Genomic DNA, 226,206 nt, shown 5'->3' with positions numbered 1-226,206 from the left:
CGGATCGGAGCTGTCGACGGCGAGGTCGGCGCCATACTCCTTCAGCCGGCCGCGGCGATACGCGTCGGTGGACGAGCCGATCACCAGCTTCGCGCCCTTGAGCCGGGCGATCTGCATCGCCATCAGCCCGACGCCGGAGCTCGCGCCCTGCACCAGCACGCTCTGGCCAGCCTGCACCCCGCCGATCGTGACGACGGCGTTGTGCATGGTCGCGAGCGCGACGGGGAGGGTGGCGGCCTCCTCGAAATTCATGTTCGAGGGCGTGTGGAGCAGCCGGCCGTGATCGGCCAGCGTATACTCGGCGAACGCCGCGCCGCCCGATCCCATGATGCGGTCGCCGATCTTCACGCCCTTCGCATCGGGCCCGAGCTCGGCGACCTCGCCGGCCCATTCCATGCCCAGCACGGTGCCGACGCCGCCGGCCGCGCCATGGGCGTGGCCCTTGCGCATGCCGGTGTCGGCGCGGTTGAGGCCGCAGGCGCGAACGCGGACGAGCGCCTGCGTGCCTTTGGGCTTTGGTTGAGCGACGTCGGAAATCCTCGCGCCTTCAGGGCCGTAGACGTAGGCTTTCATGCAATACTCTCACGTCTTGCAGTGATTATTCCGCCGCTTCGCGTTGTGACTGAACGATCATCCCCTCGAGCCGGCTGCGAATGATCGCCTCCGCCTCGCGCACGATGCGGGAGACGAGCTCGGCACAGCTCGGGATGTCCTGGATCAGGCCCTGCACCTGGCCGGCCGACCAGATGCCTTCGTCGGAATTGCCGGTGGCATAGACCATCTTGCCGCGGGCACCGGCGACGAGCTCGCGGATGTCCTCGAACTTGGCGCCTTCCTTCTCCATCGCGACGACCTTGGTCGAGACCGCGTTCTTGGCCACGCGCGAGGTGTTGCGCATGGTGCGGAAGATCAGCTCGGTCTCGCGCTCGTCATTGGCGACGATCTTCTCCTTGATGAGCTGATGGATCGGGCTCTCCTTGGTGGCCATGAAACGGGTGCCCATGTTGATGCCCTCGGCTCCCAGCGCCAGCGCCGCGACCAGGCCGCGGCCATCGGCAAAGCCGCCCGAGGCGATCATCGGAATCTTGATCTTGTTGGCGGCGGCGGGAATCAGGATCAGGCCGGGCGTGTCGTCCTCGCCGGGATGGCCGGCGCATTCGAAGCCGTCGATCGAGATGGCGTCGACGCCCATCCGCTCGGCCGAGAGCGCGTGACGGACGCTGGTGCATTTGTGCACGACCTTGACGCCGTGCTTCCTGAACTCGTCGACATGCTCCTGCGGCTTGTTGCCGGCGGTCTCGACCACCTTGATGCCGCTCTCGATGATCGCGGCGCGGTATTCGGCATAGGGCGGCGGCTTGATCGCCGGCAGGATGGTGAGGTTGACGCCGAACGGCTTGTTCGTGAGGTCGCGGCAGCGCGCGATCTCCTTGGTCAGGTCCTCCGGCGTCGGCTGGGTCAGCGCGGTGATGAAGCCGAGCGCGCCGGCATTGGCGACGGCTGCGACCAGCTCGGCGCGTCCGACCCATTGCATGCCGCCCTGAACGATCGGGTGCTGGACGCCGACGAGCTTGGTGAACCGTGTCTGCAACATGATCTGTTTCCCCCGCGCCCCGCGTGGCGCTTTGTTCTCGGTTGATGGCGGCAGGATGCCGCTGGGGGTGGGAAAAGTCTATTGCGCCGCCCGGCGGGGCGACCATGCGGAAGGCGAGGAGATTCCGCGGGGCGGATAATTGGGGTGCGCTGCTGCCTGATGAGGGCAAGCTCTTTCCTCAAACTCCGCCGTCATACCCCGCGAAGGCGGGGTATCCAGTACGCCGCGACCTCTCGGCTCTACCCTCGCAGTCTCTGGAATACTGGATTGCCCGCCTCCGCGGGCAATGACACCGAGTATGGGGCGAAGAGCTACTTCGCCGACAACCGCACCATCTGCCGCCCGCCGTTCATTTCCTTGAGGCTGTTGACGAAGTTTTCCGGGCGCTGCCAGCGATGGGGGACCTTCAATCCCATGAACTCCGCGATGTCGCCGATGAAGCCGGTACAGTTTATGGTCTCGGCATTCCAGACCGGCGAGCTGGCCTGCAACTCCTTGATGTAGGCGAACACGCGCTTGGCGTCGGCTTCGTTGAGATAGACCCGATAGCTCGCGGTCAGATATTCCGGATCGAGATCGCCGTAGCTGGCGCCGGTCTCGGATGGCACAAAGGTAATGTGACCGAGCACGTAAGCGAGCGTATCGCCGGCCGGTGTCAGGCCCGCAACCTCGACGGCCTTCTCGCTGGTCTTGCCGTACCAGACGAACGCATGGCCCCAGCTCGCAGCCGTGCGGGCGCGGAAGTCGACGTAATAGGGGCCTTTCTCCGCACGCGCGACCGAGCGCCGCGTCGATTGCGGCTGTGGCCGCGGGGCGGTGTCGGTCGTAGCAAGCGCGTTCGCATCGGCAACGCGCCTGTCGGTCTGCTTGTCGGTCTGCTTGTCGGTCTCATGGGCCGAGGCCGAGGGCGTCGTGCATGAGAGCATAGCCGCAAGAGCGAAGCCCGCGAGGATGCAGGATCCCGATCGACCAGCTTTGTTCGTCACGCTATTCCCCCTCGACCATCGAGCGCAAATGTCTGACGCGTATTTCGCTGCGCGTCAGTAGCGCGCGGCGACCGGGCCCGGCGCCTTGCCGATCGGGGCCTTTCCAATCGGGCTCTTGCCGATCGGCATCTTGCCGATTGGCGCCTGCTCGCCCGGATAGGCTGGCACCGGCTGCCGGCGCGGCAGATCTGCAGCGTTTGCAGCCGTCGCAAAAGCAAGCGTGGCACCCAGAGCAAATACAATCTTCTTCACAGCGATACCCCTAGAAGGTTTGGTCCAAACACGGTCATGCCGTGCCCCCAGACACGCCTCCCAAAAGGGCGGCCGAATGCGTCCAAGTTGCGGCGCGCACGGGACATGTTGGCGGCATTGCTCGGGCGCGCGAAGATGTGATGTGTCTGGATGTTTCGGAGCGCGACCAACCCTGGTGCCGACAGGGGCCCGCTGGCTTACCGCAGAGCGCAGCACCGGGATTCCGTCAACGCCAGGCGCTGCGGAAGATGCGAGGTGGCGCCCACGTCCCTGTGCCGGCCCGCTTGCACCCAGGCCAGCCGCCAGCGCTAGGACGAAGCAACGTGCCCTGGGGCTATCGCTTCCCGAGCAAGTTCGACCGAATCCTATCGGCGAACCAGACCACGAAGATCGCGGCGAACGAGAGAGCGAAGTACAGCACGGTCCACAGCAGTGCGTTGCCGGCATTCGACATGTGCGTCCTCCCTTGCATCAGAAATCAATCTTTTGCCGGGGAGGGTAGCCTTGGCCGCGACGGCGGGTTTGCGCCAGATCAATTTTGCTGCTCTGCGGCGGCGAAAAAGTCTACAGCCGAAATTCGTTGGTGAGTTCGCCGATGCCGTCGATCGCGACGGTCACCGTGTTGACGGGCTCCTTCATCACGCCGACGCCGACCGAGGTGCCGACCGCGATGAGGTCGCCGGGCGAGAGGGTCATGTCGTGCGAGATCCTGCTCACCAGCTCCTGCGCGCTGAAGATCATGTCCGAGATCGGGTAGTTCTGCCGCTCCGCGCCGTTGAGGATGGTGCGAACCGTGAGTTTTGCCGGATCGAGACCGGTCGCGATCACAGGGCCGAACGGACCGTAATCGTCGATGCCCTTGGCGCGGGCCCATTGGGCGAAGGTGGGGTCGCGCGTCAGGATGTCGTTGGCGGTAATGTCGTTGACGCAGGTGTAGCCGAAGATGAAGCTGTCGGCCTCATCTGGCGAGACACGGGCGCAGGTCCTGCCGATGACAATGCCGAGCTCGCCCTCATAGGTGGTCTTGCCGTCGTAATAAGACGGGCGGCGGATCACGGCGCCAGGTGCGGCGATGCTGGTGGTGGCCTTGAGCAGGTACAGCGGCTCCGGCGGTTCGGTCTGGTTCAGTTTGGCCGCGAGCGCGTGGAAATTATTCCAGAGCGCGACGATCTTGCTGGGCACGCAGGGCGCAAGCAGCTCGACCTCCGAGAGCGCCAAAATCTTGCCCGTTGCGGCGTTGCGGCCGAACATGTCGCCCTCGTGCACGGTGATGCCGGAGGACGTCAGCGTGCCGAAGCCCGTCGTCCCGGCATGGCGGAAGCGCAGCCATTTGGTCACGCTCGTCATCACGCCACCGCCAGTGCGCGCGGATCAGCCGGTGTCGAGACGCCGTCATAGAGGCCGGCGATGCGGGCGCGCTGCGTCACCATGGCCAGCACCGAATCCAGCGCGGGCGTCGGAATACCGGTGAGCCGGCCCATCTCCTGCACCACGGTGACGAGCGGATCGATCTCCATCGGGCGGCCGCGCTCGAGATCCTGCAGCATCGAGGTCTTGTGCGCGCCAACCTTGCGCGCCCCCTCGATGCGGCGCTCGACGTCGACGCGGAACTTGACGCCGAAGGTCTCGGCGATGGCTTGCGTCTCTACCATGATCGCGCGCGACAGCGCGCGCGTGGCGGGATCGGTGCAGATCACGTCGAGCGTGGCGTGGGTCAGCGCACTGATCGGGTTGAAGCAGACATTGCCCCAGAGCTTCAGCCAGATCTCGTCGCGGATGCGGTCGAGCACGGGAGCCTTCAGGCCGGCGGCGGCGAAGAGATCGGCGAGGTGCTGCACGTCGGAGGTGATCTCGCCCGAGGGCTCGCCGAGCGGAAAGTTGTTGCCGTAGACGTGGCGGATCACGCCGGGCGCCTCGATCTCGGTGGCGGGATAGACGATGCAGCCGATGGCGCGCTCGGCCCCCAGCTCACGCCACTGCCGGCCGCCGGGATCGATGCTCTCCAGCGTCGAGTTCTCGTATTGGCCGCCGTGCTTGTAGAAGTACCAGTAGGGAACGCCGTTGACGGCGGTGACGATGCGGGTGTGAGGCCCGAGCAGCGGCTGCATCTTTTCGATCACGCCGGTGATCGAATGGGCCTTCAGCGTGATGATGATGAAGTCCTGCACGCCGAGTTCGGTGGGATCATCGGTGCAGCGCGGATGAACGGTGTGCTTTTCCTCGCCCGCGAGCAGCGTCAGGCCGCGCTCGCGCATGGCGGCAAGGTGCGCGCCGCGTGCGATCAGGCTGACGTCGGCGCCCGCGCGCCCGAGCTGAACCCCGAGATATCCGCCGATCGCGCCGGCGCCGTAGATGCAGATCTTCATGAAATCCTCGCGAGCAGAGACGGATTTTGGGACGAAAGATCCGGTCCGGCTCGGAAGGATCCGAGCCGGGGCCGGCAGTCGCAGGGGGAAGTTTTGCCGCTCTAAAGCGCGATGCGCTTTAGTCTATTGTTTGAGCATGATCTTGTCGGAAAACCGCTGCGCGCTTTTCCGGATCATGCTTTAAGCCGCCGCTTGCGGCGTGCCGTTGAGCGCCTCGTCCATCGCCGCGGCGATGTCGCGCATGCTGATGACGGAGACGAGGCTGTAATCGTCGATCACGGGCAGATGGCGGATATGATGACGGTTCATCAGATGCCGGACGTGCTCGATCGTGTCGGTGGAGGTGCAGGACACCAGCTGCTGCACCGAGACCAGCTGGGAGACTTTGACGTTGACGGCGCCCGCGCCGTGCTCGGCGACGGCGCGCACCACGTCGCGCTCGGTGAACATGCCGACCGCGGTGTTGCCCTCGGAGCGGACCACATCCTTGACCACCAGCGCGCTGATATTGTTGGCGCGCATCAGCTTGGCCGCGATCCCCACCGTTTCGTTCATACGCACCGTGACAACGCGCGGCGTCTTCTTGCGCAGAATGTCTCCGACCAGCATTGCAACCTCCCTGGGTGAGTGGTGAGGAAGTGTGGTATACATAATGCCAATCGTCAAGCGCTGGATTTGGCGGATCCGAAAAATCTTGCGACAGGCGTACTGACATTATCGCCGTGCCCCAAAAAGAAAGGGGCGCATCGCTGCGCCCCTCTGCAAGCCGGCAAGGTGCGGCGCCTTACGCCGTCTCGGTCTTGGCGGTTCCGCTTGCGGTCTCCGTGCGCTCGGCTTCCTGGCCGAGGATGAAGGCGCGGCGCAGCGGCTTGATCACGAGCAGCGCCATCAGCGCCGCCGTGGCGTTCAGCGCCACCGCCACCACGAATACGGCCTTCCAGCCATAGGCGGTCGAGATCACGCTCGCGAGCGGGACGAGCAGGGAAGCCGTGCCCTTCGCAGTGTAGAGCATGCCGTTGTTGGTGGTTGCGAACTTCGCACCGAAGGTGTCGCCGCAGGTTGCGGGGAACAGCGAATAGATCTCGCCGAACACGCCGAAATACACCGCGGTCGCCAGCACGAAAACGACAGGCACCCGGCCATAGGCCGAGAGCGTCAGCAGCATCAAGGCGGCGGTGCCGAAGGCGATGAACATGGTCGGCTCGCGGCCGATCGTGTCGGAGACCCAGCCGAAGAAGGGTCGCCCGAATCCGTCGAAGATGCGGTCGAGCGAGATCGCGAAGGTCAGCGCCGCCATCTGAAAGCCGGCGAGCGCCACCGGCGTGTCGGCAATCCCGAAGTCGTGCGCGATTGGGGCGATCTGCGCCGCAGTCATAAGCCCGCCGGAAGCGACCATGACGAAGACGAGATACATCGCCCAGAAAACAGGGCTGCGCAGCACTTGCGGCGGGGTGAAATCGATCCTGGTCTGCGGCAAATTGAGCTGCTTCTTCTTCGGCGGAATGGAGAGGCGCGGCGGCTGGATGAAGAAGGCGAGCACGAACACGACGAGGCCCTGGGCGATGCCGAAGGTGAGGAAGGCGTGCTGATAGCCGCTCGAGGCGATCATGCTCGCGATCGGCACGATGGTGATCGCGGCCCCTGCGCCGAAGCCGGCGGCGGTCGCGCCCGCCGCGAGGCCGCGGCGGTCGGGAAACCATTTCAGCGCGTTGCCGACGCAGGTGCCGTACACGGCACCCGCGCCCATGCCGCCGACGATCGCCGCCGCATAGAGCAGGGTGAGGCTGTCAGCGGAGGCGTTGAGGATCCAGGACAGTGCGATCATCACGCCGCCGAACATGATGACGATGCGCGGGCCGTATTTGTCGACGAACCAGGCCTCGACCGGCACCAGCCAGGTCTCGGTGACGACGAAGATGGTGAAGGCGAGCTGGATCGCAGTGCGCCCCCAGTGGTGGGCGGCATCGATTGGATCGACGAACAGCGTCCAGCCATATTGCAGATTGGCGATCATCGCCATGCAGACGATGCCCATGCCGAGCTGGAGCCAGCGGAAACCGGTGCGAAGCGGCGCGGCGGTGACGGCGCCGTCCGGGCTGGAAATCATCGAGAACCTCCCAGCGCCTGATTGTCCGTGACACAGGATCGCAAGACGACCTGGTGTCGCGAGTATTGTGGCTTATCGTCGCAGGCGCGACGCGGAGATTGGTATACGATATTCCAGATTGCAAGCCCTAACTTGTCACTTCTTGGTGGCTCCGCCCGCGCCCCGGCGAGGCGATGCGACGATCGCCAAAGAAAAACGCCCGGCCGTGAGGCCGGGCGTCGTGCTTGCTGAATTGTATCGCCGGTCAGATCGTCGATTTCGCGACCACGACCTTGCGCCAGGGCTTGAGCACCGCGATCGCCAGCACCGAAGCCAGGATGTTGGCGCCGGCCGCGATGATGAACACGCTGTCCCAGGTCCCCGATGTCTGCTGCATGTAGTTGGCGATCGGCACCAGCAGCGCGGCGGTGCCCTTCGCGGTGTAGAGCAGGCCGGCATTGGTGGTCGCGAACTTGGTGCCGAACGTGTCGGTGCAGGTCGAGGGGAATAGCGAGTAGATCTCACCCCAGGCGAAGAACACGAAGCCCGAGAGCAGCACGAACCAGACCGGATCGTGACCCCAGAGGTAGAGCATCCAGATGCCGAACCCTTCCATGCCGAAGGCGATGAACATCGTGTTCTCGCGGCCGATCATGTCGGAGATCCAGCCGAAGAACGGACGCGTCAGGCCGTTGAGCACGCGGTCGATCGTGGCCGCGAAGGTCACCGCCGTCATCGTCACCGCCATCAGCGTCACAGGGACGCTGTCGACCTTCCAGTCAACCGCGATCGGCTTCAGGTTCGCGGTGACCATCAGTCCACCCGCGCCGACGATCACGAACATGAAGTACATCAGCCAGAAGATCGGCTGGCGCAGCACTTCGGTCGGCTGATAGTTGCGCCGGGTCTGGATGATATTGGCATTCGCCACCACGTGCGGCACCTGGCCCGCTTTCGGCGCGAGCAGGAAGAAGGCGAGGAGGCAGATGATGATGCCTTGCCCGAGGCCGAAATAGAGGAAGGTGGTCTGGAATCCGCTGTCCTTGATCATGGCCTGGATCGGCGCCACGGTCAGCGCGGAGCCTGCCCCGAAGCCGGCCGCCGTGATGCCGGCCGCAAGACCGCGCTTGTCCGGAAACCATTTCAGCGCGTTGCCGACGCAGGTGCCGTAGACGCCGCCGGCGCCGATGCCTGCGATGATCATGCCGAGATAGTAGCCGTTCAGCGAGGTCGCCTGCGCGTTGATCGCCCAGCCGATAGCGCAGAGCACGCCGCCGACCAGCACCACGATGCGCGGGCCGTATTTGTCGACGAACCATCCTTCAACCGGCACCAGCCAGGTCTCGAACAACACGAAGAGCGTGAAGGCCCATTGGATCGAGGCACGATCCCAGCCGAACGTCTTCTGGATGTCGGGGACGAAGAACGTCCAGCCATATTGGTAGTTGGCGATCATCACCATCGCCGCCACACCGATCGCCAATTGCGCCCAGCGATAGGCATCGCTTACGCGCGCGGCACTCGGGGCCGCTGCTGCCGACTGCACCATGTCCGTCATCAAAAACCCTCCCAAACGCGCCCATCATTTTTATGCATGCGCTGGCGCGCACTCTGGTATGCAATATGCCAAGATTCAAGCGAGGACGGGAGGGTGCGGCGAAATAGCGCGGGCTTGTTCACATGCGCTATGAGCGCGGAAATGTAAAGCCCGATCGCGTCGGCGTGATGGCGGCGATTGCAGTTGATTGAAGCTAAGAGGCTGTTTTTACAGCGCTTTATCTCGGATCGGCGACGTCGCGGGGCGTTGTTGAAAGCCTATGCACTTGGCGTTCTTGCAGGCCTGCATTGGTCGCGTGCGCCGAGGCGCCGTCGGCGGGGGACGGCGCAATCTCTGGAATTCTATATTCCAGAAGTCTGGAGTGCGGCAATTTGGCGTCGGTACCGATGCGGATTGCGCAGATCCCGCCTCACGCCATCGACGTGCGCAGCCGGCTGTAGCCTTCCTGGATCGCGGACCAGAACAGGGCGACCAAGCCGAGCGCCATGATGGTGCTGACGAGGCCGTTGGAGAAGAACACCCCGAGCGATCCTTGCGAGCCCAGCAGCGATTGTCGGAAGGCTTCCTCGGCCTTGTCGCCGAGCACGATGGCGAGCACCAGCGGCGCGAGCGGGTAATTGCACTTCTTCAGGAGATAGCCGATCACGCCGAACACCAACATCAGCATCACGTCGAAGGTGCTGTTGTGCACCGAATAGGCGCCGATCGCGCAGAGCACCAGGATCAACGGCGCGATGATGCCGAAGGGTACGCGTAGGATCGCGGCGAAGATCGGCACGCAGGTGAGTACGACGATGAGCCCGACGAGATTGCCGAGATACATCGAGGCGATCAGGCCCCAGACGAATTCCTTCTGCTCGACGAACAGCATCGGGCCAGGCTGCAGGCCCCAGATCAAGAGGCCGCCGAGCAGCACGGCGGCGGTCGGCGAGCCCGGCACGCCGAGCGACAGCATCGGCAGCAGCGCCGCGGTGCCGGCGGCGTGTGCGGCCGTCTCCGGCGCGATCACGCCCTCGATCTCGCCCTTGCCGAAATTGTTGCCGCGTCGCGCCAGCCGCTTGGCGATGCCGTAGCTCATGAAGGAAGCAGGCGTCGCGCCGGCCGGGGTGACGCCCATCCAGCAGCCGATCAGGCAGGACCGCAGCGATGTCATCCAATAGGCGGGCAACTCGCGCCAGGTCTGGAGCACGACACGAAGGTTGATGCTGGCTTTGCCGCCGCGGAAGGCGAGCCCTTCCTCCATGGTCAGCAGGATCTCGCCGATGCCGAACAGGCCGATCACGGCGATCAGGAAGTCGAAGCCGTTGAGCAGTTCGGTGATGCCGAAGGTCAGCCGCAATTGTCCGGTGATCGAGTCCAGCCCGACCGCCGCGAGCGCAAAGCCGATCATCATTGCGGCGATGGTCTTGAACGGCGGCTCCTTGCTGAGGCCGACGAAGGAGCAGAAGGCGAGGAAATACACCGCGAACTTCTCCGCCGGCCCAAATCGAAGCGCAAAGCCCGCGACGAGCGGCGCAACCAGCGTGATCATGACGACGGCAAACAGCGCGCCGACGAAGGAGGAGGTAAAGGCCGCCGTCAGGGCCTCGCCGGGCTTGCCCTGCTGGGCCATCGGATAGCCGTCGAAGGTGGTCGCCACCGACCATGGCTCGCCAGGGATGTTGAACAGGATCGAGGTGATGGCTCCCCCGAACAATGCGCCCCAATAGATGCAGGACAGCATGATGATGGCCGATGTCGGCGGCATGCTGAAGGTCAGCGGAAGCAGGATCGCGACGCCGTTGGCGCCCCCGAGCCCCGGCAGCACGCCGATGAGGACGCCGAGCGTGATGCCGATCACCATCAGCATGATGTTGTAGGGCTGCAGGGCGACCGCGAAGCCGTGAAACAGATTGGCCAACTCTTCCATGTCAAAACGTCCTGCAGCAGCAATTGAATGGGTGGATGGGTCTCACAGGCCGAGCCATTCCTCGAGCGGCCCCTTGGGCAGAGGGACGAGGAACCAGCGCTCGAAAACGAGGTAAGTCACGACCGGCATGCCGACCGCCACCGCTGCGACGGTCAGCCAGCGATAGCCGCCGAGCCAGCGCATGAACCAGGCGATGAAGAGCATCGAGCCGACGTAAAGGCCGATGAACGGCATTGTGCCGACGTAGATGGCGGTCGGCACCACGACGCTCATGACCTGGCGCAGCTGCCCCCATTCGGCGAACAACCGTCCGTCGTCGTCGCGCTGCGCGTTCCAGACGTTGATCGCACTCGCCGCGACGATGGCCGCGCCGATATAGAACGGGAAAAATCCGGCGCGCGGCCCCTCCGGGCCCCAATTGATGCCGGCCTTGAGGCTGCCGAAGATCACGATGAGGCCGAACACGCCGATCAGCAGCCCCATGCCGATTTCCAGCGTCTTGTGGGCGGGGCCGGATTCGGCTCGGGATCGTTCAGTCATGAGGCCTCCAGGCGGAAATGCAGTCTTTCGCAGTCGCTGCCGGCGCGAGGACGCGCAGCATCCTCGGCCGTCATCGATGCCAGGCTCAATTCGATGCGAGGAAGCCGGCTTCCTTCATCAGGCTTTCGTGCCGCTTCTCCTCCGCCTCGATCCACTTGGCGTAATCGGCGCCGGTCAGGAAGGTCGTGTTGAAGGCGCCGCTCTTCATGAACTCCTGCCATTCCGGCGTGGCGCGCACCTTCTTGAACAGCTCGACGTAATATTCGACCTGGTCCTTCGTGGCCTTGGGCGACATGAAGATACCGCGCAGCATGAGATATTCCATCGCAAGGCCCTGCGACTTGCAGGTCGGAATGTCCTTCCAGGCCTTGCCGTCGGCGATCGGCTCGTCATAGGCCATCGGCTGGGCGTCGAACACGCAGAGCGGACGGAGCTTGCCGCCGCGCCATTGCGCGACCGCCTCGATCGGGTTGTTGACGGTCGAATCGACGTGGTTGCCGACGAGCTGCACCGCGACTTCGCCGCCGCCCTTGTAGGGAATGTAGGTGAACTTGGCGTCGATGGCCTTCTCGATCCCGACGGTGATGATCTGGTCTTCCTGCTTGGATCCAGTGCCGCCCATCTTGAACGTGCCGCTTGGTGCCTTCTTCGCGGCCTCGACATAGTCCTTGACGGAATTGTACGGCTTCTCGGCATTCACCCAAAGCACGAACTCGTCGAGCGCGAGCATCGCAACCGGAGTCAAATCCTTCCAGTTGAAGGGGATGCCCGTCGCCAGCGGCGTCGTGAACAGGTTCGACAGCGTGATGATGATCTTGTGCGGATTGTTCGCCGACGTCTTCACATCGAGGAAGCCTTCACCGCCTGCGCCACCGGCCTTGTTGATGACGACCAGCGGCTGCTTCATCAGATTGTGCTTGGTGACGATGCCCTGGATGGTGCGCGCCATCTGGTCGGCGCCGCCGCCTGTGCCCGCGGGCACGATGAACTCGACCGGACGGACCGGCTCCCAGGCGGCACGGCTAGCGGTGCTGCTCGCGCACGACATCACCATTGCCGCCAACGCGACATTCAGAACGAATGGCTTCATCTTGTTCACTCCCTGTCGAACCCTCAACGCAGCCGCTCTTTGTCGGCTTGCGTTAGCCCATCCCGAGTCACATGCCCCGGGATTACCCTTGCGGTCTAGCACCCATGGCAGTCCCGATAGAAACTGTATGAGCAGGGATAACGCGCGGCATCCGCATCTTTCGGCTAAGGCTTCGCCAAGGGCGCGGCAAAACTTGCCACTCGGCCTTCCGTCCTGCGTTACGCTTCCCCGTCCTTACACTTTTGAATCGTGCAACCATTCTTGTTTGAATGGATGGTATGCGAAATGCCAGTAGACAAACAACCGGAATCGTCGGTTGGCCTCGGCGGACTAATCGTCGCAGTTCCGCTCGCCTGCGAGGGAGGGCGCTGCCAAACAGAAATGGCCCCGACAAGCGGGGCCATTTGGTCAAACAACGTGTTTTTGGCTTCTGTGCCGTCGCCCGTTCGGTGCGGGAGCGAAGGCCTTCTTACAGGCCGAAACGCGGCAAGTCCCCGTTGCGATTGGAGATTTCGGCGCTCGCCAGCAGCAAGCCGTCGATCGCGGCCATCAGGCGGGCGAACAGCGAGGAGGAGGGCGCAAGAGCGACGGAAGCGGTCTTGGACATCGGAAATCCCTTTCTTGAGAACAGTCAGTCTTGCTGTCTCATTTCTCGGAACAATCTATGTATGCCAGATGCCAGCGTCCATGTTCTTGTTTGCATAGCAGCATTCTTTCTTCCGCATTGCGGCATAGGCGGCGAACCCTGGGCGGGCCGAGCGCCTTGACAGGGTCAGGTCGAAAAGAGAATGTAATGTTATAACATTACATAGTGAGATGCCGTGTCTCGTTGTCCTCGGCCCATCCCCCTCAAGAGGCTGTTCGATCTCCATGCCCAAACTCCCCGTCACCGTCTTGTCCGGCTTCCTCGGGGCTGGAAAGACCACTTTGCTGAATCACGTCCTGAACAATCGGCACGGCTTGAAAGTGGCGGTAATCGTGAACGACATGAGCGAGGTGAACATCGATGCGGACCTGGTCCGCGATGGTGGTGCCAACCTCTCGCGGACTGATGAGAAACTGGTGGAGATGACCAACGGTTGCATCTGCTGCACCCTGCGCGACGATCTCCTGAGGGAAGTACGTGCGCTCGCCGAAAGCGGGCGCTTCGATTATCTGCTGATCGAATCGACGGGCATTTCGGAGCCGCTCCCGGTCGCAGCGACGTTCGATTTCCGCTCGGAAGAGGGCGAAAGCCTCTCCGATATCGCCCACCTGGACACGATGGTGACGGTGGTCGACGCCGCCAACCTGCTGAAGGACTATTCCTCGACCGAGTTCCTCGGCGAGCGCGGCGAGGCGCTGGACGGCGACAAGCGGACGCTGGTCGATCTCCTCGTGGAGCAGATCGAGTTCGCCGACGTGATCGTCCTCAACAAGGTGGACGATGCCTCGCCGCAACAGCGCGAGGCGGCACGGCAGATCATCCGCTCGTTGAATCCCGAAGCCGACATCATCGAAGCCAATCACAGCCGCGTGCCGTTCGACCGCGTGCTCAACACCGGCCGGTTCGACTTCGAGAAGGCCCAGCAGCATCCGCTCTGGTACAAGGAGCTCTATGGTTTCGCCCACCACATGCCTGAAACGCAGGAATATGGCGTGAAGAACTTCGTCTACCGCGCCCGCCGCCCGTTCGATCCGGCGAAGTTCGACAAGTTCGTCAAGGCATCCTGGCCAGGCGTGATCCGGGCGAAGGGTCATTTCTGGCTGGCGACGAGGCCGCAATGGCTCGGCGAGATCAGCCAGGCGGGAGCGATCGTGAGGACCGAAGCGCTGGGGTTCTGGTGGGCGAGCGTTCCAAAGGAGCGGTGGCCGAACGATGAGGCCTGGCGCAAGCGGCTCGGCCAGTATTGGGACAAGCTGTACGGCGATCGTCGCCAGGAGATCGTGTTCATCGGCACCGGCATGGACGAGGCCGAGATCCGTGGCAGGCTGGACGCATGCCTTGTCCCTGATACGTCCACCATGGACATCGCCGCATGGTCCGCTCTCGCCGATCCGTTTCCGGCCTGGCGTCGAGGCGATCAGTCCAACTGATCGACGTGCCTGCCAGCCACGCGACGTGAGGTCCGCGCTCGACCATCTCGGACCAGGTCTTGCAAGGGGACGGTAAAGCCGTTAGTGCTCTGCCCCCTTTCCAAGCATCATTCAGAGTGGTTCATGTCGAGCGCCTCGCCCGCCGTCTCGATCGGCATCGATTTTGGCACCAGCAACACGGTCGTTGCGCTGGCGGCGGACGACCGACGGGTCGAAGCCATTCGCTTCGACCATGGCGGGCAGCGTCACAGCGTCTACGTGTCGGCGCTGTGCTTCTGGGAGGACCGGCCGGGCGCCGGTGCCCAGGCGGAGGGCGGGCCATGGGCGATCGAGCAGTTTCTCGAAGGACGCCACGTCTACCGTTTCCTGCAATCGTTCAAGACCTTCGCAGCGAGCTCGAGCTTCAACACCACGCAAGTCTTCCGGCAGCGCTACAAATTCGAGGACATCCTGGCGGCGTTCCTGCGCACGCTGGCGCGCCATGGCGGGGACAAGTTCGGCTTCGAGGCGGCGAACATCACGGTCGGTCGCCCTGTGCGCTTTGCCGGCGGCAATCCCGACGAGGCGCTGGCGATGCAGCGCTACCGCGCCGCGTTCGAGCGCTTGGGCGCCGGCCACGCGCGCTATGTCTACGAGCCCGTGGGCGCGGCATTCTCGTTTGCCCGCAGGCTGGAGCGCGATGCCACCGTGCTGGTGGCCGATTTCGGCGGCGGCACCAGCGACTTTTCCGTGATGCGTTTCTCGCGTACGGGCGGCGTTCTTCGCGCCGAGCCGCTCGGCCATGCCGGCATCGGCGTTGCCGGCGACACCTTCGACTATCGCATCGTCGACCACATCGTGTCGCCGCGGCTCGGCAAGGGCTCCAGCTTCCGCTCGTTCGACAAGGTGCTGCCGGTCCCGACCGGGCACTACACGAACCTGGCGCGCTGGCATCAGCTCGCGATGATGAAGAGCAACGGCGATCTGCGCGAGCTCCGCGAGCTCGCGCGCACCGCGCTGAAGCCCGAGCTGCTCGAGGACTTCATCACTATCGTCGATCTCGACCTCGGCTTTGCGCTTTACCGCGCGGTGTCCGACGCCAAGGTGGCGCTCTCGGCGCAGGACGAGGTGGACTTCCGCTTTAGGGGCGGCGGCGTCGACATCGGCGCGGCCATCACGCGGAAGAAATTCGAAGCCTGGATTGCCGACGACATCGCCCGGTTAGGTGCCACCGTCGACAAGGTGCTGGCCGAGGCCCGCATCGCCTCGCGCGAGGTGGAGAAGGTGTTTCTGACCGGCGGCACCTCGTTTGTGCCTGCGGTCCGAAAATTGTTCGCCGACCGCTTCGGCAACGAGCGCCTGATGTCCGGCGACCAGTTCGAGTCGATCGCCTATGGCCTGGCGCTGATCGGGCACAGTCCGGATCCCGAGCGCTGGACGGCAGGCGGTGCACCTGCCGCGAAGGCATAGCAGGCGGCGTTCGGCGTCTGTGCGGCGACGCTGTTCGATCGCTATTTCTGCTGAATTCGGTTCAGGTAGTCGATCACGGCGAGAATCCGAGTCCGCACGACGACCTCCGGGTTCTGCTGCGGCCCTGCCTTTTGCCAGTAATAGGAATCCACGGCGTGAGGCAGGTTGACGATGGGGTTGAACCGCTCGCCCCAGATCGGCATTTCACGGGTGCCGTGCGCCGGGACCGATTTCGACCCATACAGGGTTTCGTAGACGGCGTTGGTGGGAAACACCCCGTTGTTGTTCTTGGTCAGCACGGTCAAGTCGGAAGGCCGGGTCTTGAGCTGGCTGCCGACGGGTCCGTTGCCCCTCGCGTCAGTGCCATGACAGCTCGCGCACGAAGACTGAAATTCCGCCTTGCCGATATCGACGTCTTCGCCCTTGGCGGCGGTGGCGAAACCGGCGGCAAGACCGGCAATGATCAACCATTCGACAGCAGATCGCATCATTTCGCCTCCGACGCGCGCAGGGAAGACGTCTGCTCCTAGCCGCTTCGCCGTCTTGACGGCTTGATGCATATCAAGACTGCACACCAGTGCCGCCGCGTGGGCAAAGGCGCGCTCCGCCGTGCGCGCCATCTGGCAAGTGCCGTTGGGTGGGCAAAGGCGCGCTCTTCGCGCGCCGTGCCCACCATCTTTGCGAGGTTGAGAGACCGTTGGTGGTGGGCACGCTTCCGCCTTCGCTCGTCGAGCTACGGCGGACAAGTCGCTTGGCCCACCCTACCATACTGACCGCTATTCATTGATCTCCGGCTCGACGAGCCTGGCCAGATTACGCAGCGATTCCTGCCAGCCGAGATAGCACGCCTCCGGTGGAATGACGTCGGGGATACCGGCCTGCGTGATGTCGATCTCGGTGCCGACCGAGACTTTCTTCAGGATCACGGTCACCTGGATTTCGCCGGGCAGGTTGGGGTCGTCGAATCTGTCGGTGTAGCGGAGACGTTCGCCCGGCACGAGCTCGAGATATTCGCCGCCGAACGAATGGCTGTTGCCCGTCGTGAAGTTCCGGAACGACATCTTGAACGTGCCGCCGACCTTGGGCTCGAAATGTTGCACGGTGCAGGTAAAGCCGTTCGGCGGAAGCCATTTCGCCATCGCGTCGGCTTCCAGGAAGGCGCGATAGACTTTCTCCGGGCTGGTGGCGAGAACGCGGTGCAGGCGGACGGTATTGGGCATGGTTGTTATCCTCAGTGTTGATGGGCCCGAGCTGGCCTCTATGGCCCATTCATGTCACGAGGACGACCGGGACGTCGCTGATCCGACAGGACTTTGCGGATTTTTTGTCGCGGGTGCCGGGACCGCGAACCCTCATATGCGAGAACCCTGCCTGCGCAGGGACCGCAGAGCGCAGAAGCTCTCTCCTGGTTTAACCGCGCACGTGAGGAACACGGAGCGTATCGGCTTGTTGTTGGCAGTCAGAACAGGAGACAGGTCAGATGATCAAGAAGCTCATGCTGGGCGCAGTGATCGCCTCGATGATGGGATCCACCGCAATGGCGCAACCCAGTCAGCAACAGGGAGGCGCGCAATCCGGGGTGGGCGGAACAAGCGACACCACGAAGAACAATGACAAAACCAAAGGCGGCATGACGACCGGGACCTCGTCGACCGGCACCACGGACGGCTCGGGCAGCAGCACCCCTGGCGGACAATCCTCCAAGAAGAGCTCGACGCCCAAATGAGTTCAGGAGGCGCTCATTGTCGGTCTACGACCAAACGATGGGCGCAAACTTCAAGCCGCGGCAAGGAAGTTCTTTGCGGAGCAGCGGCGCGCTCTTTGATCGGCTCGGCCTAGGCCCCAACGTCATTCGGTGTCATTGTGAACGCCAATCTGTAACGACCTGGCGTCGGACCATCCTGCGCGCCCGCTCTTTGAAGCGATGGCGGCGAGAGCTGTCCGGCGATGACAGCGTCAACCGCATCGATATCGTAACCTGACACCAGAATGATCCAATCGGCGGCACCGTCATTGCCGCGGATTTGCTGTTCAGTGGTGGGCGAACTCGTCTTGGGCGTATCGGTCAGGAGGAGGTGGGCGCCCGTCAGTCCCGGCTTCGAGGCAAGGGCACCGAGCGTATCGAGAAGGCGCGCCTGCAGCTCGGCGGAACGTCCAGAGAGCGGCGACAGCCTGATGGTGGCGAGCGCGCCTGCGATGCCGCCGCCAAAGCTCGCGGCGATCCGGCACTGGCTGCGCACCATGCCGAGATGATGTGGCATCATCTTTGTCGACCACGGTGTCGGCGCATTGAGCCGGTCGAGATATCCCTTCGACGTAAGGACGTCGTAGTGCTCGAGCTCGTAGAGCACGAAGAAGCCCTCGGCGTCCGTCGTGCTGGTCCACCGTGACCCGCGCCGGAAGCCGGGAATGCTCAGCCGCTCGGGAAAGTGCTCGTGCGAATGCCAGTCGCCGAACTCGCTGCGCTGCTCCGGGCGGACGCTCCACCACATCGCGACGGCGGCCTTGCCGAGCAGTGACATGCTGACCTCCCTGCCTTGCGCGGGGCTATCGCATTTGAAAGCTTCTCCTTGCGGCCATCCTTCGAGACGCCCGCTTAGGCGGGCTCTCAGGATGAGGGCGGAGTGCGCGCAGGCCGCCACTAGTCATATGCGATAGCCCTGACTTTCTTGCGGACACTTTGCCTCAACACCAACAGCGGCGGCAAGGTGTCTCCGCCTGGCAAGCCGCAGCCACGACGCGATCGGAGGCGATCATGGTGCGTGGTGGACGCGAGCCAGCGGATCGCGGGACTGCGCGTCCGATCACATCGGCTCGCCGACATCGCGGCGATAATGCCTCGGCGAAGTTCCGAAGCGGCGGCGGAAACAGCGGTTGAAGTAGGACACCTCGTTGAAGCCGCAGGCATAGGCGATATCGCTGATCTTCGATCGGTTGTAGCGGGAATCGAGCAGCATCTTCCGTGCCTTCTGCAACCGCAGCTCGGTGACACGTTCGGTAAAGCTCGATCCGGTCTCCTGCAGCAGTTCCTGGACGTAACGCGGCGAAAGCCCTAACTTGCGTGCAAGTTCGCTCGGCGAAAACGACGGATCAGCGAAACGCCTCCTGATATCTGCGATCACGTCCTGCAGCCGCGCGGCACGCAACCCGCGCCGCGTCGCAAGCTCGGCTGAATCGCCGCGGGCGCCGAGGGCCAGCGCGACCAGATCGATGAGATGCGTGCCGATGTTCTCCTTCAGCACGAGGTCGGCATCGATGTCGGAGTCGATGACGATGGCGAGATAGCGCTCCAGGTGACGCAAGGCCGGCGATGCAGCCAACGGCGTCAAGGCAAGGTCGTCGAAATTCGGCAGCCGCTCGGCCAGCAGCGCGCGCGGCACCGTGATGCCGCGAAAGGCGATCGGCCCATCAAGTTGCGACGCGATCGGCGCGGCGTTGGTATAGAGCATCGCCTCCCCCGCGCCGCGAATGGCTTCGCGGCCTTCCTGCCTGATTAGCGTACTCACACCGTTGAACGTGGTGCCGATGATGTAGTCGCCGCGGGTATCGGCTTCGACGTGACGCTGGGTACGAACTGCCGTCTGAATATTAGCCTCAAGCTGGGTGACCGCGATATCGCCGAGTTTCAGGAATTCCGACCGCGAGTAAAACGGCGCATCGGGAAAGAACGAAATGTCCGCCGCGCACAAATGGTCGGTGAACAGGTCGAGCCACAGCCGCTGGCGCGCACCTTCGTCAAGATGCGCGGGAAGCTGATCCGAAGCGAATACGACCTTGGACATCGTTGCACGGTAAAGTTCAGGTGTAACTTGATACCGCCGCAGAGTTTATCGCGGCGCAAGCGCTACGTGTGCGGTAAAGCGCCGCATTCTGTGCGAGAACCAATTGGCTGCGCGCGCCAGTCTAAGTCGAGCGCGTCGCTGTCAAACTTCGTCATGCTTTGAACGGGCGAATGTATCCACCGAGCAACATGGATTCCGAAAAGGGCAGACGATGCGGAATCGTTCAACTCGGGTGCAGGCCAGGACAAGAAGCCGATGGCCATGACGTGTCAGTAACTTAGCCATCAAACGACGGCGGCAAGGGCGTGGTGCGCTACGCCTTTTGACGGGGCGCGTTCCTGTGGTTTTGGAGCGCCTGCTTTGGAATTGGAATTGGGGGGTGGAGTGAAAAAGCTGACATCACTGACGGGCGCTTCATTGGCTGGCGCCTCGATCATGGTTTCTGCAGGAGCTCTGGCCGCCGACCTCTCTGTGAAGGCGCCACCCCGACCCGCTTGGGTGGATAGCTGGGCGGGGCCTTATATCGGCGCCTATTTCGGCGCGGGTGCCGGACGTGTGACGGAATCCTCGACGGGCCGTTTCGGTAACAGTTCTGTCTCGACAAACGCCGGTGTTGTGACGTCGAGCTCGACCTTGGTCGGAACGACCGCGAGCAATCTTGCGGGCGATGTGACCGGTTCGATGGTCGATCTGTTCGCGGGGTATAATTGGCAGGCCGGGAGTATCGTGGCGGGCGGGCAGGTCGAAGGCACGGTCTTTTCCGATGTCGCGTTGAAGCCGTTCGGCAACGAGACGCTCAACAGCGTCAGCACCAACGTGCTGCTCGGGGCGGTGACCTCGACGGGTACCCGCACGGCGATCGTGCAGAGCAACCAGCAGCTGCGCTCGCGGGTCGGGCTGATCGGCCGGGTCGGTTTTCTCGCGCGTCCGGATCTGCTGCTGTATGGCCTCGGCGGCCTCGAGCTCGGTCACTTTACCTTTGCCGACGGCGCCGATCCTTTCGGCGGTGACAACAACAAATGGGTTGCCGGCTACACGGTCGGCGCCGGCGGCGAGCTGAAGCTGACCGGCAATTGGTCGCTGCGCGGCGAGTATCGGTATCTGAACTTTGGCTTCAACCGGAGCGCAGCCGCCAGCTCAACGGCCAGCTCGGCGACGGGCGCAACCACGTCCGTCTCGACTAGCAGTCAATCCTTTTCGTCACGCATAAATGCTGATTTCCACCTGGCCAAGATCGGTCTGGTCTACCAATTCGGTGATTCCGGGCCGCTGTCCGCAATGGCGGCGATACCTTCGGCAGCACGCGGGTCTTCATTCGCAGGCGCCTGGGGTGACAGCTGGGCCGGCCCCTATATCGGTGCTTACGTCGGCGCCGGCGCCGGGCGGGCAAGGCAGACCTCCACGAGAATCGACGACGAAGGCAATGCCAGCAGTCTCGGCGGGTCGTCGGCGTTCACGCGATCAGGATTCGGCAATCTCGCCGGCGACATGACCGGTTCGATGGCCGATCTGTTCGCGGGCTACAATTGGCGAACCGGCAATGTCGTGGTCGGCGGGCAGATCGAAGGCCCTCTGTTCAGCGACGTCACCACAAGGATGGTCGGCAACGAGGCATACAGCTCGGTGTCGAGCGACAACGGCGTCGTCACCTCGACAGAATCGGGGACGAACAGCATCGAGGACCGGCAGCAATTGCGCTCGAACGTCGGCGTGATCGGCCGGGCCGGTTATCTGGTGACGCCGAATGTGCTGCTGTACGGCCTCGGAGGCCTGGCGCTGGGGCACCTGACCTATCCCGACAATTATCCCGACCCGGAAGCGCAGGTCAGCGACAAGAACGGCAAATGGGTGGCCGGTTATGTCGCGGGCGCGGGCGGCGAGGTCAAGCTGACGGACAGCTGGTCGCTGCGCGGCGAATACCGCTACATGCATTTCGGATATGACCGTAACGAGCCGTCAGGCAACTCGTCGACGTCCGTATCGGGCGGCGGCACCAACACGTCCACCAACAGCACCGTCCACCGGCGGCATATCGATGCCGATTTCCACGTCGGCAAGGTTGGACTGGTTTACCAATTCGGCGCGTCAGGCGCGCGGTCGGCGATGGCGGCACCGCCGGGCCCGGCCTGGAGCGACGGCTGGGCGGGACCCTATATCGGTGCCTATTTTGGTGCCGGTGCCGGACGTGCGGCGGAAACCATCGCAACGAACAACAGCAGGACGAGCACGACCACCAGCGTCGGGACCACGACCTCCACCAGCACTGAATCGGCGCGCGGCCGTCCCGTCGGGGACGTGACGGGCTCGATGGTCGATCTTTTCGCGGGCTACAATTGGCGCGCCGGCAATGTCGTGGCCGGCGGGCAGATCGAAGGCTCGGTGTTCTCCGACGTTACGTTCAACACCATCGGTCCTCAGACATTCACCTCAGTCGACACCTCGAACGGAGCTGTCACCTCGCGGTTCTCGGGCTCGCAAACCGCTGCGAGCCAGGCTCAGCAGCAGCTGCGTTCGAATGTCGGCGTGATCGGCCGGGCCGGTTATCTGTTGACACCGAACGTGCTGCTCTACGGCCTCGGGGGTCTGGCGCTGGGGCATTTCACTAACGCAGACGGGGACTTCAGCCGCGGCGATTCCAGCGGCAAGTGGGTGGCCGGCTACACATTGGGCGCCGGCGGCGAAGTGAAGCTGACAGGCAATTGGTCGCTGCGTGGCGAGTATCGCTATGCGCATTACGGCTTCGACCGCGACGAATCCAGCAAATTCGCATCGAACTCGCAATCGACCGGATCCTCCAGGACCTCTGTGTCCACCGACAGCACCCATCGTCAGATCAATGCCGATTTCCACACCGGGAAGATCGGCATGGTCTACCGGTTCGGTGAAGGCGGACCGCGTTCGGCCATGGCCGCGATGCCTGGCGCGCCCAGCGACCACTGGGCGGGCCCCTATCTCGGCGCCTATTTCGCTGCCGGCGCAGGCCGCGCCCGACAGAACCTCGCCGCGACGGCCGACTCCGCGCAGCAGAATTTCAATGGCGCCGTGCTAACGACGAATGGCGTCGTCAGCACGACGACCCGCGGCAATGCCGTCGGCGACACGATGGGCTCGATGGTCGACCTGTTCGCAGGCTACAATTGGCGAGCCGGCAATGTCGTGGCCGGCGGTCAGATCGAAGGCACGCTGTTCTCCGATGTCGCGTTCAAGACGGTCGGCGAGCAAACGAGGAATACCCGGCAAGTTTCCAACGGTGTCGTGACGACAGGTGTCAATCAGGTGGCGATGCAGGCCAGCGAGCAATTGCGCTCGAACGTCGGCGTGATCGGCCGGGCCGGCTATCTCGTGACCCCGAACTTGATGCTTTACGGTCTCGGCGGCCTGGCGCTGGGCCATTTCACTTTTCCCGATCCCGGCAATTTCGAAGGGCCCAACGGCAAGTGGGTGGCGGGTTATACGGCCGGCGCGGGCGGCGAGTTCAAGCTGACGCAGCGATGGTCATTGCGCGGCGAATATCGCTACATGCACTTCGACATCGACCGCAACGAGACACGGACCAGCTCGAGCACGCAGACCCTGGGCACCACGACCATTTTCAGGTCGAACGCAGACACCTCGTCGCGAAAGACCAGTGCGGATATTCACATTGCGAAGATCGGTGCCGTCTATGGCTTCTGCTATTGCGACTAGGTGCACGGTGGCAAACGCGCATGCAGATGGTGGTTGCGATCACCTCTGTGAAATAGGCGAAAAGCCGCTACTGAATCGTTCCATGGGTGCGCCGCCTCTCGGCGCAATTTGAGGGAAGTCATGAAATCCATTGTCTCTGGTACTCTCCTGCTCTCGGCTCTCTGTCTCTCCCACGCCGCCTTCGCGGCCGATCTTGCCAGGGCCTACACCAAGGCGCCGCCCGCGCCGGTCGCATTCAGCTGGACCGGTTTTTACGCCGGCGTGCATGGCGGTTATGGCTGGAGCGATCCGACCGCGACCTTCGATCCCGGCGCGCTCGCAACCGGGACGGTGCCCGGCTATGTCGTCACGGGCGGGACTGGGCCGTTCACCCTGGATGTGAGCCCCAAGGGCGGATTCGGCGGCGGCCAAATCGGCTATAACTGGCAGTCCGGCACGTTCGTGTACGGTCTGGAAGCGGATGTCAGCGGCGCAGCCATTAAGGAGACGGCGAGCCGCCCCTTCAGCGTCACCGGAACGATCGGCGGCGACAATGGCGCCTTCACCGGCGTGTTCAATCTCAAGCAGGAAATCGATGTCTTCGGCACGGTTCGCGGACGCATCGGCTATGCCGCGAACAACCTGCTGATCTACGGTACCGGTGGCTTCGCCTGGGGTCACGTCAAGAACAGCATCTTCACCTCCAATCTCGCCACGCCGAATATTGCCAACTTCAACGGCTTCTTCCCGGCCCTGACGCGAAGCGCATCCTCGTCGGAGGTCCAGGTGGGTTTCTCCGCGGGTGGCGGCCTGGAATGGGCTTTCGACCCGCGCTGGACATTCAAGGCCGAGTACATCTACATCAATCTCGGAAAGTCGAACGGCAATGCGCTTGCATTCCCCGGCGCGTCCTTCACGGACACCGAGGTTCAGCTTCATACGGCCAAGGGCGGCATCAACTATCGGTTTTGACTGAATGGATTTTGTGGTGCTTAGTGGTGGTAACGCAGGCGCGGCCAGTAGCGAACCATGGGCAGCGCAGAGTAAGTCTGCTCTGCCCCGAACTCGGACGTCAACTTGTTCGGCTATCGCGAGGGCGTCATCGACTCCGATGTCGAAATAATCGAACGGTACTCTCGGTCTTCCGAGACTAGCCGCTGAGCAAAAGAGGAGTCCGAGTCAATCGGTGGTGCCGGATGAACGAGTTATCAAGCACTTTCGACGGCCTCTTCAAAAGTGAATTCTCGATCAATCAAATGGTTGGCCGGAGCGTCACGTACGTGCGCCGGGGCAAGTTGCTGGGCGGCAATTCAGGGTTTGCTCATATAGGGAATTACCATGTCGAGGGGGACTCAATCCGTGTCGATGTGACCAGCCGACGACACAATTTTGGCGCCGATCATCAGTCTTTGCTCGGTTCCGACGTCTCGTCAATTTCCGTCGTCGGAAGGGCGGTTGGTAAGGCCTTTCACTTCGAGGGCAGCTCCCCGCAGGTGCCCGGTGCCGTCTTTCGATCCATCATGACCCCGCTGGATGAAAGCGACCTTCCGGCGCCCGGGATGATTGGTGAAGGTGGCATTTCCAACGGATTGTACTCCATCCATCTGAAAATCCTGGACGGCGTGCCCGGCGGCCTGACTGGGGTGATGCTATTGAACAACGGCCGCATCTTGGGTGGCGATGCCTTCTTCTACTATCTGGGGTCATATTCCTCCTCCAACGGTCGATGGAGAGGGCAGATGGTCAATCAAGAGCATACGCCAGCGCGAGGGGAAGACCCGGTATTCGGCGGACACGAGATTGGAATTGGTTTTTCCGGGACGTGCGATGCGCAGGGCGGTTTCCTCGAGGGCACGGCGCTAGCCGGCAAGCGCAGCATCAGGTTCGAAGCTGATCTGAAATTGATCTGCGCTGCTTAGGGAGCGCGAAAGCCGAGGGCGCAGTTGCCGGGCGACGCTAGAAGATCGGTTTCGCTCGGAGTTGGTCCGTCGGCGTCAATATGCTTAGCACTGAGCGCTGCAAGGGAGGCGAGAAGTGCTCTAAGGAAAAAACGAGTACTACTCTATTGAAGGTGACCTTAGGGCCCATCTCAGTCTGGGGGGTCGGCTGGATTGAGGAGAAGCTGTTCGGCCACTGGACCAACCTGGGCATCTTTATCGGGTGGCTTGTCGGAGTGATGATCGCCTATGGCATAGATCATTTCCGAAATTCGAAACGGGACGTCACCGAGGGGGAGCGCCGGGGAGCCGGAGAGCAGTGAACGTCAGCCTGAAGGGAATGCATCAGCTCCCCTGAGAGGAGTGAAGGCCAGTGAAAGTCGCGTATTGGCTCGTCGCTGACGTCCTTGCGCCTCGCGAGCCTGCGATGCCGCCGCCAAAGCTCGCGGCGATCCGGCACTGGCTGCGCACCATGCCGAGATGATGCGGCATCATCTTCGTCGACCACGGTGTCGGCGCAGTGAGCCGGTCGAGATAGCCAACGAGCACGGACGCCGATGAACCTCATCCTGAGGAGGCGCGTGAGCGCCGTCTCGAAGGACGAGGCGTGCGCGCAGGCCGGCACCAGTCAATGCGAAGGACAGGGCCTTGATCGATCCTGCAAGGGTCGGCCTCGTCGGTTTCTCGCCCGGCGGGGCGACCGGCCTCGTTCTGATGGGGATCGAGCCGGATTTCGCCAGGGTCGCCAGCCTCTGCAAGGAGACGACCGGCATGTGCGCACAGCTTCACAACGGCGAGACGCCGCCCGAGCCGATACAGGACGCGCGCATTCGCGCCGCCGTCATCGTTGATCCCGCACCGGCGACCCTGACGCGAGACACCGCGGACGGTGTAATGCTAAGGGACACGACGAGCGACCATGGTGCGAGCTACGATCTGATTGCAATTAAGCCGGACCGCGCCCCAGTTGACCTCGCCTCCGTGCTGCCGCCGGCCCGTTTATTTGTGCGTGCCACCTGGGGAATACCTGATTAGTTCGGCTGTACTTCTTCCGCTTCTGGCCCTTGGCAGACCTATTGCGGCTTCGTGTTCGACAGCAGCTTTTGACCCGAAGCAGTCATTGCACCCGGTCTCACGAAAAAAGTGCTAAGCTGATCTTCCCACAGGCGTGATCCCTAGAGGGAGCGACGCATGCGACGGCGGGAATTCATAGCCTTCAGCGGTGCCGTAGCAATCCTCCCATATACTGCGGGGGCTCAGGCCCAAGTCCGCCGCGTGGGTGCGCTCCTAGCTAGCCCTCTAAGCAGGCCAATTCTCGAAAGAGTATTGAAGGAGAAAGGATGGCTGTTGGGTCAGAACCTGCTCATAGACTATTGCATAAGCGATGGCGATACTGAGGAGAGCCGCAAGTGCGCGCGCGAATTGATCTCGTTGAAGCCTGATGTCTTGTTCGCGGTTACCAACCCGTCGATGGCGTCACTGCAAGCTGAGGGGTCTAACATCCCGACCGTATTCGCGATGGTCAGCGATCCGATTGGAATGCGCTATGTCGAGACTTTCGCGCGGCCCGGTCGTAATGTTACCGGCTTCACTGCCTTTGTACCATCTCTCGGGGGTAAGTGGGTCTCCCTGCTGAAGGAAATCGCGCCGCAGATTGAGCGGATCGGCGCGATCTACAACCCGGAACCAGGGAATAACTCTGCTGCGTTTCTCGCTTCGATAAAGGCCGCCGCGCAAACCTCCGGAGTGGTTTCGGTGGAGACGCCCCACGGCGATAGCTCCAGCATCGAACGGCTAATCGTATCTCTCCAAGACACGCGGAACGCTGGTCTTGTTTTTCTACCTGACGCACTGACTGCCGCACGACGGAAGGAAATGACCGCGCTTGTTGCTAAGTGCAGGTTGCCCGCGATCTACTTCCTACGACTATTCTGCGATGTAGGGGGTCTTGTTTCGTATGGAGTAAACCTCAATAAAATATATGCAGGCGCGGCATCCTACGTTGATCGAATTTTGCGCGGCGCCAATCCGGCAGACCTGCCAGTGCAAGCTCCGACCGAATTCGAATTCATCATCAACCGCAAGACCGCGAGGGTGCTCGGCTTGGAATTACCCGAAAGCCTCCTAGCCCGCGCCGATGAAGTTATCGAATAGAGAGCCGACTTCCGTTTGTGGCCCATCGCAGACGTCCCGAGCGGCCACACAAGCCAATGTGCGGTGAATCGTTCTTAGCGTGTAACCCCGACGCTTCCATCTTAATCCATCGACCTAAAATTTAATGCCGGAAGAAAGTGACGAATTCTGACCGGCGGCATGCTCCCAACGGATTATCCTGTTGCCTCACCAGAGGAGGTGACCATGGTACAATTTATTCCGACTTCCATCACACGACGAAGCATGGTCGCAGGAATGGCGCTGACCGCCGCCCCGACGACTGCATTGCAGGGAGCGAGTAAGGCATACGCGCAGGCCCAGCAAACCTCGCCTGAGAAAAGTCTGTATGAGCGGCTGGGCGGCGTTTTTGCTATTGCGGCCGTGGTGGATCACTTCAGCGACGCTGTCGTGAAGAATCCCGTCGTGGGCCAGAAGTCCAAGAATCCGCAACTACGAGAATGGCACACCAAGAACCTGACAAGGTTGCCGGGCCTCAAGTTCATGCGGACGCTGTGGGTCTGCGACGTTTCGGGCGGGCCCCTTAAGTTCGCGGCCACCAAGCCTGGCGCGACGCCGCTCGGACTTGAGGAAGCGCACCGCAATCTCAGAATATCTCCGGCAGAGTTCGATGAGGTCGCGGCGGAACTCGGGCGGAGCCTCGACTTTGCCAAGGTCCCTAAGCGCGAGAAAGCCGAGGTGCTGGCTGCGTTTGCCGCGCACAAGGACGAGGTTACCGCCGGGTCTGCGACGGTCGGCAAGCGCGGCTGAAGGGTGATCTTCCCGGTCTTCGCTAGCACCGACTGGCTCCGGCTGGGCGGGCACGTTGGATCGCGCCGCGATCCGTCCAGTTGTGGCCCATGCTGACGTCCCCCGGGCTGACGTCCGATAAGCGCCCTTGGACTCCAGATCTCTGCAGCCCCTTCCGCGAACAGCGTGTGGTCGGGATCCGCTCCGATGTGCAGCAGCCAGCGCCTGATGTGCGCTCCCGGCATGATAGCCACGATGGCATAATACCCCTGTTTTGCCCGACGGGTCAGAAGTTTTTCGTCGAATCAGAAATATCGTTGCGTGCCAACGGGATGGCTACTGTGCATGGGGTTGTTTTCCAGTTTTGATTTTGAGCCTGCGATTGCACGCCTTCACAAGCAAAAGGGGCCGCCCCTTCGGACGGCCCCTTTGGTCTCGTGAAATGTGGTCCGCTTACTCCGCGGCCTGCTTCTGCGGCGGGTCGAGCGCGCCGGACTTGTGGATCTCGGCGACCTGGTGATCGCTGAAGCCGAGCACCGAGCGCAGGATCTCGTCGGTGTGCTCGCCGAGCAGCGGCGATCGCGTCACGTCTGCCGGGCTATCCGACAGCTTGATCGGGTTGCCGACCGAGACGTACTTGCCGCGGGTGGGGTGGTCGACCTCGACCACCGTGCCGGTGGCGCGCAGCGACTGGTCTTCCGCGATCTCCTTCATCGACAGGATCGGGCCGCAGGGGATGTCATCCTTGTTGAGGATCTCCATCGCCTCGAACTTTGTCTTCGTCATCGTCCACTGCTCGATGCGGGCGAAGATCTCATTCAGGCGCGGCAGGCGCGCGGCCGGCTTGGCGTAGTTCGGATCGGTCTTCCAGCTGGGCTCGCCGATCACATCGCAGATCTTCTCCCAGACCGGGGCCTGGGTGATGAAGTAGATGTAGGCGTTGGGATCGGTCTCCCAGCCCTTGCACTTCAGGATGCGGCCGGGCTGGCCGCCGCCGGAATCGTTGCCGGCGCGCGGCACGGCGTCGCCGAACGGCACGCCTTCGCCGAACTGGCTGTATTCCTTCAGCGGGCCGTGGGCGAGGCGCTGCTGGTCGCGCAGCTTGACGCGGCAGAGGTTGAGCACGCCGTCCTGCATCGCGGCAGTGACGCGCTGGCCCTTGCCGCTGTGGGTGCGCTGGTAGAGCGCGGTGACGATGCCGAGCGCGAGGTGCAGGCCGGTGCCGCTATCGCCGATCTGCGCGCCGGTGACGAGCGGGACGCCGTCGCGGAAGCCGGTGGTGGAGGCGGCGCCGCCGGTGCACTGGGCGACGTTCTCATAGACCTTGCAGTCTTCATACGGTCCGGGGCCAAAACCCTTGATCGAGGCGACGATCATCTTCGGGTTGATCGCCTGGATCTTCTCCCAAGGAAAGCCCATGCGGTCGAGCACGCCGGGGCCGAAATTCTCCACCAGCACGTCGCACTTCTTGATCAACTCGGTGAGGACTTCCTTGCCCTTGGGGTTTTTGGTGTCGAGCGTGATCGAGCGCTTGTTGTGGTTGAGCATGGTGAAATACAGGCTGTCCACGTTCGGGATGTCCTGCAGCTGGCCGCGGGTGATGTCACCCACGCCCGGGCGTTCCACCTTGATCACGTCGGCGCCGAACCAGGCCAGCAGCTGCGTGCAGGTCGGTCCTGACTGGACGTGGGTGAAGTCGAGAATGCGAACGCCCTCGAGCGCTTTGGTCATCGTATTGCTCCGTACTCTGTCTGCCCCTGCACCCGGCAGGGAATAAGGGTTGAGGGGTGGACTTACTTCTTCTTCTGCAGAACGCTCTGTGGATTGAGGTTGCCGATGCGGCCGCTCTCCGAGCCGGCGGCCGGATCGATTACCGCGTTGATGAGCGTCGGCTTGCCGGACTTCATGGCGTCGTTGACGGCGCGCTTGAGCTCGTCGGGCGAGGTCGCGTTCACGCCGACGCCGCCAAAGGCTTCCATCATCTTGTCGTAGCGCGCGCCCTTGACGAACACGGTCGTCGCCGGATCGGAGTTGGCGCCGTTGACGTCGGTGCCGCGATAGATGCCGTCATTGTTGAAGATGACGACGCAGATCGGAAGGTTGTAGCGGCAGATGGTCTCGACCTCCATGCCGGAGAAGCCGAACGCCGAGTCGCCTTCCACCGCCAGCACGGGGTGGCCGGTCTCGAGCGTAGCCGCGATCGCCTGGCCCATGCCGATGCCCATCACGCCCCAGGTGCCGACGTCGAGACGCTTGCGGGGCTTGTACATGTCGATGACGCCGCGGGCGAGGTCGAGTGTGTTGGCGCCTTCGTTGACGAGGATCGCCTCGGGATAGTCCTTGATGACGTTCTTCAGCACACCGAGCGCGCCGTGATAATCCATCGGCGATTTGTTGTTCATGAGCTTCGGCGCCATCTTGGCGACGTTCTCTTCGCGCTTGGTCGAAACGGCGTTGGTCCATTCGGCCGGCGGGGCGGTCCAGGATGATCCCATCGCCTGGTTGAAGGCGGAGACCACCGAGCCTACGTCGCCGACGACGGGCGCGACGATCTCGACGTTGGAATCCATCTCCTTCGGCTCGATGTCGACCTGGATGAACTTCTTCGGCGCCTCGCCCCAGCTCTTGCCCTTGCCGTGCGACAGCAGCCAGTTCAGCCGCGCGCCGATCAGCATGACGACATCGGAGTCCTTCAGCACCGTCGAGCGGGCGGCGCCGGCGCATTGCGGATGGGTGTCGGGCAGCAGGCCCTTGGCCATGCTCATGGGCAGGAACGGAACGCCGCTCTTCTCGACGAAGCTCTTGATCTCCTCATCGGCCTGCGCGTAGGCCGCGCCCTTGCCGAGGATGATGAGGGGGCGCTTGGCGCTCTTGAGCACGTCGAGTGCGCGCTTCACGGATGCGGGCGAGGGGATCTGCGCGGGCGCCGCGTCTATCACCTTGACCAGCGACTTCTGGCCGGCCTCGGCGTTCATGACTTGGCCGAACAGTTTTGCCGGCAGGTCGAGATAGACGCCGCCCGGACGGCCTGAGACCGCAGCGCGGATGGCGCGGGCGAAGCCGATGCCGATGTCCTGGGCGTGCAGTACGCGATAGGCCGCCTTGCACAGCGGCTTTGCGATCGCAAGCTGGTCCATCTCCTCGTAGTCGCCCTGCTGGAGGTCGACGATCTCGCGCTCGGAAGAGCCGGAGACCAGGATCATCGGATAGCAATTGGTGGTGGCGTGGGCGAGGGCGGTGAGACCATTGAGGAAGCCGGGCGCCGACACCGTGAGGCAGACGCCGGGCTTCTTGGTGAGATAGCCGGCGATGCCGGCGGCGTAGCCGGCGTTCTGCTCGTGACGGAACGAGATCACGCGAATACCCGCGGCCTGCGCCATGCGGCCCAAATCCGTGATCGGGATGCCCGGCACATTATAGATGGTGTTGATGCCGTTCAGCTTGAGCGCGTCGATGACGAGATGGAAGCCATCCGTCAGTTCCTGCTCGGTGCCCGGTGCTTCGGACTTGGTCGCGGTATTCAGCATGGGCCTTGTCTCCCTGGTCTCAAGGTCGTTGGGGCGAGTTGTTCGCCCTTCTGGTGAACGTTGCTTAAGTGAACAGTTACGTAAACAGTTCTTGGCCGTGCGCTTCGACGTAAGCGGCAAGGCCGAGGGTGTGATCGCGGGCGCGCTTCTCGGCAAGCTCGGTGTCGCGCGCTTCCAGCGCCTCGATGATGCCGAGATGCTCGGGCAGTGACGTCGCGGTGCGGTCCTTGCGTCCGATGGTCAGCTGGCGATAGCCGCGCACGTGCAAGAGCAGGTCGTTGGTGAGATCGACCAGCACCGGCGATTCCGACAGCGAGATCAGCGCCTGGTGGAAGGCGATGTTGGCGCGCGAATATTCCTCGACGTGATCCTCGGGCAGTCGGTCCTTGCCGAAATCCTTGAAATAGTCGCGCAGCGCCGTGATGTCCTTCTTGCGCGCGGTGGTGGTGATGAGGCGGGCGGCCATGCTCTCCAGCGCCGCCCAGGCGCGGATCATGTCGACGATCTCGCTCTTGGTCCTGCGCACCACCATGATGCCGCGGCGGGGCACGGTCTTCACGAAACCGTCCTGCTCCAGCATCGCGATGGCCTCGCGGATCGGCGTGCGGCTGACGCCAAGCCTCTCAGACAATGCGCGCTCGTCGAGCATCACCGGCTCGGGCGTCGAGTAGATGTCCATCTTGAGGATGGCTTCCTTCAAGGCGTCATACGCCTTGTTCTTGAAGCTGCTCTCCGGGGCAATACGAACGATTGCGATGTCTGCCTCGGCCATGTTCGGCAACGCCTTGGTTGGTTTCCGTAGTGACACGACGAATCTCCTCCAGTGGGGAGTCGTCTTTTACAGGAATATTAACTGGAAAGTTTTTGGCATACCACATGCCAGAATGTCAAGCTGCCTATTTTTTGCGGCCTTCTAGGCCATGCACCAGCTTGACAAGTTGGCTTCTGGCATACCAAATGCCATCGCCAGCCATTTTTGATCCATGCCGGCGGAGTAGTCTTGAGGCTTATGCCACTCCGTACCGCCGCATGGAACAGAGCGCGGCGAATGGCAAGCATCATGGGCAGCCGCAAACACGCGCGCGCTTTGAAAAGAACGAACTGAGGTCAAGGGAGAAGCCACATGTCCAATTCCAAAGATGCCGTCCGCAAGGTGCTTGACCAGGTCAAGGCGGACAATCGCACCAGCCTGACGGCCCCGGAAGGCAAGCTGGTCTGCGACGCCTACGGCATTCCGGTGCCGAAGGAGGGCGTGGCCAAGTCGGCGGGCGAGGCCGGCAAGATGGCTTCGTCCATGGGCTTCCCCGTCGTGATGAAGATCGTCTCGCCGGACATTCTCCACAAAACCGAAGCCGGCGGCGTCATCGTCGGCCTCAAGACGACCGAGGAGGCTGAGAAGGCCTACGAGACCATCCTCGGCAACGCAAAGAAATATAAGTCCGATGCCAAGATCGAAGGTGTGCAGGTGCAGCAGATGTTGGCCGGCGGAACCGAGGTCATCGTCGGCTCGATCACCGACGGCTCGTTCGGCAAGCTGGTCGCCTTCGGCCTCGGCGGCGTGCTCGTCGAGGTGCTCAAGGACATCACCTTCCGCCTCACGCCGGCGACCAAGGAAGACGCGCTCTCGATGCTCGACGGCATCCAGGCGCACGAGATCCTGAAAGGCGTGCGCGGCGGCGAGCCGGTGAACCGCAACGCGCTCGCCGACGTCATCGTCAAGGTCTCGCAGCTCGTCACCGATTTCCCTGAGATCGTCGAGCTCGACCTCAACCCGGTGTTCGCGACGCCGAAGGATGCCACGGCCGCAGACGTCCGCATCGTGGTCGACTTCGCCTACAAGCCCAAGCCGAAGCCGCGTCCGACCGATGAGATCGTCGCGGCGATGAACCGCATCATGCAGCCGAAGGCGGTCGCCGTGGTCGGCGCCTCCGCGGAGGACGGCAAGATCGGCAATTCCGTGATGAAGAACCTCATCAACGGCGGCTACAAGGGCGAGATCTATCCGATCCATCCCAAGGCCGCCGAGATCCTCGGCTACAAGGCCTACAAGAGCGTCAAGGACGTGCCTGGTGTGATCGACGTCGCGGTGTTCGCAATCCCCGCGAAATTCGTCGCGGCCGCGCTGACCGAATGCGGCGAGAAGAAGATCCCGGGCGCGGTGCTGATCCCGTCGGGCTTCGCTGAAGCCGGTGCGCCGGAGCTGCAGGCCGAGATCGTCGAGGTCGGCAAGAAGTACGACATCCGTCTGATGGGGCCGAACATCTACGGCTTCTATTATACGCCCGCCAATCTCTGCGCGACCTTCTGCACCGCCTATGACGTCAAGGGCCATGCGGCGCTGTCGTCGCAGTCGGGCGGCATCGGCATGGCCATCATCGGCTTCTCGCGCTCGGCCAAGATGGGCGTGTCCGCGATCGTCGGCCTCGGCAACAAGTCCGATATCGACGAGGACGATCTGCTCGCCTTCTTCGAGCAGGACCCGAACACCAATCTGATCGCCCAGCACTGCGAAGACCTCAAGGACGGCCGCGCCTTCGCGGAAGCCGCAAAGCGCGTGTCCAAGAAGAAGCCGGTGGTGGTGCTCAAGGCCGGCCGGACCTCGGCCGGCGCGAAGGCGGCGTCGTCCCACACCGGCGCGCTCGCCGGCAACGATCGCATCTATGAGGACGTGTTCAAGCAGTCCGGCGTGATCCGTGCCCGCTCACTTCGCCAGTTGCTCGAATTCGCCCGCGGCGTACCGGTGCTGCCGACGCCGAAGGGCGAGAACGTTCTCATCATCACCGGTGCCGGCGGCTCGGGCGTGCTGCTGTCGGACTCCTGCGTCGATAACGGCCTGTCGCTGATGTCGATGCCGCCGGATCTCGATGCGGCCTTCCGCAAGTTCATCCCGCCGTTCGGTGCTGCCGGCAATCCCGTGGATATCACCGGCGGCGAACCGCCGATCACCTACGTCAACACCGTGAAGCTCGGCCTGTCGGATGAGCGCATCCACGCGCTGATCCTCGGCTATTGGCACACCATCGTCACGCCGCCGATGGTGTTCGCTCGCAACATGGTCGAGGTGAAGAAGGAGATGGAGGCCAAGGGTTTTGTGAAGCCGATGGTTGCCTCGCTCGCTGGCGACGTCGAGGTCGAGGAGGCCGCCGAATATCTCTATCAGAACGGCATCCCGGCTTACGCCTATTCGACCGAGCTACCGGTCGAGGTGCTTGGCGCCAAGTACAAGTGGGCGCGCGGGGCAGGGCTGCTCTGAGCTTGCGTTCACCTCTCCCCGCTTGCGGGGAGAGGCCGGAATTTGCACAGCAAATTCCGGGCGAGGGGGAGCTTCCGCGAGTCCAATTGCCACTGTCCTTGCGGAAGCTCCCTCTCACCCTGACCCTTTCAGAGCGAGCGTTGCTCGTCTCGGCCCCGCAAGCGGGAGAGGGGAAGAGAAGAAATGCAGGTCGCGATGAGCAAGAACGTGATCCGGCGCAAATCGCTCGAGCCCAAATCGGCCTCGGAGGCCGATCACGAGAGCCGCGACGGTGGCGTGCAATCGGTCGACCGCGCGCTGTCGATCATCGAGACGCTGGCCGAGGACGACGAAGGCTATCGTCTGAGCGATCTCGCGATCCGCACCGGCCTGTCGGCGTCCACCGTGCACCGGCTGCTCGCAACGCTCGAAAGCCGCCGCTTCGTGCAGTTCGACCGTGGCGAATCCAAATGGCATGTCGGGGTGCGCAGCTTCACGGTCGGCGCCAGCTTTGCGCGGCGACGCAATTTCTCCGCACAGGCGATTCCATATTTGCGCAAGCTGCGCGATCTCACCCGCGAGACGGCCAATCTCGCCGTGGTCGACGATGAGTTCATCATCGTGCTGACCCGTATGGAAAGCCGCGAGATCATGCGCTCGCTGACCAAGGTCGGTGGCCGCGTCCCCATGGTGACCTCCGGCGTCGGCAAGGCGGTGCTCGCAACCTATTCAGACGAGGATGTCGGCGCCGTCATCCGCCATCACGGCATGCCCCGCCTGACCGAGAAGTCGATCGTGCGGCCGAGCGACCTGTTCAGGGAGCTCGAGAAAATCCGCAAACAGGGCTTTGCTGTTGACGATGAGGAGGCGCAGATCGGGCTACGCTGCGTCGCCGCGGTGGTATACAACTCACTGGCTGAACCGCTTGCCGCGATCTCCGTATCCGGCATGACCAGCCGCGTTACCGACGAACGGTTGCCGGAGATCGGGCAGATCGTCCGGGAAGTTGCGGCCGAATTGACGGCCGCGCTTGGCGGGGTGATCCCAGCGCCCCGCTAAAAGGACTCTTGGGGATCTCACTGGACAGCATCGGCCGTTTTGGCTGATATGCGACCAAACGACACAATGCGGCAAACGTCCGCATGAGCCTGGAGATGCCCTCATGTTCCGATTTCTCGCGCGCCTTGTCGGCGCAGCCGTCGCGTTGACCCTCGCGGCAGCCAATCCGGGTTTTGCCCAGCAGCTCGAGCTCAAGCTGATGGCGCCGGCGGCTCCGGGCGGAGGCTGGGACCAGACCGCGCGCTCGATGCAGCAGGCGCTGGTGGCTGCGGGCGTCGCCCGCAGCGTGCAGGTCACCAATGTTCCCGGTGCAGGTGGCAGCGTCGGCATCGCGCAGTTCGTCAACGGCGCCAAGGGCGACGGCAACCAGATGATGGTCAACGGCTTCGTCATGGTCGGCGCGCTCGCCATGAACAAGTCGCCGGTGACGCTGGAGCAGGTGACGCCGATCGCGCGCCTGACCGAGGAAATCCAGGTGATCGTGGTTCCCGCGAACTCACCGATCAAGACTGCGCAGGATCTGGCCGCCGCGGTGAAGGCCGATATCGCCAAGGTCACCTTTGCCGGCGGTTCGGCCGGCGGCGTCGACCATGTGATGGCGGCCTTGTTCGCCGGCGCCGTCGGTGCCGACGCCAAGAAGATCAATTACATCCCGTTCTCCGGAGGCGGCGAGTCGCTGGCGGCGATCCTCGGCGGCAAGGTCACCGCGGGCATTTCGGGGCTCAGCGAATATGAAGGGCAGATCAAGTCCGGCAAGCTGCGCGCGATCGGCGTGACCTCGGAGAAGCGCATCGCAGGCAGCGACATCCCCACGTTCAAGGAGCAGGGCATCGACCTCGTGATCGCCAATTGGCGTTCGGTGGTCGCGCCTCCCGGCATCACGCCGGAGCAGCGCAAGACCTTGAGCGATGCGGTCGAGAAGATGGTGAAGTCTGACGCCTGGAAGGAGATCCTCAAGCAAAAAGGCTGGGAGGACGCCTATCTGGGCGGCGACGCTTTTGCCGACTTCCTGAAGAAGGAAACGGCCCGGGTCACCGACGTGCTGAAATCGGTCGGCTTGGTCAAGTCATGACCTCGGGCGATCCCGTCCAGCCGCCGCGGCGCGTCGACCGCGCCGGCCTCGTCATCGCGGCATCGCTTGCGGTGCTCGCCGCCGTGCTGGTCTGGGACGCGCGCGGCCTGCAATCCGCCGCGATGTACGGGATGGGGCCGGAGGCGATGCCGGTCGTGGTCGCCTGCGGCCTTGCGCTGCTTGCGATCGGCAATTTCGTCGATGCACTGCGCGGCAACCTGCCGGCACGCGAAAGCGCCGATCCCGTGCCTGTGGTTCTGATCCTCGTCGGTCTGGCGCTGCTGATCGCCATCATCGGCTTTGGCGGCGGCTTCATCCTGGCGACCTCGGCCCTGTTCGTGACGACCTCGGCGGCCTTCGGACGCCGTGCCATCCTCATCGACGCCATCATCGCTCTCGTGATGTCGACCCTCATCTATCTCGCGTTCGACCGGTTGTTGACGCTGAGCCTGCCTGCCGGCCCGCTGGAGCGACTGCTGTGATGGATACCTTTGCCGCGCTGGCTCACGGCATGGCGGTCGCCGTCCAGCCGATGAACCTGCTTTACGCGCTGATCGGCGTGTTCCTCGGCACGGCCGTGGGCGTTCTGCCCGGCATCGGCCCGGCATTGACGGTCGCGCTGCTGCTGCCAGTGACCTACAAGCTCGACCCCGGCGGTTCGCTGATCATGTTCGCCGGCATCTATTATGGCGGCATGTACGGCGGATCGACCACAGCGATCCTCATCAACACGCCGGGTGAAAGCGCCTCGATGGCGACCGCGCTCGAAGGCAACAAGATGGCCAAGGCCGGCCGCGGCGGGCCGGCGCTTGCGACCTCCGCAATTGGTTCCTTCGTCGCCGGCACCATCGCCACCATTGGCTTGGCTTTCCTTGCGCCATGGCTGGTCGATGTCGCCGTGCGCTTCGGTCCGGAGGATTATTTCGCGCTGATGTGCGTTGCCTTCGTCACGGTGTCGGCGACCTTCGGCGATTCCCCAATCCGCGGCCTGACCAGCCTGTTCATCGGTCTGACGCTCGGTCTCGTCGGCATCGACAAGTTGACCGGTCAGGCGCGGCTTGCGTTCGGCGTTCCTGAATTGCTCGACGGCGTTGAAGTCACAACGCTCGCGGTCGGCCTGTTCGCGGTGGGCGAGGCACTCTACGTCGCATCGCGCCGCCACCACACCGAGGAGAAGCTGGAGCCGGTGCGCGGCTCGCTGTGGATGACCAAGGAGGACTGGAAGCGGTCTTGGAAGCCATGGCTGCGCGGGACCATGTTCGGTTTCCCGATCGGTGCGCTCCCGGCCGGCGGCGCGGAGATCCCGACCTTCCTGTCCTATTCGACCGAGAAGCGGCTGACGAAGCATCCCGAAGAATTCGGCAAGGGCGCGATCGAAGGGGTCGCCGGCCCCGAAGCCGCCAACAACGCCTCCGCCGCCGGCACGCTGGTGCCGCTGCTGACGCTAGGCCTGCCGACCTCGGCGACCGCCGCGATGATGCTGGCGGGCTTCCAGCAATACGGCCTCAATCCGGGCCCGCTGCTGTTCGCCGAGCGGCCCGACCTCGTGTGGGGTCTGATCGCAAGTCTTTTCATCGCCAACATGATGCTGCTGGTGCTCAACCTGCCGCTGGTCGGCCTATGGGTGCGGCTGCTCGCGATCCCGCAGCCCTGGCTCTATGCCGGCATCCTCGTGTTCGCGACCATGGGCACCATCGCGGCAAAGCCGTCGGTGGTGGAATTGTCGATGCTGGCCGGTTTCGGCGTGCTCGGCTTCCTGATGCGCCGGTTCGATTTCCCGATCGCGCCCGTCGTCGTCGGCCTGATCCTGGGCCCGATTGCCGAAAGCCAGCTGCGCCGCGCGCTCGCGATCAGCCTCGGCGATCCCATGACGCTGCTGCAGAGCCCGATCTCGGCGACGCTCCTCGGCGTCGCGCTGATCGCGCTGGTGGCACCCTTCGTCTTGAAGGGGCTCGGGCGGTTCAAGGCGAATGAGGACTAGCGGAACTCATCAACGGCCAGTTTGCCCAATGCGTAAGCAAAGGTGCCGTTTTATTTGAGTTGCCCCTGCCGCCGTCGGGGGCAACCATCGCTGGGCTGTCCAATATCCGTGAGAGCCCCGATGACCAAACTCACCCGCTTCACCGTTGCTCCCCTGCACAGCATGACGCGGCGCTTGGCCGATGTTGCGTCGGCCCGCGTCGCGCCGGATCTCGTCGTCACGGGGGCGCGGGTGCTCTCGACCTATTCGGAGCGCATTCATCAGGGGCGGGAAGTCTGGATCACAGGCGGCCGCATCGCGGCGGTGAAACCGGCAGGCACAGCCAAGAAAGCCTGGAGCGATGTTCCGCTGTATGACGCCGCCGGTGGCATCATCGCGCCCGGCCTCGTCGATCCGCACATCCACATCGAATCCTCGATGGTGACGGCCTGCGCCTATGCCGAGGCTGCGTTGCTGAACGGCACCACCACGATCTTCTGCGACAGCCACGAGATCGGCAACGTCATGGACGTCGCCGGTGTGGAGGCGATGCTGGAAGATGCGCGCGAGGCGCCGCTGTCGATCTTCTTGACCGTGCCGAGCACGGTTCCCGCGACCTCGGCTGAACTGGAGACGGCGGGCGGCGACCTCACGCCGGACAAAATCGCCGGTCTGTTCGATCGCTGGCCCGAAGCGGTGGCGCTTGGCGAGAAGATGGATTTCGTGCCTGTCACGATGGGCGACGAGCGCAGCCATGCCATCCTCTCCGCAGCCTTGAAGCGGGGGCGTCCCGTTTCCGGGCATGTCTACGGCCGCGAATTCGTTGCGGCCTATGCGGCATCCGGCGTCACCGACACCCATGAGGCGATCGACCGCGACATCGCCGATGACCTGCTCGATGCCGGCGTCTGGGTGTTTTTGCGCGGGGGACCGCCGACTACGCCCTGGCACTCGCTGCCGCAAGCGATCCGAACAATCACCGAGCTCGGGGCCTCGCACAAACGCACCGCCGTGTGCACGGACGATCGTGACGCCGATGATCTCCTGCTGTTCGGTCTCGACTGGGTCGTGCGGGAAGCCGTGAAGGCGGGGATGTCGCCCGAGCAGGCCTGGTCAATGGGCTCTCTGCATGGCGCGACCCGCTTCGGGATGGAAGGCGATATCGGCGGGCTTGGCGGCGGCCGCCGCGCCGATCTCGTGCTGATGGACGATCAGCTCGAGCCACAATGCACCTGGTATGGTGGCGAGCTCGTGGTCGAGCACGGCAAGATCACCCCGCGTCTCGATCAGGCGCTGTCGCATCGCTACCAATATCCCAAGGGAGCCTATGCGACCGTCAAGCTGCCGCAGACGATGAAGCTGACGCCCGAATTGCCGGCCAAGGCCTGCGCCGTCAACGCCATCAAGACCGCGCTGCCTGGCATCACGCTGATCCACGAGAAGGTCGCGATCGAACCCGCAAAAGACTGGCCGTCGCTGTTCGCGCGCTATGGCCTCTGCTTCGTCGCGGTGGTCGAGCGTCATGGCCAATCCGCGGGCAACGTCGCCCATGGCCTCTTGAAGGATTTCGGCCTGAAGCGCGGCGCGGTCGCCTCCAGCGTCGGACACGACAGCCACAATCTCATCGTCGCTGGCACCAACGAGGGCGACATGCAGGTCGCCATCGCCGCCATCAAGGAGCGGCAGGGCGGCGTCTGCGTCGTCGCCGACGGCGAGGTGAGGGCGCTGGTTCCGCTGCCGATCGCAGGACTCCTGTCCGACAAGCGTGTCACCGAAGTGGCGGAAGAGGTGAAGGTGCTGAAGAAGGAATGGGTCGAGGCCGGCTGCACCATCCCGTACATGGGCTTCAATTTGATTCCGCTATCGGTCATTCCGGAAATTCGCATCACCGATAAGGGACTCGTGCTGGTGCCGCAGATGCAGCTGGTGCCGCTGTTCGAGTGAGCTGCTTTCACGCATCTGTTGATCTAACCGATTGACACGTCCACGATTTTCTCGTGGTTGCCGCATCGTGGAAAATAAAATCGGTCTCGTTGAGATCGGCTTCTGCGTATCTGATGATCTCGCTCGCTGACGCAATTTGAGCGAGGTCCGATATGGCGAAGATGCGAGCTGTCGATGCGGCCGTGCGTATCCTGGAGAAGGAAGGTATATCGACGGCCTTCGGTGTTCCCGGCGCTGCAATCAATCCACTTTACTCGGCGCTGAAGAAGCGTGGCTCGATCCGCCACATCCTGGCGCGCCATGTCGAGGGCGCTTCGCACATGGCCGAAGGCTATACACGCGCCAAGGCCGGCAATATCGGGGTCTGTATCGGCACCTCCGGGCCGGCTGGCACCGACATGATCACCGGTCTTTACTCCGCGATCGCCGATTCCATCCCGATCCTCTGCATTACGGGGCAGGCGCCGCGCGCGCGGCTCTACAAGGAGGATTTCCAGGCGGTCGACATCGAGTCGATTGCAAAGCCTGTCACGAAGTGGGCACTGACGGTACGTGAGCCGGCGCTGGTGCCGCGTGTGTTCAGCCAAGCCTTTCACGTGATGCGCTCAGGCAGGCCGGGGCCGGTGCTGATCGACATGCCCCTCGACGTGCAGCTCGCCGAGATCGAGTTCGATGACGAGACCTACGAGCCGCTGCCGGTCTATAAGCCCGCCGCGACGCGCAAGCAGGTCGAGAAGGCGCTGGAGATGCTCAACGCCGCCGAACGGCCGCTGATCGTCGCGGGCGGCGGCATCATCAACGCCGACGCCTCGGATCTGCTGGTCGAGTTCGCCGAAATCGCCAACATACCCGTCGTGCCGACGCTGATGGGATGGGGCGCGATCCCCGATGATCACGTGCTGATGGCCGGCATGGTGGGTCTCCAGACCAGCCACCGCTATGGTAATGCCACGCTGCTGGAGTCCGACTTCGTGCTCGGCATCGGCAATCGCTGGGCCAACCGCCACACCGGCTCGGTCGAGACCTACACCAAGGGTCGCAAATTCGTTCACGTGGACATCGAGCCGACGCAGATCGGGCGCGTGTTCAATCCCGATCTCGGCATCGTCTCGGACGCAAAGGCCGCGCTCGAACTGTTCGTCGCCGTCGCCAGGGAGTGGCGGCGGTCAGGCAGGCTCCGCGAGCGCCAGGCGTGGCCTGCGGCCTGCCGCGACCGCAAGAAGACGATGCTGCGCAAGAGCCATTTCGACAACGTCCCGATCAAGCCGCAGCGCGTCTACGAGGAAATGAACAAGGCGTTCGGCCGCGACACCACCTATGTCACCGTGATCGGCCTGTCGCAGATCGCCGGCGCGCAGTTCCTCGGCGTCTACAAGCCCCGCAACTGGATCAATGCCGGGCAGGCGGGGCCGCTCGGCTGGACGCTGCCGGCCGCGCTCGGCGTGCGCGCGGCGTGCCCGGAGCGCGAGATCGTCGCGCTCTCCGGCGACTACGATTTCCAGTTCCTGATCGAGGAGCTCGCGGTCGGCGCGCAGTTCAATCTGCCCTACATCCACGTCGTCGTGAACAATTCCTATCTCGGCCTGATCCGACAGGCCCAGCGCGGCTTCGACATGGACTATCACGTCCAGCTCTCCTTCGAGAACATCAACGCGCCCGAGATCGGCGTCTACGGCGTCGACCATGTCGCGGTCGCCGAAGGCCTCGGCTGCAAGGCCATCCGCGTCACCGACCCGAAGGACACGCAGGCAGCGTTTGCGACCGCCCGCGAATTGATGGCCAAGCACCGCGTGCCTGTGGTGGTCGAGTTCATCCTCGAACGGGTCACCAACATCGCGATGGGCGCGGAGATCGACAACATCGTCGAGTTCGAGGAGGTGCTGGACCTTCCGCTCGACGAAGTCGAGACCACGCGCGTGCTGCAGCCGGCGGAATAGGGGAAGAAGCACCATGCCGAAATTTGCCGCCAATCTCACCATGCTCTTCAACGAGATGCCGTTCCTCGACCGCTTTGCGGCGGCGAAGGCGGCGGGCTTTGCCGGGGTCGAATATCTCTTCCCCTATGATTTCGACAAGGCGCAGCTGCGCGAGCAGCTCAAGGCGCATGGCTTGACGCAGGTGCTGCACAATCTCCCCGCCGGCAACTGGGCGGGGGGCGAGCGCGGCATTGCGATCCTGCCCGACCGCATCGCCGAATTCCGCGACGGCGTGTTCCGCGCGATCGATTATGCCAGGGCGCTCGATTGCGAGCAGCTCAACTGCCTCGTCGGCATCGCCCCTGTCGACGCCGATCCGCACGAGCTTCGGGAGACGCTGGTCGGGAATCTGCGTTTTGCAGCTTCGTCGCTGGCGCGAGAGAACATCAAGCTATTGGTCGAGCCCATCAACACGCTCGACATTCCCGGCTTCTTCCTCAACGGCACCGAGCAGGCGGTGCAGCTGATCTCCGAGGTGAGATCGAACAACCTCTTCATCCAGTACGACATCTACCACATGCAGATCATGGAAGGCGATCTCGCCCGCACCATGCAGGAATATCTGCCTCAGATTGCTCACGTCCAACTTGCCGACAATCCCGGCCGTCACGAGCCCGGCACCGGCGAGATCAACTATCCCTTCCTGTTCCGCCACCTCGACGCGATCGGCTATCGCGGCTGGATCGGCTGCGAATACAAGCCGCGCACCACGACGCTGGAGGGCCTGTCGTGGCATGCGGCACAGACGTTTGAGACCTGAGAATATTGCCACGTCGGCGGTGCGCTCCCTCTCCCGCTAGCGGGAGAGGTGCACCGAGTGCGCGGATGAGTTTTGCTACTCCAACTGTGAGAAATCAGACATGACCAACATCGGCTTCATCGGACTTGGCACCATGGGACGGCCGATGGCCGGCCATCTGCTGGCTGCGGGCCATCGGGTGCTTCTGCGTGACGTTGCTCCGATCGCGCCGGAGCTGATGTCCGCGGGCGGCATCGCCTGCACATCGGCCAGGGAGGTCGCGGAGCAGGCGGACGCGGTCATCATCATGGTGCCGGATACGCCGCATGTGGAGGCCGTGCTGTTCGGCAAGGAGGGCGTCGCTAGCGGCATCTCCAAGGGCAAGATCGTCGTCGACATGAGCTCGATCTCGCCGCTGGCGACGAAGGAGTTTGCGAGGAAGATCGAGGCGCTCGGCGCCGATTATCTCGATGCGCCGGTGTCGGGCGGGGAGGTCGGCGCCAAGGCGGCGAGCCTCACCATCATGGTCGGCGGGCCCGAGCGGGCCTTTGGCACCATGAAGCCGATCTTCGACAAGATGGGCAAGAACGTCACGCATGTCGGCGCCAACGGCGACGGGCAGACGACAAAGGTTGCCAACCAGATCATCGTCGCGCTCACCATCGAAGCCGTGAGCGAGGCCCTGTTGTTCGCATCCAAGGCCGGTGCGAATCCCGCGCTGGTGCGCAAGGCGCTGATGGGCGGCTTCGCGTCCTCGCGAATTCTGGAGGTGCATGGCGAGCGCATGGTGAAGCGCAATTTCGATCCTGGCTTCCGCATCGAGCTGCACCAGAAGGATCTCAATCTCGCGCTCGAAGCTGCGCGTGCACTCGGCCTGTCGCTGCCGAGCACGGCGGTGGCGCAGCAATTGTTCTCGTCCTGCACTGCACATGGCGGCAAGGCCTGGGATCACTCCGCCATGGTGCGGGCGCTGGAACTGATGGCGGGGCATGAGATCGCCAGGGCCTGAACTGTTACGCGGTAACACTGTCCAGTGATGCATCTTTCGTCGCAGGGGAACCGGAACAATGCTCCGGCCCCGCGGGTTGAAGGCGCAGGACAATCACTGGAGACAAAACACCATGAAAACCCGTCTTGCGATTACGTTGGCTGCAGCGTCGCTGCTGGCGTCGAGCGCAGCCTTTGCTCAGTCGACGACCGAACAGGGCGCCAGGGACGGCGCGCGTGCAGGTGGCGACATCGGCGGCCCGATCGGTGCAATGGTTGGCGGCACCGTGGGTGCAGCCGTCGGCGCCGGTCTCGAAATTCCGAATGCGGTCCTCGGCGGAATTCCTCGCAGCGACTCCGTCGTGGTCCAGGAGCGCGTCGTGGTCGGCGAGCCGCTGCCTCCGACCGTGGTGCTGCGGCCCGTGCCGAACTACACCGAATATCGCTATGCGGTCGTGAACGATCGCCGTGTGATCGTCGAGCCGCGCACACGCCGCGTGGTCAAGATCATCGACTGATCGACGCAATTCTTTGTGCTGAGCAGGGCCCTGCGGAGCATCACTCCGCGGGGCCTTCGCTTGTCATGGCGGAGCTGGTGCGAAAGCGCGAGAGTAGCCGGTCTGCGGCGGCGGCGAGTGCAAAGCCGAGGCACGCGGTGGCAGCATCGACCAAAAAATCCACCAGCCGCGCGTGACGGCCGGGTGCCCAAAATTGCATCAGCTCGAGAACGCCGATCAGGACGACCGCGGCCGCTGCGCTCAGTAGGCGCCGGCGTGGATAGGCGAGGCCGAAGGCCAATCCCACCATGACGAAGGCAAGCGCATGTTCGCCGTCCTGACCGAGGTCGGAATGGGGGCGAAGGCCGGGAGGACCGAGGGTGGCGAACGTAACGGCAGCGGCGAGCAGCCAGGCAAAGGTACGAATGAACATCCGGGTCGCTTAGCACGAATTTGGTCGGGTTGTCGCGAGGCTCGTATCAGATCGCCGTGTAGTTAATGACAAAAATGTTAAAGCGGATCGCGCACGCCGAGGCCATGCATGAAGCGTTCCCGGATCTGCACGGGGTCGCGCCGGGTGGTGCCCACGCCGGGCTTGTCGTCGATCCTGACCGCGATCAGGCTCGGCTCGGAAGCGGCCATGGCGTCGTCGACCAACCGCTCGAAATCTTCCTCGTCCGCGGCCCAGGCGCTGCTCGCAAGACCAGAGCCAATGGCAATGGCGACGATGTCGGCAACGTTCGCTGCCGGCGTCGGCTGCGCCCCGGTGATTTGGTAGATGCCGTTGTCCATCACGATCATCGTGAGGTTCTTCGGCTTCAAGGCTGCAATCGTCGAGAGCGCACCGAGCTGCATCAGGAGCGAGCCGTCGCCTTCGAGCGCGAAGACGCGGCGGTCGGGCTGCGCCAGCGCCACGCCGAGCGCGATCGGAAAGGCGAGTCCCATGCTGCCCAGCATGTAGAAGTTCTGCGGGCGGTGGCCGGCGGCCCACAGATCGAAATTGGTGTTGCCGATGCCGCCGATCACGGCTTCCTCGTGCTTCAGCTTCGCGATCAGCCGCGAGGTGACGTCGAAGCGGTTCATCACCTTGGTGTTGCCAGTGTTCATCGTCGGCCTCACTTGTCGAAGACCTTGCCGCCCGTCAGCAGCGGGTTGAGGATCAACGCCACCGGCGCCTGCGTGGTGACGGCCTGCTTGATCGAGCGGTCGGCGATGAATTCGAGCTCGTCGAGCCGGGTGATGGTGTGATGCTCCAGCGCCAGCGAATCCAGCACCGGTCGCATGGTGCGGCAGACCAGGGACTGGCCGTAGTTGAATTCGCCGAGCGTGCCGCGCTCAGAGACGAGCATGATCAGCGGAATCTGGTAGGGCACTGCGAGCGAGGCCAGCACGTTTGCGAGCGTCGCAAAGCCGGAGGTCTGCATCAGCACCGCGCCGCGCCGACCGCCCATCCAGGCGCCGGCGACGATGCCGACGGCCTCTTCCTCACGGGCGGTCGCGAAAGTGGTGAAGAAGGGATCGGCGTGCAGGTTCTTGATCAGCGGCGTCAGCACGCGGTCCGGCACGTAAGGGATCAGGTTGATCTCGTTCCGCTTCAAGGTTTGCAGGACGATGCCGTGCCAGCTTCCGTCGCTGCTCCCCTGCGGCTGCTGTTCCGCAATCGCCATCGCGCTCTCCCTGGGGCCGCGCATGCTTCTTGGTTCTTGCCGTCGCGGCGGCCTGCCGAACTTGACGCGGGCAGCGGGATTGTCAACATGTCCGCGCCGTCACCGTGATCTGCGCCAGCAGGCCTGCCGTGGCCGGCACCGCCATGGCATAAGCGGCGACAACCAGAACACGGGAGGGGGCATAGGAGGGCGCGCATCGCGCTGACCTTGCGGATCTCCCGCGAACGAGCCGGAAGGGTCCTGATGTCCGTCAACAACAAGCGCGTCGTCTACTCCAATTATTTGGCCAATCCGATCTATATCGATATTCTGAAGGCCCGGCCCGACGTCCGGCTCGATCGCATCGAAAACCGAAGCCCCGAGGATGTCTATGGGCCGCTCCTCGGCGCTGCCCACGTCTACCAGGTCGGCGCCGCCCGCGATGAGCTCGCCCCGCATTTCCATGTCGATGCCGCCTTTCTGAAGCGGACGCCGAATTTGCTGCTGGTCTCCAGCAACGGTGCCGGCTTCGATCCCGTCGACGTCGAGGCCTGCACGGAGGCAGGCGTCGTAGTCGTCAACCAGTCCGGCGGCAACGCCCATTCGGTCGCCGAGCACGCGCTGGCGATGATGCTGACGCTGTCCAAGCGCATCATCCAGTCGGATCGCCGGCTGCGCCGCGAGCGCGACGTGAACCGCAACGATCTCGTCGGCAACGAGGTCGAGGGCAAGACCGTCGGCATCATCGGCCTCGGTAATGTCGGCCGGCGCATCGCCGCCTTGTGCAAGGGCCTGCTCGGCATGACAGTGCTTGCCTACGATCCGTATTTGTCGGCTGAGGTGATGGCCGAGCGGGGCGGGGAGAAGGTCGAGCTCGACGAGCTGTTGCGCCGCGCCGATTTCGTCTCGATCTCATGCCCGCTCAACAAGGGCAGCCGCAACTTGATCAGCACACGCGAATTCGCGCTGATGCAGCCGCATGCCTATTTCATCACCACCGCACGCGGCTTCATTCACGACGAGGACGCGCTGCTGCAGGCGCTGCGCGACAAGCGCATCGCCGGTGCCGGCCTCGACGTCTGGTCCAAGGAGCCGCCGCCGCCGGAGCATCCGCTGCTCCAGTTCGACAACGTGCTGGCGAGCCCGCACACGGCAGGCGTCACCATCGAGGCGCGCCAGAACATGGGCCGGATCGCCGCCGAGCAGGTGCTGGATGTGCTCGACGGCAAGCGCCCGCCGCGCATCATCAATCCCGAAGCCTGGCCGCGCTATGCCGAGCGCTTCAAGCAGGCTTTTGGCGTGACGCCGGGGTAGGGCGCGCGAAGCCCAGTCGCGCGCCGATCCTTGGTTATCAGGATGAAAACGGAGCGCGGTGGATTTTACTGATGGCGCGAATGAACGCGTATGACCTCTCCTGTAGATCAGGGAGCATGAGCATACTTTCGATTGCGACATCCGGACTTTCTGCGGCGAGTTTGCGCGTGAACGTGGCGGCGAGCAATATCGCCAACATCAGCACGACCGGCCCACTACCCGCGTCAGGCGGGTCGAGCGCATCGGCCGGTGCGGGCATTGCTCCAACGTTTCCTGCAGCCTACGTGCCCTTGCGGGTCGATCAGGTCTCCCAGTCGAGCGGTTCGACGCCGGGCGGTACGGTTGCGACCGTATCGACGGTATCGCCGAGCTATACCGCGCAATCCGACCCGAGCGCTCCCTTCGCAAACCAGGACGGCCTGGTGGCAGCGCCGAATGTCGATCTTGCTAGCGAATTCGCTCAGCTGGTGACCGCAAAATACAGCTTCGTTGCCAATGCGAAGGTCATTCAGGCCTACGCCGAGACGCAAGACACGCTCCTCGACATCAAGGCGTGAGGGCTGACGTCGGCCGTGTCTCGCCAGCCTGGGCCACTACCCCAGCTTTGCGCCGAGCTGCTGGAACACGGCCTCGCAGGTCATGAGGTCGAGATGGCCGCCGCCCGCGTTCTTGAAGAACATGATGTCGGACGGTGACGTTCGCCCCTGCACAAGGCCGCCGACGAGGTCGTAGAGGTCGCCGAGGACGTCCGCCTCGCTGATCGCGCCGCTCGCGATCGGCTGCAGGATGTCGCCGACGCCGTGGAAGGCGGATTCCCGCCGGTCCACGAAGACGCGGGAGCACTTGGCCGCCTCGTCATCAGCCTCCCGGGTTTGCGGTGTGTAGCCGCCGACGAGGTCCAGATGCGTGCCCGGCCGCAGATTGCGGCCCTTGATCAGCGGCTGATGCGCGCGGGTGCAGGTGGTAATGACATCGGCCTCGCGCGTCGCGGCGTCGAGATCCGTGATTGCTTCCGCCTTGATGCCGGCCTTCGCCAAGCGCTGAGCGAGATCCACGCCCCGGTCCGGGCTGCGATTCCAGATCAGCACGCGCTCCAGTGACGGCCGCACGGTGCGATGACCCCGGATCAGCCATTCGGACATCTCGCCGGCCCCGACGCAGAGCAGCGTCTCGGGATTGGGCGGGGCGAGCAGTTTCGTGGCCAACGCGGAGTCGGCTGCGGTGCGCCAATGCGTGATCTCGGTCCCGTCCATCGCCGCCAGCGGCCGGCCGTTGGTGCCGTCGAACAGCACGCACACGGCCTGCACCGCCGGCATCCTGCCTTCGGCCAGATTGGCCGGAAAGCTGGTGAACATCTTGCTGGCCATGTATCGGCCGGAATCGACGGCGCTGCGGATGACGTATTGCCCCCTCTCGTCTCCAAGGAAGGCGTCCAGCACCTCCATCTTCGGCCGGCGATGCGCTTCTTCGAGGGCCGCAATCAGGATCGGAAAGGTCAGAGCCTTCGTGACTTCGGTATCGGAGACAAAGTGCAAGGCAAGTTCCTCATTGGCGACCGGCATTTGCCCATAAACCCGCGCGGCAGGTTCCGCAACGAATCTTCCGCCGGGACTGGACAAGCCTTGATCCGCGTCAAAATCTCCTTTCCCCGTCCGGCCTAAATGGGACTAGAGTGCCGGCGGGCAGGCAGGGAGGTCCCATGTCAACTTATGTCGTCAGGTTCATGAAGGACGTGCTCGGCGAATACGGCCGGCAATGCGAGGTCTGCCAGGGCACGCTCGAGATCGACGCCGCCGACGAGGACGAAGCCAGGGAACGGGCGAAAGCGAGGTTCTGCAAGGACCAGGCGTTGCATCACTGGTCACTGCATGCCGACCGCATCCATGTCAGCCCCGCCGACTTCCCGTCGTAGCGACTAGCGCCCGGGTGCCGTGACGGGCGGGGGCGTCGTCGTCCCCGCGCCGAGCGAGCGTTGCACCATGACGGTGTCGGACCAGCGGCCGTGGCGGTAGGCAACGCCGCTGAGCAGGCCGGCGCGTGCGAAACCGAACCGCTCGTGCAGCGCCAGCGAGGGCGCGTTATCTGCATCGATATAGCCGATCATCTGGCGGAAGCCGGCCGCCGCGCAGGCGTCGATCAATTCCTGCAGCAACAGCCGTCCGACCCCGCGGCCGAGATGGGCGTGGTGGACGTAGATCGAGTGCTTGGCGGTGTAGCGATAGGCCGGCCTTTTGCGGAACAGCACGGCATAGGCATAGCCGACGACCTCGCCGCGCCAGGTCGCAACCAGATGCGGCAGGCGGGTCTGCTTCAGGTTCTTGCGCCGGTCGCGCAGATCGTCCGGCTCCGGCGCACCGGTTCCTTCGACATCGCGCGGCACGCCGCTGCGGACGTGATGGCGGTAGATCGCCAGCATCGCCTCGATGTCGCTTTCGCGTGATGGCCGAACCAGGACGGGTTCATCGCTCGCGCGCGCAGCTGCTTCGTTCATCGGCACCTACTCGGTCACGACATAAGTGTAGAGCCCGATGCGCCCATTCGCATCGACCTCCTTGTAGACGCCCTGGATCTCGACGTCGAAGCCCGGAAATGTGTTGAAGCAGGTCTCGAACATCTTGAGATAATCGATCATGGGCTTGGCTCGTTCCGTCAGCCGCTCGCCGGGCACGATGGTGGCGATGCCGGGCGGGTAGACCACGAACGGCGTGGTCGCGATTCGGCCGGCGATCGCCTCGATCGGGAGGTAGTCGACGTCGTTCTTGAACAGATAGCGCGCGGCATCGCGGGGCGACATCGCGATCTCGGGCATATGCTCGGGCATGAACTGCCGCGCCTGGAGCGCGCTGACATCGGCGGTGCGGAAGAAACGGTGCATCTCGCCGCAGAGGTCACGCAGCCGTGCACCGGCGTAGCGCGCCTGCCGCCTCTGATAGAATTCGGGGATGACGTCGGCGAGCAGCGCATTGTCGTCGTGCAGTCGCTTGAACGCGACGAGGCCGGAGATCAGCGTGCCCGCCTTGCTCGCCTCGACGCCGGGCGTGAGCAGGAAGAGCAGGGAGTTGAGGTCGTTCTTCTCGGGGACGATGCGGTTCTCGCGCAGATATTGCGCGACGACCGGCGCGGGAATGCCGTGCTCGGCATAAGCTCCCGTCGCACGATCGAACCCGGGCGTGAGCAGCGTCAGCTTGTTCGGATCGGTCATGGCAAAGCCTTCCGCGAGATCGGGAAAGCCGTGCCAGTTGGTATCCGGGGAGAGCTGCCACAGCGCGGGGTTGGTGGCGAGCTCGTCGGTCGAGAGAGTCTCCCAGGCGACGTTATGCGCCGCGCCGGGACGGCTGACATCGGCAATGGCGACGCGATCGGGAACGAAGGGCTCGAAGAACCAGCGGCGATCCGGGTTCTGCTCCTTCTCCTCGAACTCCTGGCGCATCGCGCGGATCTTCTTGCGCAGCTCGATGCCGAGCCGGATCGTGTCGTCCCACAGCACTTCGCCGGAGCGGCCCTTCATCATCTGTGCGCCGACGTCGAGCGAGGCGAACAGCGGGTAGAACGGCGAGGTCGAGGCGTGCTGCATGAAGCTCTCGTTGAAGCGGCGGTGCTCGACGCGACGCTTCTGGCCGCGGATATGGCGGTCCTTGATGTGGATCTGCGAGGCCTGCGAGAAGCTTGCCAGCTGCTTGTGGGTCGACTGCGTCGCGATGATGCCGGGGGCGTCGGGCGAGAGATTTACCAGCCCCATGGCGAAGCGGCCGGCATAAAGGGGGTGGAATTTCATGAAGCCGGCCCAAGCCTCGTCGAACAGGATGTAGTCGCAGAGATGGCCGATACGCTTGATGATCATCTCGGCGCTGTGGATCGAGCCGTCATATGTGCACTGCTCGACCACGGCGACACGGAACGGCCGCTCCTTGCGCCAGGCGTCGCGATCGTTCACCAGGGGATGGTTGCGGATCGCCTCGCGCAAGCTCTTCTCTTCGAGCCGGTCCCAGCGCATCGGGCCGATCAGTCCCCAGGCGTTGCGAACGGTCGGCACATAGACCGGGATGCCGCCATTGATCATCAGCGCGCCGTGATGGGCGGCCTTGTGGTTGTTGCGGTCGAACAGCACGAGATCGCCGTCGGTGACGAGGGCGCCCAGCGCGACCTTGTTCGAGGTCGAGGTTCCGTTGAGCACAAAATAGGTCTTTTCCGCGCCGAAGATCGCCGCCGCTTCCTTCTGCGCCTTCAGCGCCGGACCCTCATGGGTGAGGAGGTCGCCGAGGTCGAGCACGGAATTGTCGAGGTCGTCGCGGAACACGGACTCGCCGAGATGCTCGACGAACACGCGCCCGATCGGGCTGCGATTGTAGAACACGCCGCCATTGTGGCCAGGGCAGGTCCAAAGCTGGTTACCTTCCTCGGCATAGTCGACCAGCGCGCCGAAGAACGGTGTCTTCAGCGTCTCGGCATATTGCTTCAGACGGCTGATCAAGTTCTTGGCGATGAAGGTTGGCGTCTCCTCGGAGAGGAAGACATAGCCATCGATGAAATCGAGTACCTCGACCGGCAGGTCCTCGAACCGCTTGCGACGGATCAGCAGGATGATCGGGAAGTCGAGGCCTCGGCGGCGCATCAGATTGATCAGCGCGGAGGTCTTGCCCTCCAGGCCCTTCTTGCCCCAGTCCACCACCATGCAGCCGATCGCGGCGTCGGTCTGCACCGCCATCTCGGCATCCTCCAGCTTGCGGGCCCGGACCACCTCGAAGCCAGAGCGTTGGATCTCCTCGATGATCTGGTTGAAGCGTACGCCTTCGAGATCGTCGGCGTCGAACACTGGGGCGGCGAACAGGAAGTTGAAGCGCTTGAAATAGTCCATGGCAGGTCCCGAATGTGCAGGAAGATACAGCTCTCTGCACATTCGATGACATCTGGATGACATGCCCGAGTGCTGCGGCAAGGTTAGCCTGACGCTTCACTCCAGCAGCTTGTCCAGCGTGATCGGGAAGCGCCGGATGCGCTTGCCGGTGGCGTGATAGACGGCGTTCGCAATTGCGGCCGGCACGCCGACGATGCCGATTTCGCCTAGCCCCTTGATGCCCAACCGGTTGATGCGGTCGTCGGGCTCGTCGACGAAAATGACGTCAATGTCATGGACGTCGGCGTTCACGGGAATGTGGTATTCGGCAATGTTCGCGTTCATGATGCGGCCGAAGCGGTGATCCATCACCGTCTCCTCGTGCAGCGCCATTCCGATTCCCCAGACTACCCCGCCCATGATCTGGCTGCGGCCGGTCTTGGTGTTCAGGATGCGCCCGGCCGCGACCGCATTCACGACCCGGGTGACGCGAATAATCCCCAACTCCTCGTCGATCTTCACCTCCGCGAAGACCGCTGAATGTGTGTTGCGGGCATGCGATTTATCTTCCGCGAATTGGTTGAGCTTCTCCTTTTCGATCCGCTCGAGCTTGCTGTGGCGCATGACATCCGCAATCGAGACAGCGGCCCCGCGGCCGTCGCTGCTGGCGATCATGCCGTCAGTCAGGGTGACGTTGGCGGCGTCGAGGTCAGCGAGCGGTGAGCCCGGCATGGCCTTGGCGAGACATGCGAGCTCCCAGCGAATCTCTTCGGCCGCTCCCAAGACCGCATGCGCGCTCGATGCGGCCATCCAGGAGCCGCCCTCGACGGGGGCTTGCGGCAAGGTCGAATCGGCGAGCCGTACGCTGATATTCTCGATCGGGAGCCCGAGGGCATCGGCCGCGACCTGCGCCACGATGGTGTACGTGCCGGTGCCGATATCGGACGCGGCGCAGGAGACCTCGGCATGGCCGTTGGCCGTCAGCACGATGCGGACGGCGACCGGCATCTGCAGCGCCTCCCACACCCCAGTCGCCATGCCCGAGCCGACCAGTTCCTTGCCGTCTCGCATGGAACGCGGCGCCGGATTACGCCGGCTCCAGCCGAACGCTTCGGCGCCGCGGGCGTAGCACTCGCGCAGCTGCTTGCTGGTGTAAGGCAGGCCTTGGCTCTGGTCGCGATCCGAGTAGCACCTCAGGCGCAGCTCGACCGGATCGAGCTTCAGCGCGACGGCCAATTCGTCCATGGCGCATTCGAGTGCGCACACGCCCGTTGCCGCACCCGGCGCGCGCATGTCGGAGGGCGTCGAAACGTCGAGGTCGACCAGCTTATGGGAAAAGTTGCTGTTAGGACTCTTGTAAAGCTGCTCGGCCCAGCCCGTATCGTTGCGCGAAAAATCCTCATAGCGTGAGGTCACGGCGATGGCTTCGTGGGTGATCGCATCGAGGGTGCCGTCCGGCTTTGCACCGAGCGCAACGCGCTCGATGGTCATGGGACGATAGCCCAGGCCATACATCTGTTGCCTCGTCAGCACGACGCGGACGGACCGCTTCAGTGCGAGCGCGGCAAGGGTTGCCAGCACCACCTGGTGCTGCGGCCGCAGGCCCGAGCCGAAGGCGCCGCCGACATAAGGCGAGATCACGCGGATGTCGTCCGGTTCCTTGCCGAAAACACTGCAGAGAAACTTCTGTACGTTCTGGACGCCCTGCGTCTTGTCGTAGATCGTGAGCCCACCACTGCCGTTCCAGACGGCTGTCGTCGCGAAGAGCTCCATGGGGTTGTGGTGCTCGGTCGGAATGACGTAATCCGCCTCGTGGCGCACGGCCGCGCGCGTCAGGGCTGCTGCGGCATCACCACGCGGCTTGTGCGGTTGATCCACTTTTTCGGCCTTGCCGCGTTCGGATTCAAGATCGGTCGAAAACGCCTCCTGCTCATATTCGACGCGAACGCGGGTTGCGGCGAACTTGGCGGTCTCCCGGTCCTCCGCGACGACCAGTGCGATCGGCTGGCCGTTGAACTTGATCTTGTCATCATAGAGCGGACGGAAGGGCGAGCCCTTTTCCGGCGCCACCTCATCCTTCCAGGCTTCGTCCTTGTCGGCGAGGGGCGGCCGATGTTCATGCGTGAGCACGTCGACCACGCCCTTCACCTTCAGCGCCTCGCTGGTGTCGAGACGAGCGATGCGTCCACGCGCGATACTGGCCTCGATGACGAAGCCGTGAAGAAGACCGTCTGCTGCGAACTCGCCGGCATATTTGGCGGCCCCGGTGACCTTGGCGCGGCCGTCGACGCGCGACGTTGATGTTCCGACATAGGCGTTCATCGAGCCCTCATGCGATCTTTTTGTGAGCTTGTGATTGCGGCGTGGCGCTTGCGGCCTGCATCAGCGCACGCACGACGGCTCGGCGCGCCAGGTCGATCTTGAACCCGTTGTGGGAGCGTGCCGTCGCTCCCTGCAGCAGCAGGTCGGCGGCGCGCCCGAAATGATCCGGTGTTGCCGCCTGACCGCGCAATGCGGCTTCGGCCTCGAGGCTTCGCCAGGGCTTGTGGGCCACGCCACCGAGAGCAAGGCGCGCTTCGCCGATCGCGTTGCCCTCCAGGTCGAGCGCGGCCGCGACCGAGACCAGAGCAAAGGCGTAGGACAGCCGGTCGCGGATCTTCAGATAGCTGTAGTTCCGGGCAAAGGCGTGCGGCGGCAGCTCGATGGCGATAATGATCTCGCCGCTGCCAAGATTGGTATCGAGGTGAGGCTTGTCCTCGGGAAGCCGATGGAAATCCGTCAGCGCGATGGTGCGCTGACCAGAGGGGCGTGCGATATGCACGAGCGCGCCGAGCGCGGCCAGCGCCACGCTCATGTCGGATGGATTGGTCGCGATGCAGGAGTTGCTGGTGCCGAGGATGGCATGGTTGCGGTTGAGACCATCGAGGGCCGAGCAGCCCGTGCCGGGGCTTCGCTTGTTGCAGGGTGTCGTGGTGTCATAGAAGTAGGGGCAGCGCGTACGTTGCATCAGATTGCCGCCGACCGAGGCCATGTTGCGCAGTTGCGCGGAGGCGCCGGCCAGGATGGCGCTGGCAAGGAGGGGATAGCGCTGCTCGATCAACGGGTGGTAGGCGAGGTCCGAATTCGGCACCAAGGCGCCGATGCGCAGACCGCCGTCCGCCGTCTCCTCGATGTCGCGGAGCGGCAGGCGGGAGATGTCGATCAGCCGGGAGGGCCGTTCGACGTTCTCCTTCATCAGATCGATCAGGTTGGTGCCGCCGGCGATCAACTTCGCACCGGGATCGGCGGCGAGCAGGCGGATGGCGTCGGCAAGGTCGCCCGCGCGGGAATATTGGAAGTTGTTCATGACCGGCTCATTGCCTGCTCGATCGCAGCCACGATGTTGGGGTAGGCACCGCAGCGACAGAGGTTTCCGCTCATCAGCTCCCGGATCTCATCCGCAACGCGCGCACGGCCTTCGGTTAACAGGCCCGCGGCAGAGCAAATCTGTCCCGGCGTGCAATAACCGCACTGAAAGGCATCGTGGTCGATGAAGGCCTGTTGCAGGGGATGCAGCGCGCCGTCCCTGGCCAAGCCTTCGATGGTCGTGATCTCGGCGCCATCCCTCATGACGGCCAGAGTCAGGCAGGAATTGACCCGTCTTCCGTCGATCAGCACGGTACAGGCGCCGCATTGGCCGTGATCGCAGCCTTTTTTGGTGCCGGTCAGCTCCAGACGGTCACGCAGCGCATCCAGAAGCGTGGTCCATGGCGCGACCTCGAGCGCGCGGCGTTCGCCATTGACGACGAGGTTGATCGGAATGCGTTCGGGGATCGTGAGGTCGGCCATGGTGTATTTCCCTGCGGAAAGGCCGAGCCGGGCAAATTGTGCAAATGACGCGAGACTGCGTTGCCGCCGCTGGCCGATAGCGCCCAACGGATGACGGGTTGCTTGGTTCCCGACCGGTTCTCCTGATTGGATTTACGAGATCAGCGCTTGGTCTCGCCGAACACCACGGTCGGCACCGCGCGGTTGACGATCTCGCGCAGCGCGAAGCTCGATTGCACCCGCGCGACGCGGGGCAGGCGGGACAGCTCGGTGCGATGGATGCGCTCGAAATCCTGGATGTCGCGGGCGAGTACGATCAGGATGTAGTCGTCCGTCCCCGACATCAGGAAGCAGCGCACGACAGAGGGACATTTCGTCACCTCTGCCTCGAACGCCTTCAGTGCCTCGTCGCTCTGGCTCTCCAGCGCGATGCGAACCAGCACCGTGGTGGTGAGGCCGAACTGGGCCAGGTCGAGCGCGGCCTGGTAGGCCTGGATGTAGCCGTCATCCTCCAGCGCCTTCTGCCGCCGCGCCAGCGCCGTGCTCGACAAGCCGATCTTGTTGGCAAGCTCGGTGTGGCTGGCTCGCGCATTGGTCGTGAGTTCCGCGAGGATGGCGAGGTCTTTCCGGTCGAGGGCCAAGGTTTCGTTTCCAGCGTCAAAGGACCATTTCGCGCCGGAAACCGGCGCGGGCGCTGCCAAGGTAGCGGATATTTGCACGAAACCAAACCGACCCTCTCGCTACGATCAACAATGGAATCAAAGCATTGGCGAGGGAGATCAAGATGCGCGTCGGAGTCCCGAAGGAGATCAAGGTGCAGGAATATCGGGTCGGGCTCACCCCAGGTGCGGTCCGCGAATACGTTGCCGCCGGGCACCAGGTGACGGTCGAGAGCGGCGCCGGCAGCGGCATCGGTGCGTCCGACGAGGTGTACCGGCGGGCAGGGGCGTCCATTGCCGAGACCGCTCGCGAGATCTTTGCAAAGTCCGACATGATCGTGAAGGTGAAGGAGCCGCAGAAGAGCGAATGGGCTCAGCTTCGCGAAGGCCAGATCCTTTTTACTTACCTTCATCTTGCGCCGGATCCCGACCAGGCCAAGGGCCTGCTTGCTTCCGGCTGCACCGCAATCGCCTATGAAACCGTCACGGACGCGAGCGGTCACCTCCCGCTGCTCGCCCCGATGAGCGAAGTCGCCGGCCGCCTCGCCATCGAGGCCGCCGGCGCCGCGCTCAAGCGTTCCAGCGGCGGCCGCGGCCTGCTGCTCGGCGGCGTGCCCGGCGTGCAGCCGGCACGCGTCGTCGTGCTCGGCGGCGGCGTGGTCGGAACGCAGGCGGCACGCATGGCCGCCGGCTTAGGTGCCGAAGTCACCGTGATCGACCGCTCGATCCCGCGCCTGCGCGAACTAGACGATCTGTTTGTTGGACGCGTACGCACCCGTTTCTCCACCATCGAGGCGGTCGAGGACGAGGTGTTCGCCGCCGACGTCGTGATCGGTGCAGTGCTGGTGCCTGGCGCCAGCGCGCCGAAGCTCGTCACCCGTGCGATGCTGAAATCGATGCGGCCGGGAGCCGTGCTGGTCGACGTCGCGATCGACCAGGGCGGCTGCTTCGAGACCTCGCACCCGACCACGCACGCGGAGCCGACCTACGAGGTCGACGGCGTCGTTCACTATTGCGTCGCCAACATGCCGGGAGCCGTGCCGGTGACCTCGAGCCAAGCCCTGAACAACGCCACGCTGCCGTTCGGCCTGATGCTCGCCAACAAGGGATTTGCGGCCATCTTGGAGAATCCGCATCTGCGCAACGGGCTCAACGTGCATCGCGGCCGGGTGACGAACAAGGCGGTGGCGGAGAGTCTGGGGCTGGAGTTTGCGCCAGTAGAGAGCGGACTGGCGGCGTAGCGAGATGGGCCATCGTCGGTGCGGCGCCATCAACCGACTGGAAGATGGCGCTGCCGCCGTGCTCCCGAGCCCTCGGGGAATCCCGACGCGGTGAAGGCGTTGTGACCGGAGCGGCGGTGTCCAAATAGGCGGAAAGAAGAAAACTATTGCCGCGGTCCTGTCAGGAGGAAGGAGTTTCCCCTTCCGAGCGCAAAAACGCCAATCGCTTCCATTGCTGTTTGCAGCCGAAACGACGACATTTCCGCCAGAAATTGGTGGATCGGCAGCCATGGAACGCACTGGATTTGAGCCCTTCGGCGAGCAACTGGTGTCCGCAACGGACACACAGCCGAAGTCGCGCGCCTCGAAGCTCCTGCTGCGGGCCGGCACCACCCTGTTCTGGTCGCTGGTCGCGGGCATCGTGCTGGCCCGTGCAGCCTTCTTCGAGCCCGGCATCTATGACGGTTTCAGCCGCGTCGCCTCGCTGGCCAAGAACCTGATCTTCTGAGGCCGTTTATTCCGGTCCGAGGACAGAACTTCTCTCGGCCCTGATATGTCGAAAACATATTTCCCAATCGGGTCGTGGTGCGTATAAATCTTTCTCCTTCGGGAGAGATTTGTGTCGCAGAATCAAGCATCCAGCCCGGCCGATTCCAAGCCGGTCACCGCCGCGGGCCGTATTGCGGCGCTGATTCCGGGCATCCTCCTCTGCGTTCTCGTGGCCGGTGTGTCGGCCCTGCTCGAGCGGGCCGAACTGGGCATGTTCGAGCACCCCTATGTCGAGGCGCTGGTCATGGCGATTCTGCTCGGCATGGCGGTGCGCAGCTTCTGGAAGCCGGCCCCGCGGTGGCAGGCCGGCATCGCCTTCAGCGCCAAGCAACTGCTGGAAGTCGCGGTGATGCTGCTCGGGGCCTCCATCAGCTTTGCCGCGATCGCGGCTTCCGGCATTGCGCTGCTCGCCTCCATCGCCGCGGTCGTCGTGGTCGCGCTCTGCGTCTCCTTCGGCCTCAGCCGGCTACTCGGCCTGTCGACGCGGCTGTCGATCCTGATCGCCTGCGGCAACTCGATCTGCGGCAATTCCGCCATCGCCGCGGTGGCGCCCATCATCGGCGCCAGCAACGACGAGATTGCATCCTCGATCTCCTTTACGGCGATCCTTGGCGTGATGATGGTGCTGGGCCTGCCGCTGCTGATCCCGCTGCTCCAATTGTCCGCAACGCAGTACGGCATTCTCGCCGGGCTCACCGTTTACGCAGTGCCGCAGGTGCTCGCCGCGACGGTGCCGGCAGGTCTCGTCTCAACCCAGATCGGCACGCTGGTGAAGCTGATGCGTGTCCTGATGCTCGGCCCGGTCGTCGTCGGCCTGTCGCTGGTCGCTTCGCGCTGGCAGAGCGATGCCAAGAAAACCAGCGTCGGCTTCTTCCGCCTGGTCCCCTGGTTCATCCTCGGCTTCCTTGCGCTTGCGACCCTGCGCTCGCTGGAGATCGTGCCGGCGACGGTGGTTGGCCCCGTGACGACGATCACGAGCTTTCTCACGGTGGTCTCGATGGCCGCCCTCGGCCTTGGCGTCGACGTGCGGGTGCTCGCCAATGTCGGCGGCCGGGTGACGGCCGCCGTGACGCTGTCGCTGCTGCTGCTGCTGGGGATCAGCATCGCGCTGGTGCACTGGTTCAAGTGATCAGGGCAAAGCTGCAGTAGGGTGGGCAAAGGGGCGCAAGCGCCGTGCCGACCGTTCTTAAGAGACGGAGAACCGTGGGCACGCTTTCGCTTTGCCCACCCTACGAGACCGTCATTGCTGCGAGCGGTAAGCTAAATCACGTCCGCGAGCGAGTGGCCGTGCAGCTCGATGTTCAGCCCCTGCATGCCCAAGTCGTTGATCTCGCCGCCCATCGCCTTCAGGCTCTCTTCGCGGATCAGCGACATCAGCCCGCGGCGGAGCGCCAAGAATTCCGACGACATCATCATCGATTGCTGCCGCGGCCGCTCCAGCGGGATCGGGATCTCCGCCTTGATCGAGCCCGGCCGCGCGGTCATGCAATAGACGCGGTCGGACAGGAAGATGGCTTCGTCAATGTCGTGGGTGACAAACAGCACCGAGATCTTCAGCCGCTGCCACATATTGGTGAGGATCTGCTGCATGATGACGCGCGTCTGCGCGTCGAGCGCGCCGAAGGGCTCGTCCAGCAACAGCACTTTCGGTCCCGTCGCGAGCGCGCGGACGATGCCGACGCGCTGCTTCATGCCGCCGGAGAGCTTTTCCGGATAATGCTTTTCGAACGCTTCGAGTCCCGCAAGCCCCAACAGCGTGCGCGCGGCGCGTTCGCGCTGCGAGCGCGGCATGCCGCGCATCTTCAGGCCGAACTCGACGTTCTCGCGCACGGTCTTCCACGGAAAAAGAGAATATTGCTGAAACACCATGCCGCGTTCGGCGCTCGGACCGTTTACCCGCTCGCCGTCGACGGTAACTACACCGGTCGTCGGCTTGAGGAAGCCTGCGACGGCATTGAGCAGCGTCGACTTTCCGCAGCCGGACGGGCCGACGATCGACACGAACTCGCCGGGCCGCACATGGATCTGCGTGTCGGTGACAGCCTGCACCGCGCCCTCGATGGTCTCGTAGGCGAGGGAGAAGTTCTTGACTTCGATGTGGCCTTTTGAACTGTTCGCTAGCACCTCGCTCATGTCGATCTCCACGGCATCACCAATTGCCCCGCGCCCCGGATCAGCAGGCTCGATCCGAGGCCGAGCACCCCGATCGCGATCATGCCGAGCGCGATGTCGGCATATTGGACCAGCGAATAAGCTTCCCAGGTGAAGTAACCGATGCCGTACTGACCGGAGATCATCTCGGCCGCGATCAGCGACACCCAGGCGACGCCCATGCCGACGGTGAGGCCGGTGAAGATGTGCGGCAGCGAGGCTGGGAAATAGACCTCCCGAAAGATCGAGCGTTCGCGCGCGCCGAGACATTGTGCGGCGCGTACCAGCACGGGGTCGACCAGCGACATGCCGTGCAGGGTGTTCACGAGAATCGGGAAGAACGAACCGAGGAAGGTGATGTAGACGATGCTCTGCTCGTTGGTCGGCCACAGCATGATCGCCATCGGCACCCAGGCGATTGCCGGGATCGGCCGCAGCACTTCGGCGACCGGGAAAATCACCTCATGCACCAGCTTGAAGCGCCCCATGATCAGGCCGAGCGGCACGCCGACGATCGCCGCGAGCGAGAATCCGATGAAGATGCGCCGGCAACTGAGCAGGATGTGCATCAGGAATTTAGGATCGTGAATCGCCTTTATGAAGCTGTCGTAGACCGCGAGCGGCGAGGGCACGTTGGTGAAGCGCACGAAGAACACGACCCGATAGGTCGTGAGCAGATGCCAGACCAGCAGAAAGGCGAGCAGCGAAATCACGCCGATTGCCGCCGCGCGCAGACCTGCCCGATTGAGCCGGTACCAGCGCAACCCCAGTGTGGCGAAGGAGGGCGGCGTCGAAGGCCGGATGATGGCGGCGGGCGCGGAGCCCGCCTCAGCAAGTGCTGTTGCCGGCATGCTGTCCTCGGGCTGTCTGACGAGGGCGGGGCTGCTCACGTCTTGCCTCCGCCGACGGCGGCCTTCATCGCTTCATCGAAGCCGAGCACCTTGCCGCTGATCTTGGCAGCGTAGGCTTCGGCGTCCTTCTTCAGCAGGAACGGGGCGACCTCGCTATTGCCGACCGCGAAGAAGGCCTGATCGGCGAACAGCTTGATGCCGCGCGTGGTGTCGAAGACGTAGGCGACGTTGATCTTCTTGCCCTTGGCCTTGTAGTCGGCATAGGCGCCGAGCGTGCAGCTGGCGGACGAGAAGGGCATGATGCCGGCACCGTCGACCCAAACTTCGCCCGCCTTGCGCGGATCGGTAATGGGCTTCTTGCAGAAGCTGTCCTCGCCCGAGATCTCATAGTTGTTGGTGCTCGCGAGCTGGGCGTCGTAGTCGAGCTTCATTTCAGCATAGGCCTTGCGGATGTATTTGTCGTCGACCCATTTTTTCGGATCGAACTCCTTCATGCGGCCTAGATTCTGCAGCACCTTGACGTCGGTCGTGGCCGCATCGATCAGCGCCGGCTTGATAGTCGGATCGGTCGTCATATTGCCGCTGGGCCCTAAGAAGATGTAGACGACCTCCTTGTTGATGCCGGTCCATTCCTGGATCTTCTCGGCGGCCAGCTTGGGATCCGCGCGCAGCCACTGATTGGCGGCGATCAGCGCCTTGAAATAGGCGACCACGACCTCGGGATATTTTTCGGCGAAGTCGGTGCGGACCACGATGCCGTGGAAGGTCGGTAGGTTCGTCTCGACGCCGTCGAAGATCTTCCGCGCGAAGCCGCGGAACGGCAGCAATTCCGCAAAGGGAACGAAATCGGCATGTCCGTCGATCTTCTTCTCCTGCAGATTGGTCGAGCCGACCTCCGGGCTCTGGCTGACGAGCTGGAAGAAATCGGACGCATAGCCGCGATCCTGCATCGCTTTCAGCACCATGCCGTGCGCGGCGGAGCCGAAAGGCACGCTGACGAGCTTACCCTTGAGATCGGCGAGGTCGTAATAGGGTGAGTCCTTGTGGACGACGAGGCCGTTGCCCGAGCCGGACAGGCTGTAGGCGGCGATGCCGACGAGGCGGCTCTTGCTCTCCGGATTGCTCTCGAAGGTGAATCCGTTCACGATGAGCGGATAGTCGCCCATCATCCCGATCTGCAGCTTGTTCGCCATCATCGCGTTGGTGACGGGCGGACCGGAGGTGAAGTTCTGCCATTCGAGCTCGAACTTGATGTTGGCGTATTTGCCGTCCTTCGGCAGGTACTTCTCAAGCAGTTGCAATTGGCGGATGACGACGCCTGCGGTGACCGTGTTGGTCGTGGTATCCTGCGTTCCGATGCCGAGCTTGACGGTTTCCGCAGAAGCCGGCTGCGCGACGAGCAGCGCCAGCGACGTCACCGACATCGCGATCGAGAGCGTGGGAAGATGGCGGGCCATTCTCATCCTCATTCGGTTGGATGTGCTGTGGGTGCCATGATTGGGGGAGGGCGCAGGCAGGGCAAATCCGGAGTGGCCGCCGCAGTCGATTAGTTGCCGGGAAAAGCTGATTGCATACTCCTTGGGCAGTCCTGCACTATAAAGCCGCTTGCCTGTGCACCGGCCATGGTCGCGGGCCCCCTTCAATCCGCCGCCTGGCCGCGCATCTCCTCCAGAATGTCGGTCCGGCAGACCACGATCTGCGACCGTTTGGTCAGCACGATTCCCTTCTCCTGCATCCGCTTCAGGCTGATCGTGACCCATTGTCTGGTGGCGCCGACCATGTGGGCGATGTCGGCGTGGGTGAAGGCCGCAGCGATCACGGTGCCGTCGGCATCCGCGACGCCGTAAAGCTCGACGAGATGCAGCAAGAGATGGGCGAGACGCTGCGTGATCGAGCGCGTCCCAAGCATCTGGGCCAGCGCCGAATAGCATTTGCCTTTGAACGTCAGGCCTTCGATCAGGCCAATCGCGAGGTTCGGGATCTCTGCGGCAAGGGACCGCAGTTCCTTTCCGGGCAGGTGCACGACGCTGCAATTACTGGAGGCAACGCCGGACCATTGATGCACGGTGCCTTCGAACACTTCGGGACCGCCGACGAAATTGCCAACATGCCAATAGGCCAGCGTGATCTCGCGTCCGAGTGGCGAGGTGTAGAAGACACGGATGCGGCCGCTCTCGATCAGCCAGATGCCGTCATGCTTGCCGCCCTGGCTGAACAGCGTTTGGCCGCGATTGAGCACCTTGCGGCGGCCCTGCTTCAGCACCAACTCCCGCTCGCGCGGTGAGAGCTTGTCCATCAACGGGGGTGGACCGCCGATCCATTGCTGGTTCTCGGTGAGCAGCAGCGAGGAACTGCTGGCAGGCCTGACTGCTGGGGGAACAGCCCCGCGAACCGCATTCGCTGCCTGCAACATCGCCTGCCTCCCGAACGTTTCAAATCGTTCTAAAGAGGAGCAATGTCCGTGCCAGATGGGGGCAGACGCCTCGCGCGGGGAAACGACACCGAAGACCGGGTCACTGCCCCGCCAAGTTCAGCAGATACGACTTCGGATATATCCCCCGGTTGTGCCCATCCGAAAACGAGATGTTCAGCCCATAGCCGAGATCGCCGATGTCGGTGATCGCAATCCCCGGAAACGCTTTGGGGAAGCGGCCGTCGAAGCGGGCGCGGGTGCAATGGGCGCATTTGCAGGAGAGGCGGAGTGTTTCGGCAGAAACGCTGAGCGCGTCGTCCTGCGCCGTGCGGACCAGGAGCGAAGCGAGATCGGCGCTGGCTTCGTAGCCGGCTACGGTCGGTGCCACCAATGTCATTATCATGACGAACCTCTGACTTCATTCTACGTCGAGACGGGAACGCACGAATAGCAACTAATTGCCGGTGCGGGCGGGATCGCGAGCCTGTTCTTCGAGCAACCCACGCGAAATGTGAAACTAATCCACCGGGAATTTCACTTCAGAATTGCCGGACTCTCCTCTCTCCGAAACCTTGCGCGTCATCGATGACCAAGGAGAGACGATGAGTGCATTTCAGAAGGAAACGGTTCTGTCGGTCAGGCACTGGACCGATTCCCTGTTCAGCTTCACCGCGACGCGCGATCCCGGCTTCCGCTTCCAGAACGGCCAGTTCGCAATGATTGGTCTGGAGGTCGGGGGCAAGCCGTTGATGCGGGCCTACAGCATGGCCAGCGCCAATCACGAGGAGGCGCTCGAATTCTTCTCGATCAAGGTGCAGGACGGCCCGCTCACCTCTCGCCTTCAGAAGATAAGGGAAGGCGACATCATCCTGGTCGGTCGCAAGGCGACGGGCACGCTGATCACCGGCAACCTCATTCCGGGAAAACGCCTGCTGCTGCTTTCAACCGGAACGGGCCTGGCGCCCTTCGCCAGCCTGATCAAGGACCCCGACGTCTATGAGAATTACGAGACCATCGTGCTCGCCCATGGCTGCCGCCAGGTCTCGGAACTCGCCTATGGCGAGCACCTCGTCGAGGACCTGCGCAATCACGAATTCTTCGGCCCCTTGATCCGCGACAAGCTCGTCTACTACCCGACCGTCACCCGCGAGCCGTTCCGGAATCGCGGCCGCATCACCGACCTGATCGCCTCGAACCAGCTCTTCGAGGATATCAGACAAGCGAGCCTCGACATCGAAACTGACCGCATCATGCTGTGCGGCAGCCCGGCGATGCTCGAGGAACTCCACGCGATGTTCGCGGCGCGCGGCTTTGTCGAGGGCAACCATAGCCAGCCCGGCCATTTCGTCATCGAAAAAGCCTTCGTCGAGCGCTGAGCTACAAATCGCGTCCCAGCGACAACTAATTGCTATCGCGGCGACGCCCCCTGAACAAATCTGACGCAAAGGCGCCGGGATCGGCGAACCAGGAGCAAGCGATGGCACTAGATCAGATCGTCGACGGACTTTCGGAAGTTTCCTGCGATGTGCTGGTGATCGGCGGCGGCACAGCCGGCCCGATGGCGGCACTGAAGGCGAAGCTGAAGAACCCGAAGGCCAATGTCGTCCTGCTCGAGAAGGCGAACGTCAAGCGCTCCGGCGCGATCTCGATGGGTATGGATGGGCTCAACAACGCCGTCATCCCCGGTTACGCGACGCCGGAGCAGTACACCAAGGAAATCACCATCGCCAATGACGGCATCGTCGACCAGAAGGCGGTCTATAAATACGCGCAGAACTGCTACAGCATCATCGAGGAGCTCGACAGTTTCGGCATCCGCTTCCTGAAGAACGAGAACGGCGACTATGCCGTCAAGAAGGTGCACCACATCGGCACTTACGTTCTGCCCATGCCGAACGGCGAGACCGTGAAGAAGGCGCTGTATCGCCAGCTCCGCCGCGCCCGCATCCTCATTTCCAACCGCTACATGGCGACGCGCCTGGTCAAATCGGGCGACGGCCGCATTGCCGGCGCCATCAGCGTCAATACGCGTACCGCCGAGATGCTGGTGATCAAGGCCAAGGCCGTGATCCTCTGCATGGGCGCCGCCGGTCGCCTCGGTCTGCCGACGTCCGGCTACATGTTCGGCACCTACGAGAACGCCGCCAATTCCGGCGACGGTTACGCCATGGCCTATCACGCCGGCGCAGCGCTCGCGAACCTCGAATGCTTCCAGATCAACCCGCTGATCAAGGACTATAACGGCCCGGCCTGCGCCTATGTCGCCGGCCCGTTCGGCGCATATACGGCAAACAACGAAGGCTCGCGCTTCATCGAATGCGACTACTGGTCCGGCCAGATGATGCTGGAGTTCTACAACGAGCTCCTCTCCGGCAAGGGTCCGGTGTTCCTCCAGCTCAAGCATCTCCACCCCGACACCATTTCCGAAATCGAATCCACGCTGCACAAGGTCGAGCGTCCGACGCGCGGCCTGTTCCAGCAGGGGCGCGGGGTCGACTACCGCAGTGAGTCCATCGAGATGCATATCTCCGAGATCGGCTTCTGCTCCGGCCACAGCGCGTCAGGCGTGTTCGTCGACGACAATGCCCGCACCACCGTACCCGGCCTCTATGCCGCCGGCGACATGGCGAGCGTCCCGCACAATTACATGCTCGGCGCCTTCACCAACGGCTCGGTCGCAGGCATCGACGCGATGGAGTTCGCCGACAACCATGATTTCGCGGAATTCGACGCGGCCGACGTCGCCATGGAACGCGAGCGCGTGATGGCGCCGACCAAGCGCGAGGACGGCATTCCGCCGAACCAGATCGAGTACAAGACCCGCCGTCTGGTCAACGACTATCTCCAGCCGCCGAAGGTCACGCGCAAATATGAGCTCGGCATGCGGCGGCTCGCCGAGGCGCGTGAGGATATGCAGGAGCGCATGATCGCGCGCAACGCGCACGAATTGCTGCGCGCGCTCGAAGTGCAGTCGATCATGGACTGTGCCGACATGGCCGCACACGCTTCGCTCTACCGCGAAGAGAGCCGCTGGGGTCTCTATCACTGGCGGACGGATTTCCCGGAGAAGGACAACGAGAACTGGTTCTGCCACACGCTGCTGTCCAAGCAGGACGGCAGGATGACCAGCGAGAAGCGCGCAGTCGAGCCCTATGTCGTGCCGATCGCGGACGACGAGAAGGACCTCTACGACAAGCAGCGCATTCGCGCCTCGGCCTGATCCACCAGAACATAGCAACAGGAGACATCACATGCCTCTCGCGTCCTATCAGACATCGGTCCCGGTGGTGGTCGACGATGCCAAATGCATCGCCGACAAGGGCTGCACCGTCTGCGTCGATGTCTGCCCGCTCGACGTGCTGCGCATCAGCGACATGACCAACAAGGCCTACATGGCCTATGACGAGTGCTGGTATTGCATGCCCTGCGAAGCGGATTGTCCGACCGGCGCCGTCACCGTCAACATTCCCTATCTGTTGAGGTGATCATGTCGAGCCCGTTCGAATCCTATGACGATCTCGAAGACGCCGACGAGCGGCTGCAGGCGGCCGATCCCGCCGAACGCCGCGTCGCCATCATTGCACTCGGTCATTCCGGCGATCCCGCCGCGGTCGCACATCTCGCCAAAATGGTCACCGATCCCGATGCCGGTGTGCGCCAGCAGGTCGCGATGGCGCTCGGCGAGTTCGACGGACCGGAGGCAGCAAGCGCGCTGGTGAAGCTGCTCGTCGATCCCGAGAGGATCGTCGCGGCGGCTGCGGCCGACAGCATGGCTGAATTCAAGGATCCCGCCTGCGCCGACGCGATCCTGCCGCTGGTCAGGCATACCCACGCTTTCGTCCGCATGGGCGCTCTGCGCGCGCTGAAGGAACTGCGCCGCAGGGATACACTCAAGCCCGCGCTGGAAGCGCTCCAGGACCCTGACGCCGCCGTCCGTGTGCAGGCGATCGGCGTGATCGGCTTTCTCAAGCTGGAAGAATCCATTCCGGCGCTAACCGCGCTGATCAACGATCCCGATGCCCATGTGCGCCGCGCCGCCGTGAGCGCATTGGCCTTTTCGCAGATGAAGCCGGCGGCGGAGACCATCACCCGCGCGCTGAAGGATGCCGACTGGATGGTCCGCGAGATGGCAGCGGAGACGCTGGGTCTCAACGTGAATGGTGCAATCGCGGCTGATCAGCTCGTCGGCTGCCTCGCGGACGAGTTCTGGCAGGTGCGGCTGAAGGCGATCCGCAGCCTTGGCAAGATGAAGATCGAACGCGCGGTGCGGCCGATCGGCAATTGCGTCAATCACGACCAGGCGAATTTGCGCAAAGAGGCCGCCGCCGCGCTCGGCGAGATCGGCCATCCCGACGGCGAGGCGTTCCTGGCCGTGATCGCCGACGATCCTGATCCTGATGTCCGCAAGAATGCGCGCTGGGCACTGCACCAGATTGCAGCGCGAAAGGCGCGGGCAGGGGCATAGTTGCACGGCGCGTCGCCGCTCTGGACTTCCAGCGCCAGACGTTTATTGGTCTTCGCTCACGGGAACGGCCGCTGCGAATGCGGCCATTCCTTAGAACAGCGAGGACGCGGCCATGACGACATTGACTGTAAAGGACCTTCTCCCCGAGGACGGCACGAAGGGGACGCTGGTCGGCCGCGTCTGGCTGCCGCAGGTCAACGGTCCGGCCGTCGCCGCCATGCGCGGTGACGGTGTGTATGACGTCACAGCAAAATTTCCGACCATCAGTGCGCTCTGCGAGACGGACGATCCCGCCAAGGCGCTTGCCGCCACCAAGGGCGAGCGCATCGGTGATCTCGAGGCGATCGTCGCCAACACCCCGCCGGACGGGCGCGATCCCCAAAAGCCCTGGCTGCTCGCGCCCGTCGATCTCCAGACGCTGAAGGCCGCCGGCGTCACGTTCGCGATCTCGATGCTGGAACGCGTTATCGAAGAGCGCGCCAAGGGCAATCCGGCCTCGGCCGAAGCGATCCGGAAAGAAGTGACGCGCCTGATCGGCGACGATCTGTCAAAGCTCAAGCCGGGCTCGGATCAGGCGATGCACCTGAAGCAAGTGCTGATCGATCAGAATGCCTGGAGCCAATATCTTGAGGTCGGCATCGGTCCGGATGCCGAGGTTTTCACCAAGGCGCCCACCTTGTCGTCGGTCGGCACCGGCATGGATGCCGGCCTGCACCCGAAATCGACCTGGAACAATCCCGAGCCCGAGCTCGTGCTGTTCGTGTCGAGCCGCGGCAAGATCGTCGGGGGCGCGCTCGGCAACGACGTGAACCTGCGCGACTTCGAGGGCCGCTCGGCGCTGCTGTTGTCGAAGGCCAAGGACAACAACGCGTCCTGTTCGATTGGTCCGCTGCTGCGCCTGTTCGACGACACCTTCACGCTCGACGACGCGCGCAGGCTGGACATCAGCCTGAACGTCATGGGGACGGACGGCTTCGTTCTCGACGGCCATTCCTCGATCAGCAAGATCAGCCGCGATCCGACCGATCTCGTCGCGCAGACCATCGGCAAGGTGCATCAATATCCTGACGGCTTCGTGCTGTTCCTCGGCACCATGTTCGCACCCGTGAAGGATCGCGATGCGCCGGGGCAGGGATTCACCCACAAGCGCGACGACATTGTCACTATCGCAGCGCCTCAGCTCGGCAAGCTCGTCAACCGCATGCGCACCAGCGACGAGTGCGAACCCTGGACCTTCGGCATCGGCGCGCTGATGAAGAACCTGGCGCAGCGGAAGCTGATCTAGCGCTGCTGCCCTTCGCCTCCCGCAAGCGGGGGCGCACCTTCGCCCCGCTGACAGCTGAGGCTCCATCGCGCCGCCTAATTTTTTCATCCCTCCGTTGCATGAAGGGAGCAAAATCGCGCTGAACGTGTCATAATTCAGCTCGCCCCACCTCGCCTGCGTTTGCTCCAAATAGTCAAATAATATGACTAGTCGGAACTCAACTTCCGTGAAATAGTGCCCGCCGCTGGCGCGAAGGCCGGCCTGTGGGTGCCATGCTACCAATCGGCGCCCCCGGAGAAAACATCTTGGGAGACGCGCCTGATGCCCCCTAAAGCTCTCTGTGCGGCCAGCGCCATGGCCGCCTTGTTGCTCGCGACGCCGGCCAGCGCCCAGCTCACGATCGGCTTCTCGCAGATTGGATCGGAATTCGGCTGGCGCGCGGCCGAAACGTCCGTCTCAGCATGAAGTCGACCTCCTGCACCGCGCCAAAACTCTTGCTGATCCCCCGCACCTCGGGCGTGCTTCTATTCGCCTTCATCGCCCTGCTGCAGGGGCTGGTCGCGCTTGCGCGCCGGCCGGCGGCGAAGCATGCGGGAGCGGCGTCATGACCTCGCGGATCGTCGTCATCCCGACGCGGCGGGCCCATTCCAACCATGCGGAGGTGGCGCGTTCGATCGGCGTCGACATCATCGCCGGCCGCTATGCGGAAGGCACGCGCCTGCCGGGGGATGCCGAGATGATCGCAATGTTCGGCGTGTCGCGGCCGGTGCTGCGCGAGAGCGTCAAGACGCTGGTCGCCAAGGGCCTGCTCACCACCAAGGCGCGGGTCGGCACCGTCGTGCGCGAGCGAGGTGCCTGGAACATGTTCGACGCAGACGTGCTGGCCTGGCACCTCGATGCCGGCATCGACAAGCGCTTCCTTGACGACCTCGCCGAGATCCGTCTCGCCGTGGAGCCGCGCGCGGCGATGCTGGCGGCAACACAGCGATCCGAGCAAGACATCAGCGAGCTGCGCCGCAGCATGGATCGGATGCGGCATGAAGCGTCCGACTCGGTCGGATTTGCAGATGCAGATCTCGCGCTTCATGTTGCCGTGGCGCGTGCCTCGGGCAATCTGTTCATGCGCTCGATTGGGCATGTCATTGAAGCAGCGCTGCGCGCCTCTTTCCTGCTCAGCGCTCCGGTCGAGCCGGAGGATCGCGATACCGTGCTGCTCTGGCATCAGAAGATCGTCGATGCCATCGTCGCGGGCGATGCCCATGCCGCATCCGAGGCCATGGTCTATGTCATTCACAACGGCATGCGCCGCCATGACAGTACGGCGATCGAGACCGCCCCGGCCGAGCCGCCACCGTCGGCCGACACTGGAGAACAAGCGTGACAGACCTTCGCATCGCCATCGTCGGCTTCGGCAAGATCGCGCGGGACCAGCATGTGGCGGCGATCGCCGCCACACCGGGCGCAACGCTTGCCGCCGTGGCGAGCCGCAACGCCTCGCTGCAGGGGGTGCCGCATTTTGCGACCATCGAGGAATTGCTTCAGAAGGGGCCGCCGATCGACGCGGTCTCGCTCTGCACGCCGCCGCAGGTGCGGCGGGCCCAGGCCGCGGCGGCGCTCGCCGCCGGCAAGCACGTCATGCTGGAGAAGCCGCCGGGCACCGGCGTTGCCGAGCTTGATCCGTTGATCGCGATGGCGGCGGGTGCGAAGCGGACATTGTTTGCGACCTGGCATTCGCGCTATGCGCCGGCGGTGGAGCCGGCCCGGCAATGGCTCACTGATCGGCACATCAAATCCGTTCACATCAGCTGGAAGGAAGACGTGCGTGTCTGGCATCCCGGGCAGGGCTGGATCTGGGAGCCCGGCGGCCTCGGCGTGTTCGATCCGGGCATCAATGCGCTGTCGATCCTGACCAGGATTCTGCCGAAGCCCGTGTTCGTCACCGCGGCCGAGCTGGCCTTTCCAGCCAATTGCCAGGCGCCGATCGCGGCGAACCTGAACCTGACGGATATCAGCGGCCTGCCCGTGACCGCCGAGTTCGACTTCCGCCAGACCGGGCCGCAGAGCTGGGATATCCTCGTCGAAACCGATCAGGGCCGGCTGACGCTGTCCAGCGGTGGCGCGCGCATGGCCGTCGACGGCAAGGTGCTTGCCGAAGGGCCCGATGAGGAATATCGCGGGCTCTACCGACGCTTCGTCGCGCTCGCAGCAACCGGCGCAAGTGACGTCGATCTAACGCCGCTCCGTCTCGTCGCCGACGCCTTCCTGCTCGGCAAGCGCACGATCGTCGAACCGTTTGTGGATTGAGCATGGCCGCATCAACAATCACAAGAGACGTGTTCGGGACGCTGCCCGACGGCCGCGAGGTCGAGCGCGTCGCGCTGCGCGGGGAGGGCGGCTTCGAGGCGCGCATCATCAGCTACGGCGCGGTGCTGCAGGCGTTGATCGCGCCGGATGCCAACGGCGGATATGACGACGTCGTGCTTGGCCATGATGCCTTCGCCGGCTATCTCGCCGAACGGAAGTTTCTGGGCGCCACCGTCGGCCGCTATGCCAACCGCATCGCCAAGGGACAGTTTTCGCTTCAAGGCGAGACGGTGCAGCTAGCGGTCAACAACGGTCCGAATGCGTTGCACGGCGGGCTCGAGGGTTTTGATCGCAAGCTCTGGGAGATCGCGGAGATCGACGAAGGCGCCGAGCCCGCGGTGACGCTCACCTATGTCAGCCCGCATGGCGAGGAGAGTTATCCCGGTAGGCTCGACGTTCGCGTGACCTATCGCATCACCGGGCCGACCGAGCTGTCGCTGCTGATGGAAGCGCGGACCGACCGGCCGACCGTCGTCAATTTGACCAACCACAGCTTCTTCAATCTCGAGGGTGCGACGTCAGAGACGTCCATTCTCGACCACCGCCTGATGGTCGCCGCCGAGCAGTTCCTCGCCATCGATCCCACCGCCATTCCGCTGCCGGAGCCGCCGCGCAGCGTGGCCGGCACGCCGTTCGATTTCCGCAAACCGTGGCCGGTGGGTGAGCGCATCCGCGAAGGTGACCCGCAATTGCGCAACGGCAGGGGGTACGACCACACCTACTGCCTCGGGCGCGACGGCAAGCTTGCGCTCGCGGCGCGGCTGGAGGCGCCGCGCTCCGGGCGCATCATGGAGCTGTTCACCGATCAGCCCGGACTTCAGGTCTATTCGGGCAATTATCTCGACGGTACGATGTCCGGCAACGGCGGCAAGCTGATCCGGCAATCGGACGCCATGTGCCTGGAGCCGCACATCTGGCCCGACGCGCCGAACCGGCCGGATTTCCCGAGCCCGCGCCTCGATCCCGGCGCGGTCTATCGCCATCACACGGTCTATCGCTTTTCAGTGAGGTCGCCATGATGGAGCAGGTGCCGACGATTGTCCTCTCGGATCATCCTTGCCATCTCGGCGAAGGTCCGACCTATGACGTGACCACGGATATGGCGTGGTGGTTCGACATTCGCGAAGGCAAGCTGTTCGAGGCGCAACTCGGCACCGGCACTGTCCGCAGCCACGCGCTCGGGCGGATGGCGAGCGCGCTGGGGCGTATCGACGCCGAGCGGCAGCTGATCGTCGCCGAAGATGGCCTCTACATTCGCAAGCTCGCTGATGGTTCGATGACGCTGTTCTGTCCGCTCGAAGCGGACAATCCGATGACGCGCTCAAACGATTGCCGCGTGCATCAATCGGGTACGTTCTGGATCGGCACTATGGGCAAGAAAGCCGAGCCGAAGGCGGGCGCGATCTACGCGCTTCATCGCGGCAAGATCTCGACGCTGTTTCCCGGCATCAGCATTCCCAATTCGATCTGCTTCTCGCCCGACGGCGCCACCGGCTACTTCACCGACACGCCGCGTGCGGTGCTCTATGCCGTGCCGCTCAACCCCGCGACCGGCCTGCCGCGCGGCGAGCCGGAGGTGCTGTTGCGCCACAGCGGCATCGGCGGTCTCGACGGTTCGGTATGCGACGCCGACGGGCAGATCTGGAATGCGTGCTGGGGCGCGAGCCGGATCGACGTCTACTCGCCGCAAGGCGAGCGCCTGCGTTCGCTTAGCGTGCCGGCGAAGCAGGCGAGCTGCCCCGCCTTCGTCGGCCCCGACCTGTCGCGCCTGCTCGTCACGTCGGCCTGGCAGGATATGGACACGGCGGCACGCGCTGCCGATCCGCAAGCCGGCTGCACCTTTCTGCTCGAAGCAGCCGCGCGCGGACGCGCGGAACCCGACGTCAAGCTCGCATAGGAGGCCCAAGCCGTACACGACCGTCGTTCTCGACACCACGAAGAAAGTCTGACACCCAAAGGGAGTGAAACATGCTGAAACTGAAGACAACATTTCTCGCGCTGGCGTTGGCCAGTGCCGCCACGATGGCCACAGGCGTCGCTGCCTTCGCCCAGAAGGCGACGGTCGGCATCGCCATGCCGACGAAGTCCTCGGCGCGCTGGATCGACGACGGCAACAACATGGTCAAGGTGCTGAAGGAGCGCGGCTACAACACCGACCTGCAATATGCCGAGGACGACATCCCGAACCAGCTCTCCCAGGTCGAGAACATGGTGACCAAGGGCGCCAAGGCGCTGGTGATCGCCGCGATCGACGGTACCACCTTGTCCGACGTGCTCAAGCAGGCGAAAGCAAAAGGCATCACCGTGATCGCCTATGACCGCCTGATCCGCGGCACGCCGAACGTCGACTATTACGCGACCTTCGACAACTTCCAGGTCGGCGTGCTCCAGGCGGAGTCGATCGTGCAAGGTCTCGGCCTGAAGGACGGCAAGGGCCCCTTCAACATCGAGCTGTTCGGCGGCTCGCCCGACGACAACAATGCCTACTTCTTCTACAACGGCGCCATGAGCGTGCTGAAGCCATATATCGACAGCGGCAAGCTCGTCGTCGTGTCCGGCCAGATGGGCATGGATAAGGTCGCGACCCTGCGCTGGGACGGCGCCACTGCGCAGGCCCGCATGGACAACCTGCTCAGCGCCTACTACGGCAACAAGAAGGTCAACGCCGTGCTGTCGCCCTATGACGGCCTCTCGATCGGCATCATCTCCTCGCTGAAGGGCGTCGGCTACGGGAGTGCCGGCCAGCCGATGCCCATCATCTCGGGCCAGGATGCCGAAGTGCCCTCGATCAAGGCCATGCTGCGCGGCGACCAGTACTCGACCATCTTCAAGGACACCCGCGACCTCGCCAAGGTGACCGCTGACATGGTTGACGCCGCGCTCGCCGGCAAGCAGGTCACCGTCAACGACACCAAGACCTACGAGAACGGTGTCAAGACCGTGCCGTCCTATCTGCTGAAGCCGGTTGTGGTCTACAAGGACAATTGGGAGAAGACCCTGGTCGACAGCGGCTACTACAAGAAGTCGCAGTTCCAGTAAGACTCTCTCTTTTTCCCCTCTCCCCGCTTGCGGGGAGAGGGTTAGGGTGAGGGGCCTCTTTCCATACGGGCAGTGGTTGGTATGCACTCCGTCATTGCGAGCGCAGCGAAGCAATCCAGTCTGCCACCGCGGAAATTGTCTGGATTGCTTCGCTGCGCTCGCAATGACGATGTGGATGCAGCGATATCAGTCAACCTCTCCCCGCATGCGGGGAGAGACGAAGTAACGCAAGGGACACCAAAGCCATGACCGCCATGCTGGAGATGCGCAACGTCAGCAAGAGCTTTGCCGGCGTGCAGGCATTGCGCGACGTCAACTTCTCGGTTCGCGCCGGGCAGATCCATGCGCTCGTCGGCGAGAACGGCGCCGGCAAGTCGACGCTGATGAAGGTGCTGAGCGGGGTCTATCCGCACGGCAGCTACGAGGGCACCATCGTCTTCGAGGGCGAGGAGCGCCGCTTCCGCGACATCAATGATTCCGAGGCGCTGGGCATCATCATCATCCATCAGGAGCTGGCGCTGATCCCGCTGATGTCGATTGCGGAGAACATCTTCCTGTCGCATCCGCCGTCGAAGTTGGGGGTGATCGACCGCGACGAGGTCTACCGGCGCACGCGCGAGCTGCTGGCGCAGGTCGGCCTGAAGGAATCGCCGGATACGCTGATCACCGATCTCGGCGTCGGCAAGCAGCAGCTCGTCGAGATCGCGAAGGCGCTGTCCAAGCGGGTGCGGATGCTGATCCTGGACGAGCCGACCGCGAGTCTCAACGAGGCCGACAGCGCCGCGCTGCTCGAACGGCTGATGACGTTCCGCGAGCAGGGCATCGGCTCGATCCTGATCTCGCACAAGCTGAACGAGGTTGCCAAGGTCGCCGACCACATCACCGTGCTGCGCGACGGCCGCACGGTGGACAGCATCGACTGCCACGCCGAGCAGATCCAGGAAGACCGCATCATCCGCAGCATGGTCAACCGCGACATGGCGCACCGCTTCCCGGAGCGCAACGTGAAGATCGGCGAGCCGGTGCTCGACGTCGAGAACTGGTCGGTCTATCACCCCATTCATCCCGAGCGGCAGGTGATCAAGAACGTCAGTTTCGGTGTCAAGCGCGGCGAGGTCGTGGGCATTGCCGGGCTGATGGGGGCTGGGCGCACCGAGTTCGCCATGAGCCTGTTCGGCCGCTCCTGGGGCACCAATATCAGCGGCACTATCCGGCTCGAAGGCCGTGAGATCGCGCTGCCGAGCGTCGCCGCCGCGATCGACGCCGGCCTTGCCTACGTCACCGAGGACCGCAAGCAGCTCGGCCTGATCCTCGCCGACGACGTCCGCAAGAACATTACGCTGGCGAGCCTCGACCAGGTCGCACCTGGCAGGGTGATCGACGACATCGCCGAGCTCAAGGTCGCCAGCGACTACCGCAACCGCATGCGCATCCGCTGCTCCGACGTCTACCAGGAGACCGGCCAGCTCTCCGGCGGCAACCAGCAAAAGGTCGTACTGTCGAAATGGCTGATGACCGACCCCAAGGTCCTGATTCTGGACGAGCCGACCAGAGGTATCGACGTCGGTGCCAAATATGAGATTTACTGTATCATCAACGAGCTTGCGGAAGCCGGCCGCGGCGTCGTGGTGATCTCCTCGGAGATGCCCGAGCTGCTCGGCATCTGCGATCGCATCTGCGTCATGAACGACGGCGCCTTCGTCGGCGAGTTCAAAGGCTCAGAGGCGACACAGGAAAAGATCATGCGCGCCATCATGCGCAACGAACGAAGCATTGGGAACGCCGCGCCCGCGGCCGCGGAGATGGGAGGATTGCAGCCATGACCGACAAGACGGTTTCGCTGCCCGAGGAGCGCCGGCACGGCAGCTTCATCAAGAACAATTTGCGCAATTACGGCATGTTGATGTCGCTGGTTGCGATCATGCTGTTCTTCCAGGTGGTGACCGGCGGCACGTTGCTGCAGCCGCTCAACCTCACCAACCTGGTGCTGCAGAACAGCTACATCGTCATCATGGCGCTGGGCATGCTGCTGGTCATCGTCACTGGCCATATCGACCTTTCGGTCGGCTCGGTCGCAGGCTTCATCGGCGCCGTGGCGGCCTTGCTGATGGTGACCTACAAGGTCGATTATACGCTCGCCTTCGTCGCTTGCCTCGCGCTCGGTGGCGCGATCGGTGCGGCGCAGGGCTATTGGGTGGCCTATTTCAAGATCCCGTCCTTCATCGTGACATTGGCGGGCATGCTGGTGTTCAAGGGCCTGGCGCTCGCGGTGTTGCAGGGCCAGTCGCTCGGGCCGTTCCCGGCCACCTTCCAGAAACTGTCCTCGGGTTTCATTCCGGAGCTGCTGCCTGAGGCCGGCACGCTGCATCCGACCTCGATGCTGATCGGCGCCGTTCTCGCGCTCGGGCTCGTCTATGCCAGTGCCAAGGGAAGGTCGCGCGAGCAGTCGCACGGCATCGAGGTCGAGCCCTATGCGTTCTTCCTCGGCAAAAGCATCTTGCTCGCCTGCGCCGTGCTCTATTTCACCTATCTGATCGCCTCGCATCGCGGCTTGCCGAACGTGCTGGTGATCATGACCGCGCTGATCGCGCTCTACGGCTTCGTCACCCGCCGCACCGTGATCGGCCGGCAGATCTACGCGGTCGGCGGCAACGCCAAGGCGGCGAGCCTGTCGGGCATCAAGACCGAGCGGCTGACCTTCCTCACCTTCGTCAACATGGGCGTGCTGGCCGCGCTCGCCGGCCTCGTCTTCGCCGCGCGGCTCAACACGGCGACTCCGAAGGCCGGCCTCGGCTTCGAGCTCGACGTCATTGCCGCCTGCTTCATCGGCGGCGCCTCGGCCTATGGCGGTGTCGGGCGAGTCGGCGGTGCCGTGGTCGGCGCCATGATCATGGGCGTGATGAACAACGGCATGTCCATCCTCGGCATCGGCATCGACTATCAGCAGGTCATCAAGGGCCTGGTGCTGCTGGGCGCGGTGTGCATCGACGTGTACAATCAGCGGCGGTAGCGCTTCGTAGCCCGGATGCGGCGCAGCGTAATCCGGGTCTCTGCGCTTGGTGAGATTTCCCGGATTGCGCTGCGCTGCATCCGGGCTGCGGTCCTAAGCACTACGGCAGCGGTGATTGCGTCGTGAACAGCACGGTCGCGATCCCGATCGAGAGCCCCACCGCCGATACGGTTCCCACCGTCGACAGCACGCCCATGCGCCTGAGCGCGATGGCGAAGGCAATGATGATGGGTGTTGCGGTCATCAGCCCGATCTGTGCATCGCTCATGGGATCGTCCGGCGCTCCGTGAAGCTCTGAGCCGGTTCGTACCGCGAAACGGCTGGCTGAACGTTGTGTCGGCGCAAACAGGAGCCCTGCAGTCCTCCAGTTTGTCCGGCAACAAATTCGGAACCGGGTGGCCGAGCTAAGTCTGACCGGTGTCCTGATCCGGAAAGACGATGTCGACGGCCGAGTGCGAACAGCAGGAAACAGGCTGGGGAATCCTGCAGGATCTCCCCGGCGATCCCATGATCTGGGTGCTGATCTTCAGCGAACTCGTCGCCTTCGGCCTGCTCCTCGGCGCCTTCTCTGTCGCCCGCGCGATTCACCCCGCGGTGTTCGCGGCCGGGCAGGCCACGCTCGATTCGCATCTCGCCGGCCTCAACACGGTCGTGCTGGTGACCAGCGGCTGGGCGGCGGCCCGGGCGACCCAGGCCGTGCGGAATGGACAACGGGCAACGACACGATACTGGCTTCTCGGCGCCATGGCACTCGGCTGCCTTTTCATCGCGATCAAGCTCGCAGAGTACGCCGAAGAAACCGGGCGCGGGGTCGGGCTTGAGACCAATCCCTTCTTCACGCTCTACTTCCTGCTGACCGGCTTTCATCTCCTGCACGTTGGCCTCGGCATCATCATTCTCGCCGTGGTCTGCCGCCGTGCCGGGATATCAGGCGTCGAGACGGGAACGGCCTTCTGGCACATGGTCGATCTGGTCTGGATCGTGATGTTCCCGATCCTGTATCTGGTGAAATGACGATGCCAGATCGTGTCGACGTCACCTGGATCGCCTTGATCGGCCTTGCGCTTGCGACCGTCCTGCTGCCGCCGCTAATACCACGGGCGCTGCTCGGCAACGCTCTGCTGCTTGCCTTCGCCGCGCTCAAGGGGCATCGCATCGCGCTCGACTTCATGGATCTTCGCGCCGTCCCCGCACTCTGGCGCGGTCTCGTCGCGAGCTGGATCCTCATCGTGCTGCTGCTTGCCTGGCTCGCCTCGGCGCTCGTCGCCCTGATCTGACGCGCTCATTGCGCCCTGACAAAGAACGGGCCGGGCAAAGCGGCAATAAATCACACCATCGCAATTTCGCAGGAATCAACCGGAAAGGATTGGCAATGGCTGAACGCCTGACCAAGTCGGCCGCTCGAAACGTCTTCTACGGCGGCTCGGCCTTTTTCTTCGCCATCTTCATAGGGCTAACGGCGCACAGCCATTACTACATGGCCACGACATCGACCGACGCAGCCACGCTGACGTCTTCGGTTGCCCGCGGCAAGCACGTCTGGGAGAAGAATTCTTGCATCAACTGTCATACCCTGCTGGGCGAGGGCGCCTACTTTGCGCCTGAAGTCGGCAATGTCTGGGATCGCTGGGGTGGCAACGAGGATCCGGCCGCCGCGCGCGAGACATTGAAGGCCTGGATGCAGTCGCAGCCTTCGGGCGCACCGGGCCGCCGGCAGATGCCTCAATTCAACCTCACCGACCAGGAGCTCGATGATCTCGCCGACTTCCTGCAATGGACCAGCAAGATCAAGCGCCAAGAGTGGCCGCCGAACAAGGCGGGCTGAGCGCATCGCTTCCTGAAATCCCTCAAGACAGAGAGCCTGAGATGAAATATCAGACCCAGAAAGTCGCGATGCTGTATTTCTACGGCGCGCTGACCCTGTTCGTGGCGCAGGTCCTATTCGGCCTCGTCGCTGGAACGATCTACGTCCTGCCCAACACGCTGTCGACCCTGCTGCCGTTCAACGTCGTCAGGATGATCCACACCAACGCGCTGATCGTGTGGTCGTTGATCGGCTTCATGGGCGCGACCTACTTCCTGCTGCCCGAGGAAACCGAGACAGAGCTCTACAGCCCGCTGCTGGCCAAGATCCAGTTCTGGATGTTTTTCGGTGCTGCGGGTGTGGCTGTGGTCGGTTATCTCTTCCAATACCACGAGGGCCGCGAATTCCTCGAACAGCCCTTCATCATCAAGGTCGGCATCGTCGTCGTCTGCCTGATGTTCCTGCTCAACGTCACCATGACGGCGCTGAAGGGCCGTAAGACCACGATCACCAACATCCTGCTATTCGGGCTGTGGGGCGTTGCGATCTTCTTCCTGTTCGCCTTTTACAACCCGGTAAATCTCGCGGTCGACAAGATGTACTGGTGGTATGTTGTTCATCTCTGGGTCGAGGGCGTCTGGGAGCTGATCATGGCCTCCGTGCTCGCTTATCTCATGATCAAGCTCAACGGCATCGACCGCGAAGTGGTCGAGAAGTGGCTCTACGTCATCATCGGGCTGGCGCTGTTCTCCGGCATCCTCGGCACCGGCCATCATTTCTACTGGATCGGCGCGCCCGGTTACTGGCAGTGGATCGGCTCGCTGTTCTCCACGCTCGAGGTCGCGCCGTTCTTCACCATGGTGATCTTCACGGTGCAAATGACCTGGAAGGCCGGCCGCAAGCACCCGAACCGCGCTGCATTGTTGTGGTCGGTCGGCTGCTCGGTCATGGCGTTCCTCGGCGCCGGTGTCTGGGGTTTCCTGCACACCCTGTCCTCGGTCAACTACTACACCCACGGCACCCAGGTTACCGCCGCGCACGGCCATCTCGCCTTCTTCGGCGCCTATGTGATGCTGAACCTGTCCGTGATGGCCTATGCAATCCCACAGATCAGAGGGCGTGCGCCCTACAATCAATGGCTCTCCATGGCGAGCTTCTGGATCATGTGCACCGCCATGATGGTGATGACCTTCGCGCTGACCTTCGCCGGCGTGGTCCAGGTCCATCTCCAGCGCGTGCTCGGCCAGGGCTACATGGACGTGCAGGACCAGCTCGCGATGTTTTACTGGGTCCGGCTGGGGTCCGGCGTGTTCGTCGCGATCTCCGCGCTGATGTTCGTGTGGGCCGTGCTTGTGCCCGGTCGCGCCCGTCAGCCGGTCATCCCCGGCGCGTTGCAGCCGGCCGAGTGAGCGCGCAAAGGCGGCCGTGGCTCGCTGCGGCCGCCGTCACTATGTGAATTCCGGAGAAAGACCATGAATGCAGCACTTCTCGCCGTGGCGAAGCCCGAACCTCAGCCGCCCGCCTATATTGCCAGTGGCAACGAATGCGCGCTGTTCGAGCACGCTTGGCGCAATCAGCTGCCGGTGCTGCTGAAGGGGCCGACCGGCTGCGGCAAGACGCGCTTCGTCACGCATATGGCGGCGCGGCTGGGATTGCCGCTGCACACCGTCGCCTGCCACGACGATCTCACCGCGGCCGATCTCACCGGCCGCTATCTGCTCAGGGGCGGCGATACCGTGTGGAGCGACGGCCCGTTGACGCGGGCGGTGCGCGAGGGCGGCATCTGCTATCTCGACGAGGTCGTGGAGGCGCGCAAGGACGTAACGGTGGTGCTGCATCCCCTGACCGACGATCGCCGCATCCTGCCTCTGGAGCGTACCGGCGAGCAGCTTGCCGCGCCGAACAGCTTCATGCTCGTCGTCTCCTACAATCCAGGCTATCAGACGCTGCTCAAGGCGCTCAAGCCGTCGACGCGGCAGCGCTTTGTCGCGATCGAGTTCGGCTTCCTGCCGCCGGAGCAGGAGATTGCGGTGGTCGCCGCCGAGAGCGGACTATCGCCGGAGCGCGTGCGGCCGCTGGTCGGGCTGGCTGGCCGGCTGCGCGCGCTGAAGGGCCACGACCTGGAGGAGGGTGTCTCGACCCGGCTCGTCGTCTATTGCGCGACCCTGATTGCGGCCGGCATGCCGACGGCCGATGCCGTGCTCGCTGGCATGATCGAGCCGCTGACCGACGATGCCGATGTCAAGGCGGCGCTGCTGGACGTCGCGCGTGCCGTGATCGGCTGAGGCGGCTCCGATGCTCGATTTCCTCGAACTGGAAGAGACCGTCGGCCGCGCCTGGCACCGCATGGTCGGTGGCACCGCCAGCTATCCGGTTCATGCCGAGCATGCGGTCTCGCTTGCGGAAATGAGAAACAGGCTCGCGGTGATGTTCCGCGCGCTGGGCGGTGAGGCGGGTGTGCAGATCGCCGGTGCCGGCGCGCGGAAGTCCGGGCATCGGCTCGGCTGGCGGCAACGCATCGGTCTCGGTGACGAGCGCCTGGAGCAGCCGGGCCGCGATGCCACCTCCATCTTCCTTCCTGAAAGCATCGCGATCTTTCCCGACAACGCGCTGAATGCAGCGCTCTATCGCTGGCTCGCGGCATGGTTCGCAGCCGCGCCGATCGAAACCATCACCGAATCCGATCCGCTGCGGCGGGATCTTCTGGTGTTGCGCCGGGCCAGCGAGACGGCGGTCTTCGTGCTCACGCAATTTCCCGGCCTCGTCGACGACTATGGGCAACTCGCCGCAGCAACTGCCGAAGCCAGGCCGCGTCGCCCCTTGCCGCGCATCGAGCAGGAGGTCGAGCAGATCGTGCTGGCGCTACTTGGAACCGGAAAGGCTCCCGTGGGCAAGCTGTGGCCGGCGATGATGGGAACGGAGCCGCCGCCGGTCAAGGCGCCGCCTGGCTATCGCTCGATGCTTCCGTGCCCGCTGTGGGGCGATTGCTGGACCCGCGAGCTGTCGCCTGCGCATGCGGGCGTGGATGAATGCGCCGATGGTGCGGAGGCCGCGAGCGAGGACAATCGCAAGCACTTTGCCGTGCGCGAGCGCGAGGACGGCGCCAATCGCCGCGATCCCTTCGTACTCAACCGCTTCGAGAAAATTCTCGCGATGGCCGAGATGGTCAATGTCGACCGCCCCACCGATGACAGTGAGGAGGAGGATGCGCAGAAGGCGGCGGACGATCTCGAGGAGATAACGCTCAGCCGCCGCAGCGGCAAGCCGGCGGGCCGGTTCAAGTTTGATCTCGACCTCCCGCCGGAGGCCCTCGATGCCTCGCGCTTGACTGCGGACCTGACCTATCCAGAATGGGATTATCGCAGCGGCTCCTATTTGCCGGATCATTGCCGCGTACTCGCATCTGCCGCCCCCGAGAATGGGGAAAGCTGGACGCCCGACGAGACCATGCGCCGGCACATCCGCCAGGTGCGCCGCCGCTTCGAGGTCCTGCGGCCGCGCCATGAGTTGATGCGGGCTCAGGCCGACGGGCATGATCTGGATCTAGACGCGCTGGTGCGTGCGCGGTGCGATCTCCGCGCCGGCAGCAGCAGCGGTCTTGATCGCGTCCACGTGGCGATGCGCCCGCAAGGTCACGATCTCGCTGTCACGCTGCTGGTCGACGTCTCGCTCTCCACGGACGCCTGGGCCAATGGCTACCGCGTGCTCGACGTCGAGAAGGAGGCGCTGCTCGTGCTTGCCCACGGCCTATCCGCCTGCGGCGATCACCACAGCATCCTGACCTTCACCTCGCGCCGGCGCTCCTGGGTGCGGCTCGAGACGGTTAAGGCGTTCGGCGAGCCGATGAGTGACGTGGTCGAGCGCTGCATTGGCGCGCTCAAGCCCGGCTATTACACGCGGATCGGTGCGGCGGTACGGCATGCCGTCGCCGAGCTTGCACGCCAGCCGCAGCGCAAGAAGCTGCTGCTCGTCCTCACCGACGGCAAACCGAACGACGTCGACCACTATGAAGGGCGCTTTGCGGTCGAAGACACCAGAAAGTCCGTGCAGGAAGCGCGCCGGCTCGGGATCACGGTGTTCGGCGTAACGATCGACGCGGCGGCGCAATCCTATTTTCCGGCCCTGTTCGGGCGCAGCGGCTATGCGATCGTCGGCAACATCAAGCGACTGCCCGCGGCACTGCCGGCGATCTACCGGCAGGTGGCCCACTGAGGCGGTTCATGCAACTCGACGTTGGGCTATTGCTCACGGCTTGGGTATATGATCGAATGTCCGGATGGACCAGAGCCGGCCAAATCCCGATCTGATCATCTTCGACTGCGACGGCGTGCTCGTCGACAGCGAGCTCTTGAGCTGCCGCTGCCTGTCCGAGGTCCTGGCGGAATTCGGTCTCGTGCTCAGCGAGGAGCAGGCGCTCGAGCTGTTTCTCGGACGCAGCACCAAGGCCGTCGAGCAGCATTATCGCGATCTCGGGCACTCGCTGACGGACGCCTTCCCGCCTCGACTGAAGTCGCGTGTGCTGGAGAATTTTGCCGCCTCGCTCGCGCCGATTCCCGGGGTGGAGGCGGCGATCTCCGGACTGACCGTGCCGTTCTGCGTGGCCTCGTCGAGCGATCTCGACCGCGTCTCGCTCTCGCTCGACGTCACCAGTCTTCGGGCATATTTCGGCGATCGGATCTACACCGCGCAGATGGTCAGGCACGGCAAGCCGGCGCCTGATCTCTTTCTTCATGCGGCCGAGAGCATGCGCACGCCGCCATCGCGCACGCTGGTGATCGAGGATAGCGTCAGCGGCGTGCAGGCGGGTAAGGCGGCCGGCATGACCGTCTGGGGATTTGTCGGCGGCGGCCATTATCGCAGCCGCGATGGCCGGGCTATATTATCGGCCGCCGGGGCCGATCGGGTCTTTACACATATGAGCGATCTCTGGGAGGTGTGAGCGCGCATGGCCGCCGAGAACGACAAGTCGAGACTCGACGACGCCGCGCGCGCCGGCTGGCTCTATTTCATTGCCGGTCACACACAGGACGAGATCGCAAAGATGCTTCAGGTGTCGCGGGCTTCGGCGCAGCGGCTGGTCTCGTTGTGCCTCGCCGAGCGGCTCATCACCTTCCGGCTCGAGCACCCCATCGCAGCCTGCATGGAGCTGGCGGCGCGCTTGAAGCAACGGTTCGACCTCGTTCATTGCGAGGTGGTGCCGGCCGATCCGGCCGCGCCGCAGGCGGTGGCTGGAATCGCCGAGCGCTGCGCCAATTTGCTCGATTCCACGCTGCGTTCGGAGACGCCCGTGATCGTCGCGCTCGGCACGGGCCGGGCGGTGCGTGCCGCCGTCGAGCGCGTCACGCCGATCGAGCGGCCCAATCACCAGATCGTCTCGCTGGTCGGCAATATCTCCGCCGACGGCTCGGCGAGCTTCTACGACACCGTCGGCCGGCTCGCCGACCGCACCGGCGCGCGGCACTATCCGATGCCGCTGCCGTTCCTGATGTCGTCGGAAGACGAGCGCAACAGGATGGTGCGCATCGAGCCGATCGCGAAGGTGAAGGCGGTCGCGGCAAGGGCTGACTTGCGCCTCGTCGGCATCGGCCAGATGGATCAGAAGGCGCAGGTGCACGTCGACGGCTTCGTCACCCGCGACGAATTGTTCGAGATGATGCGGCTTGGCGCCATCGGCGAGATCACCGGCTGGGCCTATGACGCCAAGGGGCGCCTGCTCAAGGCCGGCACCAACAAGCGCCTCACCAGCATTCCGCCGGAAGTGCCGGCGAAGACCACGACCATCGGTGCGGCGGTGGGCGCAGCCAAGGTGGCGGCGATTGCAGCCGCGCTGAGCGGCGGGCTGATCAACGGATTGATCACGGACGAGGCGACGGCAAGAGCGATTCTGGAGCGGTAAAGCGCTCACGCTTCGCGTGCCTACCACACTGGATGCTCCGCGTTCGCGGAGCACGACAGCCGTGGGTGAAGCAAAACCTCCCCATCCTTCCCGCACCGCAACACTCACAAGTTGCTGGAATGCCCACGCGCCTGCTTGACAACGTGCCGCCCTTGCGCTGAACATACGCCCAACGCGTGGGCATATGCCCAAAACGCGAACTGAGGGGAGGTCACCGTGAAACATGTCCTGGGCGCCGTCTGCGGCGCGTCTTGCCTGCTACTGGCCGTCCCGGCGATGGCCGAAACGACCCTGACGATCGCCACCGTCAACAATGGCGACATGATCCGCATGCAGGGGCTGACGGGTGAGTTCACCAAGAAGAACCCTGACATCACCGTGAAATGGGTGACGCTGGAGGAGAACGTGCTGCGCCAGCGCGTCACCACCGATATCGCCACCAAGGGTGGCCAGTTCGATGTCCTCACCATCGGCACCTACGAGGTGCCGATCTGGGCCAAGAAGGGCTGGCTGGTACCGCTCGCCAACCTCGGCGCCGATTACGACGTCGCCGACCTCCTGCCCAAGATCAAGGACGCGGTCTCCGCCGACGGCAAGCTCTACGCCGCGCCGTTCTACGGCGAGAGTTCGATGGTGATGTACCGCACCGATCTGTTCGAGAAGGCCGGCCTGAAGATGCCGGAAAAGCCGAGCTGGGATTTCGTGATCGATGCGGCCAAGAAGCTGACCGACAAGAGCGCCGGCACCTACGGCATCTGCCTGCGCGGCAAGGCAGGCTGGGGCGAGAACATGGCGTTCCTCTCGGCAATGGCCAATTCCTATGGCGCGCGCTGGTTCGACGAAAAGTGGCAGCCGCAGTTCAACACGCCGGAATGGAAGACGACACTCACCACCTACGTCAACCTGATGAAGGAAGCCGGGCCTCCCGGCGCCAGCTCCAACGGCTTCAACGAGAATCTGGCGCTATTCAACGCCGGCAAATGCGCGATGTGGATCGACGCCACGGTCGCGGCGTCCTTCGTCACCAACCCCAAGGAGTCCAAGGTCGCCGACAAGGTCGGCTTCGCGCTCGCGCCCAACACCGGGCTCGGCAAGAACGCCAACTGGCTGTGGGCCTGGAATCTCGCAATCCCTGCCGGCTCCAAGAAGACGGAAGCAGCCGAGAAGTTCATCGCCTGGGCCACCAGCAAGGACTACACCAAGCTGGTGGCCTCGAAGGAGGGCTGGGCCAACGTGCCGCCGGGCACGCGTACCTCGCTCTACCAGAACGATGAGTACCTGAAGGTCGCGCCGTTTGCGAAACTGACGCTGGCCTCGATCAACGCCGCCGATCCCAACAAGCCGACGGTGAAGCCCGTTCCCTACGTCGGCGTGCAATACGCCGCCATCCCTGAATTCCAGGGCATCGGCACGCAGGTGGGCCAGCAGTTCTCGGCGGCGCTTGCGGGATCGATGACGGTCGATGCGGCGCTCACGGCTGCGCAGTCCGCTACCGAGCGCGAGATGAAGCGCGCCGGCTACATCAAGTGAACCCGGGCTCTCCCTGAGCTCAAACTTGCGGCCATCCATCCTTGCTGGATGGCCGCCCTTCTTCCTCCGAGCGGAGCGCCAAGAATGGCAACCCGGCAGACGCAGCTTCTTGCGCGGTCGCTCCTGACCCCGGCCGTCGGACTGCTGTTCATCTGGATGATCGTCCCGCTGGCGCTGACGATCTACTTCTCGACGCTGCATTACAGCCTGCTCGATCCCGGCTCGGAATCGTTCGTCGGCCTTGAAAACTTCCGCTACTTCCTCACCGATCCTGCCTTCCTCGCCTCGCTTCAGAACACGCTGGTGCTGGTCGGCTCGGTGCTGGCGCTGACCATCCTGCTCGGCATTCCCCTGGCGCTGCTGATGGACCAACCCGTGGTCGGCCGCAATTTCGTGCGGCTGATGGTGATTGCGCCGTTCTTCGTGATGCCCACGGTGAGCGCGCTGGTCTGGAAGAACCTGTTGATGCATCCGGTGTCGGGATTGTTCGCCTGGCTCGCTTCGCTGTTCGGCCTGACGCCGATCGATTGGTTCAACGACGTGCCGCTGTTTGCGGTGATTTTGATCGTGACCTGGCAATGGCTGCCGTTCGCGACCCTGATCCTGCTCACCGCGCTGCAATCGCTCGACGAAGAGCAGAAGGAAGCCGCCGAGATGGACGGCGCCAGCGCCGTCTCGACCTTCATCTACATCACGCTGCCGCACCTCGCGCGTCCCATCACGGTGGTGATCCTGATCGAGACCATCTTCCTGCTCACGGTGTTCGCCGAGATCTTCGTCACCACCGGCGGCGGGCCGGGCCTGCAAACCACCAACATCGCCTTCCTGATCTATTCGCAGGCGCTGATCCAGTTCGACGTCGGCAGCGCCTCGGCGGGCGGGCTCGTCGCGGTGGTCATCGCCAACATCGTCGCCTTCTTCCTGGTCCGCATCGTCGGCCGCAACCTGGAGGCCTGACATGGCACGGATGGCGACGACGCGGCGGGTGATGATATCGACGGCGGCGGCCTGGCTGTTCGGCTTCCTGATCTTCTTTCCGATCCTATGGATGGGGCTGGCGAGCTTCAAGACCGAGCTCGAGGCCTTCGCGATCCCGCCATCCTTCCTGTTCTTCCACTGGACCACCGAAAACTACGCGACCGTGCAGGAACGCAGCGATTATCTGCACCACGCGATGAACTCGATCATCATCGCCGGCGGCTCGACGCTCATTGCGCTGCTGATCGCCATTCCGGCGGCCTGGTCGATGGCGTTCTCGCCAACCAAGCGCACCAAGGACATCCTGCTCTGGATGCTCTCGACCAAGATGATGCCGCCGGTCGGCGTGTTGGTGCCGATCTACCTGATCTACAAGAGCCTCGGGCTGCTCGATTCCCGCATCGGCCTCGTCTTCATCCTCTGCCTCGGGAATCTGCCGATCGTCATCTGGATGCTCTTCACATATTTCAAGGAGATCCCGCGCGACATCTTAGAGGCCGCGCGCATGGACGGCGCCACGATCGGCCGCGAGCTGGTCTATGTGCTGACGCCGATGGCGATCCCGGGACTGGCGTCCACGCTGTTGCTCAATCTGATCCTGGCCTGGAACGAGGCGTTCTGGACGCTGAACCTGTCCACCTCGAGCGCTGCGCCGCTCACCACGTTCATCGCCTCCTATTCGAGCCCCGAAGGGCTGTTCTGGGCAAAACTGTCGGCGGCGTCCACGCTGGCGATCGCGCCCATTCTCGTCCTGGGTTGGTTCAGCCAGAAGCAGCTCGTGCGCGGGCTCACCTTTGGCGCGGTGAAATAGGGGGCTGCCGGATCATGGGTCAGATCACACTTCAGGGCGTGCAGAAATCCTTCGGCCCCGTGCACATCATCAAGGGCGCCGACCTCGAGATCGCCGATGGCTCCTTCGTGGTGTTCGTCGGTCCCTCCGGCTGCGGCAAGACCACGCTGCTGCGGCTGATCGCGGGGCTCGAGGACGTCAGCGGCGGCAAGATCCTGATCGACGGCAAGAACGTCGTCGATACGCCGCCCGCCAAGCGCGGGCTGTCGATGGTGTTCCAGTCCTACGCGCTCTATCCGCATATGAGCGTGCGCGGCAATATCGGCTTCGGCCTCAAGATGGCGGGCTTGCCGAAGGACGAGATCAACCGCAAGGTCGAGGCGGCCGCCGCGACGCTGAATCTCACGCCCTACCTCGACCGCAAGCCGCGCGAGCTCTCCGGCGGCCAGCGCCAGCGCGTCGCGATCGGCCGTGCCATCGTCCGCGAGCCCAAGGCATTCCTGTTCGACGAGCCGCTCTCCAACCTCGACGCCGCGCTGCGCGTGCAGATGCGCATCGAGGTGACGCGACTTCAGAAGCAGCTCGGCACCACCGCGATCTACGTCACCCACGACCAGGTCGAGGCCATGACCATGGCCGACAAGATCGTCGTGCTCAACGGCGGCAAGATCGAGCAATATGGCTCGCCGCTGGAGCTTTACGAGCGACCCGCCAATCTCTTCGTCGCCGGCTTCATCGGCTCGCCCAAGATGAATTTCGTCACCGGAGAGCCTGCTTTGCAGAAGGGGGCGGCGACGATCGGCGTTCGGCCGGAGCATCTGAAGATCGAGCGCGACGGCGGTGGCGGCTGGCAGGGAACCATTGCGGTGGCCGAGCATCTCGGCAGTGACACCTTCCTCTACGTCGACGCCGGCGCGCTCGGCATGCTGACGGCGCGCTACATCGGCGAATTGAGCCTGCATGGCGGCGACCGGGTGTCGCTGATGCCCGACCCTGCGCGCATTCACCGCTTCGACGAGAGCGGCAACGCTCTTCGGGGCTGACAAGAAACGGCAAGAAGACGGAAAGACGATCATGTATCTGGAAAAATTCAGGCTGAGCGGCAAGACCGCGTTCATCACCGGCGGCGGCCAGGGCATCGGCCTCGCCTGCGCGGAGGCACTGGCCGAGGCCGGCGCGAAGGTCATCATCGGCGACCGCGACGGCAAGGTCGCCGACGGCGCCAAAGCCAGCCTGAGGGCGAAGGGCTACGACATCGAGACCGCAATCATGGACGTCACCAACACCACACGCGTGGCGGAGGTGGCAAATGATCTCGTCGCCCGCCATGGCAAGGTCGACATCCTCGTCAACAATGCCGGCATCGCGCGGAGCGAGACGCCGGCCGAGACCGTTACCGACGAGCACTGGCTCAACGTCATCGACGTCAATCTCAACGGCACCTTCTGGTGCTGCCGCGAGTTCGGCAAGCACATGTTGAAGGCTGGAAGCGGCGCCATCGTCAATGTCGGCTCGATGAGCGGCTTCATCGTCAACAAGCCGCAGGAGCAGTGCTTCTACAACGCCTCCAAGGCCGCCGTGCACCATCTGACCAAGTCGCTGGCCGCCGAATGGGGCGCGCGCGGCATCCGCGTCAACGCGGTGGCGCCGACCTATATCGAGACGCCGCTCAACGCCTTCGTGAAGAGCAATCCGAAAATGTATGACGCCTGGATTGGTGGAACTCCGATGGCGCGCATGGGGCAGGTTGAGGAGATCGCCTCCGTCGTGCTGTTCCTCTCGTCGGAGGCCGCGAGCCTGATGACCGGCAGTATCGTGCTGGTGGATGGCGGCTACACTTGCTGGTAGGCTCACCGTCAAAACGGACGGACCGGGAGAGACCATGCCGCGAGCGTATATCGGCGTCGACGTGGGGACCACGAGCACGCGGGCAGGGGTGTTTGACGAGGCCGGCACGCTGCTCGCGACGGCCCGGCATCCGATCAGGATCTGGCACGAGGCCGGCGACATCGTCGAGCAGTCGTCGGAGGACATCTGGCAGGCCTGCGCCAAATCGGTGCGCGCGGCGATGTCGGAAGCAGCGATTACGCCGGGCAGCATCGGCGGCATCGGTTTCGACGCCACCTGTTCCCTCGTGGTGCTCGATCCGCAAGGCGAGCCGCTCACCGTCAGCACCTCCGGCGAGGCGCAGCGCAACGTCATCGTCTGGATGGACCATCGCGCCACGGCCGAAGCGCGGCTGATCAACGAGACCGAGGATGCCGTGCTGCGCTATGTCGGCGGCTCGATCTCGCCGGAGATGGAGATGCCGAAGCTGCTATGGCTGAAGCGGCATCTGCGCGCGAGTTTCGATGCCGCCGGTCACTTCTTCGACCTGGCCGATTATCTGACCTGGCGGGCGACCGGCGCGCTGCAGCGCTCGACCTGCACCGTCACCTGCAAGTGGAACTATCTCGCCCATGACGGCGGCGGCTGGAGCGCGCCGTTCTTCAAGCGCATCGGCCTGTCCGACTTCGTCGCCGAAAAATACGCGCGCATCGGCACCGAAATCGTTGCGCCCGGTACGCGCCTCGGCGTCGGGCTCACGCCGGCAGCAGCAGTCGAGCTCGGCCTTCCTCCGGGCACCCCGGTCGGCGCCTCCCTGATCGATGCCCATGCCGGCGGTATCGGTGCGATTGGCGGCCGTGACGGGGCAGCCGGCCCGAGCGATGTCGGCGATCGTCTCGCCTACATCATGGGAACGTCGGCCTGCATCATGGCGACGACGAAGGAGCCGTGCTTCGTGCCGGGCGTTTGGGGTCCCTATTATTCCGGCATGGTGCCGGATTTCTGGCTCAATGAAGGCGGGCAGTCCGCCGCGGGCGCTGCGATCGATCATCTCCTCAAGTCGCATCCCGGCCATGGCGAGGCGAGCGCGGCGGCACGCAGCGAAGGCCTCGATCTCATCGATTTCCTCGAGCGCCGCATCATCGCGCGCTCCGGCGGTGCTAGCCGCGCCGCGCTGCTGGCGCGCGACGTCCACGTGCTGCCGGAATTCATTGGCAACCGCTCGCCCTATGCCGATCCCGACACGCGCGCGGTGATCGCGGGCCTTGATCTCGACACCGACATCGCCGCGATGGAACGGCTGTTCGTCGCCGGCCTCTGCGGTCTTGCCTACGGGCTTGCGGAGGTCATCGAGGCTTTTGCCGCGCATGGGGTCCGCTCCAGCATCATGATCATGGGTGGCGGTGCCAGCCGCAGTCCTTTGGTGCGGCAGATCATGGCGGATACCACCGGTCTCACGGTCGCGTTGCCGCAGACGAAGGAGCCGGTGCTGCTGGGCGCCGCGATGTTAGGGGCGGTCGCCGGTGGCGCCTATGCCTCGATCGGTGAGACCATGGCCAAGATGTCGGCGCTGGGGCGCAAGAGCGAGCCGACCGCGCCTGATATGGCCGCGTTTCACGCCCGCAAGCGCGAGGTCTACAAGCTGCTGCGCGAGCTCGATCGCGGCAGCCGTGCCGCGATGCGCAGCGTCGCGAGAGGTTGAAGGACATGCTGATTGCCTGCGGCGACGCGCTGATCGATTTCGTGCCGACGCGAAACGTCGAAGGGCGCGAAGCGGTGATGCCCGCGGTCGGCGGCTCCTGCCTCAACGTCGCGATCGGCATGGCGCGGCTGGGCGCGCCGACTGGTTTCGTCGGCGGCATCTCGACCGACCTGTTCGGGCGCATGATCGCCGATCATGCCTCCGCATCGAAGGTTGCACTCGATCTCGCCACCCGCAGCGACCACCAGACCACGCTCGCCTTTGTCCGCATTGTCGCGGGCGAGTCGCACTACGCCTTCTACGATGCCGAGACCGCGACGCGGAACTGGACTTACCGGCATGGGTCCATTCCGTTCGATACTGTCGAGGCCGTCCATGTCGGCTCGACCACGCTGGTCAACGACCAGGGTGCGGCCGAGACCAAGGTGCTGATCGCAGACGCGCGGGCGTCGTCCACGATCTCCTTCGATCCGAACTGCCGACCGAACCTCGTCAAGGACAAGCCAACCTATCTCGGCCGAATGGCCGAGTTCGCCGGAAGCGCCGATCTCATCAAGATGTCGGACGTCGATTTCGCCTATCTCTTCGGCGAGGAGCCGTATCAGCAGCGCGCGAGCACATTGCTGGGGCAGGGGACGAGCCTCGTCGTCATCACCCGCGGCAATAACGGTGCCATAGCCTGGCATGCGCAAGCAGGGCAGATCGAAGTGCAAGCACCGAAGGTCGAGGTGGCGGACACTATTGGCGCCGGCGACAGCTTTCAGGCGGCGCTGCTGTTGGCACTTTACAAGCAGGATCGCATCGCCCGGCCGAGATTGCAGGACATCGGCGCGGACGAGCTCCGCCGTGCGCTTTCCTTCGCCGCCAATTGTGCCGGCCTGACCTGCACCCGTCCGGGCGCCGATCCGCCTTGGAGCCACGAGATCAATTGGGACTGGTAGCCCACGTCACATCCGCGCGACGGCCTTCTCGGCACATTTGAGGAAGGTTCCGATCAACGGACTGTGGGAGTCCCGCCGCCAACAGACTGCGATGTCGAGGGAGTCAGTGACGTCACGCAGGGGTCTGAACACGACTCCGCGTGGCGCGCCGAGCTGTGCGCAGGCCGGCAGGATGGCGAGACCTTCGCCGGCCAGGACCAGGCTCATCGCCGAATGCACCGTCTCCACCCGGCTGGCGATCGGCATCACCACCTGGTGCCGACGCAATAAAGGGACGACCGCGGAGGAGGCGGGCCCATGGTCCGGATGCGGGAGTGCGATCAGCGGGCGGCCCTGCAGCCGGGCCATCGGCACCGAGCTCAAGCGGGCGAGTGGCGAGCGGATCGGCATGGCCAGCATGAAAGGCTGTGCACCGATCTTTGCCACCTGTATCTCGGGATGATTGATTGCGGGCATACACAGCGCGACTGTGACGCTGCGGTCGAGCACGCGGGCCTCGCGCGTCGAGGCGCTCAGCTCAACGAAGCTGAGGTCGACGCCGGGAACTGCGCGGCGCAGTTCGGGGATGAGTCGCGGCAACATCGCATTCGCCAGCACGAACATGTAACCGACTGACAGCCGGCCGCGCCGTCCCGAAGCAACCGCGCGTGCGGCTTCGGCGCCGTCGGCTGCCAACGCCAGCGCTTCGCTGGCGCGCGCCAGCAATGCCTGGCCGGCCTCGGTCAGATCCATGCCACGGGTGCCGCGGCGGAACAGCGGCGCGCCGATCTCGGCCTCGAGCTTGCGGATCTGGACCGAGAGGGGCGGCTGCGCCATCCGGAGCTGCTCGGCCGCCTTGCCGATGCTGCGCGCCTCGGCAACGGCGACAAAATAGCGGAGCCGGCGAAGATCCATTGGCATACCGAGAGCGTATGGGTTGGCGATAAAAATCGTATTGGACGGCGAGTTAACAAAACTGTCATTCTCGCTGTCAATGTCTTCGGGCCAATGGCGGCCCGCTTCGGAGCGTGATGTGACGATGAACGGCGATCCCTGTCTGTTGTCCGCGACCGAGCTGCGCGGTCTCGTCGCGGCAAAGCGGATTTCGCCAGTCGAGCTCACCCGCGCTGTGCTTGCCCGCGCCGAGGCCCTCCAGCCCGAATTGAACTGTTTCGTCACGTTGTGCGGCGACGAGGCGATCGCAGCGGCGCGCGAAGCCGAGCGCAAGGTGATGGCGGGCGAACCGCTCGGCCTGCTGCACGGCATCCCCGTAACCGTCAAGGACATCGTCAATACCAAGGGGGTCAAGACCACCTTCGGCGCCGTTCCCTACAAGGATAATGTGCCGGCCGAGGATGCCGTCGCCGTCGCGCGGTTGCGCAGCGAAGGCGCGATCCTGATCGGCAAGACCACGACGCCGGAGTTCGGCAGCAAGTGCCTCACCGATTCACCTTTGTTCGGTCGGACCCGCAATGCGTGGGACGCCTGCCGATCCTCCGGCGGCTCCAGCGGCGGCGCGGCGGTCGCTGTGGCGAGCGGCATCGCGCCGCTCGCTATTGCGACCGACGGCGGCGGCTCGACACGAATTCCGGCCGCCTGCAACGGCGTGGTGGGCCTGAAGCAGAGCAACGGCGTGATCCCGCACAGCCAGGCGCTCGACGTGTTCGGCAACCAGACCTATGTCACGCCGACCACCCGCACCGTCGCGGACACCGCGCTGATGATGCAGGCGATGGCGGGCGAAGATCCTATCGATCCCTGGTCGATCGCCGTGCCCGTGTCCGACTTCATCGGCACCGCCGCCCCGCATGGTGATTTGCGCGGGCTGAGGATCCTGTACTGCCTGACGCCGCCGGGCCGTCCGGTATCGGCCGAAGTCGCCGCCAATTTCAAGGTGAGCCTCGACCGGCTGGCCGGGTTAGGGGCCGAGCTCGAGGAATTCTCCGGCGAGGGGTTCGACATCGAGCCGATCTGGCGCGCCATCAACCACACCGTCTGGCGCACGCGCTTTGCCAAGCTTGCGGCCGAGCATCGGGACGAACTGAGCGAGGCCTTCCTCAAGCAGCTCGCGCTCGCCAGCGAAGTCAGCGGCATCGACTATCAGGAGGCGATGTTCGCGCGCACCGCGTTGTTCCGCCGCGTGCAATCGCTGCTTGCGCGCGGTCACCTGCTGGCGATGCCGACGCTGACGCGCACCGCGCTGCCGATCAAGCAGGACCTGTTCGGCAATATCGAGATCGACGGCAGGCATTACGACAGCGTCCGGCCGCATTGGTTCCCCTGGACAATGCCGTTCAACATGACCGGTCACCCCGCGATCAGCCTTCCCTCGGGCTTTGCCCGCGACGGGCTGCCGATCGGGCTCCAACTGGTCGGCCGTTTCCGGGCCGACGCGGAATTGCTGCGCGTGAGCGCTCTGTTCGAGGCGTCAAGCGACCTTCTGTCCCGCTGGCCGTCTTGAGGAGATGGAGATGCAGCAAAGAGCTTGCTTAAGGCGTCCGGACATGTTGATCGTGGCCTGGGTGAGCCCTGAAGCCGAGCGCGCATGAGCGTCTTTGTCCTCCGACGTCTGTTGACTCTGCTGGCGACGCTGGTCGGCGCATCGCTGATCATCTTCCTGGTGCTGGACGCGCTGCCCGGCAACGCAGCGCAGATGCTGATGGGCGCCGATGCTTCGCCCGACGCGGTGCGCGCGCTCACCGTCAAGCTCGGGCTCGACCAGCCGCTGGCGGTTCGCTATTTGCAGTGGATCAAGGGCCTTCTCGTCGGCGATCTCGGCAATTCCTACGTCTACGGCACCCCGGTCGGCAGCCTGATCGCCGAGCGGCTGGTGCTGACCATTCCGCTCGCGATCATGGCCATGACGATCACGGTGACGCTTGCGCTCTCGGCCGGCATCTACACCGCCGCCAACCACAACAAGCTCGGCGATGTCGGCGTGATGTCGTTGACGCAAGTGGGCATCGCGCTGCCGAATTTCTGGTTCGCGATTCTCCTCGTGCTGCTGTTCTCGGTGCGGCTGCAATGGCTTTCGGCCGGTGGCTTTGCCGGCTGGGAGGACGGCATCTGGCCGGGGATCAGGTCGCTGCTGTTGCCCGCGATCTCGCTCGCGGTGGTGCAGGCCGCGATCCTCGCGCGCGTCACGCGTTCGGCCGTGCTCGAAGTGCTGCGCGAGGATTTCGTCCGCACCGCCCGCGCAAAGGGCCTCGGCAAGCGCGAGGTGCTGTGGAGCCACGTGCTGCGGAATGCCATGATCCCCGTGATGACCGTGATGGGCCTGCAATTCGCCAATCTGCTCGCCGGCACCATCGTGATCGAGAACGTGTTCTACCTGCCGGGCCTCGGCCGCCTGATCTTCCAGTCGATCGCCAACCGCGACCTGATCGTGGTGCGCAATTGCGTGATGTTGCTCGCCGCGATGGTGGTGATCGTCAATTTCGTGGTCGATGTGCTCTATGCCTTCATCGATCCCCGCATCAAGGTGCACGACCTGTGAGCGCGCCCATCACCATCGACGCGCCCGTCGCAACGCGTCCGCTGCCGGCGCGCACGTTCTGGCGCCGCGCGCTGCGCCACCGCAGCTTCGTCCTCGGTGGCACGCTGAGCCTTCTGGTGCTGGCTTCGGCACTGTTGTCGCTGGTATGGACGCCGTGGTCGCCTTACGAAATCGACATCGCCGCAAAGCTCCGCCCGCCCTCGGCGGCGCATTGGCTCGGCACCGATTCCTTCGGCCGCGACATCGTCTCGCTGCTGCTTGCGGGCGCCCGATCCACCATTATGGTCGGTGTCATCGCCGTCAGCATTGGCCTCACCTTCGGCGTCACGCTGGGCCTGATCGCCTCGGCCCGGCGCGGCTGGACGGAGGAGATCATCATGCGCTTTTCCGATTTCACCTTCGCCTTTCCGGCCGTGCTGTCCGCGATCATGCTCGCCGCCGTGGTGGGGCCAGGCATGGTGACCTCGATCGTCGCGATCGGCATCTTCCAGATCCCGACCTTGACCCGGCTGACGCGCGGCTCGGCCAATGCGATCTGGGCGCGTGAATTCGTGCTGGCGGCACGGGCGGCAGGCAAGGGGCGCTTCCGCATCACCATCGAGCATGTGCTGCCGAACATCCTGTCGATCCTGATCGTGCAGGTCACCATCCAGTTCGCGCTCGCCATTCTCGCCGAGGCCGCGCTGTCCTATCTCGGCCTCGGCACGCAGCCGCCGCAGCCGTCCTGGGGACGGATGCTGAACGATGCGCAGACGTTGCTGTTCCAGTCGCCGATGCTCGCGGTCTATCCGGGCGTTGCGATCGCAATCTCGGTGCTCGGCCTCAACCTGCTCGGTGACGGATTGCGCGACCTGCTCGATCCCCGGCTGGCGCGGGAGCGATGACGATGGCCGAGTGCTCCAACATGCCGCTAATCGTGGTCGACAATCTCGGCGTTCGCCTCAACACCAGCCGCGGGCCAGCGCAGGCCGTGCGCGGTGTCAGCTTTGCGCTGACGCGCGGCGAGACGCTCGGGCTCGTCGGCGAGTCCGGCTGCGGCAAGTCGGTCACGGCGTTGTCGTTGATGGGGTTGCTGCCGGACAGTGCCGTCGTGACCGGCAGCGTCAAGCTGGACGGCGACGAACTCGTCGGACTTGCGGATTCCGACTATTGCCGCCTGCGCGGCAACCGCATCAGCATGATCTTCCAGGAGCCGATGACAGCGCTCAATCCGATGCACACGATCGGCACCCAGGTCGCCGAGCCGCTGCGCCGTCACAAGAATTATTCGGCGGCGCAGGCTCGTCGGGAAGCAATCGCCTTGCTCGACCGCGTCGGGCTGCCCGACCCCGCGCGTCGTGTCGATGCCTATCCGCATCAGTTCTCCGGCGGCCAGCGCCAGCGCGTCACCATCGCGATGGCGCTCGCGTGCGAGCCGGACCTGTTGATCGCGGACGAGCCGACCACCGCGCTCGACGTCACCATCCAGGGCCAGATCCTCGACCTCATCGCCGATCTCGTCGAGGAGCGCGGCATGTCCATGATCCTGATCTCGCACGATCTCGGCGTCATTGCAGAGAACGTCCAGCGCATGATGGTGATGTATGGCGGCACCGTCGTCGAGAGCGGCCCGACCGACGAGGTGTTCCGTCGCATGGGCCATCCCTACACGCAGGGCCTGTTCCGTGCCCGGCCCAAGCTCGGCGCGCGTAAGGGGACGCGGCTGAAGACGATCGCGGGCACGGTGCCGGAGCTCGCCGATCTGCCGTCCGGCTGCACCTTCTCCGATCGCTGCCCGCTGGTGATCGACCAATGCCGCGTCGCGCTGCCGCCGATGGTGGACGTCGGGCCCGGCCATTTTGCGCGCTGCATAAGAACGGACGTGTCGATGGCCGAACGCGTCGGAGCGCTGACCGCATGAGCACCGCGCCGCTTCTCGACGTCAGGGATCTCGAACAGCGCTACACGCTCCCGCGCGAGAGCCTGTTCCGTCCGCCGGGGCAGGTGCGCGCGCTCAACGGCGTCAGTGTGCAGGTCCGAGCCGGCAAGAGCCTCGGCATCGTCGGCGAGTCCGGCTCCGGCAAGTCCACCTTCGCGCGCGTCGTGATGGCGCTGGAGCGGCCGACCGCAGGACAGGTCGCGCTGCTCGGGCGCGATCTCAACCGCTTGCCGGCCGACGAGCTGCGCCGCGCCCGGCGTGATTTCCAGATGGTGTTCCAGGATCCCTACGGCTCGCTCGATCCGCGGCAGACCATCGCGCGGATCGTCGCCGAGCCGCTGACCGTGCTGGAAGGTGCCGACCGCACCACGTTCCGCGACCGCGTCGCCGCGGTGCTGCGCCAGGTCGGCTTGCGCGATGCGGACATGGAAAAATATCCGCACGAATTCTCCGGCGGCCAGCGCCAGCGCATCGCGATTGCGCGTGCGCTGATCACCCAGCCGAAGCTGATCGTTGCCGACGAGCCGGTCTCGGCGCTCGACGTCTCCGTGCAGGCCCAGGTGCTGAACCTGATGCAGGACCTCCAGGAGCAGTTCGGCCTGAGCTACATCCTGATCAGCCATGACCTCGCCGTGGTCGACTATCTCTGCGACGAGGTCGCGGTGATGTATCTCGGCCGCATCGTCGAGCAGGGGCGGCCAGAGGATTTGTTCGAGCGCTGCGCCCATCCCTATACGCGGGCGCTGCTGGAGGCGGTGCCGCGGGCTCGCGCCGGGGGTGGCCGCCGCCGGCGCGGGGCCCAGGCGATCGCCTCGCACTCGGCGGTGACGACCGGATGCCCCTATGCATCGCGCTGCCCGCTTGCCGACCAGCATTGCCGCGAGGTTCCGCCTGCGTTACGCAAGGTGGGCGAGGGGCACCTTGCCGCCTGCCACAAGGCCGAGGCTGTGATGGCGTTGCCGCAGGCGGCCATGGAAGGTTAGTGTCCGGGGCAGGATTGGCGTTAAGCTGGAAACAGGATTGGCAGGGGAGTTTGCGCATGTTCAGGAAACTATCGATCGTCGCCTTTGCCGCTGCGCTCGTCGCGGCGCCCTTGCCGGTGCTGGCGCAGAGCAAGAAGGACAGCGTCGTCATGGCGATGGCGCTGGAGCCGCCGGGGCTCGACCCGACCAATGCGGCCGCCGCCGCGATCGCCGAGGTCACGCTCTACAACATCTATGAGACGCTGACCAAGATCAACGAGGACGGCTCGGTCTCGCCGCTGCTGGCCGAGAGCTGGACCGCTTCGCCCGATCTGAAGACCTATACGTTCAAGCTGCGCAAGGGCGTCAAATTCCACAATGGCGAAGCGTTCGATTCCGCTGCGGTGAAGTTCTCGTTCGAGCGCAACGCGGCGCCGACCAGCACCAACAAGGACAAGAGCCTGTACCAGGCCTTCGAGAAGGTCGAGACGCCCGACGCCGACACCGTCGTGATCACCGTGAAATATTCCGAGCCGAACCTGCCGTTCCTGCTCGGGCAGGCGGGCGGCTCGATCGTCGAGCCGAAGAGCGCGGGCACCAATGTCACGCAGCCGGTCGGGACCGGACCGTACCAGCTTGGCGGCTGGGCTAAGGGCTCTTCGCTCACGCTGACCAAATGGGCCGACTACCGCAACGCCTCCGCGATCAAGCTGTCCAAGGTGACGATTCGCTTCATCTCGGATCCGGCGGCGCAGGTGGCGGCGCTGCTGTCGGGTGACGTCGATGCATTCCCGCGCGTCGCCGCGGCGCGCGCCTTGGCACAGTTCAAGGCGGATCCGCGCTTCACGGTGCTGGTCGGCGGCTCCCGGGCCAAGACCATCGTCGCCATCAACCACCGCAAGAAGCCGCTGGACGACGTCCGCGTCCGCCGCGCCATCCTTGCCGCGATCGACCGCAAGGCCATGATCGACGGCGCCGTCGACGGCTTCGGCACGCCGATCGGCAGCTTCTACGTGCCGGGCGCGCTCGGCTATGTCGACACCACCGGCATCAACCCCTATGACCCCGAGAAGGCCAAGAAGCTGCTCGCGGAGGCCGGCGTCACCACGCCGCTCGAATTGTCGCTCAAGCTGCCGCCGCCGTCCTATGCGCGGCAGGGCGGCGAGATCGCCGCGGCCCAGCTCGCCAAGGTCGGCATCATCGCCAAGATCGAGAACGTCGAATGGGCGCAGTGGCTGTCGCAGGTGTTCGCCGGCAATGGTCCGCACAATTTCGATCTCACCATCGTAAGCCATGTCGAGCCGTTCGACCTCGTCAAGATCACCGAGCCGGACTACTACCTCGGTTACAACAACGAGAAGTTCAACGCGCTCTATAAGCAGATCGTCTCGACGCCGGACGAAGCCGGCCGCGCCAAGCTGCTCGGCGACGCCCAGCGCATGCTCGCCACCGACGCGGTCTCCGCCTACCTGTTCCAGCCGCAGCTCATCACCATCACAGCCAAGAAGCTGAAGGGCGTCTGGAAGGACGTGCCGCAATACGAGAACGACTTCTCCACGTGGTATTGGGAGTAGGCGACGTCCGTTGCTGTGTCCTCTCCACGCATTGGAGAGGACAACTCAAAACAAAAACCTGAAAACAACCCCATGCACAGTAGCGGGGGTCAATCGTTTCAATGGTTTACACGTCGCGCCTGTACGATCGACGCGATTCGCCTAGAAGTTGACCCGTCGGGCAAAACACTGGCATGATGGCATGCTCGCGTCTCGTGGTGGAGATGCGCCGTCGGGCGAGGCAGAAGTGCAGAAATCATCCCGCCGCGATGCAGGCATTGCCGCGGCGGCCATCAGCGCCGAGGCGCCGATCTCCTTGAAGCTCGATCATGCGCCGATGAGCGATATCACTCATGCCTTGGCCAGTGGGCATGTCACGGCCACGGCGCTGGTCGAAGCCTATCTCGCGCGCATCGAAGCCTACGACCGCGACGGGCCCAAGCTCAACGCGGTCCGCGCGCTCAATCCCGACGCGCTCGCGATCGCGGGCAGGCTCGACGGCGCCGAGCCGTCGGCCGAGCGGCCGCTGGCCGGCATCCCGATCCTGGTGAAGGACAACATCGCAACCGGCGACGCGCAGCCGACCACGGCGGGCTCGCTGGCGCTGGAAGGCGCACGCGCACGCGACGATGCGACGCTCGTCAAGCTGCTGCGCGAGGCCGGCGCGGTGATCCTCGGCAAGGCGAACCTGACCGAATTTTCCAACATGCTCGCAATCGACATGTCCCACGGCTTTTCGTCGCTGGGCGGCCAGGTCAAGAACCCCTATGCGCCGGCGCTGGCCGACGATCACGGCATCCCCGTCGTGTCCCCGGGGGGCTCAAGCGCGGGCCCGGCGGTCGCGGTGGCGGCCGGTCTGTGTGCGGCCTCGATCGGCACGGAGACTTCGGGCTCGCTACTGTTTCCCGCCAGCCAGAACGGCCTCGTCACCGTGAAGCCGACCGTCGGGCTGATCAGTCGTGCCGGTATCGTGCCGATCGCGCACAGCCAGGACACCGCAGGGCCGATGACGCGGACCGTGCGCGACGCAGCGCTGCTGCTCAACGTGCTGGCGGCCAAGGACCCGCTCGACCCAGCGACGCAAAAGCAGCGGCGGCCGGCCGATTACACCGCCGGTCTGACCCGCGATGCGATGAAGGGGGCGCGCATCGGCGTGCCGAGCGACCATGCCGACCCACTGAACGACTGCTATTACGGCAAGCTGCCACCGAAGTCGGCCAAGCTGATGACTGAGGCGATCCAGGTGCTGGAGGATCTCGGAGCCGTCATCGTGCGTGCCAGCATGCCGACGCTTGGCTGGATCGGCGGGCCGGGCACGACCATGGCCGTGCTCAACCGCAATCCGCTGAGCGCCCACAAAGGCACGATCACCCGACCGCCGGTCGTCTTCCTCTACGAAATGAAGCACGACCTCAATCTGTATCTGAAGGATTGGGCGACCAATACGGACATCAAGACCATGGCCGACATCGTCGCCTTCAACGAGGCGAATGCGGGCAGGGCGCTGCGTTTCGGCCAGGACCACTTTCTCGCCGCGGAGATGACCAGGGGCGATCTCAGCGAGCGCGAGTACAAATCGGCGCGCGCCATGGACCTGCTCTCGGCCAAGACGCGCGGCATGGATGCCTATATGAGCCGACACAAGCTCGACGCCGTCCTGTTCCCCGGCGCATACGGCGCCGCAATCGCCGCCAGGGCGGGCTATCCCAGCGTCATGGTGCCGGGCGGGCTCGTTTCGGGCACAGACGACGGCAAGGACACGCCCGATTATCCGTTCGGCATTACCTTCGCAGGCCGCGCCTGGAGCGAGCACAAGCTGCTACGCCTGGCCTACGCGTATGAGCAGGCCTCCGCCAAGCGCAAGCCGCTGCCCGGCTTGCCGGCGCCTTAGAGTGCACTGTGCGTGCGCCGGTTGGTGCCGGTGGCATGCGCTGACAAATCCGTTGTCTGTTCTCACCGATATGGCGGACGTGCCGTCCTGCCCTGCGGAGGGCGCTTTGTGACCCGAAGGCGACATCGATCGGACGTCTAATCGGCCCTTCAACTCACCTGCGTGCCCTTGTGTTATTGTATCCCTTCCGGGAACTCGATGGAGGGAAGGATGGACATTCGATCGAAATTGACGGCGCTGTGTGAAGCGTTCAACGCGCACGACTTGGATTCCATCATGGAGTTCTTTGCTGACGATTGTGTCTTGGAGATGCCGAGGGGAAGCAAGCCGTGGGGCTCCCGCTTCGAGGGCAAGCGCAACGTACGAGACGGGCTCGCGACGCGCTTTGAAGGCTTACCGGATGTTCACTACGGCGACGCCGAGCATTTTGTGGATACGATGGCAAACACGGGCATTTCAAAATGGACGCTAACGGGCACTACCGGCGAAGGAAAAAAGATCGAGGTCCGAGGATGTGACTTTTACACTTTTCGCGCGGACGAAGTGATCCGCAAGGACTCGTATTGGAAGATTATTGAAGGACCTTCGTCAGCCTAACGACGCACATGTCCGAATGTGGCCCAGAGGTGCAGGTCCAGGCAGCGTTCTGTTGTCGGCTCATCGGGGAAATCGGAAGTAACCTGCGTGCCGATAATTGGCGCTCATGATCCATATCGGACTTACTGCCGTTCTCAATTTGTATATCCGATGGACTGGGCTTACCGGGGTAGGGGAGCCGATCTTACCTGTTCGCTAACCCGCAAATCTCCCAATGGACGTGACGTAAGACCGGACAGAGCTCGCCGAGCCTAAGCTTGACCTGTGCGCGCGCGGACGGCAGAGCGCGCAGGCAGATCGATTTCATACATTTCCTTTCCAGATCAGCCATCGGTAGACGCCGAACACGTTGATAAGTGTCACCACCACGTTTTGAACCATCAGCGCATATTCCGCTGTTAGATAGCCGACGACGATCCAGATCACCGATGCACCGCTCAGTACGACGAAGGCCCAGCCGGTAACGAGTGGCCGCGCCCGCGCAGCTAGGATCAGCCCGGCCCCGATCGTGCCGACTGTCGCCACCCAACGCAGGATTTCATCCATGACCCGTGTGCTCCCCGAAAGCCGACGTCGGAGCGTCGCTCCGCGATTTGCCTATACGGACGCAGTCACAGGCAGGCCGCCGGAGTGGAACTTTCCGTCTCGTGCCGACCACCATGCGACCCCCGCCCGAGCGACTTGGCTCCACAGTGGCGGCGGAAGGTCAGGGCACCACTGTGGTGATCCCGTGCGGTATCAACTCCGCTGCGCCGAAATCGGAAGCTCCTTTTTTCTCATCCCCGAACCGCGTTTCCATCAACCGGCGTGCGGCACATTGCCCCGGGCTGCCGAAATGAAGTCTGAGCCAAGGACTTATCTGCGCAACGAGCTGATCGAACGAGCGCGACTTCCGCTGTTGGCCCATCTTCCGTTAGGGCGTAGCGACGAGTTGTCCGGAGCGGGGTAAACCGGAAGCGCCCCGACTGCTGGGCAAACCGGCGGCTTTTGACCCGAAGCGGACCTCGCTAGATTTCTCTCAACTGCGAGCAAAGCTGCTAACTCAACGGAAGGTTTGCCGGGTGAATGATCCACCGGCCGGATCGGATGAGTAGCAGGATGATAGATCGCGCAGCACGCGACCAGCTTTCACGAAACCTTAGACACCTGATTGCCAACTCGATTACCAACGATCAGTTTGAACGAACTATGCCGGTGAACGACGGGGACCCAGCGATCTGGGCGATTACAGACATGTCGTGGCTCCTCTACAGCGATATGAAGGAGCATCGCTTGGTCGGACGTCACAGCCTCGATCCGGTCTGGAAACGCGAAGTGCTGCGCTGGATATTGTTTCTCGACGGCGACTTTGAGTACCGTTGGCGGAAGATTTCATTGCCCGGCCTCCACCCGATGCGACGCGCCCGCCCGATGTGGTGAGTTGGCACAATCCGATTTCTCACGATCGTGCCTCCGGCTTTCTTGCGGCTGGAGATTACAATGCTTGGCCGTTCATTTCCCGATCCGAGTACAAGCATGCGTTGAGGCATCCGAGACGTCTGGCCGGAAGGCCAAGGTAAGGGCCTAGTGGTAGCGTAGAGACAGCGTTCATCAGCGAAAATCTCGACACGGCCGAGCGATGTGCTCAGATTTCGAAGGCCGCGAATGATGAAACTATCCGGTCGATATTTGCCCGGATGTCTGAGCTGTATCGTGAGTTGCACGAGCAAGAGGAGAGGCTTGCGGATTGGAAGAGGCAGCAGGGTCCTACTTCAACATTTGATTTCATAGTCAAGAAACCTCGCGATTAGCGCAAGCTTTTGACCCGATGCAGACTTCAACCGCCGATTAGCTGCTCTCACGAGGTCTGCTCTTTAAGCGATACAGAAGCACCTCGTGGAGTTCGATCTTCTGCTCTTGACGAAAAATTTGCAAGAAAAACGAAAAGGCTTCAATGAGGAGCCTGACGGCAAACACAGTCTTGTAGGGTTGATGCGCGGTTCTTCTCAGTTGCGCCAGCTTGGCGAGCTTGCCGCCGAGCAAGCCGTTTTTGTAGGATCGGTCGTACCACACGGCGGCTCTCAACTGGTTCAAACGCCCGTCTCGGGACTGATAGTGCGTCGCGAGCCAAAACTGTGCGTTCCAATTACCTTTGACAGCGAGCTTGCGAAGTTCTCGAACCCCCTCCGGGACACCGCGAAGCTGAAGGAAGCGGGCTCGATGTAAGACGCCGTTCTCCTGACCAGATGAGGCGGCACGATCAAACCAGTTCCATGCCGTCACGAGATCGGGCGCAACGGCATCACCTCGGGCATACTCCCACGCGAGGGCCAACTGAGCGTCCACGTCGCCGGACGATGCAGCAGCGATCCATTCAGGAATCTTGCTACGACGCTTAGCGAGATTGTCAGCGCGGGTCGTTAGTGAAAGCCGCATCGTTCAAAGCAATATCCCTGCGATCCTCGGATTTTGTCACACAGGAAATTAAGGAAACACCACTCTGTGGCTAACAATTGGAAGCGACGTTTGTCCGCTTCTGGCCCTGAGCCGAACAATGCTGAGGCCATCAATGTTGGCTCTCAGAGCGGCGGCGGAGCCGTGCGTACCTCGACTGCTGCTTGTGGCCCCTTTCCAGACGCCGAACACTCAACGGAACGAGCCAGTTTCCGTGGTTGCCGAAGGGGCGAGATCGGCGTTTCGAAAGCGATCAGCGAGCGCAAAGACGTCCGCACGCTCGATGATCAGATCGCGGAACAGTCGCGCCCGGTGTGACATCCATTGCGGGTCGGGATAGACAATGTGCATGGGCAGCGGCGGCACGACGAAGTCGGGCAGCACATGGACGAGACGGCCGGCCGCGATGTGCTCGGCGGTGCACCAGTTCGGCAGCACGGCGACGCCTATCCCCTCCAATGCAGCCAGCGTCATCACGTCCGCATCGTCGCAGGTCATCGCCGGCGCGATGTCCACGACGTAACGGCCGGTTTCGGATTCGAACGTCCATTGATTCTTCTGCGACAGGCGTGAGTAGGTGACGCAGGGCATGCGGCGCAGATGATCCGGCAGCGAGGGCACCTGATGACGCGCAAGCAGCGCGGGCGACGCCACCAGCAACCGCTTAATGGTGCCCACCCGCCGCGCTACCAACGAACTCGAATTGAGGCTGCCGATCCGTATCGCAAGCTCGGTCCCGGTTTCGATGAGGTCGACGAACTGTTCCGTAAAACTGACGTCCAGCCGGACATCAGGATAGCGGCGGGTATATTCGGCGAAGATCTCACGGAAGAAGAAGCGGCCGAACGACGTCGGCACCGTCATCCGCAACGTCCCTGACGGAGTGCCGACCCGGCTCTGCGTCGGCGCGCCGGCGCTCTCGAGCAGCGCGACGATGTCCTTGGCGTATTTCAAGACGCGGTCGGCTTCGGGCGTCGGCCGCAGCTTGCGCGTGGTGCGCACGAATAGCCGGCAGCGAAACTCGGCTTCCAGCAGCGCGATGCGCTTGCTGATCGCGGGCTGCCCCAAACCGAGGTCGTCGGCGGCCTGGGTGAAACTCCCTGCCTCCATCACCCGGATGAAGGTCTGCAGCGCCTCGATCCGGTCCATTCATTCCTCGCCGGAATTTATATTATTCTGACCATTCCATATACGGTCATGGCGGGTCCGGTCTAGCCTTCCTGCGTTCAGGGGAGGAACGCGAATGAGCAAATCGATCGGCATTCTCGGGGCCGGCATCGGCGGCCTGCATCTGGCGCTCTACCTGCAGAAGCAGGGGATTACGGCAACCGTGCTGACGGATCGCGCGCCGGAGCAATATGCGGCGACACGGCTGATGAACACCGTCGCGCATCACAGCGTCACCATCGCGCGCGAGAACGAGCTCGGCGTGAACCACTGGGACGATCCCGGAGTAGTCTATCACCACCACGATCATTACTTCAATTTCCCGAACGGCGGGCTCCTGTTCCGCGGTGCTTTTCAGCGGCCAAGCCGCGCGGTGGATTATCGGATCTACCTGCCGGCACTGATGAAGGACTTCGAGGATCGTGGCGGCCTGATCGAATATGCCAGCATTCAGGATGACGACATCCCCGCGCTGGTCTCGCGCTTCGACCTTCTCGTCGTCTCCACCGGCAAAGGCGCCCTCGGGCGCATGTTCGCTCACCGGCCCGAACTCTCTCCGTACACTCGGCCGCAGCGCCTGCTTTGCGTCGGCCTGTACGACGGCGTTGATCACGGCAGCCCGGATGGCGACGATCCGCGCGGCGTCACCCTGTCCGTCTCGCCCGGCCATGGCGAGATGATCGTCATTCCCACGCTGAGCTTCGGCGGCATGAAAACGGCGCTGTTGATGGAAAACATTCCCGGCGGCGACATGGCCGACCTGGTCTCGCTCAGCTATGACGCCAACCCGGCAGCATTCCGCCAGACTCTTCTGGACAAGCTGGAAAAGCATCATCCGCACACCTACAACCGGATCGACACGCACCGCTTCGGGCTGGCCCAGCCGCTCGACCTGCTGCAAGGCGCGGTGGTGCCAACGGTGCGGCAGTCCTGGGTGGCTTTCGACGGCGACAAGCTCGCCATTGCCCTGGGCGACGTTCACTCCGTCGTCGATCCCTTGATGGGCCAGGGCGCCAACATGGCCTCATATGCGGCGTTCGAGCTCGGCAAGGCGATCGTCGATGCCGTGGCATTCGATGCGCGCTTCGTCGAGAACGTCGACCGCGCGCGCGAGAACCGCGTGCTTGCCGCGGCCCGCTGGACCAACATGATGTTGCAGCCGCCGTCGGAAGCCATGGGCCGGCTGATTTTCGCCATGTCGCAGGACCGGGAGCTTTGCGACGAGTTCACCGAGAACTTCAATTATCCGGAGCGCCAGTGGGATCGTCTGGCGAGCGACAAACGCATCCACGCCTGGATCGATAGAAGCGGCAGGATCGCCGCCTGACGACGAACCGCCGTACGGACTCAGTTCCGCTCCTGGGCGGATGCTGAACCATGTCTGAGAGGAACACCAATGCATTGCTTGACCGTTCTTTACCCGACGCCCGACGATCCATCGGCCTTCAGGGCCTACTACGTCGACAAGCATGCCCCCTGGCAGCGACGCTCCCTGGTCTGGTGCGTCATCATTACGCTTTCCCCCAACGACTCGGACCGGGGGAGGCGCCTTTCTGCATCTTCCAGGCCTTCTTCCCCGACGCTGCTGCGATGGACGCGGCGCTCGGTTCGGAGATCGGCCGGAAGGTCGCAGCCGACGTGCCGAACTATTCGCCCAAGGGTGCGACGCTCTGCCATTTCAAGATCGAAGGCGCGTAATGGGTCACGTTGCCGAACCGGCCGGTTTTCGGGCAGCCGCATCGCGGTTCGCGACGGGCATTACGGTCGTCGCGACCGTCGATGAGGATGGCGCGCCGCTCGGCATGACCGCCAACAGCTTCACGACTGTTTCGGCGGATCCGCCAACTGTGCTTGTCTCTCTCATGCACGGGCGGACCTGGCAGGCTGTGGCCAAGTCCGGCATCTATTCCGTCAATGTCCTGCATGCGGAAGATGCTGCGCTCTGCGCGCACTTCGCCGGAAGGCCCTTGTTGCGCGACGCTCCGCCGCTCGTCGCTCGCCAAGGATTTTTCGTGCTCCCGCAGGCGATCGCGCAGTTCGCCTGCGAGGTGGTTCAATCGATCGATATCGCTGACCACACGCTCTTCATCGGCGAGGTGCGCTGGTGCCGGCACAACGAGGGAACACCTCTCGCATTCTACGCCAGCCGTCTTCGAAGGGGCGTCGGGATGGAAATCTCTTCCGCGGATCGTGTTGCCTATCCCGGTGACGGATGGTGGACTTGAGACCTCTGTTGTTGCGCCAGGAGCCAAAGCGTCAGTCTTCTTCAATCCGAATTCCAGCCTCGCTCACAGCGCTCAGAATGCGGTCGATGTCTTCGGGGCTCAGTACACGGCCTTCACAAATCTGATTCAACTGATCGAATGTGATCTTGCCGCTCCGTTCGCCAATTTCGATGGCTCGTCGTATGATGTCCGGCACTAGCATGTTCTCACCTTTTCGGTCGCCCTACTGGGTTATCGCATTTGAGGGCTTTCGCTGCGGCCATCCTTCGAGACGCCCGCTTTGGGCGGGCTCCTCAGGATGAGGATCGAATGCGTGGCGGCAGTTTCAACGGGCACTGATGCTGATGAGCCTCATCCTGAGGAGGCGCGTTAGCGCCGCCTCGAAGGACGAGGCGTGCGCACCGGTCGCCGCCACGATTCATATGCGGTAGCAGCTATACCTTCCGCCGACCAATGCAACCCAGCGCATTGCAGATGATCCGCGCGACCGCAATCGCTCCAAGATTCTGCACATCGCGCTCGGGAACGAATTCGACGATGTCCAGGCCGACTATTCTGGATTTTGCCGCGACACCCCGTATGAGATCGACAACGTCGAAATAGGATAGGCCGCCGGGCTGTGGGACGAGCACGCCGGGGATGACCGATGGATCGAGACCGTCGCAATCGATGGTCATCAGGCACTCGCCGTCATCCTCGATCGCGTCGAGCACGCTTGCGATCCCGTGATGCTGGACATGTCTTGCCGTGAAGATCTTCGCGCCCCACGCCTTTGCATCGTCGAATTCGGCGCGACCGGAGCCGCCGATGCCGCGCAAGCCGACCTGCACGATGCGCTTGACCCAGGGCAATTCGCTGGCGCGCCGCATCGTGCTGGAGCAGGTATAGCCCGATCCGTTGCGCTGATCCCGCCAATCAAGGTGGGCGTCGATCTGCACGACTGTCAGTCCCTTGCAGTCCTGGAACGCCTCGAAGAAAGGAATGGGGACGGAATCATCACCGCCCAGGAGGATCGGAACGGCGCCGACCGAAAGGACGGCCTGCGTGGCTGCTCTGATGGCATCACGGTTGCTCTCCGGCGTCATTGGGTCGGTCGGGACGTTTCCACCGTCCAAGACCCTCATTTTGCTCGGATCGAGCAGCTCGGCGTCCTGATCGAAATCCCAGCGGGTGAGATCGCTCTCATAGTGACGCAGCGCGCGACGGATGACGTCGGGCGCTCTTGCGGCATGGCTGGTCTGACCTGCGAGGTACGGGGTGGCATCCGACGCGCCGAACAGGATCGCGTCAGCCGCCGGCGGTGGGGCGGTCAGGTCGCAGGCCTCAACACCTAGGAATGTCGTCATGTCGGGATGCACTACGCGTATCCATGGATCACCCGCGCGTCCGTCAACGTGCATCGCTCGACCGTGTTCCGGGTCGGTATCTCGATGTCCCCTGGAATGCCGCTGTCACTTGGAGGGTCTTGAACGTCTGGAACTCTCATGCGTTAGTCGGCGGCGCCATCCGGCATGACGATGCGGCCACGGAGTTCGGTTCTTGCTCAGACTTTACAGGTGGCCGTCCGACGACTGGCACGGCATCGGCGCGGAAATGCCCACGGAGGTCATCTGGGCCGATCTTCTAAACGGTACCGACGAGGAAAAGCAGTTCGTCGAGCGGCTGCTCGGCATCCGCATTCCCTCGGAAGACTCGCTCAGCGAGATCGAGGCGTCGAGCCGCCTGATCTTCGACCACGGCACGCTCTATCTCAGTTCGCCCGCGGTCCGGGTCACCGAGGCCGACGAGGCCGAGATCACGCCGGTGGGCTTCGTCATCGGTCCGCATGTGCTGGTGACGGTGCGCTTCGCAGAGCTGCCGATCTTCGACGACATCGGCAAGCGCATCGGCTCCGATGACAGCCTGGAGAACGGCATGTGCGTGTTCGTCAGCCTGCTCGAGGCCATGATCGATCGCGGCGCCGATGTCCTGGAGCATCTCGGCGGCAAGGTCGACCAGCTCTCGCGCGGTGTCTTTAGGGGCGGGCTGGTGCGCACCCAGCGCCCGGTGCGCTCCAGCCGCAGGATGCGGGAGGCCCTGGAGACTGTCGGCGAGCTGGCCGACCGGCTCGCCAAGGCGCGCGATGTCCTGCTCGGGGTGGGCCGCGTTGCCGCGTTTGCCGGCGACGTCGGCAGCGAGTGGATCACGGCATCCTCGAAGAAGCGTCTGGAAGCCGTGTCCAAGGACGTCGTCTCGCTCAGCGATTACGAGACGCGATTGTCGGACAAGATCCAGCTGCTGCTCGATGCCGTGCTCGGCTTCATCAACATCCAGCAGAACGAGCTGTTCAAGATCCTGACGATCGTCTCAGTCGTCGGCGTGCCGCCGACCATCATGGTCGGCATCTGGGGCATGAACTTCAAGCACATGCCCGAATTGGACTGGAGCTTCGGCTATCCGCTGGCCTGGCTCGCAATCATCGCCAGTGGCCTGTTGCCGCTGATCTGGTTCAAGCGGCGCGGCTGGTTCGAGTGATGGCAGCGGCGCATCGTTCAAACGATGCGCCGCTGCTCGATCATGCGGCCTTGGCGTCCGCCTTGCTGATCCAGTCGCGGGCGAGCGTTACGTCAGTATGCGACAATTGATGGCCTGCCGGCAGCACCTTGTGGGTGACGCTCGCACCTGCCTGCGACAGCAGTGCGGCGAGCCGTGCCGAATTGCTCGCCGGCACGATCGGGTCGGCCTGACCGGACAACAGCATCACCGGCTTGCCGCCGAGCGCAGCCTTGGGCGGATCCGACAACGGCACCATCGCGCGCAGCAGGATCGCGCCGGCCAGCACGTCCGGCTGCAGCAGCAACAGCGCGGCCGCGATGTTGGCGCCGTTGGAGAATCCGACTGCGATCGGCGCGGCGAGGCCGTAGCGTTGCCGCGCCTCTGTGGCGAACTCGCCCAGCTCGTGCGCGCGACGGCGCACGTCCTCCTCGTCGAACACGCCTTCGGCGAGACGGCGGAAGAAGCGCGGCATGCCGTGCTCGAGCACGCGGCCGCGGGGTGAAAGCAGGGCGGAGCCCGGCGAGATCATCTTGCCGAGGCCGAGCAGGTCGTTCTCGTCGCCGCCGGTGCCGTGCAGCAGCAGCAGAGGTGGAGAGCCCGCGTCGCCTGCGGGCTCGAAACGATGGATGAATGCAGTCTCCGTCATGACGCGGTCTCTTCCAGATTCGGCAGAACGCCCTCGATCTGCTTGCGGTGCGGTTCGAGGAAAGCAGGCAGCTTCAGCTCGCGCCCGAGGCTCGCCACGGGCTCGTCGACCGCGAAGCCGGGGATGTCGGTCGCGATCTCGAACAGCACGCCGCCAGGCTCGCGGAAGTAGATCGAGCGGAAGTAGTTGCGGTCGCGCTGCTCGGTCGGGTGCAGGCTGTGATTGCTCACGAGCCTCTCGGCCATCTGGCCCTGCTCGGCATCGTCGGCCGCGCGGAAGGCGATGTGGTGCACCGACCCGCCGCCCTGATGCCCGCGCAGAAAGCCCTTCGCCTCGTAGACGTCGACGACGCTGCCCTCGGCATCGCCGGGCGCCTTGAAGCGGATCACCGAGCCCTCGCGCCCGGTCTCCTTGAAGCCGAACACGTCGGTGAGGATGGCCGCCGTCTTCGCCGCGCTGTCGAGCAGCAGGGTCACGCCGTGGAAGCCGCGGATCGCATGCTCGGCCGGCACGTCGCGATTGGTCCAGCCGGGCTCATTCTCGGCGCCGGGAATGCCGACCAGCGCGAGCGCCATGCCATCAGGATCGGTGAAGGGCAGCACGGACTCGCCGAAGCGCTTCTCCAGCGCCTCGTACCGAATGCCCTTCTCGGTGAAGCGCTGCGTCCAGTAGCCGAGCGAGCGCTGCGGCACGCGGAAGGCGGTCTGATGGGTCTCGCCGACGCCGCGGCGCCCGGCCGAGACGCCCGCCCACGGAAAGAAGGTCAGGATGGTGCCGGGGCGGCCGGTCTCGTCGCCGTAATAGAAATGGTAGGTGCCGGGATCGTCGAAATTGACCGTCTTCTTGACGAAGCGCAGGCCAAGATCCCGCGTGTAGAAGCCGAAATTGCGGATGGGATCGCCGGCGATCGCGGTGACATGGTGCAGTCCAGACATTGTCGTCCTCCAGATTCGGGGAGCGGTCTTGCTCTGGCCGGAAATATCGTTCCGCTTTGGATTGGAGACAATCCATGCAAATATGACGGCTATGTCTACGATTTGGAAACAGTCGACGGGGCGATCCCTTGGATAAGCTCGGCAGCCTCCGGGCCTTCGTGAAAGTGGTGGAAAGCGGCAGCTTTGCCGAGGCCGGCCGGCAGCTGCGGCTGTCGCGCTCGGCGATCAGCAAATACATCGCCGACCTCGAGGAGAGCCTCGGGGTCCAGCTTCTGAAGCGCACCACAAGGCACGCCAGCCCGACCGAGAACGGCCAGCGCTATTTCGAGCGCGCGGTCGTGATCCTCTCGGAGATCGAAGCGGCGGACCAGGCGGTGACGCAGGCGCAATCGGCGCCGCGGGGACTGCTCCGCGTCAACGCGCCGATGTCGTTCGGCACGATGCGCCTCGGGCCGGTCCTCGCCGATTTCATGGCGCGCTTCCCGGAGCTGCAGCTCCAGATCGTGCTCAGCGACGATCTGCTCGATCCCGTGCAGGACGGCTTTGACGTGACGTTGCGGATCGCGGAGCTGGAATCGTCGAGCCTGATCGCGCGCAAAATCATGCCGGTGGCGCGCATGATCTGCGCGTCGCCGGATTATCTCGCCCGGCACGGCACGCCGAAGCATCCGCAGGATCTGCGCGAGCATGCTTCGCTGACCTACGGCTTCCTGCTCACGGGTAATCAGTGGAAGCTCACCGGCCGCGACGGCGACCACTGGATCCAGCCGGCCTGGTCACTCTGCGTCAACAATGCCGAGGTGCTGCGCGATGTCGCCATCAAGGGCAGGGGACTGGCGCTGCTGCCGGAGTTCATTGCGGCCGATGCGTTGCGGAAAGGCGAGTTGCGGACAGTGCTGGATGATTATTCCGCGCCGCCGCTAGCGCTCTATGCGGTGTATCCGCCGACGCGGCATCTGTCGGTGAAGGTGCGGCTGTTCATCGATTTCCTGGTCGAGCGGTTCGGGCGAGAGGATGAGGAAGTTGGCGGGCGCAGACGTGCGGAGGCTGGATCGTGAAGCCACGAATCTGCCGGGGCAACGGCTCGCAGCGCCAGTCTAGGGACTCTGCCGCTGAAATTGTGAGTGGCATGGGTTCTCCCATTGTCAGCGTTGTTGACAGTGATTCCTCGGAATTACTCTTGCGCGAATGATAAAATGAAGTCCGGCAACCAGCAGCGGCCATGATGATTGTGCCTCTGCTGAGAGTCCCGCGCAGTGGCTGGATAAGATTATATCGCAACGGAGACTTGAACTTTCTTCCCGTGGCTTGGGACTCATATTCGCGTCCCGACTTCGCCTCAGGACAGAGAGAGTTCAGCCGCTGTCGGGCGTTGCCGAGGGCTCTCTTCCGTGCCACCGCGAAGAGCCTGGCTCGATGAGTCGCCCGCACTTCTCGACTTGGTTTCAACAAGCGCAGGAGGAAACTATGCGGAAGTCTCTCACCTTTTTCCTTTCTGGTGTGGCATTGGCCGTCGCGGCGTCAACCGCCGTGGCCGGTGAGCGGGTGCTCGAGTTCAAGCTCGTCACCAAGCCGCTCGACCTCAAGGTCATAGAGGCCGCAAACGTTGAAGGACAGACGGTCGTGTCCGGGAAATTCTTCGGAGTGGCCGTCTTCAGCGATGGCCGTATCGGCGTGAAAGAGTTCGTCAATAGTTCGGACCTGCTCAAAGGGTCTGGCCCCTTCTTCGGCTATAGCACTTACACGTTCGAGGAAGGCTCGATTACGGCGCGCTACACCGGATCGGCCAAAGACGGCAAATCGACGGGCGAATACACGATTCTGTCGGGCACTGGTGCCTACGCGAATGCAACGGGTACGGGAACCATCGAAAGCGCGCCGAACCCATTCAAGGGTGTCAACCTGCTCAACATAAAGCTGGTCGTTAAAACTTCGGGCTCGTGATAGCGAATGCTAACAGGTCCCGCACGAAGGTAGTTGATCTCTTGGGGGGCGCGCTGGCCCGGCCGGAAACACAGCGCCGGCCGGGCGACCTACTGAAGAACCGGCTGGAGTCGTGGGATTGATCTTTCCGCTTGGCCAGCCGCTGGTGCCGCAGGAGAGAACCCTTGGGAGCTCCGACCTGCGCAAATCTAGCTGACAGATTGCTGTCCGGCAGGTTCAAGCAGATCATTCAGCGCTTGCATCGACGCCTGTCGAATCTCGGCGAGTTCGCGTGCGGCACTGTCGAGTTCGGCAGGTGACATCGCGGGTGCCGCCAGCTCGACGTCGCGGCTGCGCTCGAACAGGCGGACGAGGCCGAGCGCACTTGCCGCGCTGCCAAGTTGATGCGCGGATCGTGCGAGGTGCTTGTGATCGCCCGCCGCCACGGCGTCGGCGATGTCGTGGATCAATCGTTCTCCCGTCTGCTGGAGCAGATGGTGGAGCTTGTCGATTTGCGCGGCGCCCAGCAGCTCCCGCTGGTCGTCGAGGAATGGCCGATCGATCAGTTCGGTCGCCGGGCGTTGCGCGGCTGCCGGCTCGGCCACCAGATCATCCTCGATCGCCTCGCGCAGCGCGTTGACCAGGATCGGCTTGCTGACGACCTTGGCGATGCCGGCGCCGGCAAGCCGATCGCGGGCGCGGCCGGAGACGTCGGCGGTCACGGCGATGAGGCGCGGCATCTTGGCAAGACCGAGCTCGCCGATCCGGAAGGCCGCCACCACGCCGTCCATGTCGGGCATGTGCAGATCCATGAGGATGACGTCGAAGGCCTGATCGCGGGCGAGCTCGACGGCTGCGGCGCCGTTCCTGGCGATCGTCGTGTGGTGGCCGAGCCGGTGCAGGATCGCTGCGCCGACCTCGCAATTGACGGGGTCATCGTCGACCAGAAGCACGCGGAGCTGCCGCGACGGCGGCGCAAGCGCGCCTTGCGCCACGCTGCTTCCGGCAAGCCCGAGCGGCACTTGGAGCGTGAACGTGCTGCCCGCGCCGGGCGCGCTCTCGACCTTGAGCTCGCCGCGCATCAGGCGGGTGAGACGGCGCGCGATCGCAAGGCCGAGGCCGGTGCCGCCGAAGCGACGCGCGATCCTGTCGTCGGCCTGGACGAAATCCTCGAAAATCCGCTCGTGCAGCTCGGGCGCGATGCCGATGCCGGTGTCGCGCACGATGATGCACAGCAGGAGGTGATCGCCGCGCCGCTCGGTTCCCGCGCTCACGCCGATGCCGCCGCTCGGGGTGAACTTGATCGCGTTGCCGATCAGGTTGAGCAGGATGCGGTTGAGCCTGACGGGATCGCCATGCGCGGCGGTGTCGACCGTGTCATCGCAGGCGAGATCGAAGCTCAGGCCCTTGTCCAGGGCTTGCGGACGCATCAGGTCGCCGGCGGCTTCGATGAGCTGGTCGAGACGGAAGTCGCGAGTCTCCAGCATTTCCGTGCTGGCCTCGAGGCGCGCATATTCCAGCACCGCATCGACCAGCGCGATCAGCGTTTCGCCCGACGCCGCCGCGGTGGCAAGATGGCGGCGCTGGGCCTCGCTGAGGCTGCCGTCGTCCAAGAGTTGCAGCACGCCCATGACGCCGTTGAGCGGCGTGCGCAACTCATGGCTGACGACGGCGAGGAAGCGCGACTTGGTCTCATTGGCCGCGACCGCCGCGCGGCGCGCGCGCTCGGCGGCGTCGTGCTCGGCGAGCGCGTGGTCGCGGGCCTTCTCCAGCTCGGAGGTGCGCTCGATCACCTTGCGCTCGAGCGTGGCGTAGGATTCGCGCAAATGCGCCGCCATGCGGTTGAACTGCTCGCCGAGCGCCTCCAGCTCGTCGCCGGTCTTGATCGCGAGCCGCGAGTTGAGGTCGCCGCTGCCGATCCGCCTGGCTCCTTGGGTCAGCAGCTGGATCGGCACGGTCATGCGCCGGCTGAGAATGAGCGAGACCAGCACCGCGCAGGCGAGCAGGATCACGAGCAGGAAGGTCGAGCGGCCGATCGAGGCATAGATCGGCGCGTAGGCTTCGGTAAGCGGCAGCTCGACGAACACCAGCCAGCCGAGCGAGGGCACGGTCGCATAGGTCGACAGCACGCGCTGGCCGGAGAGATCCTCCTTGCCGAGGCCGCCCGAAGGCGGCCCGATGCCGTCGAGCGCGGCGCGGACGTCGGCATGGCCGGAGAGATCGCTGCGCTGGAGCGCCCGCCATAAATCGGGATGCGCGATCAACACGCCCATGCGGTCGACGACATAGGCCTTGCCGGTGTTGCCGACCCTGATTCCCGTGACGAGGTCCCAGATGAAGCGCAGATTGACCTCGGCGACGATCACATCGGGAGCGCGCCCGGTGCCGCGCGTGGCGAGCGTCATGAAGGGCTCGGTGTCGCCGAAGAAATAGACGGGACCGTAATAGGCCCGGCTGTCATTGGCACCGCGGAAGGCGGCTGAAGCGGAGAGATCGGCGTTGCTGCCGACCTTGTCGGCGATCCGGCGCGATACGCGCAGCTGCTCGCGGCCTTCCGAATTGAGCTGGGCGATCTCCGCGATCGCAGGCGAGAGGCGCAGGAGGCGGATGGCGTTCAGCCGCTCGTCCTCGTGGGTCGACAGCTCCGGCGGCAGGCGCGCGAGCCACCTGATCTGGTTCTCGATCTGGCCGATGAACTGGCCGATCTGAATCGCTGCGGAGGCGGCCTGTTCGCGCTGGGTCGCCGCCAGCAGCTGCTTCTGCTCGCGATAGGAGAACCAGACGTCGAAGCTGGCGTTGATGGCGAGCGTGGCGAAGGCGAGGGCGACGATCGAGTAGAGATATTTCCTGAACAGCCGGCCGGAAGGCGTGCGCGAAGGTTCCTGGTCGCCGGGATCGTTCACTCGCGGATCTCGTCGGCGCGCGCGAGCAGCGTGAACGGGATTGTCAAGCCGAACGAGCGGGCGACCGTGCGGTTGATCAACAGCTCGTATTTGCGCGGCGATTGCACTGGAAGGTCGCCGGGCTTGGTGCCGCGCAGGATCAGGTCGACGTAATCGGCCGAGCGCACCTCGAGCGTTGGGCCGTAGCTCATCAGCCCGCCGGCATCGATGAAGTAATGGAACGGATAGATCGTGGGCACGCGGTATTTGGCGGCGGCCGCGACCACCGCCTTGCGGTTGACCACGAGGAAGCTGTCGACCAGCGCGACCATCGCCGCCTTGGGCAGTTCGGAAAAGCGCTTGACGGCGTCGTCGATCTCCGCGGGCGCGTTGACGGGCGCGGGGATCACGGAGACGCCGGATGCGGCAGCCTCCTGCTCGATCGATTCGAGGAAGAAGCGTCCGCCGCGCGGCGTGGTCGCGGGGTTGAACAGGATGCCGACGCGCGCGACGTCGGGCACGGCCTCGCGGATCAGCTGGAGCCATTTGCCGCCCATCTCGGCGCTGCTGTTGGTGAAGCCGGTGGCGTTGCCGCGGGGATGCGCGAGGCTTTCGACGAAGCCGTTGCCGACCGGATCGTTCGCGGTCGCAAACACGACCGGGATGGTCTTGGTGGCGGCAAGGACGGCGGCGGTCTCGATCGTCGACCCCGTCAGGATCACGTCCGGCTTGAGGTCGAGCAATTCCTGGACGGCCATCTTCAGCCGGTCCGGCGCGCCGAAGGTGGAACGGAGCTCGAGGCGGAAGTTGACGCCTTCGACCCAGCCGCGCTGCCGCAAGCCGGCGACGAGGTTGCCCAGGCGAGAGCTCGCGCTGTCGATCATGCCGCGTCTGGTCAGCTCGTCGTCGAGCGGCAATGCGGTGAGCGAGGCGACGATCCGCATACGATCCGGCGTTGCGCCGAGCGCGATCCATCCCGCGACCGATGCAGTCGCGAGGCGAATGAAGCCGCGGCGATTGACCGCCGAGGAAACGAAAGATCGCCCCGTCATGGACTACGTTGCACGATCGCCTTGCTTTGCTCGATGCTTAGCGCGAAAGCGGGGTGCCCACAATCGACGAAAGGCGCATGTGAATGTTCGTTCGCAGGCTTTCGATCTGGTGCCCGGCGGCCTAGCGCCGCAGCGTGAACGCGTCCGCGCTGCGCCGTTGCTCCCATTTCGCCTGCTCCAGCTCGGGCCGGTCGCACTCGATCTCGGGATAGCCGATGCAGAGATAGGCGATGAACTTCCAGCTGTCAGGCACGTCGAGAACAGCGTGCATGCGCGCAGGGTTCAGTATCGACACCCAGCCGAGGCCGATGCCCTCGGCGCGGGCGGCGAGCCACATCGCGGTAATGGCGGCGACCACGGAATATTCCGTCGTTTCAGGCATGGTCGCGCGGCCGAGGCCGTGGCCGATGTCGCTGCCCATGTCGGCGAACACGGCAAGATGGCCGGGCGCCTGCTCGAGGCCGGACAGTTTCAAGGTGGCATAGCGGGCGGCGCGGTCGCCGGAGTAGCAGCTCAGCGCGTCGGCATTGCACGTCCTGAAATCTTCGACCACGGCGCGGCGCGTTGCAGCATCATTGACGATCACGAAGCGCCAGGGCTGGCTGAGGCCGACCGAAGGCGAGAGGCAGGCGGTCTCGATCAGGCGATCGATCGCCCCCTCCGGCAGCGGATCGCTGCGGAAGCGGCGCACGTCGCGGCGCCACACGAACAGCTCGCGTAAGTGCTGGCGGAAGCTATCGTCGAACTCGACCATGAGGTCATCGCCCCATTTGGAAGGACGCCGCCACCAGCAGGATCAGGATCTCGCCCGTCTGCTCGAACGCGCCGAGGATGTCGCCGGTCTGCCCCCCGATTTGGCGGATGGCAAGCCGCGCCAGCAGCAGGCCGGCCAGTGACAGCAGGATCAGGCCGACCAGCGCCTTGCCCGGCCCCAACGTCAGGGCAAGCGCAAGCGTTCCAAGCGCGAAGGCGATGGCCACGCTGCGCCCGGGCGGCGCCCCGGCGCCGGCAGAGAGGCCATCAGGCCGCGCCGACGGGACTAGCGACATGAAGGCCGGCAGGCCGGCACGGGCAGCAACGTGCGCCGCGCACAGCGCGAGCATGACGGCCCATGGATTTGCGATCGTCGCAAGCGCGCTCCAGCGCAGGCCGAACGATAGGATCAGGGCGCAGACGCCATAGGTCCCGATCCGGCTGTCGCGCATGATCTCGAGCTTGCGCTCGCGCGTGCGGCCGCCGCCGAGGCCGTCCGCGGTGTCGGCAAGTCCGTCCTCGTGCAGCGCGCCGGTGATGAGGGCGGTCGTGGCTAGCACAAGGAGGGCGGCAAGGCTCGGCGTCAGTCCGAAGCGAATGGCGATCTTGTAAGTGAGGGCGCCGGCGAGGCCGACCAGCAGTCCCGCGACCGGCAGCGCCCACATTGCCCGCGCAACGGCGCCGTCGCCCGCAGGCTTCGAGGATGCCACCGGCAGGATCGTCACGAACGATGTCGCCATCTTGAGATCGGCGAGGATGTCCTTGAGGTGCTCGGCGCGCGGGATCATTTCAGCTTCAACGGCAGGCCGGCGACGACGAACTCGACCTCGTCGGCGACACCGGCAATGATCTGGTTCATGATTCCGGCGGCATCGCGGAAGCTGCGCGCCAGCGCGTTGTCGGGCACGATGCCGAGGCCGACCTCGTTGGTGACGAGCACGACGGGGCTGTTGAGGCGGGGCAGCGTGTCGGCGAGCTCTCTCACCTCTCGCTCCCAATCGCGCGCCGCATGCATCAGGTTGGAGAGCCACAGCGTCAGGCAGTCCACCAGCCTCGCGCCGCCACCTTCGGTCGAGAGCAGCGCGGGCACGAGATCGAGCGGCACCTCGCGCTCGATCCAATCGGCTCCGCGCCGCGCGCGATGTCTTGCGATGCGTTCCTGCATTTCGCCGTCGAGCGCCTCGGCCGTCGCGACGTAGACGGGCTGGCCGGCAAAGCTGCGCGCGCGCGCCTCCGCCCGGGTGCTCTTGCCCGATCGCGCCCCGCCGGTGATCAAGATGATGGCCATAAAGGTCTCCTGCCGCAGCACTAATCATCAAACGCGGCCAAAGACAAAGCCGAAATCAGGCAGCGAGGGGCTTGCGCTCGGCCGCCGTCTTGCGCAACAGGGGCGGGACAGGAGCTGGATGTGGACTTTGCGGGCGCGATGGTGGTGGCGATGGCGGTGGATGCCCTTCTGGGCTGGCCGGCGTGGCTGTTCGCGCGGATCGGGCATCCCGTCACCTGGCTGGGCGGGCTGATTGCCGGCATCGACACCGCCTTGAATCGCGCGTCCGATCCGCCGGCGTTGCGCCGAGCCGCGGGCGTCGCCGGCGCGCTTGCGGTGATCGCGCTCTCCGCGGCGCTCGGCTGGGCGCTGCAATCACTGCTTCCTTCGGGCTGGATCCAGATCGTGCTGATTGGCATCCTGGCCTGGCCATTGGTCGCGCTGCGCTCGCTGCATGATCATGTGGCTGCCGTCGCCACGCCCTTGCTGGCCGGCGACGTTGCCGCGGCGCGCGACGCGGTCTCGCGCATCGTCGGCCGCGATCCCGCAAGCCTCGATGAGGCCGGCATTGCGCGCGCGGCAATCGAGAGTCTTGCCGAAAACACCTCCGACGGCATCGTCGCGCCGGTGTTCTGGGGCGCGCTGTTGGGCTTGCCCGGTATCCTCGCCTACAAGGCGATCAACACGCTGGACTCCATGATCGGCCACCGCAGCGAACGACACGAAGCCTTTGGCTGGGCGGCAGCGCGCATCGACGATGTCGCCAATTTCATCCCGGCGCGGCTGACCGGATTTCTGTTCGTGCTGCTGGCACCGCAACGGTCGGAGGCATTGGCGTGCATGACGCGCGATGCGCGCCGGCATCGCTCGCCCAATGCCGGCTGGCCGGAAGCGGCGATGGCGGGCGGACTCGGCGTGCGGCTCAGCGGCCCCCGCATCTATCACGGCAACGCGACCAACGAGCCCTGGCTGAACGAGGGTGCGCGCGATCCGCGCGCCGCCGATATCACCGAGGCGCTGACAGTCTATCGTCGCGCCATGCTGCTGGTCGCCGGCGTGCTTGCGATCCTGGCTTTCGCGTGAAACAACGGGGCATGCGCGAGCACGGTGGAAATCTCGATCTGGCCCAGCGGCGTTTCGGCGGACGCGCAGAGGATTGGATCGATCTGTCGACCGGGATCAACCGGGTGCCCTATCCCGTGGGCGAGGTAAGCGCACGCGCGTGGAGCGCGCTGCCGTCACGCTCCGAGATCGAGGCATTGCATCAGGCGGCGCGGCACGGCTACCGCACGAGCGCACCGATCGTTGCGATGGGCGGTGCTCAGGCCGCCATTCAATTGCTGCCGCAACTCGCGGCGCCGGGGCGGGCGCGCATCCTCGCGCCGACCTACAATGAATACGCCGGCGTCCTGTCGGCCGCCGGCTTGGATGTCCACGAGATTACGGAGTTCGATGCGCTGGCGGGTGCAGACCTCGCCATCGTCGTTAATCCCAACAATCCCGACGGGCGGTGCCATTCGCGCAAGGATCTGCTCGCGCTGTTGCCGCGCGTCGGCCGTCTCGTTGTAGATGAGAGCTTTGCCGATCCCGATCCGCAGCTGTCGCTTGCACTGGACGCGGATCGACCAGGACTGTTGATCCTGCGTTCCTTCGGAAAGTTTTATGGGTTGGCCGGCCTGCGGCTCGGCTTCGCCATCGGTCATGCCGCCGACATCGACAAGCTTGCCGCCGTGTCGGGTCCATGGCCTGTTTCGGGCGCGGCGATCGAAATCGGCTGTCGTGCCTTGCGCGATCAGACTTGGGCCGAGGCGACGTCGGCGCGGCTCGCGCGCGACTGTGTTCGCCTCGATGCAATGGCGCATTCGCGAAGCTGGCGGCTCATCGGCGGCACACCGCTGTTTCGCTTGTACGAAACGGGCGACGCGGTGGCTGCGCAGGAGAGGCTCGCGCGCAGCCACATCTGGTCCCGCGTGTTCGCGCAACAGCCGACATGGCTGCGCCTCGGGCTCCCCGGCAGCGAAGCCGAATGGACGCGCCTTGCCGAGGCCCTAGCGCGCTAGCGCGAGCAGGCCTTCGACGTCGAGATGCTTTTCGATGTGATCGGCCAGCGCCTCGAGCGCGCTTTCGACGCTGGCGTGATAGGGCTCGTCGCCTGCGGGAATGTCGAGTTTGGCGAGGTAGGCCTTGCGGAAATCATCCGACGTGAACAGGCCGTGCAGATAGCTGCCCTGCACACGGCCGTCCCTGGAGATCGCGCCTTCTGCCTCGCCGTCCAGCTTGGCGAAGGGGCGGGCGCGATCCGGGCCGTCGGTGTGGCCGATATGGATCTCGTAAGCCTGGATCGGCTGATCCGTCGCCGCATGCACGGCCGCAACACGTGTCAGCGTTTTCTGCGGGCTCATCACCGTCTCGACATCGAGAAGCCCGAGGCCCGGCGTGTCGCCCGCAGGCCCCTCGATGCCTTCGGGGTCTGCGACGCTGCGCCCCAGCATCTGATAGCCGCCGCAGAGGCCGAGCACGTGGCCGCCGCGGCGGTGGTGCGCGAGCAGGTCGATGTCCCAGCCCTGCGCGCGCAGGAAGGCGAGGTCGCCGCGGGTGGATTTTGAGCCAGGGATGATGACGAGGCGCACGTCGCCCGGGATCGCCTCGCCCGGGCGCACCATCACGAGATCGACGCCCGGCTCGAGCTTGAGAGGATCGAGATCGTCGAAATTGGCGATGCGCGATAGCGCCAGGCAGGCGATCTTGCATTGGCCCGGCTTGCGCGCATCGCGCAGGCCGAGCGCGTCTTCGGCCGGCAGCTCGCCGGCACGCGGGAACCAGGGCAGCACGCCGAGGCCGCGCCATGCAGTCTTTTGCTCGATCAGCCTGTAGCCGTCGTCGAACAGCGTGGGATCGCCGCGGAACTTGTTGATGACGAAGCCAGAGATCATCGCGGCATCGTCGGGGTCGATCACCGTCCTGATGCCGACCAGCTGGGCGATGACACCGCCACGGTCGATGTCGCCGACCAGCACGACCGGCACATTCGCCTTGCGGGCAAAGCCCATATTGGCGATGTCGGACTTGCGCAAATTCACCTCGGCCGGACTGCCGGCGCCTTCGACCAGCACCAGATCGGCCCGCGCCTTCAGCCGTTCAAAGCTCTCCAGCACCGCGCCCATCAGCGACGGCTTCATCGCCGCGTAGTCGCGCGCGCGTGCGGTCGCGATGCGCTTGCCGTGGACGACGACCTGCGCGCCGACATCGGTCTCGGGCTTGAGCAGCACCGGGTTCATGTCGGTGTGCGGCTCGACACCGGCGGCGAGGGCCTGCAGCGCCTGGGCGCGGCCGATCTCACCGCCATCGACGGTGACCGCGGCGTTGTTCGACATGTTCTGCGGCTTGAACGGCAGCACGCGCAGACCACGGCGCGTAAAGGCGCGCGCGAGGCCGGCGACGATGAGCGACTTGCCCACGTCCGAGCCGGCCCCCTGAATCATCAACGCAGGTGCCATCGTGCCTTCAAAACTCGACGCCGGCCTGCGCCTTGATGCCGGAACGGAACGGATGCTTGACCAGCGTCATCTCGGTGACGAGGTCGGCGATCTCGATCAGCTCGTCCTTGGCGTTGCGACCGGTGAGCACGACATGCGTCATCGCAGGCTTTTGCGTCGTCAGGAATTCGACGACTTCGGCGATGTCGAGATAGTCGTAGCGCAGCGCGATGTTGATCTCGTCGAGCACGACCATGCGCAGCCGCTCGTCGAGGATCAGCTCCTTGGCCTTCTCCCAACCGGCGCGCGCTGCAGCGATGTCGCGGGCACGGTCCTGCGTCTCCCAGGTGAAGCCTTCGCCCATCGCGTGGAACTGACAGAGTTCGCCGAAATGGCCGGTGAGCAGGCGCCGTTCGCCCGTATCCCAGGCACCCTTGATGAATTGCACCACCGCACAAGGGAAGCCATGCGCGACGCAGCGGACGATCATGCCGAAAGCCGAGGAGGATTTGCCCTTGCCCGCGCCGGTATGGACGATGATCAGGCCCTTTTCGCCGCTCTTGGTCGCCATGATCTTGTCGCGAGCGGCCTTCTTCTTCGCCATTTTGGCGGCGTGGCGGGCGTCGGTTTCCTCGGTCGTGTGGGTTTCCGGTTCAGGCGTCATCGGTCCCGGTCCTTCGGCTTGACAAGTGGCGGCCACCGGCAAATGGTGGCCTGGCGTTGGTTCCTGTCCTATGACAGGCGAAGAGGGAATGCGATAGGGTCCGAATCCGCAAAGATTTGGGTCCAAACTGCAGCCGCCCCCGCGACCGTGACCGGAGAGATGCCCGAAGCCACTGATTCCTTTTGGAATCGGGAAGGCGGGGATCGAAGGGCCAAAACCCTGCTCCGCAAGCCGGGAGACCTGCCAGCGCGACGAGTTTTGGACCGGCGGACGGGGTGTTCCGCGACGGGGAAGCGGGCCTTTCTGGAGAATGGTCCGTGCGCCTCATCGCCTCCCGCTGTTATCTGGAAGAGGCGATGACCGTCACACTTCATGTCTGCATCACCTGCCGCGCCGGCCAGACGCTCGGCGAGGGCGAGACGACGCCCGGCAAGCGCCTGCATGGCGCGATCCTCGAGGCCGGCGTGCCCGAGGGCGTCAGCGTGGTTCCCGTCGAATGCCTGTCGGCGTGCAGCCAGGGCTGCTCGGTCGCGCTCAGCGCGCCCGGCCGCTGGTCCTATGTCTATGGCCGCCTCTCCGATGCGAATGCGCAGGACGTGGTCGCAGGTGCTGCGGCCTACGCGGCGGCGCCCGACGGAATCGTGCCCTGGCGCAGCCGTCCCGAAATCTTCCGCAAGCAGTCGCTTGCCCGTATTCCCCCTGTTACCGTCGTGCCGGAGGCCGCTGAATGAACTCGCTCGCAAAAGTCCCGGTTACGGTCGTCACGGGTTTCCTGGGCTCCGGCAAGACGACGCTGATCCAGCATCTGCTCAGCAATGCCGGCGGCAAGAAGCTCGCCGTGCTCGTCAACGAGTTCGGCAGCGAAGGCGTCGACGGCGAGATCCTGAGGTCCTGCGCCGATGCGAACTGCCCGGAGGAGAACATCGTCGAGCTCGCCAATGGCTGCATCTGCTGCACCGTCGCCGACGATTTCATTCCGACCATGGAGCAACTCTTGGCGCGCCCGGTGCGGCCCGATCACATCCTGATCGAGACCTCGGGCCTGGCGCTGCCAAAGCCGCTGCTGAAGGCGTTCGACTGGCCGGAGATCCGCTCGCGCATCACGGTCGACGGCGTGATCGCGCTGGCCGACGCCGAGGCCGTCGCGGCCGGCCGCTTCGCGCCGGATCCGGCTGCGGTGGAAGCGCAGCGCGCGGCGGACGACAATCTCGATCACGAGACGCCGCTGTCAGAAGTGTTCGAGGACCAGATCGCCTGCGCCGACATCGTGCTGCTGACCAAGGCCGACCTTGCGGGCGCAGCCGGAATCGAAGCCGCAAAGGCGGCGATCACAGCCGAGATGCCGCGCCGCGTGCCGATGCTGCCGGTCACCGATGGCGCGATCGACGCGCGCGTCATCCTCGGCCTCGGTGCGGCCGCCGAGAATGATCTCGCCGCGCGGCCATCGCATCATGACGGCGAGGAGGAGCACGAGCACGATGATTTTGCCTCGGTCGTGATTGACCTTCCGGAGGTCGCCGACATCGACGCGCTGGTCGCATCGGTCCAGAAACTGGCGCGCGAGCAGAACGTGCTGCGGGCGAAGGGGTACATCGCGGTCGCTGGCAAGCCGATGCGCCTGTTGTTGCAGGCGGTCGGCGAGCGGGTGCGCCATCAGTTCGACAAGCCCTGGGGCGCGGGTCTCAGACAGTCGAAGCTCGTCGTGATCGGCGAGCATGGCGATATCGACGAGGCCGCCATCAAGGCAGGACTTGGTCTTTCAGGACTTGGTATCTGATGCACGTCGTCTTCCGCGAGAGCCGCGGTCTCGAGGAGACCGCGACGCCAAGAGACATCGGCCAGGACCCGGCCGATCTCGTGGTGCTCTCGTATTCGGATTCCGATTTGGCCGCGTTTGCGGCCGGCTGGCGCCGCGGTCGGGGCAGCCTGCCGTCGCTGCGGCTGGCCAATCTCGCGGAGCTGCGGCATCCGCTGTCGGTCGACACCTATATCGAGCGCACGCTGTCGCAGGCCCGCGGCATAATGGTGCGCCTGATCGGCGGGGAATCCTATTGGGCGTACGGGCTTGCGGCGCTCCAGCAACTCGCGCAAGAGCGCAACATCGTGCTCGCCGTGCTGCCGGCGGACGGCCGCGACGACGCGCGGCTGGATGCGTACTCGACCCTGCCGGTCTCGACGCTGCGGCGGCTCAAGGTGCTCTGCGACACCGGTGGTCCGGTCGCCGCGCAAGCCGCGATCGCGCAGCTCGCGCTGGCCTCAGGCCTTTATGCCGGCCCGGTCATCGGCGAGATGACCGTGCCCGAGATGGGATTCTATGATCCCGCGCGCGGTGTCATTGCCGCGCCAGTTGGCGAGGGCAAGCCGCGCGCACTCGTGACGTTCTATCGCTCCTATCTCACGGCCGCCGATACGGGGCCGGTCGACGCCTTGATTGCGGCGCTGCGCGAGAAGGGATTTGACGCCTACGGCGTGTTCGTCACCTCGCTGAAGGCGCCGGGCGTTGCCGACTGGCTGCGCGCGCATCTGGCGCAACATCCTGCGGCGGCGATCGTCAATGCGACGGCGTTCTCGGCCCTTGGCGATGACGGCACGACGCCGTTCGATGCCGCGTCCTGTCCGGTGTTCCAGGTCGCGCTCTCGACGGCGCGGCGCGAAGATTGGGCGGAATCACTGCGTGGCCTGTCGCCCGGCGATCTCGCGATGCATGTCGTGCTGCCGGAGGTCGACGGCCGCCTGTTCGCAGGCGTGGTGAGTTTCAAATCGGCCGGTCAGCGCGATCCCGATCTGCAATTCGCGCATCTAGCGCACAGGCCCGACGAAGAGCGCGTCAACGCCGTTGCCACGCGCGTCGCGGCTTGGCGTCGCCTCGCGGAGAAGCCCGCCGGCGAGAAGCGGCTGGCGATCGTGCTCTCGAACTATCCGGGCCGGCCGCATCAGATCGCGCACGCCGTCGGGCTCGACGCGCTGGCGTCGGTCGAGGCGTTGATCTCCGATCTCGCGGAGGTCGGCTTCGACGTTGCGCCGGTCGATGCGCTCGGCGCAAAACTATTGAAGCAGAGCTTGACCTGGAGCGTCGCCGAATATCGCACGGGGCTGGCGCGCCTGCCGCAATCCTTGCAGCACGATCTCGTGCAGGCCTGGGGCGCACCGGAGAACGATCCGAGCTGCCGCGACGGCGCGTTCTACTTCGCTGCGATCCAATGCGGCCGGTCGATCATCGCAGTCCAGCCCGAGCGCGGCGATGCGGCCTCGCGCGATGCCGATTATCACGATCTCGCCCGCACGCCGCGCCACGCCTATGTCGCGTTCTATCTCTGGCTCCGGCAGCAAGGCTGTGATGCCGCCGTGCACATGGGCGCGCACGGCACGCTGGAATGGCTGCCCGGAAAATCCGTGGCGCTGTCGCAAGCGTGCTGGCCGGAAGCGCTGATCGGCGACCTGCCCGTCATTTATCCCTTCATCGTCAACGATCCCGGCGAGGCCGCGCAGGCCAAGCGGCGCATCGGCGCGGTCACGATCGGTCATCTGCCGCCGCCGCTTGAGACATCCGCGGTGCCGGAAGGTCTACGTCGGCTGGAACGGTTGCTCGATGAGTATTCGACCGCTGACGGCCTCGATCCCGCCCGTCGCCAACGCCTGATCGCGGCGATCCGCGACGAGGCGCGAGTGGCGGGCCTCGAAGACGATCTCGGCCTCGATGCCTCGGCAGCACCAGCCGAAGCCATCCCGCGAATCGACCGCTTCGTCTGCGATCTCAAGGAGAGCCAGTTCGGCGACGGCCTGCACGTGTTCGGCCGCGGCGCTTGTGCCGATGCGGAACGCGATGCATTGCGTTCCGCGCTCGCCGGAAAACGCGTTGCCCCCGGGCCGTCGGGCTCCCCGTATCGCGGGCGTCAGGATGTGCTGCCGACCGGGCGCAATCTCTTCGCCGTCGACCCGCGTGCGGTGCCGACACCGTCGGCGCATGCGCAGGGGATAAAACTCGCCGAAGAGCTGCTGCGCCGTCACTTGCAGGATCACGGCGACTGGCCGAAGGGCCTCGTCATCGATCTCTGGGGGTCGGCGACCATGCGCACCGCAGGCGAAGAGTTTGCGATGGCGCTGCATCTGGCGGGCCTTGCGCCGCGCTGGGATCACGCTTCCGGCCGTGTCACCGGTTATGACATCATCGCGCCGGCCGAGCTCGGCCGTCCGCGCATCGACGTCACCCTGCGGGTATCCGGCCTGTTCCGCGACGTCTTCGCGGGGCTCGGGCAATTGTTCGAAGCCGCCGCCGAGGCGCTCGCCGCGCGCGAGGACGAGGGCGATGAGAATCCCTATCGCCAGCGTGCGTCCCGCGTGTTCGCGCCGCGGCCGGGACAATACGGCGTCGGCCTCTCGGCTATCCCGGATGCCTTCACGCCGGACACGCGCGAGGCCGCAGGCGAAGCGTGGCTGTCGGCATCGTCCTGGGCGTTCTCTGCCGATGGCGCGATGCAGCCGGATCGCGCTGGTATCGAACAGCGTCTCGCGTCCGCCGATGCTTTTGTCCATGTCCAGGACTTGCCCGAAACCGATCTGCTGTTGGCCGCCGACTATGCCGCGCATGAGGCAGGCATCGCCGCGGCAGCCGCGAACCTCGGCGCAGGCGTGCCGTCGCTCTATCACCTCGATGCGACGCGGCCCGGCGAGCCGCATGCGCGCACGCTGACGGAAGAGATCTCGCGCGTCGTTCGCGCACGGGCGGCCAATCCGGCCTGGATCTCCGGCATGATGCGCCACGGTTTCCGCGGCGCCGCCGAGATCACCGCGACGCTGGAGCACATGGCCGCCTTCGCGCATCTCGCCGGCGCGGTGCCGCCGCATCTGTTCGACCTCTATTACGACGCGACACTCGGCAACGACGACGTCCGCGCCTTCATGGCGCACGAAAATCCGTCCGCACTCGCCGCGATGGAAACCTGCTTCACGCGCCTGCGCGAAGCCTCGCTCTGGCGAACCCGCCGCAATTCGATTGCAGCGGCGCTGCGGGAGGCCTCATGAGCGCGACCACGGTCAAGGGTTGGTGTCCCGGCGCGCTGCGCCCGATGCAATCGGGCGACGGGCTCGTGGTGCGCGTGCGTCCGTTCGGGGGACGCCTTGAAGCACCACAAATCTCCGGGCTTGCGGAACTCGCCGAGCGCTTCGGCAACGGTCTAATCGACGTCACGAGCCGGGCCAATCTGCAGATCAGGGGCGTTCAGGAGGACGGCCATCGGCCGTTGCTCGATGGTCTGGCGCAACTGGCGCTGCTCGATCCCGACGCCGACATCGAAGCCAGGCGCAACATCCTGGTGACGCCGTTCTGGAGCAACGGCGACGAAACGCAGTCGCTCGCCGCGGAGCTCGAGGAGGCGCTTGCCGATTCTGGCCTGGCGCTTCCCACCAAGTTCGGCTTCGCCATCGATGACGGGCGGTCGCGTGTTCTCGCCGGCGATTCCGCCGACATCCGCATCGAGCGCGACCGCTCGGGCGGTCTCCTGGTGCGGGCCGATGGCGCCAAGCTCGGTCGTTCCGTTGAACGCGGACAGGCCGTGAGCGCGGCGCTGGCGCTCGCAAGCTGGTTCATCATCTCCGGCGGTGCAAACGGCGGGCGAGGGCGCATGGCAGCCCACATCGCATCCGGCGCCGTGTTGCCTCAATCCTTGCGCGGCGAGACCGAGCCTGCGCCGGTGATGGCCGCGGTGCGTCCCGGGCACTATCCGCAAGGCGCAATGGTCGGGGTGGCGTTCGGGCAGATGCTGCACGCGACGCTGCATCAATTCTCTGCTTGCGGCCATGCGCTGCGCATGACGCCCTGGCGGATGGTGCTGAGCGAGGGCAAGCGCGAGATGCCGAGCGCGGCGGGGCTCATCACCAGGCCCCATGATCCGGCGCTGCGCGTCATCGCCTGCAGCGGCGCGCCGCGCTGCCGCGAGGCCCATGCCGATACGCGCGCGCTGGCCGCGGCGCTGGCGCCGCGCATCCCCGCCGACGCGCGACTCCACGTCTCCGGCTGCGGCAAGGGCTGCGCCCATTCCGGCGCGGCTGCGGTTACCCTGATTGCGACGCGCGCCGGGTTCGATCTCGTCCGCGACGGCTCGACCCGCGACGCGCCGGTCCTGCGCGGGCTGAACGGCGCCGACATCGTCAGCGATCCCTCCATCCTGGTCGGAGGGAACTGATGCCGCACACCTACGAGACCGACGGCGCTGTGATCTACCGGCAATCCTTTGCCACCATCCGGGCCGAGGCCGATCTCGCGCGCTTCACGTCGGACGAGGAGCAGGTGGTGGTGCGGATGATCCATGCCGCCGGCATGGTCGGCCTCGAGGCGCATATCCGTTTCACCCCTGATATGGCGATTGCCGCGCGCGCGGCCTTGCAGAAGGGCGCGCCGATCCTGTGCGACGCGCGCATGGTCTCCGAAGGCATTACGCGCGCGAGGTTGCCCGCGGCCAATGCCGTGATCTGCACGCTCGGCGATCCCGCCGTGCCCGCGCTGGCGCAGTCTATGCGCAACACGCGCTCGGCCGCGGCCCTGGAGCTGTGGCGGCCGCATCTTGATGGCGCGATCATCGCGATCGGCAATGCACCGACCGCGCTGTTTCATCTGCTCAACATGCTGGAGGATCGCGACTGCCCGCGGCCGGCTGCGATCATCGGCTGTCCGGTCGGCTTCGTCGGCGCGGCCGAATCCAAGGCCGCGCTGATGGCCGATCCGCCGGCACCGGCGCTCACCGTCGAAGGCCGCCTCGGCGGCTCCGCCATCACGGTTGCTGCCGTGAACGCGCTGGCAAGCCGGAGCGAATAGCCATGGGACGCATCATCTGCTGCGGTCTCGGCCCCGGCGATCCTGATCTGATGAGCGTGCGTGCCGATCGTACGGTGCGGGGCGCTAGCCACGTCGCCTATTTTCGCAAGAAGGGCAGGCCCGGTCAGGCGCGCCGCATCGTCGATGGCATGCTGGCTGCGGGCGTTACCGAATATCCCATGGAATATCCTGTTACGACGGAGATCGCTTTCGACAGCCCCGAATATGTCCAGCTGCTCGCCGGCTTCTACGACGAATGGGCCGAGCGCCTGGCGCGGCTTTCGCGCGCCGTCGACGTCGTCGTGCTCTGCGAGGGCGATCCTTACTTTTACGGATCGTTCATGCATCTGCACACGCGCCTGCAAGGCCGCGTCGAGATCGAGGTGATCGCCGGCATTCCCGGCATGGTCGGCTGCTGGAACGGCGTCGGCCGGCCGATCGCGCTCGGCGACGACGTGACGACGGTGCTGATGGGCACGCTGTCCGAGGCCGAGCTCGAACGGCGCATGCGCGATTCCGATGCACTGGTCGTCATGAAGACCGGCCGCAATCTCGCAAAAGTGCGCCGCGCGCTCAGCTCCGCCGGGCGGCTCGCCGATGCCTGGCTGGTTGAGCGTGGCACCATGCCAGGCGAGCGCGTGGTGCGGCTCGCCGAGATCGATGCGGCCGATTGTCCCTATTTCGCGATCGTGCTCGTGCACGGCAAGGGCCGGCATCTGGATGCCGCCGAATGACAGGCACACTGACCATCGCGGGCCTCGGGCCGGGCAGCGACGCGCTGGTGACGCCGGAAGTTTCCGCCGCGCTTGCGACGGCGACCGACATTCTGGGCTATGCGCCCTATGTCGCGCGCGTGCCGCCGCGGCCTGGGCTCACTCTGCATCCATCCGACAATCGCGAAGAGCTGCAACGCGCGAGCGAAGCCCTGCGGCTTGCCGCCGAAGGCGGTCAGGTCGTCGTCGTCTCTTCTGGCGATCCCGGCGTGTTCGCGATGGCATCCGCCGTGTTCGAGGCGCTCGAGCAGGCGCCGGAATTTCGTGAACTTTCGATCCGTGTGCTGCCCGGCGTCACCGCGATGCTGGCGGCCGCCGCGCGTGCCGGCGCGCCGCTCGGCCATGATTTCTGTGCGATCAATCTCTCCGACAATCTCAAGCCGTGGGCGGTGATCGAGAAGCGCCTGCGCCTCGCGGCGGAAGGCGATTTTGCCATCGCGATGTACAACCCGCGCTCGGCCAGCCGCCCGGAAGGATTCGGCCGTGCGCTGGCGCTGCTTCGCGAGGCCGGCTGCGGCGAGCGTCTCATGATCTTCGCGCGCGCGATCAGCGCGGCCGATGAAAAGATCGAGATCGTGACGCTGAACCAGGCGACGCCCGAGATGGCCGACATGCGCACGCTGGTGATCCTCGGCAACTCGCAGACGCGCCGCGTCGGCCGCTGGGTCTATGCGCCGAGGCGGGCAGAATGACCGAGCCACTGCATCACGTCAGTGACACTCTCGACCCTTTGGCGCTCGGGCAGCTCTGGTCGCGAGATCATGATCACGGGCAGGCCGAGCATGCGCGCCGCGTCGATCTTCGCGCGTGCGCCGTCGCCGCCGGAATTGCGGGCAACGATCCAGGCGATGCCGCGTGTGCGCATCATCGCCAGCTCACTATGAAGCGTGAACGGTCCGCGCGACACGATCACATCGGCCGCGAAGGGCAGGGGCGCGTCGGGCGGGTCGACGAAGCGCAGCGTGTAGGCGTGCTGCGGCTTCGTCGCGAATGGCGCAATGTGCTGGCGACCGATGGCGAGGAACACGTTTGCCGGGGCGTCGGGCAGTGCGGAGACGGCAGCATTGACATCCGCCACCTCGATCCAGTTGTCGGTGGACGCCTTGATCCAGGGCGCGCGCTCCAGCGCAAGCAACGGCGTGCCCGTCTCGGTGCAAGCCGCAACGGCGTTGCGGCTCATTTCCGCGGCGAAGGGATGCGTTGCATCGATCACATGCGTGATGCCTTCGGCGCGGATGTAATCCGCAAGTCCGCTCACGCCGCCAAACCCGCCGATGCGCGTCGGCAGCGGCTGATCGGCGGGCGCGCGGGTGCGGCCGCCATAGGAATAGACGGCATCGATGCCGGCGCGCGCGATCTCCGCGGCGAGCAGGCTCGCATCGGCCGTTCCGCCCAGAATGAGGGCGCGAATCATGTCTGATCCCTGGCTGACCATCATCGGTATCGGCGAAGATGGCCTTGCCGGGCTGTCGGAGGCAAGCCGAAAGGCGCTTGCCAAGGCCGAAACCGTGTTCGGCGGCGAGCGCCATCTTGCGCTTGCCGAAATTGGCAGCCGCGGTCGTCCATGGCCGGTGCCGTTCGATGCGGATGTCGTGCTGAGCTGTCGCGGCAGGCCGACGGTGGTGCTCGCCTCCGGCGATCCGTTCTGGCATGGCGCCGGCGCGAGCCTTGCCGAGAAGCTCGGTGGCGACGAGTGGATCGCGCATCCTGCTCCGTCCACCTTCTCGCTCGCCGCCGCGCGGCTGGGCTGGCGACTCGAATCCACCGTCTGCCTCGGGCTTCACGCCGCACCGTTCGAGCGTCTCGGTCCGCATCTGGCGCGAGGGGCGCGCATCATCTGTCTCGTGCGCGATGGGAAAGCGGCTGGCGATCTGGCTAGGTGGTTGAGCGAGCGCGGGTGGGGCGCCTCAGCCTTCTGGATGCTCGCCGCCCTCGGTGGCCCGCGCGAAAGCATCACAGAATATCGCGCCGATAGTCTTGCCGGTGATCTCGCCGGAAACCTGGTCACCGTCGCCGTCGAGGCGAAGGGCGGACAGGGGATGCCCCGCAGTTCGGGATTATCGGACGACCTCTTCGTCCATGACGGCCAGATCACCAAGCGGCCGGTGCGCGCGCTTGCGCTCTCGGCGCTGGCGCCGCGGGCCGGCGAGCGGCTGTGGGACATCGGCGCTGGTTCAGGCTCGATCTCCGTGGAGTGGGCGCTGGATGGTGGGACGGCGATTGCGGTCGAGGCGCGCGAGGATCGCGCCGCGAACATTCGCAAGAATGCGGCCGCCTTCGGTCTGGCACATCGGATCACAATCGTCACGGGCAGGGCACCGGAAGCTCTTGCCGGGTTGGAAGCGCCGGATGCCGTCTTCATTGGCGGTGGTCTCGACGAAGTGTTATTTGATGCGATCTGGACGCGGCTCTCGCTCGGAGCGCGGCTCGTCGCACACTCGGTCACGCTGGAAACGGAAGCGTTGCTCAGCGAGCTACATCAGCGCCATGGTGGCGAGCTTATGAGAGCCGAAATTTCTCATGCCGCTCCGCTCGGCCGCTATCGGTCGTGGGAAGCAGCACGCCCCGTGGTGCAGTGGAGTGTGGTCCGATGAAGGTCGCCGGACTCGGCTTCAAGCGCGATGTGACGCTGGCTTCGTTGCGCGAAGCGCTGCTCGCTGCGGGCGGTGCGGAAGGGCTTGCGGCGATGGCAACCGTCAGCGACAAGGCCGATACCGAGGCGCTGAAGCAGCTCGCACGCGAATGCGGCGTGCCGATCAGGGCCGTTCCGGTCGCGACACTGGCCGGCATCGACACGCCCACGCAATCGAAGCTCATCGCGGAGAAATTTGGCACCGGATCTGTAGCCGAGGCTGCTGCGCTCGCGGTCGCCGGTCCGCGCGCGCGGTTGATTGCAGCACGGGTTGTCTCGCAGGATCGCACCGCGACCGCCGCGATTGCCGAAGGAGACGGCCCATGACGGTGCATTTCATCGGTGCCGGGCCGGGCGCACCCGATCTGCTGACGTTGCGCGGCCGCGATCTGATCGCGGCCAGTCCGGTTTGTCTCTATGCCGGCTCGCTGGTGCCGGAGGGCGTGCTGGCGCATTGCCCGCCCGGCGCACGTATCGTCAACACCGCGCCAATGTCGCTCGACGAGATCATCGCCGAGATCGCAGGCGCGCATGCGGCAGGCCTGGATGTCGCGCGGCTGCATTCCGGTGATCTCTCAATCTGGTCGGCGATGGGCGAGCAGCTCCGCCGTTTGCGTGCGCTCGGGATTCCCTACTCGGTGACACCCGGCGTTCCCTCGTTCTCGGCTGCCGCGGCCGCGCTGGAGGCTGAGCTGACGCTGCCCGGTCTTGCTCAGACGGTCGTGCTGACGCGCACGCCGGGCCGTGCCAGCGCGATGCCCGAGGGCGAGAAGCTCGCCGCGTTCGCTGCGACCGGCGCGGTGCTCGCGATCCACCTGTCGATCCATCTGCTCGACCAGGTCGTCGCCGAGCTGACGCTGCATTACGGCGCGGATTGCCCGGTCGCGATCGTCTGGCGCGCGAGCTGGCCGGAGCAGCGCATCGTGCGCGCGACGCTTGCAACGCTCGGTGCGTTCGTGGGTGGCGAGATGGAGCGCACGGCGCTGATCCTGGTCGGCAAGACGCTTGGCGCTGCCGATTTTGACGAGAGCCGCCTCTATGCCGCCGACTACGACCGCCGCTACCGGCCGGTCGGTGCCGAGCCGCGCTTTCCGGAGGCGTCGTGATGCCGGCGAGCCTTGTCATCTCCGCGCCGGCCTCCGGCGTCGGCAAGACGACGCTGACGCTGGCGCTCGCCCGCGCCTGGCGCAAGCGCGGCTTGAACGTGCAGTGCTTCAAGAGCGGCCCCGACTATATCGATCCCGCCTTCCACGCCGCGGCCACGGAACGCGCCTCGGTCAACGTCGACAGCTGGGCGATGGATCGCAGCACCATCGCGCATCTCGTCAGCCGTGGCGGCGATGCAGATGTCGTGCTCGCCGAGGGATCGATGGGCCTGTTCGACGGTGTCGCCGCGCGCGGCGTCTCCGGCACGGGAGCGACCGCTGATATCGCGGAGATGCTGGGCTGGCCGGTGGTTTTGGTGATCGATCCCTCCGGCCAGGCGCAGACTGCGGCAGCGATCGCCGCCGGCCTTCGCGATTACCGCGCCGGCGTGCGCCTTGCGGGCGTCGTGCTCAATCGCGTCGCCAGCCCGCGCCATGAGGATCTGGTGCGGCGCGCGCTGAAGGAGGCCGGCATCAAAGTGTTCGGCGCGCTGCCGCGCCATGCCGAGATCAGCCTGCCGAAGCGGCATCTCGGTCTCGTGCAGGCCGAGGAGCAGGCCGAGATCGGCAAGCTGATCGACGAGGCCGCGCGCTTTGTCGCCGAGCACGTCGATCTCGATGCGGTGCTCCACTCGGCAGGCCAATGGTCGCCGCAAGCTGCGGCGAACGGATTGAACGTGACGCCGCCCGGCCAGCGCATCGCGCTGGCGCGCGATGCGGCGTTCTCCTTCGTCTATCCGCATATGCTGGAAGCCTGGCGCGCGGCGGGCGCCGAGATCGTGCCGTTCTCGCCGCTGGCCGACGAAGCACCCGATGCGAGCGCCGACGTGTGCTGGCTGCCGGGCGGCTATCCCGAGCTGCATGCGGGAAAGATCGCGGGCAATGCGCGCTTTCGCAGCGGCTTGCGCGCTTTCGCCGAGACGCGGCCCGTGCATGGCGAATGCGGAGGCTATATGGTGCTGGGCGCAGGCCTGACCGACGCCGACGGTATCCGCCATGAGATGGCGGGGCTGCTTGGCCTCGAGACAAGCTTTGCCAAGCGGCGCATGCACCTCGGTTATCGTCTTGCCGAACTCGCCGCACCGATGCCGGGGCATCAGCCTGGCGCGCGCCTGCGCGGCCACGAGTTCCACTATTCGACGATTCTCGCCCAGCCCGATACGCCGCTCGCGGTCGTGCACGATGCCACCGGCGCGGTCATTGCCGAAACCGGCTCGCGCCGTGGCCATGCCACCGGCACGTTCTTCCATCTGATCGCGGAGGACCGGTGAGCGGTTTTGTCTCTTTCGTTTCCGCCGGTCCGGGCGATCCCGAGCTCCTCACGGTGAAGGGCGCCACGCGGCTGCGCGAGGCCGACGTCGTGCTTTATGACGATCTTGCCTCCGGCGCGATCCTCGATCTCGCGCGGCCAGGTGCCAATCTCGTCGCGGTGGGAAAGCGGGCCGGTCGTCCTTCGACCAAGCAGCACCACGTCAACCGTCTCCTGGTCGACTATGCCGCAACCGGTGCGCGCGTGGTGCGGCTCAAGTCCGGCGATGCCGGCATTTTCGGCCGGCTCGAGGAGGAGATCGAGACGCTGCGCGAAGCCGGCATCGGCTACGAGATCGTTCCCGGCGTCACCTCCGCCTGTGTCGCCGCCGCCCAGGCCGGTATTCCCCTGACCCGCCGGCATACCTCCCGCCGGGTGCAGTTCATCACCGGCGCTGACGTCACCGGCGAGCTGCCGCCCAATCTGAATTGGGCGGCGCTTGCCGATCCCGAGGCGACGACCGTGGTCTATATGGGCCGGCGCACCTTTCCGGCGCTTGCCGCAAAATTGATCGCGCATGGTCTCGCCCCCAGCACCCCGGCGCTATTCGCCGAATCCCTCGGGCGACCTGACGAGCGGCTGGTCCGCACCACGATTGCCGAGCTCGCCGAGCAGCTTGCGCGCGGCGGCGCCGCTTCCACCGCCGCCGTCATCCTGTTCGGCGCGCTGGCGGGAGAATATCCGGCATGACGGCTCCGGCATCGGTTCGCCCCTTGACGCCCGCGATGCGAAAGGGGCACACAAGAGCGGCATGGTGCTCGACGCGGCGCAAAGCGCCGGAGCATAATCGGGAATGGGGATGGGCGGACCCAGTTGCGGCGCCCAAAACCCCAGCCGCCCCCGCGACTGTAAGCGGTGAGGGCCTCCGAACCGCCACTGGACCGCAAGGTCCGGGAAGGCCGGAGAACCCAGTGAACCGCGAGCCAGGAGACCGGCCGTGCACGTATTGAGGCCAAGGCCGTCGGGTGTGACGGCGGAAAGGAATTGAGCCATGCATATCGAACCCGGGATCGTGACGGGCGCCAAGCTCGTGTTGAGTTACGCAACCGGCATCGCCGCAGGCGGCGTTGCCTTGAAGCTCGCGGTCGAGACCGTGCGCGAGCAGGGCGCCGGCTCGTTCGCGGCGCGGACACTGGCCACCACCGCTCTCGTCTTCGTCTTCTTCGAGATCCTGCCGCACTTTCCGGTTGGGGTATCAGAGGTGCACTTCATCCTCGGCTCGACCTTGTTCCTGCTCTTTGGTGCTGCGCCCGCCGCCTTCGGCCTTGCATTTGGCCTGCTGCTTCAGGGCATGCTGCTGGAGCCAGTCGATCTGCCGCAATACGGCATGAACGTCACCACGCTGCTGGTGCCGCTGTTCGCGATCCAGGCGATCGCCACGCGGATCATCCCTCGCAACACCGCCTATGTCGATTTGAAATACGGTCAGGCGCTGGCGCTTTCGACGACCTACCAGGCCGGCGTGATCGCATGGGTGGCGTTCTGGGCGCTCTATGGCTCCGGCTTTGCGATGAGCAACCTCGCCAGCGTCGGGACGTTCGCTGCCGCTTATGCGCTGGTGATCGTGATCGAACCGCTCGCCGATCTCGCGGTGCTGGCGCTGGCGAAGTCGCTGCGCGGCGTCACCGCGCCCGGCCTCGTCACCCCGCGCCTGCACAACGCGGCGTAAGAGATCAGCGATGGGCGGCCGGTGTGGCCGCCCATCGCGCTCGCGATGCTCACGCTCTCCCTGATCGGCATCGGTTGCGGCGATCCCGCGCAGCTTACGCGCGCCGCCGTTGACGCCATCAACGCCGCCGATCTCATCCTGATCCCGCGCAAGGGAACGGCAAAATCCGATCTCGCCGATCTCAGGCGAACGATCTGCGCCGGTGTGCTCACCAACAAAACGACGCGCATCGCCGAATTCGATCTTCCCGTGCGCGATGCGACCGAGTCGGACTACCGCAAGGGCGTCGACGATTGGCACGATGCGGTGGCCGCGACCTGGTCGCAGAGGATCGCTGGGCATCTCGAAGATGACGGCAAGGTCGCGTTGCTGATCTGGGGCGATCCGTCGCTCTACGACTCCTCGCTGCGCATTGCGCGGCGGCTCGATCCATTGCCGACAATCGAGGTCGTGCCGGGGATCACCTCGATCCAGGCGCTGTGCGCGGCGCATGCGCTGCCGCTCAACGACATCGGCGAGCCGTTCCTGGTCACGACGGGGCGGCGCTTGCGCGAAGGCGGCTGGCCGCAGGGCGTCGATACCGTCGTCGTGATGCTCGATGGCGGCACGGCGTTCCAATCGCTGGATCCGGCCGGGCTTCACATCTGGTGGGGGGCCTATCTCGGCATGCCCGATCAGATCATCATGTCCGGCGCGCTGGCCGAGGTCGGCCCGCGCATCGTCGCGTTGCGGCAAGAGGCGCGCGAGCGGCACGGCTGGATCATGGATAGCTACATCATCAAACGCAGGCGTTGAGCAGCATGCTTCCCGAATGGGTTTATCAGAACTGCCCCGAGGTCTCCGCTGTTCATCGCGAGGCGGCCATTGCGCGGCAGGCGCAACTGACGAAGCCGACCGGCGCGCTCGGCCGGCTCGAGCAGCTCGCAATCGAGCTTGCGGGCCTGCAGGCCACCGAGCAACCGCGCGCCGCGCGGGTGCCGATCATCATCTTCGCCGGCGACCACGGCATCGTCGCGCAGGGCGTGTCGGCCTATCCGCAAGCCGTCACCATCGCGATGATGACGAATTTTGCTGCCGGTGGCGCCGCGATCTCGGTGCTGGCGCGCGAGCTGGGTTCGAGCCTCGAGGTGGTCGACGCCGGCACGCTGACCGAGGCGCAGATCGCGGGAATCGTCACTGACAAGCCGCGCAGCGGCACCCGCGATTTCAGTGTCGAGGCCGCGCTCACGCCCACGGAATTGGCCTTCGCCTTCGAGGCCGGCCAGCGCGCGGTGGCGCGCGCCGAGGCCGGCCGGCCTGATCTCTTGATCTTCGGCGAGATGGGGATCGGCAACACCACGACCTCAGCAGCGATTGCTGCGAGCCTGCTCGGTGTGAGTGCCGACGAGATCGCGGGCAGCGGCACCGGCGTCGGTGCGTCGGGCCGCGCGCACAAGGTGCGGGTGATCGATGCGGCGATCGCGCATCACGGCGTTGCGGGGGCGTCACCCGAAAAAATCCTGTGCGCGGTCGGCGGCCTCGAGATTGCGGCGATCTCGGGTGCGATCATCGCGGCCGCGCAACGCCGCATCCCCGTGTTGATCGACGGCTTTATCGTCTCGGTGGCGGCGCTGACGGCGGTGCGCCTCAACCCGTCCTGCCAGCCGTTCCTGTTGCCTTCACATCAATCGGCCGAGCAGGGACATCGGCTGGTGTTGCGCGCGCTGAATGTGCAGCCGCTGATCAGCCTCGATCTCAGACTCGGCGAGGGATCGGGGGCGGCGATCGCGCTGCCGCTGGTGCGCTCGGCGTGCGCACTTCACAACGGCATGACGACGTTCGCGCAGGCCAACGTGCCGGATCGACCGTCTTGATGCGGCTCAAGCCACGCGCTGATTGACCGACACGACACGCCAGCCGCCCGCCAGCCGGTCGATCCGGGTCAGCGACAGCGGATCGACTACGAAGCGCAGCGCAGCTTCCGGTGTGAGATCGAGCGCGATGCAGAGCGTGGCACGAATGGTGCCGGAATGAACGACCAGCGCCGTGGAGCCTGCGCCAATCTGCGCCAGGCCCAGGCGGACGCGGGCGACCTGATCCGCAAAGCTCTCGCCGTTCGGCGGCCGTCCGTGCGCGGGATCGCGCCAGACCTGCGCGTAGGCCTCGCCGCCGGTCGCGGCGAGCTCGTCATGCCGATGGCCGGTCCAGTCGCCGAAATCCTGCTCGCGAAACTCGCTGATCAGCTCCGGTTCGAGCCCCAGCGCGCGCGCCGTCTCGACCGTGCGCCGCGACGGGCTGGCATAGCCGGCGACATCCGCGGGCAACAGCTGCCTTAGGGCCGCCAATGCAGCGTGATCGCCGAGGTCGGCCCGCGCATCGGCCGCATGGATCGTCCCGGTCACGCCCGCGACGGCCGCATGCCTGATCAACCAGAGGAAGGTCTCGCCTTCCATGCTCATCTCCAGGGAAAGTTGGTTGCTGTGGCCACAACGCCGCAACTGGCACATTGACTCTGTCTTGGTGGTAATCCTAGATGCTCACGACGGTTTTCCCGAGAGGGAATGAAAAGGGAATGCGGTGCGGGGAAAATTGTCCCCAATGCCGCGGCTGCCCCCGCAACTGTAAGCGGTGAATCCTTCGTCACGAGCCACTGGGTCCTCGGTCCCGGGAAGGCGACGAAGCGGTCACGACCCGCGAGCCAGGAGACCTGCCGTCAGCCGTGGTCACACGCGAAGATGTCGGTCGGGGAGTACAGACATTCGGCTTCATCGGACGGCTAAGGCCGAAGGTGAAACCTCGTTCGCTGTGACGTGCCACTGACGTCATACCGAGGTTTTCACCTGTGTCTTCCATCCGTATCGCACGACCGCGCCGCGTCCTGCTGGTTTCCGCCGCGTTCACGTCCTTCGCCGCTCTTGGTCCGCCTGCCGCTCTGGCGCAGCAGGCCCGAGAGCCGCTGCCGCCCATCGAGGTGTCGCCCGCCCAGGCCCGCAAGCCGGCCAAACCGGCAGCAGGAACGGCGCAGAGCGCGCGCCGCGCGGCAGCGCGCAGGCCGGCGGCTGTATCCGCAGCGCCAAGACCCGTCACGCCGGATTCGACGCCGCAAACGCCGCTCAACTCCAACGCCGTTGCCGAAAGCGCCTCGCGGCTCGGCCTGACGGTGCGGCAGACGCCCGCGACCGTCGAAGTTGTCTCCGCCGAAACCATGCGCGAGCAGGGCTATCGCACCGTGTCCGAGGTGGCGCAGGGCGCCGTCGGCGTCACCTCCGGCGACAACCCGGCCGAACCTTCCGCCTTCTCCATGCGCGGCTTCACCAACAGCCAGATCAACACGCTCTACAACGGCATCAAGATCGGTCCGCAGAACATGACCTCGCGGATCGTGGATACCGCCAATCTGGAGGCTGTGGAATTCCTCAAGGGCCCGGCCTCGCTGATTTCGGGCGAGGGCGCCGCGGGCGGCGCCATCAACTTCGTCACCAAGCAGCCGCACACCGGAGCTGTCCGCAACGAGGCCGATTTCTCCTGGGACTCGCTGAACTCGTTCCGTGCCCATTATGGCTCAGGTGGCAGCACCAATGTGCAGGGACTGGACTATCGCTTCGATATCAGCCGTTCCGCCCTCAACGGCTTTGCCGATGACACCAATGTCAAGACGTTCGGCACGTCGGGCCAGCTCAACTACCGTGTTTCCGACAGCCTCAGGATCTGGGGTGCGGTCGAATATCGCGAAGACCGCTCGAAGGCCTATTGGGGCGCGCCGCTGGTGCCGATCACCTTCAGCGGTTCGCATGCGACGACGGGGATCGTCTCCGGAAATTACGTCTCGAATTACAACGGAACCAATCTCGGTGCCGTCACCATCGACGACCGCACCTTCAACACCAATTACAACGTTCTCGATAACCGCAACGTGGCGCAGGAAGTGTGGCTGCGTGGCGGCTTCGAGCTGAAGCTCGCGCCTGACCTCACGCTGAAAAGTCAGGCCTATGGCTATGGCGCGGAACGGACCTGGTTCAATAACGAGATCGAGGCGTTCAATTCCACCACGAACCTGGTCGATCGCGAGCGTTTCTATGTCGCCCATAGCCAGCGGCTGGTCGGCAACATCACAGACCTGATCTGGGATACAAATATTGCGGGCTTCGACAATCGGCTCGTGACGACGCTGTCGTCGAGCTATCTCGATTTCGTCAGGCCCGGTGCGGCAAACTTTCCCGGCGATTCCGTTTCGCTGGTCGACCCCAACCGCGGTTTCTACGGCCTGCTCACGACGCAGCAGCAGACCGCGCGCATCGACAACGAGGCGCTGTCATTCGAGGACCGGCTGAAGCTGACGCGCAGCTTCGCGCTGATCGGCGGCCTGCGCGTCGAGCACATCGGGCTCGACCGCAACTCGACCGATAAGAACGGTGTCGAGAAGGCGGGCTTCCCATTCACGAAAGACTGGGCGCCGGTGACGGGCCGCATCGGCTTCACCTGGGAGGCCGTTCCCGGCCTCACCTTCTTCAGCCAATACGCCACCGGCGCCGACGTCGCAGCCAACAACATCTTCCTGCTCTCGCCCACCCAGCCGCTCGATCTGACCACCGCGCGCACCTATGAGACCGGTGTCAAGCACCTGTTCTGGGACAACCGGGCGGAATGGTCGTTCTCGGCCTACGACATCCTGCGCAAGAACGTCTATGCGGCGGCCGGCGGCATGCAGCTCAACATCGCCGGACGACAGGAGTCGAAAGGCGTCGAGCTTGCCGCCTCGATACGCCCGATCGAGCCGCTGCGGCTCTGGGGCAACATCGCCTATGTCGATGCGCGCTATGCCGACTACCATTTTGCCGGCGGCTCGTTCTCCGGCAACACGCCGCCAAACGTGCCTCGTATCGTCGCCAATGCCGGCGCGTCGTATCGCTTCTTCACACCATGGCCGGTGGAGCTTGGCATCACCGGTCGTCATGTCGGCGACCGCTACAACACCGATGCCAACGTCGTGACGATGAAGGCCTACACCGTGGCCGACGTCTACGCCTTCGTCGACATCCCGAGGACGGCGTTCAATGCGGTCGACCAGGCCCGCCTGACCTTCCGTGTCCGCAACATCACTGATAAGCGCTATGCGATCTGGGGCGATCCGTTCTATCCGGACCAGATCCTCCTGGGCGCGCCGCGCACCTATGAAATATCGGCCGCGTTCAAATGGTGAGGCCCTGAGCGCATGATGGGCGCGATCGTCCTCACGCATCGCTGGCTCGGCATCGCGTTCTGTCTGCTGTTCGCGATGTGGTTCGCGAGCGGGATCGTCATGCACTTCGTCCCGTTTCCGTCGCTGACGGAAGCGGAGCGATTTGCCGGACTTGTGCCGGTCGATCGCGACGGGACGAGGATCTCGGTCGCGGACGCCGTTGCGGCGAGCGGGATTGCCGATGCCAGGCGTGTTCGGCTGATCCAGCGGAGCGATGGACCGGTCTACGTCGTCTCGGGCTCCACAGGTTCGCGAGCGGTTCGCGCCTCCGATGGAGGAGACGCGTCGGTGACATCAGCCGATGTCGCGCTCACCATCGTGCAAGCTTATTCACGTCAGCGCGGGCTCGACGCGCCGCGCGCTGCAATCGTCGCGCGGTCGGACTACGATCAATGGAGCGTGCCGAACGGTTTTGATCGGCATCGCCCCTTGTTTCGCGCCGCTCTCGGCGATGCCCCTGGAGCGGAGGTCTACGTTTCGTCGCTGACCGGCGAAGTCGTCCTGGATACGACGCGCAGCGAGCGCGGATGGAACTGGGCCGGCAGCGTGCTGCACTGGATCTATCCGACAGTTCTGCGCAGCAGCTGGGCGCTGTGGGATCGCGTGGTCTGGACGCTGTCGCTGCTGGCCCTGATCGCAGCATTGCTTGGTGCGGTGCTCGGAATCGTGCGTGTGAAAATGCGGGGACGCCAGCTCTCCTCGCCCTATCGTGGCTGGCACGCCCTGCATCACATCATCGGTCTTGTCGTGACCGTGTTCGTGCTGACCTGGATCTTCAGCGGCTGGCTGTCGATGGATCACGGCCGCCTGTTCTCGCGCGGGCAATTGACGTCGGCAGAGGCCGCCGTGATGAACGCCGCACCGGACTGGAGAGAGGCTGCAAAGCTCGATCCGCAGCCATTACCCTCCTCGGTCCGCGAGGTCGAATGGTTCACCTTCGGCGGCAAGGTCTATCGGCGCGATCGGATCGCGCTCGGCCACCAGACTTTGATCAGGGCAGGGGACGGGCCACGCGACGGACGGGCGCCATACCTGGATAGGCAGGAGATCGGCGACCTGACGGCGCGCCTTGGCGCCGGCTGTGCCGCACCGCTTCTGCTCGCGGGCAACGACGGCTATCCGGCGCAATCCGCACTTCCGGGGGCTCCAGTCTACCGCACGACCTGCGGCGATCTCTGGTTCGATGTCGATGCTGCCGATGGCAAGCTGCTGCAAAGGCTGGACCCGTCGCGCCGCGTCTATCGCTGGCTCTACAGTGCGCTGCACACGCTCGACTTCCCGATTCTGCTGGCTCATGCGCGGCTGCGTGACGCTCTCATTGTCGGGCTCTGTACGCTCGGGCTGATGTTCTCCATCACCGGCATCGTCATCGGTTGGCGGCGCTTGCGGGCATGGCTGGCGAGCGCATAGCCAGTCGCGAAATCTCCGTACCCGGCGCCACCCGTTCGGCGCGCCGGGTTATCCACCAGCGGCCGGTGATGTCCTCGCTTACCGACCGTACAATAAAGAGAGGCTGAGCCGACCTGCGTGCATAGCTCTTGGTCAGTGCTGTCTCCCGCACCGCCGACCGATCGCCTGCAAATTAGACAAACGGCCTTGTGCGATCCGATTGCAGTGCAACGGGTGCTTCTATTTGCCTCGAAGAATCCAAGGGTGCGCTGCACATTTTGACTTCGCGGCCTTCTGCTCTCTGCGCGAGCAGCGCTGCACGGAAACGTGCAGCCGATGCTGCGCCGCGCAAGGCCGGTGGCTTGCTAGCGCTTTGGTTTGCGACAACTCTGACCCTATCCCGCGGCCATCGCTCTGTCGCACGCTCGCACGTGATGGCATGACAGGGAATGATGATGAACGTCACGCGTAGCTGATTGTGCAGATGAGCGATCCCGGCAATCATTGGGAGGTCGGCACCGATATCGGTGGCACCTTCACCGACATCATCGCGATCCGGCGCGATTCCGCGGAAGCGCGAATTGCGAAGGTGCCGTCGCGCCCCGACGCACCGGTGCAAGCGATGCTGGAGGCGATCGAGGCGGTCGGCCTGCGCAAGAGCGAGGTGAAGCGCTTCGTCCACGGCACCACGCGCGTGACCAACGCGATCGTCGAGAACCGGCTGCCGAAGGTGGCGCTGGTCGCGACCGAAGGCTTTGCCGACGTGCTCGAGATCGCGCGCTATCGCCGGCGCGATCTCTATCGGCTCGACATTCCGCCGAAATCGCCGCCTCTGGTGCCGCCAGAACGCTGCTTCGGGCTCGCCGAGCGCCTCGATCATGAGGGGCGGGTGCTGAAGGCGCTCGAGGAAGCGGAGGTCGAACGCCTGGTGGCGTGGCTGAAGGGGACCGGCGTGCAGAGCGTCGCAGTCGCGCTCCTTCACGCTTATGCAAATCCGGTGCATGAAAAGATGCTGGGCGAGCGGCTCAAGGATGTGGTCGCTCACGTCTCGCTCTCGCACGAGGTCAATCCCGAGGCGCGCGAATATGAGCGGACCTCGGCGACCGTGTTCAACGCGGCCGCGATGCCGATCGCGGTGGAATATCTCAGCGAGCTGGAGCAGCGGCTGCCGATCGGGCCCGGCCTGCAGGTGTTTCACTCCGCCGGCGCCATGGTCCCGATTTCGGCGGTGAAGCAGCGTCCGCTGGTGATGGCGATGTCGGGCCCGGCGGCGGGCGTCTCCGCGTCCGTCAGCATCGCGCGCCAGCTCGACTGCTCGCGGATGCTGACCTTCGACATGGGCGGCACCACGACGGACGTGTGCCTGATCGTCGACGGCCAGGCCGAAATGACCGACGGCCGCATGCTCGGCGACAAGCCGCTGCGCCAGCCGATGCTCGCGGTGCATTCGATCGGCGCCGGCGGCGGATCGATCGTGCGCAACGGTCCCGGCGGCCTGACGGTCGGGCCGGAGAGCGCCGGCTCCGAGCCGGGCCCGGCCTGCTATGGCCGTGGCGGCACGGAGCCCACCATCACCGATGCCAATGCGGTGCTCGGCTATCTCAATCCCGAGACCAAGCTTGGTGATCGCATCGGGATCGACATCGCGGCCGCAAAGCGCGTCATCGCGCCGATTGCCCGCGCGCTCGGGCTGAGCCTGACGGAGACGGCGCTCGGCATCATCAAGGTCGCGAACGCGACCATGGCCCGCGCGCTCCGCCGCGTCACGGTCGAGCGCGGCATCGACGGGCGCGATTGCACGCTGCTGGCCTTCGGCGGCGGCGGCCCGATGCATGCCGCGGGCCTTGCCGATCTCTACGGCATTGCGGAGGTGGTCGTGCCCAGTGCCTCGAGCGCATTCTCGGCGCTGGGCTGCCTCACCGCCGATTTCAGCTTCCTGCAGCAGCAGACCCTTCGCGCCGCCCTTGACGGCATCGATCTCGCGCGCGTCTCGGAACGGATGGAGGCCCTGATTGCCGATGCCTCGGCGCCGCTTCTCGCCAACAATGTTGCGAAGGCCGAGATCCAGGTCGAGCTGGTGGCCTTGATGCGCTACGCGGCGCAGAATGACGCCATTCCGGTATCCTTCACGCTGCCGCTCGACGTCGCCAGGCTGAAGCAGGACTTCCTGACGCGGCATCATGAGCTGTTCGGCTATGCGACCGGCGAGCCCTGCGTCATCGAATCGGTGCGGGTGCAGGCGCGTCGCCCGTCAACGACAATTGTCAGCCGGCCGGCGACAGCGGCGCGGGCGGCGTCTACGGGCACGCGCACCTGCTCGTTCGACGGCTTCCACGACATCGCAACCGCGATCGTCGACCGCGCCTCGCTCACCGAGACCATCAATGGTCCCGCCATCATCGAAGACGCCTGGTCGACAGTGGTGGTGCCGCCGGGCTGGCAGGCAAAGCCTGATACATCAGGCAATTTGTTCCTGACGCGGAGGGCGGCATGAAGCTCGATCCGTTCGTCGTCGAGGTCATCAGGCACGGGCTCTCCGCCGCGGCCGAGGAGATGAGCCTCGTCATGACGCGTTCGGCGCGCTCGCCGCTCTTGCGCGAGGCCGGCGACCTCTCGTCGGCGATCACCGATGGCCACGGCGGCCTGGTCGGGCAGGGCCGCGATATCCCGATCCACCTCGGCGCGATGGCCTACACCATCCCCGAACTGTTGAAGGTGATGCCGCGCGATGGCCTGAACGACGGCGACGTCGTGATCTACAATGTCGGCGCGCTCGGCGGCAATCATCTCAACGACGTCAAGGTCGTGCGTCCCGTCTTCTTCGACGGCGAGATCGTCGCCTTTGCAGTCAGCCTCGCGCATTGGCCCGACATCGGCGGCACCTGGCCCGGCAGCTATTTCGCCAAGGCGGTCGATACCTTCCAGGAGGCGATGCGGATTCCGCCGGTGCTGATCGCAACGGCAGCCGGCCTCAACACGCCGATCGTGCAGCTGCTCAAGGCCAATGTCCGCGATGCCGAATCCTGCGAGGGCGACCTTCTTGCCCAGATCGCGGCGACCAAGGCCGGCGAGAAGCGCATCGTCGAGCTCTGCCGCGAGCATGGCAAAGCCGTCTTCATGGCGGCGCAGTCGCGCCTGCACGACCTCTCCGAAATTGAGATGCGGGAAGCGCTGCGCGATCTGCCGGATGGCGTCTACGAGGGCGAGGATTATCTCGACGACGGCAGCGCGAACAATGCGCCGGCGCGGATCCATGTGAAGATCACCATTCGCGGGGATGAAGCGACCTTCGATCTCTCCGGAAGCTGCGACCGCGTCTCCAATTTCTGCAACACGACGCCGTTCATGGCGCGCTCGGCGGTCGCCTATGCCGCGCGCATCATGAGCGGACGCGACATGCAGCAGAATGCCGGCGCGCTGCGGCCGCTGACCATCATCACGCGCCCGGGCTCGATCCTCGAGCCCGGCTGGACCGCCTCCGTTGCCGCCGGCAATCACGAGACCTCCATGCGCATCGTCGATGCGATTTTCCGTGCCATGCAGGACACCATTCCCGAGCGCCTGTCCGCGGGCGGTGCGACCACCGCGGGTGTGCTGTTCTTCGCCGAGCCGCGGCCGAACGGGTCGTGGAAGATGCTCTATGAAGTCCATGGCGGTGGCGAAGGCGCGCGGCACGATCGGGCCGGCACGTCCGCGACCCGCGTGCATCTGTCCAACACCTCGAACACGCCGGTCGAGGTGATCGAGGCGAATTACGCGATCCGGCTCGAGCAGCAGGCCATCCGCCGGAATTCCGGCGGCGCGGGCGCGCATCGCGGCGGTGACGGCTCGGTCCGCACCTACCGCATCCTGGCGCCCTCGATGCACCTGACCACCTGCGTCGAACGCATGGTGATGGCGCCGTGGGGCATGCAGGGCGGCGAGTCGGGCAAGGCCTGCCGCATCTCGCTGGTCCGGCAGGGCGCCAACGTCGCCATCGACGGCAAGTCGAATCTCGTATTGCAGCAAGGCGATCTCGTCACGATCGAGATGTGCGGTGGCGGTGGCTACGGCGCCGTTCCGGCGGAGTGAGGCAGTGGCGATGAGCAGATTGTTGCGAACCGGGCTGAATGCGGGCGAGGCCGCGCCGATGGCCGTGGTCGGCGGCGAGGGCGTCTACTTTCACCTTGCGGACGGCCGCAAGCTGATCGACGGCAGCAACACCGGTGGCGGTCTCGGCCATCGCCATCCCGCCATGGTGGAGGCGATCCGCCGCGCGGCGGATACGCCCGTCGTCAACGAGGGGTGGACCTGGATCGGCCGCGAGGAGGCCGCCGACGATCTGATGGCCATCGCCTTCAACGGCGAAGAAGACTGGGTCGGCGCGGTGCGTTTCTGCATCAGCGGCAGCGAGGCCAACGACATGGCGTTGTCGCTGTGCCAGGCGCTGACGCAGCGCTCGGCGCTGGCGACGCGCGAGCGCGCCTATCACGGCATCACCGGGCTGTCGCGCAGCATGACGGTGCAGCCGCAATGGCACGGCGGCCTCGCCGTGCACGTCGGCGGCTCAAAACTGCCGGCACCGATGGCGCCGGTGCGGATCCTGCCGGCGCCGGATGGGGCGATCTATGGCGCGCCGGCCAACAATGCGCCGCCGAGCGAATATCTCGCGGACGCCCCGCGCCTGCTCTCGGACACGGCGGCGACGATCATCGACTACACGCAAGGCGGCATCTATTACGACGGTGCCTATCAGGATGAGGTCGCGCGCTGCGCCCGGCAGGCCGGCTCGTACTGGATCGCGGACGAGGTCGTCACGGGCGCCGGCCGCGCGGGCCGCTGGTTCGCGTTCCAGGGCGCGCAGAGCCGGCCCGATATCGTGACGCTCGGAAAGTCGCTCGGCGGCGGCGCGGCGGCCGTGGCCGCTGTCGTGGTGTCCAAAGACATCGTCGAGCGGCTGAAGGGCACGAGCTGGCAGAACTACGGCACGCTGCGTGGCCATCCGATCAGCATGGCGGCGGTGAGCGCTTATCTGAAGGTCATCAGTGAGGACAGGATTCTGGACCACGTGCACAATCTAGAGAAGCTGTTCACCCGCCGCCTCCTCGCAATCGCGCAAAAGCATCCGAGCGTTCAGCGCGTCGCGGGGCAGGGGCTGCACTGGACGGTGGAGCTGCACGGGCCGGATTGGCGCACATGGCGCGCCGACACGACCGAAGTGCCGATCGCCTCGCGTGTTGCGGAGCGGGCGCTGGAAGCCGGTGCCGTGATCGGGACCAGCGGCGAGCAGACCTCGCTGTTCCTGGCGCCGCCGCTGGTGATCACCGAGTCGGAGGCCGACCTGCTTCTGGACGCGCTCGACCACGGTCTTGATATCGCCGACGAGGAGCGCGGGTGAATCACACAAAGTCCCTGAGGTCACCGGCCTGGCCGGCGGACGAGCCCTGGCATCTCGCGATGCCGGAGGGGACGCTCTACGACGCGCTGGCGCGCGCTGCAGGTGAACGGCCAACGCATCCGGCCACAATGTTCTACGGGGCAAGCCTGAGCTATGCCGAGCTGCGCGACCGAGTCGATGCCATGGCTGGCTTCCTGCAGGGCGCCTGCGGCGTCAAGCGCGGCGACCGCGTCATGATCGCGCTGCAGAACTCGCCGCAATATGTCATCGCTTACTACGCTGTGATGCGGGCGGACGCCGTGATCGTACCCGTCAATCCCATGAACAAGACCGCCGAGATCGCGTATCTCGCCGTGGACAGCGGGGCCAAGGTTGCAATCATCGGGAGCGAACTGAGCGATGTGTTTGCGCCGCTTCTGGGCGAGGTCATCAGGCATGCGATCGTCGCGCAGTATCGCGACGAGATTCCAGTCGCAACGCCCTATACGCTGCCATCATGTGTGACGGAGGCGCCGGCGGAAGTGCCGTCGTCGCCGGGCTGGCATTCCTGGTCGTCCGCGATCGCGCAAGGCCTGAAGCCGGGCATGATGACCGCAGGTCCGGATGATCTCATGATCCTGCCCTATACCTCGGGCACCACAGGCAAGCCCAAGGCGTGCATGCACACGCATCGCAGTGCGCTGTTCACCGCCGTCTTGCAGGCCCGCTGGTATGGGCTCGATGGCAGCGCCGTGATGACCGGCTTCATGCCGCTGTTCCATGTCGCGGGCATGCAGGGCTCGATGAATGCGGCCATGGTCATCGGAGCCACGCTGCTGCTGATGGCGCGCTGGGACGAGGATCTGCTGCCGGATTTGTTCGAGACCTATGGCGTCACATTCTGGAACGCCGCCCCGACCATGATCGTGGATGTGCTCGCCAGCGCCGGCTTCCGCGACAAATGTTTTGCGAAGCTCAAGGTGCTGACTGGTGGCGGCGCGGCGATGCCGACAGCCGTCGCGGAACGGCTGAAGGGGCGGTTTGGGCTCGATTTCGTCGAGGGCTACGGCATGACCGAGACGATGTCTCCGACGCACCTCAATCCGATGGAGGCGCCGAAGCGGCAGTGCCTCGGCATCGCCGTGCACGAGACCGACGCCAGGGTGATCGATCCCGAAAGCCTGGTCGAGCTCGACGACAATGTCGTCGGCGAGATCATCGTGCACGGGCCGCAGGTGCTGCAGGGTTACTGGAACAGGCCGGAGGCGGATGCTGAGGCCTTCATCGAACGGGACGGCAAGCGGTTCCTGCGCACGGGCGATCTCGGCTACCGCGATGCCGGCGGCTATTTCTTCGCCGTCGACCGCCTCAAGCGGATGATCAATGTCAGCGGCTTCAAGGTGTGGCCGGCCGAGGTCGAGGCGGCGATGTACCAGAACCGCGCCATCCGGGAATGCTGCATCATTTCAGCGCCGGACGGCTATCGCGGTGAGACCGTCAAGGCGCTGGTGGTGCTCGATGACGCCGCGCGCACCACGACGTCGGAGGGCGACATCGTCGGCTGGGCGCGCAGCGCGATGGCGAGCTACAAGGCGCCGCGCGCCGTCGTCTTCGTCGAGTCCCTGCCGCGCACCGCCAGCAACAAGATCAATTGGCGGCTGTTGCAGGATGCCGAATGGGGGCGGACGGCATGAAAGCTGCTTGGCTGGAATATCGGCAACCAGCCGCGTTATGCTCGGCGCGGCGGAAGATCCTGCAAGCCGACGCTTCCCCCCAGACATCACCAGGAACTCGCTGATGCGCATCGTCAATATCGCCGCCGCCCAGATGGGCCCGATCCAGAAAGCCGACAGCCGCGAGGCGGTGGTCAAGCGCATGATCGCGCTGATGGACGAAGCCAAGAGCAAGGGTGCCGACCTGATCGTCTATCCCGAGCTGGCGCTGACGACGTTCTTCCCGCGCTGGTACGTCGAGGACCGCGCCGAGTTCGACATCTGGTTCGAGCGCGAAATGCCGAACGCGGCGACCAGGCCGCTGTTCGAGCGCGCGGCGCAGCACGGAATGGCGATGAATTTCGGCTATGCCGAGCTGACGCCCGATGGCCACCACTTCAACACCGCGATCCTGACCGACAAAACCGGCAGGATCGTCGGCAAATACCGCAAGGTGCATCTGCCTGGCCATGTGGAATACGACAGCAAGCGCTCGCATCAGCACCTGGAGAAGCGTTACTTCGAGCCGGGCGATCTCGGCTTCAAGGTCTGGCGCGAACTTGGCGGCATCATCGGCATGGCGATCTGCAACGACCGCCGCTGGCCCGAGACCTATCGCGTCATGGGCCTGCAGGGCGTCGAGATGGTTCTGATCGGCTACAACACGCCGTCCGTGAATGCCGAGAAGAGCGAGGAGGGCATCGAGAAGCGCCTGTTCCACAACCGCCTCTCGGTGCAGGCCGGCGCCTATCAGAACGCGACCTGGGTGGTCGCGGTCGCCAAGGCCGGCGTCGAGGACGGTCATCCCCTGTTCGGCGGCAGCCTGATCGTCGATCCCAATGGCGAGATCGTCGCCGAAGCCAAGAGCGAGGACGACGAGGTGCTGGTCCACGCCTGTGACCTCGATGCCACCTCCTTCGGAAAGACCACCATCTTCGATTTCGCCCGGCATCGCCGCATCGAGCATTACGGTCTGATCACCAGCCAGACCGGCGCGGTGCCGCCGCCGGAGAAGTGACGCCGATGGCCGACAAAGGCATTTCCTTGCGTGAACTCGATCCGCGCGATCGCTACAAGCTGCTGTGCGGCGTGGTGGTGCCGCGGCCGATCGCGCTGGTGACGACGCTGGATGAGAACGGGGCGGTGAATGCCGCGCCGTTCAGCTTCTTCAACGTGTTCTCCGAAAGTCCCGCGCTGATCGTGCTCGGCCTGCAGCACAAGCCGGATCACTCGCCGAAGGACACCACCCGCAACATCCATCGCGACGGCGAGTTCGTGGTGCACATGGTGGACGAGGCGCTGTCGGTCGCAATGAACGACTGCGCGGTCGATTTCCCCTCCGGAGACAGCGAGGTCGCCGCGATGGGCCTGGCGACGCTACCTTCGGTCGACGTGAAGGTGCCGCGTCTCGCCGCGGCGCCCTTCGCGCTGGAATGCCGGCGCCATGTCGTGCTGACCTTCTCGCCGGATCGCGAGCTGCTGGTTGGCGAGGTCGTGCGGGTTCACGCCCGCGAGGGCCTGGTCGATACCGCCAGCATGTATGTCGATCTCGACGCCTATCGGCCGATCGGCCGCATGTTCGGCAATCTCTACACCACGCAGCGGGACACGTTTGCTCTTGTCCGCGAGAGCCATGCGCAATGGCTCGCGCGCCAGGATACCAAAGAGCTGAAGGACGCCTAGTGAGCCGAGAACTGCACCGTACCCAGCGCCATCGTGACGGCCGCCTGCGTCGGGTCGATGACGGGAATCCGCAGCGCGTCTTCCAGCGCACGGCGGTGGCGGGCCATGCCGGCGCAGCCCATCACGATGGCGCGGGCGCCGTCCTCGTCGCGCAGCGCGCGGCCGACCTCGATCATCTTGGCGAGCGTGCCTTCGCCGGAGGCGGTTTCGGCGACGCTCATGTTCAGCGGCCGCTCGCCGGAAAAGCGGTCGGTCAGGCCCATCTGCCTGAGATAGCGCATGTGCCGCGGGATCGAGCGCTGGGCGATCGCGATGACGCCAAAAGTCTCCGCGCGGGAAAGCGCCGTCAGCACGCCACACTCGGCGATGCCGAACACGGGGCGGTCGGTGCCTTCCCGGCAAACTTGCAGCCCGGGATCGCTGTAGCAGGCGATGACGAAGGCGGCCGAGCTGTTGTCGCTTTCGACCAGCTTTCGCAGTGGGATCGCAACGCTGTCTGCGTCCGCCTGGCTTTCAATGCCGAACGGACCTTCGGCCAGCGTCTGGCAGACCACTTCCGGCCCGCCCTCGAAATCGAGCGGCTTCAACGCGTCCTCCAGCCCCTGCGTGACCTTGTGGTTGGAGTTCGGGTTGATGACGAGAATGCGTGGCCGGGACATGATGGACTTCCTGCGAGATCTAGCGAACGTGCCTCAAGCCTATCACGGAGTGCCTCATGACTGAACCCGCTTACGACATGATCATCCGCGGCGGCCGCGTCGCCACCACGACCGACGTCTTCGAGGCCGACGTCGCCATCTCCGGCGAGACCATTGCGGCCATCGGCCGCGGGCTTCCGCCCGCAAAGCGCGAGCTCGACGCGCGCGGCAAGCTGGTGCTGCCCGGCGGCGTCGACAGCCACGCCCATATCGAGCAGCTGTCGGCCGCCGGCATCATGAACGCCGACACGTTCGAGAGCGCGACCGTCTCTGCCGCTTTCGGCGGCACCACCACGGTGATTCCGTTCGCGGCTCAACATGTCGGCATGAAGCTGCCTGAGGTCGTCGCGGACTATCACGCCCTGGCGAAGAAGGGTGCGGTGATCGACTACGCCTTTCACATGATCATTGCGGACGCGACCAAGGAGACGGTCGAGGAACACATTCCCGCGCTGGTGAAGCAGGGCCATGCCTCGATCAAGATCTTCATGACCTATGACCGCCTCAAGGTCGATGACGAGCCGCTGCTCGACATCCTGCTCGCGGCGCGCCAGTCCGGCGCGATGCTGTGCGCCCATGCCGAGAACCACGGCATCATCGCTTGGATGGTGAAGCGGCTGCTCGCACGTGGCTACACGATGCCGAAATACCACGCCGTCAGCCACGCCCGCGTGTCGGAAGCCGAAGCCTTCACCCGGCTGATCGGCATGGCCGCGCTGATCGACCAGCCGATCATGATCTTCCACGTCTCGACCGCCGAAGGCGCCAAGGTGATCCGCGACGCGCGCGGGCAGGGGCTCAAGGTCTTTGCCGAGACCTGCCCGCAATATCTGTTCCTGACCGCTGGCGATCTCGACAAGCCCGGCTCAGAGGGTGCCAAGTGGATGTGCAGTCCGCCGCCGCGCTCGCATGCCGACCAGGAGGCGCTGTGGCAGGCGCTCTCGCTCGGCGATCTCCAGACCATCTCGTCGGACCACGCGCCGTATCGCTACGACGAGACCGGCAAGCTGCGCGCCGGCCCCAATCCGAATTTCAAGCAGGTCGCCAACGGCCTGCCGGGCCTGGAGCTGCGGCTGCCGCTGTTGTTCGACGCGATGGTGTCGAAGGGCCGGCTGGGCCTCGAAAAGTTCGTCGAACTGACCGCAACGGCGCCTGCAAAGATCTACAACCTGCACCCACGCAAGGGCTCGATCGCCGTCGGGGCCGACGCCGATATCGCGATCTGGGATCCCAACCGCGAGGTCACCATCGCCGACGAGATGATGCACGACCTCGCCGGCTACACGCCGTTCGCGGGTCGCAAGCTGAAGGGCTGGCCGGTGTCGGTGCTTTCGCGCGGCCGCGTGATCATCGAGGGCGACAAGTGCCTCGCGAGCGCCGGCAGCGGAAAATTCCTGGCGCGCAGCGGCGGCGAGGCGGCCAGGCCGACCGGCCGGCTCGTCGCCGACATGGATCCCGAACGGAATTTTGGGGCAGAGCTGCTGTGATGGTGGATCGCGCGCGATGAAGATCGTCATCTTCGGCGGCACCGGCTTTGTCGGCCTCAATCTGGCTGAGGTGCTGCTCGCGCGCGGGCATGAGGTGACGCTGTATGATCGTAAGCAACTGCCGGCTGGAGCGGAGCGATCCTTTGCCGACTACCGGGAGCGGCTCGCGATTATTCAGGGCGAGATCTCGGACGTCGAGAGGATCGAAACGCTTGTAAAGCAGGGCTTTGACGCGATTGTCCTTGGCGCTGCCATAACTGCCGGGGATCAGCTCGAGCGGTCCACGACCTCGAGCATTATCGAGATCAATGTGATGGCTCAGTTCCCGATTCTGAGCGCTGCGATCCGCCGCGGTGTTCGGCGTGTGATCAATCTGTCGTCAGCATCTGCCTATGGAGCCGCGGGGCAACGCTATCCGATATTGGACGAGGAGACGCCGTGCGATCCCGTCTCCTTCTACGCCATCAGCAAATTCACGTCAGAGAGATCCGTGGCGCGGCTTGCCGAGTTGTGGGGAGGCGATTTTCTGAGTGTGCGCTTAAGCGCAGTGTTCGGTCCGTGGGAACGCATCGGGAAGGTGCGCGATACGCCAAGCCTCCAGTTTCAGATTCTAGCCGCATTCGCTCGCGGCGAACCGGCGCTGCTGCCGGCGCCAGGCATCAAGGATTGGACCTACGCGCCGGACGCTGCCGAGGCCGTGGCTGTGCTGATCGAAGCTGAGCGACCGCGCCACCGGCTCTACAACATCTCCAGCGGCACGGCCTGGTCGGCGTTGCAATGGGGCGAGGCTTTTGCGGCCCTGCATCCCGGGCTGGAGTGTCGGCTGGCGGAGCCGGGCGAGAAGACCTTCATCAAGCTTCATGGCGGCGATCGCGCGCCGCTCTCAGTAACGCGAATGGCCGACGAATTCGGCTGGCGCGCGCGGTTCGGCTGTGCGGAGTCGGCTGCCGCGATGAGCGCCTGGTGGATGCAGCACAAGGAGGGGATCTGAGATGCGGCTGCAGGGGCGCACGGCCATCATCACCGGCGCAGGCTCGGGCATCGGCCGCGCCAGCGCAAAACTGTTCGCGGAGGAGGGCGCGCGCCTTGCTTTGGTCGATCGTGACGCCGCGGGCCTCGAGGAAACGCTGAGCCTTATCGGCGAAGCGACGACGCATATCGGCGACGTCGGCGATGGCGCATTCGCCGAAACCGTCGTCGGCGACGTCGTGGCCCGGCATGGCCGGCTCGATATCCTCATGACGGCGGCTGGCTTCTCCTGTGGTGGCACGGTGCTCACGACGAGCCTGGACGACTGGGACGCGGTGTTCCGCGCCAATGTCGGCGGCACCTGGCTGTGGGCGCGGGCCGCGGTGCCGCAGATGCAGCGGCAGAACAGCGGCTCGATCATCACGCTGGCATCGCAGCTCGCCATTGCCGGCGGCAAGGGCAACAGCGCCTATATCGCGGCCAAGGGCGCGATCATCAGCCTGACGCGGACCATGGCGGTGGATTTCGCAACGGATGGCATCCGTGTCAACGCGATCGCGCCCGGCGCAATCGACACGCCGATGCTTCGCCGCAGCTTTGCCCGGCACGCCAATTCCGAGCAAGTGCGCGAGGCCTCGCGCAACCGCCACGCCATGAAGCGCTTCGGCGTGCCTGAGGAGATCGCGCAAACCGCACTGCATCTCGCGAGCGATGCCTCGTCGTTCACGACCGGCACCGTGATGGTGGTCGACGGAGGCTGGCTCGCCGCATGAGTGAGACGCTGACCCAGCTCGAAGCCGACATTCACGCCGATCTCGCTCGGATCGCGCATCCCGGCGCGGCGTGGCTCGAACCGAAAGCGGGGCCAGACGGCAAGCCGGCGCTGGATGTTCTCATCGTCGGCGCCGGCCAGTCCGGCATCGCCATCGGCTTCGGCCTGCTGCGCTCGCGCGTCAGCAACATCCTGCTGATCGACAAGGCCGAAGAGGGCAAGGAGGGCCCGTGGCTCACCTACGCCCGGATGCCGACGCTCCGCAGCCCGAAGGACTACACCGGGCCCGACCTCGACATCCCCGGCCTGACCTACCAGTCCTGGCACGAGGCCCGCTTCGGCAAGGCGAGCTGGAAGGAGCTCGGCCTGATCGCGCGCGAGCATTGGGCGGAGTATCTGCTCTGGCTGCGGCGCACGGTCGGCTTGCCGGTGCGCAACGCTTGCGAGCTCAAGGAGATCGCGCCGGCGGCTGACGGCCTGCTCGCTGCGCGCGTGAAACGGGCAGGAGAGGTCGAAACGCTCTATGCGCGGAAGATCGTGCTTGCGACAGGGCAGGAGGGCATGGGCGGTTGGATGATTCCGGAGCAGCTGGTGCATCTGCCGGCGAGCTCTGTTGCAACCGTCGCCGACGACATCGATTTCGAAAGCCTGCGCGGCAAGCGCGTCGCCGTGGTCGGTGCCGGCGCCTCCGCTTTCGACAATGCGGCGACTGCGCTGGAGGCCGGTGCCGCTGAAGTGCACTTGCTGTGCCGGCGTGCGCAGATCCAGGTGATCCAGCCCTATCGCTGGCTGACCTTTCGTGGCTTCCTGCGTCATCTCAGCGATCTCGACGATGCCTGGCGCTGGCGCTTCATGCGCAAGATCCTCGGGATGCGGGAAGGATTTCCGCAGCCGACCTATGACCGCTGTGCGCGTCACGCCAACTTCACACTGCACGAGGCCGCGCCGGTCGAAGCCGCGCGCAAGACCGATAACGGCGTTGAACTCCAGACGCCGCGCGGCGCCATCACCGCCGATTTCGTCATCTGCGGCACCGGCATCGACATGGACTTTGCCGGCCGCGGCGAGCTCGCCCAATGTGCCGGCAACATCGCGACCTGGGCCGACCGCTACCAGCCGCCGGAACACGAACGCAACGAACGGCTCGGCCGCTTTCCCTATCTCGCCGACGACTATGCCTTCACCGAGCGCAAGCCGGGAACGACGCCGTGGATCGCCGACATCCATCTGTTCGCCATCGCCTCCACCATGAGCTTCGGTCCGTCAGGGTCGTCGATCAATGCGATGACGACCGCCGTTCCAAAGCTGGTCCACGGCCTGACGCGCGGCCTGTTTCGCGCCGATGTCGAACGGCACTGGGATTCGCTCAGCGCCTATGACGTGCCGCAGGCCGTGGTGACGCGTCAGGCGCGAGAAATGGGGGAATCGCTGTGATCACCCATGCGCCGTCGCGACCTACCGTCCCTCGAAATGTCCGATCGGACTGGCGCGCAACTTGCTTCCTTCTGAACCTGCCTTGCTGGCGTTCTCGTTCGAAATTCAGGGAAAAACCAATGCGTTTTGTGTCTTTCAGACTGGCGACCCGAGTTCTCGCTACCACTGCGCTGCTGCTCATCGCCACTGCGCCGTCGCAAGCGCAAACCAGGGCAGAGACCTTGCGCTACGTCACCGGCGCCTCCGTCAACACGCTCGATCCCAACATCCCCGGCTCGACCCGCGAATCCTTCGCGTTGAGCATGAGCACCTATGACCGGCTGGTGGCATTCGGCCGCAAGCAGCTCAACGGCAAATGGGTGTTCGACCTCGACACGATCACCGGCGAGCTCGCCGAATCCTATGACGTCAGTCCCGACGGACTGAAGATCACCTTCCGCCTGCGCAAGGATGCAAAGTTCCAGGACGGCTCGCCGGTCACGGCCGAGGATGTCAAGTGGTCGCTCGACCGCTGCGTCACCGCGCCGATCCTCGGCAAGGCGCAGCTGCTGACGGGCTCGCTGACGTCGGCCGATCAGTTCAAGGTGATCGATCCCCTCACCATCGAGGTGACGCTTCCAAAACCCGACAAGCTTGCGCTGCCTAATCTTGCCACCGTTTACCCGATGATCATCAACTCGAAAGTGGCAAAAGAGCACGCGACGGCTGACGATCCCTGGGCCACGGCCTGGCTGAAGGAGCACACCGCCGGCAGCGGCGCCTATGCGGTCGAGAGCTTCAAGCCCGGCGAGCAGGTGATCATCAAGCGCAACGAGGCCTGGAACCGCGGATCGCCGGGCAAGCCGGCGTACTTCAAGCGCGTCATCGTGCAGTCGGTGCCGGAGCCGGCGACGCGCGCCAACCTCGTCGAGCGCGGCGATGCCGATCTCGTGCTCGACCTGCAGGCGAGCGACGTGCAGTCGCTGGAGGCAAAGGGCAAGCTCAAGGTGATCTCGACGCCGCAATACAACGCGGTCACCTACGTCTCGATGAACAACCAGATCCCGCCGTTCGACAACGTCAATGTGCGGCGCGCCATCGCCTACGCGCTGCCCTATGACGACATGTTCAAGGCCGCCCTGTTCGGCCGTGGCGCGCCGCTGTTCGGCGCGACCTGGGTGGACGGCAAGCCGGCGAATGGCATCTATCCGTTCCAGCAGCCGCTGAAGCTCGATCTCGACAAGGCCAGGGAGTACCTCAAGGCCGCCGGTCTTCCGGAGGGATTCGCGACTACCTTCAGCTTCAATGTCGGCCAGGCCGCGACGGCCGAGCCGATGGCCGCCCTCGTCAAGGAGTCGCTTGGCAAGATTGGCATCAAGGTCGACATCCAGAAGCTGCCGGACGCGCAGATGTCGACGCAGATCAACGAGAAGAAGCTGCCGTTCTTCACCGAAGGTATCGTCGCCTGGCTGCCGTCGACCGACTATTTCTACCGCAACTTCTACACCGGCACTCAGCGCTGGAATTACTCTTCGATCAACAACCCGGACCTTGCCGCGATTGCGCAGGAGGCCCGCTTCGAGCCCGATAAGGCCAAGTACGAGGCCGCCGGCCGCAAGCTCAACGCGATGCATTTCGACCTGATGCCGCAGATCATGCTGTGGCAGCCCAATCAGGACGCGGTGATGGCGCCGTCGATCGAAGGCTACACCTATGAGTTCCACCGCCAGGTGGATTATCGCGATGTCAGCCGCAAGTGACATCCGCGGCAAGCAGGGACGCTGAATGGTGACGACCGGTCTTGGTGCAACGATGGTGCGGGCGGGCAGGCGGCTCTTGTCGTCGCTGCCGGCACTGTTCGGTGTGCTGGTCTTCACCTTCCTGTTGATGCGCGTCCTGCCCGGCGACCCCGCGGTGTTCTTCGCCTCGGGGCCCAATGCCGGCAAGGAGGAGATCGAGCAGATCCGCAAGCAGATGGGGCTCGACAAATCCGTGCCGGAGCAGCTCGTGTTCTATCTCTCCGACATCGGCCACGGCAATCTCGGCCGCTCGATGATGACGGGACAGCCGGTGCTGAAGGACCTGCGCGAGCGATTGCCGGCTTCGCTGGAGCTCACCTTCACCGCACTGCTGATCGCGCTCATCGCGGCAGTGCCGCTTGGGGTGCTGGCGGCGCTGCGGCCGGGATCGATCATCGATCACGGCGTTCGGCTGTTCTGCGCACTCGGCGTCTGCGTGCCGACCTTCGTCTCGGGCCTGCTCTTGATCTATGTCTTCTATTATCTGTTCGGGCTGGCCCCTGATCCGACCGGGCGCATCGACGTCTTCACCTCGCTGCCGCCGCAGCGCACCGGCTTCCTCTCGATCGATTTCCTGCTCGCCGGCGACGTCGAGGGCTGGTGGGCGGCCTGCAGGCAGTTGATCCTGCCGGCGGTGAGCATGGCGCTGTTCGTGATCGCGCCGCTGGCGCGGATCACGCGGGCCTCGATGCTGGTCTCGCTCGGCAGCGATTTCGTGCGCACTGCGCGCTCGGTCGGATTGTCCTGGCGCAAGGTGGTCGTCACCTATGCGCTCCGCAATGCGATCCTGCCCGTCATCACCATCGCCGGCATCGTGTTCTCGACCATGCTGGGCGCCAACGTGCTGGTGGAGAAAGTGTTCTCCTGGCCGGGCGTGGCCTCTTATGCGCTCGACGCGTTGCTGTCCTCCGACTATGCGCCGGTGCAGGGTTTCGTGCTGCTGATGGCCAGCCTGTTCGTGCTGGTCAATCTCGTCGTGGACATCTGCTACGGCATCGCCGATCCCAGGGTGTCGATCGAATGACCAGCGCCACACTTCGCCATTCGGTCTGGATCCTGCGCGGCAATCCGCTCACGGCGGTGGCCGCGGCCGGGGTGACGCTGTTCGTCCTGGTCGCGATCTTCGGACCGTGGATCGTGCCTTACGACCCCGTGGCCTCGAACGTGTCGGAGGCGCTGCTGCCGCCGAGTGCGGCGCACATTGCCGGCACGGACCAGCTCGGCCGCGACGTGTTCAGCCGTCTCATCATCGCTGCACGGCTCGACCTTGCCATCGCAGTCTCCGCGGTCGGAATCTCGTTCGCGATCGGGGCCGTCGTCGGCGCGTTCTGCGGCTATGCCGGCGGACGGCTCGATCGCGCCGTCGGCCGCTTCGTCGACGTGATGATGGCGTTTCCGCTGTTCGTGCTAGCGATGGCGATGGTCGCCGCGCTCGGCAACCGGATCGAGAACATCGTGATCGCGACCGCGATCATCAATCTTCCGTTCTACATCCGCTTCGCGCGCGCCGAGGTCAACGTCCGCCGCAATGTCGGCTGGGTCGAGGCTGCGCGCGCCTGCGGCGAGAGCCATTTCTCGGTGGTGCTGCGCTTCCTGCTGCCGAACATCCTGCCGGCGATGGCGGTGCAGATCTCGCTCAATCTCGGCTGGGCCATTCTCAATGCCGCCGGCCTGTCCTTCATCGGTCTCGGCGTCAAGCCGCCGACGCCGGAATGGGGCATCATGGTCGCGGAAGGCGCGCGCTTCATCTCCACCGGACGCTGGTGGCTGGTGGCCTTTCCCGGCCTCGCACTGATGCTGGCCGTGCTGTGCTTCAACCTCCTCGGCGACGGCATGCGGGACATTCTCGATCCGCGGATGCGCACATGAGCGAGGACCTGCTCAGGATCGACGACCTCCACGTCGCGTTCTCGACGCGGCGGGGCATGGTCGAGGCCGTGCGCGGCGTCACGCTCACCGTCAAGGCCGGCGAGATGCTCGGCCTCGTCGGCGAGAGCGGCTCGGGCAAGTCGGTCACTGGCTTTGCGACGACGCGGCTGCTCGATGCAGCCGGCCGCGTCACCGGCGGCAAGATCCTGTTCCGCGGGCAGGACGTCACCAAGCTCCGCGGCGATGATCTGCGACAGCTGCAGGGCGCCGCGATGTCGATGATCTTCCAGAATCCGCGGGCGGCGCTCAACCCGATCCGCGCGATCGGCCTGCAGATCGCGGACGCGATCCTCACCCACAAGCGTATCTCGAAAGAGGCCGCGCGTGCCGAGGCGCTGGACCTGCTGCGCGCCGTTCAGATCCGCGATCCCGAGGCGCGGATGAACGCCTATCCGCACGAGCTCTCCGGCGGCATGTGCCAGCGCGTCATGATCGCGATCGCGATCTCCTGCAATCCTGCGCTGTTGATCGCGGACGAGCCGACCACCGGCCTCGACGTTACCACGCAGAAGGTGGTGATGGATCTGCTGGCAGACATTGCCGCCGCGCGAGGCATGGCCACGATCCTGATCACGCACGACCTCGGCCTTGCGGCACGCTACTGCCGCCGCATTGCCGTGATGGAGCGCGGCCGCATCGTCGAGGAGGCGAGCCCCGGCATTCTCTTCAGCGCGCCGCAGCACGCCTATACCAGACGACTGGTAGCGGCGTCGCCGACGGCGACGTCACGGATCGAAGATCTCGTGACGGAGGAGGACAGAGAGCGTTACGCCAACGTCGTCACCAGACCCAGGCAGGAGCGAGCGCACGGCACGCCGCCGCTCCTGGAAGTACGCAAGCTCGCCAAGCGTTTCGATCAGGGCTCTGCTGCGGTTGCCGACTTCTCGATGACGATGGCGGGCGGCGAGAGTGTCGGGCTGGTTGGCGAGTCCGGCTCGGGCAAGAGCACGACCTCGCGCATGATCTGCCGCCTGATCGATCCGAGCGAGGGCGACATCGTGTTCGACGGGCAGTCGATCGGGCACGTGGCGGCGCGCGATTTCCACCGCTCGCCGTTGCGCAAAGACATCCAGATGGTCTTTCAGGACCCGAACGAAAGCCTCAACCCGCGCTTCACGGCGTTCGATTGCATTGCCCATCCCTTGATGCGGCTCGACGGCATGCGCGCGGGCGAAGGCTTGCGCAAACGGGTGGAAGAATGCGCCGAGCGAGTCGGGCTGCCGCTCGATCTGTTGCCGCGGTTTCCGCATCAGCTCTCCGGCGGGCAGAAGGCCCGCGTCGGCATCGCCCGCGCCATCGCCTGCCGGCCGCGGCTGCTGGTGCTGGACGAGCCGACCGCCGCGCTTGACGTCTCGGTGCAGGCGGTTGTGCTGCAACTGCTCGATCGCCTCAGGCGCGAGAACGACATTGCGCTGCTGTTCGTCAGCCACGATCTCAACGTCGTGCGCATGCTGTGCGACCGCACCATCGTGCTGCGCAACGGCGGCATCGTGGAGCAGGGCGAGAGCCGGGCGCTGTTTGACAATCCAAAGACCGACTACACGCGCAAACTGGTCGAGGCGATCCCGCATATCGAGACCGGGCCGACGCTGGCGGCCGCTCTGTGAACCCCGAACTCGTATTCCTGGGCCGCCAAATGGCGAGATCCCGCTGGCGAAGCCGCATTTAGTGGCATACCATTTGCTTGCAAATGGGTTCGGTTTCACTTGCCCTTTGCCAATGAATAGCTGGCATCACGGCATCTCTGGGAGGACTTCATGGATCGCAGGACGGTATTGAAGGGACTGGCTGGCGCGGGCAGTCTGGCGTTGACGGGTGGCCTGTCGGCCCCGGCGATCGCCCAGGGTGCGGCGGCGCGCACCCTGCGATTCGTGCCCCAGGCCAATCTCGCCAATTTCGACCCGATCTGGGGCACGCAATATGTCGTGCGCAATGCCGCCGCGATGGTCTGGGACACGCTCTACGGCATCGATTCCTCGTTCCGGCCGCAGCGGCAGATGGTCGAGTCCGAGGAAGTGACCGACGACGGCACCACCTGGACGTTCAAGCTGCGGCCCGGCCTCAAGTTCCACGATGGCGAGCCGGTGCTCAGCAAGGACGTCGTGGCAAGTCTGACGCGCTGGTCGGCGCGCGATCCGATGGGCCTGATGATCAAGGCGCTCCAGCAGGAGCTCACGGCCGTCGACGACCGCACCTTCAAATGGGTGCTGAAGCAGCCCTTCCCGAAATTGCTCTACGCGCTCGGCAAGAACAATTCGCCTTGCAGCTTCATCATGCCGGAGCGCATCGCGCAGACCGATCCGTTCAAGCAGATTTCTGAATATATCGGCTCCGGTCCGCTGAAGTTCGCCAAGAGCGAGTGGGTCCCCGGTGCGAAGGCCGTGTTCGAGAAATTCGCCGACTATTCACCGCGGCAGGAGAAGGCGTCCTGGCTTGCTGGCGGCAAGCAGGTGATGGTCGACCGCGTCGAGTGGGTGATCATGCCGGATCCGGCAACCGCGGCGGCCGCGTTGCAGAACGGTGAGATCGACTGGTGGGAGAACCCGATCGCGGATCTCGTTCCGGTTCTGAAGAAGAACAAGAATATCAGCGTCGATATCGGCGATCCCCTCGGCAATATCGGCTCGTTCCGCATGAACTTCCTTTATCCGCCGTTCAACGACGTCAAGGCGCGGCGTGCGGTGCTGATGGCGCTCAGCCAGGAAGACTACATGCGCGCGATCGTCGGCGACGACAATTCGCTGTGGAAGCCGCTGCCCGGCTTCTTCACGCCGGATACGCCGCTCTACACCGAAGTGGGCGGCGAGATCCTGAAGGGCAAGCGCGATCTGGACGCCGCCAAGAAGCTGCTCGCCGAGAGCGGCTATTCCGGCCAGCCGGTGACGTGCCTCGTCGCGCAGGACCAGCCAATCACCAAGGCGATGGGCGACGTCACCGCCGATCTTCTCAAGAAGCTCGGCATGAATGTCGACTTCGTCGCAACCGATTGGGGCACGGTCGGCTCCCGCCGCGCGCAGAAGACACCTCCGGGACAGGGCGGCTGGAACATGTTCCACACCTGGCACGCAGGCGCGGATTGCGTCAATCCGGCTCCCTACACCGCCATCCGTGCCAACGGCGACAAGGCCTGGTTCGGCTGGCCCACCAGCGCGGCCACCGAAAAGGAGGTCGCCTCGTGGTTCGAGGCCAAGAACGTCGACGAAGAGAAGGCCGCCATGGGCCGCCTCAACAAGGCGGCGATCGATGACGTCGTCTACGCGCCCACGGGCTTCTTCCTGAGCTACACCGCGTGGCGCAAGAACGTCTCCGGCGTTGCCAAGGGACCGCTGCCGTTCTTCTGGGGCGTGTCGAAGTCCGCATGATCCTGCGCTGAGGCCAGATGCTCTCTTACATCCTCCGTCGCATCGTCGCGACCTTGCCAGTCATGGCCATCGTCGCGCTGTTCGTGTTCAGCCTGCTCTACATCGCGCCCGGCGATCCGGCCGTGGTGATCGCGGGCGATCAGGCAAGCCCGGAGGATGTGGAGCGCATCCGCCAGAGCCTCGGGCTGGACCGGCCCTTCCTGGTCCAGTTCGGAGGCTGGGTCTGGCGCATCCTGCACGGCGATCTCGGCACCTCGATCTTCACCAACCTGCCGGTCTCGGCGATGATCGGGCAGCGTCTCGGACCGACGCTGTCGCTGATGATCGTCACGCTGCTGCTGACGATCGTGGTGGCAGTGCCGCTCGGCGTGGTGGCGGCATGGAAGGCCGGCAGCCTGATCGATCGCGTCATCATGGGCTTTGCCGTGTTCGGATTCTCGCTGCCCGTCTTCGTGGTCGGCTACATGCTCGCCTACATCTTCGCGCTGGAGCTGGAATGGCTGCCGGTGCAGGGCTACACGCCGCTCAGCTCCGGCTTCTGGCCGTGGCTCGAGAATCTCATCCTGCCGGCGATCGCGCTCGGCTGCGTCTATATCGCGTTGGTCGCCCGCATCACGCGGGCAGCCATGCTCGAAGTGCTGCAGCAGGACTATATCCGCACGGCCAAGGCTAAGGGCCTCGGGCAGGGCGGCATCCTGTTCATTCACGCGCTGAAGAACGCGGCGGTGCCGATCGTCACCGTGATCGGGATCGGCATCGCGCTGCTGATCGGCGGGGCGGTCGTTACCGAGAGCGTGTTCGCGATCCCCGGCCTCGGCCGCCTCACCATCGATGCGATCCTGCGCCGTGACTATCCGGTGATCCAGGGCATCGTGCTGCTGTTCAGCTTCGTCTACGTCCTCGTCAATCTGATGATCGACGTCGTCTACACGCTCGTTGACCCGAGGATCCGCTATTGACCGACACCACCGTCAATCCGCATTCGCTTCCGGCCGGCCTCGTCCTTGCGCCGCAACTGCCCGAGATCCTGCGGCCGGTCAGGATACGGCGCGGCTTCGTCGGCCTCCTGCGCGGCCACCCGACGGTCGCGATCGGCGGCGCGCTGCTGCTGATGCTGGTGCTGATCGCGGTCTTTGCGCCATACCTCGGCACGGTCGATCCGACCGCGCTTGCGCCCGCCAAGCGCACCCGCGCGCCGTCGGCCGATTTCTGGTTCGGCACCGACGTGCTCGGCCGCGACATCTATTCGCGCGTGCTGTTCGGCGCGCGGGTCTCGCTCACGGTCGGCCTGTCGGTCGCGATCTGCGCCTCGGCGATCGGCCTTGCCATCGGCATGGTATCCGGCTTCATCCGCTGGGCCGACGGCATCCTGATGCGGTTCATGGACGGGCTGATGTCGATCCCGCCGATCCTACTGGCGATCGCGCTCATGGCCCTGACGCGCGGCAGCGTCGGCAACGTCATCCTGGCGATCACCATCGCCGAGATCCCGCGCGTCTCGCGCCTCGTCCGCAGCGTCGTGCTGTCCTTGCGCGAACAGCCCTATGTGGACGCGGCCGTGGCCTGCGGCACGCGCACGCCGATGATCATCCTGCGCCACATCCTGCCCAACACGGTTGCGCCGATGCTGGTCCAGGCAACTTACATCTGCGCCAGTGCCATGATCACGGAGGCGATCCTGTCCTTCATCGGCGCCGGCACGCCGCCGACCATCCCGTCCTGGGGCAACATCATGGCCGAGGGCCGCGCGCTTTGGCAGGTGAAGCCCTACATCGTGTTCTTCCCGGCGGCGTTCCTGTCCGTCACCGTGCTCGCCGTGAATCTGCTCGGCGACGGTCTTCGCGATGCGCTGGACCCGCGCATGGCCAAAAGCCTGTGATGTTGTCTGTGATGGATCGAGGCTGATTGCGATGGCTTTGCTCGAAGTCGAGAACCTCCAGACCCATTTCCGCACGCCCGGCGGCATCAACCGCGCGGTCGACGGGGTATCCTTCCATGTCAACGAGGGTGAGACGCTCGCCATCGTCGGCGAGTCCGGTTGCGGCAAGTCGGTGACATCGATGTCCTTGATGCGGCTGATTCCGGAGCCGCCGGGCCGGATCGCAGGCAGCATCCGCTTCGCGGGCAGGGATCTGCTGAAATTGTCCGACCGCGAGATGCGCGCGATCCGCGGCAACGACATCTCGATGATCTTTCAGGAACCGATGACGAGCCTGAACCCGGTGCTCACCGTCGGCCGCCAGATCCGCGAGACCTTGATGATCCATCAGGGCCTCGACAAGCAGGCGGCGGAGGCGCATGCGGTCGAGATGCTGACAGTGGTCGGCATTCCCGAGCCGAAACGGCGCGTCGGCGAATATCCGCATCAGCTGTCCGGCGGCATGCGCCAGCGCGTGATGATCGCGGTCGCGCTGGCCTGCAATCCCAAGCTTCTCATTGCGGACGAGCCGACGACCGCGCTCGACGTGACGATCCAGGCGCAGATCCTCAAGCTGATGCTGGATCTGAAGCGCCGGGTCGGCGCCGCCATCATCCTGATCACCCACGATCTCGGCGTCGTCGCCGAGATCGCCGAGCGCGTTATGGTGATGTACGCCGGCCGCAAGGTCGAGGAGGCGCCGGTGGCCGAGCTGTTCCGCTCGCCGCGGCATCCCTATACGCAGGGCCTGTTGGGTGCGGTGCCGAAGCTCGGCTCCTCGCTCGCGGGCACCGCGACGCGGCTCGCCGAGATCCCGGGGCAAGTGCCGGATCTCCGCAAGCCCATTATCGGCTGCGTCTTCGCCGGCCGCTGTGCGCTCGCGACCGACGTCTGCCGGCAATATGCGCCCGGACTTGAAGAGAAGGGCCCGCGCCACGTCGCCGCCTGCCATTACGCCGCCAAGGGAGCCGTCGCGGCATGAGTCCTCCGCTGCTCCAGGTCAACGACCTCAAGAAACATTTTCCGGTCAAGAGCGGCCTGTTCGGCCGCAAGTCCGAATTCGTCTACGCGGTGGACGGCGTCTCCTTCGAGATCGCGCGCGGCGAGACGCTGTCCCTGGTCGGCGAGTCCGGCTGCGGAAAATCGACGGTCGGCCGCGCCATCCTGCGGCTGTTCGAGATCACCTCGGGCCAGGTCATCCTCGACGGCCAGAGGATCGATGACGCCGCACCGGGCACGATGCGCCAGATGCGCCGCCGCGTGCAGGTCGTGTTCCAGGATCCGTTCTCCAGCCTCAATCCGCGCATGCGCGTGCGCGACATTCTCGCCGAGCCGATCCGCAATTTCGGCCTCGCCAAGTCCGCAGAGGATCTCGAGGTCCGTGTCACATCACTGATGGACACGGTGCGCCTGCCGCGCGAGGCGCTGAACCGCAGGCCGCACGAATTCTCCGGCGGCCAGCGTCAGCGCATTGGCATTGCGCGGGCGCTGGCTGCCGAGCCCGAGCTGATCGTCTGCGACGAGGCGGTCTCCGCGCTGGACGTTTCGGTAAAGGCGCAGATCGTCAATCTCTTGCAGGACCTGCAGCGCGAGTTCGGGCTCGCGCTGCTCTTCATCAGCCACGATCTTGCCATCGTCGAGCACATGACCCATCGCGTCGCCGTGATGTATCTCGGTAAGATCGTCGAGGTCGCCCCGCGCCGCGAGATCTTTGCCGCGCCAAGGCATCCCTACACTAAAGCGCTGCTTTCGGCCGTGCCGCTGCCGGAGCCCGGAGCCCAGCGCAATCCCATCATCCTCAAGGGCGACGTGCCGAGCCCGATCAATCCGCCGAAGGGGTGTCGCTTTCACACCCGTTGCCCGTTCGTGTTCGATCGTTGCCGGACCGAGGAGCCGACGCTGCGCGCGGCCGGAGCCGAGCAGTGGGTGGCGTGTCACCTGGAAGAGGCTGCGCCGGCAGTCAGCGGTTAAGGACCTGACTCCAGTCCGCGTCGCACACCGCGCCGACGCTGGGCAGGTGCCTGGATGGCGGGCGCAACTGACATCGGGTGATGATTACATTATGCCCCTGTTTTGCCCGACGAGTCAAAATCCACCGCCGATCCGGGTTGGCATTGGCCTCGGATGCGAGGTCGCGCGGTGCATCGGAAATTCGTAAGCGAAAACAAGCCCCGTTGTACTGTGCATGGGGTTGTTTTCGCACTTTGTCGTGGCGGACCCTCAACCCTGCCGGCGCAGGAAGCCGGTGATCGTCACCTTGTCCCAGATGCCGGCCGCGGCAAACGGATCGGCGCGATTGAAGGCCTCGACCTCGCTACGGCTAGGGGCCTCGATCAGGAACAGGCTGCCGATCATGGTCTGGCCGTCGTCGGAGACGAGCGGACCGGACATCACGATCTTGACGCCGAAGCGCGAGGTGTCGCTGAGGAAAGCCTTGTGGGCGTCGTAATTGGCGAGCCGCGTCGGCAACGCGCCGGTGCGGTCGAGGGCGTGAATGGCGAACAGCATGCTGTCTCCGTTTCTTGGCTTCATTCTTGGGACGGCCGCGGGCTGCGGCCGTCCGGTCTTGATGTGGGGGGATGGCCTACTTCGCGCTGAGCTTGCCGGCGTCCTCGAAGGTGGGACAGGTCCGCTGCTCCAGCGGCACGTCGAACGGCCCGTAATTGTCCTTGGTGATCACCGTCGGCTTCAGCACGATCTCGCTGATGACAGGCTGGCCCCGCAAGGAGCGGATCGCCATCATGGTGCCGAGGCAGCCTTGCGCAAAGCCGTTGTAGTCGCCGCTCGCCAGCAGCTTGCCGGACTTGATCGCGTCGATCGCCTCCTTGGTGCCGTTGATGCCGATCACCTGCGCCTTGCGGTTGGCACCGTCGAGCGCCTCGATCGCGCCGACCGCCATGGCGTCGTTGGCGGCTAACACGCCGTCGATCTGCGAATTGGACTGCATCAAATTCTCCATGACCTGAAGCGCCTGCAGCCGCTGGTAGTTGCCGGGCTGCGAGGCCAGCAGCTTGGCGCCGGGCGCTTCCTTCAGCGCGTCGTTGAAGCCGCGGACGCGGTCGACATTGGTCAGCGAGCCCTTGACGCCTTCGATGATGACGATGTTGCCCTTGCCGCCGAGCGTCTTCAGCAGGAAGCGCGCGGTCTCCAGCCCAAGGCTGTAATCGTCGGCGCCGACGAAGGACAGGAACTTGCCGCCGGCAGAACGGTCGGTGATGTTGACGACCGGGATCTTGGCTTCGTTGATCTTCTCGACCCCGGGGACCATCGCCTTGTAATCGACCGGCGTGAACACGATCGCGCTCGGCTTCTTCACCACGACGTCCTCGATCTGGCTGAGCTGCTCGGGGATCGAGTCCGGCTTGGTCGGGATGTACTGCAGCGTCTTCGCGTTCAGCACCTTCGCCATGTTGTCGGCGCCGACCCGCACCGTCTGGAAGAACGGATTGGTCTGGTTCTTGGTGAAGACGGCGATGGTCTCGCCGTCGGCACGCGCCGCAGTGGTGAGCGCGGTCGCCATCAGCAGCGGCAGCGCCACATAGCCAATTGTCTTTCTCATATTGCCTCCATCCCTCATTTTGCTTGTTGGATTGCTGGAACTCATTGCGCGCGGCGGCGGGTCTTCATGTCGAGCCAGACCGCGAGAATGACGATGACGCCGGTGACGAGCGGCTGCCAATTGGCGCTGACCGCGAGCAGGTTCATGCCGTTCAGCACCAGGGTCAGGATCAGCGCGCCGATGAAGGTGCCGAACACGGTGCCGACGCCGCCGAACAGCGAGGTGCCCCCGATCAGAACGGCCGCGATCGCCGGCAGCGTCAGGCTCTCGCCGATATCGGCCTCGGCCGAATTGAGCCGCGACAGGAAGATGATCGAGGCAAGTCCCGCCATGGTGCCTGAGACCGCGTAGACCAGCAGCAGGCGGCGCGCGACGGGAATGCCTGATAGTCGTGCGGCGACAGGATTGGCGCCGATCGCGTAGATCTCCTGGCCCCAGACCGTGCGCTGCGCGAAGAACGTCCCGATGCCGAGGAACACCAGGAGCAGGTAGACCGGAATGGGCAGGCCGAACAGATAGCCGCTGCCGATCTGGCGGAAGCCGGCCGGGAAGCCGTGCAGGGTCTCGCCCGCCATGTACCAATAGGTGAGGCCGTTCAGCACCCAGAGCATGCCGTAGGTGGCGATGAAGGAGGGGATGCGGAGCGCCGTGACCATGACGCCGTTGATCAGGCCGACGAGCCCGCCGCAGGCAAGTCCGGTGAGGATGCCGAGCGCAGGCGAACCGGTCGTGTGGATCACGGTACCGGCGAGGCAGGCGGACAGCGCGACATTGGCGCCGACGGAGAGATCGAGGCCTGCGGTCAGCACCACCAGCGTCAGGCCGGAGGCGATGAAGAAGGTCAAGCTTGCCTGCCTCAGCACGTTGAGGATGTTGCCGAGGCTCAGGAAGGAATCGCTGAGCACGGCCAGCACCGCGCAGATCAGGAAAGCCGCGAGCAGGCGATAGAATAGCTGGACCGCGTCCTGCGACAGGAAGGAGCGGGGCGGCGCCATGGCGCCCTTGGTGATGTCGGTCATGTGCGGCTCCTGAGGCCGTCGAGGAACAGGGCAACGATGACGAGCACGCCGACGCTGGCGACCTGCACCGAGGAGGGCAGCGAGATCAGGTTCAGGCCGTTGCGCAACACGCCGACGGAAAGGACCCCGAGCAGCGTACCGAGTAGCCAGCCATTGCCCCGCTCGAACGAGGTGCCGCCGACGGCGACGGCCGCGATGGCATCGAATTCCAGGCCGAGGCCGGCGGTGGGATGGCCGGAGTTCATGCGTGCGGTCATCAACAGGCCTGCGATTCCGGCCATGGCGCCACCGATCGCGTAGACCGCGATCAGCAGCCTGTTGGGCGAGAGCCCGGCATAGCGCAGCGCCTCGCGGTTGCCGCCGAGGGCGAAGATGTAGGTGCCGAAGCGGGTGTGATAGAGCAGGCCGTGAAAGGTCGCATATGTCACCAGCGCCATCACGATCGGCACGGGAATGCCGAGCAGCGTCGCCGAATAGATGTCGCGCACGCTGTGGGGAATGCCGACCACGCTCTGGCCGTCGCTGACGATCAGCGACAGGCCCTGCGCCATGCCGAGCGTGCCGAGCGTCGCGACGAAGGGAGGTATGCCGAGAATGGCGACCAGCCAGCCGTTGGCGAGGCCGAAGGCCGTGCCGACCAGAAGGCCGGCGCCGAGGCCGAGCAGCATCGACTTGGTCGCAAGCGACACGATCGCGACGCAGAGCGAGGTCAGCGTCAGCACCGCGCCCATCGACAGGTCCAGCCCCTCCGTCATGATGATCAGGGTCATCGGCAGCGCGAGCATGGTCAGGATGGTCGACTGCACCAGCACGTTGGAGAGGTTGGCGACCGACAGGAAGCCGGGCGCGATCACGCTGAACAGCACGATCAGCAGCACCAGCACCATGGCAACGCCGGGAATGCGCTGCAGCGGATTGGGCTCTGAGACGATCGCGGCTTCACGCATGATGCATCCCCAGTCGCACGATGTTCTCCTCGGTCAATTCGTTGCGTGACAAATGTCCCGCGATGCGCCCCTCGCGCATCACATAGGCGCGGTCGCAGACATGGCAGATCTCGACCTGCTCGGACGAGATCATCAGCGCCGCGGCGCCGTCCGCGACGAGGCGGTCGATCAGCGCGAAGATCTCCGACTTGGCGCCGATATCGATGCCGCGCGTCGGCTCGTCGAAGATGAAGAGCTTCGAGCCGGCTGCCAGCCATTTGCCGATCACGACTTTCTGCTGGTTGCCGCCCGAGAGCAGTCCGACGGTCTGGCGTGCGCTTGGTGTCGCGATGCGGAGCTGCCGGATCAGGCCGTCGGCGGTACGCTGGGCCGAGCGTTGGTCGAACAGCCCGCTCGGGAACAGTCTTCTCAGCGCCGACACCACCAGATTGTCGCTGACGGATCGCAGCAGCGCGAGGCCTTCGCTCTTGCGGCTCTCCGGGATCAGCGCGATGCCGCGGCGGGCGGCGAGATCCGGCTCGCCGAAAATGCTCTTGCCGTCGAAGATGATCTCCCCCGATGTCACGGGATCGGCGCCGAAGATGGCGCGGGCGACCTCGCTGCGGCCGGAGCCGACCAGCCCGCACAGCCCAACGATCTCGCCGCGGCGCACCTCGATGTTGATGTCGGAGATGCCGGTGGACGCGGAGAGGCCCTTGACCTCGAGCAGCACCTCGCCGGGCTTGTCGGCGAAATTCCGCGGATAGGTCATGTCGACGTTGCGGCCGACCATCATGCGCACGAGCTGGTCCGGCGTGACGTCGGCGGGCCGGACGCCGTCGATGCGGCGGCCGTCGCGCAGCACGGTGATGCGATCGCCGAGCGCGAACACCTCGGCCATGCGGTGCGAGATATAGACGATCGAGACGCCGTCGGCCTTCAGCCGCGCGATCAGCGCGAACAAGAGCTCGGTCTCGCGGTCGGACAGCGCCGCGGTCGGCTCGTCCATGACGAGGATGCGGGCGTTCTGGCTGATCGCCTTGGCGATCTCGACCATCTGCTGCTGGGCGACGCCGAGCTTGTCGACAATGGTGGCGGGATCGATGTCGAAGCCGATCGTGTCGAGCACGCGCCTTGCGTCGGCCAATATCCTGCGGCGGTCGATGGTGCCGGGAATGCGGCCCTTCGGCTCGCGTCCCAAGAAGATGTTCTGGGCGATGTCGAGATGGGGGACCAGCGAGAATTCCTGGAAGATCACGGCGATGCCGAGCTTCTGCGCATCGGCAGTCGAGGAGATCGCGACGCGTTCGCCGTTGTAATAGAATTCGCCGGCGTCGGCGCGATAGGCGCCGCACAGCACTTTCATCAGGCTCGACTTGCCGGCGCCGTTCTCGCCCAGCAGCATATGGACTTCGCCGGGGTATACGGCAAAGGACACGTCGTCCAGCGCCTTGACGCCCGGAAACTCCTTGCTGATGCCGCGCAGTTCCAGCAGCGGCGTGGGCGAGGTGACCTCGATCGGGAGCGCGTCGCTCATGGCTTGTTGCTCATGTTTTGGCTCTGCCAGCAAAGATCTTTCCGGGGTTCATCAATCCGTCGGGATCGAGCACCGCCTTGATCGATCGCATCACATCCACGGCCTCGCCGAGCTCGTCGGTGAGATAGCCGATCTTGCCGAGCCCGATGCCGTGCTCGCCGGTGCAGGTGCCGTCCATGGCGATGGCGCGCGCGACCATGCGGGCCTGCAGCGCCTTGGCGCCCTCGACCTCCTCCGGTCGTGTCGGGTCGATCAGGATCAGCATGTGGAAATTGCCGTCGCCGACATGGCCGACGATCGGCGCGGTGAAGCCGTGCTCGTCACCGTCGCGACGCGTCTCCGTCAGGCATTCCGCCAGACGCGAGATCGGCACGCAGACGTCGGTGATCACAGCGCGCGCGCCGGGCCGCAAGCCAAGGCCGGCGTACAGGGTGTTGTCGCGGGCATGCCAGAGCCGGCTGCGGTCTTCCTGCGCCTTGGCCCAGGCAAAGCCATGGCCGCCATGCTCGGCCGCGATCGCCTGCGCGGCTTCGGCCTGCTCGGCGACGGAAGTCTCTGAGCCATGGAATTCGAAGAACAGGGTGGGAGCCTCGCGATAGCCGAGCTTTGCGTAGGCATTGATGCCGCGCATCATGACGTCGTCGAGCAGCTCGATGCGGGCCACGGGGATCGCGGACTGGATCACGGAGATCGCGGTGTCCACCGCATCGTGCAGGGTGTCGAAGCTGCAGACTGCCGCCGAGATCGCCTGCGGCACCGGGTGTACCTTCAGCGTGATCTCGGTGATGACGCCGAGCGTCCCCTCCGCGCCGACGAACATGCGCGTCAGGTCATAGCCGGCGGCCGATTTGCGCGCGCGCTGCGCGGTGCGGATCACGCGGCCGTCGGCCAGCACCACCTCGAGCGCGATGACATTGTCCTTCATGGTGCCGTAGCGCACCGCCATCGTGCCGGAGGCGCGCGTCGAGGTCATGCCGCCGATCGAGGCGTCGGCGCCGGGATCGATCGGGAAGAACAGGCCGGTATTGCGCAGCTCAGCATTCAGTTGCTTGCGCGTGATGCCGGGCTGCACCACGACGTCCATGTCGCTGTCGTGCACCGTGAGCACCTTGTTCATGCGCGCGAAGTCGAAGCAGACGCCGCCGGCGACCGCGGCCGCATTGCCTTCGAGCGAGGTCCCGGCGCCGAACGGAACGATCGGCATGCCCACGCCGGCGCAGAGCTTGACGATTTCGGCGACCTCCTGCGTGGTCTCAGGGAAGACCACGATGTCGGGCGGCAGGCTCTGATAGTGCGACTCGCTCTGCCCGTGCTGATCGAGCACGCCGCGCGCGACGCTCGCGCGCGGACCGATCATGCCGGCAAGGCGCTCGGCCACAATGCCCGTGCTGACCCGCGGTCCCATCCTCAGCTCCCGTCCCTGTCTTATGGACTCTTTTTGGTCCGTCGTTGAGCTTAAGCGGCTCTTGCGTTGCTTGCGACCTGCTTCAGGCCGAAATCATAGTTGAGATGAAAATAGTCGCGCTCCACCATGCGACCATCCGGCGCACGGCCGGCGGGATGACGGACGAAGTCACGGATCAGGCTGTCCTTGACGCCGAACACCACGTCGCTGTCGAGATATTGGTCGCCGGCAACGAAGACGTGCGTCACCAGCTGCTCGAAACCGGGCGCTGAGATCATGAAGTGCACGTGCGCCGGGCGCCAGGGATGGCGTCCCTGCACCTCGAGCATCTCGCCGACCGGTCCATCATGCGGAATCGGGTAGGCGGCCGGCTTGATCGACCAGAAATGGAAGCGGCCGTTGGCGTCGGTAAGGAAGCGGGCGCGCATCGCGAGATCGCCGATCTTGTCGAGCTGCTGCACGTCGTAATAGCCGTCGTCGTCGGAGTGCCAGACGTCCACGATGGCGCCGGCCAGCGGTTTTCCGTCCACGGTCGAGACCGAGCCGGTGACCAGCATGGGATCGCCATCCATCGGCCCGGAGATGTCAGCGCCGCTGTCCTTCTCCGGCGCAGCCTGGACGAAGAACGGCCCGAGCACCGTGGTCTCGGTCGCGCCTTCGGGCACCGGATGGTTGATGGCATCGACCAGCATGGAGACGCCAAGCGTGTCCGACAGCAAGATGAATTCCTGGCGCTTGTCGTTGCACATGTGCCCGGTGCGGGTCAGGAAATCGATGCCGTATTCCCACTCCTTCTGGGTGGGCCGCACCTCACGGACGAAGGCGTGCAAGTGCCGCACCAGCGCTTCGCTCACCTGCTTGATGCGCGGGTCGGTCGCGCCCGCGATCCGCTCCAGCACCGCATCCGTGATCGTGTTTTCGTTGAAGTTTCGCATGTCGGCCTCCGTTGATCACAGCTTCGGCTCGCCGAGGCCGGACAGCCGTTCGAGATGCTTGACCGTCGCAATGAAGTCCGTGTCCCCGTCGCCCTGGGCGACCAGCGCGCCATAGGTCTCGCGCACTTGGGCGGCGAGCTGCAGCGGCACGCCGACGGCGTGGCCGGCGCCCAGGATCAGGTCGAGATCCTTGGCCATCTGCCTGCAGGAGAAGGTGGACTCGAAGTCGCGAGTCCGCAGCGGTGCGGTCTTGTACTTCACCATGGGAGAGGCGACCGCGCTGTCGTCGAGCACTTTAAGGATGTCCTGCCAGGCGATGCCGCCTTTGCGCGCCAGTGCCAGGCTCTCGGCCATCATTGCGGCCGACACGGCGATCATGAGATTGACGGATAGTTTTGCGTAGCGGGCTTCCTCGGCCGGCCCGAGATAAGTCTGGGAACGGGTGAAGGCGCCGAACAGCCGCTTTGCATTCTCGAACGCGTCCTTCGGCCCCGAGACGAAGCAGGTCAGCGCGCCCGTGTGCACGATGCTGGCATTGCCGGAGACCGGCGCGCGCAGATAGACAATGCCACGCGCCTGCGCGGCGGCTGCAACCTCAGCCGAGGCGTCGACACTGACGGTGCTGGTTTCGACCAAGACGGCACCTTGTGCCATGGCGGCGACCAGGCCGGCGGGGCCGAGCAATGCGCCGCGCAAAGCGGCGTCGTCGGGCAGGGACGTGATCACAGCGGTCTTGCCGCTCACGGCCTCGGCCGGCGAAGCGGCAATCGCAATGCCCTGCGCGCGTGCCTCGTCGATGCGCGCCGCGCTCTGGTCGAACGCGGTGACGGCAAAGCCCGCCTTGGCGACGAGCACCGACATCGGCAGGCCCATCTTGCCGATCCCGATGAAAGCAATTTGTTTCAGAGCGTCAGTCATTGGTTTCGTCCATTGGCGCCTTCAGGCGGCGCGTCCCTGTCGTTCGATGTCCCGCACCAGCCGCCGGCCGGATTGCGCCAGCAGCTCCTTTTTGATCTCCAGCCCTTCGGCTAACAACTGGCCGTTCCTCTTCTTCCAGAGGCCGCCGATCATGACGGACTCGATGTTGGCGAGGCTCGTCTGCATCACGACGGTCGCGACGGGATCGTGCACCGGATGGAGGTTGAGATCGGAGGCGTTGATGATGACGAGGTCGGCGAGCTTGCCCGGCGTCAGCGAGCCGATCTGGTGCTCGCGGTCGAGCATGCGGGCGCCTTCCGTCGTGATCCAGCGCAGCGCTTCGCGCACGGGAATCGTGGTCGTCGCCGGAATGGTGCCACTCGCTTTGCGCGATTCCGCATTGTCGAGCGCCCGTTGCATCGACAGCGCAACGCGCGCGGCGGAGAGGAGATCGCCGGCCAGCACGGACTCCAGGTCGATGCCGATGGTCGGCCGCACGCCGCGCTTCAGAAGGCGGCCGGTGATCGGAAAGCCATGGCCCTGGATCATCTCGTTCTCGGGCGTCACCGAGAACGATACGCCGAGATCGACGAGACGATCGACCAGATCATCCGGCAGATCGTTGCCGTGGACGATGTTAATGCCGGGGCCGACGAGGCCGGCCTCGAGCAGCTTCTCCCAGCCGCCGGGCGTCTTGGCCGGACCGCCGCCCTGATGCATCGATGCGATCAGCTTCAGCTCCCGCGCCAGGCGGAAATCGTGCATGGCGACGTCGAGCGTCGAATAATGCGGACCGAGGATGGCGAGCCCGAGCGTGACGAGGCCGTCGCGGTCGGCGAGGGGCCCGGCCAGCAGCCGCTCGACCTCACGGCGCGGATGCGGCACTTCCGAGAAATGCGGCTCGCCCGGCTTCGGCTCGGGCTTCGGCGAGCCGTGGAAGAACGCGGCGCGGACGCCGCTTTCGATCAGGCCGCGCACGGCGGCGTCGGTATGATCCGGCGTCGGGTTGTTGTGGCACCAATCGACCAGCGTGGTGACGCCGTGATTGATCTGGTTCAGCGCGCCGACGAGGGTTGCGATGTAGATATCGTCGGGCCGGAACACGGTGGCGAGGCCCGCATGCATGCGGCGGAAATATTCCAGCAGCGTCCAGTTCGCGGCAAAGCCGCGCAAGCCGGTCTGCCAAGTGTGCATATGTGCGTTGATCAGGCCGGGAATGACGATGCGGCCCGTGCCGTCGACGACCGCCGTGTCGGCCGCAGCGTCGATCGACGGGCGCACCTCGGCGATCCGGCTGCCCTCGACCAGCACATCGCCGGTCGAGAGATCGCCGATCGCGTCATCCATGCTGATGACGGTGGCGGATCTGATCAGGGTGCGCCGCATCGCTTCAAGCTACCGCTTTGATGGCGCCGGGTGGCTCGCCGGTCCAGGCGCGCGCGATCAACTCGCGAATGGCGCCTCGTTCGAGCGGCCGCGGATTCCAGTAGGCATTCGTGACTGCGAGGTCAGCCGCCTTGTCGATCCCGCCCTCGGGCATGCCGACGTCGCGTAGCGCGACCTTCGCACCCAGCCGTTTCGCAAGTTCGAAAAGCCCCCGAGCTGCATCGGCTGCCCCGATCGCGCGCGCGATCCGCACCATCGCGTCGGGCACGGCCGGCGCGTTGTAGGCCAGCGCATGCGGCAGCACGATGGTGTGCGTTTCGGCGTGCGGCAGGTCGAAAGTGCCGCCGAGCGTGTGACAGAGCTTGTGATGCAACGCCATGCCGACCGTGCCGAGGCAGACACCGCACAGCCAGGCGCCATAGAGCGCCTCGGTGCGGGCCTCGCGATCGTCGCTCTTCGCGGCAATGGCGGGCAGGGCGCGCGCCAGCGCGCGGATGCCTTCTTCGGCCATCAGCGAGGTGACAGGATTGGCATCGCGCGCGTAAAGCGCCTCGACGGCATGGGCGATCGCGTTGATGCCGGAGGTTGCGGCGAGGCTCGCCGGCAGCGTCAGCGTCAGGTCGACGTCGTAGATCACGGTCTCCGGCAACACGGCTGCATCGCGCACCGTGGTCTTCAGTCCGTTCTCGGTCTGGCCGACGATCGGCGTCATCTCCGAGCCGGCATAGGTGGTGGGAATGCAGAGCTGGTTGACGCCGGTGCGCAAGGCCAAGGCCTTGCCGAGCCCGGTGGTCGAGCCGCCGCCGAGCGAAACGACGCAATCGGCTTCGCATGCCTTCATTGCCGCGAGCGCGCGTTCCGTGACCTCGACCGGCGTGTGCATGGTGGCGCCGGAAAAGATGCCGGCATAGAGCGGGCCGAGCGCGGCTCCCAAGCTCTTGCCTTGTGCCTCCTGCTGCGGCGTCGTCAGCACCAGCGCACGCTTGCCGCCGAGCCGCTCGACCTCGGCCTTGGCTGAGGCAAGCGTGCCGCTGCCGAACACGACGCGGCAGGGCAGGTTTTCGAAGGTGAACGAGCCGATCATGCGCCGGTCTCTTTGATGGGATAATCGACCTGGAAGCGCCCGATCCGCAAGTCGCCCAGCGCCTCGCGCACGCGCAGATGCTCCGGGTGGTTGGCATAGGCGGCGAGCGCCGCCTGGTCGGTGAATTCGGAGAACAGCACCACGTCGCAGGCATAATCAACCGCGCTGACGTCCATGCCGACTTCGATATGGGTGAGGCCGTCGATCCGGCCCTTGAGGCCCTCGAACAGGGTCTTGACCTTGAGCCGGGCGGCCGAGCGCTCCTCAGGGCTCTCCCCGCGCAGTCGCCACATCACGATGTGCCTGATCGGGCCCGACATTTCCTGATTTCCTCGCCTGCAATGGTGCTTTGTTGGCGCCATTTTGCCTTGCAGAAAACGGAAATAAAGGTCAAAATTTGTAAGTCTCTTTTCCTCTTTATGCAAAAATGGACCGGCTGCTTCAACTCGAGGTGTTCTCCAAAACCGCTGAGCTCGGCAGCCTTTCCAAGGCCGCCGAAATCCTGCGGATGTCGAACGCCGCTGCGAGCCGCCATCTCAGTGCGCTGGAGGAGCGGCTTGCGGTCCGGCTGATCGAGCGCAACACGCGCCGGCAATGGCTGACCGAAGCGGGACAGGAACTGCTGCAGCGGTGCAGCACGCTTCTGAACGAGCTCGCCGAGGCTGAGGACGCCGTCTCCGACCGCGCGCTGTCGCCGAAGGGCATGCTGCGCGTGACGAGCTCGCTCTCCTTTGCGATGATCTACCTCGCACCGATGCTGCCAGCCTTCCGTGCGCTCTATCCTGATCTCAGCGTGCAGATCATCAGCGCGAACCGCTACCTCGACTTCATCGAAGCCGGCATTGACGTTGCGATTCGTACCCGCGAGCACGAACCGGATTCCAACATCATCGTCCGGCGCATCGGGCAAATGCACCGCGTGCTCGCGGCCGCTCCGTCCTATCTGGAGAAGCACGGCCGGCCCGAGCATCCCGCCGATCTCGCCCGGCACAACATGCTGATCTACAATCTCGCCAATGATCCCTATTCGCTACGGCTGAGCCAGGGCAGCACGACGCAGACGATCCGGATCGCGCCGACGCTCGACAGCAACGACGGCCAGATCATCTGTGGTGCGGCGCGCGCGGGGCTCGGCATCCTGATCCAGCCGCTCTATATCGTGCAGGGCGATATCGCGGCTGGCCGGCTGGTGCCTGTCCTGAGTGATTGGCAGCTGCCGTTGCTCACCATGAACATCGCCTATCAGAACCGCGTCAGGCTGCCCGCCAAGATCAGGGTGTTCTCCGACTTCCTCGTCAGCTACATCCGGGAGCATTCAGAGCCGGGGATCTGGATCGACGCGGCGAAGTGAGCGGAAGCAGCATGTATCTCGGCATCGATCTCGGCACGTCGGCGGTCAAGACGGTTCTCGTCGACGATGCCCAGCGCGTGATCGCAAGCGAGAGCTGGTCGCTCGCGACCGTCTCGCCGCAACCGGGCTATTCCGAGCAGGATCCGGCGCAGTGGATCGATGCGACCTTCGCCACGCTGGATGCCCTCAAGGCGTCGCATGCCGATGCATTGACAGCGGTCGCAGGCATCGGGCTGTCCGGCCAGATGCATGGCGCCACGCTGCTCGATGCGAGCTTGAGGCCGCTGCGGCCCTGCATCCTCTGGAACGACGGACGCTCTGCGACTGAGTGCCGTGTCCTGGAGCAACGCTGGCCCGCCTTGCGCGAGGTGACGGGCAACAAGGCGATGCCGGGCTTCACCGCGCCAAAACTGCTCTGGATCGCCGCGCACGAGCCCGAGATCTTTGCGGCGACGAAACTCGTTCTTCTGCCAAAGGCCTATCTGCGACTGGTGCTATCGGGCGAGGCCGTCGAGGATGTCTCGGATGCCTCGGGATCCCTGTGGCTCGACATCGCGCGCCGCGATTGGTCGGACGCAGCGCTGGCAGCGAGCGGCTTGTCGCGCGAGCACATGCCGCGCCTGGTCGAGGGATGCGCGCCCGCAACCACGCTGCGCAGCGAACTCGCGCGGCGCTGGGGGATGATCAGGCAGCCGGTGATCGCGGGTGGGGCCGGCGACAATCCCGCGGGCGCCATCGGCATCGGCGCAATCCGGCCGGGAGCCGCTTTCGTGTCGCTGGGAACCTCGGGTGCGCTCATGGTCCCGACCGACCGGATCGCCGCCAATCCCGACCGTGTCGTGCACACGTTCTGCCACGCCATTCCAGGGATGTGGATTCAGGCCGGCGCGATCCTCTCGGCCGCTTCCTGCCTTGCCTGGCTCGCGCGCCTGTTCGGCGCCGCCGAGGCCGAGCTGCTGGCGCCGCTTGGAGCACGACCGCAGGCGCCGTCGCCCGTGAGCTTCCTGCCTTATCTCGCCGGTGAGCGGACGCCGCACGACGATCCCGTTGTGCGCGGCATGCTGGATGGCCTGAGCCATGGCACCGATCGCGCGGCGATCGTGCGGGCGGTGCTCGAAGGCGTTGCCTTCGCGCTTGCCGATTGCCGCGATGCGCTCGCGGATGCCGGCATCGGGATTGCGGAGGCCGACGTGATTGGCGGCGGTTCACGCTCTACCTTCTGGCTCTCGGTGCTGGCGAACGTGCTGAGCATTCCGATCCATCGCTTTGCCGGAGGTGAAACCGGCGCCGCGTTCGGTGCGGCGAGATTGGGGCGGCTTGCTGTCACGGGTGAGGCAATCGGTGACGTATGCATGCAGCCGCAGCGCATCGAAACATTCGAGCCCGACGCTGCACTGGTCGATGCCTACGCTGAACGGCTTCCCGCCTGGCGCGACCTGTATCGGCCGCGCCACTAGCTGGCCCAATCTGGTTTGCATACTTCGGTATATTCGCCTTCGGTATTGCCCTGCGTCACCCGCTTTTGTTTAATGACCAAACCGCGTTGCCGAGAAACGAGACGCGGGTGGGAAACGCATTGTGCGCCGGGAGGCACGATGAACGATCCGATCCTCGAGATGCGCGGGGTCTCGAAGACCTTCTTCGGCATCAAGGCGCTGCGGGCCGTCGATCTCACCGTCTATCCCGGCGAAATTCACGCCCTGATGGGTGAGAACGGCGCCGGCAAGTCGACGCTGATGAAGATCCTGTCCGGCGCCTACCGGCCCGACCCGGGCGGCGAGATCCGCATCGAGGGCAGGGCGGTGCGGATCGAAGGCCCGCTCGGCGGCCGCGCGGCGGGCATCTCCATCATCTACCAGGAGCTGTCGCTCGCTCCCAATCTCAGCGTTGCCGAGAACATCTATCTGGGACGGGAGATATCGCGGTCAGGCTTGCTGGCGCGCGGCACAATGCGCGAGGGCGTCGGCCCGATCCTGAAGCGCCTGGGCGCGGACTTCCTGCCCTCGACGCTGGTGGCGCATCTGTCCATGGGGCAGCGGCAGCTGGTCGAGATCGCCCGTGCGCTGCACGTCAGATCGAAAATCCTCATCATGGACGAGCCGACCACCTCGTTGTCGGCCGCCGAAAGTGAGCGGCTGTTCGCGCTGATCCGCCAGCTTCGCGCCGAGGGCCTTGCCATCATCTACATCTCGCATCGCATGGACGAGGTCTATGCGCTCGGCGATCGCGTCACCGTGCTGCGCGACGGCCGCCTGGTCGGCTCGCTCGACAAGCCCGAGATCCGCGCCGACACCATCGTGCGCTTGATGGTCGGTCGCGACGTCTCCTCGTTCTACAAGAAGGACCATGATCCGGAGGCGGGGCGGGGGCATCCCGTGCTCGCGGCGATCGACATGGCCGATGGCGGCCGCGTCAAGGGCTGCTCTCTCACCGTGCATGCGGGTGAGGTGGTCGGCCTTGCCGGCCTGATCGGCGCCGGTCGCACCGAGCTTGCGCATCTCATCATCGGCGCGTCACCGAAAACCTCCGGCCGGCTCGAGCTGGAGGGACGTCCGGTCGAGATCCGCACGCCGGGCGAGGCGCTCGAGGCCGGCATCGCCTATCTGACGGAAGACAGGAAAGCGCTCGGCCTGTTTCTCGACATGTCGTGTCTGGACAACATCAACCTCGCCGTGCTCGGCCGCGATGCGAAGCTCGGCTGGTTTCTCGACCGCGACAAGGCACGCGAGCGCGCCGACCGCGCCTTTGCAGGCCTCAGCATCCGCGCCGCCAATGCCGGCGTTCCCGCCGGCGGCCTGTCAGGGGGCAACCAGCAGAAGGTGCTGCTGTCGCGACTGCTCGCCATCGCGCCGAAGGTCCTCATTCTCGACGAGCCGACGCGCGGCGTCGATGTCGGGGCCAAGTCGGAAATCTATTCGATCATCGACAATCTCGCCAAGGCCGGCACCGCGATCCTCGTCATCTCGTCCGATTTGCCCGAGATCATCGGCATCTGCGACCGCGTCATCGTGATGCGTGCCGGGCACATCGCCGGCGAGGTCAGCCGCGGTCCGCATTCGCCGCTGGCGCAGGAAGACATCATGGGGCTTGCCACGGGGATGGAGCATCTCGATGCCTGACAATGGTGCTGTGGGGGCAAAGCCGGCATCGACGACGACCAACGGCGCTGCCGCGGAGACAAGACGCCAGCGGATGAGGATGCTGATCAGCGCGCTCGGCATGTTGCCGGTGCTGCTGATCCTCTGCATCGGCTTCAACGTGCTGTCGGAAGGCCGCTTCTTCACCGGACAAAATCTCGGCATCGTATTGCAGCAGGCCGCGGTGAACACCGTGCTCGCCGCCGGCATGACCTTCGTCATCCTCACCGGCGGCATCGACCTGTCGGTCGGCTCGATCCTGGCGGCCTCCGCGATGGCGGGTTTGACGCTCTCCAAGATGCCGGAGCTCGGCTTGCTGTGGCTGCCGGCCGCACTGCTCACCGGCCTCGTCTTCGGCATCGTCAACGGCGCGCTGATTGCGCTGCTGCGCCTGCCGCCCTTCATCGTCACGCTCGGCTCGCTCACCGCAGTGCGCGGCCTGGCGCGGCTGCTCGGGGCTGACACCACCGTGTTCAATCCCTCCATTCCCTATGCCTTCATCGGCAACGGCTCGCTGACGCTCATTCCTGGCGTCGCGTCGATCCCGTGGCTCTCGGTGATCGCCTTGCTCGTCATTCTCGTCTCCTGGCTTGTGCTGCGCCGAACCGTGCTCGGCGTGCATATCTATGCCGTGGGCGGAAACGAGAGCGCAGCACGGCTGGCCGGCATCAAGGTCTGGGCCGTCCTGATCTTCGTCTACGGCATCTCCGGACTTTTTGCCGGGCTCGGCGGCGCCATGCAGGCGGCGCGGCTCTATGCGGCCAACGGCCTCCAGCTTGGCCAGTCCTACGAGCTCGATGCAATCACCGCCGTGATCCTCGGCGGTACCTCGTTCGTCGGCGGCATCGGCTCGATCTGGGGCACGCTGGTCGGTGCGCTCATCATCGCCGTGCTCTCGAACGGGCTCATCCTGATCGGTGTCTCCGACATCTGGCAATATGTGATCAAGGGCCTGGTGATCATCGGTGCCGTGGCGCTGGACCGCTATCGGCTGCAAGGCTCCGCGAGGACTTGAAGCCTGGCGCGCAGCGGGTGCGCATGGCTTGAGACGAGATTCCGTTGCGGCAACTGGTCTGCCGCGCCGGGGACGAAGACAGACCAGGGAGGAAGTCCATGTTGAAGACGATCATGCTCGCCGGCGCCGCCATGGCGCTTGCCCTCACCACCGCACCATCCTTCGCCAAGGAGCTCAAGTCGATCGGCGTCTCGCTGGGATCGATGGGCAATCCGTTCTTCGTCGCGCTGTCGAAGGGCGCCGAGTTCGAGGCCAAGAAGACCAATCCCAACGTGAAGATCACGACGGTCGGCTTCGAATACGACCTCGGCAAGCAGGTCACCCAGATCGACAATTTCATCGCCGCTGGCGTCGACCTGATCCTGCTCAATCCCGGCGATCCCAAGGCGATCGGGCCGGCCATCAAGAAGGCGCAAGCCGCAGGCATCGTCGTCGTTGCGGTCGACACCGCGGCCGAGGGCGCCGATGCCACCGTGACCACGAACAACGTGCAGGCCGGCGAGATCTCCTGCCAGTACATCGTCGACAAATTGGGCGGCAAGGGTGACGTCATCATCGAGAACGGGCCGCAGGTCTCCGCCGTGATCGACCGTGTGGTCGGCTGCAAGAACGTGTTCGCGAAGAATCCCGGCATCAAGGTGTTGTCGAGCGACCAGGACGGCAAGGGCTCGCGCGAGGGCGGCCTCACCGTCGCGCAGGGCTATCTGACCCGCTTCCCCAAGATCGACGCCATCTTCGCCATCAACGATCCGCAGGCGATCGGCACCGACCTTGCGGCACGCCAGCAGAACCGAACCGGCATGATCATCACCGCCGTCGACGGCGCGCCCGATATCGAGGCCGCGCTGAAAGATCCGCAGTCGCCGCAGATTCAGGCGTCCGCGTCGCAGGATCCGTTCTTCATGGCGCGGCGGGCCGTGCAGGTCGGCGTCGGCATTCTCAACGGCCAGAAGCCGGCTTCGACCGTCGAGCTGCTGCCGTCCAAGCTGGTGACCAGGGACAACGTTGCCGCGTACAAGGGCTGGACCTCGGATCGCTCGCAGTAAGGCATCGGGGCGTTCGAAGCACGAGAGATGGCGGGTGGCGGTTCGATCGCGCCGCCCGCCGCCGATACCTCGCGTGCTCACCAGTAGCACGCAGCAATGCCTGTGCTAGCTTTCCACGATCTCGTTCGGTCGATTCGGAAAGCAGATCCGGTGAAATCCACGACGTCAGGCACCGCGTGGCGGCATGCCAATATCGGCCGCCTGCTCAATAACGCGGTGCGGCGCTTCGAAGGCCGTGTGCTCGAATTGATGACCGAGCGGGGCCACGACGAGACGCGCATCGCCCATGTCAGCCTCACGCGCAATCTGGACGTGGAGGGGACGCGGCTCACCGAGCTCGCCCGCCGCGCCTCCATGAGCAAGCAGGCGATGGGCGAGCTGGTCGACCAATGCGCCGCGCTCGGCCTCGTCGATCGCATCGCCGATCCGACCGACCGGCGCGCGCGCATCGTCGTGTTCACGTCCACGGGGCGCAAATGGCTCGATGCGTTCCGTGATGCCGTCGACATCGCCGAGCGAGAGATGCGCGTCGAGCTCGGCAAGGCCACGATGGATGCAATCCTGAAGGGGCTCGCGGTGTATGGCACGGAATTCGACACGCTCGATGACCCGGATTAGTCAGGCAGCTTGACGAAATAGTCAGGTGTCCTTACCATGCAGGTTGGTATTGGTAGGGAGAAGCATCTTGGAAATTCGTCTGACGGCCGCGGTGCTCATCGTTGGCGGGGGCCCTTGCGGGCTGATGCTGGCCAACGAGCTCGGCCGCCGCGGCGTGTCCGCGATCCTGGTCGACGAAAAGCCGGGCACGGCCTTCAACCCGCAAGCCAATGCGACGCAGGCGCGCTCGATGGAGCATTATCGGCGGCTGGGCTTTGCCGACGAGATCAGGCGCGAAGGTCTGCCCGCGGACTACCCGACCGATGTCGCATATTTCACGCGCTATACCGGATACGAGCTGGCGCGGTTCGCGCTGCCGTCAGCGTCGCGGGCGGGTGAGCTGATCAAGGGCATGTCAGGCTCCTGGAGCGCGGCGGAGCTGCCGCAGCGGGTCTCGCAGAAATATGTCGAGGCGGTGCTGCGCCGCCACGCTGAACGGCTGCCCGGAATCCAGCTCAACTACAGTCACCGGCTGATCGGCTACACGGAAAGTGATGACGGTATCGCCGGCAATATCGAATGTCTCGACGATGGCAGCCGCTTTCGGGTCCGCGCCGACTTCCTGGTCGGGGCCGACGGGCCGCGCTCGATGGTCCGGCAATCGCTCGGGATCGTCTATGGCGGCGAGAGCGGGACGCAGCGCGACTTCATGGGCGGCCGCATGCTGGCGGTCTATCTCCGCTCGCCCGATTTCTACGCGCGCGTTCCCCACGCGAAAGCGTGGATGTACAATTGCTTCAACGGCGACCGCCGCGCCTTCATGGCCTCGGTGAACGGTCGTGATGAGTTTGCATTCCACACCCAGTTGCGACCGGGCGAGGACGAAACTGCGATCACGATCAACCAGGCCAAAGCCGCGTTCCAGCGCGCCTGCGGTGCGCCGATCGATTGCGAAGTTCTGTCCTTCCTGACCTGGACCGCCGGTCACGCATTGGTGGCAAGCGGGATGCAGCGGGGCAGGGTCTTCCTCGGCGGCGACGCGGCGCATCTGTTCACGCCGACCGGCGGGCTCGGCTACAACACCGCCATCGAGGATGCGGTCAATCTCGGCTGGAAGCTCGCAAGCGTCGTCAAGGGCGTGAGCCCGGCGGCACTGCTCAATAGTTACGAGGTCGAGCGGCGTCCGGTGGCGCTCCGCAACACCGATCATGCGCGCCGCTTCGCCGATTCGCTTGGCCTCTTCGCGCCGGCGCCGGAGATCGAGGATGCCACGGAGGCCGGCCACAAGGCGCGGCGAATCGCGGGTGCCTATCTCAATCAGCACGCCCGTGCCGAGTTCAACATCCCCGGCGTCACCTTCGGCGGACGCTACGACGGCTCCCCAATCATCGTCCCCGATGGTAGCGAGCCGCCGCCGGATGCTGCCAACGTCTACGTTCCCACCGCCTCTCCCGGTGGCCGCCCACCGCATGCGTGGCTGGAGGACGGCATGTCGCTATACGACCAGTTCGGATTCGAATGGACCTTGCTTCAGTTTGGGGACGTCATGTCGGCCCATGCGTCATTCGCTGACACCATTCGCGCGATCGGGGCCGACGTAAAGCTCGTCACGCTACCCAGATCGTTGCGCGATCTCTATGAGGCGGATCTCGCCCTGATACGTCCCGACCAGATCGTGGCTTGGCGCGGCAACGCATCGCAGGCCGGAACGATCGCACGCGTTCTTAGCCGCGTACTCGGGCGCGAAGACGCGCGGCTGCTAGCCGGCGGTGGAGGGATTGGTTCGCGCAGGTGACACGGCCGATGGAATTGCGCTCGTAAAGAGACTGGTCTTGGGCTGGACGCGCGATCCGTCGATCAGCTCGAGCCGCCCGCAGCGATTCAAGGTGTGCAGCTTCCTGCCCGGCCATGCCGGTCCGGGTTTCAGAGTGTGGCGGACGACCTGCTTGAATACCGTCGGCGACAGCTCGACCACTTCCGCCAAGGCAAGCGCTGCGCCGTATCCGTCGGTGCAATCCTGGACGGGTCGCCACAGTCTGTCATCGAGCGTGACGAAGTTTCCTGCCGGCCGCGTGCTGGCGCGGTCGATCAAGACGGGATTGCTGGCGTGGGGAAGCCAAGGCCCCAAGAGCCGATCGGCGTAATAGATCGCCAGCGAATCCGAATAGCCACCCGTTCCGTCGCGCCAGGCGCCAAACAGGTAATACAGACCGTTGTGGCGCGTGATCGTGACGTCGGCCAGCTCGAGGCCGGAAAGGAGCGTTGCGTATCGCTCCCATTTGTCCGGAAACCGAGTGCATTTGTAGAGGGCGACGTCCCCGCGGGTCGAGCTCTCCGGGATCATCCACAGCTCGCCATCGTCCTCGATCAGGAACGGATAGGATAGGTGACAGGGCTCCTCCAGCACCGGCATCACCTCGCCGATCGGCCCCGCGTCGTTGAACGCGATCGCGGAAATGATACCTTTTCCGACGCGGTGATCGAGATCCTCGAAGAAGGCGAAGGTCCGTCCCTGCCACGTGACGGCAAAGGGATCGGCGTAGAAGTGGTTTCCAGGATCTCCCAGAACGTTCCAGCTTGGACCTGACAGGTCTCCGGTCTGCCAGACGCCCGGGCCGTCGTTGAAGCGCCATCCGACATGCCAATGCGGAGCATAGCAGCAGAGGCGATAGATCTCCTTGGCGATCGATACGGCAAGGCCGCGCGCCACGTAGCCAACGGGTCCGCGGTGCGGGACAGTTGAAGCGGGGCGCGGCAGGTGCGGCACGATGCGCGGCCTTCCCGACAGGATCGCCGCCAGCATGGTCAGGGTCCGTGCTATGACCGTTTCGAGCGCACCACTGAGGCCCGCAGCAATCTCACCGGACGGATGGCCGCGGTCGAGGACCGAACCGTCGATCTCGTTGACGATCTCGATCACGGGCAGGTCGCCGGCGAGGATGGCGCCGAGCGCGGCGTTTTCGCCTGCGACGCCGTTGAACCGCGGCCGGAGATACAGCCGGGCCGGGCTCGCCGGATCGCGCGGGGCATTCGTGAAATCGACGATTACGTCGGCGGTGCCGATGCTGACCCGTGCTGGTTCGGAGCTGATCGTCAGCCTGTCGGCGGCGCTGTGCTTGCCCTTGTGCAACACGATGCGTTCGAGCTCGAACAGCGCATCGAGACCTGCCGGCCGCGGCTCCGCCGTTGCCGTCCATGCAACTTGCACCGGCATGTCCCGGCCGTCGACCGACAGCGTCCTGCGGTCCATCCAGCGCCGCGCATAGTCACGTTCACAGCGAAACTCGATGATCATGTCGAGCCAATCTGTTCCGACGTATCAGGTCAAACGACCCGGTCGAGAATCCGGACGTATTCCTCGACCATGGCATCTACCGAATAGCGCAGCCGCAGGCCTTTGGCGTTTTGTCGCAGCTCGTCACGTAATTGCTTGTCGGTTACCAGTCTGGAGACCGCCGCGGAGAGCTTCGCATGATCGGAGGCATCGACGAAGAGCGCCGTCGGTCTGCCCTCGTAGGACAATACTTCGCGCAGGACGGGAAGATCGGTCACGACGGAGGGAACACCGGCGTTGGCGGCCTCGACCGCGGCCAGACCGAAGGTCTCGGCCTGGGTCGGAAAGACGAACACGTCGAGACAAGCAAGGAAGTCCGCCATCCGGCCAGGAGGAATCTCTCCCAGCAAATGCAGACGGTCCGCGACGTTCAAGTCGTTCGCGAGCTGCCTCAGCCGGGCCTCGTCGGCTCCCTGGCCGGCCAGCGCAAGATGCCAGGACGGTTGATCCGGCAGCAGACCGATCGCCAGATCGAGCCGCTTATGCGGATGCAGCCGTGCCGCGCAACCGAGCAGGACGCGGTCCGGTGGCAGGTTGAATTGACCTCGTGCCGCCTCCTTCGACAGGGTAAGGGCCTTGTCGTCGAAGCCGTGCGGCACATGCACCATGCGCGACCGGTAGGCCGCGGGGTAGCGCGAATATTCGCGCTCCATGTCCTGCGAATTGAGCGTGATGCAGTCGAAGAAGCCGAGGCTGCCCATGGCGATGTCGGCGGTGCGGACCGGCCAGCTCATCGCCAGCGCGGATGAAACCTGATTGGCGACGACGGGTGCACGGCTGACGAGGCGCGTGACGCCGGCGCCGATGACGTTGCCGAAATGCTGGAAGGTCAGGACGGCGTCGGGCCTGGTGGTTCTGATGTGGCGGCCGAGCGTCCACAGCATCCGCAGCAGCGCCAGCGGATTGCCCGGCCGGCTCGGCGCGCAGTAGAGCGTGGCGGGCGGTTCGTCAAAGGAGTCCGATTTGCGGAAGAAGAACAGATTGGTGACCCGGTGACCGCGCGCGGTCAGCCCGGCGCCGAGCAGCCGCGAGATCTCCTGTGCACCGGCGTTCTCGGCCTGGGTTTGCGCAAGAAGCACGTGGAGTTTTCGCCCACTGCCGTTCGGCCGCGCAGGTGCCGTCGCGCTCGTCTCGTCCAGGTCTTTGTTCGGCTGATAATGGAGCACGGATCCCGACCCGCTAAAGCAACGAAATCTTCACCTTCTTAACTCCGTACCTATCATGCGGGCATCCCGCGGACACCGGCTAGCAACAAACGGAGTTAATGCGGCGCGATGGCCACGGTGTCGTTGGCGCAGCATTTCCGCTGGTTCCCGGCTGGCGCGTTAACCAATCGGTCCTGCGCGTTCACCCCGGCGGCGCGTGCTGACACCTAGTCACGCGAGTCCGCGCTACGAACGGCATAATTGCCGCGCCTCGATGCTGGGAAGCGCAAGAGCACCAGAACGGAAGGATCCACCCCGCTGCGCCGGCGGCAGAGGACGTTCAGGGCGATGGTCGCGAGCGCGAGCGACACGGTCGTCGAAATCGCCGCGCCAAGCACGCCGAGGAAGGGGACCAGGACGAGAAATCCGACGAGCCGCAGCCCGACGTTGGCAGCGACCACCGGCACATAGATTCGTTCATGACCGGTCAGCTGCAGGATCGCAGCAGCCGGGCCGCCCGCCGCCTGAATGGCGGTTCCGATTGCAAGCACGATCAGGACCGAATGCTGCTCGGCGAAATGAGGTCCGAACAGGTTGAGGAGATAGGGGCCGCCGATCCAGATCGTGGCGAGACCGGCGACGACGCAGAGCCCAGTCACTTCCGCCATCAAGCGCGAGGTCCGCTCGAACTCCCCGTGGTTCTTGCTGAAATAGAGCGACGGGAGCCGGCGCGCACCGAACGTGTAAAGCGCCGCGGACACCATGGCGAAAATGTTGGCGAGGCGCGAGGCGGCAAAGTAGATTCCCGCGGTCGTCGGATCCAGCATCCAGTAGACCAGAATGACGTCGAGATACTGATTGGCGACTTCGAGGATCGATGCGAGCCAGAAGTGCAGGGCACTTGATCGCCAGCGTGACGTCTCCGAGCGCGCCGGCGTACTGCGCAGATCCGGCAGCACGCGCGCGACGGATACGATCTGCGCAACAAGGCCAACCGACATGGCGACCGTCATCGCCGCGAACAGCTCGGCCGGATCGAGTTGGCGATGGGCGAGCAGCATGACGAGCAGGAACACGACGACGAGGGCCCGCCAAAGGAACTCGCGGTTTCCTTCGCCCATGAGAATGCTGACCAGCGAGCGCGCGATTTGGCTGCCGAGCATCAATCCGGCATTGACGGCCGTGTAGGCCGACACCGCAAGGATCAGCAGCCACCAGTCGCCTCTCATGCTCGCGACGATCGCGATCCCGCCGATCACGATCAGCATTGCGACCGAGGCGATCTTCAAGCTCGATTGCAGCACGCCTTTGGTAAGGTCCGGCCTTTCGCCGACCTGATATTCGTTCAGGAATCGCACCAGCAGGGATTCCTGGCCGACCAGTCCCACGACGGCTGCGATCTGCGCGACCGACAGCCAGGTCGCAAAGATGCCGAAGCCGTCAGGCGACATCGTCCGCGCAGCCAGCGAGAACAACGCGAACGCGAGCACGCCGCTGCCGACCTTGAGCAGGATGGTCCCGGCAACGCCGCGCGTGACGTCGCGCCGCATGAACTGGAGAATGGATGCGATCATGGAAGGGTTAAGGGAGCCGCGCTCCCCTGACGAGACATGTTCCGATACCGGCGAGAACCTAGCATGTCGAGCAATCGCGAGTGTTAATGGACGAGTTGGAGGATTTCGGCGATCGCGGTGATACGGGTTGCTTCGTTCTGGAACATCGCTGTCTCCATTGTCCAACATCTGCGAGTTTCAACTCGCGCGACGGACGGCATAACGCCGCATCGACGACTGAGAAGGCGAGATCCGGGGCTCGCGTGCAGAATGGTTTCGGGACAGCAAGACGCGTGCCGCGGCGAGTCGGCGAACTGGGCACCTGCGGTCATTAACCTCAATCTCAGGAAATGTTCGCACCCGGCCCTGCGATGCGACATCAGGCGAGGGAATTGCACTGCAGACGCTGTTAACCGTGGGAGCCGGAGCCATGACGAGAACCGTGACCGAGCCGGTCGACGGGGACGAGACCGCAACCATCGACTCGGACGTCGCCATCGTCGGTGGCGGTCTTGCGGGATCGCTTGCGGCGGCCGTGCTGGCGCGGGCAGGGCGTCGCGTCGCTCTGATCGACAAGCGGGCAGTCCATCCGGATGAGTTTCGGGTCGAGAAGATCGGCGGCCATCAGCTGGAGCTGTTCGGTAAGCTCGGCTTTCTCGATGCGCTCGAAGATGTCGCGTGCCGATATGATCAAGTGCTCAACATCCGTGAGGGCAAGGTGGTCGATGTCAGCGTCGGCAGGGCTTACGGATTTGCCTATGCCGATCTCGTCGCAATGGCGCGTCGCCAGCTTCCGGATCCTTCCAACCTGATCGTCGACGAGGTCACAGCGATTGGCAGCAGCGGCGATGTCCAGCATCTCGAGCTCGCCTCCGGACGGCGCGTGGCGGCGCGCCTCGTCGTTCTGGCCACCGGCATGGCGGGAGCCCTGGGCTACAAGCTCGGCATCAGGCGGCGCGTGCTTGCCGAGCGCCATTCGGTGTCGTTCGGTTTCACGATCGCGCGCAAGGATGGCATCCCGTTCGATTTCGAGGCGTTGACCTGTTACGGCGAACGCACCGCCGATGGCATCGACTATCTCAGCCTGTTTCCCGTCCACGCCGGAATGCGTGCCAATCTCTTCATGTTCCGCGATCCGACCGATCCTGTTATGCGCGAGTTGCGCCGCGAACCGGAGGCGACAGTTTTGCGCCTGCTGCCGGGATTGCGGAGCTACCTCGGCGATTTCCGTGTGACCGATCGCGTCCAGAACTGGGTGATGGATCTGACCGTCGTCGAGGGGCATCTCCGGCCCGGAATCGTACTCATCGGCGATGCGTTCCAGACCAATTGTCCCGCGGCCGGCACGGGTGTCGCCCGCCTGCTCGTGGACGTCGACCGTCTCTGCACCGAATATGTGCCGCGATGGCTCATGACTGCAGGCATGGGCCTGGAGAAGATCTCGCAATTCTATGCCGATCGCGACAAGATCGCGGCGGATCAGCAATCGCTGAAGATGGCACGCTTCCGCCAGGCGCTGACCTCGCGCAACGATATCGGCTGGGACGTGCGGCGACGGTTGCACTTCCTGCGGCGCAGTCTTGCACACCGCGTCGATCAGATGCATCCGGGCTGGCTTGGCCGCGTCCGCGGCGTATTGCGCGCCTGATCTCTGCGACCCCCCGCCGGTCAGCGCGTGGGCCTCGCGGTGTGAGCGGGCTGAACCTTCAAATCAGAGAGCCGCTTGGCCGCCAGCTTGAGCCAGGGCGCCTGCTTCAGCGCGAAGAGGGCGATTGCGCCTACGGCGCTACCGACCTGCGTGACCTCCCACATCGGTGAAGCCTGTGCGCCGAACGATTTCTTGTATGGCTCGTCGCCGATGGTGAAGTCGAGCATCTGATCTCCGCGCTCGATACAATCCCGCGCCACTTGTTCGAACATCAGCGCGCCGATGGACTGGCTCTTGTAGCCGGCGATGTCGAAGGCGCTCATGATGACGAGGAAGCTGTCGCGGTGGCACAATCCGAGCACGGCGGCGATCACTTCGCCGTCCATCTTCATGGCATAGAGGCGAACGAAGGACCCGAGGCCCCGAAGGGCGACGTCGGAATAGAAGCCGTAATATTCGGGCCGCTGCAGCAGGTCTCCGTCGCCTTGTGCGTGAAAGCGCGGGCCGCGAAACTTCCTCATCACCTCCATCGTCTCGAGCACGGCGGCGCTGTCGCTGCAGCATGAGAAGCTCAGCGCGCCCTTCTTCTGCAGCTGGCGATATTTCTTGGCGAGCTCCTTCTGGTAGGAGCGATCCATCGCACTGGCCCGCCATTGCTCGTACGGCGCGACCAGAACCGTGGCATAAGCATTGGTGTTCATCGAGACACGGCGGGACGTGGCGAGGAGGTCCTCGATCGGAAGCCGTCCGTCAGGCAGCTTGGCCATTCGCAGCAGATCGAAGGGGCGGACAAGGCGCCGAATCTGCGCGCATGCAGCCGCATCATGGAGCAATTGCGAGAACACGTCCGGGCTGCAAACCGGTGCCAGATAGTCGGAAACGCGCAAGTCGGCGAACTCGACGGTCCGTATCGGACCGCGCCGGATCCGGAGCAGCGGCAGCACCATGGCAAGGGCGCCGGTGTCGCGGTAGCGCACCACGACGACCAGAGCCGTTGCATCCGTTTCCGGCGCGAGCCTGGTGTAGAGGCTATGCAACCAGACCGGATGCTGGAAGGCAGTGGCAGCCGAACGATCGAACAGCTCTGCATATTCCGGAGACAGAAAGTCGAACGACGGCTCGATGGCGATCTCGAACGTATTGCTGGGCTTATTCATGCGCACAAGGAAACCGGATCATCCGCGAACGTCGTTCGAACCGTAGCTGCGCTTATACCAAGGCCGTTACAGGTCAGAGACTGCCGCCGCGCGATTTGCGCCAATGCGTTCAACCATGCTCGTATGGTTACCAAATTCTGAAGCCGGAGGCCGAAATGGCGCATGGAGCGCACCTTGCGCGGCGCCATCGTCTGCATGGCGCAGGCAATGATCTACGATCCTCGGCTGCAGGAAAGCTATGGTTCGCAAGGTCGAGCTCGTTCCCTCCGCTCCGATCCTCGGGCCGATCGGGCTCAAGCGCGAGTGAGACTTCTTAGAGCCGCACCCCGGTGGTGGCAAACGCGTGCGCGGCGGGCTCCTGCACGCGATCGAGGATCACCATCCCACCAACCGCGATCACCACGGCCGCGACGCAGCCAAGCAAAAAAGCCTTCATCCTCAGCCTCCCTCGATTGGACCACGCCATCTATACGACAGGGCCTGCGGCGAGCAAGCTCGTCGATCGCATCAGCCATCCGCCCGCTATGGGCTTTTGAACACAGGATCGGCGGAAAGACGCATCATCGAGCCAAGGGACCGGAGCTCGGCGCTGCTGCGCTGCACGATCCGGAACGGATGCGGGTCTTGCAAGTTTTCTGCAGGCCTGGTGAGCGCATCGGAGGCTTTGCGTGAAATTACCGAGAACGATCCTGTGCTTCGTAGCACTTTGCATTGTCGAGGGCGCCCTGGCCCAGCCGGCGCAAACCAACTCGCCGACGGGGCAAACGCCTCCCGAGGACAAGGGCCAGCTCCAGCCGCAAGGTTGGACGGGTCCGATCAATACCGGCTCGGGTGGTGCGCCGCCCGAAAGCCCCCAGGGCCAGAGTCCGCCCGGAATGCAGCCCGCGCCGGAGGGGTCGTCCAAGACCACGACGGCACCGGCCAAGTAGACTGTTTCAAGTAGACCGTTCCAGGATATTCATTTCCGTTGCCTCTTCTGGCAATCTCGAGCGGGTGAATGTCAGCGGGCGGCCAGGAATGAACAGATCGGCTCTGTGCACGAAGGTGGCCGCAGTGCTGTGGACCATGTTTGCCGCATCGACGGTGCATGCCGACATGGTCGGACACGGCGGCCCGATACGGGCTCTCGCCATTTCGCCCGATGACGACAGCCTTCTCTCCGGCAGCTTCGACACCGCCGTCATCCGCTGGTCGCTCAGGACAGATACGGCAGAGCAGGTGCTGCGGTATCATGCCGATGGCGTCAACGCCGTTGCCTTTCTCAAAGATGGCCGCATGATCACGGCCGGAGCCGATGCGCGCATTGCGGTGTGGACGGCGGGCCGGCCGGAGCCGGACCGGGTGCTGGAGGGACATGTCGCACAGATCGCGGCGCTTGCTGTGTCGTCCGATGGGACGCTTCTCGCATCGGCGTCATGGGACCAGACAGTGCGGCTCTGGTCGCTGTCGGACGGCACATCCCGCGTGCTCGAAGGGCATACGCAGAACGTCAATGGGGTCGCTTTCCTGCCGGACGGCAGGCTCGTCAGTGTCGGCTACGATCTTGCGCTGCGCATCTGGCGTTTGCCGGATGGCCAACCTGACATCGTGACTTTGCCGGCGCCGCTGAACGCGGTGGCTGTCGCGCCGGATGGTGAAATCGTCACGGGCGCGGTCGATGGCAGGCTGCGCATGCTGACAACGGACGGCAAGGTCAGCGGCGAGGTCGCGGCCAGTCCGACGCCGGTGGTGGCCTTGGCCATGTCGGCGGACGGTGCGCTGGTCGCTGCGGCCGGGATCGGCGGCACGGTGGCGATCATCGATCGCAAGTCGCGCAACCTGCTGCGCACCCTGGTTGGGCCCGGGCTGCCGGTGTGGGCGGTCGCCTTCCTTGCCGATCGCGAGACACTGATGACGGGTGGTGCGGACGGCAGGATCAGGCGCTGGAATGCCCGCACCGGCAATCCCATCGGTTCAAGCCTGGTCGGCACACCGGCCGACCCGCTTGCGGCCTATGCCGGCGATCACGGCGCCGATGTGTTTCGGGCCTGTGTTGCCTGCCACACGCTCTCGGACAAGGAGGTGCAGCGCGCGGGTCCCACACTTGCGGGACTCTACGGCCGCAAGATCGCTTCGGTGCCGGGATATCGCTTCTCTGATGCACTGAAGACGATGGACATCGTCTGGACGCCGGAAACCGTCGCACGATTGTTCGAAATCGGGCCGAATGCCTACACCCCCGGCACCAAGATGCCGGAGCAGCGCATCGGCTCGGCCGAGGACCGACGCGCGCTGACCGAATTTCTGGCCCGCGCGACGTCGAGATGATTGCCTTGCGTCGATTCGACGGCGTCCGCTTTAGTCCTTGCCATTGCGTTCGCGGAGATAATCATCCGTCGTTCGCGGCGGCGTTCGTTCCGGAACGCCCTTGAACGGATCGAATTGCTGTTCGCTCATGACCACGACGCGGCAGTCCGCGCACATCCTGAGCGCCTCGATTCGCTTGTCGCCGGCCGGATACATCCAGTGCCGGCCTTCGAGCTTGGCGGCGATGCGGTCGATCGTGCTCTTGACGCCGAAGGGCGTGCCGCAGCGGACGCAGAGCGCGGGCTCCTCTTCCTTGATGACAACGGCGGGCGCGCGCGCCGCCCGGAAATCGATCTGCGGCTTGAGGCTGATGACCTTTTCCGGACAGGTGCTCTGGCACAGGCCGCACTGCACGCAGGCATCCTCGATGAATTTCAGCACCGGCCGCTCGGGATCGTCGCGCAATGCGCCGGTCGGGCAGGCCGAGACGCAGGACAGGCACAGCGTGCAGCCATCGGCCTCGACGCTGATTGCGCCGACCGGCGCACCTTGCGGCAGCGCGATGATGTCGACCGGCTGCGGCGCCAGCCGATGCAACTCGCTGAGGGCAAACCGCAAGAGGTCGCGCCGCTTGCCGACGGTCTTGAAAGTTGCCGGCGTCGGGACCGCGGCGAGCGTGCCGATATCAGTCAAATGCGCGCCGAGCGCGTCGGGATCGTCGGTTTCGATGGTGGCGAGGCGACGGCCCGCAAATCCAAGGCCGCCGAGGATCGCCTCAGCCATCGCGATTGTCTGCGTCAATCCGGTCACGTCGTGGCGCGGCTTGCCACGGAGCAGGAAGCGCACGGCAGAGACGCCATAGGCAAAGGCGCCGACGATCGCCTCCAGCCCAACCTGCGTGAGCTCGTTGACGGCAAAGGGAAGCACGTTCGCCGGCAGGCCGTCGCCATGCCGCGCGAGGGCGTCGATCAGCGGCGTGCCGTGCGGGCTGTCGTGAAAGAGCAGCACCGCATTCGCGCCGCCGGCCTCGCGATAGACGAGCAGCATGGCGCGAAGTTTATGGAGCTGCGTATCGGCGGGCGGCAGCGCGTAGGAGACCGCGCTGGTCGGGCAGGCCGCCGCGCATTGGCCGCAGCCCGCGCAGATATTCGGATCGATTGCGACATGATCGCCGACGGGCGTGATTGCCCCGGTCGGGCAAAGATCGAGACAGCGATGGCAGCCCGTACGCTTCGAGCGCGAATGGGCGCAAAGCGCCGGCGCAACCTCGACATATCTGGGCTTGTCGAAGCTGCCGACGAGATCGCGCGCGGTTAGCACCGCGCGCAGCACCGCGGCGGGATCTTTCGTGTCGGCGCGGAGATAGCCGTCGCGCAGGTCGTGGGCGGGAAACATTGGCAGACCGCCGGAAAGATCGAGCACGATATCGCAGCGCGAGGTGACCCCGCTTCGCGGCGAGTCGAGCACGAAGCGATCGCGCGAGGAGGGGCGGGGACGCGCATAGTCGTCGATGACAAGCTCGAACGCGCCGAAATGTCCCTTCGCGGAGCGGATCGTGCCCTTCACGATCGGGAACACCGTGGCAACCGGCGGCACCGTGTCATCGAGCTGCTTCAGCATCACGGTGACGTCGAGGTGATCGGCAAGCAGGCGGCCGGCCTCAATCGCGGCCTCATCGCGCCCGTAGATCAGGATGACGCCCTCGCTCGACAAGGTGACGAGCGGATAGTCCGGGGCGGGGATGGAGGCGGATGCGAGCAGGGCGGCCATTTTCGCGCCGGCGTGCGCGCCGTCGCGGGACCAGCCGGCCGTCTCGCGGATATTGACGAAGCCGATCGCGTCAGGCCGCTCGCCGGCCTCGTCCGAAAACTGCGCCGCCTGCTGCGTGCAGGCGACCGTCAACACGCCTTCTGTCGCGGCCATGTTGCGGAAATGATCGAGCTCCGCCCCGCAGAGGTGGCGGAAGCTCTTGACCTCGCTGTTCGGACATCCGCGCCGGATCGCAGCCACGTCGAGGGGCATCGTGTCTTCGCACGAGCAGATCAGGATGGTCTTCGACGGCTGCTCCAGGTTAACTCCTCCGCCTTTCGGACGACGACGACGGACTCGCGCCGGCCCTTCGCCTCGTATAGACATTATCCATCGGGAAGAAAAGGAAAGCGGAGGACGGTCTGCCGTCGATCCCAGTGAGCCATGTTTCCACGGCGGAACCGATCCACCTGCCGCCGCCGTTCACATTGGTGCGATTGCGCGAGAGCGGCGACGCTTTTGCCCATGCATGCCGCATCGCACCGGAGAGCGGCGCCGGAACGCTCGTCTATGTCGGCCGCTTCGACCTCGCCGAGTTCGCCGTGGTGCTCGAGCCGGCCGAGCCGTTGCGCAGCGCGCGGCGTGCGTTCTACGCAGGCATGGTCGCGCTCACCGACGCGCTTCGCGCCTATGCACCGCCGAGCAAGCCGATCACGATCGGCTGGCCGGATGCGGTCAGGATCGACGGGGGGCTGGTCGGCGGCGGACGGATGGGTTGGTGTTCCGGAGCTGACGAGGACGCGCCGCCGCCCTGGCTGGTGTTCGGCGCGATGATACGGACGGTTGCCATGAATGATGACGATCCAGGCGTCCACCCGCTGGCCTCGGCGCTTGACCAGGAAGGCTTTGGCGAGGCGGGCGCGGCGCAGATCACGGAAAGCTTCGCCCGGCATCTGATGCTGGCGCTGGACGGCTGGCGGGTCGACGGCTTCGACAGCGTCGCGCGCGACTATCTCACGCGGATGCCGCGTGAAAGGCAGACGATACAGCGCATAGATGATTGCGGCGACCTCCTGACGCGCCGCATCGGGACGGAGACGATCGAACGAAGCGACCTGGTCCGGGCGCTCGCGGTGCCGTCCTGGCTCGATCCGGCCCTCGGAGGACCGCGCCTGTGAAACTCCTGCGCACGATCGCGCTCGATCCCTCGGACACTTTCGTGTTCGACGTGGCGGCAGAGCCGGGCGAATGGGCCGTTTCCGGCGCCTTCCGCTTCTGGGATTGCGATGGCGCGAAGCTCGAGGGCAAGGCCCGCGCGGCGTTTCGCGGTGGGTTCCTCGGGGTGCAATCCTGGGGCTGGTCGACGCTGGCGCAGATCGTTCCGGCGACCGCGGACGATTACCACGGCCTGGTCGATCTGCTGGCGAGGCAATTGGTCGATCGTTTCGGCGCGCCGGATATGGCGGCGGCGAAAACGGCGGCCGAAGAGGAGGTCGCTTTTGCCCAGTCGCTCTGCAGCCATCCCATCAGCTCGCTTATTGCAGTGCACCGCACCTCGAGCGACGGGGAGGTCCGCGAGTCGTTCCGCCGGCTGCAGCTTCGGGAAGGCCAGGGGCATGGCAAGGCGTTCTCGTTCATCGAGATGGAGGACGACGTCGAGCCGGACGGCGATCTCAGGCTTGCGGATCTCGGCCGGGAGCCGACCGTCCGATGAACGATTTCTGGATCTCCTGTGGTCACCACCTGCTCGATCGCGACGAGGGCGGCGGCCTGCGTGTCACGGACGAATTTCTCAAAGCCTATTTTGCCCGTCCCGAGCTGATGCCGCCGGACGACGCGTGCCCGGTCGAACGCCGGCTGCACCGCGATCTGCTCGCCGACCCGCGCCAGGCCGTCGGCGCCGGCGAGATCGCCGCGATTGCCGATGCTGATGCCAGGGAGAATTGGCAGTTCGTGCTGGCGTTCCGCGATCTTCTGCTGCGGCATCCGACGCTCGAAGCGGCCTATCTTGCCTGGGTGCGATCAGGGGCGAACGATCTGCCGCCGCTGTTCGTCAACCAGCTCGTGCACGTCATCCTGCGCAACGCGCTCGACGGCTGTGATGACCCGTTCGTGCTGCGCGCGGCCGAATTGTTCTTCCGGATCCAGCGCGTTCTCCCACATGAGCACGCTTTGTTGCTGGGAGACGAGGAGGTCGTCGGCGGCCGGAGCCCGACCCCGGTGCTCTCGCTGATGTCGATGCTCGGCGCCACCACCGATGCGGTGGTCGAGGTGTTGGGCGAGGAGAATGCCGAGGCCTATTGGCACCGCAGCGACCAGTTCGACATGGCCCTCGACCTGACCGCCGACGGCCGCGGACCTGTAGCGCTGGCGCAGGCGATGACGCGTTGGGTCTCCCATCTGCTCGGCATCGATGTCGTGATCGAGCCGCTACGGGCGCTGCACGAGGCGAAGCTGAGCTGGTATGTCGGGCTCGATGCCGATGCCACGAGGCTCGGCGACCGTCTGTGGCACGGCGAAGAGCTCGGCGAGCGCGACGCCGATCGCGTGCTGGCGCTGTTCCGGCTGACGTTTGCGGATTCCAGCCGTGCCCTCGACGATGTCGGGGATGAGCCGGTCTACCTGATCCTGTCGATGACGGCGGATCAGAAGCTGCGGATGAAGCCACAGAATCTGCTGACCGGGTTGCCGGTGAAGCGGCTGGAGATGGCGACGTGAGCCCCGCGGCATTGCCGTCCCTCTCGATTGCCGTCGGCGTCGTAGTCGAGCGGCGCAAGGCCGACTCGCCTTGGGTCGATTTCATCTGGCGCGGAATTGCTGTCCTGCCGGACGAGCCGTCGACCGAGCCATGGACCGTGCTTCGCGAGCAGGACGGCACGACCCTGTTCTATGCCGGAAGTGCGACCATCGATCTCTATCCGTCGGAGACGGCGCGCTATCGCGACAATCTCGCCTCCGGCAGTCCGAGCATCTGGGTCGTGTTGTCGCCTGCGGAAGGCGTCTGGCCCTATGCAGTCACCGCGGTGACCGCCGACCCCGCCGAGGGCGAAGGCTTTACCGAAGCCGCCGACAATCTCGTCGAGGCCGTGCCGATGCCGGAAGTGCTGCGCGAGGCGATTGAAAGCTTCGTGGCCGAGCACCATGTCGAGCGCGAATTCGTCAAACGCAAGCGGCGCCGTGCCGATCCGGAGGCGCTGGCGCGGCGCGAACATGAAGGCGGAAAGGAATGAGTGAGGAGGACTTCCTTGCGCGTTGGTCCCGCCGCAAACAGCAGTCGCGAGCGGAGCCGGCGAAACCTGCCCCGGCGCAGCCGACGCCGCCGTCCGAGGACAAAGAGGACGAGACGGAGTTCGATCTGTCGAGCCTGCCGTCGATCGACGAGATCAATGCTGCCACCGACATCACGGCCTTCCTCGGCAAGGGGATTCCTCGCGAGTTGAGCCTTGCGGCTCTTCGCCGCGCTTGGGCGACCGATCCCGCGATTCGCGACTTCGTCGGGCTCGCGGAGAATGCATGGGACTTCAACGACCCGACGGCGATGCCGGGATTTGGCCCGCTGGATTGTTCCTCAGAGGAGCTGGCCGCACTGGTCGATCGCATTGTCGGCGGCGTGCGCGAGGCGGCCAAGTCTGCGGCCCAGACTCTTGCTGAGGCGTCGATCGAAACGGCGGATTCTCCGGCGGAATCGCATCAAGCCGATGTGGCACTTGTTTCCAATGTCGTCGAGCCGCCCGATGAGACGCAGCACCTGGCAATCCCTGCTGCAGTGCAACCGACAGTGGGTGAAAGACCTGCGGATTCTGCAGAGCCTGTGAGGTCCCGCACGCATGGTGGTGCACTGCCGCGCTGAACCACGACCAAAGACTATAGGTACAGGCTATGGCAGGCGATTGACCGTTGCTGGAACCCGGATTACGCTACCTACTGCTTTGTAACAAAAGCGATAATCAAGCAGACGGGACTGGGATGGGAGGTCCACGTGCGCGATGACGGACTTGATCGAGCGATCGATGCCGCAGGCGGCATCGCTCAGCTTGCACGCAAAATAGGCATCAGCCAGCCCTCCGTCTCGAATTGGACCCGTGTGCCCGCACAACGGGTGGTTGCAGTCGAAACGGCGACCGGCGTCTCCCGAAACGATCTGCGGCCCGATCTTTACGGTGAGCAAGCCGGCTCCGCCGAACTCGTCGATCCCATCGATGCGGCGCGCGCGCAGGAATACGTCTTGCTCGCGGCGCTGCTGTCTGCGCCTCCGTCGAAGCGCCTGCTCGATCAGCTCGCCGCGCTCAGCGGAGACGCGACGCCGCTCGGTCGCGCGCATGCGGCGCTTGCCGAGGCCGCCTCGAGCGCCGTCCCAGCGAAGGTTGAGCGGGAGTATTTCGATTTGTTCGTCGGGCTCGGCCGCGGCGAATTGCTGCCTTATGCCTCCTATTATCTCACGGGCTTTCTCAACGAACGGCCCCTGTCGCGCCTGCGCGGCGACCTGATGACGCTCGGCATCGAGCGTATCGCCAACGATTCCGAACCCGAAGATCACGCTGCCATCCTGTGCGAGATCATGTCGGGCCTTGCCGATGGCCGCTTCGATGCCTCGCACGAGGCGCAGCGCGCCTTCTTCGAAAAGCACGTGTCGCCATGGATGGGGCGATTGTTCGCCGACATCGAGAACGCGGGGACTGCCCGTTTCTATCGCGCAGTCGGCGCGCTCGGCCGCACTTTCATCGAAATCGAGACGGAAGCATTTACATTCGCCAGCTGACCGAGGCGCTTCGGTCCGGGAGAGATGCGATGAGTGACGAGACGAAATCAAAGGTCGGACGCCGCGATTTCCTGCGCAAGGTCGGCTTGGGTACCGCCGGTGCCGGCGCGGCGCTTGCAACACCGTTGGTCGGGTCCGCCCAGGCCGACAGTGAAACCAACGATGAGAAGCGCAAGGCGCGCTACAAGGAATCCGATCACGTGAAGACGTTCTACCGCGTCAATCGTTATCCGGCCTGAGAGGGAGGCTGCCCGTGCTTATCAAGCGAACACACCAGCGTTCCGATCGCCGCGGTTCCGTCGCCGAATCCCTTGCGGGGCAGGGCGGGGGACTTGATCGCCGCACATTCCTGCGCAAATCCGGTTTGGCCGGCGGCGCGCTCGCCGCGCTCGGGGCCATGCCGGTGGGCAACGTGCGAAAGGCGGAGGCGGCCGCCGCCGGCCCGCTCGCAGCCGGCGCCACCGTCAAGAAGAGCATCTGCACGCATTGTGCCGTGGGCTGCACGGTGACGGCGGAAGTCCTCAACGGAGTCTGGATCGGGCAGGAACCGAGCTGGGATTCGCCGATCAACCGTGGCTCGCATTGCGCCAAGGGCGCCTCGGTGCGCGAGCTCGTGCACAGCGATCGCCGCCTGCGCTATCCGATGAAGCTGGTGAACGGGCAGTGGACGCGCGTGTCGTGGGACACGGCGGTGAACGAGATCGGCGACAAGCTGCTGCAGGTTCGCGAGAAGTCGGGCAGCGATTCGGTCTATTGGCTCGGCTCGGCCAAGATGACCAACGAAGGAGCCTACCTGTTCCGCAAGTTGGGCGCGTTCTGGGGCACCAACAACACCGATCACCAGGCGCGGATCTGCCACTCCACCACCGTCACCGGCGTCGCCAATACCTGGGGCTACGGCGCGATGACGAACAGCATCAACGACATGCGCAACTCCAAGACGATGCTGTTCATCGGCAGCAACGCGGCGGAAGCGCATCCGGTCAGCATGCAGCACCTGCTCGAATCCAAGGAGCTCAACAAGGCGAATTTCATCGTCTTCGATCCGCGCCTGACCCGCACCGCGGCACATGCCACCGAATATGTCCGCATCCGTCCCGGCACCGACATTCCCGTGCTCTACGGCATGATGTGGCACATCCTGAAGAACGGCTGGGAGGACAAGGAATTCATCGCCCAGCGCGTCTACGGCTTCGACGACCTGCGCAAGGAGGTCGAGAAATGGAATCCGCAGGAGGTCGAGCGCGTCACCGGTGTGCCCGCCGCGCAGCTCGAGCGCGTCGCCAAGACGTTCGCGACGGTCAAGCCCGCGACCATCATCTGGTGCATGGGCCAGACCCAGCACACGGTCGGCACCGCCAACGTGCGGGCGAGCTGCATCGCGCTGCTGATGACGGGTAACGTCGGCAAGGCCGGGGCCGGCGCCAACATCCTGCGCGGCCATGACAACGTGCAGGGCGCGACCGATGTCGGCCTCGATATCGTGACGTTGCCGTTCTATTACGGCCTCGCGGAGGGCGCCTGGAAGCACTGGTCCCGGGTCTGGGAGGTCGACTACGACTATCTCGTCTCGCGCTTCGACGAGAAGAAGCAGATGGAGACGCCAGGCATCCCGCTGACGCGCTGGTTCGATGCGGCGCTGTTGCCGAAGGCCGACGTCGCACAGAAGGACAACGTCAAGGCCGTGTTCGTGCAAGGCCACGCCAGCAACAGCATCACGCGCATTCCCGAATCGCTGAAGGGCCTGAAGGCGCTGGAGCTGCTGGTGATCGCCGATCCGCACCCGACCACCTGGGCGTCTCTGGCGGTCGAGGCCGGGCGCAAGGACGGCGTCTATATCCTGCCCGTGGCGACGCAGTTCGAATGCGCGGGATCGCGCGTCGCCTCCAACCGCTCGATGCAATGGGGCGAGCAGATCGTCAAGCCGATCTTCGAATCCAAGGACGACCTCGAGATCATCTATCTGCTGGCGAAGAAGTTCGGCTTCGCCGACAAGATGTTCAAGAACATCAAGGTCGAGAACAACCTTCCGGTCCCCGAGGACGTGCTGCGCGAGATCAACCGTGGAAGCTGGTCGACCGGTTATTGCGGCCAGTCGCCGGAGCGCATCAAGGCGCACATGAAGAACCAGCACAAGTTCGACCTGGTGACGATGCGCGCCCCCAAGGACGATCCGGAAGTCGGCGGCGATTATTATGGCCTGCCTTGGCCGTGCTGGGGCTCGCCCGAGGTGAAGCATCCCGGCTCGCCGCTGCTCTACAACAACAATCTGCACGTCATGGACGGCGGCGGCGCATTCCGTCCGCGCTTCGGCATCGAGCGCGAGGAGAAGCTGCCCGACGGCACGACGCGCAAGGTCAGCCTGCTCGCCGACAAGTCCTTCTCCAAGGGCTCGGAGATCGAGGACGGCTATCCCGAGTTCACGTTGGCGAGCCTGAAGAAGCTCGGTTGGGACGCGGATCTCACCGAGGCCGAGATGGCGACGATCCAGCGGGTCAACCCGGCCAATCCGGATGCGGTGTCCTGGGCGCTCGACCTCTCCGGCGGCATCCAGCGCGTCGCGCTGAAGCATGGCTGCGTGCCGTTCGGCAACGGCAAGGCGCGCATGAATGCGTTCGGTCTGCCGGATCCGATCCCTGTGCACCGCGAGCCGATCTACACGCCGCGCGTCGACCTCGTCGAGAAGTATCCGACCTTGCCCGATGCCAAGCAGTTCCGTCTGCCCAACATCGGCTTCTCGGTGCAGAAGGCGGCGGTGGAGAAGGGGATCGCCAAGCAGTTCCCGTTGATCCTCTCCTCCGGACGTCTCGTCGAATACGAAGGCGGCGGCGAGGAAACCCGCACCAATCCGTGGCTCGCCGAATTGCAACAGGACATGTTCATCGAGATCAGCCCGGCTGATGCCGCCGATCGCGGCATCAAGGACGGCGGCTGGGTCTGGGTGAGCGGCGCTGAGAACAACTCGCGGGCCAAGATGAAGGCGATGGTGACCGAACGCGTCGGCAAGGGCGTCGCCTGGATGCCGTTCCATTTCGGCGGCTGGCTCGGCGGTAACGACCTGCGCAAGAACTATCCTGCCGGCACCGATCCGATCGTGCTGGGCGAGAGCGCCAACACGATCACGAGCTACGGCTACGATCCTGCAACCGGCATGCAGGAGCCGAAGGTCACGCTTTGTCAGATCGTCGCAGCCTGAGAGGAGCACGCACATGGCTCGGATGAAATTTCTCTGCGACGCTGATCGCTGCATCGAGTGCAACGCCTGCGTCACCGCCTGCAAGAACGAGCACGAGGTGCCCTGGGGCATCAACCGGCGGCGTGTCGTCACCATCAACGACGGCAAGCCGGGCGAGCGCTCGATCTCGATGGCCTGCATGCACTGCACGGACGCGCCCTGCGCGGCGGTCTGTCCGGTGAACTGCTTCTACACCACGGCCGATGCCGTGGTGCTGCACTCCAAGGACCTCTGCATCGGCTGCGGCTATTGCTTCTACGCCTGTCCGTTCGGCGCGCCGCAATATCCAAAGGTCGGAAACTTCGGCTCCCGCGGCAAGATGGACAAATGCACCTATTGCGCCGGCGGCCCGGAGGCCGACGGCAGCAAGGAGGAATACGTGAAATACGGTGCGAACCGGCTGGCCGAAGGCAAGCTGCCGCTCTGCGCTGAGATGTGCTCGACCAAGTCGTTGCTTGCGGGCGACGGCGAGATCATCGCACAGATCTACAAGGAGCGCGTCATGAAGCGCGGCTATGGCTCGGGTGCATGGGGCTGGAAGACCGCTTATCGCGAGGCGATCGAGTCCTGAAGTGGCAACAGAAGGGCGCGCAAATACCGGGGAGGACGTGATGGCGTCATTTGGAAGGTTCATTCGCCTGGCGTTCGGCGTTTGCACGCTGCTTCTCTTGGCGATGGCGGCGCCTGCGAGTGCTCAGCAGGTCAATCCGACTGCGAGCTCGGTCAAGGAGCAGCAGCTTCTGCAGGAGCTGAACCGGATTCAAGGGCGTGTCAGCATTCCGGATCAGCGGTCCGGCGTTCTCGAGCAGCCGCAGGGGCGGGAATGGCGGGAATTCCGCATGGTGACACTGCCCTGGATCGGCGGCGTTGCCATCATCGGCATGATCGCCCTGATCATGATCTTCTATCTCACCCGCGGCATGGTTCGGCTGGAAAGCGGCCACTCGGGCCGCACCATCGTGCGCTTCAACGGTTTCGAACGTTTCGTGCACTGGATGACGGCAACCTGCTTCATCATCCTGGCGATCTCCGGCCTCAACGTCACGTTTGGCCGGCAACTGCTTTTGCCGCTGATCGGTTTCGAGGCCTTTTCCGAATGGTCGCAATGGGCCAAATACGCCCACAATTATCTGAGTTTCCCGTTCACGGTGGGGGTCGTGCTGATCTTCCTGATGTGGATCGGCGGCAACATTCCCAGCAAGGTGGATATCGAATGGGCCAAGCGGGGTGGCGGCCTGATCGGGCATGACCATCCGCCGGCCAATCGCTTCAATGGCGGCCAGAAGATGATCTACTGGATCGTCGTGATCGGTGGTGGGCTCGTCGCGGCGAGCGGCTATGCGCTGATGTTCCCGTTCTACGGCACGGGTATCGAAAGCATGCAGATGGCCCAGATCGTCCACTCCATTGTGGCGGTCCTGTTCGTCGCGGCGATGATCGGGCACATCTATATCGGCACTATCGGCATGGAAGGTGCGTTCGCCGCCATGGGCTCGGGCGAAGTCGACGTCAACTGGGCGCGCGAGCACCACAGCCTCTGGCTCGACGAGCAGATGGCGCGAACGGGACCGAACGATGGGCAGCGGCAACCTGCGACCGCAGCGGCCGAATAAAGCGAGCCTGCCGGCCTACCGCAGCTCTTTCGCAAACAAGACGGAGCGGTCCTGCAGCTCCTGCTCGGGAAGCTTGTCGGCCCGTCCCGTCTGCATATCTTGAATGGACGCCATGCCGGGCTGACCGAAGTGAGGTACTGGATGCGGCCTGAACACGCTATTGGCCGCACCGGCGAGAAGCATGGCTGCGATTAGCGAGAGCATGAGGAATTTCATGCGCGTCTCCGTCTGCCATCTCCACCCGCCACGATGAATACATCCGGATCGTCGAATCGGACGTGAACCGCTTCACAGCGATCGGTTCCACTCGCGCGGGCCGAGCTCCCCGAACGACCGTCAACTTCGTCGTCAAGGTGGATATCTGCTTGCCAATGGAAGGCGCGCCATCCCGCATCGGTGCCGTGATCGGTTGACGCCGAATTCCTCCATCGGGGCAGCCATTTGGCTTCCATTCTGTCGGATCGTCAGGGGGCAGGCCGAAACTGGTCCGGCTCTTGCTCTTGCCAGTATGAGAAATTTTGATAAACGTCATACTGTAAAGGCGGGCGAATGGAACGAGCAGCGATGCGGACTTTGCGGGCGGTCGAGCCCGGAACGGTGGCGCTGCTCGGCGGGCTCGTCGCCGCCAACATCGCGGCATGGGCCTGGGCCTTCACGCTGTTCGGCGACCGGCCGACGGTGATGGCGACCGCCTTGCTGGCCTGGGTGTTCGGCCTGCGTCACGCCGTCGATGCCGACCACATTGCCGCGATCGACAACGTCGTGCGCAAGCTGATGCACGGCGGTGAGACGCCGCGCAGCGTCGGCCTCTATTTCGCGCTCGGCCATTCCACCGTCGTCGTGGTGGCGACCATGCTGCTGGCACTGGGCGTCGTGAGCCTTGGCGGCGACAGCCTGCTCAAGGAGATCGGCGGTCTCATCGGCACCTCAGTCTCGGCGCTGTTCCTGCTTGCGGTTGCCGCGATCAACCTCGTCATTTTCGTCGGCCTGTGGCGGACGTTTCGCGCGGCGCGGGACCAGGGGGTTCACGATGCTGCGCAGCTCGATGCGCTGCTTGCCAGCCGCGGTATTCTGGCCCGGCTGCTCGGCCCGATGTTCCGCCTGGTGACGAAGCCCTGGCACATGTACCCGCTCGGCTTCCTGTTCGGCCTCGGCTTCGACACCGCGACGGAGATCAGCCTGCTCAGCATCTCCGCCAGCGAAGCCGCGCGCGGCGCCTCGCTCGCCGATGTGCTGGTTTTCCCCGCGCTGTTCGCTGCAGGCATGGCGCTGGTCGACACTGCCGATTCCGCGCTGATGGTGAGCGCCTATCGCTGGGCTTTCGTCGATCCCTTGCGCAAGCTCTGGTACAATCTCACAATCACCGGCGCCTCCGTCGCGGTTGCACTGTTCATCGGCGGGATCGAAGCGCTCGGCCTGATCGGCGAGCGGCTCGGTCTCTCCGGCGGCGCATGGGTGCTGGTCGAGGACCTCAACGAGTCGCTTGCCAATGTCGGCTTTGTCGTGATCGCGCTGTTTGCGGTCGCATGGCTCGTCTCGGTCGTGCTCTATCGCCGCATGTTCGGGAACGAGCCTCGCCGCGCCGGCACGAAAGTTTTGGAATGCACCGATGCGACCGAGGCGGCCTGAGCACGGTCGTCGCGGCGGCGCTTTGACGGCACTCTCGGTCCTGGCGCTGCTCGCGGATGACGGCCGCGCCCTCGCACAGAGCAATGACGCCTCACGCGAACTGCCGCCGGTCGAGGTCAGTGGCGGCGCCACGCCCGGGCGCAAGATGACGGCCGCATCGCGCCGTGCCGCCAGATCGCCCGCGGCCGGCCGCCGCATCTTCGTGTCTTCCGCGACGGCGCAGGCGTCGGATCCGCGCAGTGCCGGCTCGGGTGCAAGGGCCGCAGCCGGCATGGCCAGCGAGATCACTGTCTCCGGCGACGAGATCAACGCACGCCCTTTCACACGGCCGGGCGAGGCGCTCGAAGCCGTGCCCGGTCTGATCGTGACGCAACATTCCGGCGAGGGCAAAGCCAACCAGTATTTCCTGCGCGGGTACAATCTCGACCACGGCACCGATCTGGCGATCATCGTCGACGGCGTCCCCGTCAACATGCGCACCCACGCGCATGGCCAGGGTTATGCCGATCTCAACTGGCTGATCCCGGAAACCATCGCCGCAATGGACGTGCGCAAGGGACCTTACTTCGCCGACGAAGGCGACTTCGCCTCGGTCGGAAGCGTTCACATCGGCCTGATCGACAGCACAAGGCGGCTGGCGCAGGTGAGCGCCGGCAGCTTCGGTTACCGCCGTCTGCTCGGCATGGATTCCGCGAAAGTTGGCGACGGTTCGCTGCTGGTGGCCGGCGAGATCGGTACCTACGACGGCCCGTGGGACAATCCGGACAAATTGCGAAAGCTCAACGGCCTCGTGCGCTATAGCCAGGGCACCGCGACCGACGGCATGTCGCTCACCGGCATGGCCTACGTCAACAAATGGAACGCGACCGACCAGGTGCCGCAGCGCGCCATCACCAGCGGCCTGCTCGGCCGGTACGGTTCGGAAGATCCGAGCGACGGCGGTCACGCCAACCGCTTTGCGCTGTCCGGGCGCATCGCGCAGACCGACGACGTCGGTTCATGGAAAGCCAACGCCTATCTGGTGAAGAGCCAGCTCGACCTCTTCAATAATTTCACTTACTTCCTTGACGATCCCGTGCTCGGCGACCAGTTCCACCAGCACGACGACCGCTTGATGGCGGGCGCCAATGTCTCGCGCACGCTCAACGGCTCCTTTGCCGGCCTGCCGATGCAGACCACCTTCGGTCTGCAATCGCGTTATGATGCGATCGACCTCGCGCTCACCAATACGTTCCGTCGCGGCTTCATCGGCAATATCCGCAGCGACAAGGTCGGCGAGGGCAGCGTCGGGGTCTATGCCGAGAACACGGTGCGCTGGACCGACTGGCTCAGGACGACGTTGGGCTGGCGGGGCGATTATTACGCCGCCGACGTTACCTCTCTGTTCAACGCCGCAAATTCCGGCCGCGCCGATGCCGCGCTCGGCAACCCGAAATTCAGGATGGTGCTTGGTCCGTTCAATCATACGGAATTCTTCCTCGGCGCCGGCTACGGCATGCACTCGAACGATGCCCGCGGTGCGACCACGACGGAGGATCCCACCGATCCCGCGACAAGGCTCACGCCGTCGCCGCTCCTGGTGCGCACCAGAGGCGCGGAGGTCGGGGTTCGCAGCAGGATCGTTCCCGGTCTCGACAGCTCTCTCAGCCTCTTCCTCCTCGACCAGGATTCCGAGATCCTGTTCGCTGGCGATGCTGGGGACACCATGGCAACGCGCGCCAGCCGCCGCTACGGCTTCGAGTGGACCAATCACTACAGGCCGCGGTCCTGGATCGACATCGACGCCGATCTCGCCATGACGCATGCGCGCTTCCGCGGCCATGACGGCGAGCAGGCCGCGGTCTATGCCTCGCTCGCCGGCTATCCCGAGGCGCAAATCGGCAATGCGCCCGGCAACTACATTCCCAATGCCCCGGCGATGGTGGCATCGGCCGGAATAACACTTGGCGAAAAGACGGGGTGGTTCGGCAGCGCGCGCTGGCGCTACATCGGCGCGAGCCCGTTGACCGAGAACAATGCGTTCCGCTCGCGGCCGACCGGCCTCGCCAACGCGCGGCTCGGCTACCACAGCGAGAACGGCTGGCGCATCCAGTTCGACGTGCTCAACCTGTTCAACAGCAAGGCGAACCAGATCACCTATGCCTATGGCTCGCTGTTGAAGACCGATACGCTCTACAATCTCTGCGCCGCCAATGCCGCACCGGCCGCAGTCTGCGGGAACGGCGTGATGGACTATGTGCTGCACCCGGTCGAGCCGATGGCGTTTCGGGTCACTGTGGCCGGAACGTTTTAGGCCTGTTGCGCGAGCACACTGGGCTAGCCTGTCAAAGGATTTGCCTTCACGGTTGCTCGGACATCGTCAGGCGGCCGCGTGCTGGAGGGCGCGTCCTGCGCGCGGCGATGGCCGGCACGAGCGTGGGCGATTCCCCGGCGAGACGGAGCGCAAAATAGGCGATGGTCGCTTGAAGGCCGTCCTTCAATGCCACCCTCGGACGCCATCCCAGGATCTTCTCGGCGGCGTCGATCACAGGCTTGCGCCGCTTGGGATCGTCCTTGGGCAGGGGCTCGAAGCGCAGCGGGGACGCAGATTCGGTGCATGCCAGCACCTCACGGGCGATGGCCTCGATCGTGACCTCGTGCGGATTGCCGAGATTGCACGGACCGCTGACCGAGGCGGGGCTCTCCATCATGAGCTGAAGCCCCCGCACGAGATCGTCAACGAAGCAGAAGCTGCGGGTTTGCGTGCCCTGGCCGTAGATCGTGATCGGCTCGCCACGCAACGCCTGCACGATGAAGTTGGACACGACGCGGCCGTCATTCTCGAGCATGCGCGGGCCGTAGGTGTTGAAGATGCGCGCGACCTTGATCTCCGTCCCGTGCATCCGCCGATAGTCGAACATCAGCGTCTCCGCGGCCCGCTTGCCTTCGTCGTAACAGGCCCGTGGCCCGACGGGATTGACGTTGCCGAGATAGGATTCCGGCTGCGGATGCACCTCCGGGTCGCCGTAGACCTCGCTGGTGGAGGCCTGAAGAATCCGGGAGCCCTTCTGCCGTGCCAGCTCGAGCAGGTTGATCGAGCCGAGCACGCAGGTTTTCATCGTCCCGACCGGATCGACCTGATAGTGGCGGGGCGATGCCGGGCAGGCGAGGCTGTAGATCCGGTCGATCCCGCCCTCGATCTCGATGGGATCGCGCACGTCATGCTCGATGAAGCGGAAGTTCGGATGGTTGAGCAGGGGCCGGATGTTGTCGGTGGTTCCCGTGAACAAATTGTCCAGGCAGATCACCATGCTGCCGCGTTGCAGGAGCGCGTCGCAGAGATGCGATCCGATGAAGCCGGCGCCGCCGGCGACCAGGACCGTCGGCGAGCGGCGGGATGCGTGGATGCGGGTCTGGAGCGTCATGACGTGGCCTTTCAGAGTTGGGCGACCTGCATGGGACGAACGAGAGGGAGCGACGCCGTCTTGCGGCGGCGCCGCGCGGCTGCCTCGGCGTAATAGGTCTCCAGCTGCCGTGCGCGATGGTCGGGCGTGTGATCGGCGAGAACCCGCCGCCGCGCGTTGTGTGCGATCGTGCGCCGTTGCTCTTCCGGCATGTCGCGCAGGATCTCGACAACCTCGCGCGGGCTGGTTGCCAGCAGGATTTCCTTCGAGGGCGCGAAGATCGTCTCGATCCCGGGCCACCGGTCCGAGATCACGGGCGTGCCGCAGGCGGCGGCCTCGAACAGCCGGACGCTCGGGGAGAAGCCCAGCGCCTTCATGTCGGCGCGGGTGGCGTTCAGCGTGAAACGCTGCGCCGCGTAGAACTCCGGGTGCTGCTTCGGCGAGAGGTGCTCGATCCGCGTAACGTTGGCGGGCCAGGCGATATTGTCCGGATATTGCGCGCCGGCGACGACGAATTGATCGCTCGGCAGCGTGCGCGCCGGTGCCAGCAGCAGCTCCTCGAGAACGGGCTGCCGGTCCTCGCTGTAGGTCCCGAGATAGCCGAGCGCCCATTTCGGCGGCGCCTGCTTCGGCGCGTAGATCTCCGCGTCTGCGCTGCAGTAAAGCACACGCGCGAGCGGACTGCCGTAGCTCTGCTCGATCATGCCGGGCACCGGTCCGCCGGTGAACGACAGATAGAGATCGAAGCGCGGGATCATTGCCGCCGAGAGATAGTCGAGGCCTTGCTCGAGCCGCGCCAGAGTGACTGGCGTGTCGATGTCGTAGAACGCGGTGATGCCCCTCGCGTGCGTCGTGGTCCATTCGGCGAGCGCGATCCCGTCAGGAACATAAGAGCCGATGATCACCAGATCGGCATCGCGGATCAGCTTGCCGAACTGGCGCGGAACATCTTTCGAAGATTGGTACAATTCGACAGTCCAGGCAGAGGGCTTGGTCAGGTCGCGGTGTTCCCGATACCAGGGCACGTCCCGCTCCAGGAACGTGACGCGGTGACCTCGTCGCGCCAGCGCTTCGATCAGGGCGCGGTAGGTCGTGGCATGACCGTTGCCCCAGGACGAAGTGACCGAAAGACCGATGACGACGATGGAGAGATTCATTCTGCTGCCTCGATTCGGGAGCTGTGGGCGACGAAGAGATCGTTGAACTGGCGGGCGCGCTGCCGGTAAGTGTGCTGGCTGAGGATGCGTGCGCGGGCGCGGCGGGCGATAGACCGGGCCCGCTCGGGATCGAGCGCGGTGAGGTGCTCGGCCACCTCGGCTCCGTCGGCGGCCACCAGCACCTCGCGGCCGGGTTCGAGGAAATGATCGATGCCGGCCCACTCGTCGGTGATCAGGCACGCGCCGGCGCCGATCGCTTCGAACACCCGCGTCGGCGGTGAGAAGCCATAGCGCGCCATGCTGTCGCGATTGACGTTGAGCGTGGCGAGCGCGGAGCCGAAGAACGCGTTGTGATCGGCGGTGCCGACATGGCCGACCTTGCGCAGATTGGCGGAGGCGTCCTTGTCGTCCCAGCCGGAGCCGCCGAGCACGAAGGACTTTTCGGGCAGATGGCGTGCAACGTCGAGGAAGAAATGCTCGACGCGCGTCTCGCGGTCGGGCAGGCGGTTCGCCAGCAGGCTGAGATCGCAGGCAAAGCGCGGATTGGGCGGTGACGGAAAATGCGTGGAGGGATCGAGTGCGTTGTAGATCGGCACGCAGTCCCGCGCGCCCACCGATCGATACGCGGAGACGACGGGTTCGCCGCCGCCATAGGTCAGGACCATGTCGTAGTATGGGATCGCGCGACGCAGATGATGCTGCGGATCGCTTTCCATCGCCTCGAGCGTGGCGGGAGCATCGACGTCCCAATAGATCCGCGTCAGCCGCGAGGGCAGCGCGGCGACGGCGTTCTCCAGCTCGAGATCAAAGACGCCGACGCCGCTGGCCTTGACCAGCATGTCGGCCGATTGTGCGGCTGTGTCGAGCGAGCTGCGCCAGCCGTCGGCGGTCGCGGGATAGACCACCACCCTGGCCCAATCCGGCTCGTCGATGTCGCGATGCGACTGGCGGTCGAAGGCGTCGGGCTCGTAGAAGGTGACCTCATGGCCCAGCGCCGCGATCTCCTTCAGCATGCCACGGTAGTAGGTGGCAGCGCCATTCCAGTAGGACGAGACGAGGCTGGATCCGAAGAAGCAGATCTTCATGCGACGGCTCCGATGTCGTGCTGAGGCCGTGCCGAACGGCTGGTATCCCTGAGGTCGGTGACGATGTCGATGAGCTGCTCGGCGCGGTGGCGGCAGGTATGACGATCCCGGATGACCTTCAGGCCGGTCTCCACCATCGCGGCAGAGAATTCCGGATCGTCGATGATGGTACGAAGCGCATGCTTCATCTGCGCGCCGTCGGCAACGCTGAGATAAGCGCCCTCGGGGAACAGGCCTTCCTCATCCGACCAGGGTGCCGAAACCAGGGGAATGCCGCAGGCCAGCGCCTCGAACACGCGGATGGTCGGGATGCCCGGCAGCAGGGCGACGTAAGGCCCGCGCGGCACATGGATGGTCGCGCGCGCGCTAGCGAACGCGACGGGGGCCCAGTGCGCCGGCAGCCAGCCGCCATAGCGGATGCCTGCGCTCCTGATGGTGCGGAGCGCATCATCCGAATAGCGCACGCCATGGACGCTGGCGCGGAGCTTCATCTCCGCCACGGGCTCGACCAGGAACTCGTTCAGCTCGGCGCTGCGCTCGCCGTCGCCCCAATTGCCGATCCAGACCAGATCGTCGGTCCGCTCGACCTGGGGCAACGGGTGATACAGCGCAACGTCCGCTGCCTCGTGCCATGTGAAGACCCGGTCTGCCCAGCCGAGCTTCAGATAGATCTGCCGAAGCACCTCGCCGAAGGCGAGCACGCCGTCGAATCCGTCGAGATCGAATTGCGCAAGCTCGTCGGGCGCGCTGACCGCACGGTGATGGGTATCGTGAAAGAGCAGGGTGAAGGACCCGCCTTGCACCCGCCTGCGCCCGATCTGCGCGATGAGATCGGGCGAATTCCATTCATGCACGATGACGAGATCCGCGCCATCAAGCGCCCGCTCGAGATCGAGGCTGGTGTCGTAGCGGCGGATGTCGATGCCGGGGAAGAGGGCGGGAATGTCCTCCATCGCATGACTCCCTCCTTCGCGAATGGCGTTCAGGCGGCTCCAGCCGTCGATGGGCTCGAACACGACCACCTCGTGCCCAAGCGCATGGAGCTCGCGCGCATAGCCACGCAGGAAATGCGCGTTGCCGTTGTTCCAGCAGGAGGTGAAGGCATGATAGAACAGGACGCATTTCATGCGCGCACCTCGATTTGGCTGGCCGCGGCGCTCGTCCGGCGCGATGCGATCAGATCCTGGTAGAGACCGAGATAGGCGCTCGTCATGCGCGTCAGCGAATAGGTCAGGGATTGCTCATAGGCGGCCCGCTGCAGCTTTGCGCGGCCCATCTCGTCAGCGCAAAGATCTGCCAGAGCCCGGTGCAGCGCCTCGCTGTCGGCGGGATCGACGAACAAGGCGGCGCCGCGCCACAATTCCCTGAAGGTCGGGACGTCAGAGAGGACCAGCGCGCAGCCGGCGGCGGCGGCTTCCAGTACCGAGAGACCGAACGGTTCATAGAGTGCGGGGCTGACGAAGATCGCTGCATGCTGCAGGCGCGTCTCCAGCGCCGCGTGCGGCAGCTCTCCGAGCCAGGTGATACCCGCTGGCAGGCGTGCTTCGATAGGACCGGCCACCTCGACCGGCCAATCCAGCCCAGGCGCGGCGGCGGCGAGCGCTTCGATGTTCTTGGCTCGGTCCCACAGCCGTCCTGCCGCGAAAATCAGGTCCTGCTTTCGCCCAGACGGGGCGCGTGGCGAAATTCCGTTCCAGATCACCGCGCCGCGCGATCGCGGCTGGTAGATCGCCGTGATGTCGTCGTGGAAGGCCCGGCTCGGACAGACCCAGGCCTGCGCCGCGTCGAGCGCGGCGGCGACCCGCTCGCTGTAGCGGCGCCATTTGGGCTCGCCAAGCCAGGCCGTATCGTGGCAGGCGAGTGCCCACGAATTTACGCAGGAATGCGCCACCAGCACTGTCGGGGCCTGCCAGGCAAAGGTCGCCTCGCGGAAGCTGTTGAGATGCACAACGTCGGGCATCAATCTGGCTTCCAGGTTTGCAAGCACGCGCCTTGCGTCGGAAACGTTTTGGCCCTCCGGGTCCTGCCATTCGAGTGCGAGGTCCGTGTCGACCAGGTGCACGCTGGTCTCACGCAGCATCTGACGCTGATCGACCCGTGCCCGCGGGCCCAGCGTCACCAGCGTGACGTCGGCACCGGACGCAGCGAGACTCGTGGCAAGCGCGCAGGAATAGGTCCACACGCCGCCAACCGTGTCAGTCGTCATCATGATCCTGATGTCGGCGCCACGGTTCATGAGGCCACCTGGAGTTCGAGGCTGTCGAGCGGGACCGGGCGATCGTTCTGCACGTCGCTGAACTGGTCGAACATCGCGAGATAGTGCCGGTGTGCGCGCTCCCAGGCGACGTCGTCGGGCTCGCCCCAGAGCTTGCGGTAGTCGGGAGAGCCGGGATAGGGATAGAGCGGCACCGGATCGTTGGCCCAGACGCCGGCATCCTGCATCGTGCGGCGCCAGCGCTGCACCACGGGATCGTCGTCCTCGGGCATCTCGATCAGATTGGCCTGCACGAAGGGGACGTGGCGGCGGGCTTCGACCAGCCGGTCGGCGAGCTGATCCGTCGTCATCTTGCAGTTCTTGGCGAGGGCCGCGCGCCCTTCCACCGTGAGGCTCTCGATGCCGGCTTCGATCGAGACGCAGCCGGCGCGCCCGAGCAGGGCGAGCATGTCGGGCTTCCAGAGGTCAATCCGCGTCTGCACGCCGAACTTCAGCCCGCGCGTCGTCAAGCCCTCCAGCAGCTCGCGGTTCGGAAGGAAGATCTCATCGATGAAGTAGACGTACTCGATGCCATGGCGGCGCAGACGATCGATCTCGTCGAGAATGACGGCAGGCGGCCGCTTGCGATAGGCGTTGCGGAAATTCTCCTTGGCGCAGAACGTGCAGTTAAAGGGACAGCCGCGCGAGGCCTCCACCTCGGCGCCGGGCGCCGTCGGCTCGGCCTCGAAGCGGTGATGATGGTGATGGTGACGCCGGATCATCTCGTCAGGCCAGTCGAGCGCTGGCTGATCGCTGAACGCGACCGCCTGCGGACCGCCATTGACCCGGAGCGAAGCACCGTCGGCGAAGCACAGGCCGGGAAAGTCTCGCTCGCCATTGGCGAGACGCAGCAGGGACGCCTCGCACTCGCCCATCACGACGATATCGACGCCAAGCTTCCTCAGGGCGGTCTTCGGCGTACTCGAACCATGCGGGCCGACCGCGATCAGGGTCGGCGCAAGGTCCCGCACCGCGATGGCGAGTTGCTGCGGTACGCGCAGCTCGGGCGGCGCGCAGCGCCAGAACAGATAGGTCGGCGCGGTGGTGAAGACGATCTGGTCGGGGCGAAAGGCACGCAACTCGGCCTCGATGTCGCGGAGGGAGAGATCGAACATATGCGCATCGAGCAGCAACGTGTCGTGGCCGGCCGCCTTTAGATAGTGCTGGGAGATGCCGAGCTCGAGCGGCAGGTGAGGCGAGCGGCAGCCGAAATAGATGCTGCCCGAAAAATCCCAGTTCGGATTGATGAGGGCGACCCGCGTCATGCCAGGGCCTCGCTTCTATTCTGTGATCCGAAGCGGCTGTCGAGCCAGGTGTGGAGCGAGCGCAGGCCATCGGCGAGAGGCATTTGCGGCGTCCAGCCGAGCGCGGTGGCGAGCGCCCGCGTGTCGGTCACGTACCAGGGCTGATCGCCCGGTCGCCAGTCCGCAAAGCGATAGCTGACCTTGCGGCTCGTCAGCTCGGTGATGCTGTCGATCAACTCGAGCAGGCTGATCGCATTCGCCGGACCGCCGCCGAGATTGAAGACGCGCCCGCGCGCCAGCGCGATGTGGTCGAGCGCGGCGAGCCAGGCGCTCACAGCGTCCGACACGTGCAGCGCATCGCGGACCTGCTTGCCGTCGCCATAGATCGTCAGCGGATTGCCGCTTATGGCGCTGAGCAGGAAGTGTGCGATCCAGCCCTGGTCCTCGGTGCCGAATTGCCGCGGCCCGTAGATGCAGCTCATGCGCATCACCACGGTCTGCAGCCCGAACACCCGGGCATAGTCGTGGACGTATTGATCGGCGGTCCCCTTTGAGCATCCATAGGGACTGTAGAAGTCCAACGGCGCGTTCTCCGAAATGCCGCCAGCGAGCAGATCATTGACCGGCATGTAGCGGCGGCCGGCGAGCGTGATCTCGCTGTCCTCGATCAGGCGCCCGTAGACCTTGTTGGTCGAGGCGAAGATCACCGGGGCCGAGGCGTTGTGCAGGCGGACGGCTTCCAGCACATTCAGCGTGCCACGGGCGTTGATCTCGAAATCGGCCGAGGGATCGCTGACGCTGTCGGTGACGGCGACCTGGGCCGCGAGGTGCAGCACGGCGCGTGCCTCGCGCACGGCGTCGATCACCGGAATGGGGTCGCGGATATCGGCCACCGTGATCGCGACGCGGTCGCCATGCCGGGATTTCAGCCATTGCGCGTTCTCGCGCACGCCGGCGCGGGCGAGATTGTCCAGCACCAGCACACGGTCGCCGCGCTCGGCCAGACGGTCGGCGAGATTGCAGCCGATGAAGCCGCAGCCGCCGGTGACCAGGACAGGTCTGTTGTCTTGTTCACTCATCACGCGACCAACCCTCGTTGCAGCAGCTCACGGGTCGCCCGCTCCGCCTGATCGTCGGCGATCTGGTCGGCGAGGTACCCGGCGAGCTCTTCGAGCCCGTCCTTGAACGCGACATGCGGCTCGAAGCCGAGCAGGTCGCGTGATTTGCCGATGTCGGCGAAGCAGTGCCGGATATCGCCAGCACGGTATTTCCGTGTGATCTCGGCAGCGATCTCGCACCGTCCCATCACCTCCGCCAGATCCTCGGCCACCGACAGAATGGTGCGGCTCTGGCCCGAGCCGACGTTGAAGACGTCCTGGGCGTGGTCGGATTCGAGCGCCATACGGCAGGCGCGGGCGACGTCGTGCACGTGGACGAAGTCGCGCCGCTGCAGGCCGTCTTCGAAGACGAGCGGCGGCCGGCCATTGAGCAGCCGGGCGGCGAAGATGGCCAGCACCCCGGTATAGGGATTCGACAGCGCTTGCCGCGGACCGAACACGTTGAAGAAGCGCAAGCCGACCGTCGGAATGCCGTAGGCCTTGCCCGTGATCAGGCACATCCGCTCCTGCGCATATTTGTTCAGCGCGTAGATCGAGCTCAGCGACGGCTGCTTGGTCTCAGGGGTGGGCACGGGATCGAGCGCATGCCCTGCATGATCCCGCAATTCCCACTCGCCCTTGCGAAGCTGCTCGATCGGTCGTTCGTCGCAGGCGACGACGCTTCCAGTGCCGTCACGATACAGGCCTTCGCCATAGATGCTCATCGAGGATGCCACCACCAGGCGTGCGACTGGTCGCTTGGCCAATGCCTGCAGCAGCACGGCGGTGCCGAGCTCGTTCGTCCGGACATAGGGCTCGATGTCATACATGCTCTGGCCGACGCCGACGGCGGAGGCGAGATGCAGGACCATGTCGGCGCCGCGCAAGGCCTGTTCGACGGCGACGCTATCCGTGACGTCGCCGACCACGAGCTCGGCATCGTCGGCGAGATAAGCGGGCCGCTGACGGTTGCCGCCGTGGACCTGCGGAGAGAGATTGTCGAGAAGGCGGACCTCATAGCCAGCCGCAAGCAGCACGTCGGCCGTATGCGAACCGATGAATCCCGCGCCTCCGGTAATCAATACTCGCGTCATTCACCGCTCCGTGCCGCATGGGACCGATCCGTTCGGGACCAGCCGATGATGAGAGTTGAAGCGCGCCTTTGCTTGGTCGGGCGACCTGCGCGCCAGTCACGTCTGGGAGTTAGAAGCGGTGCAAGGAATGTTCGTTCCTGCGAAACCTACAAACGAAAATTTCTCTAACCTGGATCAATAACCCAAGTGAATCCCAGCTAGAATCCCGGCTAGAAATGCGCGCCATGAAGTG

The 226,206-nt window shown here is 64.8% G+C and carries 209 protein-coding genes, 1 pseudogene and 3 riboswitches (2 of these 213 running past the window's edge); of the genes and pseudogenes, 129 read left to right on the top strand and 81 right to left on the bottom strand.

The annotated features are described in order from the left end of the window. From ACTEK7_RS08520 to ACTEK7_RS08460, 13 genes are all read right to left on the bottom strand, one after another. On the bottom strand, positions 1 to 573 hold the 5' portion of the coding sequence (locus ACTEK7_RS08520; protein ID WP_225145981.1) for a zinc-binding dehydrogenase. 399 nt of this gene lie to the left of the window's left edge; only the first 573 of its 972 coding nucleotides appear in the window; it begins with the start codon at positions 571 to 573; its stop codon lies off the left edge, out of view. 25 nt (positions 574 to 598) lie between these two features. After that, positions 599 to 1,594 (bottom strand): NAD(P)H-dependent flavin oxidoreductase, encoded by a 996-nt coding sequence (locus ACTEK7_RS08515; RefSeq protein WP_225145980.1) that lies wholly within the window; start codon positions 1,592 to 1,594, stop codon positions 599 to 601. 311 nt (positions 1,595 to 1,905) lie between these two features. After that, on the bottom strand, positions 1,906 to 2,580 hold the full coding sequence (locus tag ACTEK7_RS08510) for a hypothetical protein (RefSeq protein ID WP_057030076.1): 675 nt from the start codon (positions 2,578 to 2,580) through the stop codon (positions 1,906 to 1,908). 54 nt (positions 2,581 to 2,634) lie between these two features. Continuing rightward, positions 2,635 to 2,832, bottom strand: coding sequence for a hypothetical protein (locus tag ACTEK7_RS08505; protein WP_198399686.1), 198 nt, complete (start codon positions 2,830 to 2,832; stop codon positions 2,635 to 2,637). Between the two features lie 564 nt (positions 2,833 to 3,396). Further along, positions 3,397 to 4,179: a fumarylacetoacetate hydrolase family protein gene (locus ACTEK7_RS08500; RefSeq protein WP_225145979.1), complete on the bottom strand. Its 783-nt coding sequence runs from the start codon at positions 4,177 to 4,179 to the stop codon at positions 3,397 to 3,399. Then, positions 4,179 to 5,198 carry a 2-dehydropantoate 2-reductase gene (locus ACTEK7_RS08495; RefSeq protein ID WP_225145978.1) on the bottom strand — a complete coding sequence of 340 codons (1,020 nt, stop codon included), beginning with the start codon at positions 5,196 to 5,198 and terminating at the stop codon, positions 4,179 to 4,181. The genes ACTEK7_RS08500 and ACTEK7_RS08495 overlap by 1 nt, the downstream gene beginning before the upstream one ends. 180 nt (positions 5,199 to 5,378) lie before the next feature. Then, positions 5,379 to 5,807 carry a CBS domain-containing protein gene (locus ACTEK7_RS08490; RefSeq protein WP_036005729.1) on the bottom strand — a complete coding sequence of 143 codons (429 nt, stop codon included), beginning with the start codon at positions 5,805 to 5,807 and terminating at the stop codon, positions 5,379 to 5,381. Positions 5,808 to 5,982: 175 nt separating this feature from the next. Further along, positions 5,983 to 7,305 (bottom strand): oxalate/formate MFS antiporter, encoded by a 1,323-nt coding sequence (oxlT, locus tag ACTEK7_RS08485; protein WP_225145977.1) that lies wholly within the window; start codon positions 7,303 to 7,305, stop codon positions 5,983 to 5,985. 244 nt (positions 7,306 to 7,549) lie between these two features. Next, positions 7,550 to 8,842 (bottom strand): oxalate/formate MFS antiporter, encoded by a 1,293-nt coding sequence (gene oxlT / locus ACTEK7_RS08480; protein ID WP_036005723.1) that lies wholly within the window; start codon positions 8,840 to 8,842, stop codon positions 7,550 to 7,552. A 409-nt stretch (positions 8,843 to 9,251) separates the two neighbouring features. Continuing rightward, on the bottom strand, positions 9,252 to 10,751 hold the full coding sequence (locus tag ACTEK7_RS08475; protein ID WP_036005721.1) for a tripartite tricarboxylate transporter permease: 1,500 nt from the start codon (positions 10,749 to 10,751) through the stop codon (positions 9,252 to 9,254). A 42-nt stretch (positions 10,752 to 10,793) separates the two neighbouring features. Beyond that, positions 10,794 to 11,291 carry a tripartite tricarboxylate transporter TctB family protein gene (locus ACTEK7_RS08470; protein ID WP_036005718.1) on the bottom strand — a complete coding sequence of 166 codons (498 nt, stop codon included), beginning with the start codon at positions 11,289 to 11,291 and terminating at the stop codon, positions 10,794 to 10,796. Positions 11,292 to 11,376: 85 nt separating this feature from the next. Then, positions 11,377 to 12,381 carry a Bug family tripartite tricarboxylate transporter substrate binding protein gene (locus ACTEK7_RS08465; protein ID WP_225145976.1) on the bottom strand — a complete coding sequence of 335 codons (1,005 nt, stop codon included), beginning with the start codon at positions 12,379 to 12,381 and terminating at the stop codon, positions 11,377 to 11,379. A 469-nt stretch (positions 12,382 to 12,850) separates the two neighbouring features. Then, positions 12,851 to 12,988 (bottom strand): hypothetical protein, encoded by a 138-nt coding sequence (locus ACTEK7_RS08460; protein WP_167361641.1) that lies wholly within the window; start codon positions 12,986 to 12,988, stop codon positions 12,851 to 12,853. A gap of 263 nt (positions 12,989 to 13,251) precedes the next feature. On the opposite strand from ACTEK7_RS08460, the gene zigA reads away from it, so the two are divergent. Beyond that, positions 13,252 to 14,457 (top strand): zinc metallochaperone GTPase ZigA, encoded by a 1,206-nt coding sequence (gene zigA / locus ACTEK7_RS08455; RefSeq protein WP_225145975.1) that lies wholly within the window; start codon positions 13,252 to 13,254, stop codon positions 14,455 to 14,457. Positions 14,458 to 14,580: 123 nt separating this feature from the next. Next, a complete protein-coding gene (locus tag ACTEK7_RS08450) occupies positions 14,581 to 15,906 on the top strand; it encodes an Hsp70 family protein (RefSeq protein ID WP_225111765.1) in 1,326 nt (441 codons plus the stop codon). Positions 15,907 to 15,947: 41 nt separating this feature from the next. Here the strand turns inward: ACTEK7_RS08450 and ACTEK7_RS08445 are convergent, their stop codons facing one another. Together ACTEK7_RS08445 and ACTEK7_RS08440 are read right to left on the bottom strand one after the other, a co-directional pair. Continuing rightward, on the bottom strand, positions 15,948 to 16,526 hold the full coding sequence (locus ACTEK7_RS08445) for a c-type cytochrome (protein ID WP_225111766.1): 579 nt from the start codon (positions 16,524 to 16,526) through the stop codon (positions 15,948 to 15,950). A 156-nt stretch (positions 16,527 to 16,682) separates the two neighbouring features. Next, positions 16,683 to 17,126 carry an SRPBCC family protein gene (locus tag ACTEK7_RS08440; protein WP_225111767.1) on the bottom strand — a complete coding sequence of 148 codons (444 nt, stop codon included), beginning with the start codon at positions 17,124 to 17,126 and terminating at the stop codon, positions 16,683 to 16,685. Between the two features lie 260 nt (positions 17,127 to 17,386). Here ACTEK7_RS08440 and ACTEK7_RS08435 point away from each other — a divergent pair, with 260 nt between their 5' ends. Continuing rightward, positions 17,387 to 17,632, top strand: a complete 246-nt coding sequence (locus ACTEK7_RS08435; RefSeq protein WP_036005707.1) for a hypothetical protein — start codon at positions 17,387 to 17,389, stop codon at positions 17,630 to 17,632. 109 nt (positions 17,633 to 17,741) lie between these two features. On the opposite strand, the gene ACTEK7_RS08430 is transcribed toward ACTEK7_RS08435, so the two are convergent. Together ACTEK7_RS08430 and ACTEK7_RS08425 are read right to left on the bottom strand one after the other, a co-directional pair. Beyond that, positions 17,742 to 18,428, bottom strand: a complete 687-nt coding sequence (locus ACTEK7_RS08430) for a hypothetical protein (RefSeq protein WP_225145974.1) — start codon at positions 18,426 to 18,428, stop codon at positions 17,742 to 17,744. Positions 18,429 to 18,710: 282 nt separating this feature from the next. Further along, positions 18,711 to 19,688, bottom strand: coding sequence for an AraC family transcriptional regulator (locus ACTEK7_RS08425; RefSeq protein ID WP_225145973.1), 978 nt, complete (start codon positions 19,686 to 19,688; stop codon positions 18,711 to 18,713). Between the two features lie 384 nt (positions 19,689 to 20,072). Between ACTEK7_RS08425 and ACTEK7_RS08420 the strand changes: the two genes are divergently transcribed. The 6 genes from ACTEK7_RS08420 to ACTEK7_RS08395 all read left to right on the top strand — a co-directional run bounded on the left by ACTEK7_RS08420 (position 20,073) and on the right by ACTEK7_RS08395 (position 28,213). Continuing rightward, positions 20,073 to 23,375 carry an outer membrane protein gene (locus tag ACTEK7_RS08420; RefSeq protein WP_225145972.1) on the top strand — a complete coding sequence of 1,101 codons (3,303 nt, stop codon included), beginning with the start codon at positions 20,073 to 20,075 and terminating at the stop codon, positions 23,373 to 23,375. Positions 23,376 to 23,495: 120 nt separating this feature from the next. Continuing rightward, a complete protein-coding gene (locus ACTEK7_RS08415; RefSeq protein ID WP_225145971.1) occupies positions 23,496 to 24,326 on the top strand; it encodes an outer membrane protein in 831 nt (276 codons plus the stop codon). 224 nt (positions 24,327 to 24,550) lie between these two features. Further along, complete coding sequence (locus ACTEK7_RS08410) at positions 24,551 to 25,273, top strand: GrlR family regulatory protein (protein WP_225145970.1); 723 nt, start codon at positions 24,551 to 24,553, stop codon at positions 25,271 to 25,273. Between the two features lie 666 nt (positions 25,274 to 25,939). After that, entirely contained in the window at positions 25,940 to 26,326 is a 387-nt protein-coding gene (locus ACTEK7_RS08405; protein WP_225145969.1) for an alpha/beta hydrolase, read from the top strand. A gap of 291 nt (positions 26,327 to 26,617) precedes the next feature. Beyond that, positions 26,618 to 27,445, top strand: coding sequence for an ABC transporter substrate-binding protein (locus ACTEK7_RS08400; protein WP_249786321.1), 828 nt, complete (start codon positions 26,618 to 26,620; stop codon positions 27,443 to 27,445). Positions 27,446 to 27,649: 204 nt separating this feature from the next. Further along, positions 27,650 to 28,213: a group I truncated hemoglobin gene (locus ACTEK7_RS08395; RefSeq protein ID WP_036023379.1), complete on the top strand. Its 564-nt coding sequence runs from the start codon at positions 27,650 to 27,652 to the stop codon at positions 28,211 to 28,213. A gap of 432 nt (positions 28,214 to 28,645) precedes the next feature. On the opposite strand, the gene frc is transcribed toward ACTEK7_RS08395, so the two are convergent. The 3 genes from frc to ACTEK7_RS08380 form a co-directional block, all read right to left on the bottom strand. Then, a complete protein-coding gene (gene frc / locus ACTEK7_RS08390) occupies positions 28,646 to 29,923 on the bottom strand; it encodes a formyl-CoA transferase (protein WP_225144004.1) in 1,278 nt (425 codons plus the stop codon). Positions 29,924 to 29,985: 62 nt separating this feature from the next. Further along, positions 29,986 to 31,719 carry an oxalyl-CoA decarboxylase gene (gene oxc / locus ACTEK7_RS08385; protein WP_225145968.1) on the bottom strand — a complete coding sequence of 578 codons (1,734 nt, stop codon included), beginning with the start codon at positions 31,717 to 31,719 and terminating at the stop codon, positions 29,986 to 29,988. 76 nt (positions 31,720 to 31,795) lie between these two features. Then, entirely contained in the window at positions 31,796 to 32,491 is a 696-nt protein-coding gene (locus ACTEK7_RS08380; RefSeq protein ID WP_157282741.1) for a GntR family transcriptional regulator, read from the bottom strand. A gap of 351 nt (positions 32,492 to 32,842) precedes the next feature. Here ACTEK7_RS08380 and ACTEK7_RS08375 point away from each other — a divergent pair, with 351 nt between their 5' ends. From ACTEK7_RS08375 to ACTEK7_RS08330, 10 genes are all read left to right on the top strand, one after another. Next, on the top strand, positions 32,843 to 34,972 hold the full coding sequence (locus ACTEK7_RS08375; protein WP_225145967.1) for an acetate--CoA ligase family protein: 2,130 nt from the start codon (positions 32,843 to 32,845) through the stop codon (positions 34,970 to 34,972). 195 nt (positions 34,973 to 35,167) lie between these two features. Then, a complete protein-coding gene (locus ACTEK7_RS08370; protein WP_036005661.1) occupies positions 35,168 to 36,010 on the top strand; it encodes an IclR family transcriptional regulator in 843 nt (280 codons plus the stop codon). Positions 36,011 to 36,113: 103 nt separating this feature from the next. Beyond that, entirely contained in the window at positions 36,114 to 37,082 is a 969-nt protein-coding gene (locus ACTEK7_RS08365; protein WP_057030060.1) for a Bug family tripartite tricarboxylate transporter substrate binding protein, read from the top strand. Then, a complete protein-coding gene (locus ACTEK7_RS08360; RefSeq protein ID WP_225144001.1) occupies positions 37,079 to 37,564 on the top strand; it encodes a tripartite tricarboxylate transporter TctB family protein in 486 nt (161 codons plus the stop codon). The genes ACTEK7_RS08365 and ACTEK7_RS08360 overlap by 4 nt, the downstream gene beginning before the upstream one ends. Continuing rightward, positions 37,564 to 39,063 carry a tripartite tricarboxylate transporter permease gene (locus ACTEK7_RS08355; protein ID WP_036023341.1) on the top strand — a complete coding sequence of 500 codons (1,500 nt, stop codon included), beginning with the start codon at positions 37,564 to 37,566 and terminating at the stop codon, positions 39,061 to 39,063. The genes ACTEK7_RS08360 and ACTEK7_RS08355 overlap by 1 nt, the downstream gene beginning before the upstream one ends. Positions 39,064 to 39,183: 120 nt before the next feature. Next, positions 39,184 to 40,986, top strand: a complete 1,803-nt coding sequence (locus tag ACTEK7_RS08350; RefSeq protein ID WP_225145966.1) for an adenine deaminase C-terminal domain-containing protein — start codon at positions 39,184 to 39,186, stop codon at positions 40,984 to 40,986. A 152-nt stretch (positions 40,987 to 41,138) separates the two neighbouring features. Further along, the gene (gene gcl / locus ACTEK7_RS08345; protein ID WP_225145965.1) at positions 41,139 to 42,923 is read left to right on the top strand and encodes a glyoxylate carboligase; all 1,785 of its coding nucleotides are present in this window, start codon (positions 41,139 to 41,141) and stop codon (positions 42,921 to 42,923) included. A 13-nt stretch (positions 42,924 to 42,936) separates the two neighbouring features. Further along, positions 42,937 to 43,722: a hydroxypyruvate isomerase gene (gene hyi, locus ACTEK7_RS08340; RefSeq protein WP_225145964.1), complete on the top strand. Its 786-nt coding sequence runs from the start codon at positions 42,937 to 42,939 to the stop codon at positions 43,720 to 43,722. A gap of 100 nt (positions 43,723 to 43,822) precedes the next feature. Then, positions 43,823 to 44,710: a 2-hydroxy-3-oxopropionate reductase gene (locus ACTEK7_RS08335; RefSeq protein ID WP_225145963.1), complete on the top strand. Its 888-nt coding sequence runs from the start codon at positions 43,823 to 43,825 to the stop codon at positions 44,708 to 44,710. Between the two features lie 112 nt (positions 44,711 to 44,822). Then, positions 44,823 to 45,206, top strand: a complete 384-nt coding sequence (locus ACTEK7_RS08330) for a DUF1236 domain-containing protein (protein WP_036005622.1) — start codon at positions 44,823 to 44,825, stop codon at positions 45,204 to 45,206. A gap of 40 nt (positions 45,207 to 45,246) precedes the next feature. Here the strand turns inward: ACTEK7_RS08330 and ACTEK7_RS08325 are convergent, their stop codons facing one another. The 3 genes from ACTEK7_RS08325 to ACTEK7_RS08315 form a co-directional block, all read right to left on the bottom strand. Then, positions 45,247 to 45,618, bottom strand: coding sequence for a VanZ family protein (locus tag ACTEK7_RS08325; RefSeq protein WP_036005619.1), 372 nt, complete (start codon positions 45,616 to 45,618; stop codon positions 45,247 to 45,249). Between the two features lie 77 nt (positions 45,619 to 45,695). Beyond that, complete coding sequence (locus tag ACTEK7_RS08320) at positions 45,696 to 46,292, bottom strand: thiamine pyrophosphate-dependent enzyme (protein WP_225111779.1); 597 nt, start codon at positions 46,290 to 46,292, stop codon at positions 45,696 to 45,698. A gap of 8 nt (positions 46,293 to 46,300) precedes the next feature. Continuing rightward, positions 46,301 to 46,852, bottom strand: a complete 552-nt coding sequence (locus tag ACTEK7_RS08315) for a thiamine pyrophosphate-binding protein (RefSeq protein WP_036005614.1) — start codon at positions 46,850 to 46,852, stop codon at positions 46,301 to 46,303. A gap of 243 nt (positions 46,853 to 47,095) precedes the next feature. Between ACTEK7_RS08315 and ACTEK7_RS08310 the strand changes: the two genes are divergently transcribed. Both ACTEK7_RS08310 and ACTEK7_RS08305 read left to right on the top strand, forming a co-directional pair. Continuing rightward, on the top strand, positions 47,096 to 48,145 hold the full coding sequence (locus ACTEK7_RS08310; protein WP_109144334.1) for a hydroxyacid dehydrogenase: 1,050 nt from the start codon (positions 47,096 to 47,098) through the stop codon (positions 48,143 to 48,145). A gap of 116 nt (positions 48,146 to 48,261) precedes the next feature. Continuing rightward, positions 48,262 to 48,702 (top strand): flagellar basal body rod protein FlgC, encoded by a 441-nt coding sequence (locus ACTEK7_RS08305; protein ID WP_036005608.1) that lies wholly within the window; start codon positions 48,262 to 48,264, stop codon positions 48,700 to 48,702. Positions 48,703 to 48,738: 36 nt separating this feature from the next. Here the strand turns inward: ACTEK7_RS08305 and ACTEK7_RS08300 are convergent, their stop codons facing one another. Further along, positions 48,739 to 49,680 carry an ornithine cyclodeaminase family protein gene (locus tag ACTEK7_RS08300; protein WP_225145962.1) on the bottom strand — a complete coding sequence of 314 codons (942 nt, stop codon included), beginning with the start codon at positions 49,678 to 49,680 and terminating at the stop codon, positions 48,739 to 48,741. 164 nt (positions 49,681 to 49,844) lie between these two features. Here ACTEK7_RS08300 and ACTEK7_RS08295 point away from each other — a divergent pair, with 164 nt between their 5' ends. Continuing rightward, positions 49,845 to 50,057 carry a hypothetical protein gene (locus ACTEK7_RS08295; RefSeq protein ID WP_225145961.1) on the top strand — a complete coding sequence of 71 codons (213 nt, stop codon included), beginning with the start codon at positions 49,845 to 49,847 and terminating at the stop codon, positions 50,055 to 50,057. Positions 50,058 to 50,060: 3 nt separating this feature from the next. Here ACTEK7_RS08295 and ACTEK7_RS08290 read toward each other — a convergent pair whose 3' ends face one another. The 6 genes from ACTEK7_RS08290 to ACTEK7_RS08265 all read right to left on the bottom strand — a co-directional run bounded on the left by ACTEK7_RS08290 (position 50,061) and on the right by ACTEK7_RS08265 (position 57,427). After that, on the bottom strand, positions 50,061 to 50,636 hold the full coding sequence (locus ACTEK7_RS08290) for a GNAT family N-acetyltransferase (protein WP_036023349.1): 576 nt from the start codon (positions 50,634 to 50,636) through the stop codon (positions 50,061 to 50,063). A 6-nt stretch (positions 50,637 to 50,642) separates the two neighbouring features. After that, complete coding sequence (locus ACTEK7_RS08285; protein ID WP_225145960.1) at positions 50,643 to 53,000, bottom strand: Orn/Lys/Arg family decarboxylase; 2,358 nt, start codon at positions 52,998 to 53,000, stop codon at positions 50,643 to 50,645. A gap of 96 nt (positions 53,001 to 53,096) precedes the next feature. Further along, entirely contained in the window at positions 53,097 to 55,301 is a 2,205-nt protein-coding gene (locus ACTEK7_RS08280; RefSeq protein WP_225145959.1) for a xanthine dehydrogenase family protein molybdopterin-binding subunit, read from the bottom strand. 7 nt (positions 55,302 to 55,308) lie between these two features. Beyond that, positions 55,309 to 56,325: an FAD binding domain-containing protein gene (locus tag ACTEK7_RS08275; protein WP_225145958.1), complete on the bottom strand. Its 1,017-nt coding sequence runs from the start codon at positions 56,323 to 56,325 to the stop codon at positions 55,309 to 55,311. Next, complete coding sequence (locus ACTEK7_RS08270; RefSeq protein ID WP_225145957.1) at positions 56,322 to 56,807, bottom strand: (2Fe-2S)-binding protein; 486 nt, start codon at positions 56,805 to 56,807, stop codon at positions 56,322 to 56,324. Before ACTEK7_RS08270 ends, ACTEK7_RS08275 begins: the two co-directional genes overlap by 4 nt. A gap of 140 nt (positions 56,808 to 56,947) precedes the next feature. After that, positions 56,948 to 57,427 carry an Lrp/AsnC family transcriptional regulator gene (locus ACTEK7_RS08265; RefSeq protein WP_025035213.1) on the bottom strand — a complete coding sequence of 160 codons (480 nt, stop codon included), beginning with the start codon at positions 57,425 to 57,427 and terminating at the stop codon, positions 56,948 to 56,950. Positions 57,428 to 57,570: 143 nt separating this feature from the next. Here ACTEK7_RS08265 and ald point away from each other — a divergent pair, with 143 nt between their 5' ends. The 3 genes from ald to ACTEK7_RS08250 all read left to right on the top strand — a co-directional run bounded on the left by ald (position 57,571) and on the right by ACTEK7_RS08250 (position 60,343). Beyond that, entirely contained in the window at positions 57,571 to 58,686 is a 1,116-nt protein-coding gene (gene ald, locus ACTEK7_RS08260; RefSeq protein WP_036005590.1) for an alanine dehydrogenase, read from the top strand. 268 nt (positions 58,687 to 58,954) lie between these two features. Further along, positions 58,955 to 59,173, top strand: coding sequence for a hypothetical protein (locus tag ACTEK7_RS08255; protein ID WP_027546306.1), 219 nt, complete (start codon positions 58,955 to 58,957; stop codon positions 59,171 to 59,173). Between the two features lie 111 nt (positions 59,174 to 59,284). Beyond that, complete coding sequence (locus ACTEK7_RS08250) at positions 59,285 to 60,343, top strand: YeiH family protein (protein WP_036005585.1); 1,059 nt, start codon at positions 59,285 to 59,287, stop codon at positions 60,341 to 60,343. A gap of 131 nt (positions 60,344 to 60,474) precedes the next feature. Here ACTEK7_RS08250 and ACTEK7_RS08245 read toward each other — a convergent pair whose 3' ends face one another. The 5 genes from ACTEK7_RS08245 to ACTEK7_RS08225 form a co-directional block, all read right to left on the bottom strand. After that, positions 60,475 to 61,347, bottom strand: a complete 873-nt coding sequence (locus tag ACTEK7_RS08245; RefSeq protein ID WP_225145956.1) for an ABC transporter ATP-binding protein — start codon at positions 61,345 to 61,347, stop codon at positions 60,475 to 60,477. Continuing rightward, the gene (locus ACTEK7_RS08240) at positions 61,344 to 62,255 is read right to left on the bottom strand and encodes an ABC transporter permease (protein WP_036005583.1); all 912 of its coding nucleotides are present in this window, start codon (positions 62,253 to 62,255) and stop codon (positions 61,344 to 61,346) included. Before ACTEK7_RS08240 ends, ACTEK7_RS08245 begins: the two co-directional genes overlap by 4 nt. Continuing rightward, positions 62,252 to 63,673, bottom strand: coding sequence for an ABC transporter substrate-binding protein (locus ACTEK7_RS08235; RefSeq protein WP_225145955.1), 1,422 nt, complete (start codon positions 63,671 to 63,673; stop codon positions 62,252 to 62,254). The genes ACTEK7_RS08240 and ACTEK7_RS08235 overlap by 4 nt, the downstream gene beginning before the upstream one ends. A 182-nt stretch (positions 63,674 to 63,855) precedes the next feature. Then, positions 63,856 to 64,629 (bottom strand): Crp/Fnr family transcriptional regulator, encoded by a 774-nt coding sequence (locus tag ACTEK7_RS08230; protein ID WP_057030048.1) that lies wholly within the window; start codon positions 64,627 to 64,629, stop codon positions 63,856 to 63,858. A gap of 100 nt (positions 64,630 to 64,729) precedes the next feature. Then, positions 64,730 to 65,026 (bottom strand): gamma-butyrobetaine hydroxylase-like domain-containing protein, encoded by a 297-nt coding sequence (locus tag ACTEK7_RS08225; RefSeq protein WP_036035079.1) that lies wholly within the window; start codon positions 65,024 to 65,026, stop codon positions 64,730 to 64,732. A 205-nt stretch (positions 65,027 to 65,231) separates the two neighbouring features. On the opposite strand from ACTEK7_RS08225, the gene ACTEK7_RS08220 reads away from it, so the two are divergent. The 14 genes and pseudogenes from ACTEK7_RS08220 (at position 65,232) to mmsB (ending at position 78,771) form a co-directional block, all read left to right on the top strand. Next, positions 65,232 to 66,005, top strand: a complete 774-nt coding sequence (locus ACTEK7_RS08220; RefSeq protein WP_225145954.1) for a ferredoxin--NADP reductase — start codon at positions 65,232 to 65,234, stop codon at positions 66,003 to 66,005. A gap of 101 nt (positions 66,006 to 66,106) precedes the next feature. Next, the gene (locus ACTEK7_RS08215) at positions 66,107 to 67,849 is read left to right on the top strand and encodes a fumarate reductase/succinate dehydrogenase flavoprotein subunit (RefSeq protein WP_036023365.1); all 1,743 of its coding nucleotides are present in this window, start codon (positions 66,107 to 66,109) and stop codon (positions 67,847 to 67,849) included. 31 nt (positions 67,850 to 67,880) lie between these two features. Beyond that, a complete protein-coding gene (locus tag ACTEK7_RS08210; RefSeq protein ID WP_007593252.1) occupies positions 67,881 to 68,114 on the top strand; it encodes a 4Fe-4S dicluster domain-containing protein in 234 nt (77 codons plus the stop codon). A 2-nt stretch (positions 68,115 to 68,116) separates the two neighbouring features. Next, entirely contained in the window at positions 68,117 to 69,094 is a 978-nt protein-coding gene (locus ACTEK7_RS08205; RefSeq protein WP_036023369.1) for a HEAT repeat domain-containing protein, read from the top strand. Between the two features lie 112 nt (positions 69,095 to 69,206). Next, positions 69,207 to 70,379 carry a fumarylacetoacetate hydrolase family protein gene (locus tag ACTEK7_RS08200; RefSeq protein WP_225145953.1) on the top strand — a complete coding sequence of 391 codons (1,173 nt, stop codon included), beginning with the start codon at positions 69,207 to 69,209 and terminating at the stop codon, positions 70,377 to 70,379. A 300-nt stretch (positions 70,380 to 70,679) separates the two neighbouring features. Continuing rightward, a pseudogene (locus tag ACTEK7_RS08195) lies at positions 70,680 to 70,817 on the top strand (sugar ABC transporter substrate-binding protein); the annotation flags it as partial. Positions 70,818 to 70,819: 2 nt separating this feature from the next. Next, the gene (locus tag ACTEK7_RS08190; RefSeq protein ID WP_157784002.1) at positions 70,820 to 70,966 is read left to right on the top strand and encodes a hypothetical protein; all 147 of its coding nucleotides are present in this window, start codon (positions 70,820 to 70,822) and stop codon (positions 70,964 to 70,966) included. Continuing rightward, on the top strand, positions 70,963 to 71,739 hold the full coding sequence (locus tag ACTEK7_RS08185) for a FadR/GntR family transcriptional regulator (RefSeq protein WP_036005559.1): 777 nt from the start codon (positions 70,963 to 70,965) through the stop codon (positions 71,737 to 71,739). The genes ACTEK7_RS08190 and ACTEK7_RS08185 overlap by 4 nt, the downstream gene beginning before the upstream one ends. After that, entirely contained in the window at positions 71,736 to 72,662 is a 927-nt protein-coding gene (locus ACTEK7_RS08180) for a Gfo/Idh/MocA family protein (protein ID WP_036005556.1), read from the top strand. The genes ACTEK7_RS08185 and ACTEK7_RS08180 overlap by 4 nt, the downstream gene beginning before the upstream one ends. Positions 72,663 to 72,664: 2 nt before the next feature. Then, on the top strand, positions 72,665 to 73,741 hold the full coding sequence (locus ACTEK7_RS08175; protein WP_225145952.1) for an aldose epimerase family protein: 1,077 nt from the start codon (positions 72,665 to 72,667) through the stop codon (positions 73,739 to 73,741). Further along, on the top strand, positions 73,741 to 74,619 hold the full coding sequence (locus tag ACTEK7_RS08170; protein WP_225146227.1) for an SMP-30/gluconolactonase/LRE family protein: 879 nt from the start codon (positions 73,741 to 73,743) through the stop codon (positions 74,617 to 74,619). The genes ACTEK7_RS08175 and ACTEK7_RS08170 overlap by 1 nt, the downstream gene beginning before the upstream one ends. Before the next feature lie 71 nt (positions 74,620 to 74,690). Continuing rightward, entirely contained in the window at positions 74,691 to 75,761 is a 1,071-nt protein-coding gene (gene chvE, locus ACTEK7_RS08165) for a multiple monosaccharide ABC transporter substrate-binding protein (protein WP_036005529.1), read from the top strand. 245 nt (positions 75,762 to 76,006) lie between these two features. Continuing rightward, entirely contained in the window at positions 76,007 to 77,584 is a 1,578-nt protein-coding gene (mmsA, locus tag ACTEK7_RS08160; RefSeq protein WP_225145951.1) for a multiple monosaccharide ABC transporter ATP-binding protein, read from the top strand. Next, positions 77,581 to 78,771, top strand: coding sequence for a multiple monosaccharide ABC transporter permease (gene mmsB / locus ACTEK7_RS08155; RefSeq protein ID WP_225145950.1), 1,191 nt, complete (start codon positions 77,581 to 77,583; stop codon positions 78,769 to 78,771). The genes mmsA and mmsB overlap by 4 nt, the downstream gene beginning before the upstream one ends. 100 nt (positions 78,772 to 78,871) lie before the next feature. Here the strand turns inward: mmsB and ACTEK7_RS08150 are convergent, their stop codons facing one another. After that, entirely contained in the window at positions 78,872 to 79,039 is a 168-nt protein-coding gene (locus ACTEK7_RS08150) for a hypothetical protein (protein ID WP_085974376.1), read from the bottom strand. Positions 79,040 to 79,209: 170 nt separating this feature from the next. On the opposite strand from ACTEK7_RS08150, the gene ACTEK7_RS08145 reads away from it, so the two are divergent. The 15 genes from ACTEK7_RS08145 (at position 79,210) to ACTEK7_RS08075 (ending at position 94,239) form a co-directional block, all read left to right on the top strand. Further along, positions 79,210 to 79,785 carry a cytochrome c oxidase subunit 3 family protein gene (locus ACTEK7_RS08145; RefSeq protein WP_225145949.1) on the top strand — a complete coding sequence of 192 codons (576 nt, stop codon included), beginning with the start codon at positions 79,210 to 79,212 and terminating at the stop codon, positions 79,783 to 79,785. 2 nt (positions 79,786 to 79,787) lie between these two features. Further along, positions 79,788 to 80,048, top strand: coding sequence for a cytochrome C oxidase subunit IV family protein (locus ACTEK7_RS08140; RefSeq protein ID WP_109145859.1), 261 nt, complete (start codon positions 79,788 to 79,790; stop codon positions 80,046 to 80,048). A gap of 95 nt (positions 80,049 to 80,143) precedes the next feature. After that, positions 80,144 to 80,596: a c-type cytochrome gene (locus ACTEK7_RS08135; protein WP_036005521.1), complete on the top strand. Its 453-nt coding sequence runs from the start codon at positions 80,144 to 80,146 to the stop codon at positions 80,594 to 80,596. Between the two features lie 41 nt (positions 80,597 to 80,637). After that, the gene (locus tag ACTEK7_RS08130) at positions 80,638 to 81,984 is read left to right on the top strand and encodes a cbb3-type cytochrome c oxidase subunit I (RefSeq protein ID WP_225145948.1); all 1,347 of its coding nucleotides are present in this window, start codon (positions 80,638 to 80,640) and stop codon (positions 81,982 to 81,984) included. Between the two features lie 63 nt (positions 81,985 to 82,047). After that, a complete protein-coding gene (locus tag ACTEK7_RS08125) occupies positions 82,048 to 82,860 on the top strand; it encodes a CbbQ/NirQ/NorQ/GpvN family protein (protein WP_225133530.1) in 813 nt (270 codons plus the stop codon). A gap of 10 nt (positions 82,861 to 82,870) precedes the next feature. After that, the gene (locus ACTEK7_RS08120; RefSeq protein ID WP_225145947.1) at positions 82,871 to 84,787 is read left to right on the top strand and encodes a nitric oxide reductase activation protein NorD; all 1,917 of its coding nucleotides are present in this window, start codon (positions 82,871 to 82,873) and stop codon (positions 84,785 to 84,787) included. A gap of 64 nt (positions 84,788 to 84,851) precedes the next feature. Further along, positions 84,852 to 85,514, top strand: coding sequence for an HAD family hydrolase (locus ACTEK7_RS08115; protein ID WP_036023407.1), 663 nt, complete (start codon positions 84,852 to 84,854; stop codon positions 85,512 to 85,514). Positions 85,515 to 85,520: 6 nt separating this feature from the next. Beyond that, positions 85,521 to 86,471 (top strand): sugar-binding transcriptional regulator, encoded by a 951-nt coding sequence (locus ACTEK7_RS08110; RefSeq protein ID WP_057030032.1) that lies wholly within the window; start codon positions 85,521 to 85,523, stop codon positions 86,469 to 86,471. Between the two features lie 216 nt (positions 86,472 to 86,687). Continuing rightward, positions 86,688 to 88,001: an ABC transporter substrate-binding protein gene (locus tag ACTEK7_RS08105; RefSeq protein WP_225141346.1), complete on the top strand. Its 1,314-nt coding sequence runs from the start codon at positions 86,688 to 86,690 to the stop codon at positions 87,999 to 88,001. A gap of 84 nt (positions 88,002 to 88,085) precedes the next feature. Continuing rightward, positions 88,086 to 88,958: a carbohydrate ABC transporter permease gene (locus tag ACTEK7_RS08100; RefSeq protein ID WP_225141348.1), complete on the top strand. Its 873-nt coding sequence runs from the start codon at positions 88,086 to 88,088 to the stop codon at positions 88,956 to 88,958. 1 nt (position 88,959) lies between these two features. Next, complete coding sequence (locus tag ACTEK7_RS08095) at positions 88,960 to 89,790, top strand: carbohydrate ABC transporter permease (RefSeq protein ID WP_036005504.1); 831 nt, start codon at positions 88,960 to 88,962, stop codon at positions 89,788 to 89,790. Positions 89,791 to 89,804: 14 nt separating this feature from the next. After that, positions 89,805 to 90,812, top strand: coding sequence for an ABC transporter ATP-binding protein (locus tag ACTEK7_RS08090; protein ID WP_036023416.1), 1,008 nt, complete (start codon positions 89,805 to 89,807; stop codon positions 90,810 to 90,812). A gap of 31 nt (positions 90,813 to 90,843) precedes the next feature. Then, the gene (locus ACTEK7_RS08085; protein WP_036023419.1) at positions 90,844 to 91,617 is read left to right on the top strand and encodes an SDR family NAD(P)-dependent oxidoreductase; all 774 of its coding nucleotides are present in this window, start codon (positions 90,844 to 90,846) and stop codon (positions 91,615 to 91,617) included. Positions 91,618 to 91,651: 34 nt separating this feature from the next. Further along, positions 91,652 to 93,298, top strand: a complete 1,647-nt coding sequence (locus ACTEK7_RS08080; RefSeq protein ID WP_225145946.1) for an FGGY-family carbohydrate kinase — start codon at positions 91,652 to 91,654, stop codon at positions 93,296 to 93,298. Positions 93,299 to 93,303: 5 nt separating this feature from the next. After that, positions 93,304 to 94,239 (top strand): carbohydrate kinase family protein, encoded by a 936-nt coding sequence (locus ACTEK7_RS08075; protein WP_225145945.1) that lies wholly within the window; start codon positions 93,304 to 93,306, stop codon positions 94,237 to 94,239. Positions 94,240 to 94,245: 6 nt separating this feature from the next. On the opposite strand, the gene ACTEK7_RS08070 is transcribed toward ACTEK7_RS08075, so the two are convergent. After that, positions 94,246 to 95,133: a LysR family transcriptional regulator gene (locus ACTEK7_RS08070; RefSeq protein WP_036005494.1), complete on the bottom strand. Its 888-nt coding sequence runs from the start codon at positions 95,131 to 95,133 to the stop codon at positions 94,246 to 94,248. 124 nt (positions 95,134 to 95,257) lie between these two features. On the opposite strand from ACTEK7_RS08070, the gene ACTEK7_RS08065 reads away from it, so the two are divergent. The 8 genes from ACTEK7_RS08065 to ACTEK7_RS08030 all read left to right on the top strand — a co-directional run bounded on the left by ACTEK7_RS08065 (position 95,258) and on the right by ACTEK7_RS08030 (position 104,635). After that, positions 95,258 to 96,679 carry an amidase gene (locus ACTEK7_RS08065; RefSeq protein ID WP_225146226.1) on the top strand — a complete coding sequence of 474 codons (1,422 nt, stop codon included), beginning with the start codon at positions 95,258 to 95,260 and terminating at the stop codon, positions 96,677 to 96,679. A gap of 84 nt (positions 96,680 to 96,763) precedes the next feature. After that, positions 96,764 to 97,714, top strand: a complete 951-nt coding sequence (locus tag ACTEK7_RS08060) for an ABC transporter permease (protein ID WP_036005490.1) — start codon at positions 96,764 to 96,766, stop codon at positions 97,712 to 97,714. Then, entirely contained in the window at positions 97,711 to 98,598 is an 888-nt protein-coding gene (locus ACTEK7_RS08055) for an ABC transporter permease (protein ID WP_036005488.1), read from the top strand. The genes ACTEK7_RS08060 and ACTEK7_RS08055 overlap by 4 nt, the downstream gene beginning before the upstream one ends. Before the next feature lie 2 nt (positions 98,599 to 98,600). Then, positions 98,601 to 99,614: an ABC transporter ATP-binding protein gene (locus tag ACTEK7_RS08050; RefSeq protein ID WP_225128875.1), complete on the top strand. Its 1,014-nt coding sequence runs from the start codon at positions 98,601 to 98,603 to the stop codon at positions 99,612 to 99,614. Further along, complete coding sequence (locus ACTEK7_RS08045; protein ID WP_225128876.1) at positions 99,611 to 100,615, top strand: ABC transporter ATP-binding protein; 1,005 nt, start codon at positions 99,611 to 99,613, stop codon at positions 100,613 to 100,615. The genes ACTEK7_RS08050 and ACTEK7_RS08045 overlap by 4 nt, the downstream gene beginning before the upstream one ends. A gap of 56 nt (positions 100,616 to 100,671) precedes the next feature. After that, positions 100,672 to 102,168, top strand: coding sequence for an ABC transporter substrate-binding protein (locus ACTEK7_RS08040; protein ID WP_225128877.1), 1,497 nt, complete (start codon positions 100,672 to 100,674; stop codon positions 102,166 to 102,168). A gap of 226 nt (positions 102,169 to 102,394) precedes the next feature. Then, the gene (locus ACTEK7_RS08035) at positions 102,395 to 104,038 is read left to right on the top strand and encodes an amidase family protein (protein ID WP_225145944.1); all 1,644 of its coding nucleotides are present in this window, start codon (positions 102,395 to 102,397) and stop codon (positions 104,036 to 104,038) included. A gap of 210 nt (positions 104,039 to 104,248) precedes the next feature. After that, positions 104,249 to 104,635 (top strand): nuclear transport factor 2 family protein, encoded by a 387-nt coding sequence (locus ACTEK7_RS08030; protein ID WP_225128881.1) that lies wholly within the window; start codon positions 104,249 to 104,251, stop codon positions 104,633 to 104,635. Positions 104,636 to 104,938: 303 nt separating this feature from the next. On the opposite strand, the gene ACTEK7_RS08025 is transcribed toward ACTEK7_RS08030, so the two are convergent. After that, the gene (locus tag ACTEK7_RS08025) at positions 104,939 to 105,181 is read right to left on the bottom strand and encodes a hypothetical protein (protein WP_225128883.1); all 243 of its coding nucleotides are present in this window, start codon (positions 105,179 to 105,181) and stop codon (positions 104,939 to 104,941) included. Between the two features lie 552 nt (positions 105,182 to 105,733). Between ACTEK7_RS08025 and ACTEK7_RS08020 the strand changes: the two genes are divergently transcribed. Further along, on the top strand, positions 105,734 to 106,054 hold the full coding sequence (locus tag ACTEK7_RS08020; protein WP_225128885.1) for a hypothetical protein: 321 nt from the start codon (positions 105,734 to 105,736) through the stop codon (positions 106,052 to 106,054). A gap of 408 nt (positions 106,055 to 106,462) precedes the next feature. On the opposite strand, the gene ACTEK7_RS08015 is transcribed toward ACTEK7_RS08020, so the two are convergent. Together ACTEK7_RS08015 and ACTEK7_RS08010 are read right to left on the bottom strand one after the other, a co-directional pair. Then, positions 106,463 to 107,050 carry a tetratricopeptide repeat protein gene (locus tag ACTEK7_RS08015; RefSeq protein WP_225128887.1) on the bottom strand — a complete coding sequence of 196 codons (588 nt, stop codon included), beginning with the start codon at positions 107,048 to 107,050 and terminating at the stop codon, positions 106,463 to 106,465. Positions 107,051 to 107,260: 210 nt separating this feature from the next. After that, positions 107,261 to 108,217 carry a LysR family transcriptional regulator gene (locus tag ACTEK7_RS08010; RefSeq protein WP_225128889.1) on the bottom strand — a complete coding sequence of 319 codons (957 nt, stop codon included), beginning with the start codon at positions 108,215 to 108,217 and terminating at the stop codon, positions 107,261 to 107,263. Between the two features lie 94 nt (positions 108,218 to 108,311). Between ACTEK7_RS08010 and styA the strand changes: the two genes are divergently transcribed. The 3 genes from styA to ACTEK7_RS07995 are packed head-to-tail and all read left to right on the top strand — an operon-like array spanning position 108,312 to position 110,460. Next, entirely contained in the window at positions 108,312 to 109,562 is a 1,251-nt protein-coding gene (styA, locus tag ACTEK7_RS08005) for a styrene monooxygenase subunit StyA (RefSeq protein WP_225145942.1), read from the top strand. Positions 109,563 to 109,612: 50 nt separating this feature from the next. Beyond that, complete coding sequence (locus ACTEK7_RS08000) at positions 109,613 to 109,933, top strand: EthD family reductase (protein ID WP_225145941.1); 321 nt, start codon at positions 109,613 to 109,615, stop codon at positions 109,931 to 109,933. Then, positions 109,933 to 110,460 carry a flavin reductase family protein gene (locus ACTEK7_RS07995; RefSeq protein ID WP_225141360.1) on the top strand — a complete coding sequence of 176 codons (528 nt, stop codon included), beginning with the start codon at positions 109,933 to 109,935 and terminating at the stop codon, positions 110,458 to 110,460. Before ACTEK7_RS08000 ends, ACTEK7_RS07995 begins: the two co-directional genes overlap by 1 nt. A gap of 31 nt (positions 110,461 to 110,491) precedes the next feature. On the opposite strand, the gene ACTEK7_RS07990 is transcribed toward ACTEK7_RS07995, so the two are convergent. Further along, positions 110,492 to 110,662: an RNA polymerase sigma factor region1.1 domain-containing protein gene (locus ACTEK7_RS07990; RefSeq protein ID WP_036005446.1), complete on the bottom strand. Its 171-nt coding sequence runs from the start codon at positions 110,660 to 110,662 to the stop codon at positions 110,492 to 110,494. Positions 110,663 to 110,894: 232 nt separating this feature from the next. Then, complete coding sequence (locus tag ACTEK7_RS07985) at positions 110,895 to 111,806, bottom strand: arginase family protein (RefSeq protein ID WP_225145940.1); 912 nt, start codon at positions 111,804 to 111,806, stop codon at positions 110,895 to 110,897. 193 nt (positions 111,807 to 111,999) lie between these two features. Here ACTEK7_RS07985 and ACTEK7_RS07980 point away from each other — a divergent pair, with 193 nt between their 5' ends. Then, the gene (locus tag ACTEK7_RS07980; RefSeq protein WP_225128897.1) at positions 112,000 to 112,974 is read left to right on the top strand and encodes a magnesium transporter CorA family protein; all 975 of its coding nucleotides are present in this window, start codon (positions 112,000 to 112,002) and stop codon (positions 112,972 to 112,974) included. A gap of 40 nt (positions 112,975 to 113,014) precedes the next feature. Here the strand turns inward: ACTEK7_RS07980 and ACTEK7_RS07975 are convergent, their stop codons facing one another. Together ACTEK7_RS07975 and ACTEK7_RS07970 are read right to left on the bottom strand one after the other, a co-directional pair. Beyond that, a complete protein-coding gene (locus ACTEK7_RS07975) occupies positions 113,015 to 113,641 on the bottom strand; it encodes an alpha/beta hydrolase (RefSeq protein WP_225145939.1) in 627 nt (208 codons plus the stop codon). Beyond that, positions 113,638 to 114,576, bottom strand: coding sequence for a ring-cleaving dioxygenase (locus ACTEK7_RS07970; protein ID WP_225145938.1), 939 nt, complete (start codon positions 114,574 to 114,576; stop codon positions 113,638 to 113,640). Before ACTEK7_RS07970 ends, ACTEK7_RS07975 begins: the two co-directional genes overlap by 4 nt. A 128-nt stretch (positions 114,577 to 114,704) precedes the next feature. Between ACTEK7_RS07970 and ACTEK7_RS07965 the strand changes: the two genes are divergently transcribed. Both ACTEK7_RS07965 and ACTEK7_RS07960 read left to right on the top strand, forming a co-directional pair. Next, positions 114,705 to 115,634, top strand: coding sequence for a LysR family transcriptional regulator (locus ACTEK7_RS07965; RefSeq protein WP_225145937.1), 930 nt, complete (start codon positions 114,705 to 114,707; stop codon positions 115,632 to 115,634). A 409-nt stretch (positions 115,635 to 116,043) separates the two neighbouring features. Continuing rightward, positions 116,044 to 116,520 carry a hypothetical protein gene (locus ACTEK7_RS07960; protein ID WP_060735631.1) on the top strand — a complete coding sequence of 159 codons (477 nt, stop codon included), beginning with the start codon at positions 116,044 to 116,046 and terminating at the stop codon, positions 116,518 to 116,520. A gap of 188 nt (positions 116,521 to 116,708) precedes the next feature. Here the strand turns inward: ACTEK7_RS07960 and ACTEK7_RS07955 are convergent, their stop codons facing one another. The 5 genes from ACTEK7_RS07955 to cobU form a co-directional block, all read right to left on the bottom strand. Next, entirely contained in the window at positions 116,709 to 119,402 is a 2,694-nt protein-coding gene (locus ACTEK7_RS07955) for a hybrid sensor histidine kinase/response regulator (RefSeq protein WP_225145936.1), read from the bottom strand. Further along, positions 119,399 to 120,433, bottom strand: a complete 1,035-nt coding sequence (locus ACTEK7_RS07950) for an ABC transporter substrate-binding protein (RefSeq protein ID WP_225145935.1) — start codon at positions 120,431 to 120,433, stop codon at positions 119,399 to 119,401. Before ACTEK7_RS07950 ends, ACTEK7_RS07955 begins: the two co-directional genes overlap by 4 nt. 121 nt (positions 120,434 to 120,554) lie before the next feature. Next, a complete protein-coding gene (gene bluB, locus ACTEK7_RS07945) occupies positions 120,555 to 121,187 on the bottom strand; it encodes a 5,6-dimethylbenzimidazole synthase (RefSeq protein WP_225145934.1) in 633 nt (210 codons plus the stop codon). Between the two features lie 4 nt (positions 121,188 to 121,191). Further along, positions 121,192 to 121,974: an adenosylcobinamide-GDP ribazoletransferase gene (gene cobS / locus ACTEK7_RS07940; RefSeq protein WP_036005415.1), complete on the bottom strand. Its 783-nt coding sequence runs from the start codon at positions 121,972 to 121,974 to the stop codon at positions 121,192 to 121,194. Next, positions 121,971 to 122,474 (bottom strand): bifunctional adenosylcobinamide kinase/adenosylcobinamide-phosphate guanylyltransferase, encoded by a 504-nt coding sequence (cobU, locus tag ACTEK7_RS07935; protein ID WP_036023498.1) that lies wholly within the window; start codon positions 122,472 to 122,474, stop codon positions 121,971 to 121,973. Before cobU ends, cobS begins: the two co-directional genes overlap by 4 nt. A gap of 120 nt (positions 122,475 to 122,594) precedes the next feature. Between cobU and cbiB the strand changes: the two genes are divergently transcribed. Together cbiB and cobD are read left to right on the top strand one after the other, a co-directional pair. Further along, on the top strand, positions 122,595 to 123,536 hold the full coding sequence (cbiB, locus tag ACTEK7_RS07930) for an adenosylcobinamide-phosphate synthase CbiB (RefSeq protein WP_225145933.1): 942 nt from the start codon (positions 122,595 to 122,597) through the stop codon (positions 123,534 to 123,536). A gap of 11 nt (positions 123,537 to 123,547) precedes the next feature. After that, positions 123,548 to 124,513, top strand: a complete 966-nt coding sequence (gene cobD, locus ACTEK7_RS07925) for a threonine-phosphate decarboxylase CobD (RefSeq protein WP_225145932.1) — start codon at positions 123,548 to 123,550, stop codon at positions 124,511 to 124,513. On the opposite strand, the gene ACTEK7_RS07920 is transcribed toward cobD, so the two are convergent. After that, positions 124,502 to 125,950: a cobyric acid synthase gene (locus ACTEK7_RS07920; RefSeq protein WP_225145931.1), complete on the bottom strand. Its 1,449-nt coding sequence runs from the start codon at positions 125,948 to 125,950 to the stop codon at positions 124,502 to 124,504. The genes cobD and ACTEK7_RS07920 overlap by 12 nt on opposite strands. Before the next feature lie 7 nt (positions 125,951 to 125,957). Next, entirely contained in the window at positions 125,958 to 126,593 is a 636-nt protein-coding gene (gene cobO, locus ACTEK7_RS07915; RefSeq protein WP_036023503.1) for a cob(I)yrinic acid a,c-diamide adenosyltransferase, read from the bottom strand. A 40-nt stretch (positions 126,594 to 126,633) separates the two neighbouring features. Then, a riboswitch (cobalamin riboswitch) is annotated at positions 126,634 to 126,855 on the top strand. Between the two features lie 94 nt (positions 126,856 to 126,949). On the opposite strand from cobO, the gene ACTEK7_RS07910 reads away from it, so the two are divergent. From ACTEK7_RS07910 to cobJ, 7 genes are read left to right on the top strand one after another with little or no spacing between them, the layout of a single operon-like run. Continuing rightward, the gene (locus ACTEK7_RS07910) at positions 126,950 to 127,324 is read left to right on the top strand and encodes a DUF1636 family protein (protein WP_036005458.1); all 375 of its coding nucleotides are present in this window, start codon (positions 126,950 to 126,952) and stop codon (positions 127,322 to 127,324) included. Beyond that, entirely contained in the window at positions 127,321 to 128,370 is a 1,050-nt protein-coding gene (gene cobW / locus ACTEK7_RS07905) for a cobalamin biosynthesis protein CobW (RefSeq protein WP_225145930.1), read from the top strand. Before ACTEK7_RS07910 ends, cobW begins: the two co-directional genes overlap by 4 nt. Next, entirely contained in the window at positions 128,370 to 131,615 is a 3,246-nt protein-coding gene (cobN, locus tag ACTEK7_RS07900; protein WP_225145929.1) for a cobaltochelatase subunit CobN, read from the top strand. Before cobW ends, cobN begins: the two co-directional genes overlap by 1 nt. Next, on the top strand, positions 131,612 to 132,775 hold the full coding sequence (gene cobG, locus ACTEK7_RS07895) for a precorrin-3B synthase (protein ID WP_225128907.1): 1,164 nt from the start codon (positions 131,612 to 131,614) through the stop codon (positions 132,773 to 132,775). The genes cobN and cobG overlap by 4 nt, the downstream gene beginning before the upstream one ends. Beyond that, positions 132,775 to 133,404 carry a precorrin-8X methylmutase gene (locus ACTEK7_RS07890; protein ID WP_036005374.1) on the top strand — a complete coding sequence of 210 codons (630 nt, stop codon included), beginning with the start codon at positions 132,775 to 132,777 and terminating at the stop codon, positions 133,402 to 133,404. The genes cobG and ACTEK7_RS07890 overlap by 1 nt, the downstream gene beginning before the upstream one ends. A gap of 2 nt (positions 133,405 to 133,406) precedes the next feature. Further along, positions 133,407 to 134,138 (top strand): precorrin-2 C(20)-methyltransferase, encoded by a 732-nt coding sequence (locus ACTEK7_RS07885; protein ID WP_225145928.1) that lies wholly within the window; start codon positions 133,407 to 133,409, stop codon positions 134,136 to 134,138. After that, entirely contained in the window at positions 134,135 to 134,869 is a 735-nt protein-coding gene (cobJ, locus tag ACTEK7_RS07880) for a precorrin-3B C(17)-methyltransferase (protein ID WP_225145927.1), read from the top strand. Before ACTEK7_RS07885 ends, cobJ begins: the two co-directional genes overlap by 4 nt. Here cobJ and ACTEK7_RS07875 read toward each other — a convergent pair. Further along, positions 134,845 to 135,591, bottom strand: coding sequence for a cobalt-precorrin-6A reductase (locus ACTEK7_RS07875; protein WP_225145926.1), 747 nt, complete (start codon positions 135,589 to 135,591; stop codon positions 134,845 to 134,847). The genes cobJ and ACTEK7_RS07875 overlap by 25 nt on opposite strands. Here ACTEK7_RS07875 and cbiE point away from each other — a divergent pair. From cbiE to cobT, 8 genes are all read left to right on the top strand, one after another. Beyond that, a complete protein-coding gene (gene cbiE, locus ACTEK7_RS07870; RefSeq protein ID WP_225145925.1) occupies positions 135,590 to 136,771 on the top strand; it encodes a precorrin-6y C5,15-methyltransferase (decarboxylating) subunit CbiE in 1,182 nt (393 codons plus the stop codon). The two genes, ACTEK7_RS07875 and cbiE, sit on opposite strands and share 2 nt — an antisense overlap. Then, positions 136,768 to 137,136 carry a cobalamin biosynthesis protein gene (locus ACTEK7_RS07865; protein WP_192893258.1) on the top strand — a complete coding sequence of 123 codons (369 nt, stop codon included), beginning with the start codon at positions 136,768 to 136,770 and terminating at the stop codon, positions 137,134 to 137,136. Before cbiE ends, ACTEK7_RS07865 begins: the two co-directional genes overlap by 4 nt. Further along, on the top strand, positions 137,133 to 137,915 hold the full coding sequence (gene cobM, locus ACTEK7_RS07860) for a precorrin-4 C(11)-methyltransferase (protein WP_225145924.1): 783 nt from the start codon (positions 137,133 to 137,135) through the stop codon (positions 137,913 to 137,915). The genes ACTEK7_RS07865 and cobM overlap by 4 nt, the downstream gene beginning before the upstream one ends. After that, on the top strand, positions 137,915 to 139,225 hold the full coding sequence (locus ACTEK7_RS07855) for a cobyrinate a,c-diamide synthase (protein WP_225145923.1): 1,311 nt from the start codon (positions 137,915 to 137,917) through the stop codon (positions 139,223 to 139,225). Before cobM ends, ACTEK7_RS07855 begins: the two co-directional genes overlap by 1 nt. Beyond that, on the top strand, positions 139,222 to 139,953 hold the full coding sequence (gene cobA, locus ACTEK7_RS07850; protein WP_225145922.1) for a uroporphyrinogen-III C-methyltransferase: 732 nt from the start codon (positions 139,222 to 139,224) through the stop codon (positions 139,951 to 139,953). Before ACTEK7_RS07855 ends, cobA begins: the two co-directional genes overlap by 4 nt. Positions 139,954 to 139,998: 45 nt before the next feature. Then, a riboswitch (cobalamin riboswitch) is annotated at positions 139,999 to 140,217 on the top strand. Between the two features lie 37 nt (positions 140,218 to 140,254). Beyond that, positions 140,255 to 140,932, top strand: a complete 678-nt coding sequence (locus ACTEK7_RS07845; RefSeq protein ID WP_225111828.1) for an energy-coupling factor ABC transporter permease — start codon at positions 140,255 to 140,257, stop codon at positions 140,930 to 140,932. A gap of 45 nt (positions 140,933 to 140,977) precedes the next feature. Next, positions 140,978 to 141,727, top strand: a complete 750-nt coding sequence (cobF, locus tag ACTEK7_RS07840; protein WP_225146225.1) for a precorrin-6A synthase (deacetylating) — start codon at positions 140,978 to 140,980, stop codon at positions 141,725 to 141,727. Between the two features lie 5 nt (positions 141,728 to 141,732). After that, the gene (gene cobT / locus ACTEK7_RS07835; RefSeq protein ID WP_225145921.1) at positions 141,733 to 142,785 is read left to right on the top strand and encodes a nicotinate-nucleotide--dimethylbenzimidazole phosphoribosyltransferase; all 1,053 of its coding nucleotides are present in this window, start codon (positions 141,733 to 141,735) and stop codon (positions 142,783 to 142,785) included. Between the two features lie 6 nt (positions 142,786 to 142,791). Here cobT and ACTEK7_RS07830 read toward each other — a convergent pair whose 3' ends face one another. Further along, on the bottom strand, positions 142,792 to 143,364 hold the full coding sequence (locus ACTEK7_RS07830; protein WP_225145920.1) for a histidine phosphatase family protein: 573 nt from the start codon (positions 143,362 to 143,364) through the stop codon (positions 142,792 to 142,794). Between the two features lie 73 nt (positions 143,365 to 143,437). Beyond that, positions 143,438 to 143,640: riboswitch (cobalamin riboswitch) on the top strand. A gap of 113 nt (positions 143,641 to 143,753) precedes the next feature. On the opposite strand from ACTEK7_RS07830, the gene ACTEK7_RS07825 reads away from it, so the two are divergent. The 8 genes from ACTEK7_RS07825 (at position 143,754) to ACTEK7_RS07790 (ending at position 156,290) form a co-directional block, all read left to right on the top strand. After that, complete coding sequence (locus ACTEK7_RS07825; RefSeq protein WP_225145919.1) at positions 143,754 to 146,111, top strand: TonB-dependent receptor; 2,358 nt, start codon at positions 143,754 to 143,756, stop codon at positions 146,109 to 146,111. A gap of 12 nt (positions 146,112 to 146,123) precedes the next feature. After that, positions 146,124 to 147,560 (top strand): PepSY domain-containing protein, encoded by a 1,437-nt coding sequence (locus ACTEK7_RS07820; protein ID WP_225145918.1) that lies wholly within the window; start codon positions 146,124 to 146,126, stop codon positions 147,558 to 147,560. 463 nt (positions 147,561 to 148,023) lie between these two features. Then, entirely contained in the window at positions 148,024 to 150,033 is a 2,010-nt protein-coding gene (locus tag ACTEK7_RS07815; RefSeq protein WP_225145917.1) for a hydantoinase/oxoprolinase family protein, read from the top strand. Then, the gene (locus ACTEK7_RS07810) at positions 150,030 to 151,610 is read left to right on the top strand and encodes a hydantoinase B/oxoprolinase family protein (protein WP_225145916.1); all 1,581 of its coding nucleotides are present in this window, start codon (positions 150,030 to 150,032) and stop codon (positions 151,608 to 151,610) included. The genes ACTEK7_RS07815 and ACTEK7_RS07810 overlap by 4 nt, the downstream gene beginning before the upstream one ends. 10 nt (positions 151,611 to 151,620) lie before the next feature. Beyond that, positions 151,621 to 152,916, top strand: coding sequence for a class-III pyridoxal-phosphate-dependent aminotransferase (locus ACTEK7_RS07805; protein WP_225145915.1), 1,296 nt, complete (start codon positions 151,621 to 151,623; stop codon positions 152,914 to 152,916). Continuing rightward, a complete protein-coding gene (locus ACTEK7_RS07800; protein WP_225145914.1) occupies positions 152,913 to 154,589 on the top strand; it encodes a long-chain-fatty-acid--CoA ligase in 1,677 nt (558 codons plus the stop codon). Before ACTEK7_RS07805 ends, ACTEK7_RS07800 begins: the two co-directional genes overlap by 4 nt. A gap of 103 nt (positions 154,590 to 154,692) precedes the next feature. Beyond that, on the top strand, positions 154,693 to 155,625 hold the full coding sequence (locus ACTEK7_RS07795; RefSeq protein WP_225145913.1) for an N-carbamoyl-D-amino-acid hydrolase: 933 nt from the start codon (positions 154,693 to 154,695) through the stop codon (positions 155,623 to 155,625). A gap of 5 nt (positions 155,626 to 155,630) precedes the next feature. Then, positions 155,631 to 156,290: a flavin reductase family protein gene (locus ACTEK7_RS07790; RefSeq protein ID WP_225145912.1), complete on the top strand. Its 660-nt coding sequence runs from the start codon at positions 155,631 to 155,633 to the stop codon at positions 156,288 to 156,290. Here the strand turns inward: ACTEK7_RS07790 and ACTEK7_RS07785 are convergent. Then, the gene (locus ACTEK7_RS07785; protein WP_225145911.1) at positions 156,287 to 156,949 is read right to left on the bottom strand and encodes an aspartate/glutamate racemase family protein; all 663 of its coding nucleotides are present in this window, start codon (positions 156,947 to 156,949) and stop codon (positions 156,287 to 156,289) included. The genes ACTEK7_RS07790 and ACTEK7_RS07785 overlap by 4 nt on opposite strands. A 56-nt stretch (positions 156,950 to 157,005) precedes the next feature. Here ACTEK7_RS07785 and hydA point away from each other — a divergent pair, with 56 nt between their 5' ends. The 13 genes from hydA to ACTEK7_RS07720 all read left to right on the top strand — a co-directional run bounded on the left by hydA (position 157,006) and on the right by ACTEK7_RS07720 (position 172,608). Further along, positions 157,006 to 158,475 carry a dihydropyrimidinase gene (gene hydA / locus ACTEK7_RS07780; protein WP_225145910.1) on the top strand — a complete coding sequence of 490 codons (1,470 nt, stop codon included), beginning with the start codon at positions 157,006 to 157,008 and terminating at the stop codon, positions 158,473 to 158,475. A 16-nt stretch (positions 158,476 to 158,491) separates the two neighbouring features. Continuing rightward, positions 158,492 to 159,466: an NAD-dependent epimerase/dehydratase family protein gene (locus tag ACTEK7_RS07775; RefSeq protein WP_225145909.1), complete on the top strand. Its 975-nt coding sequence runs from the start codon at positions 158,492 to 158,494 to the stop codon at positions 159,464 to 159,466. Position 159,467: 1 nt separating this feature from the next. Further along, positions 159,468 to 160,217, top strand: a complete 750-nt coding sequence (locus tag ACTEK7_RS07770) for an SDR family oxidoreductase (protein ID WP_036023565.1) — start codon at positions 159,468 to 159,470, stop codon at positions 160,215 to 160,217. Continuing rightward, positions 160,214 to 161,650 (top strand): NAD(P)-binding domain-containing protein, encoded by a 1,437-nt coding sequence (locus tag ACTEK7_RS07765; protein ID WP_225145908.1) that lies wholly within the window; start codon positions 160,214 to 160,216, stop codon positions 161,648 to 161,650. Before ACTEK7_RS07770 ends, ACTEK7_RS07765 begins: the two co-directional genes overlap by 4 nt. A gap of 119 nt (positions 161,651 to 161,769) precedes the next feature. Beyond that, entirely contained in the window at positions 161,770 to 163,389 is a 1,620-nt protein-coding gene (locus ACTEK7_RS07760; RefSeq protein WP_225145907.1) for an ABC transporter substrate-binding protein, read from the top strand. 28 nt (positions 163,390 to 163,417) lie between these two features. Further along, positions 163,418 to 164,452, top strand: coding sequence for an ABC transporter permease (locus ACTEK7_RS07755; RefSeq protein ID WP_036005288.1), 1,035 nt, complete (start codon positions 163,418 to 163,420; stop codon positions 164,450 to 164,452). Beyond that, positions 164,449 to 165,297, top strand: a complete 849-nt coding sequence (locus ACTEK7_RS07750) for an ABC transporter permease (protein ID WP_225145906.1) — start codon at positions 164,449 to 164,451, stop codon at positions 165,295 to 165,297. Before ACTEK7_RS07755 ends, ACTEK7_RS07750 begins: the two co-directional genes overlap by 4 nt. Beyond that, positions 165,294 to 166,964: a nickel ABC transporter ATP-binding protein NikE gene (gene nikE / locus ACTEK7_RS07745; RefSeq protein WP_057029970.1), complete on the top strand. Its 1,671-nt coding sequence runs from the start codon at positions 165,294 to 165,296 to the stop codon at positions 166,962 to 166,964. Before ACTEK7_RS07750 ends, nikE begins: the two co-directional genes overlap by 4 nt. Positions 166,965 to 167,114: 150 nt before the next feature. Next, positions 167,115 to 168,719: an ABC transporter substrate-binding protein gene (locus tag ACTEK7_RS07740; protein ID WP_109145850.1), complete on the top strand. Its 1,605-nt coding sequence runs from the start codon at positions 167,115 to 167,117 to the stop codon at positions 168,717 to 168,719. Between the two features lie 17 nt (positions 168,720 to 168,736). Further along, on the top strand, positions 168,737 to 169,678 hold the full coding sequence (locus ACTEK7_RS07735) for an ABC transporter permease (protein ID WP_225128937.1): 942 nt from the start codon (positions 168,737 to 168,739) through the stop codon (positions 169,676 to 169,678). Beyond that, a complete protein-coding gene (locus ACTEK7_RS07730; RefSeq protein WP_036005259.1) occupies positions 169,675 to 170,598 on the top strand; it encodes an ABC transporter permease in 924 nt (307 codons plus the stop codon). The genes ACTEK7_RS07735 and ACTEK7_RS07730 overlap by 4 nt, the downstream gene beginning before the upstream one ends. A gap of 31 nt (positions 170,599 to 170,629) precedes the next feature. Beyond that, positions 170,630 to 171,619, top strand: a complete 990-nt coding sequence (locus tag ACTEK7_RS07725) for an ABC transporter ATP-binding protein (protein WP_225145905.1) — start codon at positions 170,630 to 170,632, stop codon at positions 171,617 to 171,619. After that, positions 171,616 to 172,608, top strand: coding sequence for an ABC transporter ATP-binding protein (locus ACTEK7_RS07720; RefSeq protein ID WP_225141412.1), 993 nt, complete (start codon positions 171,616 to 171,618; stop codon positions 172,606 to 172,608). Before ACTEK7_RS07725 ends, ACTEK7_RS07720 begins: the two co-directional genes overlap by 4 nt. 249 nt (positions 172,609 to 172,857) lie before the next feature. Here ACTEK7_RS07720 and ACTEK7_RS07715 read toward each other — a convergent pair whose 3' ends face one another. From ACTEK7_RS07715 to ACTEK7_RS07665, 11 genes are all read right to left on the bottom strand, one after another. After that, entirely contained in the window at positions 172,858 to 173,145 is a 288-nt protein-coding gene (locus ACTEK7_RS07715; RefSeq protein ID WP_036005205.1) for a YciI family protein, read from the bottom strand. Between the two features lie 76 nt (positions 173,146 to 173,221). Next, positions 173,222 to 174,196: a sugar ABC transporter substrate-binding protein gene (locus tag ACTEK7_RS07710; RefSeq protein WP_036005202.1), complete on the bottom strand. Its 975-nt coding sequence runs from the start codon at positions 174,194 to 174,196 to the stop codon at positions 173,222 to 173,224. Between the two features lie 41 nt (positions 174,197 to 174,237). After that, positions 174,238 to 175,215 carry an ABC transporter permease gene (locus tag ACTEK7_RS07705; RefSeq protein ID WP_036005199.1) on the bottom strand — a complete coding sequence of 326 codons (978 nt, stop codon included), beginning with the start codon at positions 175,213 to 175,215 and terminating at the stop codon, positions 174,238 to 174,240. Then, positions 175,212 to 176,162, bottom strand: coding sequence for an ABC transporter permease (locus ACTEK7_RS07700; RefSeq protein ID WP_225145904.1), 951 nt, complete (start codon positions 176,160 to 176,162; stop codon positions 175,212 to 175,214). Before ACTEK7_RS07700 ends, ACTEK7_RS07705 begins: the two co-directional genes overlap by 4 nt. Then, positions 176,155 to 177,678, bottom strand: a complete 1,524-nt coding sequence (locus tag ACTEK7_RS07695) for a sugar ABC transporter ATP-binding protein (RefSeq protein ID WP_225145903.1) — start codon at positions 177,676 to 177,678, stop codon at positions 176,155 to 176,157. Before ACTEK7_RS07695 ends, ACTEK7_RS07700 begins: the two co-directional genes overlap by 8 nt. A gap of 10 nt (positions 177,679 to 177,688) precedes the next feature. Continuing rightward, on the bottom strand, positions 177,689 to 179,083 hold the full coding sequence (locus ACTEK7_RS07690; RefSeq protein ID WP_225145902.1) for an FAD-linked oxidase C-terminal domain-containing protein: 1,395 nt from the start codon (positions 179,081 to 179,083) through the stop codon (positions 177,689 to 177,691). A gap of 50 nt (positions 179,084 to 179,133) precedes the next feature. After that, positions 179,134 to 180,018, bottom strand: a complete 885-nt coding sequence (locus tag ACTEK7_RS07685) for an intradiol ring-cleavage dioxygenase (protein WP_225145901.1) — start codon at positions 180,016 to 180,018, stop codon at positions 179,134 to 179,136. A gap of 15 nt (positions 180,019 to 180,033) precedes the next feature. Further along, complete coding sequence (locus ACTEK7_RS07680; RefSeq protein ID WP_225145900.1) at positions 180,034 to 180,936, bottom strand: NAD(P)-dependent oxidoreductase; 903 nt, start codon at positions 180,934 to 180,936, stop codon at positions 180,034 to 180,036. 21 nt (positions 180,937 to 180,957) lie between these two features. Further along, complete coding sequence (locus ACTEK7_RS07675; RefSeq protein ID WP_225145899.1) at positions 180,958 to 182,322, bottom strand: amidohydrolase family protein; 1,365 nt, start codon at positions 182,320 to 182,322, stop codon at positions 180,958 to 180,960. A 4-nt stretch (positions 182,323 to 182,326) separates the two neighbouring features. Continuing rightward, positions 182,327 to 183,406 carry a maleylacetate reductase gene (locus ACTEK7_RS07670; RefSeq protein ID WP_036005176.1) on the bottom strand — a complete coding sequence of 360 codons (1,080 nt, stop codon included), beginning with the start codon at positions 183,404 to 183,406 and terminating at the stop codon, positions 182,327 to 182,329. Continuing rightward, positions 183,403 to 183,726: a Dabb family protein gene (locus ACTEK7_RS07665; protein WP_036005173.1), complete on the bottom strand. Its 324-nt coding sequence runs from the start codon at positions 183,724 to 183,726 to the stop codon at positions 183,403 to 183,405. The genes ACTEK7_RS07670 and ACTEK7_RS07665 overlap by 4 nt, the downstream gene beginning before the upstream one ends. Positions 183,727 to 183,833: 107 nt before the next feature. Between ACTEK7_RS07665 and ACTEK7_RS07660 the strand changes: the two genes are divergently transcribed. The 7 genes from ACTEK7_RS07660 (at position 183,834) to ACTEK7_RS07630 (ending at position 192,347) form a co-directional block, all read left to right on the top strand. Further along, positions 183,834 to 184,757 carry a LysR family transcriptional regulator gene (locus ACTEK7_RS07660; protein ID WP_036023604.1) on the top strand — a complete coding sequence of 308 codons (924 nt, stop codon included), beginning with the start codon at positions 183,834 to 183,836 and terminating at the stop codon, positions 184,755 to 184,757. A gap of 11 nt (positions 184,758 to 184,768) precedes the next feature. After that, positions 184,769 to 186,214: a xylulokinase gene (xylB, locus tag ACTEK7_RS07655; protein WP_225146224.1), complete on the top strand. Its 1,446-nt coding sequence runs from the start codon at positions 184,769 to 184,771 to the stop codon at positions 186,212 to 186,214. A gap of 138 nt (positions 186,215 to 186,352) precedes the next feature. Further along, complete coding sequence (locus ACTEK7_RS07650; protein ID WP_225145898.1) at positions 186,353 to 187,876, top strand: sugar ABC transporter ATP-binding protein; 1,524 nt, start codon at positions 186,353 to 186,355, stop codon at positions 187,874 to 187,876. Beyond that, complete coding sequence (locus ACTEK7_RS07645) at positions 187,869 to 188,909, top strand: ABC transporter permease subunit (RefSeq protein ID WP_225145897.1); 1,041 nt, start codon at positions 187,869 to 187,871, stop codon at positions 188,907 to 188,909. The genes ACTEK7_RS07650 and ACTEK7_RS07645 overlap by 8 nt, the downstream gene beginning before the upstream one ends. A 98-nt stretch (positions 188,910 to 189,007) precedes the next feature. After that, entirely contained in the window at positions 189,008 to 189,955 is a 948-nt protein-coding gene (locus tag ACTEK7_RS07640) for an ABC transporter substrate-binding protein (protein WP_036023609.1), read from the top strand. Positions 189,956 to 190,105: 150 nt separating this feature from the next. Next, entirely contained in the window at positions 190,106 to 190,573 is a 468-nt protein-coding gene (locus ACTEK7_RS07635) for a MarR family winged helix-turn-helix transcriptional regulator (protein ID WP_225145896.1), read from the top strand. A gap of 67 nt (positions 190,574 to 190,640) precedes the next feature. Further along, positions 190,641 to 192,347, top strand: a complete 1,707-nt coding sequence (locus tag ACTEK7_RS07630; protein WP_225145895.1) for an FAD-dependent oxidoreductase — start codon at positions 190,641 to 190,643, stop codon at positions 192,345 to 192,347. Here the strand turns inward: ACTEK7_RS07630 and ACTEK7_RS07625 are convergent. From ACTEK7_RS07625 to ACTEK7_RS07615, 3 genes are all read right to left on the bottom strand, one after another. Beyond that, positions 192,312 to 193,847, bottom strand: coding sequence for a glucosamine inositolphosphorylceramide transferase family protein (locus ACTEK7_RS07625; RefSeq protein ID WP_225145894.1), 1,536 nt, complete (start codon positions 193,845 to 193,847; stop codon positions 192,312 to 192,314). The two genes, ACTEK7_RS07630 and ACTEK7_RS07625, sit on opposite strands and share 36 nt — an antisense overlap. A gap of 29 nt (positions 193,848 to 193,876) precedes the next feature. Further along, on the bottom strand, positions 193,877 to 195,052 hold the full coding sequence (locus ACTEK7_RS07620) for a glycosyltransferase family 4 protein (RefSeq protein WP_109144259.1): 1,176 nt from the start codon (positions 195,050 to 195,052) through the stop codon (positions 193,877 to 193,879). A 206-nt stretch (positions 195,053 to 195,258) separates the two neighbouring features. Next, entirely contained in the window at positions 195,259 to 196,605 is a 1,347-nt protein-coding gene (locus ACTEK7_RS07615) for a lipopolysaccharide biosynthesis protein (RefSeq protein WP_225141429.1), read from the bottom strand. A gap of 409 nt (positions 196,606 to 197,014) precedes the next feature. On the opposite strand from ACTEK7_RS07615, the gene ACTEK7_RS07610 reads away from it, so the two are divergent. Beyond that, positions 197,015 to 198,232 (top strand): FAD-dependent oxidoreductase, encoded by a 1,218-nt coding sequence (locus ACTEK7_RS07610; protein WP_225145893.1) that lies wholly within the window; start codon positions 197,015 to 197,017, stop codon positions 198,230 to 198,232. Between the two features lie 20 nt (positions 198,233 to 198,252). Here the strand turns inward: ACTEK7_RS07610 and ACTEK7_RS07605 are convergent, their stop codons facing one another. Further along, positions 198,253 to 199,389, bottom strand: coding sequence for a GNAT family N-acetyltransferase (locus ACTEK7_RS07605; RefSeq protein WP_225145892.1), 1,137 nt, complete (start codon positions 199,387 to 199,389; stop codon positions 198,253 to 198,255). Positions 199,390 to 199,702: 313 nt separating this feature from the next. Next, positions 199,703 to 199,825 (bottom strand): hypothetical protein, encoded by a 123-nt coding sequence (locus ACTEK7_RS07600; RefSeq protein ID WP_260346694.1) that lies wholly within the window; start codon positions 199,823 to 199,825, stop codon positions 199,703 to 199,705. Between the two features lie 232 nt (positions 199,826 to 200,057). On the opposite strand from ACTEK7_RS07600, the gene ACTEK7_RS07595 reads away from it, so the two are divergent. Both ACTEK7_RS07595 and ACTEK7_RS07590 read left to right on the top strand, forming a co-directional pair. Continuing rightward, positions 200,058 to 200,318 carry a hypothetical protein gene (locus tag ACTEK7_RS07595; protein ID WP_225133608.1) on the top strand — a complete coding sequence of 87 codons (261 nt, stop codon included), beginning with the start codon at positions 200,058 to 200,060 and terminating at the stop codon, positions 200,316 to 200,318. Between the two features lie 136 nt (positions 200,319 to 200,454). Beyond that, complete coding sequence (locus ACTEK7_RS07590; RefSeq protein ID WP_225146223.1) at positions 200,455 to 201,696, top strand: c-type cytochrome; 1,242 nt, start codon at positions 200,455 to 200,457, stop codon at positions 201,694 to 201,696. Between the two features lie 30 nt (positions 201,697 to 201,726). Here the strand turns inward: ACTEK7_RS07590 and ACTEK7_RS07585 are convergent, their stop codons facing one another. Continuing rightward, entirely contained in the window at positions 201,727 to 203,697 is a 1,971-nt protein-coding gene (locus tag ACTEK7_RS07585) for a 4Fe-4S binding protein (protein ID WP_225145891.1), read from the bottom strand. Between the two features lie 164 nt (positions 203,698 to 203,861). Between ACTEK7_RS07585 and ACTEK7_RS07580 the strand changes: the two genes are divergently transcribed. From ACTEK7_RS07580 to ACTEK7_RS07535, 10 genes are all read left to right on the top strand, one after another. Then, positions 203,862 to 204,602 carry a biotin/lipoate--protein ligase family protein gene (locus ACTEK7_RS07580; RefSeq protein ID WP_225133610.1) on the top strand — a complete coding sequence of 247 codons (741 nt, stop codon included), beginning with the start codon at positions 203,862 to 203,864 and terminating at the stop codon, positions 204,600 to 204,602. Further along, complete coding sequence (locus tag ACTEK7_RS07575) at positions 204,599 to 205,138, top strand: DUF6505 family protein (RefSeq protein WP_036005125.1); 540 nt, start codon at positions 204,599 to 204,601, stop codon at positions 205,136 to 205,138. Before ACTEK7_RS07580 ends, ACTEK7_RS07575 begins: the two co-directional genes overlap by 4 nt. Next, on the top strand, positions 205,135 to 206,142 hold the full coding sequence (locus ACTEK7_RS07570) for a DUF6352 family protein (RefSeq protein ID WP_225111855.1): 1,008 nt from the start codon (positions 205,135 to 205,137) through the stop codon (positions 206,140 to 206,142). Before ACTEK7_RS07575 ends, ACTEK7_RS07570 begins: the two co-directional genes overlap by 4 nt. Beyond that, on the top strand, positions 206,139 to 206,654 hold the full coding sequence (locus tag ACTEK7_RS07565; RefSeq protein ID WP_225111856.1) for a DUF3305 domain-containing protein: 516 nt from the start codon (positions 206,139 to 206,141) through the stop codon (positions 206,652 to 206,654). The genes ACTEK7_RS07570 and ACTEK7_RS07565 overlap by 4 nt, the downstream gene beginning before the upstream one ends. Then, positions 206,651 to 207,274, top strand: coding sequence for a DUF3306 domain-containing protein (locus ACTEK7_RS07560; RefSeq protein ID WP_225133613.1), 624 nt, complete (start codon positions 206,651 to 206,653; stop codon positions 207,272 to 207,274). Before ACTEK7_RS07565 ends, ACTEK7_RS07560 begins: the two co-directional genes overlap by 4 nt. A gap of 129 nt (positions 207,275 to 207,403) precedes the next feature. Beyond that, positions 207,404 to 208,183: a molecular chaperone TorD family protein gene (locus tag ACTEK7_RS07555; RefSeq protein WP_036005115.1), complete on the top strand. Its 780-nt coding sequence runs from the start codon at positions 207,404 to 207,406 to the stop codon at positions 208,181 to 208,183. Between the two features lie 29 nt (positions 208,184 to 208,212). Then, positions 208,213 to 208,422 carry a twin-arginine translocation signal domain-containing protein gene (locus ACTEK7_RS07550; RefSeq protein ID WP_036023641.1) on the top strand — a complete coding sequence of 70 codons (210 nt, stop codon included), beginning with the start codon at positions 208,213 to 208,215 and terminating at the stop codon, positions 208,420 to 208,422. A gap of 14 nt (positions 208,423 to 208,436) precedes the next feature. Next, complete coding sequence (locus tag ACTEK7_RS07545; RefSeq protein ID WP_225145890.1) at positions 208,437 to 211,379, top strand: formate dehydrogenase subunit alpha; 2,943 nt, start codon at positions 208,437 to 208,439, stop codon at positions 211,377 to 211,379. Positions 211,380 to 211,392: 13 nt separating this feature from the next. Then, entirely contained in the window at positions 211,393 to 211,989 is a 597-nt protein-coding gene (gene fdh3B / locus ACTEK7_RS07540) for a formate dehydrogenase FDH3 subunit beta (RefSeq protein WP_225145889.1), read from the top strand. Between the two features lie 40 nt (positions 211,990 to 212,029). Then, a complete protein-coding gene (locus tag ACTEK7_RS07535) occupies positions 212,030 to 213,031 on the top strand; it encodes a formate dehydrogenase subunit gamma (protein WP_225145888.1) in 1,002 nt (333 codons plus the stop codon). 15 nt (positions 213,032 to 213,046) lie between these two features. Here ACTEK7_RS07535 and ACTEK7_RS07530 read toward each other — a convergent pair whose 3' ends face one another. Then, positions 213,047 to 213,247 carry a hypothetical protein gene (locus tag ACTEK7_RS07530; protein WP_225145887.1) on the bottom strand — a complete coding sequence of 67 codons (201 nt, stop codon included), beginning with the start codon at positions 213,245 to 213,247 and terminating at the stop codon, positions 213,047 to 213,049. A gap of 333 nt (positions 213,248 to 213,580) precedes the next feature. Here ACTEK7_RS07530 and ACTEK7_RS07525 point away from each other — a divergent pair, with 333 nt between their 5' ends. Continuing rightward, positions 213,581 to 214,660, top strand: coding sequence for a HoxN/HupN/NixA family nickel/cobalt transporter (locus ACTEK7_RS07525; protein WP_225145886.1), 1,080 nt, complete (start codon positions 213,581 to 213,583; stop codon positions 214,658 to 214,660). Further along, positions 214,641 to 216,953 carry a TonB-dependent receptor gene (locus ACTEK7_RS07520; RefSeq protein WP_225145885.1) on the top strand — a complete coding sequence of 771 codons (2,313 nt, stop codon included), beginning with the start codon at positions 214,641 to 214,643 and terminating at the stop codon, positions 216,951 to 216,953. Before ACTEK7_RS07525 ends, ACTEK7_RS07520 begins: the two co-directional genes overlap by 20 nt. Positions 216,954 to 216,999: 46 nt before the next feature. Here ACTEK7_RS07520 and ACTEK7_RS07515 read toward each other — a convergent pair whose 3' ends face one another. The 9 genes from ACTEK7_RS07515 to ACTEK7_RS07475 all read right to left on the bottom strand — a co-directional run. Beyond that, positions 217,000 to 218,064: a UDP-glucuronic acid decarboxylase family protein gene (locus tag ACTEK7_RS07515; protein ID WP_225145884.1), complete on the bottom strand. Its 1,065-nt coding sequence runs from the start codon at positions 218,062 to 218,064 to the stop codon at positions 217,000 to 217,002. Between the two features lie 11 nt (positions 218,065 to 218,075). Beyond that, positions 218,076 to 219,200: a CgeB family protein gene (locus ACTEK7_RS07510; RefSeq protein ID WP_225145883.1), complete on the bottom strand. Its 1,125-nt coding sequence runs from the start codon at positions 219,198 to 219,200 to the stop codon at positions 218,076 to 218,078. Further along, positions 219,197 to 220,285, bottom strand: coding sequence for a CgeB family protein (locus ACTEK7_RS07505; protein ID WP_225145882.1), 1,089 nt, complete (start codon positions 220,283 to 220,285; stop codon positions 219,197 to 219,199). The genes ACTEK7_RS07510 and ACTEK7_RS07505 overlap by 4 nt, the downstream gene beginning before the upstream one ends. Further along, positions 220,282 to 221,412 carry a CgeB family protein gene (locus ACTEK7_RS07500; RefSeq protein WP_225145881.1) on the bottom strand — a complete coding sequence of 377 codons (1,131 nt, stop codon included), beginning with the start codon at positions 221,410 to 221,412 and terminating at the stop codon, positions 220,282 to 220,284. Before ACTEK7_RS07500 ends, ACTEK7_RS07505 begins: the two co-directional genes overlap by 4 nt. Continuing rightward, positions 221,409 to 222,521, bottom strand: a complete 1,113-nt coding sequence (locus ACTEK7_RS07495) for a glycosyltransferase family 4 protein (protein ID WP_225145880.1) — start codon at positions 222,519 to 222,521, stop codon at positions 221,409 to 221,411. The genes ACTEK7_RS07500 and ACTEK7_RS07495 overlap by 4 nt, the downstream gene beginning before the upstream one ends. After that, entirely contained in the window at positions 222,518 to 223,804 is a 1,287-nt protein-coding gene (locus ACTEK7_RS07490) for a TIGR04295 family B12-binding domain-containing radical SAM protein (RefSeq protein WP_225145879.1), read from the bottom strand. Before ACTEK7_RS07490 ends, ACTEK7_RS07495 begins: the two co-directional genes overlap by 4 nt. Then, positions 223,801 to 224,862, bottom strand: a complete 1,062-nt coding sequence (locus tag ACTEK7_RS07485; protein ID WP_225145878.1) for an SDR family NAD(P)-dependent oxidoreductase — start codon at positions 224,860 to 224,862, stop codon at positions 223,801 to 223,803. The genes ACTEK7_RS07490 and ACTEK7_RS07485 overlap by 4 nt, the downstream gene beginning before the upstream one ends. After that, positions 224,862 to 225,974: an NAD-dependent epimerase/dehydratase family protein gene (locus ACTEK7_RS07480; RefSeq protein ID WP_225145877.1), complete on the bottom strand. Its 1,113-nt coding sequence runs from the start codon at positions 225,972 to 225,974 to the stop codon at positions 224,862 to 224,864. Before ACTEK7_RS07480 ends, ACTEK7_RS07485 begins: the two co-directional genes overlap by 1 nt. Before the next feature lie 209 nt (positions 225,975 to 226,183). Continuing rightward, positions 226,184 to 226,206, bottom strand: the final stretch of a protein-coding gene (locus ACTEK7_RS07475) for a phosphopentomutase (RefSeq protein WP_225145876.1). The gene runs 1,183 nt beyond the window's last position; the window shows 23 of its 1,206 coding nt (coding positions 1,184-1,206); its start codon lies off the right edge, out of view; the stop codon is at positions 226,184 to 226,186.

This window comes from Bradyrhizobium sp. JHI2711, from assembly GCF_056156565.1.
Note: the sequence above shows the minus strand (reverse complement) of the source record. Positions and strands in the feature narration are given on the sequence as shown.

What these genes read in the sequence shown, in the direction of transcription:
- ACTEK7_RS08515 (WP_225145980.1), bottom strand. Translation starts at nt 1,594, where the DNA reads ATGTTGCAGACACGGTTCACCAAGCTCGTCGGCGTCCAGCACCCGATC.
- ACTEK7_RS08500 (WP_225145979.1), bottom strand. Translation starts at nt 4,179, where the DNA reads ATGACGAGCGTGACCAAATGGCTGCGCTTCCGCCATGCCGGGACGACG.
- ACTEK7_RS08495 (WP_225145978.1), bottom strand. Translation starts at nt 5,198, where the DNA reads ATGAAGATCTGCATCTACGGCGCCGGCGCGATCGGCGGATATCTCGGG.
- ACTEK7_RS08490 (WP_036005729.1), bottom strand. Translation starts at nt 5,807, where the DNA reads ATGCTGGTCGGAGACATTCTGCGCAAGAAGACGCCGCGCGTTGTCACG.
- oxlT (WP_225145977.1), bottom strand. Translation starts at nt 7,305, where the DNA reads ATGATTTCCAGCCCGGACGGCGCCGTCACCGCCGCGCCGCTTCGCACC.
- oxlT (WP_036005723.1), bottom strand. Translation starts at nt 8,842, where the DNA reads ATGACGGACATGGTGCAGTCGGCAGCAGCGGCCCCGAGTGCCGCGCGC.
- ACTEK7_RS08475 (WP_036005721.1), bottom strand. Translation starts at nt 10,751, where the DNA reads ATGGAAGAGTTGGCCAATCTGTTTCACGGCTTCGCGGTCGCCCTGCAG.
- ACTEK7_RS08470 (WP_036005718.1), bottom strand. Translation starts at nt 11,291, where the DNA reads ATGACTGAACGATCCCGAGCCGAATCCGGCCCCGCCCACAAGACGCTG.
- ACTEK7_RS08465 (WP_225145976.1), bottom strand. Translation starts at nt 12,381, where the DNA reads ATGAAGCCATTCGTTCTGAATGTCGCGTTGGCGGCAATGGTGATGTCG.
- ACTEK7_RS08460 (WP_167361641.1), bottom strand. Translation starts at nt 12,988, where the DNA reads ATGTCCAAGACCGCTTCCGTCGCTCTTGCGCCCTCCTCCTCGCTGTTC.
- zigA (WP_225145975.1), top strand. Translation starts at nt 13,252, where the DNA reads ATGCCCAAACTCCCCGTCACCGTCTTGTCCGGCTTCCTCGGGGCTGGA.
- ACTEK7_RS08450 (WP_225111765.1), top strand. Translation starts at nt 14,581, where the DNA reads ATGTCGAGCGCCTCGCCCGCCGTCTCGATCGGCATCGATTTTGGCACC.
- ACTEK7_RS08445 (WP_225111766.1), bottom strand. Translation starts at nt 16,526, where the DNA reads ATGGCGCGCACGGCGGAGCGCGCCTTTGCCCACGCGGCGGCACTGGTG.
- ACTEK7_RS08440 (WP_225111767.1), bottom strand. Translation starts at nt 17,126, where the DNA reads ATGCCCAATACCGTCCGCCTGCACCGCGTTCTCGCCACCAGCCCGGAG.
- ACTEK7_RS08435 (WP_036005707.1), top strand. Translation starts at nt 17,387, where the DNA reads ATGATCAAGAAGCTCATGCTGGGCGCAGTGATCGCCTCGATGATGGGA.
- ACTEK7_RS08430 (WP_225145974.1), bottom strand. Translation starts at nt 18,428, where the DNA reads ATGTCACTGCTCGGCAAGGCCGCCGTCGCGATGTGGTGGAGCGTCCGC.
- ACTEK7_RS08425 (WP_225145973.1), bottom strand. Translation starts at nt 19,688, where the DNA reads ATGTCCAAGGTCGTATTCGCTTCGGATCAGCTTCCCGCGCATCTTGAC.
- ACTEK7_RS08415 (WP_225145971.1), top strand. Translation starts at nt 23,496, where the DNA reads ATGAAATCCATTGTCTCTGGTACTCTCCTGCTCTCGGCTCTCTGTCTC.
- ACTEK7_RS08410 (WP_225145970.1), top strand. Translation starts at nt 24,551, where the DNA reads ATGAACGAGTTATCAAGCACTTTCGACGGCCTCTTCAAAAGTGAATTC.
- ACTEK7_RS08395 (WP_036023379.1), top strand. Translation starts at nt 27,650, where the DNA reads ATGGTACAATTTATTCCGACTTCCATCACACGACGAAGCATGGTCGCA.
- frc (WP_225144004.1), bottom strand. Translation starts at nt 29,923, where the DNA reads ATGACCAAAGCGCTCGAGGGCGTTCGCATTCTCGACTTCACCCACGTC.
- oxc (WP_225145968.1), bottom strand. Translation starts at nt 31,719, where the DNA reads ATGCTGAATACCGCGACCAAGTCCGAAGCACCGGGCACCGAGCAGGAA.
- ACTEK7_RS08380 (WP_157282741.1), bottom strand. Translation starts at nt 32,491, where the DNA reads ATGGCCGAGGCAGACATCGCAATCGTTCGTATTGCCCCGGAGAGCAGC.
- ACTEK7_RS08375 (WP_225145967.1), top strand. Translation starts at nt 32,843, where the DNA reads ATGTCCAATTCCAAAGATGCCGTCCGCAAGGTGCTTGACCAGGTCAAG.
- ACTEK7_RS08370 (WP_036005661.1), top strand. Translation starts at nt 35,168, where the DNA reads ATGAGCAAGAACGTGATCCGGCGCAAATCGCTCGAGCCCAAATCGGCC.
- ACTEK7_RS08365 (WP_057030060.1), top strand. Translation starts at nt 36,114, where the DNA reads ATGTTCCGATTTCTCGCGCGCCTTGTCGGCGCAGCCGTCGCGTTGACC.
- ACTEK7_RS08360 (WP_225144001.1), top strand. Translation starts at nt 37,079, where the DNA reads ATGACCTCGGGCGATCCCGTCCAGCCGCCGCGGCGCGTCGACCGCGCC.
- ACTEK7_RS08355 (WP_036023341.1), top strand. Translation starts at nt 37,564, where the DNA reads ATGGATACCTTTGCCGCGCTGGCTCACGGCATGGCGGTCGCCGTCCAG.
- ACTEK7_RS08350 (WP_225145966.1), top strand. Translation starts at nt 39,184, where the DNA reads ATGACCAAACTCACCCGCTTCACCGTTGCTCCCCTGCACAGCATGACG.
- gcl (WP_225145965.1), top strand. Translation starts at nt 41,139, where the DNA reads ATGGCGAAGATGCGAGCTGTCGATGCGGCCGTGCGTATCCTGGAGAAG.
- hyi (WP_225145964.1), top strand. Translation starts at nt 42,937, where the DNA reads ATGCCGAAATTTGCCGCCAATCTCACCATGCTCTTCAACGAGATGCCG.
- ACTEK7_RS08335 (WP_225145963.1), top strand. Translation starts at nt 43,823, where the DNA reads ATGACCAACATCGGCTTCATCGGACTTGGCACCATGGGACGGCCGATG.
- ACTEK7_RS08330 (WP_036005622.1), top strand. Translation starts at nt 44,823, where the DNA reads ATGAAAACCCGTCTTGCGATTACGTTGGCTGCAGCGTCGCTGCTGGCG.
- ACTEK7_RS08325 (WP_036005619.1), bottom strand. Translation starts at nt 45,618, where the DNA reads ATGTTCATTCGTACCTTTGCCTGGCTGCTCGCCGCTGCCGTTACGTTC.
- ACTEK7_RS08320 (WP_225111779.1), bottom strand. Translation starts at nt 46,292, where the DNA reads ATGAACACTGGCAACACCAAGGTGATGAACCGCTTCGACGTCACCTCG.
- ACTEK7_RS08315 (WP_036005614.1), bottom strand. Translation starts at nt 46,852, where the DNA reads ATGGCGATTGCGGAACAGCAGCCGCAGGGGAGCAGCGACGGAAGCTGG.
- ACTEK7_RS08310 (WP_109144334.1), top strand. Translation starts at nt 47,096, where the DNA reads ATGTCCGTCAACAACAAGCGCGTCGTCTACTCCAATTATTTGGCCAAT.
- ACTEK7_RS08305 (WP_036005608.1), top strand. Translation starts at nt 48,262, where the DNA reads ATGAGCATACTTTCGATTGCGACATCCGGACTTTCTGCGGCGAGTTTG.
- ACTEK7_RS08295 (WP_225145961.1), top strand. Translation starts at nt 49,845, where the DNA reads ATGTCAACTTATGTCGTCAGGTTCATGAAGGACGTGCTCGGCGAATAC.
- ACTEK7_RS08290 (WP_036023349.1), bottom strand. Translation starts at nt 50,636, where the DNA reads ATGAACGAAGCAGCTGCGCGCGCGAGCGATGAACCCGTCCTGGTTCGG.
- ACTEK7_RS08285 (WP_225145960.1), bottom strand. Translation starts at nt 53,000, where the DNA reads ATGGACTATTTCAAGCGCTTCAACTTCCTGTTCGCCGCCCCAGTGTTC.
- ACTEK7_RS08280 (WP_225145959.1), bottom strand. Translation starts at nt 55,301, where the DNA reads ATGAACGCCTATGTCGGAACATCAACGTCGCGCGTCGACGGCCGCGCC.
- ACTEK7_RS08275 (WP_225145958.1), bottom strand. Translation starts at nt 56,325, where the DNA reads ATGAACAACTTCCAATATTCCCGCGCGGGCGACCTTGCCGACGCCATC.
- ACTEK7_RS08270 (WP_225145957.1), bottom strand. Translation starts at nt 56,807, where the DNA reads ATGGCCGACCTCACGATCCCCGAACGCATTCCGATCAACCTCGTCGTC.
- ald (WP_036005590.1), top strand. Translation starts at nt 57,571, where the DNA reads ATGCGCGTCGGAGTCCCGAAGGAGATCAAGGTGCAGGAATATCGGGTC.
- ACTEK7_RS08255 (WP_027546306.1), top strand. Translation starts at nt 58,955, where the DNA reads ATGGAACGCACTGGATTTGAGCCCTTCGGCGAGCAACTGGTGTCCGCA.
- ACTEK7_RS08245 (WP_225145956.1), bottom strand. Translation starts at nt 61,347, where the DNA reads ATGAGCGAGGTGCTAGCGAACAGTTCAAAAGGCCACATCGAAGTCAAG.
- ACTEK7_RS08235 (WP_225145955.1), bottom strand. Translation starts at nt 63,673, where the DNA reads ATGGCCCGCCATCTTCCCACGCTCTCGATCGCGATGTCGGTGACGTCG.
- ACTEK7_RS08230 (WP_057030048.1), bottom strand. Translation starts at nt 64,629, where the DNA reads ATGTTGCAGGCAGCGAATGCGGTTCGCGGGGCTGTTCCCCCAGCAGTC.
- ACTEK7_RS08225 (WP_036035079.1), bottom strand. Translation starts at nt 65,026, where the DNA reads ATGACATTGGTGGCACCGACCGTAGCCGGCTACGAAGCCAGCGCCGAT.
- ACTEK7_RS08220 (WP_225145954.1), top strand. Translation starts at nt 65,232, where the DNA reads ATGAGTGCATTTCAGAAGGAAACGGTTCTGTCGGTCAGGCACTGGACC.
- ACTEK7_RS08215 (WP_036023365.1), top strand. Translation starts at nt 66,107, where the DNA reads ATGGCACTAGATCAGATCGTCGACGGACTTTCGGAAGTTTCCTGCGAT.
- ACTEK7_RS08210 (WP_007593252.1), top strand. Translation starts at nt 67,881, where the DNA reads ATGCCTCTCGCGTCCTATCAGACATCGGTCCCGGTGGTGGTCGACGAT.
- ACTEK7_RS08205 (WP_036023369.1), top strand. Translation starts at nt 68,117, where the DNA reads ATGTCGAGCCCGTTCGAATCCTATGACGATCTCGAAGACGCCGACGAG.
- ACTEK7_RS08200 (WP_225145953.1), top strand. Translation starts at nt 69,207, where the DNA reads ATGACGACATTGACTGTAAAGGACCTTCTCCCCGAGGACGGCACGAAG.
- ACTEK7_RS08190 (WP_157784002.1), top strand. Translation starts at nt 70,820, where the DNA reads ATGAAGTCGACCTCCTGCACCGCGCCAAAACTCTTGCTGATCCCCCGC.
- ACTEK7_RS08185 (WP_036005559.1), top strand. Translation starts at nt 70,963, where the DNA reads ATGACCTCGCGGATCGTCGTCATCCCGACGCGGCGGGCCCATTCCAAC.
- ACTEK7_RS08175 (WP_225145952.1), top strand. Translation starts at nt 72,665, where the DNA reads ATGGCCGCATCAACAATCACAAGAGACGTGTTCGGGACGCTGCCCGAC.
- ACTEK7_RS08170 (WP_225146227.1), top strand. Translation starts at nt 73,741, where the DNA reads ATGGAGCAGGTGCCGACGATTGTCCTCTCGGATCATCCTTGCCATCTC.
- chvE (WP_036005529.1), top strand. Translation starts at nt 74,691, where the DNA reads ATGCTGAAACTGAAGACAACATTTCTCGCGCTGGCGTTGGCCAGTGCC.
- mmsA (WP_225145951.1), top strand. Translation starts at nt 76,007, where the DNA reads ATGACCGCCATGCTGGAGATGCGCAACGTCAGCAAGAGCTTTGCCGGC.
- mmsB (WP_225145950.1), top strand. Translation starts at nt 77,581, where the DNA reads ATGACCGACAAGACGGTTTCGCTGCCCGAGGAGCGCCGGCACGGCAGC.
- ACTEK7_RS08150 (WP_085974376.1), bottom strand. Translation starts at nt 79,039, where the DNA reads ATGAGCGATGCACAGATCGGGCTGATGACCGCAACACCCATCATCATT.
- ACTEK7_RS08145 (WP_225145949.1), top strand. Translation starts at nt 79,210, where the DNA reads ATGTCGACGGCCGAGTGCGAACAGCAGGAAACAGGCTGGGGAATCCTG.
- ACTEK7_RS08140 (WP_109145859.1), top strand. Translation starts at nt 79,788, where the DNA reads ATGCCAGATCGTGTCGACGTCACCTGGATCGCCTTGATCGGCCTTGCG.
- ACTEK7_RS08135 (WP_036005521.1), top strand. Translation starts at nt 80,144, where the DNA reads ATGGCTGAACGCCTGACCAAGTCGGCCGCTCGAAACGTCTTCTACGGC.
- ACTEK7_RS08130 (WP_225145948.1), top strand. Translation starts at nt 80,638, where the DNA reads ATGAAATATCAGACCCAGAAAGTCGCGATGCTGTATTTCTACGGCGCG.
- ACTEK7_RS08125 (WP_225133530.1), top strand. Translation starts at nt 82,048, where the DNA reads ATGAATGCAGCACTTCTCGCCGTGGCGAAGCCCGAACCTCAGCCGCCC.
- ACTEK7_RS08120 (WP_225145947.1), top strand. Translation starts at nt 82,871, where the DNA reads ATGCTCGATTTCCTCGAACTGGAAGAGACCGTCGGCCGCGCCTGGCAC.
- ACTEK7_RS08115 (WP_036023407.1), top strand. Translation starts at nt 84,852, where the DNA reads ATGGACCAGAGCCGGCCAAATCCCGATCTGATCATCTTCGACTGCGAC.
- ACTEK7_RS08110 (WP_057030032.1), top strand. Translation starts at nt 85,521, where the DNA reads ATGGCCGCCGAGAACGACAAGTCGAGACTCGACGACGCCGCGCGCGCC.
- ACTEK7_RS08100 (WP_225141348.1), top strand. Translation starts at nt 88,086, where the DNA reads ATGGCAACCCGGCAGACGCAGCTTCTTGCGCGGTCGCTCCTGACCCCG.
- ACTEK7_RS08095 (WP_036005504.1), top strand. Translation starts at nt 88,960, where the DNA reads ATGGCACGGATGGCGACGACGCGGCGGGTGATGATATCGACGGCGGCG.
- ACTEK7_RS08090 (WP_036023416.1), top strand. Translation starts at nt 89,805, where the DNA reads ATGGGTCAGATCACACTTCAGGGCGTGCAGAAATCCTTCGGCCCCGTG.
- ACTEK7_RS08085 (WP_036023419.1), top strand. Translation starts at nt 90,844, where the DNA reads ATGTATCTGGAAAAATTCAGGCTGAGCGGCAAGACCGCGTTCATCACC.
- ACTEK7_RS08080 (WP_225145946.1), top strand. Translation starts at nt 91,652, where the DNA reads ATGCCGCGAGCGTATATCGGCGTCGACGTGGGGACCACGAGCACGCGG.
- ACTEK7_RS08075 (WP_225145945.1), top strand. Translation starts at nt 93,304, where the DNA reads ATGCTGATTGCCTGCGGCGACGCGCTGATCGATTTCGTGCCGACGCGA.
- ACTEK7_RS08070 (WP_036005494.1), bottom strand. Translation starts at nt 95,133, where the DNA reads ATGGATCTTCGCCGGCTCCGCTATTTTGTCGCCGTTGCCGAGGCGCGC.
- ACTEK7_RS08065 (WP_225146226.1), top strand. Translation starts at nt 95,258, where the DNA reads ATGAACGGCGATCCCTGTCTGTTGTCCGCGACCGAGCTGCGCGGTCTC.
- ACTEK7_RS08060 (WP_036005490.1), top strand. Translation starts at nt 96,764, where the DNA reads ATGAGCGTCTTTGTCCTCCGACGTCTGTTGACTCTGCTGGCGACGCTG.
- ACTEK7_RS08050 (WP_225128875.1), top strand. Translation starts at nt 98,601, where the DNA reads ATGGCCGAGTGCTCCAACATGCCGCTAATCGTGGTCGACAATCTCGGC.
- ACTEK7_RS08045 (WP_225128876.1), top strand. Translation starts at nt 99,611, where the DNA reads ATGAGCACCGCGCCGCTTCTCGACGTCAGGGATCTCGAACAGCGCTAC.
- ACTEK7_RS08040 (WP_225128877.1), top strand. Translation starts at nt 100,672, where the DNA reads ATGTTCAGGAAACTATCGATCGTCGCCTTTGCCGCTGCGCTCGTCGCG.
- ACTEK7_RS08030 (WP_225128881.1), top strand. Translation starts at nt 104,249, where the DNA reads ATGGACATTCGATCGAAATTGACGGCGCTGTGTGAAGCGTTCAACGCG.
- ACTEK7_RS08025 (WP_225128883.1), bottom strand. Translation starts at nt 105,181, where the DNA reads ATGGATGAAATCCTGCGTTGGGTGGCGACAGTCGGCACGATCGGGGCC.
- ACTEK7_RS08020 (WP_225128885.1), top strand. Translation starts at nt 105,734, where the DNA reads ATGATAGATCGCGCAGCACGCGACCAGCTTTCACGAAACCTTAGACAC.
- ACTEK7_RS08015 (WP_225128887.1), bottom strand. Translation starts at nt 107,050, where the DNA reads ATGCGGCTTTCACTAACGACCCGCGCTGACAATCTCGCTAAGCGTCGT.
- ACTEK7_RS08010 (WP_225128889.1), bottom strand. Translation starts at nt 108,217, where the DNA reads ATGGACCGGATCGAGGCGCTGCAGACCTTCATCCGGGTGATGGAGGCA.
- styA (WP_225145942.1), top strand. Translation starts at nt 108,312, where the DNA reads ATGAGCAAATCGATCGGCATTCTCGGGGCCGGCATCGGCGGCCTGCAT.
- ACTEK7_RS08000 (WP_225145941.1), top strand. Translation starts at nt 109,613, where the DNA reads ATGTCTGAGAGGAACACCAATGCATTGCTTGACCGTTCTTTACCCGAC.
- ACTEK7_RS07995 (WP_225141360.1), top strand. Translation starts at nt 109,933, where the DNA reads ATGGGTCACGTTGCCGAACCGGCCGGTTTTCGGGCAGCCGCATCGCGG.
- ACTEK7_RS07990 (WP_036005446.1), bottom strand. Translation starts at nt 110,662, where the DNA reads ATGCTAGTGCCGGACATCATACGACGAGCCATCGAAATTGGCGAACGG.
- ACTEK7_RS07985 (WP_225145940.1), bottom strand. Translation starts at nt 111,806, where the DNA reads ATGACGACATTCCTAGGTGTTGAGGCCTGCGACCTGACCGCCCCACCG.
- ACTEK7_RS07975 (WP_225145939.1), bottom strand. Translation starts at nt 113,641, where the DNA reads ATGACGGAGACTGCATTCATCCATCGTTTCGAGCCCGCAGGCGACGCG.
- ACTEK7_RS07970 (WP_225145938.1), bottom strand. Translation starts at nt 114,576, where the DNA reads ATGTCTGGACTGCACCATGTCACCGCGATCGCCGGCGATCCCATCCGC.
- ACTEK7_RS07960 (WP_060735631.1), top strand. Translation starts at nt 116,044, where the DNA reads ATGCGGAAGTCTCTCACCTTTTTCCTTTCTGGTGTGGCATTGGCCGTC.
- ACTEK7_RS07950 (WP_225145935.1), bottom strand. Translation starts at nt 120,433, where the DNA reads ATGACGGGGCGATCTTTCGTTTCCTCGGCGGTCAATCGCCGCGGCTTC.
- bluB (WP_225145934.1), bottom strand. Translation starts at nt 121,187, where the DNA reads ATGGTCGAGTTCGACGATAGCTTCCGCCAGCACTTACGCGAGCTGTTC.
- cobS (WP_036005415.1), bottom strand. Translation starts at nt 121,974, where the DNA reads ATGATCCCGCGCGCCGAGCACCTCAAGGACATCCTCGCCGATCTCAAG.
- cobU (WP_036023498.1), bottom strand. Translation starts at nt 122,474, where the DNA reads ATGGCCATCATCTTGATCACCGGCGGGGCGCGATCGGGCAAGAGCACC.
- cobD (WP_225145932.1), top strand. Translation starts at nt 123,548, where the DNA reads ATGCGCGAGCACGGTGGAAATCTCGATCTGGCCCAGCGGCGTTTCGGC.
- ACTEK7_RS07920 (WP_225145931.1), bottom strand. Translation starts at nt 125,950, where the DNA reads ATGGCACCTGCGTTGATGATTCAGGGGGCCGGCTCGGACGTGGGCAAG.
- cobO (WP_036023503.1), bottom strand. Translation starts at nt 126,593, where the DNA reads ATGACGCCTGAACCGGAAACCCACACGACCGAGGAAACCGACGCCCGC.
- ACTEK7_RS07910 (WP_036005458.1), top strand. Translation starts at nt 126,950, where the DNA reads ATGACCGTCACACTTCATGTCTGCATCACCTGCCGCGCCGGCCAGACG.
- cobW (WP_225145930.1), top strand. Translation starts at nt 127,321, where the DNA reads ATGAACTCGCTCGCAAAAGTCCCGGTTACGGTCGTCACGGGTTTCCTG.
- cobN (WP_225145929.1), top strand. Translation starts at nt 128,370, where the DNA reads ATGCACGTCGTCTTCCGCGAGAGCCGCGGTCTCGAGGAGACCGCGACG.
- cobG (WP_225128907.1), top strand. Translation starts at nt 131,612, where the DNA reads ATGAGCGCGACCACGGTCAAGGGTTGGTGTCCCGGCGCGCTGCGCCCG.
- ACTEK7_RS07890 (WP_036005374.1), top strand. Translation starts at nt 132,775, where the DNA reads ATGCCGCACACCTACGAGACCGACGGCGCTGTGATCTACCGGCAATCC.
- ACTEK7_RS07885 (WP_225145928.1), top strand. Translation starts at nt 133,407, where the DNA reads ATGGGACGCATCATCTGCTGCGGTCTCGGCCCCGGCGATCCTGATCTG.
- cobJ (WP_225145927.1), top strand. Translation starts at nt 134,135, where the DNA reads ATGACAGGCACACTGACCATCGCGGGCCTCGGGCCGGGCAGCGACGCG.
- cbiE (WP_225145925.1), top strand. Translation starts at nt 135,590, where the DNA reads ATGTCTGATCCCTGGCTGACCATCATCGGTATCGGCGAAGATGGCCTT.
- ACTEK7_RS07875 (WP_225145926.1), bottom strand. Translation starts at nt 135,591, where the DNA reads ATGATTCGCGCCCTCATTCTGGGCGGAACGGCCGATGCGAGCCTGCTC.
- ACTEK7_RS07865 (WP_192893258.1), top strand. Translation starts at nt 136,768, where the DNA reads ATGAAGGTCGCCGGACTCGGCTTCAAGCGCGATGTGACGCTGGCTTCG.
- cobM (WP_225145924.1), top strand. Translation starts at nt 137,133, where the DNA reads ATGACGGTGCATTTCATCGGTGCCGGGCCGGGCGCACCCGATCTGCTG.
- ACTEK7_RS07855 (WP_225145923.1), top strand. Translation starts at nt 137,915, where the DNA reads ATGCCGGCGAGCCTTGTCATCTCCGCGCCGGCCTCCGGCGTCGGCAAG.
- ACTEK7_RS07845 (WP_225111828.1), top strand. Translation starts at nt 140,255, where the DNA reads ATGCATATCGAACCCGGGATCGTGACGGGCGCCAAGCTCGTGTTGAGT.
- cobF (WP_225146225.1), top strand. Translation starts at nt 140,978, where the DNA reads ATGCTCACGCTCTCCCTGATCGGCATCGGTTGCGGCGATCCCGCGCAG.
- cobT (WP_225145921.1), top strand. Translation starts at nt 141,733, where the DNA reads ATGCTTCCCGAATGGGTTTATCAGAACTGCCCCGAGGTCTCCGCTGTT.
- ACTEK7_RS07830 (WP_225145920.1), bottom strand. Translation starts at nt 143,364, where the DNA reads ATGGAAGGCGAGACCTTCCTCTGGTTGATCAGGCATGCGGCCGTCGCG.
- ACTEK7_RS07820 (WP_225145918.1), top strand. Translation starts at nt 146,124, where the DNA reads ATGATGGGCGCGATCGTCCTCACGCATCGCTGGCTCGGCATCGCGTTC.
- ACTEK7_RS07815 (WP_225145917.1), top strand. Translation starts at nt 148,024, where the DNA reads ATGAGCGATCCCGGCAATCATTGGGAGGTCGGCACCGATATCGGTGGC.
- ACTEK7_RS07810 (WP_225145916.1), top strand. Translation starts at nt 150,030, where the DNA reads ATGAAGCTCGATCCGTTCGTCGTCGAGGTCATCAGGCACGGGCTCTCC.
- ACTEK7_RS07805 (WP_225145915.1), top strand. Translation starts at nt 151,621, where the DNA reads ATGAGCAGATTGTTGCGAACCGGGCTGAATGCGGGCGAGGCCGCGCCG.
- ACTEK7_RS07795 (WP_225145913.1), top strand. Translation starts at nt 154,693, where the DNA reads ATGCGCATCGTCAATATCGCCGCCGCCCAGATGGGCCCGATCCAGAAA.
- ACTEK7_RS07790 (WP_225145912.1), top strand. Translation starts at nt 155,631, where the DNA reads ATGGCCGACAAAGGCATTTCCTTGCGTGAACTCGATCCGCGCGATCGC.
- ACTEK7_RS07785 (WP_225145911.1), bottom strand. Translation starts at nt 156,949, where the DNA reads ATGTCCCGGCCACGCATTCTCGTCATCAACCCGAACTCCAACCACAAG.
- hydA (WP_225145910.1), top strand. Translation starts at nt 157,006, where the DNA reads ATGACTGAACCCGCTTACGACATGATCATCCGCGGCGGCCGCGTCGCC.
- ACTEK7_RS07775 (WP_225145909.1), top strand. Translation starts at nt 158,492, where the DNA reads ATGAAGATCGTCATCTTCGGCGGCACCGGCTTTGTCGGCCTCAATCTG.
- ACTEK7_RS07770 (WP_036023565.1), top strand. Translation starts at nt 159,468, where the DNA reads ATGCGGCTGCAGGGGCGCACGGCCATCATCACCGGCGCAGGCTCGGGC.
- ACTEK7_RS07765 (WP_225145908.1), top strand. Translation starts at nt 160,214, where the DNA reads ATGAGTGAGACGCTGACCCAGCTCGAAGCCGACATTCACGCCGATCTC.
- ACTEK7_RS07760 (WP_225145907.1), top strand. Translation starts at nt 161,770, where the DNA reads ATGCGTTTTGTGTCTTTCAGACTGGCGACCCGAGTTCTCGCTACCACT.
- ACTEK7_RS07750 (WP_225145906.1), top strand. Translation starts at nt 164,449, where the DNA reads ATGACCAGCGCCACACTTCGCCATTCGGTCTGGATCCTGCGCGGCAAT.
- nikE (WP_057029970.1), top strand. Translation starts at nt 165,294, where the DNA reads ATGAGCGAGGACCTGCTCAGGATCGACGACCTCCACGTCGCGTTCTCG.
- ACTEK7_RS07740 (WP_109145850.1), top strand. Translation starts at nt 167,115, where the DNA reads ATGGATCGCAGGACGGTATTGAAGGGACTGGCTGGCGCGGGCAGTCTG.
- ACTEK7_RS07735 (WP_225128937.1), top strand. Translation starts at nt 168,737, where the DNA reads ATGCTCTCTTACATCCTCCGTCGCATCGTCGCGACCTTGCCAGTCATG.
- ACTEK7_RS07725 (WP_225145905.1), top strand. Translation starts at nt 170,630, where the DNA reads ATGGCTTTGCTCGAAGTCGAGAACCTCCAGACCCATTTCCGCACGCCC.
- ACTEK7_RS07720 (WP_225141412.1), top strand. Translation starts at nt 171,616, where the DNA reads ATGAGTCCTCCGCTGCTCCAGGTCAACGACCTCAAGAAACATTTTCCG.
- ACTEK7_RS07715 (WP_036005205.1), bottom strand. Translation starts at nt 173,145, where the DNA reads ATGCTGTTCGCCATTCACGCCCTCGACCGCACCGGCGCGTTGCCGACG.
- ACTEK7_RS07710 (WP_036005202.1), bottom strand. Translation starts at nt 174,196, where the DNA reads ATGAGAAAGACAATTGGCTATGTGGCGCTGCCGCTGCTGATGGCGACC.
- ACTEK7_RS07705 (WP_036005199.1), bottom strand. Translation starts at nt 175,215, where the DNA reads ATGACCGACATCACCAAGGGCGCCATGGCGCCGCCCCGCTCCTTCCTG.
- ACTEK7_RS07700 (WP_225145904.1), bottom strand. Translation starts at nt 176,162, where the DNA reads ATGCGTGAAGCCGCGATCGTCTCAGAGCCCAATCCGCTGCAGCGCATT.
- ACTEK7_RS07695 (WP_225145903.1), bottom strand. Translation starts at nt 177,678, where the DNA reads ATGAGCGACGCGCTCCCGATCGAGGTCACCTCGCCCACGCCGCTGCTG.
- ACTEK7_RS07690 (WP_225145902.1), bottom strand. Translation starts at nt 179,083, where the DNA reads ATGGGACCGCGGGTCAGCACGGGCATTGTGGCCGAGCGCCTTGCCGGC.
- ACTEK7_RS07685 (WP_225145901.1), bottom strand. Translation starts at nt 180,018, where the DNA reads ATGCGAAACTTCAACGAAAACACGATCACGGATGCGGTGCTGGAGCGG.
- ACTEK7_RS07680 (WP_225145900.1), bottom strand. Translation starts at nt 180,936, where the DNA reads ATGACTGACGCTCTGAAACAAATTGCTTTCATCGGGATCGGCAAGATG.
- ACTEK7_RS07675 (WP_225145899.1), bottom strand. Translation starts at nt 182,322, where the DNA reads ATGCGGCGCACCCTGATCAGATCCGCCACCGTCATCAGCATGGATGAC.
- ACTEK7_RS07670 (WP_036005176.1), bottom strand. Translation starts at nt 183,406, where the DNA reads ATGATCGGCTCGTTCACCTTCGAAAACCTGCCCTGCCGCGTCGTGTTC.
- ACTEK7_RS07665 (WP_036005173.1), bottom strand. Translation starts at nt 183,726, where the DNA reads ATGTCGGGCCCGATCAGGCACATCGTGATGTGGCGACTGCGCGGGGAG.
- ACTEK7_RS07660 (WP_036023604.1), top strand. Translation starts at nt 183,834, where the DNA reads ATGGACCGGCTGCTTCAACTCGAGGTGTTCTCCAAAACCGCTGAGCTC.
- xylB (WP_225146224.1), top strand. Translation starts at nt 184,769, where the DNA reads ATGTATCTCGGCATCGATCTCGGCACGTCGGCGGTCAAGACGGTTCTC.
- ACTEK7_RS07650 (WP_225145898.1), top strand. Translation starts at nt 186,353, where the DNA reads ATGAACGATCCGATCCTCGAGATGCGCGGGGTCTCGAAGACCTTCTTC.
- ACTEK7_RS07645 (WP_225145897.1), top strand. Translation starts at nt 187,869, where the DNA reads ATGCCTGACAATGGTGCTGTGGGGGCAAAGCCGGCATCGACGACGACC.
- ACTEK7_RS07640 (WP_036023609.1), top strand. Translation starts at nt 189,008, where the DNA reads ATGTTGAAGACGATCATGCTCGCCGGCGCCGCCATGGCGCTTGCCCTC.
- ACTEK7_RS07625 (WP_225145894.1), bottom strand. Translation starts at nt 193,847, where the DNA reads ATGATCATCGAGTTTCGCTGTGAACGTGACTATGCGCGGCGCTGGATG.
- ACTEK7_RS07615 (WP_225141429.1), bottom strand. Translation starts at nt 196,605, where the DNA reads ATGATCGCATCCATTCTCCAGTTCATGCGGCGCGACGTCACGCGCGGC.
- ACTEK7_RS07610 (WP_225145893.1), top strand. Translation starts at nt 197,015, where the DNA reads ATGACGAGAACCGTGACCGAGCCGGTCGACGGGGACGAGACCGCAACC.
- ACTEK7_RS07605 (WP_225145892.1), bottom strand. Translation starts at nt 199,389, where the DNA reads ATGAATAAGCCCAGCAATACGTTCGAGATCGCCATCGAGCCGTCGTTC.
- ACTEK7_RS07600 (WP_260346694.1), bottom strand. Translation starts at nt 199,825, where the DNA reads ATGAAGGCTTTTTTGCTTGGCTGCGTCGCGGCCGTGGTGATCGCGGTT.
- ACTEK7_RS07590 (WP_225146223.1), top strand. Translation starts at nt 200,455, where the DNA reads ATGTTTGCCGCATCGACGGTGCATGCCGACATGGTCGGACACGGCGGC.
- ACTEK7_RS07585 (WP_225145891.1), bottom strand. Translation starts at nt 203,697, where the DNA reads ATGCCCCTCGACGTGGCTGCGATCCGGCGCGGATGTCCGAACAGCGAG.
- ACTEK7_RS07570 (WP_225111855.1), top strand. Translation starts at nt 205,135, where the DNA reads ATGAACGATTTCTGGATCTCCTGTGGTCACCACCTGCTCGATCGCGAC.
- ACTEK7_RS07560 (WP_225133613.1), top strand. Translation starts at nt 206,651, where the DNA reads ATGAGTGAGGAGGACTTCCTTGCGCGTTGGTCCCGCCGCAAACAGCAG.
- ACTEK7_RS07550 (WP_036023641.1), top strand. Translation starts at nt 208,213, where the DNA reads ATGAGTGACGAGACGAAATCAAAGGTCGGACGCCGCGATTTCCTGCGC.
- fdh3B (WP_225145889.1), top strand. Translation starts at nt 211,393, where the DNA reads ATGGCTCGGATGAAATTTCTCTGCGACGCTGATCGCTGCATCGAGTGC.
- ACTEK7_RS07535 (WP_225145888.1), top strand. Translation starts at nt 212,030, where the DNA reads ATGGCGTCATTTGGAAGGTTCATTCGCCTGGCGTTCGGCGTTTGCACG.
- ACTEK7_RS07530 (WP_225145887.1), bottom strand. Translation starts at nt 213,247, where the DNA reads ATGAAATTCCTCATGCTCTCGCTAATCGCAGCCATGCTTCTCGCCGGT.
- ACTEK7_RS07525 (WP_225145886.1), top strand. Translation starts at nt 213,581, where the DNA reads ATGGAACGAGCAGCGATGCGGACTTTGCGGGCGGTCGAGCCCGGAACG.
- ACTEK7_RS07520 (WP_225145885.1), top strand. Translation starts at nt 214,641, where the DNA reads ATGCGACCGAGGCGGCCTGAGCACGGTCGTCGCGGCGGCGCTTTGACG.
- ACTEK7_RS07515 (WP_225145884.1), bottom strand. Translation starts at nt 218,064, where the DNA reads ATGACGCTCCAGACCCGCATCCACGCATCCCGCCGCTCGCCGACGGTC.
- ACTEK7_RS07510 (WP_225145883.1), bottom strand. Translation starts at nt 219,200, where the DNA reads ATGAATCTCTCCATCGTCGTCATCGGTCTTTCGGTCACTTCGTCCTGG.
- ACTEK7_RS07505 (WP_225145882.1), bottom strand. Translation starts at nt 220,285, where the DNA reads ATGAAGATCTGCTTCTTCGGATCCAGCCTCGTCTCGTCCTACTGGAAT.
- ACTEK7_RS07500 (WP_225145881.1), bottom strand. Translation starts at nt 221,412, where the DNA reads ATGAAATGCGTCCTGTTCTATCATGCCTTCACCTCCTGCTGGAACAAC.
- ACTEK7_RS07495 (WP_225145880.1), bottom strand. Translation starts at nt 222,521, where the DNA reads ATGAACCGTGGCGCCGACATCAGGATCATGATGACGACTGACACGGTT.
- ACTEK7_RS07490 (WP_225145879.1), bottom strand. Translation starts at nt 223,804, where the DNA reads ATGACGCGGGTCGCCCTCATCAATCCGAACTGGGATTTTTCGGGCAGC.
- ACTEK7_RS07485 (WP_225145878.1), bottom strand. Translation starts at nt 224,862, where the DNA reads ATGAGTGAACAAGACAACAGACCTGTCCTGGTCACCGGCGGCTGCGGC.
- ACTEK7_RS07480 (WP_225145877.1), bottom strand. Translation starts at nt 225,974, where the DNA reads ATGACGCGAGTATTGATTACCGGAGGCGCGGGATTCATCGGTTCGCAT.